176 protein-coding genes and 67 pseudogenes (2 of these 243 cut by a window edge) are annotated in these 230,686 nt (G+C 57.8%); 135 read left to right on the plus strand and 108 right to left on the minus strand.

What is annotated here, in order from left to right:
• Positions 1 to 156, plus strand: the 3' portion of a protein-coding gene (locus WGT02_RS30565; protein WP_208246387.1) for a DUF982 domain-containing protein. The gene continues 141 nt to the left of window position 1, outside the view; the window shows 156 of its 297 coding nt (coding positions 142-297); the start codon falls outside the window, past its left edge; it ends in the stop codon at positions 154 to 156.
• A 300-nt stretch (positions 157 to 456) separates the two neighbouring features.
• Here WGT02_RS30565 and WGT02_RS30570 read toward each other — a convergent pair whose 3' ends face one another.
• The 3 genes from WGT02_RS30570 to WGT02_RS30580 form a co-directional block, all read right to left on the minus strand.
• Positions 457 to 1,167, minus strand: coding sequence for a GntR family transcriptional regulator (locus WGT02_RS30570; RefSeq protein ID WP_208245879.1), 711 nt, complete (start codon positions 1,165 to 1,167; stop codon positions 457 to 459).
• 443 nt (positions 1,168 to 1,610) lie between these two features.
• Positions 1,611 to 1,976, minus strand: a complete 366-nt coding sequence (locus tag WGT02_RS30575; RefSeq protein ID WP_225040288.1) for a GNAT family N-acetyltransferase — start codon at positions 1,974 to 1,976, stop codon at positions 1,611 to 1,613.
• A gap of 565 nt (positions 1,977 to 2,541) precedes the next feature.
• Positions 2,542 to 3,165 (minus strand): FMN-binding negative transcriptional regulator, encoded by a 624-nt coding sequence (locus tag WGT02_RS30580; RefSeq protein WP_208245883.1) that lies wholly within the window; start codon positions 3,163 to 3,165, stop codon positions 2,542 to 2,544.
• Between the two features lie 446 nt (positions 3,166 to 3,611).
• On the opposite strand from WGT02_RS30580, the pseudogene WGT02_RS30585 reads away from it, so the two are divergent.
• Both WGT02_RS30585 and WGT02_RS30590 read left to right on the plus strand, forming a co-directional pair.
• Positions 3,612 to 4,701: pseudogene (locus WGT02_RS30585) on the plus strand (IS5 family transposase).
• Positions 4,701 to 5,041, plus strand: a pseudogene (locus tag WGT02_RS30590) (hypothetical protein). Before WGT02_RS30585 ends, WGT02_RS30590 begins: the two co-directional pseudogenes overlap by 1 nt.
• A gap of 239 nt (positions 5,042 to 5,280) precedes the next feature.
• Here the strand turns inward: WGT02_RS30590 and WGT02_RS30595 are convergent.
• A pseudogene (locus WGT02_RS30595) lies at positions 5,281 to 5,705 on the minus strand (IS6 family transposase); the annotation flags it as partial.
• A 232-nt stretch (positions 5,706 to 5,937) separates the two neighbouring features.
• Here WGT02_RS30595 and WGT02_RS30600 point away from each other — a divergent pair.
• Together WGT02_RS30600 and WGT02_RS30605 are read left to right on the plus strand one after the other, a co-directional pair.
• Positions 5,938 to 6,111 carry a hypothetical protein gene (locus WGT02_RS30600; protein WP_208245885.1) on the plus strand — a complete coding sequence of 58 codons (174 nt, stop codon included), beginning with the start codon at positions 5,938 to 5,940 and terminating at the stop codon, positions 6,109 to 6,111.
• Between the two features lie 10 nt (positions 6,112 to 6,121).
• A complete protein-coding gene (locus WGT02_RS30605; protein WP_208245886.1) occupies positions 6,122 to 6,670 on the plus strand; it encodes a zeta toxin family protein in 549 nt (182 codons plus the stop codon).
• A 78-nt stretch (positions 6,671 to 6,748) separates the two neighbouring features.
• Here WGT02_RS30605 and WGT02_RS30610 read toward each other — a convergent pair.
• Positions 6,749 to 6,904: pseudogene (locus tag WGT02_RS30610) on the minus strand (IS6 family transposase); the annotation flags it as partial.
• Between the two features lie 424 nt (positions 6,905 to 7,328).
• Positions 7,329 to 8,389 (minus strand): IS630 family transposase gene (locus tag WGT02_RS30615; RefSeq protein ID WP_208245887.1). Its coding sequence is split into 2 segments (ribosomal slippage): positions 7,329 to 7,897 and positions 7,897 to 8,389, totalling 1,062 coding nucleotides; the frame shifts between segments, so codons are not numbered across the junction.
• Between the two features lie 100 nt (positions 8,390 to 8,489).
• On the opposite strand from WGT02_RS30615, the gene WGT02_RS30620 reads away from it, so the two are divergent.
• The 4 genes and pseudogenes from WGT02_RS30620 to WGT02_RS30635 all read left to right on the plus strand — a co-directional run.
• Complete coding sequence (locus WGT02_RS30620; protein ID WP_208245888.1) at positions 8,490 to 9,764, plus strand: ROK family protein; 1,275 nt, start codon at positions 8,490 to 8,492, stop codon at positions 9,762 to 9,764.
• 539 nt (positions 9,765 to 10,303) lie between these two features.
• Positions 10,304 to 11,686 (plus strand): transposase, encoded by a 1,383-nt coding sequence (locus tag WGT02_RS30625; protein WP_208245889.1) that lies wholly within the window; start codon positions 10,304 to 10,306, stop codon positions 11,684 to 11,686.
• A 97-nt stretch (positions 11,687 to 11,783) separates the two neighbouring features.
• Positions 11,784 to 12,617 carry an IS5 family transposase gene (locus WGT02_RS30630; RefSeq protein ID WP_037070297.1) on the plus strand — a complete coding sequence of 278 codons (834 nt, stop codon included), beginning with the start codon at positions 11,784 to 11,786 and terminating at the stop codon, positions 12,615 to 12,617.
• A gap of 377 nt (positions 12,618 to 12,994) precedes the next feature.
• Positions 12,995 to 13,755 (plus strand): annotated as a pseudogene (locus WGT02_RS30635) (IS256 family transposase); the annotation flags it as partial.
• Here WGT02_RS30635 and WGT02_RS30640 read toward each other — a convergent pair.
• Positions 13,749 to 14,396 (minus strand): reverse transcriptase domain-containing protein, encoded by a 648-nt coding sequence (locus WGT02_RS30640; RefSeq protein WP_225040415.1) that lies wholly within the window; start codon positions 14,394 to 14,396, stop codon positions 13,749 to 13,751. The pseudogene WGT02_RS30635 and the gene WGT02_RS30640 sit on opposite strands and share 7 nt — an antisense overlap.
• A gap of 356 nt (positions 14,397 to 14,752) precedes the next feature.
• Here WGT02_RS30640 and istA (WGT02_RS30645) point away from each other — a divergent pair, with 356 nt between their 5' ends.
• Together istA (WGT02_RS30645) and WGT02_RS30650 are read left to right on the plus strand one after the other, a co-directional pair.
• A complete protein-coding gene (gene istA, locus WGT02_RS30645) occupies positions 14,753 to 16,225 on the plus strand; it encodes an IS21 family transposase (protein WP_208245890.1) in 1,473 nt (490 codons plus the stop codon).
• Positions 16,222 to 16,746 (plus strand): annotated as a pseudogene (locus tag WGT02_RS30650) (ATP-binding protein); the annotation flags it as partial. The gene istA (WGT02_RS30645) and the pseudogene WGT02_RS30650, both read left to right, overlap by 4 nt.
• A 91-nt stretch (positions 16,747 to 16,837) precedes the next feature.
• Here WGT02_RS30650 and WGT02_RS30655 read toward each other — a convergent pair.
• The 6 genes from WGT02_RS30655 to WGT02_RS30680 all read right to left on the minus strand — a co-directional run bounded on the left by WGT02_RS30655 (position 16,838) and on the right by WGT02_RS30680 (position 21,226).
• Positions 16,838 to 17,869, minus strand: a complete 1,032-nt coding sequence (locus WGT02_RS30655; protein WP_208245891.1) for a tyrosine-type recombinase/integrase — start codon at positions 17,867 to 17,869, stop codon at positions 16,838 to 16,840.
• The gene (locus WGT02_RS30660; protein ID WP_208245892.1) at positions 17,866 to 18,489 is read right to left on the minus strand and encodes a tyrosine-type recombinase/integrase; all 624 of its coding nucleotides are present in this window, start codon (positions 18,487 to 18,489) and stop codon (positions 17,866 to 17,868) included. Before WGT02_RS30660 ends, WGT02_RS30655 begins: the two co-directional genes overlap by 4 nt.
• A 5-nt stretch (positions 18,490 to 18,494) precedes the next feature.
• Positions 18,495 to 18,842: a hypothetical protein gene (locus WGT02_RS30665; protein WP_208245894.1), complete on the minus strand. Its 348-nt coding sequence runs from the start codon at positions 18,840 to 18,842 to the stop codon at positions 18,495 to 18,497.
• A gap of 11 nt (positions 18,843 to 18,853) precedes the next feature.
• Positions 18,854 to 19,669 (minus strand): tyrosine-type recombinase/integrase, encoded by an 816-nt coding sequence (locus WGT02_RS30670; protein ID WP_225040286.1) that lies wholly within the window; start codon positions 19,667 to 19,669, stop codon positions 18,854 to 18,856.
• 43 nt (positions 19,670 to 19,712) lie between these two features.
• Positions 19,713 to 20,773 (minus strand): IS630 family transposase gene (locus tag WGT02_RS30675; RefSeq protein ID WP_208245220.1). Its coding sequence is split into 2 segments (ribosomal slippage): positions 19,713 to 20,281 and positions 20,281 to 20,773, totalling 1,062 coding nucleotides; the frame shifts between segments, so codons are not numbered across the junction.
• A gap of 27 nt (positions 20,774 to 20,800) precedes the next feature.
• Positions 20,801 to 21,226 carry a hypothetical protein gene (locus tag WGT02_RS30680; RefSeq protein WP_208245896.1) on the minus strand — a complete coding sequence of 142 codons (426 nt, stop codon included), beginning with the start codon at positions 21,224 to 21,226 and terminating at the stop codon, positions 20,801 to 20,803.
• A 160-nt stretch (positions 21,227 to 21,386) separates the two neighbouring features.
• Here WGT02_RS30680 and WGT02_RS30685 point away from each other — a divergent pair.
• Positions 21,387 to 21,767 (plus strand): annotated as a pseudogene (locus tag WGT02_RS30685) (ATP-binding protein); the annotation flags it as partial.
• A gap of 696 nt (positions 21,768 to 22,463) precedes the next feature.
• On the opposite strand, the gene WGT02_RS30690 reads toward WGT02_RS30685, so the two are convergent.
• Both WGT02_RS30690 and WGT02_RS30695 read right to left on the minus strand, forming a co-directional pair.
• Positions 22,464 to 22,595, minus strand: a complete 132-nt coding sequence (locus tag WGT02_RS30690; protein ID WP_318246597.1) for a hypothetical protein — start codon at positions 22,593 to 22,595, stop codon at positions 22,464 to 22,466.
• Positions 22,596 to 22,630: 35 nt separating this feature from the next.
• Positions 22,631 to 22,732 (minus strand): annotated as a pseudogene (locus WGT02_RS30695) (group II intron maturase-specific domain-containing protein); the annotation flags it as partial.
• Between the two features lie 553 nt (positions 22,733 to 23,285).
• Between WGT02_RS30695 and WGT02_RS30700 the strand changes: the two are divergent.
• Positions 23,286 to 24,620, plus strand: coding sequence for an ISNCY family transposase (locus WGT02_RS30700; protein ID WP_208245898.1), 1,335 nt, complete (start codon positions 23,286 to 23,288; stop codon positions 24,618 to 24,620).
• Positions 24,621 to 24,797: 177 nt separating this feature from the next.
• Here the strand turns inward: WGT02_RS30700 and nodD2 are convergent, their stop codons facing one another.
• The gene (gene nodD2 / locus WGT02_RS30705) at positions 24,798 to 25,736 is read right to left on the minus strand and encodes a transcriptional regulator NodD2 (RefSeq protein WP_157997297.1); all 939 of its coding nucleotides are present in this window, start codon (positions 25,734 to 25,736) and stop codon (positions 24,798 to 24,800) included.
• 242 nt (positions 25,737 to 25,978) lie between these two features.
• Here nodD2 and WGT02_RS30710 point away from each other — a divergent pair.
• Together WGT02_RS30710 and WGT02_RS30715 are read left to right on the plus strand one after the other, a co-directional pair.
• Positions 25,979 to 26,109: pseudogene (locus tag WGT02_RS30710) on the plus strand (IS110 family transposase); the annotation flags it as partial.
• Positions 26,110 to 26,175: 66 nt separating this feature from the next.
• Positions 26,176 to 26,592 (plus strand): hypothetical protein, encoded by a 417-nt coding sequence (locus tag WGT02_RS30715; RefSeq protein ID WP_225040443.1) that lies wholly within the window; start codon positions 26,176 to 26,178, stop codon positions 26,590 to 26,592.
• Here WGT02_RS30715 and WGT02_RS30720 read toward each other — a convergent pair.
• Both WGT02_RS30720 and WGT02_RS30725 read right to left on the minus strand, forming a co-directional pair.
• Positions 26,589 to 27,509 (minus strand): transposase, encoded by a 921-nt coding sequence (locus WGT02_RS30720; protein WP_208245899.1) that lies wholly within the window; start codon positions 27,507 to 27,509, stop codon positions 26,589 to 26,591. The two genes, WGT02_RS30715 and WGT02_RS30720, sit on opposite strands and share 4 nt — an antisense overlap.
• Before the next feature lie 324 nt (positions 27,510 to 27,833).
• Positions 27,834 to 28,208 (minus strand): transposase, encoded by a 375-nt coding sequence (locus tag WGT02_RS30725; protein WP_208245900.1) that lies wholly within the window; start codon positions 28,206 to 28,208, stop codon positions 27,834 to 27,836.
• A 331-nt stretch (positions 28,209 to 28,539) separates the two neighbouring features.
• On the opposite strand from WGT02_RS30725, the pseudogene WGT02_RS30730 reads away from it, so the two are divergent.
• The 5 genes and pseudogenes from WGT02_RS30730 to WGT02_RS30750 all read left to right on the plus strand — a co-directional run bounded on the left by WGT02_RS30730 (position 28,540) and on the right by WGT02_RS30750 (position 35,587).
• Positions 28,540 to 29,611 (plus strand): annotated as a pseudogene (locus tag WGT02_RS30730) (IS630 family transposase).
• A 17-nt stretch (positions 29,612 to 29,628) separates the two neighbouring features.
• Positions 29,629 to 30,879 (plus strand): annotated as a pseudogene (locus tag WGT02_RS30735) (ISNCY family transposase); the annotation flags it as partial.
• Positions 30,880 to 31,350: 471 nt separating this feature from the next.
• Complete coding sequence (locus tag WGT02_RS30740; protein ID WP_208245903.1) at positions 31,351 to 32,244, plus strand: calcium-binding protein; 894 nt, start codon at positions 31,351 to 31,353, stop codon at positions 32,242 to 32,244.
• Between the two features lie 347 nt (positions 32,245 to 32,591).
• Positions 32,592 to 34,280: a type I secretion system permease/ATPase gene (locus WGT02_RS30745; RefSeq protein ID WP_208245904.1), complete on the plus strand. Its 1,689-nt coding sequence runs from the start codon at positions 32,592 to 32,594 to the stop codon at positions 34,278 to 34,280.
• Positions 34,277 to 35,587, plus strand: a complete 1,311-nt coding sequence (locus tag WGT02_RS30750; RefSeq protein WP_208245905.1) for an HlyD family type I secretion periplasmic adaptor subunit — start codon at positions 34,277 to 34,279, stop codon at positions 35,585 to 35,587. The genes WGT02_RS30745 and WGT02_RS30750 overlap by 4 nt, the downstream gene beginning before the upstream one ends.
• A 272-nt stretch (positions 35,588 to 35,859) precedes the next feature.
• Here WGT02_RS30750 and WGT02_RS30755 read toward each other — a convergent pair.
• The 4 genes and pseudogenes from WGT02_RS30755 to WGT02_RS30770 all read right to left on the minus strand — a co-directional run.
• Positions 35,860 to 36,302, minus strand: a pseudogene (locus WGT02_RS30755) (transposase); the annotation flags it as partial.
• A gap of 277 nt (positions 36,303 to 36,579) precedes the next feature.
• The gene (locus WGT02_RS30760; RefSeq protein WP_225040282.1) at positions 36,580 to 36,864 is read right to left on the minus strand and encodes a hypothetical protein; all 285 of its coding nucleotides are present in this window, start codon (positions 36,862 to 36,864) and stop codon (positions 36,580 to 36,582) included.
• Positions 36,865 to 36,879: 15 nt separating this feature from the next.
• Positions 36,880 to 37,940 (minus strand): IS630 family transposase gene (locus WGT02_RS30765; RefSeq protein WP_112334090.1). Its coding sequence is split into 2 segments (ribosomal slippage): positions 36,880 to 37,448 and positions 37,448 to 37,940, totalling 1,062 coding nucleotides; the frame shifts between segments, so codons are not numbered across the junction.
• A gap of 306 nt (positions 37,941 to 38,246) precedes the next feature.
• A protein-coding gene (locus tag WGT02_RS30770; RefSeq protein ID WP_208245907.1) for an IS630 family transposase occupies positions 38,247 to 39,319 on the minus strand; the annotation gives its coding sequence in 2 pieces (ribosomal slippage) (positions 38,247 to 38,833 and positions 38,833 to 39,319; 1,074 coding nt in all).
• Between the two features lie 122 nt (positions 39,320 to 39,441).
• On the opposite strand from WGT02_RS30770, the pseudogene WGT02_RS30775 reads away from it, so the two are divergent.
• The 9 genes and pseudogenes from WGT02_RS30775 to WGT02_RS30815 all read left to right on the plus strand — a co-directional run.
• Positions 39,442 to 39,642: pseudogene (locus tag WGT02_RS30775) on the plus strand (hypothetical protein); the annotation flags it as partial.
• 214 nt (positions 39,643 to 39,856) lie between these two features.
• The gene (locus WGT02_RS30780) at positions 39,857 to 40,552 is read left to right on the plus strand and encodes a flavin reductase family protein (protein WP_024318859.1); all 696 of its coding nucleotides are present in this window, start codon (positions 39,857 to 39,859) and stop codon (positions 40,550 to 40,552) included.
• A gap of 390 nt (positions 40,553 to 40,942) precedes the next feature.
• Positions 40,943 to 41,494: a nodulation O-acetyltransferase NodL gene (gene nodL / locus WGT02_RS30785; RefSeq protein WP_024318860.1), complete on the plus strand. Its 552-nt coding sequence runs from the start codon at positions 40,943 to 40,945 to the stop codon at positions 41,492 to 41,494.
• Between the two features lie 219 nt (positions 41,495 to 41,713).
• Complete coding sequence (locus WGT02_RS30790; protein WP_082323320.1) at positions 41,714 to 41,929, plus strand: hypothetical protein; 216 nt, start codon at positions 41,714 to 41,716, stop codon at positions 41,927 to 41,929.
• Positions 41,916 to 43,331 (plus strand): SAM-dependent methyltransferase, encoded by a 1,416-nt coding sequence (locus tag WGT02_RS30795; protein ID WP_208245909.1) that lies wholly within the window; start codon positions 41,916 to 41,918, stop codon positions 43,329 to 43,331. The genes WGT02_RS30790 and WGT02_RS30795 overlap by 14 nt, the downstream gene beginning before the upstream one ends.
• Positions 43,332 to 43,343: 12 nt before the next feature.
• Positions 43,344 to 45,017 carry a sulfatase-like hydrolase/transferase gene (locus tag WGT02_RS30800; RefSeq protein ID WP_208245911.1) on the plus strand — a complete coding sequence of 558 codons (1,674 nt, stop codon included), beginning with the start codon at positions 43,344 to 43,346 and terminating at the stop codon, positions 45,015 to 45,017.
• 189 nt (positions 45,018 to 45,206) lie between these two features.
• Positions 45,207 to 46,290, plus strand: a pseudogene (locus WGT02_RS30805) (IS3 family transposase).
• Between the two features lie 348 nt (positions 46,291 to 46,638).
• Positions 46,639 to 47,574, plus strand: coding sequence for a flavin reductase family protein (locus WGT02_RS30810; RefSeq protein WP_024318862.1), 936 nt, complete (start codon positions 46,639 to 46,641; stop codon positions 47,572 to 47,574).
• Positions 47,571 to 47,789, plus strand: a pseudogene (locus WGT02_RS30815) (LLM class flavin-dependent oxidoreductase); the annotation flags it as partial. The gene WGT02_RS30810 and the pseudogene WGT02_RS30815, both read left to right, overlap by 4 nt.
• Positions 47,790 to 47,819: 30 nt before the next feature.
• Here the strand turns inward: WGT02_RS30815 and WGT02_RS30820 are convergent.
• Positions 47,820 to 48,463 (minus strand): annotated as a pseudogene (locus tag WGT02_RS30820) (DDE-type integrase/transposase/recombinase); the annotation flags it as partial.
• A gap of 135 nt (positions 48,464 to 48,598) precedes the next feature.
• On the opposite strand from WGT02_RS30820, the pseudogene WGT02_RS30825 reads away from it, so the two are divergent.
• Positions 48,599 to 49,291 (plus strand): annotated as a pseudogene (locus tag WGT02_RS30825) (IS630 family transposase); the annotation flags it as partial.
• A 192-nt stretch (positions 49,292 to 49,483) separates the two neighbouring features.
• On the opposite strand, the gene WGT02_RS30830 reads toward WGT02_RS30825, so the two are convergent.
• The gene (locus WGT02_RS30830) at positions 49,484 to 49,624 is read right to left on the minus strand and encodes a hypothetical protein (protein ID WP_208245915.1); all 141 of its coding nucleotides are present in this window, start codon (positions 49,622 to 49,624) and stop codon (positions 49,484 to 49,486) included.
• A 107-nt stretch (positions 49,625 to 49,731) separates the two neighbouring features.
• Here WGT02_RS30830 and WGT02_RS30835 point away from each other — a divergent pair.
• Positions 49,732 to 50,804 (plus strand): IS630 family transposase gene (locus tag WGT02_RS30835; RefSeq protein WP_208245917.1). Its coding sequence is split into 2 segments (ribosomal slippage): positions 49,732 to 50,218 and positions 50,218 to 50,804, totalling 1,074 coding nucleotides; the frame shifts between segments, so codons are not numbered across the junction.
• Positions 50,805 to 52,233: 1,429 nt separating this feature from the next.
• On the opposite strand, the pseudogene WGT02_RS30840 reads toward WGT02_RS30835, so the two are convergent.
• The 4 genes and pseudogenes from WGT02_RS30840 to WGT02_RS30855 all read right to left on the minus strand — a co-directional run.
• Positions 52,234 to 52,760 (minus strand): annotated as a pseudogene (locus WGT02_RS30840) (ATP-binding cassette domain-containing protein); the annotation flags it as partial.
• A gap of 182 nt (positions 52,761 to 52,942) precedes the next feature.
• Positions 52,943 to 53,086, minus strand: a complete 144-nt coding sequence (locus WGT02_RS30845; RefSeq protein WP_208245919.1) for a hypothetical protein — start codon at positions 53,084 to 53,086, stop codon at positions 52,943 to 52,945.
• 287 nt (positions 53,087 to 53,373) lie between these two features.
• Positions 53,374 to 53,541: pseudogene (locus WGT02_RS30850) on the minus strand (hypothetical protein); the annotation flags it as partial.
• Between the two features lie 14 nt (positions 53,542 to 53,555).
• Positions 53,556 to 53,840: pseudogene (locus WGT02_RS30855) on the minus strand (hypothetical protein); the annotation flags it as partial.
• 97 nt (positions 53,841 to 53,937) lie between these two features.
• On the opposite strand from WGT02_RS30855, the gene WGT02_RS30860 reads away from it, so the two are divergent.
• The 3 genes and pseudogenes from WGT02_RS30860 to WGT02_RS30870 form a co-directional block, all read left to right on the plus strand.
• Complete coding sequence (locus WGT02_RS30860; protein ID WP_208245922.1) at positions 53,938 to 54,639, plus strand: IS6 family transposase; 702 nt, start codon at positions 53,938 to 53,940, stop codon at positions 54,637 to 54,639.
• A 640-nt stretch (positions 54,640 to 55,279) separates the two neighbouring features.
• The gene (locus tag WGT02_RS30865; protein ID WP_208245923.1) at positions 55,280 to 55,954 is read left to right on the plus strand and encodes an OmpW family protein; all 675 of its coding nucleotides are present in this window, start codon (positions 55,280 to 55,282) and stop codon (positions 55,952 to 55,954) included.
• Positions 55,955 to 56,162: 208 nt separating this feature from the next.
• Positions 56,163 to 56,463: pseudogene (locus WGT02_RS30870) on the plus strand (LysR family transcriptional regulator); the annotation flags it as partial.
• A gap of 16 nt (positions 56,464 to 56,479) precedes the next feature.
• Here WGT02_RS30870 and WGT02_RS30875 read toward each other — a convergent pair.
• Positions 56,480 to 57,540, minus strand: a protein-coding gene (locus tag WGT02_RS30875) for an IS630 family transposase (RefSeq protein WP_112334090.1) whose coding sequence is annotated in 2 segments (ribosomal slippage) — positions 56,480 to 57,048 and positions 57,048 to 57,540 — 1,062 coding nt in all. Because the reading frame shifts where the segments join, the coding sequence is not laid out codon by codon here.
• Between the two features lie 56 nt (positions 57,541 to 57,596).
• Here WGT02_RS30875 and WGT02_RS30880 point away from each other — a divergent pair.
• The 5 genes and pseudogenes from WGT02_RS30880 to WGT02_RS30900 all read left to right on the plus strand — a co-directional run bounded on the left by WGT02_RS30880 (position 57,597) and on the right by WGT02_RS30900 (position 62,462).
• A complete protein-coding gene (locus WGT02_RS30880) occupies positions 57,597 to 58,082 on the plus strand; it encodes a LysR substrate-binding domain-containing protein (protein WP_318246582.1) in 486 nt (161 codons plus the stop codon).
• Positions 58,083 to 58,144: 62 nt separating this feature from the next.
• A pseudogene (locus WGT02_RS30885) lies at positions 58,145 to 59,508 on the plus strand (IS1380 family transposase).
• Positions 59,509 to 60,121: 613 nt separating this feature from the next.
• Positions 60,122 to 61,375, plus strand: a pseudogene (gene istA, locus WGT02_RS30890) (IS21 family transposase).
• Positions 61,372 to 62,202 carry an ATP-binding protein gene (locus WGT02_RS30895; protein WP_375679793.1) on the plus strand — a complete coding sequence of 277 codons (831 nt, stop codon included), beginning with the start codon at positions 61,372 to 61,374 and terminating at the stop codon, positions 62,200 to 62,202. The pseudogene istA (WGT02_RS30890) and the gene WGT02_RS30895 overlap by 4 nt, the downstream one beginning before the upstream one ends.
• A gap of 47 nt (positions 62,203 to 62,249) precedes the next feature.
• A complete protein-coding gene (locus tag WGT02_RS30900) occupies positions 62,250 to 62,462 on the plus strand; it encodes a hypothetical protein (RefSeq protein WP_208246469.1) in 213 nt (70 codons plus the stop codon).
• On the opposite strand, the pseudogene WGT02_RS30905 reads toward WGT02_RS30900, so the two are convergent.
• The 3 genes and pseudogenes from WGT02_RS30905 to WGT02_RS30915 form a co-directional block, all read right to left on the minus strand.
• Positions 62,440 to 62,750, minus strand: a pseudogene (locus tag WGT02_RS30905) (IS21 family transposase); the annotation flags it as partial. The gene WGT02_RS30900 and the pseudogene WGT02_RS30905 overlap by 23 nt on opposite strands.
• A gap of 197 nt (positions 62,751 to 62,947) precedes the next feature.
• Positions 62,948 to 63,271 (minus strand): annotated as a pseudogene (locus WGT02_RS30910) (hypothetical protein); the annotation flags it as partial.
• A gap of 157 nt (positions 63,272 to 63,428) precedes the next feature.
• Positions 63,429 to 64,643, minus strand: coding sequence for an IS701 family transposase (locus WGT02_RS30915; protein ID WP_208244986.1), 1,215 nt, complete (start codon positions 64,641 to 64,643; stop codon positions 63,429 to 63,431).
• Between the two features lie 120 nt (positions 64,644 to 64,763).
• Here WGT02_RS30915 and WGT02_RS30920 point away from each other — a divergent pair.
• Positions 64,764 to 65,387, plus strand: a pseudogene (locus WGT02_RS30920) (IS5 family transposase).
• A 58-nt stretch (positions 65,388 to 65,445) separates the two neighbouring features.
• Positions 65,446 to 66,660, plus strand: coding sequence for an IS701 family transposase (locus WGT02_RS30925; RefSeq protein ID WP_208244986.1), 1,215 nt, complete (start codon positions 65,446 to 65,448; stop codon positions 66,658 to 66,660).
• Between the two features lie 155 nt (positions 66,661 to 66,815).
• Here the strand turns inward: WGT02_RS30925 and WGT02_RS30930 are convergent.
• Positions 66,816 to 67,273, minus strand: a pseudogene (locus WGT02_RS30930) (transposase); the annotation flags it as partial.
• A 5-nt stretch (positions 67,274 to 67,278) separates the two neighbouring features.
• Between WGT02_RS30930 and WGT02_RS30935 the strand changes: the two are divergent.
• Positions 67,279 to 68,319 carry a reverse transcriptase domain-containing protein gene (locus WGT02_RS30935; protein WP_225040280.1) on the plus strand — a complete coding sequence of 347 codons (1,041 nt, stop codon included), beginning with the start codon at positions 67,279 to 67,281 and terminating at the stop codon, positions 68,317 to 68,319.
• Between the two features lie 48 nt (positions 68,320 to 68,367).
• Complete coding sequence (locus tag WGT02_RS30940; RefSeq protein WP_225040277.1) at positions 68,368 to 68,607, plus strand: hypothetical protein; 240 nt, start codon at positions 68,368 to 68,370, stop codon at positions 68,605 to 68,607.
• Between the two features lie 173 nt (positions 68,608 to 68,780).
• Here the strand turns inward: WGT02_RS30940 and WGT02_RS30945 are convergent, their stop codons facing one another.
• From WGT02_RS30945 to WGT02_RS30955, 3 genes are read right to left on the minus strand one after another with little or no spacing between them, the layout of a single operon-like run.
• Positions 68,781 to 69,497, minus strand: a complete 717-nt coding sequence (locus WGT02_RS30945; RefSeq protein ID WP_339151182.1) for a recombinase family protein — start codon at positions 69,495 to 69,497, stop codon at positions 68,781 to 68,783.
• Complete coding sequence (locus WGT02_RS30950) at positions 69,494 to 69,871, minus strand: recombinase family protein (protein ID WP_263623139.1); 378 nt, start codon at positions 69,869 to 69,871, stop codon at positions 69,494 to 69,496. Before WGT02_RS30950 ends, WGT02_RS30945 begins: the two co-directional genes overlap by 4 nt.
• Positions 69,864 to 70,079 carry a ribbon-helix-helix protein, CopG family gene (locus tag WGT02_RS30955; protein ID WP_208245931.1) on the minus strand — a complete coding sequence of 72 codons (216 nt, stop codon included), beginning with the start codon at positions 70,077 to 70,079 and terminating at the stop codon, positions 69,864 to 69,866. Before WGT02_RS30955 ends, WGT02_RS30950 begins: the two co-directional genes overlap by 8 nt.
• Before the next feature lie 215 nt (positions 70,080 to 70,294).
• Here WGT02_RS30955 and WGT02_RS30960 point away from each other — a divergent pair.
• The 3 genes and pseudogenes from WGT02_RS30960 to WGT02_RS30970 all read left to right on the plus strand — a co-directional run.
• A pseudogene (locus tag WGT02_RS30960) lies at positions 70,295 to 71,001 on the plus strand (reverse transcriptase domain-containing protein); the annotation flags it as partial.
• A 262-nt stretch (positions 71,002 to 71,263) separates the two neighbouring features.
• A complete protein-coding gene (locus WGT02_RS30965; protein ID WP_208245932.1) occupies positions 71,264 to 72,007 on the plus strand; it encodes a calcium-binding protein in 744 nt (247 codons plus the stop codon).
• 471 nt (positions 72,008 to 72,478) lie between these two features.
• Positions 72,479 to 73,551, plus strand: a protein-coding gene (locus WGT02_RS30970) for an IS630 family transposase (RefSeq protein ID WP_208245933.1) whose coding sequence is annotated in 2 segments (ribosomal slippage) — positions 72,479 to 72,965 and positions 72,965 to 73,551 — 1,074 coding nt in all. Because the reading frame shifts where the segments join, the coding sequence is not laid out codon by codon here.
• Between the two features lie 17 nt (positions 73,552 to 73,568).
• Here WGT02_RS30970 and WGT02_RS30975 read toward each other — a convergent pair.
• Positions 73,569 to 74,008 (minus strand): annotated as a pseudogene (locus WGT02_RS30975) (IS630 family transposase); the annotation flags it as partial.
• Here WGT02_RS30975 and WGT02_RS30980 point away from each other — a divergent pair.
• The 9 genes and pseudogenes from WGT02_RS30980 (at position 74,001) to WGT02_RS31020 (ending at position 84,178) form a co-directional block, all read left to right on the plus strand.
• Positions 74,001 to 74,261 (plus strand): transposase, encoded by a 261-nt coding sequence (locus WGT02_RS30980; RefSeq protein ID WP_225040273.1) that lies wholly within the window; start codon positions 74,001 to 74,003, stop codon positions 74,259 to 74,261. The pseudogene WGT02_RS30975 and the gene WGT02_RS30980 sit on opposite strands and share 8 nt — an antisense overlap.
• Positions 74,262 to 74,659: 398 nt before the next feature.
• Positions 74,660 to 75,720, plus strand: a protein-coding gene (locus tag WGT02_RS30985; protein WP_208245220.1) for an IS630 family transposase whose coding sequence is annotated in 2 segments (ribosomal slippage) — positions 74,660 to 75,152 and positions 75,152 to 75,720 — 1,062 coding nt in all. Because the reading frame shifts where the segments join, the coding sequence is not laid out codon by codon here.
• A 220-nt stretch (positions 75,721 to 75,940) separates the two neighbouring features.
• Positions 75,941 to 76,339, plus strand: a complete 399-nt coding sequence (locus WGT02_RS30990) for a hypothetical protein (protein ID WP_225040271.1) — start codon at positions 75,941 to 75,943, stop codon at positions 76,337 to 76,339.
• A gap of 663 nt (positions 76,340 to 77,002) precedes the next feature.
• On the plus strand, positions 77,003 to 77,122 hold the full coding sequence (locus WGT02_RS30995; protein WP_375679798.1) for a hypothetical protein: 120 nt from the start codon (positions 77,003 to 77,005) through the stop codon (positions 77,120 to 77,122).
• Positions 77,123 to 77,658: 536 nt separating this feature from the next.
• Positions 77,659 to 79,845 (plus strand): S46 family peptidase, encoded by a 2,187-nt coding sequence (locus WGT02_RS31000; protein ID WP_208245934.1) that lies wholly within the window; start codon positions 77,659 to 77,661, stop codon positions 79,843 to 79,845.
• A gap of 310 nt (positions 79,846 to 80,155) precedes the next feature.
• Complete coding sequence (locus WGT02_RS31005; RefSeq protein WP_225040269.1) at positions 80,156 to 80,842, plus strand: universal stress protein; 687 nt, start codon at positions 80,156 to 80,158, stop codon at positions 80,840 to 80,842.
• 123 nt (positions 80,843 to 80,965) lie between these two features.
• A pseudogene (locus WGT02_RS31010) lies at positions 80,966 to 82,236 on the plus strand (FAD-binding protein).
• 72 nt (positions 82,237 to 82,308) lie between these two features.
• Entirely contained in the window at positions 82,309 to 82,635 is a 327-nt protein-coding gene (locus WGT02_RS31015) for an NIPSNAP family protein (protein WP_208245938.1), read from the plus strand.
• A 160-nt stretch (positions 82,636 to 82,795) separates the two neighbouring features.
• Complete coding sequence (locus tag WGT02_RS31020) at positions 82,796 to 84,178, plus strand: transposase (RefSeq protein WP_208245700.1); 1,383 nt, start codon at positions 82,796 to 82,798, stop codon at positions 84,176 to 84,178.
• A 452-nt stretch (positions 84,179 to 84,630) separates the two neighbouring features.
• Here the strand turns inward: WGT02_RS31020 and hemN are convergent, their stop codons facing one another.
• The 4 genes from hemN to WGT02_RS31040 form a co-directional block, all read right to left on the minus strand.
• Entirely contained in the window at positions 84,631 to 85,983 is a 1,353-nt protein-coding gene (gene hemN / locus WGT02_RS31025) for an oxygen-independent coproporphyrinogen III oxidase (RefSeq protein ID WP_208246393.1), read from the minus strand.
• An 82-nt stretch (positions 85,984 to 86,065) separates the two neighbouring features.
• Positions 86,066 to 86,512, minus strand: a complete 447-nt coding sequence (locus tag WGT02_RS31030) for a pseudoazurin (RefSeq protein WP_024318747.1) — start codon at positions 86,510 to 86,512, stop codon at positions 86,066 to 86,068.
• Positions 86,513 to 86,786: 274 nt separating this feature from the next.
• On the minus strand, positions 86,787 to 88,712 hold the full coding sequence (locus tag WGT02_RS31035; protein ID WP_208246395.1) for a PAS domain-containing sensor histidine kinase: 1,926 nt from the start codon (positions 88,710 to 88,712) through the stop codon (positions 86,787 to 86,789).
• Positions 88,713 to 88,740: 28 nt separating this feature from the next.
• Positions 88,741 to 89,472 carry a Crp/Fnr family transcriptional regulator gene (locus tag WGT02_RS31040; RefSeq protein ID WP_208246397.1) on the minus strand — a complete coding sequence of 244 codons (732 nt, stop codon included), beginning with the start codon at positions 89,470 to 89,472 and terminating at the stop codon, positions 88,741 to 88,743.
• A 280-nt stretch (positions 89,473 to 89,752) separates the two neighbouring features.
• On the opposite strand from WGT02_RS31040, the gene ccoN reads away from it, so the two are divergent.
• From ccoN to ccoS, 9 genes are all read left to right on the plus strand, one after another.
• The gene (gene ccoN, locus WGT02_RS31045; protein WP_208245940.1) at positions 89,753 to 91,369 is read left to right on the plus strand and encodes a cytochrome-c oxidase, cbb3-type subunit I; all 1,617 of its coding nucleotides are present in this window, start codon (positions 89,753 to 89,755) and stop codon (positions 91,367 to 91,369) included.
• 9 nt (positions 91,370 to 91,378) lie between these two features.
• On the plus strand, positions 91,379 to 92,110 hold the full coding sequence (gene ccoO / locus WGT02_RS31050; RefSeq protein WP_024318751.1) for a cytochrome-c oxidase, cbb3-type subunit II: 732 nt from the start codon (positions 91,379 to 91,381) through the stop codon (positions 92,108 to 92,110).
• Positions 92,111 to 92,120: 10 nt separating this feature from the next.
• Positions 92,121 to 92,273: a CcoQ/FixQ family Cbb3-type cytochrome c oxidase assembly chaperone gene (locus tag WGT02_RS31055; RefSeq protein ID WP_024318752.1), complete on the plus strand. Its 153-nt coding sequence runs from the start codon at positions 92,121 to 92,123 to the stop codon at positions 92,271 to 92,273.
• A gap of 1 nt (position 92,274) precedes the next feature.
• Positions 92,275 to 93,141, plus strand: a complete 867-nt coding sequence (gene ccoP, locus WGT02_RS31060; protein ID WP_024318753.1) for a cytochrome-c oxidase, cbb3-type subunit III — start codon at positions 92,275 to 92,277, stop codon at positions 93,139 to 93,141.
• A gap of 9 nt (positions 93,142 to 93,150) precedes the next feature.
• Complete coding sequence (locus WGT02_RS31065; protein WP_024318754.1) at positions 93,151 to 93,339, plus strand: hypothetical protein; 189 nt, start codon at positions 93,151 to 93,153, stop codon at positions 93,337 to 93,339.
• 173 nt (positions 93,340 to 93,512) lie between these two features.
• Positions 93,513 to 95,090: a cytochrome c oxidase accessory protein CcoG gene (gene ccoG, locus WGT02_RS31070; RefSeq protein ID WP_208245942.1), complete on the plus strand. Its 1,578-nt coding sequence runs from the start codon at positions 93,513 to 93,515 to the stop codon at positions 95,088 to 95,090.
• Complete coding sequence (locus WGT02_RS31075) at positions 95,087 to 95,584, plus strand: FixH family protein (protein ID WP_024318756.1); 498 nt, start codon at positions 95,087 to 95,089, stop codon at positions 95,582 to 95,584. Before ccoG ends, WGT02_RS31075 begins: the two co-directional genes overlap by 4 nt.
• Positions 95,581 to 97,872, plus strand: coding sequence for a cation-translocating P-type ATPase (locus WGT02_RS31080; RefSeq protein WP_208245944.1), 2,292 nt, complete (start codon positions 95,581 to 95,583; stop codon positions 97,870 to 97,872). The genes WGT02_RS31075 and WGT02_RS31080 overlap by 4 nt, the downstream gene beginning before the upstream one ends.
• The gene (gene ccoS / locus WGT02_RS31085; protein ID WP_063828742.1) at positions 97,869 to 98,027 is read left to right on the plus strand and encodes a cbb3-type cytochrome oxidase assembly protein CcoS; all 159 of its coding nucleotides are present in this window, start codon (positions 97,869 to 97,871) and stop codon (positions 98,025 to 98,027) included. The genes WGT02_RS31080 and ccoS overlap by 4 nt, the downstream gene beginning before the upstream one ends.
• A gap of 44 nt (positions 98,028 to 98,071) precedes the next feature.
• On the opposite strand, the gene WGT02_RS31090 is transcribed toward ccoS, so the two are convergent.
• A complete protein-coding gene (locus WGT02_RS31090) occupies positions 98,072 to 98,788 on the minus strand; it encodes a Crp/Fnr family transcriptional regulator (protein WP_375679804.1) in 717 nt (238 codons plus the stop codon).
• 192 nt (positions 98,789 to 98,980) lie between these two features.
• Between WGT02_RS31090 and WGT02_RS31095 the strand changes: the two genes are divergently transcribed.
• Complete coding sequence (locus WGT02_RS31095; RefSeq protein WP_208245946.1) at positions 98,981 to 99,709, plus strand: response regulator; 729 nt, start codon at positions 98,981 to 98,983, stop codon at positions 99,707 to 99,709.
• 179 nt (positions 99,710 to 99,888) lie between these two features.
• Positions 99,889 to 100,158 (plus strand): annotated as a pseudogene (locus WGT02_RS31100) (cytochrome c maturation protein CcmE); the annotation flags it as partial.
• Here WGT02_RS31100 and WGT02_RS31105 read toward each other — a convergent pair.
• Positions 100,083 to 100,274, minus strand: coding sequence for a hypothetical protein (locus tag WGT02_RS31105; RefSeq protein WP_208246471.1), 192 nt, complete (start codon positions 100,272 to 100,274; stop codon positions 100,083 to 100,085). The pseudogene WGT02_RS31100 and the gene WGT02_RS31105 overlap by 76 nt on opposite strands.
• A 917-nt stretch (positions 100,275 to 101,191) precedes the next feature.
• On the opposite strand from WGT02_RS31105, the gene WGT02_RS31110 reads away from it, so the two are divergent.
• Together WGT02_RS31110 and WGT02_RS31115 are read left to right on the plus strand one after the other, a co-directional pair.
• On the plus strand, positions 101,192 to 103,021 hold the full coding sequence (locus WGT02_RS31110; RefSeq protein WP_208245948.1) for a phospholipase D-like domain-containing protein: 1,830 nt from the start codon (positions 101,192 to 101,194) through the stop codon (positions 103,019 to 103,021).
• Between the two features lie 76 nt (positions 103,022 to 103,097).
• Entirely contained in the window at positions 103,098 to 103,568 is a 471-nt protein-coding gene (locus tag WGT02_RS31115; RefSeq protein WP_208245950.1) for a hypothetical protein, read from the plus strand.
• Positions 103,569 to 103,582: 14 nt separating this feature from the next.
• Here WGT02_RS31115 and WGT02_RS31120 read toward each other — a convergent pair whose 3' ends face one another.
• Positions 103,583 to 104,965 (minus strand): transposase, encoded by a 1,383-nt coding sequence (locus tag WGT02_RS31120; RefSeq protein WP_208245700.1) that lies wholly within the window; start codon positions 104,963 to 104,965, stop codon positions 103,583 to 103,585.
• A gap of 200 nt (positions 104,966 to 105,165) precedes the next feature.
• Between WGT02_RS31120 and WGT02_RS31125 the strand changes: the two genes are divergently transcribed.
• A complete protein-coding gene (locus WGT02_RS31125; RefSeq protein ID WP_037070297.1) occupies positions 105,166 to 105,999 on the plus strand; it encodes an IS5 family transposase in 834 nt (277 codons plus the stop codon).
• A gap of 369 nt (positions 106,000 to 106,368) precedes the next feature.
• Here WGT02_RS31125 and WGT02_RS31130 read toward each other — a convergent pair whose 3' ends face one another.
• Complete coding sequence (locus WGT02_RS31130) at positions 106,369 to 106,515, minus strand: hypothetical protein (protein WP_208245952.1); 147 nt, start codon at positions 106,513 to 106,515, stop codon at positions 106,369 to 106,371.
• 389 nt (positions 106,516 to 106,904) lie between these two features.
• Positions 106,905 to 107,965, minus strand: a protein-coding gene (locus WGT02_RS31135; protein WP_208245220.1) for an IS630 family transposase whose coding sequence is annotated in 2 segments (ribosomal slippage) — positions 106,905 to 107,473 and positions 107,473 to 107,965 — 1,062 coding nt in all. Because the reading frame shifts where the segments join, the coding sequence is not laid out codon by codon here.
• A 258-nt stretch (positions 107,966 to 108,223) separates the two neighbouring features.
• Here WGT02_RS31135 and WGT02_RS31140 point away from each other — a divergent pair.
• The 3 genes from WGT02_RS31140 (at position 108,224) to WGT02_RS31150 (ending at position 113,409) form a co-directional block, all read left to right on the plus strand.
• Positions 108,224 to 111,133: a Tn3 family transposase gene (locus WGT02_RS31140; RefSeq protein WP_208245955.1), complete on the plus strand. Its 2,910-nt coding sequence runs from the start codon at positions 108,224 to 108,226 to the stop codon at positions 111,131 to 111,133.
• 15 nt (positions 111,134 to 111,148) lie between these two features.
• Positions 111,149 to 112,717 (plus strand): hypothetical protein, encoded by a 1,569-nt coding sequence (locus WGT02_RS31145; protein ID WP_208245957.1) that lies wholly within the window; start codon positions 111,149 to 111,151, stop codon positions 112,715 to 112,717.
• 140 nt (positions 112,718 to 112,857) lie between these two features.
• Entirely contained in the window at positions 112,858 to 113,409 is a 552-nt protein-coding gene (locus WGT02_RS31150) for a recombinase family protein (RefSeq protein ID WP_208245959.1), read from the plus strand.
• Positions 113,410 to 113,574: 165 nt separating this feature from the next.
• On the opposite strand, the gene WGT02_RS31155 is transcribed toward WGT02_RS31150, so the two are convergent.
• Positions 113,575 to 113,772, minus strand: coding sequence for a hypothetical protein (locus WGT02_RS31155; RefSeq protein ID WP_208245961.1), 198 nt, complete (start codon positions 113,770 to 113,772; stop codon positions 113,575 to 113,577).
• Between the two features lie 235 nt (positions 113,773 to 114,007).
• Between WGT02_RS31155 and WGT02_RS31160 the strand changes: the two genes are divergently transcribed.
• Together WGT02_RS31160 and WGT02_RS31165 are read left to right on the plus strand one after the other, a co-directional pair.
• Positions 114,008 to 114,193 (plus strand): hypothetical protein, encoded by a 186-nt coding sequence (locus WGT02_RS31160; protein WP_208245963.1) that lies wholly within the window; start codon positions 114,008 to 114,010, stop codon positions 114,191 to 114,193.
• Positions 114,194 to 114,316: 123 nt separating this feature from the next.
• A pseudogene (locus WGT02_RS31165) lies at positions 114,317 to 114,424 on the plus strand (integrase core domain-containing protein); the annotation flags it as partial.
• Positions 114,425 to 114,447: 23 nt separating this feature from the next.
• On the opposite strand, the gene WGT02_RS31170 reads toward WGT02_RS31165, so the two are convergent.
• The 5 genes and pseudogenes from WGT02_RS31170 to WGT02_RS31190 form a co-directional block, all read right to left on the minus strand.
• On the minus strand, positions 114,448 to 116,511 hold the full coding sequence (locus WGT02_RS31170; RefSeq protein ID WP_208245965.1) for a recombinase family protein: 2,064 nt from the start codon (positions 116,509 to 116,511) through the stop codon (positions 114,448 to 114,450).
• Positions 116,501 to 116,695, minus strand: a complete 195-nt coding sequence (locus tag WGT02_RS31175) for a hypothetical protein (protein ID WP_208245966.1) — start codon at positions 116,693 to 116,695, stop codon at positions 116,501 to 116,503. The genes WGT02_RS31170 and WGT02_RS31175 overlap by 11 nt, the downstream gene beginning before the upstream one ends.
• 757 nt (positions 116,696 to 117,452) lie before the next feature.
• Positions 117,453 to 118,157, minus strand: a pseudogene (locus WGT02_RS31180) (IS5 family transposase); the annotation flags it as partial.
• A 158-nt stretch (positions 118,158 to 118,315) separates the two neighbouring features.
• A complete protein-coding gene (locus WGT02_RS31185) occupies positions 118,316 to 118,702 on the minus strand; it encodes a type II toxin-antitoxin system VapC family toxin (RefSeq protein ID WP_088199160.1) in 387 nt (128 codons plus the stop codon).
• Positions 118,699 to 118,947, minus strand: coding sequence for a type II toxin-antitoxin system VapB family antitoxin (locus WGT02_RS31190; RefSeq protein WP_088199159.1), 249 nt, complete (start codon positions 118,945 to 118,947; stop codon positions 118,699 to 118,701). Before WGT02_RS31190 ends, WGT02_RS31185 begins: the two co-directional genes overlap by 4 nt.
• Positions 118,948 to 119,116: 169 nt before the next feature.
• Between WGT02_RS31190 and WGT02_RS31195 the strand changes: the two genes are divergently transcribed.
• Positions 119,117 to 120,106: an IS5-like element ISRm33 family transposase gene (locus WGT02_RS31195; RefSeq protein ID WP_208245967.1), complete on the plus strand. Its 990-nt coding sequence runs from the start codon at positions 119,117 to 119,119 to the stop codon at positions 120,104 to 120,106.
• A 57-nt stretch (positions 120,107 to 120,163) separates the two neighbouring features.
• On the opposite strand, the pseudogene WGT02_RS31200 reads toward WGT02_RS31195, so the two are convergent.
• Both WGT02_RS31200 and WGT02_RS31205 read right to left on the minus strand, forming a co-directional pair.
• Positions 120,164 to 120,508: pseudogene (locus tag WGT02_RS31200) on the minus strand (ABC transporter substrate-binding protein); the annotation flags it as partial.
• 271 nt (positions 120,509 to 120,779) lie between these two features.
• Positions 120,780 to 121,013, minus strand: a pseudogene (locus tag WGT02_RS31205) (ISNCY family transposase); the annotation flags it as partial.
• A 443-nt stretch (positions 121,014 to 121,456) separates the two neighbouring features.
• Between WGT02_RS31205 and WGT02_RS31210 the strand changes: the two are divergent.
• The 5 genes and pseudogenes from WGT02_RS31210 to WGT02_RS31230 form a co-directional block, all read left to right on the plus strand.
• Positions 121,457 to 122,119, plus strand: a complete 663-nt coding sequence (locus WGT02_RS31210) for a hypothetical protein (RefSeq protein ID WP_208245968.1) — start codon at positions 121,457 to 121,459, stop codon at positions 122,117 to 122,119.
• Between the two features lie 62 nt (positions 122,120 to 122,181).
• Positions 122,182 to 123,138, plus strand: coding sequence for a S8/S53 family peptidase (locus WGT02_RS31215; RefSeq protein ID WP_208246401.1), 957 nt, complete (start codon positions 122,182 to 122,184; stop codon positions 123,136 to 123,138).
• A gap of 308 nt (positions 123,139 to 123,446) precedes the next feature.
• A pseudogene (locus tag WGT02_RS31220) lies at positions 123,447 to 123,791 on the plus strand (transposase); the annotation flags it as partial.
• A gap of 51 nt (positions 123,792 to 123,842) precedes the next feature.
• Positions 123,843 to 124,085, plus strand: a pseudogene (locus WGT02_RS31225) (IS6 family transposase); the annotation flags it as partial.
• 541 nt (positions 124,086 to 124,626) lie between these two features.
• Positions 124,627 to 124,944: pseudogene (locus tag WGT02_RS31230) on the plus strand (group II intron reverse transcriptase/maturase); the annotation flags it as partial.
• Between the two features lie 56 nt (positions 124,945 to 125,000).
• Here the strand turns inward: WGT02_RS31230 and WGT02_RS31235 are convergent.
• Complete coding sequence (locus tag WGT02_RS31235; RefSeq protein WP_208245969.1) at positions 125,001 to 125,705, minus strand: IS6 family transposase; 705 nt, start codon at positions 125,703 to 125,705, stop codon at positions 125,001 to 125,003.
• A 10-nt stretch (positions 125,706 to 125,715) separates the two neighbouring features.
• Positions 125,716 to 126,216, minus strand: coding sequence for a hypothetical protein (locus tag WGT02_RS31240; RefSeq protein ID WP_225040263.1), 501 nt, complete (start codon positions 126,214 to 126,216; stop codon positions 125,716 to 125,718).
• Between the two features lie 12 nt (positions 126,217 to 126,228).
• On the opposite strand from WGT02_RS31240, the pseudogene WGT02_RS31245 reads away from it, so the two are divergent.
• The 7 genes and pseudogenes from WGT02_RS31245 to WGT02_RS31275 all read left to right on the plus strand — a co-directional run.
• A pseudogene (locus WGT02_RS31245) lies at positions 126,229 to 126,408 on the plus strand (IS6 family transposase); the annotation flags it as partial.
• A 228-nt stretch (positions 126,409 to 126,636) separates the two neighbouring features.
• Positions 126,637 to 128,109: an IS21 family transposase gene (istA, locus tag WGT02_RS31250; protein ID WP_208245170.1), complete on the plus strand. Its 1,473-nt coding sequence runs from the start codon at positions 126,637 to 126,639 to the stop codon at positions 128,107 to 128,109.
• Positions 128,106 to 129,002 (plus strand): IS21-like element helper ATPase IstB, encoded by an 897-nt coding sequence (istB, locus tag WGT02_RS31255; RefSeq protein ID WP_208245168.1) that lies wholly within the window; start codon positions 128,106 to 128,108, stop codon positions 129,000 to 129,002. Before istA (WGT02_RS31250) ends, istB (WGT02_RS31255) begins: the two co-directional genes overlap by 4 nt.
• 43 nt (positions 129,003 to 129,045) lie before the next feature.
• A pseudogene (locus WGT02_RS31260) lies at positions 129,046 to 129,582 on the plus strand (IS6 family transposase); the annotation flags it as partial.
• A gap of 176 nt (positions 129,583 to 129,758) precedes the next feature.
• Positions 129,759 to 130,178, plus strand: coding sequence for a transposase (locus WGT02_RS31265; protein WP_037069550.1), 420 nt, complete (start codon positions 129,759 to 129,761; stop codon positions 130,176 to 130,178).
• Entirely contained in the window at positions 130,159 to 130,512 is a 354-nt protein-coding gene (tnpB, locus tag WGT02_RS31270) for an IS66 family insertion sequence element accessory protein TnpB (RefSeq protein WP_037069548.1), read from the plus strand. The genes WGT02_RS31265 and tnpB (WGT02_RS31270) overlap by 20 nt, the downstream gene beginning before the upstream one ends.
• A gap of 54 nt (positions 130,513 to 130,566) precedes the next feature.
• A complete protein-coding gene (locus tag WGT02_RS31275; protein ID WP_037069545.1) occupies positions 130,567 to 132,156 on the plus strand; it encodes an IS66 family transposase in 1,590 nt (529 codons plus the stop codon).
• 72 nt (positions 132,157 to 132,228) lie between these two features.
• Here WGT02_RS31275 and WGT02_RS31280 read toward each other — a convergent pair whose 3' ends face one another.
• Positions 132,229 to 132,516 (minus strand): DUF5372 family protein, encoded by a 288-nt coding sequence (locus tag WGT02_RS31280; protein WP_225040261.1) that lies wholly within the window; start codon positions 132,514 to 132,516, stop codon positions 132,229 to 132,231.
• Between WGT02_RS31280 and WGT02_RS31285 the strand changes: the two are divergent.
• Positions 132,492 to 132,674 (plus strand): annotated as a pseudogene (locus WGT02_RS31285) (transposase domain-containing protein); the annotation flags it as partial. The gene WGT02_RS31280 and the pseudogene WGT02_RS31285 sit on opposite strands and share 25 nt — an antisense overlap.
• A gap of 84 nt (positions 132,675 to 132,758) precedes the next feature.
• On the opposite strand, the gene WGT02_RS31290 reads toward WGT02_RS31285, so the two are convergent.
• The 20 genes and pseudogenes from WGT02_RS31290 to WGT02_RS31385 form a co-directional block, all read right to left on the minus strand.
• The gene (locus WGT02_RS31290) at positions 132,759 to 134,012 is read right to left on the minus strand and encodes an acetyl-CoA carboxylase biotin carboxylase subunit family protein (protein WP_208245970.1); all 1,254 of its coding nucleotides are present in this window, start codon (positions 134,010 to 134,012) and stop codon (positions 132,759 to 132,761) included.
• On the minus strand, positions 133,994 to 135,277 hold the full coding sequence (locus WGT02_RS31295; RefSeq protein WP_208245971.1) for an MFS transporter: 1,284 nt from the start codon (positions 135,275 to 135,277) through the stop codon (positions 133,994 to 133,996). The genes WGT02_RS31290 and WGT02_RS31295 overlap by 19 nt, the downstream gene beginning before the upstream one ends.
• Positions 135,225 to 136,190: an L-histidine N(alpha)-methyltransferase gene (locus WGT02_RS31300; RefSeq protein ID WP_208245972.1), complete on the minus strand. Its 966-nt coding sequence runs from the start codon at positions 136,188 to 136,190 to the stop codon at positions 135,225 to 135,227. The genes WGT02_RS31295 and WGT02_RS31300 overlap by 53 nt, the downstream gene beginning before the upstream one ends.
• A 38-nt stretch (positions 136,191 to 136,228) precedes the next feature.
• The gene (locus WGT02_RS31305; RefSeq protein WP_208245973.1) at positions 136,229 to 137,158 is read right to left on the minus strand and encodes a Gfo/Idh/MocA family protein; all 930 of its coding nucleotides are present in this window, start codon (positions 137,156 to 137,158) and stop codon (positions 136,229 to 136,231) included.
• The gene (locus tag WGT02_RS31310; RefSeq protein WP_208245974.1) at positions 137,155 to 138,237 is read right to left on the minus strand and encodes an Ldh family oxidoreductase; all 1,083 of its coding nucleotides are present in this window, start codon (positions 138,235 to 138,237) and stop codon (positions 137,155 to 137,157) included. Before WGT02_RS31310 ends, WGT02_RS31305 begins: the two co-directional genes overlap by 4 nt.
• Positions 138,225 to 139,508 (minus strand): M20/M25/M40 family metallo-hydrolase, encoded by a 1,284-nt coding sequence (locus WGT02_RS31315; protein ID WP_208245975.1) that lies wholly within the window; start codon positions 139,506 to 139,508, stop codon positions 138,225 to 138,227. Before WGT02_RS31315 ends, WGT02_RS31310 begins: the two co-directional genes overlap by 13 nt.
• Entirely contained in the window at positions 139,486 to 140,352 is an 867-nt protein-coding gene (locus WGT02_RS31320) for a sugar phosphate isomerase/epimerase (protein ID WP_024318649.1), read from the minus strand. Before WGT02_RS31320 ends, WGT02_RS31315 begins: the two co-directional genes overlap by 23 nt.
• On the minus strand, positions 140,349 to 141,464 hold the full coding sequence (locus WGT02_RS31325) for a DegT/DnrJ/EryC1/StrS aminotransferase family protein (protein WP_208245976.1): 1,116 nt from the start codon (positions 141,462 to 141,464) through the stop codon (positions 140,349 to 140,351). Before WGT02_RS31325 ends, WGT02_RS31320 begins: the two co-directional genes overlap by 4 nt.
• Positions 141,461 to 142,579 (minus strand): DegT/DnrJ/EryC1/StrS aminotransferase family protein, encoded by a 1,119-nt coding sequence (locus tag WGT02_RS31330; protein ID WP_208245977.1) that lies wholly within the window; start codon positions 142,577 to 142,579, stop codon positions 141,461 to 141,463. Before WGT02_RS31330 ends, WGT02_RS31325 begins: the two co-directional genes overlap by 4 nt.
• Complete coding sequence (locus tag WGT02_RS31335; RefSeq protein ID WP_208245978.1) at positions 142,560 to 143,687, minus strand: Gfo/Idh/MocA family oxidoreductase; 1,128 nt, start codon at positions 143,685 to 143,687, stop codon at positions 142,560 to 142,562. The genes WGT02_RS31330 and WGT02_RS31335 overlap by 20 nt, the downstream gene beginning before the upstream one ends.
• Entirely contained in the window at positions 143,684 to 145,000 is a 1,317-nt protein-coding gene (gene ectB, locus WGT02_RS31340) for a diaminobutyrate--2-oxoglutarate transaminase (RefSeq protein WP_210363089.1), read from the minus strand. The genes WGT02_RS31335 and ectB overlap by 4 nt, the downstream gene beginning before the upstream one ends.
• 691 nt (positions 145,001 to 145,691) lie before the next feature.
• A pseudogene (locus WGT02_RS31345) lies at positions 145,692 to 145,896 on the minus strand (IS5/IS1182 family transposase); the annotation flags it as partial.
• Positions 145,882 to 146,010: pseudogene (locus WGT02_RS31350) on the minus strand (ArdC-like ssDNA-binding domain-containing protein); the annotation flags it as partial. The pseudogenes WGT02_RS31345 and WGT02_RS31350, both read right to left, overlap by 15 nt.
• A 225-nt stretch (positions 146,011 to 146,235) precedes the next feature.
• Entirely contained in the window at positions 146,236 to 147,285 is a 1,050-nt protein-coding gene (locus WGT02_RS31355; RefSeq protein WP_208245979.1) for a Fic family protein, read from the minus strand.
• A gap of 64 nt (positions 147,286 to 147,349) precedes the next feature.
• Positions 147,350 to 147,556, minus strand: a complete 207-nt coding sequence (locus WGT02_RS31360) for an antitoxin VbhA family protein (protein ID WP_024318655.1) — start codon at positions 147,554 to 147,556, stop codon at positions 147,350 to 147,352.
• 120 nt (positions 147,557 to 147,676) lie between these two features.
• Positions 147,677 to 148,009 carry a DUF736 family protein gene (locus WGT02_RS31365; protein WP_024318656.1) on the minus strand — a complete coding sequence of 111 codons (333 nt, stop codon included), beginning with the start codon at positions 148,007 to 148,009 and terminating at the stop codon, positions 147,677 to 147,679.
• Positions 148,010 to 148,293: 284 nt separating this feature from the next.
• Positions 148,294 to 148,728, minus strand: a pseudogene (locus WGT02_RS31370) (transposase); the annotation flags it as partial.
• A gap of 115 nt (positions 148,729 to 148,843) precedes the next feature.
• Positions 148,844 to 150,193 carry a group II intron reverse transcriptase/maturase gene (ltrA, locus tag WGT02_RS31375; RefSeq protein WP_375678400.1) on the minus strand — a complete coding sequence of 450 codons (1,350 nt, stop codon included), beginning with the start codon at positions 150,191 to 150,193 and terminating at the stop codon, positions 148,844 to 148,846.
• Positions 150,194 to 150,739: 546 nt separating this feature from the next.
• Complete coding sequence (ltrA, locus tag WGT02_RS31380) at positions 150,740 to 151,990, minus strand: group II intron reverse transcriptase/maturase (protein WP_225040253.1); 1,251 nt, start codon at positions 151,988 to 151,990, stop codon at positions 150,740 to 150,742.
• A 556-nt stretch (positions 151,991 to 152,546) separates the two neighbouring features.
• Positions 152,547 to 152,789 (minus strand): annotated as a pseudogene (locus tag WGT02_RS31385) (IS6 family transposase); the annotation flags it as partial.
• Between the two features lie 91 nt (positions 152,790 to 152,880).
• Here WGT02_RS31385 and WGT02_RS31390 point away from each other — a divergent pair.
• Together WGT02_RS31390 and WGT02_RS31395 are read left to right on the plus strand one after the other, a co-directional pair.
• Entirely contained in the window at positions 152,881 to 153,699 is an 819-nt protein-coding gene (locus WGT02_RS31390) for a pyridoxal-phosphate dependent enzyme (protein WP_318246581.1), read from the plus strand.
• Positions 153,700 to 153,785: 86 nt separating this feature from the next.
• Positions 153,786 to 154,051 (plus strand): annotated as a pseudogene (locus WGT02_RS31395) (flavin reductase); the annotation flags it as partial.
• Between the two features lie 873 nt (positions 154,052 to 154,924).
• On the opposite strand, the gene WGT02_RS31400 reads toward WGT02_RS31395, so the two are convergent.
• The gene (locus tag WGT02_RS31400) at positions 154,925 to 155,401 is read right to left on the minus strand and encodes an Lrp/AsnC family transcriptional regulator (RefSeq protein ID WP_208245980.1); all 477 of its coding nucleotides are present in this window, start codon (positions 155,399 to 155,401) and stop codon (positions 154,925 to 154,927) included.
• Positions 155,402 to 155,542: 141 nt separating this feature from the next.
• On the opposite strand from WGT02_RS31400, the gene WGT02_RS31405 reads away from it, so the two are divergent.
• The 3 genes from WGT02_RS31405 (at position 155,543) to ltrA (WGT02_RS31415) (ending at position 160,731) form a co-directional block, all read left to right on the plus strand.
• Entirely contained in the window at positions 155,543 to 156,562 is a 1,020-nt protein-coding gene (locus WGT02_RS31405; protein ID WP_208245982.1) for a 1-aminocyclopropane-1-carboxylate deaminase, read from the plus strand.
• Positions 156,563 to 157,575: 1,013 nt separating this feature from the next.
• A complete protein-coding gene (locus tag WGT02_RS31410) occupies positions 157,576 to 158,271 on the plus strand; it encodes a reverse transcriptase domain-containing protein (protein WP_375679815.1) in 696 nt (231 codons plus the stop codon).
• Between the two features lie 1,110 nt (positions 158,272 to 159,381).
• Positions 159,382 to 160,731 (plus strand): group II intron reverse transcriptase/maturase, encoded by a 1,350-nt coding sequence (gene ltrA / locus WGT02_RS31415; protein WP_341353377.1) that lies wholly within the window; start codon positions 159,382 to 159,384, stop codon positions 160,729 to 160,731.
• A 141-nt stretch (positions 160,732 to 160,872) separates the two neighbouring features.
• On the opposite strand, the pseudogene WGT02_RS31420 reads toward ltrA (WGT02_RS31415), so the two are convergent.
• A pseudogene (locus tag WGT02_RS31420) lies at positions 160,873 to 161,050 on the minus strand (IS66 family transposase); the annotation flags it as partial.
• A 52-nt stretch (positions 161,051 to 161,102) separates the two neighbouring features.
• A pseudogene (locus tag WGT02_RS31425) lies at positions 161,103 to 161,312 on the minus strand (IS5/IS1182 family transposase); the annotation flags it as partial.
• A gap of 583 nt (positions 161,313 to 161,895) precedes the next feature.
• On the opposite strand from WGT02_RS31425, the gene ltrA (WGT02_RS31430) reads away from it, so the two are divergent.
• The 6 genes and pseudogenes from ltrA (WGT02_RS31430) to WGT02_RS31455 all read left to right on the plus strand — a co-directional run bounded on the left by ltrA (WGT02_RS31430) (position 161,896) and on the right by WGT02_RS31455 (position 167,440).
• Entirely contained in the window at positions 161,896 to 163,146 is a 1,251-nt protein-coding gene (ltrA, locus tag WGT02_RS31430) for a group II intron reverse transcriptase/maturase (protein ID WP_225040253.1), read from the plus strand.
• A gap of 546 nt (positions 163,147 to 163,692) precedes the next feature.
• A complete protein-coding gene (gene ltrA, locus WGT02_RS31435; RefSeq protein ID WP_341353377.1) occupies positions 163,693 to 165,042 on the plus strand; it encodes a group II intron reverse transcriptase/maturase in 1,350 nt (449 codons plus the stop codon).
• Positions 165,043 to 165,157: 115 nt separating this feature from the next.
• A pseudogene (locus WGT02_RS31440) lies at positions 165,158 to 165,592 on the plus strand (transposase); the annotation flags it as partial.
• 71 nt (positions 165,593 to 165,663) lie between these two features.
• Positions 165,664 to 165,804, plus strand: a pseudogene (locus WGT02_RS31445) (phosphatase PAP2 family protein); the annotation flags it as partial.
• A gap of 113 nt (positions 165,805 to 165,917) precedes the next feature.
• Positions 165,918 to 166,679 (plus strand): carboxy-S-adenosyl-L-methionine synthase CmoA, encoded by a 762-nt coding sequence (cmoA, locus tag WGT02_RS31450; RefSeq protein WP_208245984.1) that lies wholly within the window; start codon positions 165,918 to 165,920, stop codon positions 166,677 to 166,679.
• An 11-nt stretch (positions 166,680 to 166,690) separates the two neighbouring features.
• Entirely contained in the window at positions 166,691 to 167,440 is a 750-nt protein-coding gene (locus tag WGT02_RS31455; protein ID WP_208245986.1) for an isoprenylcysteine carboxylmethyltransferase family protein, read from the plus strand.
• Positions 167,441 to 167,626: 186 nt separating this feature from the next.
• Here the strand turns inward: WGT02_RS31455 and WGT02_RS31460 are convergent.
• The 3 genes and pseudogenes from WGT02_RS31460 to WGT02_RS31470 form a co-directional block, all read right to left on the minus strand.
• A pseudogene (locus tag WGT02_RS31460) lies at positions 167,627 to 167,767 on the minus strand (IS6 family transposase); the annotation flags it as partial.
• A 50-nt stretch (positions 167,768 to 167,817) separates the two neighbouring features.
• Positions 167,818 to 168,252: pseudogene (locus WGT02_RS31465) on the minus strand (transposase); the annotation flags it as partial.
• 115 nt (positions 168,253 to 168,367) lie between these two features.
• A complete protein-coding gene (locus tag WGT02_RS31470; protein WP_225040257.1) occupies positions 168,368 to 168,703 on the minus strand; it encodes a hypothetical protein in 336 nt (111 codons plus the stop codon).
• A gap of 99 nt (positions 168,704 to 168,802) precedes the next feature.
• Between WGT02_RS31470 and WGT02_RS31475 the strand changes: the two genes are divergently transcribed.
• A protein-coding gene (locus tag WGT02_RS31475) for an IS630 family transposase (RefSeq protein WP_112334090.1) occupies positions 168,803 to 169,863 on the plus strand; the annotation gives its coding sequence in 2 pieces (ribosomal slippage) (positions 168,803 to 169,295 and positions 169,295 to 169,863; 1,062 coding nt in all).
• Here WGT02_RS31475 and WGT02_RS31480 read toward each other — a convergent pair.
• On the minus strand, positions 169,864 to 170,880 hold the full coding sequence (locus WGT02_RS31480; protein WP_375679818.1) for a reverse transcriptase domain-containing protein: 1,017 nt from the start codon (positions 170,878 to 170,880) through the stop codon (positions 169,864 to 169,866).
• Positions 170,881 to 171,516: 636 nt separating this feature from the next.
• On the opposite strand from WGT02_RS31480, the gene istA (WGT02_RS31485) reads away from it, so the two are divergent.
• Positions 171,517 to 172,989, plus strand: coding sequence for an IS21 family transposase (gene istA, locus WGT02_RS31485; RefSeq protein ID WP_208245170.1), 1,473 nt, complete (start codon positions 171,517 to 171,519; stop codon positions 172,987 to 172,989).
• Positions 172,986 to 173,882: an IS21-like element helper ATPase IstB gene (gene istB, locus WGT02_RS31490; RefSeq protein WP_208245168.1), complete on the plus strand. Its 897-nt coding sequence runs from the start codon at positions 172,986 to 172,988 to the stop codon at positions 173,880 to 173,882. Before istA (WGT02_RS31485) ends, istB (WGT02_RS31490) begins: the two co-directional genes overlap by 4 nt.
• Positions 173,883 to 174,075: 193 nt before the next feature.
• On the opposite strand, the gene ltrA (WGT02_RS31495) is transcribed toward istB (WGT02_RS31490), so the two are convergent.
• Positions 174,076 to 175,326: a group II intron reverse transcriptase/maturase gene (ltrA, locus tag WGT02_RS31495; RefSeq protein WP_225040253.1), complete on the minus strand. Its 1,251-nt coding sequence runs from the start codon at positions 175,324 to 175,326 to the stop codon at positions 174,076 to 174,078.
• 556 nt (positions 175,327 to 175,882) lie between these two features.
• A pseudogene (locus tag WGT02_RS31500) lies at positions 175,883 to 176,125 on the minus strand (IS6 family transposase); the annotation flags it as partial.
• A 63-nt stretch (positions 176,126 to 176,188) separates the two neighbouring features.
• On the opposite strand from WGT02_RS31500, the gene WGT02_RS31505 reads away from it, so the two are divergent.
• The 5 genes and pseudogenes from WGT02_RS31505 to WGT02_RS31525 all read left to right on the plus strand — a co-directional run bounded on the left by WGT02_RS31505 (position 176,189) and on the right by WGT02_RS31525 (position 178,208).
• Positions 176,189 to 176,335: a hypothetical protein gene (locus WGT02_RS31505; RefSeq protein ID WP_208245989.1), complete on the plus strand. Its 147-nt coding sequence runs from the start codon at positions 176,189 to 176,191 to the stop codon at positions 176,333 to 176,335.
• Positions 176,336 to 176,441: 106 nt separating this feature from the next.
• Positions 176,442 to 176,921: pseudogene (locus tag WGT02_RS31510) on the plus strand (SagB/ThcOx family dehydrogenase); the annotation flags it as partial.
• Positions 176,922 to 177,116: 195 nt separating this feature from the next.
• Entirely contained in the window at positions 177,117 to 177,371 is a 255-nt protein-coding gene (locus WGT02_RS31515; protein WP_208245991.1) for a type II toxin-antitoxin system prevent-host-death family antitoxin, read from the plus strand.
• The gene (locus WGT02_RS31520) at positions 177,368 to 177,790 is read left to right on the plus strand and encodes a type II toxin-antitoxin system VapC family toxin (protein ID WP_208245993.1); all 423 of its coding nucleotides are present in this window, start codon (positions 177,368 to 177,370) and stop codon (positions 177,788 to 177,790) included. The genes WGT02_RS31515 and WGT02_RS31520 overlap by 4 nt, the downstream gene beginning before the upstream one ends.
• A gap of 103 nt (positions 177,791 to 177,893) precedes the next feature.
• The gene (locus tag WGT02_RS31525) at positions 177,894 to 178,208 is read left to right on the plus strand and encodes a helix-turn-helix domain-containing protein (protein WP_208245830.1); all 315 of its coding nucleotides are present in this window, start codon (positions 177,894 to 177,896) and stop codon (positions 178,206 to 178,208) included.
• A gap of 352 nt (positions 178,209 to 178,560) precedes the next feature.
• On the opposite strand, the gene istB (WGT02_RS31530) is transcribed toward WGT02_RS31525, so the two are convergent.
• The gene (istB, locus tag WGT02_RS31530; RefSeq protein ID WP_024317380.1) at positions 178,561 to 179,298 is read right to left on the minus strand and encodes an IS21-like element ISRel16 family helper ATPase IstB; all 738 of its coding nucleotides are present in this window, start codon (positions 179,296 to 179,298) and stop codon (positions 178,561 to 178,563) included.
• Positions 179,299 to 179,309: 11 nt separating this feature from the next.
• Complete coding sequence (gene istA / locus WGT02_RS31535) at positions 179,310 to 180,839, minus strand: IS21 family transposase (RefSeq protein ID WP_208245675.1); 1,530 nt, start codon at positions 180,837 to 180,839, stop codon at positions 179,310 to 179,312.
• Between the two features lie 191 nt (positions 180,840 to 181,030).
• Between istA (WGT02_RS31535) and WGT02_RS31540 the strand changes: the two are divergent.
• Positions 181,031 to 181,450 (plus strand): annotated as a pseudogene (locus tag WGT02_RS31540) (transposase); the annotation flags it as partial.
• 114 nt (positions 181,451 to 181,564) lie between these two features.
• Here WGT02_RS31540 and WGT02_RS31545 read toward each other — a convergent pair.
• Positions 181,565 to 182,494: a HEPN domain-containing protein gene (locus WGT02_RS31545; RefSeq protein WP_024319012.1), complete on the minus strand. Its 930-nt coding sequence runs from the start codon at positions 182,492 to 182,494 to the stop codon at positions 181,565 to 181,567.
• 501 nt (positions 182,495 to 182,995) lie between these two features.
• Here WGT02_RS31545 and WGT02_RS31550 point away from each other — a divergent pair.
• A complete protein-coding gene (locus WGT02_RS31550; RefSeq protein WP_225040249.1) occupies positions 182,996 to 183,412 on the plus strand; it encodes a transcriptional regulator in 417 nt (138 codons plus the stop codon).
• A 1,362-nt stretch (positions 183,413 to 184,774) separates the two neighbouring features.
• Positions 184,775 to 185,675: pseudogene (locus tag WGT02_RS31555) on the plus strand (ArdC family protein).
• 634 nt (positions 185,676 to 186,309) lie between these two features.
• Here WGT02_RS31555 and WGT02_RS31560 read toward each other — a convergent pair.
• From WGT02_RS31560 to WGT02_RS31575, 4 genes and pseudogenes are all read right to left on the minus strand, one after another.
• Positions 186,310 to 187,363, minus strand: a pseudogene (locus WGT02_RS31560) (IS630 family transposase).
• A 95-nt stretch (positions 187,364 to 187,458) separates the two neighbouring features.
• The gene (locus WGT02_RS31565; protein WP_208245995.1) at positions 187,459 to 190,866 is read right to left on the minus strand and encodes a TM0106 family RecB-like putative nuclease; all 3,408 of its coding nucleotides are present in this window, start codon (positions 190,864 to 190,866) and stop codon (positions 187,459 to 187,461) included.
• Positions 190,867 to 191,014: 148 nt separating this feature from the next.
• Complete coding sequence (locus WGT02_RS31570) at positions 191,015 to 191,620, minus strand: hypothetical protein (RefSeq protein WP_208245997.1); 606 nt, start codon at positions 191,618 to 191,620, stop codon at positions 191,015 to 191,017.
• A complete protein-coding gene (locus WGT02_RS31575) occupies positions 191,621 to 192,007 on the minus strand; it encodes a hypothetical protein (protein WP_208245999.1) in 387 nt (128 codons plus the stop codon). It abuts the gene before it with no gap.
• 44 nt (positions 192,008 to 192,051) lie between these two features.
• On the opposite strand from WGT02_RS31575, the pseudogene WGT02_RS31580 reads away from it, so the two are divergent.
• The 14 genes and pseudogenes from WGT02_RS31580 to WGT02_RS31645 all read left to right on the plus strand — a co-directional run.
• A pseudogene (locus tag WGT02_RS31580) lies at positions 192,052 to 192,744 on the plus strand (IS6 family transposase); the annotation flags it as partial.
• 302 nt (positions 192,745 to 193,046) lie between these two features.
• Entirely contained in the window at positions 193,047 to 193,739 is a 693-nt protein-coding gene (locus tag WGT02_RS31585; protein WP_024317953.1) for a GntR family transcriptional regulator, read from the plus strand.
• 535 nt (positions 193,740 to 194,274) lie between these two features.
• A complete protein-coding gene (locus tag WGT02_RS31590) occupies positions 194,275 to 194,877 on the plus strand; it encodes an amino acid synthesis family protein (protein WP_024317954.1) in 603 nt (200 codons plus the stop codon).
• A gap of 14 nt (positions 194,878 to 194,891) precedes the next feature.
• A complete protein-coding gene (locus WGT02_RS31595) occupies positions 194,892 to 195,737 on the plus strand; it encodes an alpha/beta fold hydrolase (RefSeq protein WP_024317955.1) in 846 nt (281 codons plus the stop codon).
• On the plus strand, positions 195,734 to 196,669 hold the full coding sequence (locus WGT02_RS31600) for a flavin reductase family protein (RefSeq protein WP_024317956.1): 936 nt from the start codon (positions 195,734 to 195,736) through the stop codon (positions 196,667 to 196,669). Before WGT02_RS31595 ends, WGT02_RS31600 begins: the two co-directional genes overlap by 4 nt.
• Positions 196,666 to 197,706 (plus strand): LLM class flavin-dependent oxidoreductase, encoded by a 1,041-nt coding sequence (locus WGT02_RS31605; RefSeq protein ID WP_024317957.1) that lies wholly within the window; start codon positions 196,666 to 196,668, stop codon positions 197,704 to 197,706. Before WGT02_RS31600 ends, WGT02_RS31605 begins: the two co-directional genes overlap by 4 nt.
• 4 nt (positions 197,707 to 197,710) lie before the next feature.
• On the plus strand, positions 197,711 to 199,174 hold the full coding sequence (locus tag WGT02_RS31610) for an aldehyde dehydrogenase (RefSeq protein WP_208246001.1): 1,464 nt from the start codon (positions 197,711 to 197,713) through the stop codon (positions 199,172 to 199,174).
• A 5-nt stretch (positions 199,175 to 199,179) separates the two neighbouring features.
• Positions 199,180 to 199,524, plus strand: coding sequence for an NIPSNAP family protein (locus tag WGT02_RS31615; protein WP_208246003.1), 345 nt, complete (start codon positions 199,180 to 199,182; stop codon positions 199,522 to 199,524).
• Positions 199,525 to 199,550: 26 nt separating this feature from the next.
• On the plus strand, positions 199,551 to 200,561 hold the full coding sequence (locus WGT02_RS31620; RefSeq protein WP_208246005.1) for a polyamine ABC transporter substrate-binding protein: 1,011 nt from the start codon (positions 199,551 to 199,553) through the stop codon (positions 200,559 to 200,561).
• A 112-nt stretch (positions 200,562 to 200,673) separates the two neighbouring features.
• The gene (locus WGT02_RS31625; protein ID WP_208246008.1) at positions 200,674 to 201,546 is read left to right on the plus strand and encodes an ABC transporter permease; all 873 of its coding nucleotides are present in this window, start codon (positions 200,674 to 200,676) and stop codon (positions 201,544 to 201,546) included.
• Position 201,547: 1 nt separating this feature from the next.
• Positions 201,548 to 202,348: an ABC transporter permease gene (locus WGT02_RS31630; RefSeq protein ID WP_208246009.1), complete on the plus strand. Its 801-nt coding sequence runs from the start codon at positions 201,548 to 201,550 to the stop codon at positions 202,346 to 202,348.
• On the plus strand, positions 202,345 to 203,424 hold the full coding sequence (locus WGT02_RS31635; RefSeq protein ID WP_208246011.1) for an ABC transporter ATP-binding protein: 1,080 nt from the start codon (positions 202,345 to 202,347) through the stop codon (positions 203,422 to 203,424). The genes WGT02_RS31630 and WGT02_RS31635 overlap by 4 nt, the downstream gene beginning before the upstream one ends.
• 10 nt (positions 203,425 to 203,434) lie before the next feature.
• A complete protein-coding gene (locus WGT02_RS31640; protein WP_024317964.1) occupies positions 203,435 to 204,889 on the plus strand; it encodes an NAD-dependent succinate-semialdehyde dehydrogenase in 1,455 nt (484 codons plus the stop codon).
• A 38-nt stretch (positions 204,890 to 204,927) separates the two neighbouring features.
• A pseudogene (locus tag WGT02_RS31645) lies at positions 204,928 to 205,698 on the plus strand (phosphate/phosphite/phosphonate ABC transporter substrate-binding protein).
• Between the two features lie 48 nt (positions 205,699 to 205,746).
• On the opposite strand, the pseudogene WGT02_RS31650 reads toward WGT02_RS31645, so the two are convergent.
• A pseudogene (locus WGT02_RS31650) lies at positions 205,747 to 206,007 on the minus strand (Rid family hydrolase); the annotation flags it as partial.
• A gap of 297 nt (positions 206,008 to 206,304) precedes the next feature.
• A complete protein-coding gene (locus tag WGT02_RS31655; protein ID WP_157997313.1) occupies positions 206,305 to 206,580 on the minus strand; it encodes a response regulator in 276 nt (91 codons plus the stop codon).
• A 112-nt stretch (positions 206,581 to 206,692) separates the two neighbouring features.
• On the opposite strand from WGT02_RS31655, the pseudogene WGT02_RS31660 reads away from it, so the two are divergent.
• Positions 206,693 to 206,885, plus strand: a pseudogene (locus WGT02_RS31660) (3-oxoacyl-ACP reductase); the annotation flags it as partial.
• A gap of 635 nt (positions 206,886 to 207,520) precedes the next feature.
• The gene (locus tag WGT02_RS31665; protein WP_208246013.1) at positions 207,521 to 207,670 is read left to right on the plus strand and encodes a hypothetical protein; all 150 of its coding nucleotides are present in this window, start codon (positions 207,521 to 207,523) and stop codon (positions 207,668 to 207,670) included.
• Between the two features lie 377 nt (positions 207,671 to 208,047).
• On the opposite strand, the gene WGT02_RS31670 is transcribed toward WGT02_RS31665, so the two are convergent.
• A complete protein-coding gene (locus tag WGT02_RS31670; protein ID WP_225040407.1) occupies positions 208,048 to 208,266 on the minus strand; it encodes a hypothetical protein in 219 nt (72 codons plus the stop codon).
• A gap of 90 nt (positions 208,267 to 208,356) precedes the next feature.
• Between WGT02_RS31670 and WGT02_RS31675 the strand changes: the two genes are divergently transcribed.
• Genes WGT02_RS31675 through WGT02_RS31685 form a run of 3 tightly spaced genes read left to right on the plus strand, consistent with a single transcriptional unit; the run spans position 208,357 to position 210,775 of the window.
• Positions 208,357 to 208,815, plus strand: a complete 459-nt coding sequence (locus WGT02_RS31675; RefSeq protein ID WP_208245161.1) for a transposase — start codon at positions 208,357 to 208,359, stop codon at positions 208,813 to 208,815.
• Positions 208,796 to 209,149 carry an IS66 family insertion sequence element accessory protein TnpB gene (tnpB, locus tag WGT02_RS31680; protein ID WP_208245162.1) on the plus strand — a complete coding sequence of 118 codons (354 nt, stop codon included), beginning with the start codon at positions 208,796 to 208,798 and terminating at the stop codon, positions 209,147 to 209,149. Before WGT02_RS31675 ends, tnpB (WGT02_RS31680) begins: the two co-directional genes overlap by 20 nt.
• Positions 209,150 to 209,203: 54 nt before the next feature.
• Entirely contained in the window at positions 209,204 to 210,775 is a 1,572-nt protein-coding gene (locus WGT02_RS31685) for an IS66 family transposase (RefSeq protein ID WP_208245164.1), read from the plus strand.
• 541 nt (positions 210,776 to 211,316) lie between these two features.
• Here WGT02_RS31685 and WGT02_RS31690 read toward each other — a convergent pair.
• From WGT02_RS31690 to WGT02_RS31700, 3 genes are all read right to left on the minus strand, one after another.
• Complete coding sequence (locus WGT02_RS31690) at positions 211,317 to 212,600, minus strand: type II toxin-antitoxin system HipA family toxin (protein WP_208246018.1); 1,284 nt, start codon at positions 212,598 to 212,600, stop codon at positions 211,317 to 211,319.
• On the minus strand, positions 212,590 to 212,931 hold the full coding sequence (locus WGT02_RS31695) for a helix-turn-helix domain-containing protein (RefSeq protein ID WP_024317967.1): 342 nt from the start codon (positions 212,929 to 212,931) through the stop codon (positions 212,590 to 212,592). The genes WGT02_RS31690 and WGT02_RS31695 overlap by 11 nt, the downstream gene beginning before the upstream one ends.
• Before the next feature lie 366 nt (positions 212,932 to 213,297).
• Positions 213,298 to 213,948: a GntR family transcriptional regulator gene (locus WGT02_RS31700; RefSeq protein ID WP_024317968.1), complete on the minus strand. Its 651-nt coding sequence runs from the start codon at positions 213,946 to 213,948 to the stop codon at positions 213,298 to 213,300.
• 142 nt (positions 213,949 to 214,090) lie between these two features.
• Between WGT02_RS31700 and WGT02_RS31705 the strand changes: the two genes are divergently transcribed.
• The 3 genes and pseudogenes from WGT02_RS31705 (at position 214,091) to WGT02_RS31715 (ending at position 218,468) form a co-directional block, all read left to right on the plus strand.
• Positions 214,091 to 215,515, plus strand: coding sequence for a malonyl-CoA decarboxylase (locus tag WGT02_RS31705; RefSeq protein ID WP_208246019.1), 1,425 nt, complete (start codon positions 214,091 to 214,093; stop codon positions 215,513 to 215,515).
• Entirely contained in the window at positions 215,512 to 217,026 is a 1,515-nt protein-coding gene (locus WGT02_RS31710) for a malonyl-CoA synthase (RefSeq protein ID WP_208246021.1), read from the plus strand. The genes WGT02_RS31705 and WGT02_RS31710 overlap by 4 nt, the downstream gene beginning before the upstream one ends.
• A 96-nt stretch (positions 217,027 to 217,122) precedes the next feature.
• Positions 217,123 to 218,468, plus strand: a pseudogene (locus WGT02_RS31715) (SLC13 family permease).
• Positions 218,469 to 218,597: 129 nt separating this feature from the next.
• On the opposite strand, the pseudogene WGT02_RS31720 reads toward WGT02_RS31715, so the two are convergent.
• From WGT02_RS31720 to WGT02_RS31730, 3 genes and pseudogenes are all read right to left on the minus strand, one after another.
• Positions 218,598 to 219,584: pseudogene (locus WGT02_RS31720) on the minus strand (molybdopterin-dependent oxidoreductase).
• Positions 219,585 to 219,588: 4 nt separating this feature from the next.
• Positions 219,589 to 220,557 (minus strand): carbon-nitrogen hydrolase family protein, encoded by a 969-nt coding sequence (locus WGT02_RS31725; RefSeq protein ID WP_225040405.1) that lies wholly within the window; start codon positions 220,555 to 220,557, stop codon positions 219,589 to 219,591.
• Positions 220,505 to 220,858: pseudogene (locus WGT02_RS31730) on the minus strand (RidA family protein); the annotation flags it as partial. The pseudogene WGT02_RS31730 and the gene WGT02_RS31725, both read right to left, overlap by 53 nt.
• 180 nt (positions 220,859 to 221,038) lie before the next feature.
• Here WGT02_RS31730 and WGT02_RS31735 point away from each other — a divergent pair.
• The 3 genes from WGT02_RS31735 (at position 221,039) to WGT02_RS31745 (ending at position 223,800) form a co-directional block, all read left to right on the plus strand.
• Positions 221,039 to 221,938: a LysR family transcriptional regulator gene (locus WGT02_RS31735; protein WP_208246023.1), complete on the plus strand. Its 900-nt coding sequence runs from the start codon at positions 221,039 to 221,041 to the stop codon at positions 221,936 to 221,938.
• 159 nt (positions 221,939 to 222,097) lie between these two features.
• Positions 222,098 to 223,306 carry an aminotransferase class V-fold PLP-dependent enzyme gene (locus WGT02_RS31740; RefSeq protein ID WP_208246025.1) on the plus strand — a complete coding sequence of 403 codons (1,209 nt, stop codon included), beginning with the start codon at positions 222,098 to 222,100 and terminating at the stop codon, positions 223,304 to 223,306.
• A 191-nt stretch (positions 223,307 to 223,497) separates the two neighbouring features.
• Positions 223,498 to 223,800: a hypothetical protein gene (locus WGT02_RS31745; protein ID WP_208246027.1), complete on the plus strand. Its 303-nt coding sequence runs from the start codon at positions 223,498 to 223,500 to the stop codon at positions 223,798 to 223,800.
• A 9-nt stretch (positions 223,801 to 223,809) separates the two neighbouring features.
• On the opposite strand, the pseudogene WGT02_RS31750 reads toward WGT02_RS31745, so the two are convergent.
• The 6 genes and pseudogenes from WGT02_RS31750 to WGT02_RS31775 form a co-directional block, all read right to left on the minus strand.
• Positions 223,810 to 225,041, minus strand: a pseudogene (locus WGT02_RS31750) (IS66 family transposase); the annotation flags it as partial.
• A gap of 852 nt (positions 225,042 to 225,893) precedes the next feature.
• Positions 225,894 to 226,966 (minus strand): IS630 family transposase gene (locus WGT02_RS31755; protein WP_208246028.1). Its coding sequence is split into 2 segments (ribosomal slippage): positions 225,894 to 226,480 and positions 226,480 to 226,966, totalling 1,074 coding nucleotides; the frame shifts between segments, so codons are not numbered across the junction.
• A gap of 94 nt (positions 226,967 to 227,060) precedes the next feature.
• A pseudogene (locus WGT02_RS31760) lies at positions 227,061 to 227,228 on the minus strand (IS110 family transposase); the annotation flags it as partial.
• Between the two features lie 358 nt (positions 227,229 to 227,586).
• Positions 227,587 to 228,528: an omptin family outer membrane protease gene (locus tag WGT02_RS31765; RefSeq protein WP_208246030.1), complete on the minus strand. Its 942-nt coding sequence runs from the start codon at positions 228,526 to 228,528 to the stop codon at positions 227,587 to 227,589.
• 1,047 nt (positions 228,529 to 229,575) lie between these two features.
• A pseudogene (locus tag WGT02_RS31770) lies at positions 229,576 to 230,137 on the minus strand (transposase); the annotation flags it as partial.
• Between the two features lie 259 nt (positions 230,138 to 230,396).
• Positions 230,397 to 230,686 carry the 3' end of an ISNCY family transposase gene (locus WGT02_RS31775; protein ID WP_208246032.1) on the minus strand. It continues 1,045 nt past the right edge of the window, so the window shows 290 of its 1,335 coding nt (coding positions 1,046-1,335); its start codon lies off the right edge, out of view; its stop codon occupies positions 230,397 to 230,399.

Consider the following 230,686-nt stretch of genomic DNA (forward strand, 5'->3'; position numbering starts at 1 on the left):
AAGGCGTGCAGAGAAGCGGTTAACGGTCGATTTCCGATTGCTGCCGTGCGCGAGAATCTACGGCGGTTTCTGAAGAAGGCAGGCATGTTGGCGGAGTTCGACGATGTGCCGAATGCAGATCAGCTTGTGGCCGATCGGAATATCGGGAACGTCTAAATCAAGGGGAATGGCAAGCCGGCGCCGAGCCACACAATTGCCATGTTGGATCCAGTCGCCAGACGCAGGAGCCGGCTTCGCGTTTCGCCGAAAATCGCAGCCGTATGACAATCCCGCCGCAGGTCACCTCGAGAAAGAGCCATCTTCGATTTTAAGGCCGCGGAGCAATAAGGATTTAACCACCTCCGTGTCTCGACATGGTGAGCGATCGTGTCCTTGCGAGGCTTTTATAAATGCACAAAAGATTTCACGGGCGGTTATACCTAAGCCCTGCATGGGAACGAAAGTCGAGACAGATGCTCAAAAGGTTCTCGCTGCGCGAGGAAATTCTATGAGCCGTCCTTTGTTGACCTCTTGCACGACGCCCGCGATCGCTCGCTGCTCTACATCGAGGTGGTTCATGAGTGCAGATTCAACTAGAGGAGCTGCCTTACCAAATTGAGACATCGCGTCCGTTAGCCTTGACAGGCTCTCTCGGAAACCCGTGTGGAGTTCTGACGCGATTATTTTCATCCGGATAGGGTGAGAGCAAAAGGTGAACTTCGCGATGATCTTGCAAATCTCGCAATTTGAAGATCCCTCGGCGATAATGGTGAAGATCATTTCCGCTCGGATTGCGAGTTCGTCGAGATATAAGTCATCACAAGAGTTGCCAGTGAACGAACATTGTGGTCGTCTACATGTTAGTGCGAATGCCAGAATTTCGCGCGCCACGGCATAAGAGTCCAACAAAGCGGCCTCGACCAGAGGCCGCGTGAAGTAACCCCTTTGGGGAGCAGATAGGATTTTCCCTTCGGCTGCGAGCCGGATAAGCGCTTCGCGTACCGGGGTCCGGCCAATGTTGAGTTTGCAGGCAAGCTCTTGGTCGCTGAGATGCTGTCCCGGCACAAGTGAGTAGCTGTAAAGCAATTGAAGAACAGCATCGTAGGCAGTATCAGCCTTGGCGGGCATCGATTCACTGGCTGATTTGCTGATTCCACGGCACTGAGGCGCTTTCTCACAGAGCCACATTTTTCATCGTCTCCTCTATTGAAATCGCTGAAAGCCTGTCAAGACGCCGGAGGTTTCGAAAGCTTTCGCCAATCACGAAGAGCTCTGCTTTGGCTGAAAGGTGCTAACGTCGTGACGAATAATTAACTGAGGCAGATCCTCAAACGCCACCGTCTTAGTCTTATCGCCTCATCCGCAAGATCGCGCAACACCTCCTTCGCATGGCGCCTTGCCCCCCATACGGCTGGCTTCAGTTCCGGCGTATCAGCTCGATAAATTTCTCGATTGATTGAGCAGCAGGAACTGAGGAGCTCAGTGGTTGTGATCGCCAGCGCTGCGGACCTCGTCGCCAAGATCAGTTGCTGCAACTATAGCCTAAAAACGTCAACTGCAGTAGCGTCAATGGTTGGCGAAGCTGGCGCTTCTGCTGCCTCACAATCACGTAACGGTTCTTGGCTGCAGTGCTAATCGACAGCAAATGGTGGCAGAACTTTTTTCATCAAAGCTGCTTCGCCATACGGTGTTCTAATGCGATCAATCTCCTGCCAGCCGCTCTTTTCGTAAAGGTATTTTGCGTCCTCTGTTGTGAGGTAAAGGGTATCGCAGCCGAGGCGCGATGCTTCGTGTACCAGCCTCTCGATCAATAAAGAGGCTATTCGCTTATTGCGGTGAAATGGATGGACGTAGAGCGACTTCAGCCATGGGGAAAGATCAGGTCTTCCCTCGAAATCACGCTCGCCCAGGGTGATCATTCCTACAGGTATACTGTCTTGGGTGGCGATCAATGTTAGCGGCATGGAACTTTTAGTGGCTGCTTCAAAATCGCGCATTGTCCGCTCGTACGAGTCATTCGATTGACAACCCCATTGTCCGAAAGTCCAGCTCGCGCAAACGGGTATTAAATTCGGATATGTTTCCAGGTAATCGATCGCTACTGGAGCTCCGGTTTGAAGTGGTCTAGCAGTCATAGTATCTCCATGTTTTCTTGACGGCGGCGACGTATCAGGGGGTAACCTGCCGGCGGTTCCATCGCCGACCCTTCTCGCCAGACTCTCTAGGGTCGGGATTCTCGATCATTGCTTCGCCGTTCATGATCGTTTCGAATGTCTCGCTTCCGTTTGCCACAGTCAAAGAGCGGACGTCCGAGATAGGCGTCATAGTTCTCGCCGCCAGCGATAGTGGCATATTTGAAACTGACAGCATTGTAGAGATCGATGATGAGATTGGGAATGGATTGATCCGTCTTGAACCCCCCACTTTATCAGCGCCGGCGCTGACATGAATGCTCATCGCCACTAAGTCCACGCGCGATTTCCTTGTTTCGTTCGTCGATCGCAGGTGGCTTCACGCCTATTGCTAACTTCCAGACTTCGACCCAAACCCAGTTTGCTCACCTCAGATCAAGATCATGTCCGAAACGATCTGGTCGGTATGGCTGAGGCTGTCGCCGAGCCCCTGCATTACCCCGTTTCGATCAGCCTCGTGCCGATTTTGACTCATCTTCCGCTTGCCCTGCAGCGAAACGATCGGCATGCGAATGCCAACAATGCTGCGGAGCTCAGCCTTGATGTAGGCTTCGGGGGCATCCGTGACCGCCCAGGGCAGCGGGCGTGAGGCCTCGTGAATGGCCGTAAGGCGCGACACGACCTCAAGCAATCGTGCGGCATCCGCGAAGAACTCAACTGGTCCACTCGCATGGACGGCGGTGTAGTTCCACGTCGGGACGACCTTCCCGTGCTCGACCTTCGAGGCATACCAAGAAGGGGTCACATAGGCGTCGGGTCCCATGAAGACTGCAAGTCCATGTCCAATGACATCGGCCTGCCATTGCGGGTTCAGTCGAGCGAGGTGCGCATAGAGGACGCCCTTTTCTTCCTCGGTCTCATCGATGAACATCGGTAAGGATGTGGCCATCGGGCCATCGGGTGTTGCCGTTACGAAATTGGCGAGGCGATATTGCCGCATCATTGCATAGAGTTCGACCGCGTCTTCCACGGCAAATGCTGGCGGGGTGTACATAAGCATCTCCTTGACGTCAGCGCATTATTGACATCATGTGGCCAAAAATAAACCCCCAGTAAGGGAATGTTGTGTTGGCTCAGTCTCGAAAAGACTCAAGAAAAACCGGAGTGACCCATCTACCTTCCTTGCATGACGCAATCAGATCTCGCGTTTGCACGGCGGATGACACATTATCCCGAGTCGCGCGCTTGAGGACCAATTCGGTGTCTCCAGGATCCCAGTAACGGCCGCCTACGAGCAGGTGATCTCCGACGGATACGTTCGAGCAGCGGCACCAACATTCCGCTTGCGGGCGGACAAGGCTCAGGAGGACGATACCCGCCTACACAAGCGACCCATTTTAGGCCCAGGTGCTGCGTCCACCTAGCAGGCTGTTGAAAAAGGCCCTGGTGTGAAGACTTTGGTCGTGATTGATTGGCTTTGTCGAGATTCGGAGTTGATGGATGCGCGGCGGCGATGTTAGAACGGTCAACTCTTCAGCTATGTCGATCTGGAGGATCGCGTTCGCAAAGATCATCCGCTACGGGCAATTCGCCGGATTGTGAACGATGCGCTCGTTTCACTGGAAGGGGAGTTCGCTGCGCTTTATTCGCCAATTGGGCGACCATCAATTGCGCCTGAGAAGCTTCTCCGTGCCATGCTTTTGCAAGCGTTCTATTCGATCCGTTCCGAGCGACTTTTGATGGAGCGATTGGAATACGACCTTCTATTCCGCTGGTTCGTCGACATTGGTATTGATGATCCAGCTTGGGACCATTCGGTGTTTTCGAAGAACCGCGACCGCTTGCTGAAAGGTGACATCGCGGCGAAGTTCCTGGGCGCAATCCTTTCTCAGCCCAAGGTAAAGCGGCTGCTATCAACGGACCACTTCTCTGTCGATGGCACGTTGATTGAAGCCTGGGCATCGATAAAGAGTTTCAAGCCGACGGGCGACTCGGGCGAACTGCCATCGGACGGTGGCGGCCGAAATGCGGAAGCAGACTTCCATGGCGAAAAGCGTTCCAATGAGACGCATGCGTCAACGACCGATCCGGATGCGAAGCTTTATAGGAAGGGAAAAGGCAAGGAGGCCAAGTTGTGCTTCATGGGTCATGGGCTGATGGAAAACCGCCATGGCCTGCTGGTCGACGCTTATCTGACAGAGGCCAGCGGATACGCCGAACGGGTCGCGGCTCTTCACATGATCAAACAGTTCTGCGACCGGCCCCAAGCAGTCACGCTGGGTGCCGACAAGGCCTATGACACAAAGGACTTCGTCCAAGATTTGCGGTCGATGAGGGTGACGCCCCATGTGGCGCAGAACGTCAATGGTCGCCGCTCGGCGATTGATGGGCGCACGACGCGCCATTCCGGCTATGGGACAGCTTGCGCATCCGCAAGCGCATCGAGGAGGCGTTCGGCTGGATCAAGACCGTCGCGGGGCAGGACAAGACGAAGTTTCGTGGCCGCGACCGCGTCGGATGGGCCTTCACCTTCGCGGCCGCCGCCTACAATCTGGTGCCGCTGCCGAAGCTCATGACGGAGATAGGCTGATGGCTAGGGTTTCTGCCTTCGCCAAGGCCTTCGCCGGTCGTTGGCGCATCGTCGAGATGGACAACTGTGACAACGACGTCCTCGATCTCGTCGAGGAGGCGCATCTGACATTCCAGGGCGCGGCGGACGGCGAAATCGCCTTCGGCGCTCTCAAGGGCTTCCTCGATGTTACGGCGCACGCGACGGATCAGCCTGTGCGGAGTTCTCATGGGAGGGACAAGACGAGAGCGACCCGGCCTGTGGTCGCGGATGGGCTGCTCTCGGCTCCGCCGGACGCCTTGTCGGGCACTTCTACGTCCACAACGGAGACGATTCAGGCTTCGTCTGCGAACGCGAATGACTTCTTCAACGGCCTGCTAGATCCGCCAAGATGAGGCCGAACACCGATTACGTGGCTATCAACGCCGGTGGGATGTCACCCGCAGACGTCCGAGCGATTCAGACGTCGACTTCCTGGATGAACAATTTTCGACTGCGTGAATCTGCTGGGCTACGAACTTCCCAAGATCCCCGGCAATACTGTCATATGGTCGAATATCCTTATAGCACCTGCTTCCATCAATTTCTCCGCATGGCAGGGAGGACTCGCTTCGGCGTCAGGCCTTGCTCTTCAACAGTCTGACCAGCAATCGCTTGGCAGCTTTGGTATCGCGGCGGGCTTGGACGATCTCGTCGAGGACGTAACCGTCCTGGTCAACGGCACGCCAAAGCCAATGTTTTCGGCCACCGATGGAAATCACGACCTCGTCCAAATGCCAGATATCCGTTCGCGACGGCTTCCTTCTGCGCAACTGCTTGACGTAAGCCGCCCCGAATTTGCGGCTCTATCGCCGTATCGTTTCGTCAGACACGACAATGCCGCGCTCCAACAGCATTTCCTCGACCAGCCGCAGGCTCAAAGGGAACCGGAAATACAGCCAGATCGCACGGGCGATGATCTGCGGTGGAAAGCGGTGGTTCTTGTAACTGAGAGTCGGCGAGTTCATCTCAGCCGAATTATCCATCAACCGTTAAGCTGCTGATAACGTGACGTCGCCCCTGGTTTAGCTAAGCCGCTGGTTTGTTTGAAACTCTTTTAGCATAAGCCGCTATTATGGAACGACTAGCTTCGGCGCTTGAAGGCCGTCTCCCGCTACCTGTTGGATCCAGTGTTGCTGTCGGCGGAACCTGGCACAAGCGGAATTTGCAGCAGATGGCGTGAAGCGCTATATTCGAGACAAGGAAAGGAGATCTACGATGCTTTTGAAGAAGTACCGCGAAAACAAGAAAGCCCTGAAGCAGATTGGCCGGGAAGCTCTTGCCGAGAGCCGTCGCATGGGTTTGTCGATCTCCGCCAAGGACAGGCAGAACGAGGCAAAGGATCGGTCGACAACCGAGCGCAAGGATCGCCCCCCGGCGACGGTGAGGTAGCAGTCGCTTCATGCCGGAATTGTCATGCATCCTCCTCGCAGGGCCGAATGGCTCCGGCAAATCTTCCGCGTTCGCGAAGCTCGATCTCGAAGGTGTCTGGATCAACGCAGATGAAATCGCCAAGGCGATACCCTCGGGCCACGATGGCAGATCAACCGACATGCAGGCTGGCAGAGCCGCACTCCTGAAAATTGCCAAGATGATCGAAACCCGGCAAAGCTTTATTTTCGAGACGACACTGAGCAGCCTGCAATCAATACGGTTGATGCAGGAAGCAAAGGCGGCCGGGTTCACAGTAGGATTGCTGATCGACAACAGCGGCCTCGAACCTCACGAGGTCTTCGCGATCAGCTCCGGCGTGGTCCATTCGTTCGACATCGACGACAGCCAAGAGCTGCACGTTCAGATGGCTGCCAAGGTCTGCGAGGCCTACGATCTCGTCCGCGTGCAGGAGGGCTTTCGATCTACGGAAGAGGTCAACAAGGAGCCGGAGGAACATTCCAGTCTGATCCTTAGAAGCGTTTCGGGATTCAATTCAAAGCCTGCTGGCATGAAATGAGGGCGGTATGTTCGAACTGATCAAGCGGCGATGTCACGTTGTTTCATTGACGCGCGGACAAGGCGTTTATCTGTGAACTCATACAGCTGCGCCGGTCACGGCTTTCCACTGCGCCATTGCGCGGATCCGATGAATGTGGGTGGCTAGGGCTGAGCGTTTCTGTTGCGGTGCGACGAATAGATTGCGGACCGCTGAGAAGACCGAGATGAAACGTCGCAAGCCGCCGACAGATCTGCCCGATAAAGGTGGAATAATCTATGTGCTCTGCGTAGCATTCAACCATAGAATAAAGTATATTATGAAGTATATTTTTTGATTATTTGCAGCTTAAGTGCCGGCGTATGTATAATGTGGGAATGCAGCACGCTGCGAAGCAGTCCTGCGTGCAGACCGCGTCGGGATCAATCGCCTGTAGAAAAACTTCAACTGTTTTTTAATGACTACCCACGCCAATTGAGGACATTGGACGGAAGGAGGCTTGAACGAAGAGGCCACAGATTTCCTTGCGCGGCTTGGGCCGATAGAGGTCTGGAAGACTGGCGCATATTCGCAGTTACAATCCCAAGGCTCTCCCGGCGCCGCGAGCCACGGGTTGGCCCCAGCTAGTCAATAGGCAGAGCGAACAACCGAATTTCGCCGTAATACCAACGAGCGCTAATCAAAACCGGTGCGCCCAGTCACGCATTCCAATCGACATGATCTTCCACGGCTGAGCGACCAGCTTGTTCCATGCGTCGCAGCAATGGGCGACGATGTCCTCGTAATCTTTGAAGATCCGGTTGGACAACCAGTTGTCACGCAGAAATTGCCACACGTTCTCGACGGGATTTAATTCGGGCGAGCGTGGCGGCAGGAAGAGCAGTGTGATGTTGTCGGGCACATCGAGCTTCGGCGTGACATGCCACCCCGCCTGATCAACGATCAGCACGGCATGAGCGCCGTCATCGACGGCCTGGCTGATTTCGATCAAATGCTGGTTCATGGCGCTGGTGTCGCAGTAGGGAAGAACAAGGCCCGCACCTTTGCCCTTCTTGGGGCAGATGGCGCCGAAGATATAAGTCCACATCGTGCGTTGATCGAGTGGTGCCGAAGGCCTTGTGCCCTTGCGTGCCCATCGTCGGGTGATCTTGTTCTTCTGCCCTATCCGAGCTTCGTCGGCCCACCAGAGCTCGATCTCGATGTTCTTGGGGAGCCTGCCTTTGATGGTTGCCAGTGTGGCGGGGAAGTTTTTTTAAAACTCTCCAGGTCACCCTCGTTCTGGGCGTAATGGCGCGGGCGGGCAGACAGCTTTGCAAAGCCGAGCGCCTTCAATTCGCGGCCAATGGTCGTTTCATCGACGGATATCCGATATTCTTGGAACAGCCATTGAGCAAGATCCTTGCGCCGCCAGCGCACAACGCCATGCACCGCCGGTATCGGGCCACTTTCGACGATCTTTGCCAAAGCCTGGCGATGCACGTCGGAAAGCTTTCCTTGATTGCCGGGTGCTTTGCCATTGATGAGCCCCGACGGGCCACGCGCATTGAAGCGAATAACCCAGTCGCGGACAATTTGCAGGGTCACGCCTCCGATCCTGGCCGCATCGCTGCGGGAATGGCCATCATAGATTTCGGCAAGGGCAAGAAGCCGCCGAGCCTGTGCCGCATCCTTCGTGCCTTTGGCCAACGCCCGAAGAGCGAAGCCGTCGAAGTCATCGCGCAGTGGAATTCCTGATGTCATCCGCAAACCTCCGTTTGCGGTATTGATTCAGAACTCAACTGATTTGGAAACCTCAAAAAGAGTCAGAGATCGCTCACGCTGGTATAAGTGGATTGATGCGATGGATTCTATGATAAAAAGACTGGAAAATCAACGTATTGGAGAAAGTTCGGACGCTTCTAACAATTGTTGTAAGATCGACGGCGCCAAGCGTATGCCGGCCCAGAAGCTGATTTCAACCGGGACCTTAGGGCCTGCAAATCGGGGCCGGCTGCTCCAGGCCTTGTACGATATGGGGGCGACTAGCAGAGCGGATCTGGCACGATTCACCGGTGTAAATCGAGCTACTATCGGCGGAATTGTGCAGCCCTTAATCAATCAGGGGATCCTCGCGGAAGGAGAGGTGGTGCCTCCTAATGAGGCTGGCGGCAAACCGGCTACCAGGTTGTGGTTCTCAAAGAATGCAAGGCCTATATGCGCGGTTCTCCTGATGCACAATCGCGTACGCACGTGCTTGGTCTCTCTAGATGGCGAGATCTATGCACAGCGTGCCACCGATTTCCCCACAGATCTAGCAGACGCCTCCGACGCATTTCGGATTGTCAGCACCTGTGTGGAAGAGACCATCGCATCTGCTAACTTGCCGATTTTAGGCATCGGTGTTGCGGTTGCAGGAATGATCAATACGGAGACCGGTTCGATTGTGAATGTCAGTCTCGCCCCATATCTTGACGGATTTCCGGTGGGACCAGAGTTGTCGAAAAGATTTGGGGTACATGTGTGTGTCGATCAGGATACCAGAGCTTTCCGCGTTGGCGATCGTTGGTTTGGGCAAGGACGTGGCCGGAGAACATTTGCGGCGGTCTACATCGGTGAGGCTTTGGGTGGCGCACTATACCTTAATGGACATCTTTATCGAGGATCTGCGGGAGCAGGCGGCGAAATCGGCCATACGACCGTACAACTCCATGGCCATGTGTGCCAATGCGGCCGACGCGGATGTTGGGAAACAATCGCCAGCTTGAGGTGGTTAAGGGATGAGGCAAAAGCCAGGGGGGTGCCGAAACCTCACATGTTGAATGCTGGCCGTTTGGTGACTTTGGCCGGTGGCGGCGTCAAGGGCGCAAAGGAACTACTTCAACAGTATGCATTCAACATTTCGGTTGGATTGGCGAATCTTCAGCAATTGATGGCGCCCGATTGCATTGTTCTTCATGGGGATATCGTGCTCGGAGGAAAGACGATGCTCAATCTCATTGAAGGGAGCTTTCGAGAATTGGTGTTCCATCGACCGGGTGAGGAGATTGCTCTTGCTTTTGGCGATAGCGAAGACGTGGCAGCTCTGCGCGGCGCCGCCTGTCTCTTTCTTTCTGAATTACTCAATTTTGTCATCTGAGCGACGAATGGTCATTGATGCGGCCGCAATGAAATCGGGACGCGATTTGTGGACTCTGAATGGCGGTGCTCTTCTTCTCAATTTGTCAAACAACCAACTGCGAGACTATGGAAGTTGAATCAGAGGCGTTATGAAGGGTCACCTCACTACCGCTTCGGCGATGGTTTGACATTGAAGGAAAAATTTCGTTGCCCGCCCAGCCAGTCACCCGTGCCTTAGGAGATCAAATTTTGCCATGCATGATGATCGCATCAGAAAAGAAAAGCCGAGCCAAGGGCCGGCAGAGGATAGGCTGCTCCTCGATTGAGCCAAACAAGAGCTTCCAGTTCGGAATCAAGCCCGAGAAGGGGATCGGTTTGCACCCCTGCGAGTTATCGATCTCTCATTACTGCTGGGCGCCAGAGCGTTAGCTTGGGTCTTAGCTCGACTTTGTACAAAATCGGTGGTGATTTCGGGGGCATCTGAGCAGCCCTGGGTGAATCAATTCGCCGCAGGGTCCCGGCCTTGCGCCATTCGTTTGATCGGATTCGAACGAATGGATGAGCGAACAACATGATCGTAGCCGTGAGCCGGGAGATGCGGTCCCCCACATCCTTCGCAAATGGCTGTCGCCGTTTCGTTTCTGGTTTACCGCGCCAAGCTGGGAGCATCTGCTGGTCCTGGTGATGGGTGCGCTCCTTTCGCCTGGCAAGCGAACGGTGACGGCCTGCCTGCGCATCACCGGACGCGCGGAGGTAAGTAATTTTGCCGCCTATCATCAGCTCCTCAACCGAGCCCGCTGGAACCCTCGCACGTTGGCGGCCCGTCTGCTGTCCGTCATTGTTGCCCGGCTCGTGCCCGAGGGCCCTGTCGTGATTGGCATGGATGATACAATCGAACGGCGTTGGGGCCAACGCATCGCCGCGCGTGGAATTTATCGTGACCCGGTGCGCTCCAGCCATGGCCACTTTGTCAAGGCCAGCGGCTTGAGATGGTTGAGCTTCATTGTTCTTTCACCTGTCCCATGGGCAAAATGTATTAAAGCCCTGCCGGTGCTGACGATCCTGTGTCCCTCTGAGCGCCATGATCAGAAGAAGGGCCGAAAGCACAAGCTGCTGACTGATTGGGCAAGGCAAGGCGTCTTGCAGCTTTGCCGCTGGCTGCCGGGCCGCGAAATCATCTTTGTCGGCGATAGCAGCTTTGCCGTTCATACACTGGCTGCGGCTCTTCCCGACACGGCCACTCTCATCACGCGGTTGCGTCTGGATGCCAGTCTCTTTGCTCCACCAGATCAACGGCACGAACATACGCTCGGGCGACCGGCGCAAAAAGGCAGGCCATTGCCGAAACTGAAAACGCTCCTCAAAGACGCAAAGACCGAGTGGCAGCGCATCGTCGCATCGTCCTGGTACGGCAAGCAAACCGACAAAACCCTTGATGTCACATCAGGAACCGGCCTCTGGTATCGGCGTGGAACGCCCCCAAGACCAATTCGCTGGGTTCTCGTTCGCGATCCATCAGGCCGTCGTGAACCCCAGGCGTTCATGAGCACCAACGTCAACCTTGAGCCCGCTCAGATCATTGCCTATTTCGTTCGGCGCTGGCAGATCGAGGTCACCTTCGCCGAAACGCGAGCGCATCTTGGCGTGGAAACCCAACGGCAGTGGAACGACAAAGCCATCATGCGCACGACCCCGTCGCTGCTGGCGCTCTACAGCCTCGTCACACTCTGGGCATGCGATCTGCTCGGTCATGGCGTCATTCCCTATGCCGCCGCCTGGTACAAGAAAACAGAGTTCACCTTCTCCGATGCCATCGGTGCGGTTCGCATGATCCTGTGGGATCAGGATATTTATCGACAGTACCCGCCAGACCCGGACATTCCTGAAACTCAACCAAGCCGCCTCAAGCGGATGACACAAGCACTTTGCTTCGCTGCATAATGTACAAAGTCGAGCTAAGAGGCTGCCTCAAAAAGAAGTGGGTGATTTCAACAGGTTGTGATTCCTTCGGATTTGCGAAGATTCGATGGAGTTCACGATGGCCTGGACCGAAACCACCCGTCGGCAATATGCCCGGCGAGCAGCACGCTATGCAAGCGATATGACGGATAGAGAATGGCGAATTGTCGAGCCGCTCCTACCTGCGCCCCGTCGACTTGGGCGACCGCGAACAACGGTGCTGCGTGAGGTCATGAATGCGCTTTTGTATATCGCCTCGACCGGCTGCCAATGGCGGATGCTGCCAAAGGACTTTCCGCCGTGCTCGACGGTTCAGCGATACTTCTATGCGTGGCGGGGTATTGGGCTTTGGGCCCGCATCAACCACCATCTAGTGATGGCGGCGCGCGAACTGGAAGGCAAAGAGGCCAGTCCTACGGCAGGCGTGATCGACAGCCAAAGCGTCAAAACCACCGAAAGCGGCGGCATTCGAGGTTACGACGCCGGCAAAAAGATCAAGGGCCGCAAGCGCCATATCGTCGTCGACACACTCGGCCTGCTGGTTGGCCTCATGGTTCACAGCGCCGATATCCAGGACCGCGATGGCGCTCCCGATTTACTGAAATCCATTTGTCACAGATGGCCATGGTTGCTGCATGTTTTCGCCGACGGTGGCTATGCGGGCGACAAATTGAAACGGAAGCTGAAGAAGGTCGGTCGCTTCACGGTCGAAATCATCAAGCGCAGCGACAAGACCAAAGGCTTCGAAGTGCTACCACGCCGTTGGGTCGTCGAGCGAACATTTGCATGGCTTGGAAGGTGCCGGAGATTGGCGAAGGACGTCGAAAAATCCATCGCTTCAGCCGAGGCATGGATCATGATCGCCCATATCCGCCTCATCACTAGACGTCTCGCAAGGTATTGTTACCATTGAACTCTTTTCGAGTCCGACTCTCAAGGTCATCGTGCCGCCTGAGCAACAGTGACCCCGCGTTCCCTGACCCAGCTTCACCGCTTCAAGTTTGTACTCGCGGTTGAATATTCGTCTTTGCATTCATACTCGCCGATTTCAGGAGGAGCTCTTTATCTCGGTGTCCACGAAACCGGCAGCAGGCCAATCCACACTTGTAAAGCTGAAGCCGCGACGCCCTTGACATAACGACTTCAGCATTCCTGAACGCCCCCTAGGGTAAACGTCGATGACCGGTTCCGATGGTGTACTGAATCTTCTGCAAAAAGGGGCTGAGAAGCTCCGGCGATCATGGCACGCTGGTGATGTCGAAGTCACCAAACCCAAGGAGGGCGCATGCCATGACCAAGACGCAGGTTAATTCGGGAACGATCGACATGAAAGCGCTGCTGGAGCAGGACGCGGACTATCTTCGGACGATGGTGGCAGCGATTGTGGACGCGACGCTTGAGGCGGAGATGACGATGGCCGTCGGGGCGGAGAAAGGCGAGCGGAGCGTGTCGCGGCTGGGTTATCGGGCCGGTTATTACCCGCGCTCCTTGGTGACCCGGGTGGGGACACTGGAGCTACAGGTACCGCAGGATCGCGACGGGCGTTTTTCGACGCGGCTGTTTGAGCGTTATCAGCGCTCGGAGAAGGCGCTGGTGGGGCGTTGGCGCGGATGTATGTGCAGGGCGTGTCGACGCGCAAGGTCAAGGCGATCACCGAGGAGCTGTGCGGGCACGCCTTCTCCGCCTCGGCCATCAGCGAGATCAACAAGCGGATGGACACGGAGCTGGCCCGCTTTGCCGAGCGGTCGCTGGCCGATGAATCGTTTCCCTATCTGATTTTGGACGCCCGCTATGAGAAGGTGCGCGAGGCCGGGGTGATCGTCTCGCACGCGGTTCTGATCGCCATCGGGGTCGATCTCGAGGACCGGCGCCAGGTGTTGGCGGTCGACCTGGCCAACCGTGAGAGCCACTCGAGTTGGAAGGACTTCCTGGCCAAGCTGAAGCAGCGCCATCTGCACGGCGTGGAATTCGTCGTCTTGGACGATCATGCCGGATTGAAGAAGGCGATCGGCGAGATGTTGCCGGCGGCCGTGTGGCAACGCTGTTATATGGGGCCAAACTTCCCCAAACGATGACGGAGAGCGTCCTCGACGCGGAGCGCATCCGATTGATGTTGGAAACAGATCACGAAGTCGTCGATATAACGCACCAGCCGGGCTTCGCCCTTGAGCTGGACCTTCACCACGCGCTCGAACCAGAGGTCGAGCACATAATGGAGATAAACGTTGCTCAGCAAAACGCTGATCGACCCTCCTTGAGGAGTTCCTTCATCACTCGGGTGGACAGCCCCGTCCTCAAGGACGCCTGCTTTCAGCCAGCGCCTGATCAAGCTGATCACGCGCGGATCCCCGACTCGATGCTCGACAAACCGGAGCAGCCACTCATGCGACAGACTCCCAAAATAGTCCTTCAAGTCCGCCTCCAGCACCCAGCTCGTCCGGCCGCCGCAGATTGCCTCGTTGAGGGTCGACAGGGCATGATGAGCGCTAAGATGCGGCCTGCCGCCGAACGAGCAGGGCAAGAAGTCCTGCTCGTAGATCGCCGACAGCACCTCAGCTGTGCTGCGCTGAAGCGCCCGGTCCGAAACAGTTGGCACCCCGAGCGGGCGCTTCTCCGTCTTGCCGGGCTTGGGGATGTAAACGCGCCGCACTGCCGGCGCGCGATATCCCTGGCGGTGAATGGATTGGAGCATCGGCTCTATCCATTCTCCAAAGCTCTCCTTCGCCGCCTTCACCGTCTGACCATCCACCCCGGCGGCCGAGCGCTGCGGAATCCTCAACAGATTCCTCTGCACCCGTTCGCGCGTGATGTGATGGGCAAGTGCGCGGCGACAAACAAGGTGAGACTCAGCGTCAATCAGGATGAGACTCGGCGGCGGGGGTGTGACGAAGGGAGGGCGTAGCCCGACTGGAGTTACACCCCCGCCGCGGCGCAATTTTTCGGCGTCTCATGATCGCGGTTGGCCCGGTAGCGTCGGTGATTTTCTGAGAATGGAGAATCACCTTTGTGCCGGGTCGCCATGTAACCGATCATCAGACGAGGCTTTTTATGAAGTACCGACAAAACAACCCCATTGAGGTCGCTGCCGCCAAGGCGTCGATCAGCTGGGCGACGGCTTACCGCATCGAGAAGGATGCGCGTCTTCCATCGCAGACCAAGCCGCCGCGCGACCGGCGTCGCCCCGATCCCCTTGAGCACATCTTCGACGCCGAGGTTGTTCCGCTCCTCAAGGCCGCGCCCGGCATCCGAGCGGTCGCCGTTTACAACGAGATGCTGCGGCGTCATCCAGAGCTGTCAGAAGGTGTTCGCCGTACGATTGAGCGTCGTATCCGATCATGGCGGGCTGTTCACGGTCAGGAGCAGGAAGTGATCTTCCGTCAGATGCACGAACCCGGTCGGTTAGGACTGTCGGATTTTACCGACATGGGCAGCCTCGGCGTGACGATCGCCGGCCAATCGCTCGATCATCTGCTTTATCACTTCCGGCTGGTCTGGTCGGGCTTCGAGCATGCCCATGTCATCCTGGGTGGAGAGAGCTTCGTCGCTCTGGCCGAGGGGCTGCAGAACGCCCTGTGGTCGGTTGGCGGTTCGCCGCTCTATCATCGCAGCGACAGCTTATCGGCCGCCTTCCGCAACCTCGATGCCGACGCCAAGGTCGATCTGACGCATCGCTACGACGAACTGTGCGCCCATTATCGCATGACGCCGACGCGCAACAACAAGGGCGTCGCGCACGAGAACGGCTCGATCGAAAGTTCCCACGGCCATCTCAAGAATGCGATCCGCGATGCTCTGCTGATGCGCGGAACCAGGGACTTTGGCGACCTCGGATCCTATCGCGCCTTCATCGATGAGATCGTCAGCCGCCGCAATGCCGCACATGGCAAGCGCATCGATGCCGAGCGCACGCATCTGCAAGCTCTTCCCGATCGTCGCACCACCGACTTCGAAGAGGTCATCGTCACCGTATCGAGCACCGGCGGCTTCGCCTTGCGCAAGGTCTTCTACACCGTGCCTTCCCGTCTGATTGGCCACCGGCTGCGGGTGCGTCTGTTCGACGATCGCCTCGACGTCTTCATCGGCGGCACGCATCTGCTGACATTACCCCGAGGCCGCGCCCATGCGAGTGGCAAGCACGATCAAGTCGTCAACTATCATCACGTCATTCATTCCCTGCGCAAAAAGCCGATGGCGCTTTTGGGGCTCGTCTATCGCGACAAGCTCTTCCCCAGGCCGGAATATCGCAGGACTTTCGACGCGCTCATCGAGCAACTGCCCGAGCGGCAGGCTTGCAAGATCACCGTGGAACTGCTTGCCTTGGCTCACGATCGCAGTTGCGAGCGTGAACTGGCCGAGGAGCTTGCCAAAACGCTCGACGCCCACAAACTGCCTGATCTGGCGGCTTTGAGAGCGGTCTTCAGCCCGGACCCGGATCAGTTGCCGATCGTTCATGTGCAACTCGCGTCGCTCAATGGTTATGAAGCCCTGATCGGCACGGCCTATGCGGGAGAGGTCGCATGAAGAGCAACATCCACACAGTCGATGAAGCCCGCCTCGGCATCATGCTCAACGAACTGAGGCTGCCGACGATCAAGACGTTCTGGCACCAATTTGCCGAGCAGGCCGATCGGGAAGGATGGCCTGCTGCCCGTTTCCTCTCGGCCATCGCCGAGCATGAATTGGCCGAACGCGCCCATCGCAGGATCGAAAGACACCTCGCCGAGGCCCACCTGCCACCCGGAAAGACGCTCGACAGCTTCGCCTTCGACGCTGTTCCCATGGTCTCCAAGGCCCAGGTCATGGCGATTGCAGCCGGCGATAGCTGGCTCGCCAAAGGCGCCAATATCCTGATGTTCGGTCCGCCCGGCGGCGGAAAGAGCCATCTCGCCGCAGCCGTCGGCCTCGCGCTAATCGAGAACGGCTGGCGCGTGCTCTTCACCCGCACGACCGATCTCGTCCAGAAGCTTCAGGTCGCGCGGAGGGAGCTTCAGCTCGAAGCCGCCATCGCAAAGCTCGACAAGTTCGATCTTCTCATCCTCGACTAACGTGCACTGCGCAGAGATATGGAGCTGACACGGCAAGAGCCTGCAACTGCGCGATTTTCCCACGATACCACTCCACATAACTGAGCGCCTACAAGCGGCGCAGCCAGCCCAACATCCCGCCATCATACGCGATGATCGTCTGATCCTTTACCGATGACATTACGTCGGGAAAGACCTGTTCGAGCGCTTGCCGCTTCATATCGATATCGGCCCGCGCGTAGCGCATCGTCACGTTCAGCCCCGAGTGGCCGAGCCATTGACTGATGGTGGCAATGTCAACGCCCGCCTTGAGAAGGTGGATGGCCGTCGTGTGCCGCAGCGAGTGGGGATGGATGCTTTTTTCCGCCAGGGTGGTTTCTTCCCGCGCAGCCATATCAACATATTTGCTTAGCAAGTATCGAACACCGAATCGGGTCAACGGTGTGCCGCGGTCGTTGAGAAAGACTTTTTGCTCGGCGGGATTATCTGAGGGCGGGTGCAGCGTGTTGATCAACTCCTGAAGAAGTTGGGCCGTGTTTCGCCAGATCGGGCAGAGGCGAACCTTGTTGCCTTTGCCGTGCAAGCGCACCTGACAAGGCGATACCAGACGAAGGTCACAAATGCGAAGATTCAGGATTTCCTGAACTCGTGCACCCGTATTGAACATCAGGGAGAACAGCGCGTAATCCCGCTGTCCAGAAGGCGTGCGGCGGTCGATACGCGCCAGGACGCTCTTGATTTCGGGCTCTTCGAGATATTCGACAGGTGCCACCCGCGCGCCCCTCTTGAAGGGAAGTGTCACCACCAGTTGCAGGGTATCCATGTATTCGGGATGCTCCGAGATCAGGAACCGCGCAAAGGTATGCATCGCCGCCAGCCTTGCATTACGGGTCGCAATGCTGTTGCCACGCTCGACCTCAAGTGACGTGAGAAAGCTGCCGATCCTGTCGGCATTGATGTCGGAGACGTCGATGCTTTCAACGGATCCATTGGTCTCTGCCGCTGCAAATCGCAGGAACAGGACCATCGTGTCGCGATAGCTTTGGATCGTATGATGGCTCATGCCGCGGAGAGCGGGAAGATATTCTTGAAAGAAGCGTGCCATGCTTCGGCCCAACGCGGTGGATTGATGTTTCTTCATGCCACAACCTCGCTGACGAGGCCGCCGAAGGCCTCTTCAAACCGGTCGCTGGCGATTGCTCTCAGCTTCGGAAGGAAGTGCAGATAACATGCCGTCGACGCGATGCTAACGTGACCCATGTAGAGAGCCAGCTTCGGCAAATTCGATTGCACATCGGCGCCGTCCAGATACCAACGGATGAGCGCGCCGACTGCAAAGCTGTGCCTCAGATCGTGAATGCGAGGCCGTCGGCCCTCGCTATCCTCAACATTTGCGGCCTTGAACAGGGCATGGATTCCGCCACTGATCCCAGTGCCAGTATAGGAACGAAGACCGCCTTCCGTGTTGATAAGAAGTGGCGTGTCGGGATCCCTGCTGAACGGCGGGGCGAGACGTTTTCGAAGGTAGCTACACAATTCGGCATGTGCGTCGGGCGACAGCGGCAATATTCTTGATTTGTGGAACTTGGACTCCCGAACCCGTAACACTCCACTTTCAGGCTCACAGTCTGCCAGCGTAAGGCGTAACAATTCGCCGCGACGCATCCCGGTCGTGTACAGCAGAATGACGGCCATCCTATAGATTGCGGGCCGCAGTGGCGATCCTGACGCGACGGACATATTGTTAGCGGCCGTCAGCATTTCGGCTATTTGCCCAGGCTCGACGATGACGGGACGTCGATGAGGCTGAGGGCGTGCGAAGTACAAGGGATCGGGGACAAACAGCCCGGCTCCTTTCGCCGTCGATACAGGCAGAACATGCGGACAACGCGCTGGCGATATCGCAGGGTATTGCTTGCCAGATGAGGGAATGTGGCACACCACCGATCAAAGCTTGCACGGTCAAGATCCTGTCCAGGGGTGCGGCTGATAAATTCACGCAAGGACACCAGAACCCTTTCCTCCGGGTAATAGCGGCGGCCAAGAGCGCGCTGATGGGAAAGCCATGCCACAATCGGCTGATCGAGGGGTGTTGAAGAGATGGTTGTGAACATTGCCATTCTCCTCAATGAGCGGCAATGTCAGGTACGGGCAGAGCGACCGTACGGAGCATTTCCGTCTCGATGCGAAGATAAACACAAGTGCTCTCAAGACTGTGGTGCCCAAGCAGGTCACCGATCGTCTTTACCCCGACGCCTCGGCCTAGCAATCGCATGGCAAACGAATGGCGCAATGCGTATGATGAGACCCCGTCTAGTGGCAGGCCGCTTTGCCGTGCCCGCTTGGTGAAGATGTCGCATATCCCCCAGCTCGTCAGGCCTCCCACAGGGCTACGCACTTTAGCAAACAGAAAGTTCGTCACCAAATCGCAGGGACGCCCGTCCGCGATATATCTGTCGAGGACTTCAATGGTTTGGTCAGCCAAAGGAAGAACGAGGGTGGAACGAGTCTTGCGCTGCTCTGCCCGCAGTGTACGTCGCTTCCAATTGATCGCGTCTAATGTCAGCTCTGCAATCTCAGAAGGTCGCAAGCCGTAATAGGCCATGAGGTGGAGGATCGCATGGTCACGGAGGCCGAGATAATCAGTCCTGGCGACCGAGGCCAGCAATTTTTCGATCACCTCCCAACCAAGGGCACGAGGGGGCAATTCTCCACGATAGGTTCTGGGTGTATGGATGCGCTCAAGCCCTCGCGCAGTTTCACCACGATCGCCGCAAAAGCGCAGGAAAGCGCGCAGATGGGCAACCTTGTGCTGGAGCGTTTGGCGCAGCATCCTGCGGCCCAAGGTATGAATGAAGTTTTCGACATGCTCCGATGTCAGTGCGGAAAGGTCCTGTGACGGTCTAACCGACAAGGACAGAAATTCCTCGATCGTTGCCATATGCTGGCCAATCGTCGCCGGTGCTAATACCAACGAGCGCTAATCAAAACCGGTGCGCCCAGTCACGCATTCCAATCGACATGATCTTCCACGGCTGAGCGACCAGCTTGTTCCATGCGTCGCAGCAATGGGCGACGATGTCCTCGTAATCTTTGAAGATCCGGTTGGACAACCAGTTGTCACGCAGAAATTGCCACACGTTCTCGACGGGATTTAATTCGGGCGAGCGTGGCGGCAGGAAGAGCAGTGTGATGTTGTCGGGCACATCGAGCTTCGGCGTGACATGCCACCCCGCCTGATCAACGATCAGCACGGCATGAGCGCCGTCATCGACGGCCTGGCTGATTTCGATCAAATGCTGGTTCATGGCGCTGGTGTCGCAGTAGGGAAGAACGAGACCCGCACCTTTGCCCTTCTTGGGGCAGATAGCGCCGAAGATATAGGTCCACATCGTGCGTTGATCGTGTGGTGCCGAAGGCCTTGTTCCCCTGCGTGCCCATCGCCGGGTGATCTTGTTCTTTTGGCCTATCCGAGCTTCGTCGGCCCACCAGAGCTCAATCTCGACGTTCTTCGGGAGCCTGCCTTTGATGGCTGCCAGTGTGGCGGGGAACTTTTTTTAAAACTCTCCAGGTCGCCTTCGTTCTGGGCGTAATGGCGCGGGCGGGCAGACAGCTTTGCAAAGCCGAGCGCCTTCAATTCGCGGCCAATGGTCGTTTCATCGACGGATATCCGATATTCTTGGAACAGCCATTGAGCAAGATCCTTGCGCCGCCAGCGCACAACGCCATGCACCGCCGGTATCGGGCCACTTTCGACGATCTTTGCCAAAGCCTGGCGATGCACGTCGGAAAGCTTTCCTTGATTGCCGGGTGCTTTGCCATTGATGAGCCCCGACGGGCCACGCGCATTGAAGCGAATAACCCAGTCGCGGACAATTTGCAGGGTCACGCCTCCGATCCTGGCCGCATCGCTGCGGGAATGGCCATCATAGATTTCGGCAAGGGCAAGAAGCCGCCGAGCCTGTGCCGCATCCTTCGTGCCTTTGGCCAACGCCCGAAGAGCGAAGCCGTCGAAGTCATCGCGCAGTGGAATTCCTGATGTCATCCGCAAACCTCCGTTTGCGGTATTGATTCAGAACTCAACTGATTTGGAAACCTCAAAAAGAGTCAGAGATCGCTCACGCTGGTATAACCCCCTCACGTCTAGAAGATATTCTCGATATCGCAGCAGCAACTGCTCCACGGGCCTCTGTGGCTTTGTTTCTTCGAGCCGTCCTTCTGCCTTGAGGAAGCGGCGATATGCACGCTCGGTGGAAGCATGGCGCAGAGCGCCAGAAACGAGGGCTATCGCTTCGTCCAATTCGGCTTCCTCTACAGACTGGCCACACTGAAGGGCTCCTGTGGCCTCGAGGATGCATTTCAATCGGTGGACATGGCGACCTGCGGCAGCAGGTAGATATCCAGCTGCGAGCAACCACCGGGCAAAGAATTCAAGCTCCGCGCCGAAGCGCGAATATTCGTAATCGCCAGAAGATTTCGGGAATAAAACCTTAAGCATGACGCTCTCCTGTAGAGGTTGGGGAGCGGTCATCCTAGGCGGACGATGATTCAGTTATGTGGAGTGGTATCGTGGGAAAATCGCGCAGTTGCAGGCTCTTGCCGTGTCAGCTCCACATCTCTGCGCAGTGCACGTTAATCAAGTAATGTGTAGCACAACATTACTTGATGACCTGGCCTACGTCACCAAGGACCAGGCCGAAACGAGCGTGCTCTTCGAACTCATCTCCGCAAGATATGAGCGGCGTTCCATCATGATCACCGCCAATCAGCCCTTCGGAGAATGGAACCGCGTCTTTCCAGACCCGGCCATGACGCTTGCCGCGGTGGACCGACTTGTCCATCACGCAACAATCTTCGAGATGAATGTCGAAAGCTACCGGCGGCGTTCGGCCATGGAAGCCAAACGCCAGCGCGGCAGACCCGCCTCATTCGCGACAATCAAAAGCTCTTCCCAGCTTGTCGCGGAGCGGCAATCAGAACACGATGAAACTCTTGCCAGCGACAATCAACATGATAACTTCGCTCCAACCGCGACATAAGAATCTCATCCAGATTGTCGCTCGCGTCTCATCCTGATCGTCGCGCTATAGGCAAGCGACGTAAAGCAGAGTTTCGGCTCACACCGAGCTTTCGCTGCTATATGTTCAAGTCCCGTTTCCATGGTCAGCTGATCTTCCCTTTGCATGAAAGGCCGTGTCTCCCGTTGAATGGAGCCCATGTTGCCCAAAAACATTTCAACTACCGCTGACCGCTTCCCCATGTGGCCGGCTCTCCCGACCTCGGAGTACTATCAGTCAGTCTGACTTCCACCCGGTCATCAGCCCCTTCTCGCCTCATCGGCTTGGCAGGTCCTACAAGCTTGCGCTTGAACCGGTTGGATCTCCCTTGTTCACGTCAAATCCTTCGATTGCATGCTGGCGGTACGAACCCCGGGAGCACCTTGGACCACTCGCAAAGACGCGGCCTGCGATTCCGCCTTCCCCTTTGAGAGACAGGGTCGGCTACTCCGATCACGTTCGATTTCGGGGCTATCTATCCGTTCACGTATGTTCCGGCCTACAATCTCCTTGTCTACGCTTCGCAGCGGCCGTTACCGGACACCACGCAAGACTCAGTACACGGCTGCTCGCTAGGCTTTGCCGTGGCCGTCATCTCAGACGGCTGAATTCAACGCGCTTGCAAGGCGCAACTCTTATCCGAACCGTGCATGAACCTCTCAGTTCACACGGCTCCCATCAGGCAAACGTGCCGATCAGACCGAGTTGCCAGTGCACAAAGAGATCGGTGCGCTGCTCGACGAGCCGTTGTAAGAACAGACTTGCCCGAACTTTACCCCTGCCAAAGCGCTGAACTTCCGCCTTGCCCACGCAACCACCGTCTTATTGACGTAGCGAAGTATGGGCTGCAGCCCCGTTGGCGCGTACCGTCCATAATAGCTGATCCACCCCCTGAGGAGCGGATTGATCAGCCGGGCGATGTGCCGCTTGTGCTTCTCCCTTGGCATCAGAAAGCTGGTTCCTGCAGTTCCACGCAAAAGCCTGCATCCGTCTCATGCCCCCTATACGCCGTCCACTGTCCGCCCAGTCATCAGCTCCCGACGGACTTGTCCCGAGAGATCCATACACCCTCGGTTTTAGTGGTGTCAGAGAGTTCTAATTATAACGACGCGTCATCGAAGGGTTTGCTTGCGCTCATCTTGCGGATGCCTACCTGCCCCGGATCATGTCCGCGGCTTTTGACCCAACGCTCACCACCATGGCTCTTCTACCACAGCAGCTTGGGCTGGTTTGAGACCCGCTCCTGAAAGCCGATCCCGAGGGGCCTACCCTCATCTTTCGCGCAGCTTCTCTGCATGTTGTCAGTTCGCCATCGAACCTCCCTCCGCTTGCTGCAGCACACTATGGACGGGCACTAGCTAGTGCCCATCCACAAACGGTAAACCGCTGAAATTATTGTATGAATCGCGATATTGCCGCGGGCAAAGCCCGGCGGTTTCAGGTATACTTTAGATCAAGCGACTGATTCTAAAGACAAACCCGTAACCGCCGGAGCCGACAATGCGCCAAGAACGCACCGTCCAATCCAGTATATTCGATCTTTTTGCCGAACACGAGATCGGCCGTGAATTGAAGGCGATGTCTCAGTGGCTGGATGAGCATGGCGAGGTGCTGAGCCAAGTGACAGAGGACCTGCGCCGACAAGGGGTCAAGGAAACCGGCCGCGAGGGGCTGCCGGCCGAGGCTGTGCTGCGCTGCGCGCTGCTCAAGCAGCATCGCCAGTTGAGTTATCAGGAACTGGCCTTCCATCTCGAAGACTCCGCCTCGTTCCGCGCCTTTGCCCGGCTGCCGTGGGGATGGAGCCCGAAGAAATCGGTCTTGCACAAGACGATCAGCGCGATCCGGGCGCAAACCTTTGAAGAGATCAACCGGGTGCTGCTGGCGAGCGCCAAGCGGGAGAAGCTGGAAAATGGCAAGGTCGTGCGTGTGGACAGCACCGTCACCGCGGCACTGATCCATGAGCCGAGCGACAGCAGCCTGTTATGGGACGCCGTGCGGGTGATGGTGCGACTGTTGCAGCAGGCCAAGGCACTGGGTAGCGCCATTCCATGGCACGACCATCGCCGCGCGGCAAAGAAGCGGGCTCGGGCGATCGAATATTCCCGCGGCCGCCCGAAACGGATCAAGCACTACCGCGCACTGCTCAAGATCACGCGCACGACCTTGAGTTATCTGCAGCAGGCGAGCGAACAGTTGCCCCAGACGGCGGGCCCGGCCGGCGAACTGTGGCAGGCCCAGCTCCGCCACTACCGGCCACTGATCGCACGGATCCTCGCCCAGACCGAACGGCGGGTCCTGGCCGGGCAGCCGGTCCCGGCCGGCGAGAAGCTGGTGAGCCTGTTCGAGCCGCATGCCGACATCATCGTCAAGGGCAGCCGCGACGTCGACTACGGCCACAAACTCAATCTGACGACCGGCAGAAGCGGACTGGTCCTCGACCTCGTCGTCGAAACCGGCAACCCGGCCGACAGCGAGCGCTTGCTGCCGATGCTGGAACGCCACATCGCCTTTTATGGCCAGGCGCCGCGTCAGTCGGCAGCCGACGGCGGCTATGCCAGCCGCGCCAATCTGCGCGGAGCCAAAGCCTGCGGCGTCCGCGACATGGCCTTCCACAAGAAGTCCGGCCTCCGCATCGAAGACATGGTCACAAGCCGCTGGGTCTATCGCAGGCTGCGCAACTTCCGCGCCGGCATCGAGGCCGGCATCTCTTGTCTGAAACGCGCTTATGGCTTGGGGCGCTGCACCTGGCGCGGCCTCGACCACTTTAAGGCTTATGTCTGGTCCTCGGTGGTCGCTTACAATCTCGCCCTCTTCGCCCGCCTCAGGCCGACCTGACACCCCTCATCCGGCAGCGTTCAGAGCACACCCGGCGAGCGTCGGCCGATACCCCATGACCCCATTGCCGCCAGATCGCTCTTCGGGCCATAACCTGCGCGGTCTTGTGCCATCACGCGTCCCAAGAAACGATGTCAGCCGGCAAACAACCTTTCAAAACCGCAGAAAAACAGCCGTTTATGGACGGGCACTAGCTAGGACGTCCTGAAATTCGCTGCGCGAGGCTTCTTGCAAAAGTATCTCGCGCATCCAGACATTCCCGGGATCCTTGTTATGGAGGGCTGGCCACTGGACAGCCTCAGTGAACCACAGGGGTCGCAGCGGGTGCTTGACGATCCGCAGGGGTATCGTTTGTTCGAAATACTTGACGAGACGGAATGGGATAATGGCTATACGGTTGGTGCCCGGCAGCAACGGCGGAATCAAAGTAAAACCGGGCACGACAAGTTCGACACGTCTCTTGAACCCGTGCTCAAGCAATAGCCATTGTTCGAAAGAGGGCTTCAACGCACGTCCGAACTGGGCTGCAACATGCCCCATCGACATATATGTCTCGAAAGAGAGATCCCCCAGCAACTGCTCATTCCTCGGGCAGCCGACGCACACGAGTGCCTCGCCAAACAGCTTCATCTTGGGGTGCGCACTCGACATGAATAAGTCCGGAAGAATTAAAAAATCGACGTCACCGCGCCGGAGAAGCTCATAAGGATCATCATCGAGAGGCAGCAACTCGAAGCTGACGCCGGGAGCCTCCCGGGCCAAGCGCTCCACAACCCTCTCAAAGAATACAAGTGTCATAAAGTCAGAAAGAATGATCCTGAAACGGCGATCCGACTGGGCTGGGTTGATCGGATCCCAGGCAATGACGGAGAGCTGAATGTGGAGCAGGGCGTCGCGCACCGCTGGGGCGAGCGCCTCCGCACGCGGTGTTGGGATAAGTTCGCGACCCTGCATCGAAAACAGCTCGTCGCCGAAATAGGTGCGCAGTCGCGCTATAGCCGCGCTCATGGCCGGCTGACTGAGCTTGACCCTGCGTGCGGCGGCCGTGAGCTTGCGCTCGGTCATCAGTGCGTCGAGCGCGACGAGGAGGTTTAGATCTAGGCCTCTAAAACGCATGTGCGGTGTCCATACGCCGATGATTCTTTCCAAACAATCAATTTTACCAATTTTGCTGAGTCCTATTAGAGAGCCCTGAAGTTAACGAAATCAAGGTTCGGCAAGGGAATTTTTTCTCAGGACTTCTCTTTAAACGTTGTATGTTGAAGCCCTCTCTGGTCGTGTCCCCGAAGAAAATGTCGTCTCGCGGCGCCAGCTTCGTCGCTCAAAGTTATTGGCCTTCCTCAAAAGCTTCCGTCGCCATCGGCATCGAAGCTTGTGGCGCCTCACACCACCGGGCACGAGTGTTGCAATCACTCGGCCACGAAGTCGGACTTCTTCCGCCCACACGTCACGCCCTTACGTCAAACGGAATAAGAATGACGCCGCCGATGAGCCGAGGCGCGAGGGCGACGCTCGTCGCTTCCTCGCTGCGATGCGCGCGAGGCTTGAGGAGTTCATGCTGTCGCTTCATCCGGACAAGACCCGCTTGATTGAGTTTGGTCGCTTTGCGGCGGTCGATCGCAAGAGGCGCGGGCTCGGCAAACCGGAGACCTTCGCCTTCTTGGGGTTCACGTTCATCTGCGGGAAAACACGCAAAGGGCACTTCCAGCTTCAGCGGAAGACCCGAGGCGACCGGATGCGGGCGAAGCTCAAGGACATCAAGGCGGACCTGCGGCGGCGGATGCACTGGCCGATCTCCCAACAGGGAAAATGGCTGAGTCAGATCGTCGGCGGGCATTTTGCCTACTTCGCGGTTCCAACGAACATCCGGGCGCTCACGGCGTTCAGATATCGGATGGTCGACCTTTGGTTGCGATCGCTAAGGCGGCGCAGCCAGAAGGACGGCGCTACGTGGGAACGATCGCGCAGTTAGCCAACGACTACTACCTTCCCAAGCCTCGTATCCTTCATCCATGGCCGAATGTGCGCTTCGCCGTCAATCACCCGAGGTAAGAGCCACGTGCGGGAAACCCGCCCGCGTGGATCTGTGCGGGGGGCGCCCAGTAATGATACTGCTGCCGAATTCCGGCGACAAGGGGAGCGCAATCTAAAATGCATTTGTGCGAACGCTGATCGCCTTGTTTTAGCGAATGATCTGCCGGTCAGCCAATCATCGATTCGAGCCACGTTCATCGCGAGAGCGGTCACAACATGTTGAAACCGGGTCTTTGGCAGACCGATATAGCGACATCGTCGCAGCCCGAAAGCCCGAATCCCTTGCGATAGCGTTCCCTCGATGCCGGCCCGTTTGCCGTAGTGGGCGCGCCATGTGTCGGTCGCCTGTTGCTGGCGTCGCGTTTGCAGCAATTTATGCTGCGCCTGAGGGCGCATCATAATTTCCCGCGGTCCAGCCTTTGAACGTGTGCATTGCGGGCGCTTGAAGCAGTCCGCGCAAGTCGCGCGATCAAATCTGACATCTACACAGTCGTTACCAAAATTGTCACGGCGGATGGCCCAGTCGGATGTGACTTGCCCTTGGGGGCATGTAGCTTGTTTCACTTTCCAGTCGATCTTGAAGGACGAAATATCGAAGCCCTCTGCGGCCGTTGCTTGCCAGCTTGTATCGGCCAACACTGGACCAACGACATCAATATTATGATCGAGGAGGCTACTGACCACGATTTCGGCGTCCACATAACCGGCGTCAAGTAGGTGAGTTGCAGGAGACAGCTCGCGATCCGCCAGTGTCTGGTGGATTAGCGCGGTCATGGCGCTGTCGGAAACCGGCGCAGAGGTGGTTTCGACGTTGATGATGAGATGTGGGGAATCAGTGTCGCATGTCTCCGTCACATGAACCTTGTATCCGCTCCAACTTGTGTTGCGCTTCTTGCTCTAATGGGCATCGGTATCGTACGGTGAATCGAAGCGTATACTTGCCGGTGGCAGATCTTCGATACTGTGCAGGCGAATGATATCATTGTCGACGTAATACTGGTGTATCCAGGCGATACGGAGTGTCTGAATAGCCGCAAGCTCGCGCAGCCAAGCCGGCGCCGTCGCGGTATAAACTGCAGCCAGAAGCAGATACCCATCTGCGCCGACGTCTGAGCCAGGGCGGCGCGTGCTGCCTCACTCTTTGGAAATTTGTATTGCTCAACACGGGTGGAATAACGGTCAAACCAGTCGGAGGAAATCAAACCAGCGAGCCAATCCCGCTTCGACCAGAGCCAGGGTGTTTAAGGCTGCCCGCAATGTCTCGCCGACGAATTCGAGCCGGTTGACACTCCGGACCACAGCCAGGACATGAGTAGAATCCGTGCGTTGTTGGCCCCGCGCCCTCAACAGGCCACTTTCCTTGAAGCGCGCCAGCATCGCGTCCAACAGTGCCGGCCCGGTACCGCCATCAACGAGCCGGGCGCGGAACTCGCACAACACTGAAGCATCAAATCCAGGGTCGATTAGTTCCAGGCTGAGCGCGTATTTCCAGTCAATTCGGCTGCGAACCGCGTCGGCTGCCTGACGGTCGGAAAGACCTTCAACGAATTGCATCACCGTAATCAGCGCTAGCTAAGTGCCCATCCACAAACGGTAAACCGCTGAAATTATTGTATGAATCGCGATATTGCCGCGGGCAAAGCCCGGCGGTTTCAGGTATACTTTAGATCAAGCGACTGATTCTAAAGACAAACCCGTAACCGCCGGAGCCGACAATGCGCCAAGAACGCACCGTCCAATCCAGTATATTCGATCTTTTTGCCGGGCACGAGATCGGCCGTGAATTGAAAGCCATGTCTCATACCAACGTGAGCGGTTTCTGACTCGTTTTGCGGTTTCCAAATCAGTTGAATTCTGAATCTCTGTCGCAAACGGAGGTTTGCGGATGACATTGGGAATTCCACTGCGCGATGACTTCGACGGTTTTGCCCTGCGGGCATTGGCCAAGAGCACGAAGGATGCGGCACAGGCTCGGCGGCTTCTTGCCCTTGCCGAAATCTATGATGGTCATTCACGCAGCGACGCGGCCAGGATCGGAGGCGTGACCCTGCAGATTGTCCGCGATTGGGTTATGCGCTTCAATGCCCGCGGTCCGTCAGGGCTCATCAACGGCAAAGCGCCTGGCAATCAAGGAAAGCTTTCCGCTGTGCATCGCCAGGCTTTGGCGAAGATTGTCGAAAGCGGGCCGATACCAGCAGTGCATGGCGTCGTTCGCTGGCGGCGCAAGGATCTGGTTCAATGGCTTTTCCAGGAATACCGGATCTCTGTGGACGAGACGACCATTGGCCGCGAATTGAAGGCGCTCGGCTTTGCAAAGCTGTCTGCTCGTCCGCGCCATTACGCCCAGAACGAGGGTGACCTGGAGAGTTTTAAAAAAACTTCCCCGCCACACTGGCAACCATCAAAAGCAGGCTCCCCAAGAACATCGAGATCGAGCTCTGGTGGGCCGACGAAGCTCGGATAGGGCAGAAGAACAAGATCACCCGACGATGGGCACGCAAGGGCACAAGGCCTTCGGCACCACTCGATCAACGCACGATGTGGACTTATATCTTCGGCGCCATCTGCCCCAAGAAGGCAAAGCTGCGGGCCTTGTTCTTCCCTACTGCGACACCGATGCCATGAACCATGCCATGAACCAGCATCTGCTCGAAATCAGCCAGGCGGTCGATGAAGGTGCTCATGCCGTGCTGATCGTTGATCAGGCTGGATGGCACGTCACGCCGAAACTCAAAGTACCCGACACCGTCACCCTGCTGTTCCTGCCGCCGCGGTCGCCCGAATTGAACCCTGTCGAGAACCTGTGGCAATTTATGAGGGAGAACTGGTTGTCCAACCGGATATTCAAAGACTACGACGACATCGTTTCCCATTGCTGTGACGCATGGAACAAGCTGGTCGCGCAGCCGTGGAAGATCATGTCAATTGGAATGCGTGATTGGGCGCACCGGTTTTGATTAGCGCTCGTTGGTATCAGTGGCTGGATGAGCATGGCGAGGTGCTGAGCCAAGTGACAGAGGACCTGCGCCGACAAGGGGTCAAGGAAACCGGCCGCGAGGGGCTGCCGGCCGAGGCTGTGCTGCGCTGCGCGCTGCTCAAGCAGCATCGCCAGCTGAGTTATCAGGAACTGGCCTTCCATCTCGAAGACTCCGCCTCGTTCCGCGCCTTTGCCCGGCTGCCGTGGGGATGGAGCCCGAAGAAATCGGTCTTGCACAAGACGATCAGCGCGATCCGGGCGCAAACCTTTGAAGAGATCAACCGGGTGCTGCTGGCGAGCGCCAAGCGGGAGAAGCTGGAAAATGGCAAGGTCGTGCGTGTGGACAGCACCGTCACCGCGGCACTGATCCATGAGCCGAGCGACAGCAGCCTGTTATGGGACGCCGTGCGGGTGATGGTGCGACTGTTGCAGCAGGCCGAGGCACTGGGTAGCGCCATCCCATGGCATGACCATCGCCGCGCGGCAAAGAAGCGGGCTCGGGCGATCGAATATACCCGCGGCCGTCCCAAACGGGTGAAGCACTACCGCGCACTGCTCAAGATCACGCGCACGACCTTGAGTTATCTGCAGCAGGCGAGCGAACAGTTGCCCCAGACGGCGGGCCCGGCCGGCGAACTGTGGCAGGCCCAGCTCCGCCACTACCGGCCACTGATCGCACGGATCCTCGCCCAGACCGAACGGCGGGTCCTGGCCGGGCAGCCGGTCCCGGCCGGCGAGAAGCTGGTGAGCCTGTTCGAGCCGCATGCCGACATCATCGTCAAGGGCAGCCGCGACGTCGACTACGGCCACAAACTCAATCTGACGACCGGCAGAAGCGGACTGGTCCTCGACCTCGTCGTCGAAACCGGCAACCCGGCCGACAGCGAGCGCTTGCTGCCGATGCTGGAACGCCACATCGCCTTTTATGACCAGGCGCCGCGTCAGTCGGCAGCCGACGGCGGCTATGCCAGCCGCGCCAATCTGCGCGGAGCCAAAGCCTGCGGCGTCCGCGACATGGCCTTCCACAAGAAGTCCGGCCTCCGCATCGAAGACATGGTCACAAGCCGCTGGGTCTATCGCAGGCTGCGCAACTTCCGCGCCGGCATCGAGGCCGGCATCTCTTGTCTGAAACGCGCTTATGGCTTGGGGCGCTGCACCTGGCGCGGCCTCGACCACTTTAAGGCTTATGTCTGGTCCTCGGTGGTCGCTTACAATCTCGCCCTCTTCGCCCGCCTCAGGCCGACCTGACACCCCTCATCCGGCAGCGTTCAGAGCAAGCCCGGCGAGCGTCGGCCGATACCCCATGACCCCATTGCCGCCAGATCGCTCTTCGGGCCATAACCTGCGCGGTCTTGTGCCATCACGCGTCCCAAGAAACGATGTCAGCCGGCAAACAACCTTTCAAAACCGCAGAAAAACAGCCGTTTATGGACGGGCACTAGTCTAGCCGCTACCTGCGGTCCGGACGCGCTTTGCGCATGCCTCGGCAACGGACCATTCAAACAGCTCGTATGGTAAAGTAGCTCGAGGATGCGATACGCGGTTAAGTTTGCCAACGCGCGTCAGCCAGCGGTTTCCTCAGCATTAATGTGAAATGGACACGGCAACATCCGGTACATGGATGCCTGCTATCAACAAAATCGATTTCTTCAGTCGCCAGGCAGAGCATAATAGTGGGCATGTGGCATCGTGGCATGCGTCAAAAGGAGCATACAAATAATGAATTTCACTTCCCCGATCAAAATTCCAGGTAGCCCTGAGTTGCTTGATGACCTGACTCCCCCCGACCTGGACCCCAAGCCCATCGGCTCCGTGGCGGGGCCCGTCTACCCCGATCTCCCCGAACCCGACTACCCTGACCCGGACCCCGAACCCTGGCCCGACCACCGCGATCTCCCCGAACCCGACCACGGCTCCGCCCCTGACAGACCCGTAAACTTGGGGCCCGGCAACAACATATTCGTGGGGACCAATGGCGATGACCGCATTTTGGCCAACGGCGGCAATGACTGGATCTTCGCTGGGCTAGGCAACGACATCGTTTTAGGGCAGGACGGTAACGACACGCTCTATGGCAACTACTCGTATTCGTCGTCTCGCGGTGTCGGCTCAGAGGGGGATGGCGATTATCTCAATGGCGGCGACGGCGACGATCGCCTTGTCGCCGGTGACGGTCCAGATAGTCTGACTGGCGGCGCTGATCACGACCGGTTCGTATTCTCGTTCCATGACCCGATGTCCGAACCCTCGTTACGCCCGAAGGTCACCAGTGTTACGGATTTCAACCCGACCGAGGACAAGATCGTACTGGACGCTGCTGACTTCGACTCTCTTGGCCGACCACCCTTGGAGCAGGGAACCGTTGGGAACTTCATCAACGGCCGGAGCCCTATTTTTTTCACCGATCGAAGCTTCGCATCTGCCTCTGAGGCCGCAAACGCTGCTTCTCACGAAGTTCGCGGCGACATCTTGGTTTACTGCGATGCTAACGGAAGCGGCGCAGTTCTGGCCTATGTTGACGGTGAAAACACCGCCCATGAGTTCGGCTATCTGGAAAATAAGACTATGGCTGACTTAGCCTCTATGACCTCGAATAATTTCGAGTACTGCTGACCGGTAGTTCCGCACGGGAGCACCCCAGCGCTTCCCTCTCTCTGAACAGAGGCTCCCCGAGGAGCCTCTGTTCTCATGGCGTCAACGAGGTTCTTCGGCTTTCCAGTCGGTTTCAAGCGTCGCCTCGATCGAGATGAAGAAAGACACTTCAAAGCGATCCTGAGCACAAGTTTATCGTTACTGAAAAGATTACTGGAGGTCTCGCCAATTCGATCCTGCCGAAGACTGTCGCGTTTACGAGCCTACATCAGGACGTCTCCCGCCTTACGCCTGCAGGAATAGGATATTTTTTGTTGCGCAGTAATCTCAATCGGCCACAGGTCTTTTTTGTGGCGGCGCTTTCTTCGATGAAGAAGGCCGTTTCTGGCCTGGCCATGACTAGCGCCGTCGTCAACATGCTTGCTTTGACCGGCTCATTCTTTATGCTTCAAGTTTATGATCGGGTAATTCCGGGCCATAGTCTGCCCACTCTCGTCGGTCTCGGGATCATCGCCGGCACATTATACGCGTTTCAGGGAGTACTCGAACTCATTCGATCTCTGTTGCTACTACGGGTGGGCTTGTCCGTCGATGAGCGGTTTGGAAAATCGGTATACGAATCTCTCGTTCTGCTTCCTTCCCGCGTCCAGACGCCGGGCGATGGACTTCAGTCTGTTCGCGATCTCGACACTGTACGAGGTTTCCTATCCGGGCCAGGCCCAGTAGCGTTGTTTGACATTCCGTGGATGCCGTTCTATCTCGGGCTCTGCTTCCTGTTTCACGTCTGGGTCGGCGTCACCGCCCTGGCGGGAGCCCTCATGCTTGTTGCGCTGACAATTATGGCTGAGCAGAAGTCGCGTCGGCCGGCAAAGGAGGCGGCCCAGCTAGCATCGGAGAGGTTCGCTCTCGCAGAGGCGACGAGGCGAAATTCCGAAGCGGTTCTGGCAATGGGCTTCGGTCATCAGCTTGGTCGGATGTGGAGCGACGTAAATTGCCGGTTCCTTGACAATCATTTGCGCTCGACTTCTTTCACCATTTCTCTGTCAACCCTATCCAAGGTATTGCGCATGATGCTCCAGTCTGCCGTGCTTGCGGTGGGCGCGACTCTAGTCATACGACAGGAAGCGACTGGGGGCGTCATGATTGCCAGCTCCATTCTGTTGAGCCGTGCCTTAGCCCCAGTCGAACTGGCTATTGGCCAGTGGAAGGGATTCGTTAGAGCCAGGGACAGTTGGTCACGCCTCGTCCAACTGTCCCAAATCATGCCGACCGGTCTACCCGAGATCATGCTTCCCCGGCCTGCTGATGTTCTCAAGGTGGAGAATTTACATCTCGCAGCTCCTGGCAGCCAAAACGCGATCGTCCGTGGCATCGCATTTGAGCTTCGTGCTGGAGAGGCACTGGGGGTAATCGGTCCAAGCGCGTCAGGCAAATCCTGTCTTGCTCGGGGACTTGTCGGGCTGTGGCAACCGATCGCGGGCGCAGTGCGCCTGGATGGTGCCGCTGTATCGCAATGGGATCCCCAGTTGCTTGGCGGGCATATCGGCTACTTGTCGCAGGATGTCTCCTTGTTCGGTGGATCAATTGCGCAGAACATCGCGCGCCTTGATCCGGATGCCTCATCCGAAAAAGTCATTGCAGCAGCGAAGGCGGCCGGCGTCTATGACATGGTCGTGCAATTTCATGACGGCTTCGACACAATAATCGGAGAGCGGGGATCAGCCTTATCAGGGGGCCAGCGACAGCGCATCGGCTTGGCTAGGGCGCTTTATGGCGATCCTTTTTTGGTCGTTCTGGATGAACCCAATTCTAATCTTGACGCGGACGGCGAGGCCGCATTGTCCCGCGCGATTCTCGGGATTCGCGCAAGAGGCGGCATCGCGGTCGTTGTCGCGCATCGCCCTAGCGCACTTGCGGCAGTCGACAAGGTACTTGTGTTGGCGAATGGTCGAGCTAAGTCATTCGGCCCGAAAGATGAGGTGCTGAGAAGGACACCGCAGTCAGAACCAGTAGCGTCTGCTCGACTGATGGTGCCAGGCGAGGAGACGGCGCAATGAGCCACGATCAAGCTCCCCTTGCCGAGGGCGCAATCGGGCGCCTCACTTTAATTGCCCTTGCGGCGATTATCCTTCTCGTCGGGGTATTAGGCGGGCTTGCAGCAACCGTTCACCTTCACGGAGCAGTTATCGCTTCGGGGGCGCTCGTCGTCGACAGCTACATCAAACCCGTCCAGCACCAAACAGGCGGTACCGTCGGCAAGGTGTTCATCAAAGATGGAGATCGCGTCCAAGCCGGCCAGATACTTATACATTTGGATGACGCCCGGACGCGTGCCAATCTAGCGATCGTCTCAAAGCGGATTAAGGAGCTTACAGCGCGAATCGCGCGACTGTCGGCCGAAAGGGATTTAAAAGAAGCCATCGAGTTTCCTGAAACGCTCGTCAGGGATCAAGCTAGCGTCGGCGTGGCCACGATCATTGATGGCGAACAGCGACTATTCAATGACCGTCGTTCATCGAAACTCGGGCGAAAGGCGCAACTGACCGAACGAGTACGCCAACTCTCGAAGCAGACACAAGGGCTCGCCGCCCAACAAGATGGAAAACGGAAGGCCGTTGCCATCATAAACGAGGAACTCGCCAATCTTCAACCGCTGCTGAATCAACGCATTATTCCAGCAACCCGCGTCTACGCTTTGCAACGAGATGCGGCCGAGCTCACTGGAGGGCTCGGCAGTTTGGTCGCATCAGCCGCTGAGATAAATGGCAAGATTGCCGAAACCGAACTTCAGATCATTCAGATTGAAGACGATCAGAGAACTGAAGTTTCGGATCAACTACGTCAGGCAGAGAACGAAATGGGCGAATATGCCGAGCGCCTAGTTGCTGCAGAAGATGAGTTAAAGCACATTGATATTCGCGCTCCGCAGAAAGGTGTGGTCCATCAGCTCGCCGTCCATGCGAGCGGCGCGGTCGTCAAGCCTGGTGAGGAGATTATGCAAATCGTTCCAAGTGACGATACTTTAACACCAGAACTCAAACTAGCGCCACAAGATATCGACCAAGTTGTCGTTGGTCAGGATGTCACCCTCCGGTTTTCGGCCTTTAGTCAACGCACAACACCGGAGCTGAATGGGCGAGTGACGAAGATAGCAGCCGACCTAACTACAGACGAAAGAACCGGCCAGAGTTATTACACCCTGCGTATTCTTCTGCCGGAACAAGAGTGGGCGCGTCTCGGACACCTCGTGCCTGTGGCGGGAATGCCCGTAGAAGCCTTCATTCAGACGGGCGAGCGGACAGCGCTTGCGTACCTCATTAAGCCGATAACTGACCAAGTCGCTCGCGCTTTTAAAGAACAGTAGCGTTTCTTCGCATCCGCTGCGGATAGACATCAACGTGCAGTCCCGGTCCATAAGCTGGAAAGGGGCTGCTGGACATTGGCAGCCCCCGACGGAGCCTGTTTCGTCACAGGTTGCAGAGGGTCTTCTCCTGAGGCGGGACGCGTTGCCGGGGATTTTGAAAAGGAACCGGAGTTGTGTCCATAGTGTTCTGCAAATTGGGATCATCGCCGCTGGCATTTTGGCGGACGGGCGCGGCGCCTCAACAACGAAAGCGCCCGGCCCGCCGGCCACCGTCAGGCGGCCTTGGGTTCTTCCAGCTTGCGTAACATCTCCTTCTTGTGCTCGGCCAGATGCTCCATGTTGAGATAGCGCATGGCCTCCAGCCAGGTCTCATGCGTCTCGGCCGCCAGCGCCCACACCAGCCGCAGACAGCTCTCCGCATCGGGGAAGATCCGCACCACATGGGTGCGCCGCTTGATCTCCTGGTTCAGCCGCTCCAAGATGTTGGTTGACTTCATGTGCTTGTGGTGCTGGCGCGGCAACCGGTAGAAGGAGAGCGTCTCCTCGATGTTTTCCTCAACCCAGTGGCACAGCTTGGGATAGCGCGCCTCCCACTTGGCCAGCCATTGGGCGAGATCGCGCCGCGCCGGTCATACATCCAGCGCAGTTCCTGCAGGCAGTCGTCGTCGACCTTGCGCGGCACGTAGTCGAGGGCGTTCCTGAGGAAATGCACGTAATTATGAGACGCACCGGCGAATGCCGGTAGCTGGCAATGCGCTCATTTATATTACGCCAGAAACTCCTTTCGCCGCGATTTGCACACATCGTGCCGACCACACGGCTCCAAAGGTGCCACCAAATGGCCTGCAACTCGCTGTCAAAATGAGAAAAACAGCCGTTGGCGAGTAGCGGAGGCGCATGCGCCTCCGACTGGGTCACCGGAGGCAGTCACCCGCCCCCGGTTCCCACAGAACGTAGCGTGCGGATTTCCCGCACTACGCTCTTCGGCAGCTTCACAGCACCGCGAGTGCTTGCAGCTTCCCGTAAGGAAGCCGCAGCTTGGGTCGCAGCAGCGGGTTCCGTTCTTTGATCTGGTTGAAAGTGTCCCATGTGAGGCGGCCACCATCTCGGCTGCGGCTGCGTAACATTCGGCACCAGTACCGTTCCGTGGCCCGATACACCTTGAGCAGCGACCGAAGGTTTCCGGCGATGCCATAATAGGCGTAGTGGCCACGAAGAGCAGCGTTGATTTCGCTGACCTGGTCCCTGATGACGTAATGTCGAACTTGCCGCATCATACCAACATGCATTGATCAAAACCGATGCGCCCACTCGCGCAGTCCAATGGACATTATCTTCCAGGGTTGCGCGACGAGTTTGTTCCAGGCGGCACAGCAGTGAGCGACGATGTCCTCGTAGTCTGTGAAGATGCGGTTCGACAGCCAGTTGTCCCTCATAAACTGCCAGACGTTTTCGACAGGGTTCAATTCAGGCGAACGCGGCGGCAAGAACAGCAATGTGATGTTGTCAGGGACGCTGAGCTTCGGCGTGACGTGCCATCCGGCTTGATCGAGGATGAGGACCGCGTGAGCGCCGTCATCGACTGCCTGGCTGATTTCCAGCAGATGTTGATTCATGGCGTCGGTATCGCAATAGGGCAATACGAGGCCCGCGCCCTTACCTTTCTTGGGGCAGATGGCACCGAAGATGTACGCCCACATCGTCCGTTGATCCAGCGGCGCTGAAGGTCGGGTGCCACGGCGAGCCCATCGGCGGGTGATCTTGTTTTTCTGACCTATGCGCGCCTCGTCGGCCCACCAGAGTTCGATCTCGGTATTCTTCGGGAGGCTGCTTCTGATGGCTGCCAATGCGGCAGGGAACTCTTTTTAAAAGCGTCCACTTCGGGTTCATTCTGGGCGTAGTGGCGCGGCCGGGCAGACAGCTTGGCAAAGCCGAGAGCCTTCAATTCGCGACCAACCGTGGTCTCGTCCATCGAGATCCGGAATTCCTGGAAGATCCATTGGACCAGATCCTTGCGCCGCCACCGAACGACACCGTGGATAGCCGGGATCGGACCACGCTCTACAATCTTGGCCAAGGCCTGGCGCTGATCATCATTCAGCTTGGGCCGATTGCCGGGAGCCTTGCCGTTGAGGAGCCCGGCCGACCCGTGCTCATTGAAACGAACGACCCAGTCGCGAACAATCTGCAAGGTCACGCCCCCGATCCGGGCCGCATCTGTACGCGAGCCGCCGTCATAAATTTCCGCCAACGCCAGAAGCCGCCGCGCTTGAGCGGCATCCTTGGTCCCTTTCGCGAACTGCCGCAGAGCAGGACCATCAAAATCATCGCGCAATGCAATCGCCGAACCCATTGCAAACCTCCCGTTTGCCCCATGGATTCAGATTTTCACCGATTCGGGAATCCCAAGTGAGTCGCACTCTGCGCTCGCTGGTATCAGCTCCTGCAGAGACGAGAGACTACGTCGAAGCCGAGACTTCTCCGTGCGCATCCCGACCTTGAAGTTACCCTTTTGGTTCCGCGAGCAGTACAGCGTCATGCCCAGAAAGTAGATCGTCTCCGGGCGATTTCTGCCGCGTTTGCTCGCATCTCTCTGAGCAAACCGACCAAACTCGACCAACTTGGTCTTGCTCTCAAGAGTGATACCAACGAGCGCTAATCAAAACCGGTGCGCCCAATCACGCATTCCAATTGACATGATCTTCCACGGCTGCGCGACCAGCTTGTTCCATGCGTCACAGCAATGGGAAACGATGTCGTCGTAGTCTTTGAATATCCGGTTGGACAACCAGTTCTCCCTCATAAATTGCCACAGGTTCTCGACAGGGTTCAATTCGGGCGACCGCGGCGGCAGGAACAGCAGGGTGACGGTGTCGGGTACTTTGAGTTTCGGCGTGACGTGCCATCCAGCCTGATCAACGATCAGCACGGCATGAGCACCTTCATCGACCGCCTGGCTGATTTCGAGCAGATGCTGGTTCATGGCATGGTTCATGGCATCGGTGTCGCAGTAGGGAAGAACAAGGCCCGCAGCTTTGCCCTTCTTGGGGCAGATGGCGCCGAAGATATAAGTCCACATCGTGCGTTGATCGAGTGGTGCCGAAGGCCTTGTGCCCTTGCGTGCCCATCGTCGGGTGATCTTGTTCTTCTGCCCTATCCGAGCTTCGTCGGCCCACCAGAGCTCGATCTCGATGTTCTTGGGGAGCCTGCTTTTGATGGTTGCCAGTGTGGCGGGGAAGTTTTTTTAAAACTCTCCAGGTCACCCTCGTTCTGGGCGTAATGGCGCGGACGAGCAGACAGCTTTGCAAAGCCGAGCGCCTTCAATTCGCGGCCAATGGTCGTCTCGTCCACAGAGATCCGGTATTCCTGGAAAAGCCATTGAACCAGATCCTTGCGCCGCCAGCGAACGACGCCATGCACTGCTGGTATCGGCCCGCTTTCGACAATCTTCGCCAAAGCCTGGCGATGCACAGCGGAAAGCTTTCCTTGATTGCCAGGCGCTTTGCCATTGATGAGCCCCGACGGGCCACGCGCATTGAAGCGAATAACCCAGTCGCGGACAATTTGCAGGGTCACGCCTCCGATCCTGGCCGCGTCGCTGCGTGAATGACCATCATAGATTTCGGCAAGGGCAAGAAGCCGCCGAGCCTGTGCCGCATCCTTCGTGCTCTTGGCCAATGCCCGCAGGGCAAAACCGTCGAAGTCATCGCGCAGTGGAATTCCCAATGTCATCCGCAAACCTCCGTTTGCGACAGAGATTCAGAATTCAACTGATTTGGAAACCGCAAAACGAGTCAGAAACCGCTCACGTTGGTATCACGTGGCGGCATGGATGTCAGGTCGAGCCGAGACGCGTGCGCGACATGGCCTTCCACAAAAAGAGCGGCCTCACGATCGAAGAAATGGTCAAGAGCCGTTGGGTCTATTGCAAACTCCGCAACTTCCGCGCCGGCATCGAGGCAGGCATCTCATGCCTGAAGCGCGCCTATGGTCTGGCCCGCTGTACCTGGCGCGGGCTTGACCACTCTGGTGAGCCCGCACGAAGAGTCGCTTGACAGCAGAATATTATGGCATACCATAAGACATAATATCTCAAGAAGGGCTTCCGACGGCGGCTCGAATCCGCAGGACATTGCAGATCTCAAGTCGCCAGAGAGCGGAAGGGCCATATCGCGGCGACCCCGCGGCGGGCCAGGACATGGTGAAACTCACCGCAGCAGCCGTCAACGCGACGATGGCAGAATGGCTGGCGCGCAAGGAGGGAGTAGCATGAAAGCGGATGTTTTCAACCCGAGAGCCTTGCGCGAGGCTTTTGGAGCCTTTCCGACCGCAGTGACGGTCATAACAGCCAACGATCCGGCGGACAGGCCAGTTGGTTCTACTGCCAACTCCTTTGCGTCTGTATCCTTGGATCCGCCGCTGCTGCTCGTTTGCCTTGCCAAGACTTCGCGCGACTACCCAACAGTGACCAAAGCCGAGCACTTCGCGATCAACATACTCTCAGAAGCCCAGAAGAATGTGTCCATTAAATTTGCCCGCCCCGCGGAAGATCGCTTCGCTGCTGTCGACTGGGCGAGGGGTCCGAACGGCTGTCCGATATTCGCGCAGGTGGCGGCGTGGTTTGAATGTTCGATGCATGATGTCATCGAGGCGGGCGACCACGTCATGATGGTCGGTCGCGTGACGGCTTTCGAAAGCAGCGGCTTGAATGGTCTGGGCTATGCCCGCGGCGGCTACTTCACTCCGAGAGTCCCTGCAAAAGCCGTTTCCTCTGCAGCGGGCGGCGGAGAGATCTGCGCCGCCGCCGTGTTGGAGCGCCACGGCTCGCTTTTTCCATTGGGCGATGAAAACTTGCCCTTTCCGAGTTGCAGCGCAGCAGGCGGTGACCTAGCAAATACGCTGGCGTCCCACCTCGAACAATTGGGACTGAGCGTCCACGATTGGTTTTCTTTGCTGGATCTATAAGGACAAGCAGGCCGTTGAAGAAGTCATTCGCGTTCGCAGACGAAGCCTGAATCATCTTCGTTGTGGACGTAGAAGTGCCCGATGAGGCCGTCCGGCGGAGCCGAGAGCGGCCCATCCGCGGCCGCAGGCCGGGTCACTCTCGTCTTTGTCCCTCCCATGAACTCCGCACGAGACTCATCGCGTGCGCCCAATATTGTTGTCATCCACCGCGCGGATGCAATTGATCCAAACAATCGATTTTACCAATCATCGCGTATGGTCGATAGGAGACGGCGGAAGAATTTGAGTGGGTGCGGTTGGCGTTCGCCGTTAAACGAGCCGGAATTAGGCCTACAGTACCTTCGGGGAAACAACCTACTAACGCTATCAAGGACGGTCTGAGAAGAAACGATGACACGCACTCAAAAAGAGAAGATGCTCGCGGGCGAGATGTACAATGCAGCGGACCCGGAAATCCAAGCCGACTTGCTGGCTGCTGGGGCTTGGCTGAAGCGGTACAATGGTGGTTTGGGGGACTCCGCCGAACGTTGGCATTTGTACCTCCGCGAACGGCTAGGCGAGGTTGGGCCTGGAGCGGTCATCCGTCCGCCCTTTCACTGCGACTACGGCTACAACATCCGTATCGGAGCCCACGCTTACCTCAATTTCAACTGCGTAATCCTCGACGTGGCAAAGGTGACGATTGGGGAAGGAACCGCAATTGGGCCCGCTGTGCAGATCTATACCGCCGATCATCCAGATGACCCCGAGCAGCGGCAGGCGGGGCTGCAGCTCGGACGACCTGTCTGCATTGGCAGGCACGTCTGGATCGGCGGTGGCGCAATCATTCTCCCGGGCGTGACGATTGGCGATCATGCAGTCGTTGGCGCGGGCAGCGTAGTAACGCGCGATGTTCCTGCGGGCGCAAAGGTCATGGGAAGTCCAGCTCGGGTCAGAGGCTGAACCCTAGTGCCTTGATGACGCGTGTTGCGGGCGCTCGAGCTTCTCTATGACGCGCTGCCTGCCTCTCCGCTTTTAGCCAAAAGTACCCTGTCTGAGGCGCCGCTTCCACGCCTGCATTCGAGGCTCAACAGACCCAAGAACAGCGGAATGATAGGCACAGGCACAGGTAGTTGACGATCGTTGAACTTGAATAGCAACCAGCACACGAAGGGGACATCGATGCCGATATTTATAGGTGCTGCGGGATTTCTCATCCTTTCTATTGTACCAGCTCATGCTTATCTCGACCCGGGCACGGGCAGCATGCTCGTTCAAGGCTTGATCGGCGCGTTAGCGATCGCCGGAGCAACTGTCTCCGGTTATTGGAATAGGATTAGATGGGCCGTCAGATCTTTTTTAGGCCGGGGGAACAACGGCAAGAATGGCGGTAAGTAAGTTGGTGGCGGACGCACCGAAGCCGGGGCGCGTCCCCGGCTCCTTTAGAGATCCCTCTGGTCAAGTCTTCAATTTCCAAGATTGCATCTTGCGAACGATGGATACTGCCGCAGCCATCGAGTTTGCAAGTGCAGAGAAGGCGATGCGTCAGCTCGTCGATGAACGGCGACTTGTTGACTTTTCAGACGCGGAACCGAGCGTTCACCAGCTTTTTCAAGGAAGTATTGCTCGAGTTCTGCAGCATCCCCGCCTGGAGCAAATCACCTACCCATACGAGTGGTCGTTTGCCGGATTGAAGGCGGCAGCTCTTTTTCATCTTCAACTGCAGCTTGATCTACTTGATCAGGGTTTTTGCTTATCGGATGCGACCGCTTATAACGTTCAGTTTGAAGGGTCGCGGCCAACTTTCATCGACCATCTGTCGATAAAACCGTACCGTGATGGGCAGCTTTGGTATGGCCATAAGCAATTTTGTGAGCAGTTTCTGATTCCCCTGTTATTGCGTTCCATTTTCGACATTACGCACCACAGCTGGTATCGCGGCAATCTCGAAGGGGTGCCGAGTGCGGACTTCGTAAAGCTGCTGAGTGCCCGACATTGGCTGTCCCATAAGTTGTTTACACATATTATTTTGCCTGCAAAGCTGCAGTCCTCTAAGACATCACAGACCAAGGCGGATCTTGGAAGCTCGAGTGCGAGACGGCTTCCTAAGGGTGCCTTCCGTGCCATGCTCGCCCAACTTTACAGCTGGATTGGTGGACTGAAAGTTGATGTTGGAAAGCAAACGGTTTGGCAAGGATACGCGGCGAACAACACCTACACAGCTACCCAGAGAAGTGATAAGGGGCAGTACGTCGCAGAGTTTGTCGCTCAACATAAGCCGCGAACAATAATCGATCTTGGCTGTAATACGGGTGACTTTAGCTACGTAGCTTTGGAGAATGGTGCAGAAAAGGCGATCGGATTTGATTTCGATCCGCACGCGCTCGATGCTGCGTTCGACCGATCAGTCCAGACATCAAGGAACTTTCTTCCACTTTATCTTGATGCACGTAATCCATCGCCGAGCCAAGGGTGGGGCGAGTGGGAGCGTCAAGGATTCAGTTCACGGTTTTCGGCAGATGCTGTTCTGGCGCTAGCCTTCGAACATCATTTGGCAATTGCTCACAACGTTCCCCTTGCCGAGGTTGTCGCGTGGGTGGCCGAAGTTGCGCCAAAGGGAATTATCGAATTCGTCCCCAAGGACGACGAAACTGTGCGACGCATGTTGGCGGGTCGAGAGGACATCTTCCGTGATTACGACGAAGAGTCTTTTGAGAGCGCGTTGAGCCAGAAAGCTCGGGTGCTAAGTAAGCACCTAATACCTGGCAGCAAACGAATATTGTACACGTTCGAGAGATAGGAGAAAGCAGAAATGAAACGCATCGCGTTACTACTATCACCGCTGGTAATTCTGGTTACTCCGATCATTGATGCTTTTCAGGGCGTGTATATTGATCCCAGAAGCGATGCAGGTTACGCCGTCATCGCTTGCATTGCTATTCTTGGGCTTACCTTGGGTATGATTGCATCGCTTTGTTATAAATGGGGAGCTGTTGGCAATGTCATAACAGCAGGAACACTCGCCATTACGCTTTTCCTTTTTGGCGATCTTTCATACGGTCTCTTCTGGAAACTAGGAGAGCACATCGGAACGTGGGGCGCCGCCGCATCGGCGCTCGCTGGACTGGTTGTTCTTACTCTTACCCTCTTCAAGCTCATGGCCGCTGTGCCCCGCATGATGGCCGCATTTGCGGTAGCCTTACTGGGCTCTACAATTCTTGACCGCGGCTTGATTACTGAGGCGAGCGCCGAAGAATCTGCCCCGGCCGTGATTTATATCGTGACTGATGAAATGATCGGCATTTCTGGGATCGACACAAATTTACCACATGGAGCAGAAGCCAAAGCCGCATTGTTGCAGGTTTTTCAGAAGTATGGATTTCGGCTCCATTCAAAGGCCTTCAGTCGGCACGTTCTTACTCAAGTTTCGGTCCCAGCCGCCTTGAACATGGACTATTCGTATAATTTCCCCGGCGATGGATCGCATTATGCGTACCCGGGCAAGGTAACGACTTTCAAGGAATTGTCGTTGTTCGATCTGTGGCATCAACAAGGGTTAGCAGTCACCGTCTTCCAGTCTGCTCATCTAGATTACTGCCAAACCGAAATCAAAGTCGATTGCCATACCTTCGCATCATTTGACGGAACTAGGTTTCTTGAACGGCAGCGAATCGAGGGCGGACCATACCGGGACGTTCCTCCCGCTACTGCGGCACTGGCGGATGTTAAGGCGCTGGTGGATGGAAACAGGAGAAGCTTTGCAATGGCAGCAGTTGGAGTCGCGGCCTCCAATATGTTGGGGACATTCGAGACGGAATTGCAGGAATGGCATCCGCGATCTTACGACCAACTAGCCTTTCCTTACTGGCTTCAACAGTTTCAGAACACAATTCTAGATAAAGGTCGTGGGAACGCCTTTTTTGGGCATTTTCTATTTCCGCACAGTCCTGCCGTCTACGACAAAGATTGCAAACCAACGAACCGTTGGGTTTCGAGATCCTATCTTACGGAAGCACGCGGGTTGGTAGGTCAAAAGCTAGATGAGGCGCGCGCGGAAGAATATGGATTCTACTTCGCTCAAACGCTCTGTCTGGCCAAGCAACTGGATAAGTTCTTTAATGCGGTTGTCAGCGATAAAAGGTTTCAGGATGCCACGATCGTCGTTCATGGCGACCACGGCTCGCGTATTTCCGCGGGTAGAAACGTAGAGACAATGTCTCCGAGGGATTACGTCGACAATTATTCCGCCCTTTACGCCACTAGAAAGCCAAGCGTAGAAATGGGTACAGACTACTCGCTACACTCGGTTCAGTGGTTGAACGCTTCTCTGTTCCGCGGCAACGCGCCAGAAGTCGCTCCGACCGTCGTGGGGTCAATGCGGGGCGAATCTGACGAACCAGCAGTCTACGCACCCATAACCAATCCAGACCACGTTGCGATAATGCCGATGCATGACTTTGACGCATCTCATGGAGTTGCCCCATAAAAACCGGACAGGAACAGACTTCTGTTTGACGGTTTAAGAACTCACGCGGGGATAGATATCCCAAAGCCTTTTGTGGGTGAAGCGCATTGTAGTGTTCGAACCACAAAGGCAGTTGGGCGGTAATCCCCCCGGTAATTAACGGGCTTCAAAAGTAGAATTTTCTCCGGCTTTATGATCGAGGAGATTTTGATGAAGACGAGCAGATTCAGCGAACCTCAAATCCTTGCCATCCTGCGCCAGGCAGAAGGCGGCGTTTCTGTGCCGGAGTTATGCCGGGAACACGGGATGAGCACTGCTAGCTTTTACAAGTGGCGTTCGAAGTATGGCGGCATGGACGCCTCGATGATCAGCCAGATGAAGGCTCTGGAGGATGAGAACCGTCGGCTGAAGAAGATGTATGCCGAGATGAGCATGCCGGCAGAACTGCTGAAGGAGGCTCTTGGAAAAAAATGACGCGGCCATCTCAACGCCGGGAGATGGCTGGGAAAGCAGTGGCGTTGCGTGGGGTCAGCATTGCGTTGGCCTGCCGTACCTTCGATGTCAGCGAGACATGTTATCGTTACAGCGCAAAGCTGAACGACGAGAACGAGCAGATTGCCGATCTCCTGATCGGGCTGACGAGGGCGAAGAAGACCTGGGGCTTCGGCCTGTGCTTTCTTTACCTGCGCAATGTCCGGGGACATCGCTGGAACCACAAGCGCGTGTACCGCATCTACCGTGAGCTGGAATTGAACCTCAGGATCAAGCCACGCAGGCGTTTGAAGCGGGACAAGCCCGATGCCTTGACCGTGCCGGAAGCACCGAACGTGGCTTGGTCCATGGATTACATGGCGGATCGTTTGGAAGACGGTAGGCAATTCCGGCTGTTGACTGTCTTGGACGACTTCAACCGCGAGGGGTTGGGCATCGAGGTGGATTTCTCGCTGCCTGCTGAACGCGTCATCCGCAGTCTGAACCAGATCATCGAATGGCGCGGCAAACCGTTCGCCATTCGTGTGGATAGTGGACCTGAATACGTCAGTGGCAAACTGATGGAGTGGGCCGAAACGCGAGGAATTGCTTTGAGCCACATCCAGCCCGGAAAGCCGCAACAGAATGCCTATGTCGAGCGCTACAACCGCACCGTCCGACATGGCTCGACCAATACATCATTGAAAGTATCGAGGAGGCACAGGAATTCGCCACGCAGTGGCTATGGACGTACAACAACGAACGGCCCAATATGGGCATCGGCGGCATCACACCCGCACAGAAACTGAAAATGGCCGCGTGAATTCTACCGCCGAGCCCCGTTAAAAATTGGGGATTACCCCACCACCATGGAAGGCGCGTCGACGATATCCCGGTTGTCCTGATGTCGTTCTAGCGAGCCCGGCAGGTCTGGGCTGCGCTCTTTCAGGAGAATGGGAAACCGGGAGCAGAACGCCACTCTGTGACCGAAGCCACAGGCCAGGTCACGCATTGGAGAATGGTTCAAGAACCGAACGGCAGATGCCTGTCTCACGGAAGGAAGAGATTTACTCGATCGGCCAAAACGTCGGTCAAAACATAACAGAACCCAAGGAAGAGCCGCCAAATGGCGGTGTTTTGCCCCTTGCGTTCTTTCATTGGAGAAACCGAGATGACTGCGAAAATTATCGATCCGAGAGTCTTGCGAGACGCGTTCGGTGCATTTGCGACCGGAGTGACAGTGGTCACGGCCAGCGATGCGGCGGGTAGGCCGATCGGGTTTACGGCCAATTCCTTTTCGTCGGTCTCCTTAGATCCGCCCCTGCTGCTCGTTTGCGTTGCCAAGACCTCGCGCAATTATGCAACGATGACCGGTGCGGCGCGTTTTGCCATCAACGTCCTGTCTGAAACGCAAAAAGAAGTTTCCAACACGTTCGCCCGACCAGTGCAGGATAGGTTCGCGGCAGTAGATTGGTGGCGTGGTCCGAGCGGCTGCCCGATATTCTCCGATGTGGCGGCGTGGTTCGAGTGCTCGATGCAGGACATCATTGATGCGGGCGATCATGTCATCATGATCGGACGCGTCATCGCCTTCGAAAACAGCGGCCTAAATGGTTTGGGCTATGTACGTGGCGGCTACTTCACTCCGAGGTTGGCAGGCAAGGCCGTTTCCGCTGCCGTCGAGGGGGAGATTCGTCTCGGCGCGGTGCTCGAACAGCACGGCTCGGTGTTCCTGCTGGGGGATGAAATTCTGTCGCTCCCGAATTGCACTGTCCAAGGGGGCGATCCTGCCCGCACGCTGGCCGCGCATCTCGATCAATTGACCGGGCTGAAAGTCACCATCGGGTTTCTCTATTCGGTCTACGAGGACAAGAGCGATGGTCGCCAACACATCGTCTACCACGCGCTTGCCAGCGAGGGTGCCCCACGAGAAGGACGGTTTCTGAGAGCGGCCGAGATCGCTGCGGCCTGGTTTAGCAGTAGTGCGACTGCCGACATCATCAATCGTTTCGTTCTCGAGAGCTCTATAGGCAATTTCGGCATGTATTTCGGCGACGAGACCGGCGGCACTGTCCATCCGACCGTGAAGAAGGGCGCACGCTCATGAAATTCTCACTTTTCGTTCACATGGAGCGCCTGGATGCTGAGCAGGACCACAAGACGCTCTACGAGCAATTCGTCACGCTTTGCGAAATCGCCGACAGAGGCGGCATGCACGCGATCTGGACCGGCGAACATCATGGAATGGAGTTCACCATCGCGCCGAACCCCTTCGTAACGATTGCTGACCTTGCCCGCCGAACCAAGACTGCGCGCGGCGGCTGCGAGTTGCCCCATAAAAACCGGACAGGATCAGACTTCTGTTTGACGGTTTAAGAACTCACGCGGGGATAGATATTTCAAAGCCTTTTGTGGGTGAAGCGCATTGTAGTGCTCGAACCACAAAGGCAGTTGGGCGATCACGGTTTCGGCGTCCGGAATGTGATTAACCGAGACGTAGTCGCGCTTGAAGGTTTGACGAAGGCTTCGGCCATTCCGTTGGACTGAGGGCTGCGAATGGGTGTCGAGCAAGGCTCCATGCCGATATCGAGCAGCAGCGATTTCGTGTCCTTCGCCATGAAGCACGAGCCGTTGTCGGTCAGCCACTCGATGGGCTGTGGAAGGGTGTTGATGCGACCGAAGCGGTTCTCGACGGCGGTGATGACAAGGTCCTGCACGTCCTTGCTCTTGATCCCTTCGGTGGTCGCCACATGGGCGATGGCCCCGCGGTCACAGCAGTCGAGAGCAAAGGCAACGCGGACCTTCTCTTTGTTGTCGCAGCCGATTTCGAAGCCGTCCGAGCACCAACGCAGGTTCGACTGCTCCACGGCAACGCGGCCGTCGTGGCGGCGCGTATCAATCGCCGCTGTATGGCGTTGAAGAAGCAGGCCATGCACCTTCATCACCCGATAGACGCGTTTGACGTTGGGCCACGAGCGGCTTTCGTTGCAGGCGTTGTCGACCAGCGACGGCGGCGTTCAGGACCCGACAGCAGTTCTATCTTCGGATGGTGACTGGTCATAATGGGCACATTACCTCGCTCACTTATTAAGTGAGAGATCATGTCCGGAGATTTATGGGGCCACTACGCCAAAATCGATGGCGAATATATCGCCCGGATGGAGGATCTCCTCGATCTCTACACCGAGCCGAGTGATCCTAAGCGGCCAGTCGTCTGCTTCGATGAAAGTCCGATCCAGCTCATCGGCGAGGTGCGCGTGCCTATCGTGCGGAAACCGGGGAAGCGATACCGCTACGACTCCGAATACAAGCGCAATGGCACGGCCAACCTCTTCGTTATGGTCGACGCCAATAGGTCATGGCGCAAGGTCAAGGTCACAGATCGGCGCGCCAACGAGGACTTCGCCGTCTGCATGCGCGACCTCGTCGACCTCGATGATCCCGACGCCGACCGGGTCCGTATCGTGATGGATAATTTATCGACCCACACGGCCTGCGCTGTCTATCAGACCTCCCCAGCCGCCGAGGCGCGTCGGATCTTGCGACGTCTGGAATTCCACTACACGCCCCGCCACGTGAGCTGGCTCAATATGGCTGAGATCGAGATCGGCGTCATGCGCCGACAGTGTCTTGACCGCCGTATCGACAACCGCGACTTGCTCAAATCCGCGGTTGACGCCTGGGAGCGGCGTCGAACCGAAAGTGGTGCTCAAATCCGATGGATGTTCTCGACAGACCAAGCCCGCGAAAAGATGGCAAAGTCTTATCCAATACCTTTGCTCAACGAGTCACAATCTCTGGGACGTCACACTAGAGCAAAATGACGAGTGGGCTGTTCAGCGCTCGCGATACATGACGCTGGAAACCATCGCGATGGACCAGCACGCTCGATGCGCTTTTGACAATCGGTCGCTATTCCGCGCTCCCGGGCTTTTTGGCGAAGCGGGTGCGCCACTCGGTGAAGTCGCGGATATTAGGATTGAGCATCTTCCCGCTGGCATTGCCCAGCGCGACGATCACATGAAGATGCGGGTGCTTACATGCATGATCTCTCTGATGACGATCAGCTTCGCGACGAGGTTAACGGAAATATCGAGGCGCCTGGCAAGCACGTCCACGTTGATGAGGACATGAGCCCCGATGACGGATGCAAGCATGAATCGTGGCGCAAGACGGCTTATACCAACGTGAGCGGTTTCTGACTCGTTTTGCGGTTTCCAAATCAGTTGAATTCTGAATCTCTGTCGCAAACGGAGGTTTGCGGATGACATTGGGAATTCCACTGCGCGATGACTTCGACGGTTTTGCCCTGCGGGCATTGGCCAAGAGCACGAAGGATGCGGCACAGGCTCGGCGGCTTCTTGCCCTTGCCGAAATCTATGATGGTCATTCACGCAGCGACGCGGCCAGGATCGGAGGCGTGACCCTGCAAATTGTCCGCGACTGGGTTATTCGCTTCAATGCGCGTGGCCCGTCGGGGCTCATCAATGGCAAAGCGCCTGGCAATCAAGGAAAGCTTTCCGCTGTGCATCGCCAGGCTTTGGCGAAGATTGTCGAAAGCGGGCCGATACCAGCAGTGCATGGCGTCGTTCGCTGGCGGCGCAAGGATCTGGTTCAATGGCTTTTCCAGGAATACCGGATCTCTGTGGACGAGACGACCATTGGCCGCGAATTGAAGGCGCTCGGCTTTGCAAAGCTGTCTGCTCGTCCGCGCCATTACGCCCAGAACGAGGGTGACCTGGAGAGTTTTAAAAAAACTTCCCCGCCACACTGGCAACCATCAAAAGCAGGCTCCCCAAGAACGTCGAGATTGAGCTCTGGTGGGCCGACGAAGCTCGGATAGGGCAGAAGAACAAGATCACCCGACGATGGGCACGCAAGGGCACAAGGCCTTCGGCACCACTCGATCAACGCACGATGTGGACTTATATCTTCGGCGCCATCTGCCCCAAGAAGGGCAAAGCTGCGGGCCTTGTTCTTCCCTACTGCGACACCGATGCCATGAACCATGCCATGAACCAGCATCTGCTCGAAATCAGCCAGGCGGTCGATGAAGGTGCTCATGCCGTGCTGATCGTTGATCAGGCTGGATGGCACGTCACGCCGAAACTCAAAGTACCCGACACCGTCACCCTGCTGTTCCTGCCGCCGCGGTCGCCCGAATTGAACCCTGTCGAGAACCTGTGGCAATTTATGAGGGAGAACTGGTTGTCCAACCGGATATTCAAAGACTACGACGACATCGTTTCCCATTGCTGTGACGCATGGAACAAGCTGGTCGCGCAGCCGTGGAAGATCATGTCAATTGGAATGCGTGATTGGGCGCACCGGTTTTGACTAGCGCTCGTTGGTATTACTCGCCTCCTCTTCTGCACCATTGCATGGACGACGAATACCCTGGTGCTCGCCGTGGAGGAGGATGCGGCTTCGAGATTTGTCGCTACTATCAGAAAGCCTATGCAGAGGGACCCGATCCCTGCCCCTCAAGAACCTCTCGATACGTCATCGATCGCCGAGCGGCTCGATCTGCAGACGATCACACCTGAAGGCGCGTTGAGCGGGAGCGCGTTTCTCGCCTCCGACGGAACCATCGTCAAATTGGCCGGCGCCCAAGGCTGCCGAGGAGATCGAGTTCGCCGGCCTGCAGACGACATGCGCGATGGTCTCGCTCGCAGGTCTAACCGCCACTCTCGGCGAGACAGGGGCTGCTGCCGGCAATGCTTTCCCGTGCCATTTCCTTGGGCAAAACGCCGTCTCGCCGACCGTGCGTTTTGCCGAGTGCTTTTTTCGTGAAGGACGGTGCCCCGCAATCACTTTCCGAAGTGCTCATCACCAATACGGCGGAGCTTTGGCGACCGCGGCGATAGCTGCATTGAGGAGATCGTTACGCCGCGGCCGCGCCGCACTGAGCCCTATTTCTTCGATATCTCGAATGACCAAGGCGTGAAGCAGCGGTTCTGGTTCAACCTGAATCAATAGTCCACGTCGAAAGCGTGTAACCGCGAGCCTTAGCTTAGGTCAGCTCGTCGGTGGCTTTCGACGGGCTCTCCATGCCGCTATCTGAGCAAGGTCACTTTCCGTGACTTTGAACAAATCCTCGATCGTGACATTTCGCTCGCGCTGCATCTTGTCGAGGATCGACAGCTTGACATCCCGCATGCCGCGGATGACCTGGACATATAGGCTTCCGACGCGCCGAGTTGCTCGGCGAGGTCCTTGTTCGTCAACCCGCGCTGGGCCCTCAATCGCATCAGACCAATCGCGAGCGGTTCCTGAAAGGAAAGCGACTTCAGCTCAACCACATTCGAAAGCTGATCAGCGCCGTCGTCCCTCAACTGCGGCATCGAATGACATCCTCGCCCGGAGGGTTCATAAACAGATTACGGAGCGGTAGCTGCCGATAACCGGGCGCAAGAGCGCGCCTACAGCTGCTTGAATGTTTCAAAGTTCTACGGCTCATTATGCATGACGTTGTTCAGAAAGACCAAGAAGGTAAGCCTAAACGCTTTGTTGTTCATCTTTTGCATGCGACTGTTCACAAGTCCGTTACGCCTCAATACACCGCAGCCGAGAGCCCGTGCAAGGGACCGCTTGCGGACTCCGAGACGTATCCTCCGATTGAGGTCTTGTTTTCCTTGTTGACGAAATTGACGTTTCCCCGGCTTTGCAAATCAATCTCCAATTGCGCCAAACTTTAACTGCGTATTGTGCTGTTCTATGTGATGGAGAAACTGATGGGATGGCTCGAACAGTTTGGCTATCGGTTTGACATGCGGCGGTTAGGCGGAGCGGCCTTGGTATCGAATCCGTCGGAGAATTGTACAATCATCTCGTAGACACCCGCGGCCTTCGCAGCACGGATGATCTTTTCAGATGATGCATTGAGATCGAAGCGGGAGATGTTTTCAGCAATCGAGCGCTGAACAACGACACGTCTTGGGGCAGGTATCCGATATGTTGTCCCAGGGCAGCAGGATCCCACTGGGACAGAGATGCGCCGTCGAGACGAACAGCACCAGTCAAAGGTTGCCAAAGATCGACGAGGCCGCGATCCAGCGACGACTTGCCTGACGCACTAGGTCCGATCACTCCAATCGCATCGCCTGCACGCAGTTCAAAGGAGGCTCCGCGCACAATTGCGACCGTTCCTGGTGCGCCAACGTGCAGGTTTTCTGCTTTTAGGCTGGCGACCGGTCTTGGCAGTGAAACTTCGCGTTCGCCCGTTTGCAGCGACTGCGCGACCTGCTGCAGGCGAGACCAACTTTGTCGAGCGGAAGCAAATCCCTTCCATTGATGTCCGAGACCTGGTGTAGCACGATATAAGTGGTCATCGGGTTTTTCCGGTAGGATTGGCTTATTCAAGCACAACCTTTTGGAAAGATCACCGATGACCAATGATGTGATGGACCTGCGTGGCGCCGGGAGCCCCTGTTCAGAGTGAGGAAGCGCTGGGGTGCTCCCGTGCGGACTACCGGTCAGGAGTAATCGAAATGGTTCGAGGTCAAGGAGGCTACGTCAGCCATCGTCAGATTGTCCAGGTGGGCGAACTCATGCGCGGTGTTTTCACCGTCAACATAGGCCAGAACTGCGCCGCCTGCCTTAGCATCGTAGTAAACCAAGATGTCGCCGCGAACTTCTTGGGGGGGGTAGATTTCGCGGCCTCAGAGGCAGATGTGAAGCCTTGATTGGTCAACACGATAGGGCTCCGGTGGTTGATGAAGTTCCCAACGGTTCCCTGCTCCGAGGGTGGTCGGCCAAAACGGTCGAAGTCCAAAAGGTCCAATACAATTTCGTCCTCGGTCGGGTCGAAATCCGTGACTCTCGTGACGACACGATTCGAACCGGACATCGGGTCATTGAACGTGAATACGAACCGGTCGTGATCAGCGCCGCCAGTCAGAGTATCTATACCGTCACCGGCGACAAGGCGATCGTCGCCGTCGCCGCCATCGAGAAGATCGTCATCCCCCTCCGAGCCGACACCGCGAGACGACGAATACGAGTAGTTGCCATAGAGCGTGTCGTTACCGGCCCCCCCAAAACCGTGTCGTTGCCTGGCCCGGCGAAGATCCAGTCATTGCCGCGGTTGCCCCAAATCCGGTCGTTGCCACTGCCCGCCGCGAATATGTTATCGCCGTTCCCCAGCCCCAAATTTAAGTCGTTAGAGGGGGGAGGCGTCTCGGAGGGAGGCGTATGGCCGGGGTCACGTGGAAAGGAAGGAATATTAATCAGGGAAACGATATTCACTATTTGTATGCTCCTCATGATGCGTCGCACGACGCCACTTTGCCCACTCTTATACTTTGGTCGGGAACTGAGAAAATCGATTGTTTTGATAGCAGGCATCCATGTACCAGATGTTGCCGTGTCCATTTCACATCAATGTTGAGGAAAACGCTGGTTGACGCGGCAAACTTAACTGGCATCGTCAACTTAACGAAACGTGGAATTTGATGTGCGATGACGGGTCATGACAGACTGTGATCCGCTATATCGCCGCCATCGCTTTCCCGCTGAAATCATTGCCCACGCCGTGTGGCTTTATTTCCGTTTCCCTCTCAGCCTGCGTTTGGTCGAGGACTTGCTGGCTGCCCGTGGGATCATTGTCTCCCATCAGACGGTCCGGCTGTGGGCGGAGAAGTTCGGCCGGCATTTCGCCAACGACATCCGTCGTCGCTCATCCGGCCAGCTTGGAGACAAGTGGCACCTCGATGAGGCCGTCATCTCGATCCGAGGCAAGCGGCACTGGCTGTGGCGCGCCGTTGATCAGGACGGTTTTGTTCTGGAGGTGCTGGTGCAAAACCGCCGCAATGCCAAGGCCGCAAAGCGATTGATGCGAAAGCTCCTGAGAGGGCAGGGCCACGCGCCGCGGGTGATGATCACCGATAAGCTTCGATCCTACGACGCCGCAAAGCGGGAGATCATGCCCGGTGTCGAGCATCGCTCCCACAAAGGCCTGAACAATCGGGCGGAGAATTCCCACCAACCAGTCCGGCGGCGAGAGCGGATCATGAAGCGCTTCAAGTCACAGCGACATCTACAACGCTTCGTCTCCATCCATGACCCGATTGCCAACCTGTTCCACATCCCGCGCCACGACATCCCTTCCAGCCATCATCGCGAATTGCGCGCAGCGGCGGTGAACCTGTGGGCAAAAATCGCCCGGGCATGACCGACAAAATAGGACGGCGTCATGGTCTCGCCTCTTTGCCGTTAAGTTTACGATGCCGCCTGGCGTCAGGAGTCGGCCCTTGAGATCCTAAATGGCGACTGGATGGCGATCACGCCGGCTCTTCCACCCGCCAAATCGTTTGGTAACATTATTCGGTGAGGCAATATGCGGGGTCAATTCCTCGATTCGCTTTAGATAACTGCCGAGGCCAATTGATAGCCAATTGCGTTGTGCGATCTCCGACAATGTGTCGAGGCTGCGACATAGACGAGGTTGCACTATACGTTGCTTTAAAATGATTTTCTCCTTTGGCACAGTACATGCTTGGTCGTTTACGAGCGCCCCCCGGCGTTCTGAAAGTCTACTGCCGTCAAAAGTTAGTGCATTTGTCAGTCAACGCCGCCAGGAGCCGAGCAATGCGAGAAGCTTTCGCTGCTTTCGTTGAAAATCCCACTGAAACCGGGCGTTATGAATGTGGACCTAGGAACAATGAATGAGGCCAGTAAGCATGCCTGCGACGGGGATTAGCGGCCGAGTACTACTAGCCTCCGGCTGCTCACACTCTCAACCGCTATCCCAAATACAAGTTGTACTTTCGCTATCGACGCAGCTCGTGGACGATTACCAAACGGAGACAAAAATGACGATCATCAAAACCGCCTACGCCATTATCGTCGCAGGGACTGTCGCTACGGCTTTTGTGGCTGAGGCGTCCGACTTAGACAGCGTACCCTATGCGCCCGCGATTGCAGCCAGCCCCAGCCCTTGGCAGCTGCGCCTGCGCGCGCTTGGCGCTATCACAAGCGACTCTGGCCGCGTTGATCGATTAGCAGGCTCCGACCTCTCTTACTCTGATACGGTCTTCCCAGAATTCGACATCTCCTATTTCTTCAATGACAATATCGCGGCTGAGCTCATCTTGGGCACGACCTATGCCAAGGTTCGCGGTGGCGGCTCAATTGCCGGTTTAGGTGAGGTCGGCGAGACTTGGCTGCTACCACCGACATTAACGTTGCAATACCATTTCACCGATTTTGGGGCCTTTCGGCCCTATGTGGGCGCCGGCGTAAATTATACAAATTTCTACAATCAATCAGGCAAAACTGCCGAGAGGCTTCACGTCAACAACGCATTTGGTGTGGCCTTGCAGGTTGGTTTCGACTATATGATCGATAGTCATTGGGGCCTCAACGTCGACGCGAAGAAGATCTTCCTAAGACCAGATTTCGAGGCCACTGTCGGCGGAAACGAGGTGACTGGTAAAGCGAGGATCGACCCCGTCCTAATCGGCGCTGGCATTACATATCGCTTTTAATCCGGCTTCCACAACAACAGTATCGCGCGCGAGTCATAATCGAGAAGAGCCATTCACAGCAGCGCCGCCCGACTGGGCGTTCGGCTGAATTGCTCGTTTAAGTTACTTTCGCGCGCGTCCTTCATGGAGCACACGGCTGCTTTCAGCTTTCGCGTCGGCGACAGTTGGGGCACCAACTCAAAATCGCTTAGATTGTGATTAGGCTTCCATCGATCTAAACCTACTGGTGGATCTCGGGGCCTTGCTACAATATCGCAACATAAGCCGCGCGGCCCAGCATGTTGGCCGGAGTCAACCAGCGATGAGCCGAGCGTTGTCAACGCTGCGGGGCATGTTCAATGACGATCTGCTGGTTCGCGGCTCGCGCGGTTCTAACGCTGATGGCTGAGCGCTTGGCTGAAAAGTTGCCTTCGGTGTTGGATGCGATTCGCCAAACGGTGAACTGCAGCGTCGCTCCAAGGGAATGGCGATGGAAGGTAACGATGGCCATTCCCGACCACCAAGCGTTATACCAACATGCATTGATCAAAACCGATGCGCCCACTCGCGCAGTCCAATGGACATTATCTTCCAGGGTTGCGCGACGAGTTTGTTCCAGGCGGCACAGCAGTGAGCGACGATGTCCTCGTAGTCTGTGAAGATGCGGTTCGACAGCCAGTTGTCCCTCATAAACTGCCAGACGTTTTCGACAGGGTTCAATTCAGGCGAACGCGGCGGCAAGAACAGCAATGTGATGTTGTCAGGGACGCTGAGCTTCGGCGTGACGTGCCATCCGGCTTGATCGAGGATGAGGACCGCGTGAGCGCCGTCATCGACTGCCTGGCTGATTTCCAGCAGATGTTGATTCATGGCGTCGGTATCGCAATAGGGCAATACGAGGCCCGCGCCCTTACCTTTCTTGGGGCAGATGGCACCGAAGATGTACGCCCACATCGTCCGTTGATCCAGCGGCGCTGAAGGTCGGGTGCCACGGCGAGCCCATCGGCGGGTGATCTTGTTTTTCTGACCTATGCGCGCCTCGTCGGCCCACCAGAGTTCGATCTCGGTATTCTTCGGGAGGCTGCTTCTGATGGCTGCCAATGCGGCAGGGAACTCTTTTTAAAAGCGTCCACTTCGGGTTCATTCTGGGCGTAGTGGCGCGGCCGGGCAGACAGCTTGGCAAAGCCGAGAGCCTTCAATTCGCGACCAACCGTGGTCTCGTCCATCGAGATCCGGAATTCCTGGAAGATCCATTGGACCAGATCCTTGCGCCGCCACCGAACGACACCGTGGATAGCCGGGATCGGACCACGCTCTACAATCTTGGCCAAGGCCTGGCGCTGATCATCATTCAGCTTGGGCCGATTGCCGGGAGCCTTGCCGTTGAGGAGCCCGGCCGACCCGTGCTCATTGAAACGAACGACCCAGTCGCGAACAATCTGCAAGGTCACGCCCCCGATCCGGGCCGCATCTGTACGCGAGCCGCCGTCATAAATTTCCGCCAACGCCAGAAGCCGCCGCGCTTGAGCGGCATCCTTGGTCCCTTTCGCGAACTGCCGCAGAGCAGGACCATCAAAATCATCGCGCAATGCAATCGCCGAACCCATTGCAAACCTCCCGTTTGCCCCATGGATTCAGATTTTCACCGATTCGGGAATCCCAAGTGAGTCGCACTCTGCGCTCGCTGGTATTAGTTCTGTTGCCGCGCCTCCTGCCGCGGCTGCGTGAGGGTGCCCCTCATCTCGACATGGTCAACGACGCGGTCTTGGCCAACGCACTGCGGCGCCTGGAGCAAGGCGAGATCGAACTGGCGGTCGGGCAGATTGGCGCTGCTACGCCTGGTTACTTGCGGCGCAGGCTCTATTCCGACCGCTTTAGCTGCCTCATTCGCCGCGACCACCCGGTCCTGGAACAGGAGTGGACGTTAGAAAGTTTCGCGGCCTTGCGCCACGTAGCCATCGCCTCGGAGCCCAACGACCGCTTCCACCAGGTCTATGATGGATTGACCGAACTGAGCGTGGCTGATTGTGACCCAATCGTGGTTTCCAACTTACTGACGGGGCGATTATTATCGCGGCGACCGACTTGGTGCTTGTTGTATCTAGCCCGAATCTCTCAAAGTAAGGGTGCATCGGGGCCGAGAATCTGAGAAACTGCTTTTACGACAAAGGCTTACCAGATTCGTAACGGAGCCCCGATGCAAACGACTGTATCTCCGCACAGTTGGAATTTAAAGGCTTCGACGGCCACAAAGTTATCGCTGGCTTCGACGGCGGCGCGATCACCTCAGATGCCGGTGCGCTGCTGCTTCGCCATGTCGATGCGGCCATCGGGCTGTTCGACCGGGTGGCCGGCTGCTTCGTTGATGGCCGCGATCCGAAGTGCACGGTCCACAGCACGCGCACGCTGGTCGGGCAGCGCATTGCGGCGATCGCGATGGGCTACGAGGATGTCGATGATCACGACACGCTGCGCCACGACCCGGTGCTTGCGCTGCTATCGGAGCGGCTGACGCCGAAGCGGCAAGACTGTGCGGTGCTTGCCGGCAAATCCACCTTGAACCGGCTGGAGCACGGCCGCCCCGGCGCGCCGACGCGCTATCACAAGATCGCCTATGACGCCGGGGCTCTGGAAGCGCTGTTCGTGGAGCTGTTCCTGGATGCACACGACAGGCCGCCAGAGGAGATCGTGCTCGACCTCGATGCGACCGATGATCCGCTGCATGGACATCAGGAAGGGCGGTTCTTCCACTGCTATTATGACGGCTATTGCTATCTGCCGCTCTACATCTTCTGCGGCCGGCATCTGCTTTCGGCCAAGCTGCGGCGCTCCAACATCGACGCCAGCGCCGGCGCGGTTAAGGAGGTCGGGCGGATCGTCAAGCAAATCCGCACGCGCTGGCCTGGCGTCCGCATCATCCTGCGCGCCGATTCCGGCTTTGCCCGCGACGAACTGATGGACTGGTGCGAGGCAAACGGCGTCGACTATGTCTTTGGTCTTGCCGCAACAAGCGGCTGGAAAAGGAGATCGCCGAGGCCCTGGAGGAAGCGCGCCTTGCGGCCGGGACAAGCGGTCAGGCGGCCCGCGTCTTCCGCGACTTCCTGTGGTCGACGGACAGCTGGTCACGCCGACGGCGGGTCGTGGCCAAGGCCGAATGGACGATGGCGGCCCCCAATCCGCGCTTCGTCGTCACCTCGCTGGAACCGGAATGCTGGGCGGCTCAACCGCTTTACGAGGAACTTTACTGCGCACGCAGCGACATGGAGAACCGCATCAAAGAATGCCAGCTCGATCTCTATGCCGACCGCACCAGCGCCCACACCATGCGCGCCAATCAGTTGCGGCTCTGGTTTGCATCGTTGGCCTATGTGCTGATCTGTGCGCTACGCCGCCTCGGCCTCGCTCATACCCGGCTTGCCGATGCCGCCTGCGGCACGATCCGATTGAAGCTGTTGAAGATCGGCGCCCAGGTCCGCGTCTCAGTCCGCCGCATCAAGGTGGCGATGGCTTCGGCCTGTCCATATGCCGAGGACTTTGCTCTGGCTCACGCCCGAATATGCGCTGCGGCCCGATGATGCCGCCGGACCTGAACCCACCCACCAACGAAAAAGGATACATCACCGGCTCAGACAAAACGCCCCACATCGCGGCGACGGCCGCGCACGCCCCGGCGGCGAGCCCGGCCCCGACCGCCACCAACACCCCAATGTCACAGGCGCTGTGAGAGATGCGGGCTAGCCGCGTTGCCATCCGAATCGCCTCTATGCTGCCACTCGCAGTCGTCGAGCCGCCTTTGAAACTATCTCCCTACGAAGTGGCGCTTATTTGGCACGAGCGTTGCCACCGCGACCGAGAGCATGGCAGCTGGCTGCGGCGCGAAATCACCGCAGCAGCACGGACGGCCGCATCGGACCTAACGGAGGCATCAATGGCGAACCGGCTTGATCCCGCGTGGCGAGGACCGGACGGCGGACGCCGCGGGGGTGATGACCGTGGGCTACACCACCAGGCGCTGCGCGTCTCTCTGTTGATGCGAGGGGTCCTGTCGATACCGGATCAATACTCCCCAGAAGTGCCGTTTGAATCTTCCCCAGTTTAGCGTTGCCGCCGGTCTTCCGAGGCGCGCCCCGGAAGACCGGCGGCGCGTCATCACCGATAGTGCTCTCGATAGTCGAGAGGGAAATGGCGGTGATCAAACTCGGGGAGATAGTCATGATATTAGATTTGCATCGACAAGGGGTGTCGGTGTCAGCGATCGCCAGACAGACCGGTGTCGATCGAAAGACAATCCGCAAATATATCGAGCGTGGTCTTGAGGCACCTGCTTACGGGCCAAGGAAGCCTCGAGCTACGGTGATCGATCCATTCACCGCTTAGCGGGTTGCTGCCTATCCTGGCCTCAGTGGCCGCAGACTCCTGCGAGAGCTGAAGGATCGCGGATATGTCGGGGGCTACACCGCTATCACAGACTTTCTCAGAGACGTTCGTCCGACCTCAGAGCAGGGATTTGAAGTTCGGTTCGAAACAGCTCCCGGCGAACAGGCCCAGGTGGATTTCGCCCAGTTTCAGGTCATCTTCACCGATGAGCCGTCAACGCCGAGGATCGTCTGGTTGTTTTCCATGGTGCTGGGCCACAGCCGTCTCATATGGGCTCGCTTCGCCATGCATCAGGATTTGCCGACGGTGCTGCGATGCCATGTCGCCGCATTCGATGCGATTGGCGGTGTTCCGCGCGAGATTCTCTACGACCGAATGAAGACTGCCGTCATCGGCGAAGGCGAAACAGGCGGCATTGTTTATAACCGCGCTCTGCTCGATCTCGCCCGCCATTACGGCTTTCATCCGAAGGCCTGCAAAGCATATCGCGCCAAAACGAAGGGAAAGGTCGAGCGGCCATTTCGTTATATCCGCGAAGACTTCTTCCTGGCACGCTCGTCTCGCAATCTCGATGATCTCAACGCCCAACTCCGTTATTGGCTTGATACGGTTGCCAATCCGCGTGTGCACGCGACAACCCAGCGTGTTGTCATGGAGGCCTTCGCCGAGGAGCGCTTTCATCTGCGGCCTTTGCCTCTGGCTCCGTTCCGATCCGTATTGAGACTGGAGCGCAGGATCTCACGAGACGGAATGGTCAGCGTCGGCGGAAACTCCTACAGCGTGCCTGACGCCACCAGAAGGCGGCTTGTCGAGGTTCATACCCTGGCCAATGAAGTTCAGATCTTCGAGGACGGCACCCTCATTGCTGTGCATCCAGTGTTGGAGGGGCGTCATCAGCGCCGCGTCGAACCCGGCCACAGAACCCTTCGCTCACAGCCGCAATCGCGACCGAACATCAATAATGACGGGATCATTCTTCATGGATCTGGTGACAGGGTCATACAGCGACCGCTTGCCTTCTATGACGCTGTCGCCCGAGCCATGGCGCAGGAGAACCGCACATGAACACCGCTCTCGATCCTGTGCCATCGATGATCGACCGCGTTCGTCATGATCTTGTCGGCTTGAAGATGCCGCGTGCCCTTGAAGCACTCGACCATATTGTCCGTCGATTGGAACAGGGTGAACTATCGGCTCTCGAAGCAATCGACATCCTTCTTTCCGAAGAGCTGACACTGCGGGAGAACAGCCGCATAAAGACCGCCCTCCGGATGGGACGCCTGGCGACCATCAAAACGCTGACCGGTTTCGATTTCACGTTTCAACCATCGCTCGATAGAGATCGGATCTTCACCCTCGCACAACTCGGTTTTGTTGACCGCCACGAGGCCATTCATTTCCTCGGGCCGCCGGGAACCGGCAAAAGCCATCTGGCAGTCGCGCTCGGCGTCGAAGCTGTCAAAGCCGGCAAAAGCGTCTACTTCTGCACACTGGCCGATCTCATCGCCGCCCTGTCCAGAGCCGAACGCGAAGGACGGCTGCAAGACGAGATCGGTTATCTGCCGGTCATCGCCGGCGGCGGCAATCTGTTCTTCCAACTCGTCAACGCCCGCTACGAGAGAGGAGCGATGATCCTGACGTCCAATCGCGGCTTTGCAGAATGGGGCGATGTTTTTGGAGACGCCGTGGTCGCCACAGCCTTGCTCGACGTATGCAAGCTCGTTGCATATTCACGCAAAAACAGGAACATTAAATCGCACTTATTGGTCTCGATAGACCCAGGTAACCCGAGGGGACATCAGCTCGACGCAAGAGAGCCGTTCGTCGTCAAACGGGCCAGCGGGGGTCGGCAAGGGGGTATCGGCAAATCCAAGCAGAAGCCTACGCTGTAACGTCGTGCATCGAAGACAGGAGCCTTGGCTTCCCGTCGAAGAACGAAATGCTCTTCCAGAGCCGCATGAACGTCGTCTCCAGGATGCGTGGCGGCGACGGCTTCCGCGTTCCGCCCGATGCTGCCCGCACCTTCGAGGATGCACCACGCGCTGCGAGCGCAAAGAGAAGTCGCGCCTTGCCGCTAATGCCTAAGTTTTCGGAAGAGCGCCGCTACCTCCACATGCACAGCGCGGCACGTCAAATACTTGCCGCCGAGTAACGCCCAACCGGCGCATGAGGTAATCATTGAGGCGATCGAGTGCTTGGCCGATAGCGGCATTGGCCTCGGCAAGTGAGAAGATAGTCTGCTTGCGCAGCCGCCCAGAATGCAGGTCTGGACAAAACGGACTCCGTTTCAACTTTCGATTTACCCCGAGGCTTTCTTGGCCGTGCCGGACGAACGCCCACGCCGTAGTGGGAAGGCCATCATGCCGTAGCTGCGGCTGATCTCGGGATCGTAGAAGCTGGCGTGGTTGACGCCCGACTTCAGATTGTCGGGGACGACCAAAGATAGTTTTGATCGTATTGCTTGCTTCCAGATGTGCGGCCGTTGGGTGTGGCCGCACATGACCACTGGCCAAGATGGTTTCCGAGACGCGAGTTCCAAACACATTATCGACCTTTAACGGCCAGTGGGACAAACGGAGCATCACGCGTCTTGGATCGATCGATCACACCATCTGCATTCTTCTTGCAAGTTCACCATCACATCAGCTCAACACAGTAGCGGTCGTTATCTTGCTCACCGCGACGGGCCATCACTAGCCCTGCGGCCTGCGGGATATCTTGGGGTTGTCTCCGGTACGCTTCCCCGCTGACCATCAGGCTCCAGGCGCCCGGGCGATCTTGTTGGCCAGTGCCACCGCGACCATTTCGAGTTCTTGCGTCGGAAGAGCGAAAGAAGCCAGTGAGAAGCATTTTACTTCGACCTGTGCGAACAGAGCAGGTGCGCCCGTCACCACTGCGCAACATCTCATCACCGGCGCGGGTGATTACACCGAGCCTGACTTTGCCGGCCGTCGAATGATCTAGCATTACAGTTGCATTTTAGTTTTGAGGTGAGCTCGTCGAGCGGCCGCCTGATGGGCGCGCCTCCAGCATGACCATGCGATGACGTAGGCGGGGCTTATGCGACGCTGAGCGAGTCTTATGGCGATGCGCCGGACTTCCTGGATAGACCAGCGGATCAAGTCCTGATGGTCGGCATCCGCGGTCTTTTTTGGGGCGTCGCGTCATTGGCGCGGTACCGGATCACCGCCATCATGGCGAAGGCAAGCATGACGAGGGAGACGTGGCGATGCCAGCCATGCCATGACCGGGTTTCATTGTGATCGAGTCCGAGCTCGTTCTTGGCGGTCTCGAAGCTGTCTTCGATCGCCCAGCGATGGCCTTCAACGGAAACGAGCGTCTGGATGTCCGTCCCGGCCAGGCACCATGTGGTGAAGAATGCGAGATCACCGTCGCTGATATTGCGCCGGATCAGGAGGCCACGGGTCCAAAGCCCAGATGTCGTCTCGTTGTATTCGTCGGCATCGAGGTCGGCGAGTTCGCAATAGGCCCAGTCATGAAGCCGCGCGCCTTTGGTGCCCTCACCGGCGGAAAGACGTTGCCATGCACTTGGATCGAGATCACGGGCGATCTCCTGCGCTGTGCCGGCGACCGGAGGCTTACCCGACCAGGAGCCGAAATGGTGGTCCGATTTAACCCCAAGAACGTAGCCTTTGCAGGCTCGACGCAGGGTCCCTTCAACGTCCCCGACGCCATAGACCGCATCTGCGGCCACCCATGAAAACGGCACATCGGCTGCCAGCGCACGCCGTATCATCTCGACAGCCAGGCCTGGCTTGGTAGCGAAGGCTGTAGCCTGAGGAACATGAGCTGCTGCCAGCCTTGCCGGATCGCCGGTCCAGCTTTTGGGCAAGTACAGGGCCCGATCGATAAAGGCATGACCGCGAACGGACACATAGGCGGCGAACACACCGATCTGGCAGTTCGTTATCTTGCCAGCCGAACCTGTATATTGACGTGCAACACCGCACGATGTCTTGCCCTGCTTGAGGAAGCCCGTCTCGTCGATGACCAGGACCGCATCATCCGTGGCGAGGTTTTCTACGACATACTCTCGCACGATGTCGCGAAGTGCGTCCGCGTCCCAGCGCCCGCGCCCCAGAATGGCTTGTTGCCGCCACGGGCCGGGATCACCGGCCGCCTCAGCACGCATCCAACCTGTCTTACGCCGCTCGTCACCCAGCAAGCCGTCCAGGAAAAGGTTCGCAGAGGCTGCAACTCGCTCCTGCGTAAACAGTCTGCGCATGCGAGCCTTCACGTCGCGCAACGATGATGCCCAAAGCTCAAGCGTAGTCTCGATTGATGCACCTGTCATCCATGACCTCCGAATCATGGAGACCCATAGATTCAGACCACAGATAGATATGCAACTGTAATGCTAGGGCGTAAACCCATTAATGTTCTTGGCGTTTTGCGTGCCTCGTGATTCAAGGCTTCCGAATGAGGAGCCATGATGACACGCCGCCGCTACGAACTCACGGACCAGGAATGGTCGATTATTTCGCCACTTCTTCCCAACAAGCCGCGCGGCGTTCCCCGTGTCGACGACCGACGGGTGTTGAATGGCATCCTTTGGCGACATCGTCATGATCGACTCGACCTGTGTTCGCGTTCACCAGCACGCGGCCACGGGAAAAAAGGGGATCAAGACGATGGTGGCATGGGACGTTCCCGCGGCGGGCTCACGAGCAAAATCCACGCGCTCGTCGATGCTGAAGGTCGGCCCGTCACGCTCCGTCTGACCGGCGGGCAGATTGCTGATTGCACTGAAGCCGATGCGCTGACTGACAGCCTCGGCGAAGGCGACATCCTGCTTGCCGACAAGGGCTATGACAGTAACGCCATCCGGGCTAAGGCGGCCGCGCGCAAAGCCTGGGCCAACATCCCGCCCAAAGCAAATCGGACGGGCTCCTTCTCATTCTCGCGCTGGGTTTATCGGCAGCGAAACCTCGTGGAGCGGTTTTTCAACAAGATCAAACAGTTCAGAGGTATCGCCACACGCTACGACAAGCGCCCGGAAAACTATCTCGCCGCTGTCAAACTTGTCGCGGCGCGGATCTGGTGTCAGAGTTTATGAGTCGACGCCCTAGCATTACAGTTGCATATCTATCTGTGGTCTGAATCTATGGGTCTCCATGATTCGGAGGTCATGGATGACAGGTGCATCAATCGAGACTACGCTTGAGCTTTGGGCATCATCGTTGCGCGACGTGAAGGCTCGCATGCGCAGACTGTTTACGCAGGAGCGAGTTGCAGCCTCTGCGAACCTTTTCCTGGACGGCTTGCTGGGTGACGAGCGGCGTAAGACAGGTTGGATGCGTGCTGAGGCGGCCGGTGATCCCGGCCCGTGGCGGCAACAAGCCATTCTGGGGCGCGGGCGCTGGGACGCGGACGCACTTCGCGACATCGTGCGAGAGTATGTCGTAGAAAACCTCGCCACGGATGATGCGGTCCTGGTCATCGACGAGACGGGCTTCCTCAAGCAGGGCAAGACATCGTGCGGTGTTGCACGTCAATATACAGGTTCGGCTGGCAAGATAACGAACTGCCAGATCGGTGTGTTCGCCGCCTATGTGTCCGTTCGCGGTCATGCCTTTATCGATCGGGCCCTGTACTTGCCCAAAAGCTGGACCGGCGATCCGGCAAGGCTGGCAGCAGCTCATGTTCCTCAGGCTACAGCCTTCGCTACCAAGCCAGGCCTGGCTGTCGAGATGATACGGCGTGCGCTGGCAGCCGATGTGCCGTTTTCATGGGTGGCCGCAGATGCGGTCTATGGCGTCGGGGACGTTGAAGGGACCCTGCGTCGAGCCTGCAAAGGCTACGTTCTTGGGGTTAAATCGGACCACCATTTCGGCTCCTGGTCGGGTAAGCCTCCGGTCGCCGGCACAGCGCAGGAGATCGCCCGTGATCTCGATCCAAGTGCATGGCAACGTCTTTCCGCCGGTGAGGGCACCAAAGGCGCGCGGCTTCATGACTGGGCCTATTGCGAACTCGCCGACCTCGATGCCGACGAATACAACGAGACGACATCTGGGCTTTGGACCCGTGGCCTCCTGATCCGGCGCAATATCAGCGACGGTGATCTCGCATTCTTCACCACATGGTGCCTGGCCGGGACGGACATCCAGACGCTCGTTTCCGTTGAAGGCCATCGCTGGGCGATCGAAGACAGCTTCGAGACCGCCAAGAACGAGCTCGGACTCGATCACAATGAAACCCGGTCATGGCATGGCTGGCATCGCCACGTCTCCCTCGTCATGCTTGCCTTCGCCATGATGGCGGTGATCCGGTACCGCGCCAATGACGCGACGCCCCAAAAAAGACCGCGGATGCCGACCATCAGGACTTGATCCGCTGGTCTATCCAGGAAGTCCGGCGCATCGCCATAAGACTCGCTCAGCGTCGCATAAGCCCCGCCTACGTCATCGCATGGTCATGCTGGAGGCGCGCCCATCAGGCGGCCGCTCGACGAGCTCACCTCAAAACTAAAATGCAACTGTAATGCTAGGCCGATCCAGGCGGCAAAATCACGTCCGGTTAGCATTAGCAGCTGGGTGCGATTGGGGATCAATCATTCCCTCGCGCCGACCAGCATCAAGGCTGCCTGCTGATCGGCAGTCTTCACCGGCACGAAGCGCATGGTCGGCCTGCTCATCGCCTCGCACAATGCTTCTGCATCCGCTGCATCGTTCTTTGCCGCGCTTGATGTAAGGTTTTGCCAGTTGCGGCGCGATCAGCTTCACCTCGTGCCCGAACGAGCTTAGCAACCTCGCCCGGTAATGCGAACCGCCGCACGCCTCAAGCGCAATAGTGGTAGGCGGCGTCTCCTCCAAGAATTTCACCATTTCCCTGCGTGATAACTTCTTGCGAAGCACCGGCTGCTCGTGCATTCACGCCATGCAATTGAAAAGCGTTCTTAAGGGGAAACCGGCAGGCCGGCCATAGAGCCGCGAAATGATCAATTCGGGATGCCGACGCTGTTAAGCGAAGCGGAAGGCAACACGGTGCATGGCGTCAATCGCAAGCCATGCCCCGATCCCGCGCGGTCGGAAACCCTGTGCATGCCGGGAAGTCTTTCATACGGAAGCAGCGAGATCTCATCAGTGTCCAGTGTGAATGGACTGGACGGGACTGGGAAGGTCGTTGACCATAAGCCAGTCATCGACGCTGATGAGAAGTCGGATACGCCCATAGTACCGCAGAAGTTGCCGAACAAGGGAGATGATCCTGCGGAGGCAATGGCGGGAAGGGGTGTAATCGGAGGGAACGCCTTCGAAACTCCAGCGTGCCGGACACAGAGCCGGATAAAACACGCTTCGATGGGGATCGAAGGTGTACGGGAAGCCGCCAAGCGGGACCCGAAGATGCGTTTCACGGCGCTGATGCACCACATCACTCCGACGCTTTTGGTGAAGAGCTTCCATGCGCTTCGCAAGCAGGCGGCGAGCGGTGTGGATGGCGTGACGTGGTACGACTATGAGAAGAACCTCGAAGGACGCGTGTACGAACTGCACCGGGAGATTCAATCCGGTGCATATCGTGCACAACCGTCCCGACGGGTCTACATTCCGAAGAATGACGGAAGACTCCGTCCTCTCGGCATTGCAGCGCTGGAAGAAAAAGTCGTGCAGATGGCCGTCACCACGGTTCTGAACGCGATCTATGAGCAAGACTTCCTGGGCCTCTCATACGGGTTCCGACAAGGAAGGGGGCAGCATGACGCGCTGGACGCCTTGTGGGTTGGGATCGACAAACGGAAGATCAACTGGATACTGGATGCAGACATCCGCTCGTTTTACGATGAGATCGATCACGAGTGGATGCTTCGTTTCCTGTCGCATCGAGTTGGTGACTGCCGGCTGATACGTCTGATCTACAAATGGTTGAAAGCGGGCACGATTGAGGATGGCCGCCGCGTGGCATCGACGCGAGGAACTCCTCAAGGATCTGTAATCACTCCCCGAACGCAAAAGGTAATTTCTGCTGTCCGTCCGGAATGTGCCATTTGAGTGCGGCTCACTACCACTGGGCGGCAGTTTTGGATGTGACGGGATTGAATGCCGGATCGTGATGGTATCGTTGTCGACCAATACTTCCTTGACCAGCAGTCGGACGATCTTCTGGCGTTCGGTGATGTCCAGCAATTCCGCCGACGCGCGCAGCCGCTGAAGGAAGGCGGTCAAGGTTTCGGCCGGACGCAGGAACGACAACCGGTCGGCGGCCTGATCGACAATCGCCTGCAGTTCGGCGCGCATCGACTGTTCGCGGCCGCGCAGTTCCGGCATCCGGCGCCGTAGTTCATCGAGGGAAACGAGATCTTCTTGATAGGCTGTAAGCAGGCGCTCCATGCTTTTCTCGATCCGCGTCAACTCGCGTTCGAGAATGTCTTGCCGCCGTTTTGTTGGTTCGGCAGCACGGGCCGCATCGAGGCGCCGGTCGAGTTCGTCCTGAATGAGTGTTGGATCTTCGATCAGTTGGATAACCTCCTGCCAGATGATCTGGTCGAGCAGGTCCTGGCGGATAGGCCGGCTATCACACACGGCCCCGCCGAGATGGCGCCATGCATCCGAGCCAAGGCAGCGGTAGTAATGGATTTTGCGTGCTGAACTGCGGGTTGACGTGACAACGCATAGCCGCATTTGCGACAAGAAGGTCTCGTCACCTTCTGCCGTGCTCCGACTTGCGTCTTGTTGAAGCAGGCGGTGCCCTTGTAGGCGGGGTTCCGTAGGATCGCCCAGACGACCGAGCGCTCCCAGCGCGTCACCCGCCGGCGCGTCGGCAGTCCCATCTCGCGTAACAGCCGGGCGATCGCGCCGATGCTCAGACCATCCACGGTATATTTGTCGTACACCAGTCGCACGACCTCCGCTTCAGCGGTGTCGATCTCGTAGCGTGCCGGCGCATCGCGGGTCTTGCGAATGTAGCGATAGCCATAGGGTGCGCCGCAAAGGACCGAGACTTCGCCGGCCTTGGCGCGGTGGCGCTTGCCCCGACGGGATCGTTCGAGAATCTGTGCCCGCTCATACTCGGCGATCATGCCCTGGAATTGCAGCATCAAATGATCTTCCGGCGTGCCGGAATGTGGTGCCTTCAGGAATATCGTCTCGACGCCATGGCGGGCGAACTCCTCGGTCAACAGGACTTGATAAGCATATTTGCGGCTCAGCCGATCGGGCGAGTGGATCAGGACGGCCTGAAGGTGGCCCTCGGCGCGAGATCACGCAGCCGCTCCAGACCTGGCCGCGCCAGGCTGGCGCCGCTGAAGCCCTCGTCCTCGATCACCCATTCATCGGGTACGCTGTATCCTTGCTCTTGCGCGAACTCGATCAGCGCCGCTGCCTGGCTGGCGATCGTGTTCTCCTCCTTCTGCTGTTCGGAGGATACCCTGGCGTAGATCGCGGCGGCCTTCATCGCTCTTCCCCCCACCCGCGGCTCGGTGCTGATCGCACGGAACTGCTCTGGGACCAATATCCCATAGACTTGCCCCACTTTGACGGCGAGGAGACGATCGAAGGCATGCTCGAACTGGATGCTGCGACCATGGCCGCGCCGTTCAACCATGGCCGCCAGCTTCGCCGAGGAACGCCCGCAGCGCCCGGCTGACCATCTCGCTGATCGTCGTTCCTTCCGCCGCCGCCCGCGCCCGGACGGCATCGACCAGGTTCGGCGGAAGCTTGAACGTCACTGCTGCCGCTGGCTCGACAACCGGCACGGGACGACCGATCAACTGCGCCTCCTCGATGTAACGATAGGCCTGACGTCGGGACATTGTGAATTCGCGCGACAACGACAAGGCAGCCTCCGTCACACTCAGCCCGCGCGCGAGTAACCCATGGGCTGTGTTGAGACGTTCCGCTTTTTGCGCATCGGTCGATCGCGACATCTGACATATACATATTACCTTTTGAGACGAAGATCAAGCACAGAACGAGAACGATCGAGCGCGATCACGAGGTCAAAGCAGAAAATACCTTTTGCGTTCGGGGAGTGATTAGCCCGGTGCTATCGAACATCTATCTGCATTACGCATTGGATTTATGGGTCCAGCAATGGCGCACTCGAGACGCTAAAGGCGACGTGATCATTGTACGTTATGCCGACGACAGCGTGATTGGGTTCCAGTACGAAGGAGAGGCGCAGCGCTTCCTGCAAGCATTGCGGGAGCGTCTCGCTCAGTTTGGTTTGCAGCTACACCCGGAAAAGACGCGGCTAATACGCTTTGGGCGGTATGCTGCGCGAAACTGCCGGGAGCGTGGTATCCGCAAGCCAGAGACCTTCGACTTTCTGGGATTCACGCACTGCTGCGGCAGGCGGCGCAATGATGGAGGCTTCAAGATCGTCCGTCTGACAATCAAGAAGCGAATGCGCACGACGCTGGCGGCCATTCGGGAAACGCTAATGCGACGGCGCCATGAACCGGTGGCAGTAGTAGGTAGGTGGCTAAGGGCAAGTGTTACAGGGGTATTTGAACTACCATGCGGTGCCAGACAATCTGAGAAGATTGGGGGGTTCCGCTGGGAAGTTGGTCGCGCTTGGCGACACGCTTTGATGCGTCGAAGCCAGCGACACGGCTGTCTTGGGATCGTTTCCAAAGGCTGCTTCGCAAATACCTGCCGCCATGTCGTCTGTCGCACCCGCATCCGGGTGCTCGGTTCGCCGTCAAAACGTCCGATAGGAGCCGTATGCGGTAGTGCCGCACGTACGGATCTGGCCGGGGGGCGATGGGCAACCATCGTCCCTACCGGGACCCAACAATGTGATGAATTACCGGAAAAACCATTGGTGCGCTTGGACCGGAACCGGCAACCGTGACTTCGGCGGAACGGAAAAGCTGGGTCGCCGACTCAGCGCGAAGGCGAGATAAACTTGTGTCATCCACCGTCTGGATGATTTTCATCCAAACACTCGATTTGTCCAAGTGCCCAATGAAGCACATAAGAGAACTCTCTCATAATGAATGGAAATACGATCACAAATAGCGAGGACGAGGACATGTACGCGGGCGGTCGCAACGGAACGATCGTTGATCTCAGGGTCAATGACCCCACCAACCGCGCTGGAGACATCGAGGGCAGCCCATTTAATGACACCTTGTATGGTGGTCCAGGCAACCAAACGATCAATGGCGGCCCGGGAGACGACTATCTCTCAGGCGCTGACTCATCCAAGGTGCGCTCAATTGGGAACGATGATGACACTCTCAATGGCGGCGACGGAAACGATACTCTCGTCGCGGGTGACGGTACGGACCACCTGACCGGCGGCGCCGGCAAAGACACGTTCATGTTCATGTCCGAGTATCTTGACCCGAGGGATGGGCCTCCTACCTACGCGATCGTGGCGGATTTCGACCCGGAGCAGGACAGTATTTTGTTCGATGATCCTCACCTCTCCCCTGAGAACCCTCCGGGGGAAACGGCGCTCTATCCGGACCGCTTCTTCAGCGGCAAGGCCTCGGACGCACAGTACGAGGACATCAAGGTGATCACCGACCGGAGTTTCGATTCTGCCGATGACGCTGCGCGTGCGCTAGGCGTCGCACAAATGGAAGACATCATCGTTTACAAAGATTCTAAGGGAGGCGTGGCTCTGGCCATTCTTGACGGTCCAGACAGCGCGCACGAGTTTGCCCACTTGAACAATCTGACCATGGCTGACCTAGCCTCCTTGACCTCGGACAATATCGGGATCTTCTGATCCAGACAATCCTGCACGTTGAGCCCCCAGCAGCGGGAGGGGGCTCGCATATGAGTATAGACGCTGGAGGTCGAAGTATTTCCGCAGCACGCGAAATTGCCTCCTTCGTTTCGTCCGATTCTGCTTGTTCTCGGTTTGGATTCGAAGCAGGAAAGTATATCGGAGCAGCTAATTTCCATATGCGATAGCCCTACTAGCAGCAGGGTGCTTTCTCTTACCATAAGTGTACTAAAACATGGCAATCCGCCGCACATTTAGTTTCAACGCGCGGCCGTTTTCCAAAATCCATCGCGACAGATGGCCGACGCTTGCCCCGGGTCGGGACGGTTGATCCATATCCGATCGAGTGCTAGTGGATTGATTCCAACTCTTGGTGCCCACGTCTGATACCAACGTGAGCGGTTTCTGACTCGTTTTGCGGTTTCCAAATCAGTTGAATTCTGAATCTCTGTCGCAAACGGAGGTTTGCGGATGACATTGGGAATTCCACTGCGCGATGACTTCGACGGTTTTGCCCTGCGGGCATTGGCCAAGAGCACGAAGGATGCGGCACAGGCTCGGCGGCTTCTTGCCCTTGCCGAAATCTATGATGGTCATTCACGCAGCGACGCGGCCAGGATCGGAGGCGTGACCCTGCAGATTGTCCGCGATTGGGTTATGCGCTTCAATGCCCGCGGTCCGTCAGGGCTCATCAACGGCAAAGCGCCTGGCAATCAAGGAAAGCTTTCCGCTGTGCATCGCCAGGCTTTGGCGAAGATTGTCGAAAGCGGGCCGATACCAGCAGTGCATGGCGTCGTTCGCTGGCGGCGCAAGGATCTGGTTCAATGGCTTTTCCAGGAATACCGGATCTCTGTGGACGAGACGACCATTGGCCGCGAATTGAAGGCGCTCGGCTTTGCAAAGCTGTCTGCTCGTCCGCGCCATTACGCCCAGAACGAGGGTGACCTGGAGAGTTTTAAAAAAACTTCCCCGCCACACTGGCAACCATCAAAAGCAGGCTCCCCAAGAACATCGAGATCGAGCTCTGGTGGGCCGACGAAGCTCGGATAGGGCAGAAGAACAAGATCACCCGACGATGGGCACGCAAGGGCACAAGGCCTTCGGCACCACTCGATCAACGCACGATGTGGACTTATATCTTCGGCGCCATCTGCCCCAAGAAGGGCAAAGCTGCGGGCCTTGTTCTTCCCTACTGCGACACCGATGCCATGAACCATGCCATGAACCAGCATCTGCTCGAAATCAGCCAGGCGGTCGATGAAGGTGCTCATGCCGTGCTGATCGTTGATCAGGCTGGATGGCACGTCACGCCGAAACTCAAAGTACCCGACAACGTCACCCTGCTGTTCCTGCCGCCGCGGTCGCCCGAATTGAACCCTGTCGAGAACCTGTGGCAATTTATGAGGGAGAACTGGTTGTCCAACCGGATATTCAAAGACTACGACGACAAAGTTTCCCATTGCTGTGACGCATGGAACAAGCTGGTCGCGCAGCCGTGGAAGATCATGTCAATTGGAATGCGTGATTGGGCGCACCGGTTTTGATTAGCGCTCGTTGGTATGACGGCTGCGATGATGTCGTCAGGGTCCGCTTTCCAGGTGAGCGGCTTCGGCTCTTCATTGTGCTCTTTGATAAAACGGTTGATGGCTGACTGGAGATCAACGACGGAATGAAAGACACCGTTCTTCAGTCTTCGCCGAGTGAGCTTTGCGAAGAAACCCTCGACGGCGTCCAACCAGGAACATGATGTCGGAACGAAGTGGAAGGTCCAGCGTGGGTGCCGCTCCAAACAGGCCCGGACTTTGTGTGTGGCGTAGTTGTCCAGGATGACGTGAACCGCCTTGTCCTTCGGCAACTGAGCCTCAATCGTGTTGAGGAAGCGGATGAACTGATGCCGGTGGCGCTGCATGTTGCGGCCGATGACGGAGCCGTCGAGAACATTCAGGACAGCGAAAAGGTTGTGGTGCCGTGGCGCTTGTAATCATGGGTCATCGTGCCGGCACATCAGCTCCTTAATCGCGCGCGTTGGAACCCGCGCACGCTGGCTTCGCGGCTGTTGTCGGTCGTTGCAGCCAGCCTCGTACCCGATGGTCACATTGTGATCGGCATGGATGACACCATCGAACGCCGATGGGGACCAAAGATTGCCGCCCGTGGCATTTATCGCGATCCGGTGCGCTCCAGTCACGGTCACTTCGTCAAAGCCAGCGGCTTGCGCTGGCTGAGCTTCATGGTTCTTGCTCCGGTCCCATGAGCCGAGTGCATCAAGGCCCTGCCGGCCTTGACGCTTTTATGCCCCTCGGAGCGCTACGATAAGAAGAGAGGGCAAAAGCACAAGCTGCTGACGGATTGGGCAAGACAGGGCCTGATGCAGCTTTGCCGCTGGCTGCCTGAACGCGATCTCATCTTTGTTGGCGACAGCAGTTTTGCTGTCCATACACTGGCGGCGGCGCTGCCAAGCAGGGCCACCCTCATCAAACGCCTGCGTCTGGACGCCAGTCTGTTTTCCCCGCTAGATCCGCGACACGAACACACACTTGGGCGGCCGGCGCAAAAGGCATGCCCTTATACCAGCGTGAGCGATCTCTGACTCTTTTTGAGGTTTCCAAATCAGTTGAGTTCTGAATCAATACCGCAAACGGAGGTTTGCGGATGACATCAGGAATTCCACTGCGCGATGACTTCGACGGCTTCGCTCTTCGGGCGTTGGCCAAAGGCACGAAGGATGCGGCACAGGCTCGGCGGCTTCTTGCCCTTGCCGAAATCTATGATGGCCATTCCCGCAGCGATGCGGCCAGGATCGGAGGCGTGACCCTGCAAATTGTCCGCGACTGGGTTATTCGCTTCAATGCGCGTGGCCCGTCGGGGCTCATCAATGGCAAAGCACCCGGCAATCAAGGAAAGCTTTCCGACGTGCATCGCCAGGCTTTGGCAAAGATCGTCGAAAGTGGCCCGATACCGGCGGTGCATGGCGTTGTGCGCTGGCGGCGCAAGGATCTTGCTCAATGGCTGTTCCAAGAATATCGGATATCCGTCGATGAAACGACCATTGGCCGCGAATTGAAGGCGCTCGGCTTTGCAAAGCTGTCTGCCCGCCCGCGCCATTACGCCCAGAACGAAGGCGACCTGGAGAGTTTTAAAAAAAGTTCCCCGCCACACTGGCAGCCATCAAAGGCAGGCTCCCGAAGAACGTCGAGATTGAGCTCTGGTGGGCCGACGAAGCTCGGATAGGCCAAAAGAACAAGATCACCCGGCGATGGGCACGCAGGGGAACAAGGCCTTCGGCACCACACGATCAACGCACGATGTGGACCTATATCTTCGGCGCTATCTGCCCCAAGAAGGGCAAAGGTGCGGGTCTCGTTCTTCCCTACTGCGACACCAGCGCCATGAACCAGCATTTGATCGAAATCAGCCAGGCCGTCGATGACGGCGCTCATGCCGTGCTGATCGTTGATCAGGCGGGGTGGCATGTCACGCCGAAGCTCGATGTGCCCGACAACATCACACTGCTCTTCCTGCCGCCACGCTCGCCCGAATTAAATCCCGTCGAGAACGTGTGGCAATTTCTGCGTGACAACTGGTTGTCCAACCGGATCTTCAAAGATTACGAGGACATCGTCGCCCATTGCTGCGACGCATGGAACAAGCTGGTCGCTCAGCCGTGGAAGATCATGTCGATTGGAATGCGTGACTGGGCGCACCGGTTTTGATTAGCGCTCGTTGGTATTACCCAAGCTGAAAGCGGTCCTCAATAACCCCAAGACTGCGTGGCAACGCATCGTCGCCTCAAGCTGGCACGGCAGACAAACCGACAAACACCTCGATATCACGACAGTCACTGGCTTGTGGTATCGGCGAGGAACCCCGCCAAGGCCAATTCGCTGGGTCTTGGTTCGAGACCCGACGGGTCACCACGAACCACAGGCATTCATGAGCACCAATACCGAGCTCGAGCCGACCCAGATCATCGCCTACTTCGTTCGACGCTGGCAGATCGAGGTGACGTTCGCCGAAACACGCGCCCATCTTGGTGTGGAGACCCAGCGCCAGTGGAATGGTAACGCCATCATCCGCACGACACCTTCAATCTTGGCATTATACAGTCTCGTGACCCTGTGGGCGGGCAATGTCCTCAGCCAAACCAGGCGCCCTTACGCCGCCGCATGCTACAAGAAAGCCGACCTAACATTCACAGATGCGATCGGTGCCGTTCGCCTCGTTTTGTGGAGCGACGATCTTTATCGACACTCCCCGTCAAACCCGCAAATGCATAAAATACCTCCCGGACGGCTTCAGCGCATGGCCCAGGCTCTTTGCTTCGCCGCATAATGTACAAAGTCGAGCTTAGAAACAACAGAGCCGGTGGCCGATGGCGTCGCGCGCAGGCACCGAACCAGCAGGATTGCGGCGATTGCCGCGGCCATCCGCCCGTCGCCGAGGCGTGCGAAGTTTTTGCCAAAATGGCCGCTCCCAGAAAAGAACTAGCTGCCTGCATTGGGGAAGTCACGAAGAGGTGCTTTCTTGACCCGCGAGGGCTCCAGATGGCCGCGGAGATCTGACCGCCATCGATGCATGCCTTGCCTGGGCTGCGGTGCGGGTGGAACACCTGTTGCGGGTGAGGTCATGCACCTGTCACGCATCGACGACGCAGGTGAAATTTTGACGTCTCCAACGGCGAGGACTCTATGTGAGCTAGAGTGATTGCGGTCGCTGTGACCTCCCACTGCGAATTTCCTATTCGGCCGCCGCATCGGCTGCGAAGCCTGCACCTGGGTCTGCCTGAAGTTCTGGCAGATAGGTTCCACCGCGAGAAGGCGGATTCAAGCGTCGGTCTAAATCCCGGTATGGCGGAATCGCGACGGAATATAAAGATCTGAACGCGACGTTATCCCCGCTAGCTTTCGGAGGCGGAGACGACCGTGGTCAACGAACTGAACGACGCGGTCCCTATCGATCTCGGTCGAGCGCGAAGACACGGCGAACTGGGGTAAGGTGCTTTGCCGCAAGGAGTCGGCAGAACGCCGACCTGCCAAGGCGCGCTTCGCACCATACTATCTCTGGGACAACCGGGCGACGGGAGAGACGCTCGTCTGGGTGAAAACGGAAAAATAGTCCGATCGAGTCACTCAAGGGGAAGTGTCTACCTTGATAGGCGCGTTTTTCGGAAAGTTCGCGTGCAATCAGAGCCGACACCCAGTCGTATCGAGATAGCCCAGGCGCTGTAAAGCAGCCGACTATCTCTCCAGCATCCGCCGCCCCGTGCACGCTCATTCAAGCCGCCGCAAAGGCGGGCGGCCCGCGCGAGCGGGGGCTGCTGGACCTGCAGTTCGGACGGGAAAGCGGGACGGAAAGCTTAACAACCATAAAGACATTCGACAGTGAGGGCGCGATGCGGGCCGGCAGCATGAGGTAGGGACGGGCCACTGCAGTGTCGCAAGGACGACAGTGTGTCGGGTCCTCGATAAATGTCGGAGATCGGACATAGGGGCGGGCGGCTCACCATATTGTATTGAAAGAGTTTTTCTCTTTGGCACGATTGGTGCTTCGGATGATCCGCAAACGTCGCGGTACGAACCGATACTAGGGGAGGTAGGGTCATCCCGATGGTCATCGATCCAGTCGCGCAAAAGGTTAGGAGTTAGTGCAGCATGAACTCGAGTATGAAATATTTGGCCCAAGCAAGTGCCGCCGCGTTGCTCTCGACGGCCGCCGCTGCGTCGGCGAACGAAGGTATGTGGATGCCGGGCCAGACCGCAGAACTGGGCGCGGCCATGCGCGCGGATGGGCTTCAGATCGATCCCGCACAGCTGAGCCGTCTGGACGCTTACCCGCTCAGCGCGATCGTATCACTGGACGGATGCTCCGCCTCCTTCGTCAGTCCGCAAGGGCTGGTCGCGACCAACCATCACTGCGTGCTGGGATCCATCCAGTACAACAGCACGGAGAGCCAGGACTATCTCACCAACGGCTTTCTGGCGAAGAGCCTGGATGAAGAATTGCCTGCGGCGCCCGACAGCCGCATCTATGTGATCGAGGATATGCGGGATGTGACCGCTGACATGCTCAAGGGCGTCTCGGACAAGCTGAACGGCTTTGCCCGCTATGAGCGGCTCGAAGCGAACCGCAAGGCGCTGATCGCCGTGTGTGAAGAACAGCCCAATCGCCGCTGCGGCGTAAGGTTCTATTATGGCGGCGCCTCCTATTATCTCGAGCAGAAGCTCGAAATTGAGGACGTGCGCCTCGTCTATGCGCCCGCGCTCGGCATCGGTAACTTCGGCGGCGAAACGGACAATTGGATGTGGCCGCGCCACGCAGGCGACTTCGGCTTTTATCGCGCCTATGTCGCTCCTGATGGTTCCTCCCGGCCCTATGCGCGTGACAATGTGCCTTACCGGCCGAAGAGTTGGCTGCGCATAGCCAGTGAAGGCGTGCAAGAAGGCGATTTCGTAATGGTTGCCGGCTTTCCTGGCGCGACCTACCGGTTCCTCACCGCCGGCGAAATGGAATTCAACTTCGCGCATTACGAACCGCTGCAGCAGCATTTGCTTTCGAATTATGCCTCCCAGATCACCCAGGCCACCGCTGGCAATCGCGACGCGCAAATCGGCTACGCTCCGCTACTGCAAGGGGTCGAGAACTATGAGAAGAAGCTGGCGGGCGATCTCGCCGGCGTCGATGCCATTGGGCTCAGTGCTCGCAAGGCGACCGAGGAGAAAGCTTATCGCGACTGGGTCGCTGACGATCCCGCGCGTCAAGCGCGCTATGGCGCAGCAATCCGCGAGCTGGACGCCATGGTGGCCGAGAACAGCCAGGTGTCGTTCGAGGGGCTGCGGCAGGGGCTGCTGGACAGCGCGCAGATGCTCTCATCCACGCGCACTCTCTATCGCTGGGCGAAGGAGCATGAGAAGCCCGATGACGATCGCGAACGCGGCTTTCAGGATCGTGACCGCAACGCGATCGCCGATCGACTGAAGCAGCTCGAACGCCGATATCTGTCCGACGTCGATCGTAAGCTGTTCGAGGCGGCGCTCGAGGAATATCGCCGGCTGGACGCAAAGGACCGCGATACTGCGTTCGAGACCGTTCTGGAGCAAATCGGCCTTGATCGACTTTATGGAGATACCAAACTCGACGACACGGCCACGCGGCTCGGCTGGCTCGACAAGCCAGCTGCTGCCTTCGAGGCGTCGGACGATCCTTTCATCAGGCTGGCGGTCGCGCTCTATCCGGGCGACATAGCTGCGGAGCGCGCGGAGAAGGACCGCGTCGGCCGCACGCAGGCGGCGCGCGCGACTTATATGCGGGGCTTGCTAGCCTATCGGCAGGCGGTCGGTCGGCCGATGTACCCCGACGCGAATGGGTCGCTTCGCCTCACCTGGGGCAAGGTGACGGGGCAAACGCGCGACGGGCAGATCTGGACGCCCTTCACCACGGCCGAGGGACTTCTTGCTAAACACACTGGCAAGGGCGAGTTTGATGCGCCGGTTGCCGCCATTGCCGCGATCCGGGCCAAGGATTATGGCCCCTATGTCGCGCCGGCGCTGGGCACGCTGCCAGTTGACTTCATATCCACGGTCGACATAACAAACGGCAATAGCGGTTCGGCGACACTGAACGGGCGCGGCGAGTTCGTGGGTCTCGCCTTCGACGGTGTCCTCGAGGGCGTTATCTCGGATTGGGCGGCCCCTATCGCGGACCGCACCCGCAGCATTCATGTCGATAGTCGTTTCATCCTCTGGACCATGGACAAGATCGATGACGCAGGCCGGTTGCTCAAGGAGATGGGAGTGCGGCCGGCGTCGCGCTCCGGTGCGGATAGGAACGTTGGTAAATGATCAGTACGGTCAGCACTACCTTTTCCTACCACTGTGGTTGACGTGACAAGTCTTGCGCCTTCGAACGCGCTTACAGGCGCGAGACTACACAGAAAGAGATAGTTACATGGCCTTTAAAAGCGTCCTCAGTGTGATGAGAACTGACCATTCCGATCAAGACGTCAGAACAGCAGCCACCTTGTGTGCCGAGATCGGAGCGCACCTTTCCGTCCTCGTCATTGGGCTTGCTACCCGTCCGCCGATGCCGATCACTCCTGGCATTGGCGCAGTATCCGGTCCGTGGCATGAATGGAGTGCATCCGAACTACGAATGTTGGACAGACGGTGCCGCGAAATCGATGGACTGACGACGGACATGGTCAGGCTGGAAAGGCGGGTTGGCGAAATTGAGACACTGCTGGGAACCATGCGCCTTACCTGTGAGGTCGACTTCTATTATGGCGACCAGGCCAGCGTCGGTGACGTTGTGCGACAGCGGGCGCTCTATTCGGATTTAACAATAATCGGACCCCTAATTCTTGGCGCCCCTGATCTCGCGCTGTCAGTTATCGATGGTAGTCTGGGCGAATCGGGAAAGCCGCTGCTTGTTGTGCCGAAGGGTACGAAGGCAACTCTATCGCCCCGGCGCGTGCTGGTCGGATGGGATCGGCGCGTCGAGTCGTCCCGCGCGGTTCGAGAGGCGCTGGGTCTTCTGTCCCGATCGAAGGATGTTCGTGTCATGCTGTCCGATTGCCAGGCATCTTACAACGGAAACCGCGAGCCGGCCGTCGACCTCGCTGACTACCTCGCTCGGCACGGTGTTCGGGGGGTGGTCGATTGCGTGCCGAGCGTCGGCGCAGCGGTGACCACGGTGCTCGCGCAGCACGCACTGGACGTATCAGCCGACATGCTCGTCATGGGTGCTTACGGCCACCGCGCCCTGCGTCAGCGGATCTTTGGCGGCGCCACGAGATGGATACCGGAGAAGCTGCCAATACCGATGTTTTTGGCTCGATAACTTGCTGCTGAAGTTGCGCCGATGCTGTTCGAATCTCTCCTCTCATTGATCACTTATGCTCGTGCACGAGGGCGCGACCGTGATGCACGAGGCCCTCAGGATCAATATCGCGGGGGTCGTCCAATGACATGCTGCACCATGGATGCCGAAGGCGTGCTGTCACTGAGCAGAACCGTGATCAGCGCTGAGGAGGCGCTGCTTGCCAGCCAGCCTCTGGGCGCCGGTCTCAGGCAATCGGATTTCAGCGTTCCAGGCGTCCACTGCGGTGCCTGCATCTCGACGATCGAAAGGGCGCTGATAAAGTTGCCATATGTCAAGAGCGCGCGGGTGAACCTGACGGCAAAGCGCGTGAGCTGCGTATGGTACGAGGAGATGAACGGCAAGCCGGTCAGTCCAGCCGGAATTTTGTCTGCAATTGTGGGCTGCGGCTATCAAGCGCATTTGTTCACGGCTGACTTGAGCGACGATGATCGTGTTCGCAATCAACTGCTGCTGGCAGTCGGCGTCTCGGGCTTTGCAGCGGCAAACATCATGCTGCTTTCCGTCTCGATCTGGTCCGGGGCGGAGGCTGCAACGCGCGACATGTTCCATTGGATATCGGCAATGATCGCGGCGCCCACGCTGATCTATGCCGGACGTTTCTTCTACCAATCCGCATGGAACGCTTTGAAGCACGGCCGCACCAATATGGATGTGCCGATTTCGCTTGCCGTGACGCTTTCTTATTCGATGTCGCTCTGGGAAACGATCCATCATGGAGAGCACGCCTGGTTCGATGCATCCGTATCCCTGCTGTTTTTCCTGTTGATTGGCCGCACACTCGATCACGTCATGCGCGACAAGGCACGTGCGGCAATCACCGGATGGGGAATCAGCGCGGCCAAGCCATTTCCTTTCCCGCTCGGTCCCTGGCAGCGTAACGGATATGTTCGTTCGGCCTCCAAACTTGGCGAACTCGCCAAGCTATGCGGCATCGATCCAGAAAGGGTAATCTTGACGGTGCAGCAGTTAAACAAGGCGGCTCCGCGCGGGGACGACCCAGTGTTTGGCCGAGGGTGCAGTGCCTATAATCGTGCACAGGGTATCCTTTGCATCGCCCCCCGAACCCAACGCTCCGCTCGCTGAAAAGAGGGCCGTTTCACGCGGTGCGGCCCGTTCCCGGCAGTCTAGGCACTTTCGCAGGATGAACGACAGACGCACTTGCACGTGTGCTTGGTCATGATGACCAACCAATTCCCGGACTTTTTGCCGTGGGTAACGATATGAGCTCGGTTATGAACGGCCGGTATACCTCGGCTGGTATCACGTTGGGGCCAGGGATGACTTTCGGATATGTAGTAGGACGCCACCTGGCCGGCTTGGCGGTCAGTGGCATAGAGGAGGATTTGCTATGAGCTATTTTTTTAACTCACAACGCTAGGCACAGTCATTTTCGGGCCTGGGAAAGCTGCGCCGGGGATCGAGAAATGGGTGGCGAAGACCTCGGTCGCCTCTGCGGCGCCTGGTGCACCGATGTCGGGACGTTGAACCGAGTATATCTGCTGCGTGCCTTTGATGAGGTGAGCGAAATGCTCGAAGAGCGTCAGCGTGCGCTGCGTAGCGACAATGTCTTCGGCTGCGCCTCGCGTCAAGTCGGATACCGGCTTTGCTGGGCCACCCGCCCACTTCGATCGAAGCAGGTATTGCCGCTTCTGGTGAGGCGAATAGCCGGCGGCCCAGCGCCAGAATTCGTTTTAGAAAACGGCAAAATTGAAGACCAGGACGTTTCGGGTGGCAATGAACAAGCGAAATAGAATGATTGACCAGCCTTGAAATGATTGATGACTCGCATCTAAGCTCGACTTTGTACAAAATCGGTGGTGATTTCGGGGGCATCTGAGCAGCCCTGGGTGAATCAATTCGCCGCAGGGTCCCGGCCTTGCGCCATTCGTTTGATCGGATTCGAACGAATGGATGAGCGAACAACATGATTGTAGCCGTGAGCCGGGAGACGCGGTCCCCCACATCCTTCGCAAATGGCTGTCGCCGTTTCGTTTCTGGTTTACCGCGCCAAGCTGGGAGCATCTGCTGGTCCTGGTGATGGGTGCGCTCCTTTCGCCTGGCAAGCGAACGGTGACGGCCTGCCTGCGCATCACCGGACGCGCGGAGGTAAGTAATTTTGCCGCCTATCATCAGCTCCTCAACCGAGCCCGCTGGAACCCTCGCACGTTGGCGGCCCGTCTGCTGTCCGTCATTGTTGCCCGGCTCGTGCCCGAGGGCCCTGTCGTGATTGGCATGGATGATACAATCGAACGGCGTTGGGGCCAACGCATCGCCGCGCGTGGAATTTATCGTGACCCGGTGCGCTCCAGCCATGGCCACTTTGTCAAGGCCAGCGGCTTGAGATGGTTGAGCTTCATTGTTCTTTCACCTGTCCCATGGGCAAAATGTATTAAAGCCCTGCCGGTGCTGACGATCCTGTGTCCCTCTGAGCGCCATGATCAGAAGAAGGGCCGAAAGCACAAGCTGCTGACTGATTGGGCAAGGCAAGGCGTCTTGCAGCTTTGCCGCTGGCTGCCGGGCCGCGAAATCATCTTTGTCGGCGATAGCAGCTTTGCCGTTCATACACTGGCTGCGGCTCTTCCCGACACGGCCACTCTCATCACGCGGTTGCGTCTGGATGCCAGTCTCTTTGCTCCACCAGATCAACGGCACGAACATACGCTCGGGCGACCGGCGCAAAAAGGCAGGCCATTGCCGAAACTGAAAACGCTCCTCAAAGACGCAAAGACCGAGTGGCAGCGCATCGTCGCATCGTCCTGGTACGGCAAGCAAACCGACAAAACCCTTGATGTCACATCAGGAACCGGCCTCTGGTATCGGCGTGGAACGCCCCCAAGACCAATTCGCTGGGTTCTCGTTCGCGATCCATCAGGCCGTCGTGAACCCCAGGCGTTCATGAGCACCAACGTCAACCTTGAGCCCGCTCAGATCATTGCCTATTTCGTTCGGCGCTGGCAGATCGAGGTCACCTTCGCCGAAACGCGAGCGCATCTTGGCGTGGAAACCCAACGGCAGTGGAACGACAAAGCCATCATGCGCACGACCCCGTCGCTGCTGGCGCTCTACAGCCTCGTCACACTCTGGGCATGCGATCTGCTCGGTCATGGCGTCATTCCCTATGCCGCCGCCTGGTACAAGAAAACAGAGTTCACCTTCTCCGATGCCATCGGTGCGGTTCGCATGATCCTGTGGGATCAGGATATTTATCGACAGTACCCGCCAGACCCGGACATTCCTGAAACTCAACCAAGCCGCCTCAAGCGGATGACACAAGCACTTTGCTTCGCTGCATAATGTACAAAGTCGAGCTAAGGAACAGACAGTGGCATGAACAACAATCTACGCATCGATGGCGCCACCCGGCTTTATCGAGCGCCTAAAACGTAGCGTCCACTGATCGCCGTCACCAATTCCGCTCGTGTCGGTGTGCTTACCTTTTCTCATCACAGCTCCTGAGGTCGTTTCTTCGGGAGCAAATTAGCTGAGGCAACACATCGATTTTAGCGAGAAGTTCAGGCAAGGCAATGCGCATTGGTGACCGAGATCGGAGACCTAGGCCGTTTTTGAACGCCAAAGCTATGGGCTGGCTCGGACTTGTCCCTTCGGACGCATCGACTACAATGACGAAAATGGCGGAGCGCGCGCCTGGTCGAAGCGGCCTGATCCTATCGACTGCCCGCACTGGGTAACAGCGCCCCGAAGGAGAGACCCGACCGGCTGGGGCGGCTTTGGGTCTCTCCACCCCTTCAAGCTGCTTTGCTACGGGTACGGCCGGATGCGCCGATATAGGCGTCAAAGGCTGTCGCCACCGCCCTGATCATGAACCTGAGATCCTTGCGCACGGTGATAAGCCCGCCGCGGACTGTTACGACGCCATCGCTTTCGAGTGCACGCAGCCGGTCGTTGCCATTAAGAACCAGCTCGGCTTCATAGCCAAAAGATGCTCCAAGCCGATTGAGGTCGACGGCGAAATCACACATCAGCCGCTCGATGATTGCCGCCCGGAACCGATCCTGCCCAGTCAAATGGTATCCCTTCACGGTCGCCAGGCTGCCGGACGCAATCCGTTGCTCGTAGGCTCCGGGGACGACTTCATTTTGGACATAACCCGCCGGGAGCTTACCGATCGCGGATGCCCCGAGCCCAATCAGAGTCTCGCACGTATCCGTCGTGTAGCCTTGAAAGTTCCGTCTCAAATCCCCGCGCGCACTGGCCATCGAAAGTTCATCTCCCGGCAGGGCGAAGTGATCAAGGCCGACCCGCACGTAGCCGGCCTCGACCAGCGCTTCTGCGGTCGCTTCGGCCTGAGCGTTGCGCTCTTCTGCATTCGGCAAGGTCGCCTCATCGATAAGGCGCTGGTGCTTCTTGAAGGCCGGGATGTGCGCATAGCCGAAGACCGCAAAGCGATCGGGGCGCAAGCGGAGCGCCGTCTGCACGGTATCGATACAAGATGCGACCGTCTGATGTGGCAGGCCATAGATCAGGTCGAAGTTGATGCTGCCGATACCCGCCTTTCGCAATTGCTGCACGGCGGCCTCCGTCTGCTCGAAAGTCTGGTTGCGGTTGATGGCCGCCTGGACGACGGGATCGAAACTCTGGACCCCAAGGCTTGCACGACAGACGCCGCCCTCAGCGAGCGCGCCGACCATCTCGCTGGCGAGTGTACGCGGATCGATCTCTAAGGCGATTTCCGCCCCCGACCTCAATCCGAAGGCGTTCCTCAGATGCTTCATCAAATCCACGAACTCATCCGGTCGCATAATCGTCGGCGTGCCGCCGCCGAAGTGCACATTTTGCACGGACAGCGGTTGCTTCAGTTTGGACGCGACCAGGTCGATCTCCTGATGGAGGGCATCCAGGTAACCAAGGATCGGCCCATCCAGCTTAGTGATCGTGGTGTGACACCCGCAATACCAGCACATCGACCGGCAAAAAGGGATATGAAGATAGAGCGAGACCGGGTCGCAGCTGTCGAGCTCTGCCAGCCAACCCCCGTGGGTACCCGCACCGATAGCTGACGAAAAGGCAGGCGCGGTCGGATAGCTCGTATAGCGTGGCAACCGCGTCTCGCCATACTTCTCGACGAGGGTTGTTTTCAGCACAATTATCCTCCTTGGGTGAGATTGCCGCTGGAAACCCACCTGCCGCTAGGCCATCTGCAGTCCCGCTGTAGGCATTGGATTATTGGGTGATCTTGGCGATGTCCGCATCAAGGCGCTTGCGGGCTATGTTTGGAAGGTTCGCGGTCCTGACGGCCTCAAGATTTGCCGGCGCATCGCCGACCTGGATCAGCGCGACCATTCCAATGCCGAAGTGCGGTGTGCACTTGATTACATAGGCGCCGGGCGCATCGAACTTGATCTGAACCTGCTCGCTTGGCTTCGACTTGAATGCAGCTGCGCTCTCTGGGATCAGACCCTTGACGGACTCGACATTGTGAGACTTGTCGGTCGGGACGAAGGTGATGGTGTCGCCAGGGACGATCTTGGTGAAGCTCGGCTCAAACACCATGGCGCCGGTGGCGCCCTTATTGAGCATCTGCACGAGGTGGTCGGCTGCCATCAACGGCATGGTGGTAGTAGCAAGCACGGCCGTCGCGGCAAAAAGACACGGAATAATCGAACGCATTTCATATCTCCTAGTTAACGATGGCCGAAATTGGCCATCGGCTGCTGTGATACGCGTGTTGATGGGGTGCTTCTTTGACGTTGATCAAATAGCGGGCCATCAATGCCTGTGATTGTCGATGCCGGATGAACGCTAGGCGGAATGAAGCTTGAAGAAACTCTTGAAGGCAGAGCCGTTCCTCCGGCGCCTCTTTTGCGGCCATTAAGCGCTGACGGCCATGCCGCACACCGGCGCGCAGCACTTATCTGTCAGCCGCACTTCCAATCCAGGATGATCAGTCCAGCAGCTCGCGAACCCGCACGGCGAGGTCCTTTGCGGTATAGGGCTTGCGCAGCCAGCTGCCTGGCGTCGCAAATTCGCGTCCGCCGAGACCCGGCTCGGCGTAGCCCGACGTAAAGAGGATCTTCAGGTCGGAGCGTACAATGCGCGCCTCCTTGGCAAGCTCATCGCCGGTCATGCCGCCGGGCATGACAATATCCGTGAACAGCAGGGCAATCGTTTGATCTTCGGCCAAAACCTCCAAGGCCGACTGCGCATTGCTCGCCTCGATGACCTTGTAGCCCATGGATGACAGGCGCGCGACGGCAACCCGGCGCACCCGCCCATCGTCCTCGACCACCAGCACCGTCTCAGTGCCGCCTGGCAGCACATCGCGCGAATCGGATCTGGTGTCGGCTATGTCTGCTTTGGTCGCAGCTGCCGGTACCCAGGGAAGATAGATGCGGATCGTCGTGCCGCGTCCGACCTCGCTATAGAGCTGCAGATGACCGCCTGACTGCTTCACGAAACCGTAGACCATGCTAAGGCCGAGGCCTGTACCGGAACCGACGTCCTTGGTGGTGAAGAACGGTTCGAAGGCGTGTTCCTTGACTTCGTCCGACATCCCGACCCCTGTATCGGTGACAGAAATGAGAACGAAGTTTCCAGTGCGTACTTGCGGATACATCTTTGCGTAGTCTGCATCGAGATAGACGCGCTTAATCTCCGTTGTCAGGCTGCCGCCGCGTGGCATTGCGTCGCGGGCATTCAGCGCGATGTTCAAAAGAGCGTTCTGCAGCTGGGGACTGTCAACCAGCACGTTGTGGTTCGAGCCGATGATGACTGTCTTCAGGTCGATATTTTCGCCGAGCGTCCGCCGCAACAGGTCGGTGAAGCTCGACACCAACTGCCCGAGATCCGCAAGCGTCGGATTGAGGGCCTGGCGGCGCCCGAATGCCAAAAGTTGCTCTGTCAGCTTCGCGCCGTCGCCGGCCGCCTCCTGCACCTCTCGCAGAAGCGGGCTGAGCGGCCCCTCCGCGAGCTTCGCCTCGATTATTTCGAGGTTGCCGCTGATCACCGTCAGAAGATTGTTGAAGTCGTGGGCAATGCCACCCGTCAGCTGTCCGACGGCTTCCATTTTTTGCGCCTGCCGCAGGTCTTCTTCGATCTTGTACCGGCCGGTCAGATCGCGGACGAAGCCGGTAAATATCCGCTCGCCGTTTGCCTTCGTCTCACTGACATGGAGCTCCATCGGGAATTTCGAGCCGTCAGCCCGTTGACCGGTCACCACGCGGCCATAGCCAATAATGCGGCGCTCGCCCGTCCTAATATAACGCGCGATATAATCATCATGCGCGTCACGATCGGGGTTCGGCATCAAATTGCTGATATTCCGGCCGCAGATATCGTCCGCTTGAATGCCGAACAGCTTTTCTGCAGCGGTGCTGAACGACGTGACGATTCCGTGCTCATCGATCACGATCATGGCTTCAGGAACAGTCGCGAGAATGGACCGCAGGTGGGCCTCTCGCGCGTTGACCTCGCTTTGAGCCCGCTTCAAATCGCTGATATCATTATTGGTCTGAATGATGACTGCTTCGCCGTCGGAAAGGGTCACCACCATGCTACGCGACGCCACATCGACATCATAGCCGTCCTTGTGGCGATGGGTGATTTCGCCCTGCCACGAGTTATTCTCTCGCAGCTGGCGGTGAATCTCTTCGATCGGTTCAGGAAACCGTGTCGAAAGAAGGTCGTCAACGACTTTGCCGACAGCCTCGTCACGCATCCAGCCGTACATGTTTTCGCAGCCGGCCGACCATTGGGTGATGATGCCGTTAAAGCCGTGCACGATAATATTGTTGGCGCCGCCCATGATGCGGACGATGGCCTCGAGTACTTGCTTTGATGCTGTGCGCGGCGAAATGAAGCGATGCGACATAGTGTTCAACTCGATTGTCCCAAGCCCGCTAGTGAATACTGCTGCTATGGCAATTTTCCAAAGAGAAATCATCGCCATTGCCGGACAATTGAATCAGACGCTTCAGGCTCAAGATCTTTATGTCGTGGCGCCCAATCGGGGTGAGAACGTTCCGACCGGCGAGCTTGCTGATGGTACGCGACACCGTCTCAATGGTAAGGCCAAGATAGTCAGCGATATCGAGCCTGTTCATCGGCAGCGTGACGAGGTCGCCTGCCGCGTTCGTCATTTCCCGGGAGATAAGCTGGAGCAGGAAACTGCACAATCGCTCCTCTGCATTCTTCTTGGACAGCAGCACCATCTGATCGTGAGCAGCAGCCGTTTCCTGGCACAGCAGCGATATGAAATCAGGACGCAGACAGGCAGAGCGGGAGACTTCATCATGGAAATTCTTCCGCGCGATGCGGCGGAACTTGCAATCAGTGACGGCTTCGGCGGTGTAGAGGTAGCGCTCCTGGAGCGATGTGCCGACGAGGTCGCCCGGATACAGAAAGGCCGTGATGACGCGCCGGCCGTCACCGATGATGCGGTAGAGGCGCATAACACCGTCGACGAGTTCAAAAAGGTGGTTGGCAGCGTCGCCTTCCCAGAACAGAGCCTTGCCGGTCTGGAGCACTTCCTGCGGAATGGAATGAAAAAGTGATTTCAGAGACAGATGTCTCGAATTGTCATTCACCGAACCCTGAATGACTTCGAAAGCAATATTTTTTTGCATCAACATTTTTAAACCCTCTGTCCCGTTAGATGAGGGCAATAAAAACGGTTCGCGTTACACTGCAATGCTCGCAGCGTGCGTTTCGGTGCGAAAGTGTAACAGTCTGTGACAGCGCGCGCCGGTTTACTTCGGACGTTGAAGTTTAATCCAGGCTGCACCTGCGCCGAACACCGCGGTCGTTGACATAGATCAAGGATCAGACCCGGCGCTCGTGTCAGCTCTCCCTAGACAAGATCGGAACGAAGGTTGCGCGTCTGCGTGATCATCTGTGCTTGGGGACATCGACATGAACTATACGACGGAAACCGTGGTTATCGCCGTTTGCGCGTTCTTCGCGCTGCTCGGCGCCGCTTTTGCGCACGACCACCTCTTTGCAGCGCATATGTGGGTGCTGTTCTTCGTGCTGATGGGGAGCACGCTCGTGCTTCTGCGCCGCGTCAACTTCTCACTGGCGGGCCAGCGACCCAAGCCCGATTCGTCCGAGTATTTCGACGATGTTATTCGATACGGTGTCATCGCCACCGTATTTTGGGGCGTGGTCGGCTTTCTAGTCGGGGTCGTCGTCGCGCTTCAGCTCGCCTATCCCGATCTGAACATCGCTCCATATTTCAACTTTGGGCGTTTGCGGCCGGTTCACACATCCGCTGTTATTTTCGCTTTCGGTGGCAATGCGCTGATTGCTACTTCCTTCTATGTCGTCCAGAGGACCTGTCGGGCTCGCCTTTTCGGGGGCAGCCTCGGCTGGTTCGTATTCTGGGGCTACCAGCTCTTCATCGTCATGGCCGCAACCGGCTATCTCTTGGGCATTACCGAGGGGCGAGAATACGCGGAGCCTGAATGGTATGTCGACATCTGGCTGACGATCGTCTGGGTCGCCTATCTTCTTGCATTCCTCGGAACGCTTTTGAAGCGCAAGGAACCGCACATCTATGTCGCGAACTGGTTCTACCTGGGCTTCATCGTCACGGTTGCGATGCTGCATGTCGTCAACAACCTATCCGTGCCTGCTTCCTTCCTCGGCTCGAAGAGCTATTCAGCGTTCTCCGGCGTTCAGGATGCTCTGACCCAGTGGTGGTATGGCCACAATGCGGTTGGCTTCTTCCTGACCGCCGGCTTCCTGGGCATGATGTATTACTTCGTGCCGAAGCAGGCGAACCGGCCGGTCTATTCCTACCGCCTGTCGGTCATCCACTTCTGGGCCCTGATCTTCATGTATATCTGGGCCGGTCCACATCACCTGCACTATACCGCGCTGCCGGATTGGGCCCAGACGCTCGGCATGGTGTTTTCCGTCATGCTCTGGATGCCCTCGTGGGGCGGTATGATCAACGGCCTGATGACGCTCTCGGGGGCCTGGGACAAGATCCGGACAGACCCGATCATCCGCATGATGATCATGGCAATCGCCTTTTATGGGATGTCGACCTTCGAAGGTCCCATGATGTCGGTCAAGGCGATCAACTCTCTCAGCCACTATACGGAATGGACGATCGGTCACGTCCACTCGGGCGCCCTCGGCTGGGTCGGAATGATCACCTTCGGCGCCATATACTACCTGACACCAAAACTGTGGGGGAGGGAGCGTCTTTATAGCCTTCGCATGGTCAACTGGCACTTCTGGCTTGCGACACTTGGCATCGTCATTTACGCCGCCGTACTTTGGGTTGCCGGCATCCAGCAGGGCCTTATGTGGCGCGAATACAATAGCCAGGGGTTCCTCGTCTATTCCTTCGCCGAAACCGTCGCTGCAATGTTCCCATACTACCTGCTGCGGGCCGTAGGCGGAACTCTCTACCTCGCGGGCGGTCTGATCATGGCCTTCAACGTCTACATGACCATCCGTGGTCACCAACGCAACGAGGCTCTCACGCCAGGTGCTCGCGTTTCCCAGCCTGCCGAATGAGGAACGACCATGTCGATACTTGAGAAACATCAGATCGTAGAAAAGAACGCGACCCTTCTGCTGGTGGGATCGCTTTTGGTTGTCAGCATTGGCGGCATTGTCGAAATCGCACCCCTGTTCTACCTTCAGAACACGATCGAAAAGGTGGAGGGGATGCGTCCCTATACGCCACTGGAGCTCGCCGGCCGCAACATCTACGTCCGCGAGGGCTGCTATGTCTGCCACAGCCAGATGATCCGGCCATTCCGCGACGAAGTCGAGCGCTACGGACATTATTCGCTCGCAGCCGAATCCATGTACGACCATCCCTTCCAATGGGGTTCGAAGCGCACCGGACCGGATCTTGCGCGTGTCGGTGGGCGCTATTCGAACGAATGGCAGGGGCAGCACCTCACCGATCCGCGCGCGGTCGTGCCGGAATCAATCATGCCGAGCTACGCCTTCCTCAAGACCAATGAGGTCGCAGTCAAGGACGTTGGCATGGACCTCAAGGCAAACGGGGTTGTTGGCGTGCCCTACACGCCCGACATGATCGCCAACGCCGAGGCCGATATGAAAATGCAGGCTGATCCGAACGCCGACACCACGGCGCTGCTCGAACGCTATCCGAAGGCCAAAACGGGCGACTTTGACGGCGACCCCTCGAAGCTGACCGAGATGGACGCGCTGGTGGCCTACCTGCAGATGCTTGGCACCCTGGTCGACTACTCGACCTATGACGATGCAACCGGATATCGCTGAGGAACACGCAATGGAAACCTACACGGCAATGCGTCACTTCGCCGACAGTTGGGGTCTCTTGGCAATGGCGCTGTTCTTCATCGGCGTCGTCCTTTTCACGCTCCGTCCGGGCGGCAGGGAAAGCGCCAATGAAGCGGCAAGCATACCTTTGAAGGATGACTGATATGTCGGACAAATATGTTGATGAACTCAGCGGCGTCGAAACCACCGGCCATGAATGGGACGGCGTCCGCGAGCTGAACAATCCCATGCCGCGGTGGTGGGTCTGGACGTTCTATGCGACGATCCTGTGGGCCGTGGGATATGCCATCGCTTATCCTTCCATTCCGCTCTTGACCAAGGCCTCCAATGGTCTACTCGGCTTTTCGAGCCGCGCCGATCTTACACAGGAAGTGGAGACGGCAAAGTCGGCCCAGACCATGTATGTCGACCAGATCGCTGCAAAGACGGTCGGCGAGATCGACGCAGATGCCAATCTGCGGCAATTTGCCATCTCCGGCGGCGCATCGGCCTTTAAGGTCAACTGCGTACCGTGCCATGGTAGTGGTGCAACCGGCGGTCCGGGGTTCCCGAACCTCAACGACGACGACTGGCTGTGGGGTGGCGATCTTGAAGCAATCCAAAAGACCATCGCCCACGGTGTCCGTTTCGACGGTGATAGCGACACCCATGTGTCCGAGATGCCGGCGTTTACTGACGTCCTCGATGCCGCGCAAACACGTAATGTCGCCGCTTATGTCTGGAGCCTGACAAAAACGCCATCCGATATGGAAATGGCGAATGCCGCCGGCAAACAGACCTTTCTCGACAATTGTGCGGCCTGTCACGGGGAAGACGGCAAGGGTAGCATCGACATGGGGGCGCCCAATCTGGCCGATGCCATCTGGCTCAAGGGGGAGGGCGAAGAGGCGATCGTCCGCCAGATCAGCATGCCAAAACATGGCATGATGCCCGCCTGGTCCGCCCGCCTTGGCGAGACGACCGTGAAGGAACTGACCGTCTTCGTGCATTCGCTCGGCGGTGGAAAATAGGAGATCACCATGTCCACACGCGATACCAATCCGCTGATGTCGCTCTACGGAACGCCGCGCTCGGTCGTCCACACGCGCGTTTCCGTGCGGGCCAAGATGCCTGTCACGGCAGGAGAAGAAAAGGAAGATACGGAGAAGCTCGGTCAGGCGATGATTAGTTTGACCTGCCTCAAGGATCATTCGACCACCAGCCGCTAATAAGCGGACATCCGCTGCCAGGCTGCAAAAAAGCCACGCCTGAAGGCGTGGCCAGAAGAAAACTGCAGGGAGAGATCTGCGCCGTTGGTGTAGGCTGGCCTGCTTCTTGACCTACGTCAAGGAAGGCGGCGCTGCGGAATGCGACAAGGGGGCATCAATGATGGATGCTGACCATGAATCTCTACACCACCCCAGGTCCACGCGACAAGAACACGGTCGAACATCGTCAGGTGGAACCGGTCAACGCGGCGCACAATCGTCAGCCTCTTTATGCCGCGCGCAAGAAAGTTTTCCCCAAGCGGGCGGAAGGCCGCTTCCGCCGCTTCAAATGGATGGTGATGCTGATCACGCTTGGGATTTACTATCTCTCACCATGGCTGCGGTGGGACAGAGGTCCTTTCGCGCCTGACCAGGCGATCCTGATCGACCTGTCCTCACGGCGCTTCTTCTTTTTCTTCATCGAGATTTGGCCACAGGAGTTCTTTTACGTGGCGGACCTGCTGGTCATGGCGGGCTTTGGCTTATTTCTGGTGACGTCCGCGGTCGGGCGAGCATGGTGCGGCTATGCTTGTCCCCAGACGGTATGGGTCGATCTGTTTCTTGTCATCGAGCGCGCCATCGAGGGCGACCGCAACGCACGGATCAAACTCGACAATGCGCCATGGAGCACCGGCAAACTATTGAAGCGCGTCGCCAAGCACGCGATCTGGCTCGGCATCGGTGCAGCAACTGGCGGCGCATGGATTTTTTACTTTGCTGACGCGCCAACATTGGCGCTCAGTTTCTTGACGGGCCAGGCACCGGCCGTTGCCTATGCAACCGTCGCAACGCTTGCCGCGACCACCTATGTGCTCGGCGGCCTGATGCGCGAACAGGTCTGCACATACATGTGTCCGTGGCCCCGGATCCAGGGCGCCATGATCGACGAAAACTCCCTCGTCGTCACCTACAACGATTGGCGGGGGGAACCGCGCTCCCGCCATGCCAAGAAGGCGGTCCTCTCCGGCCAGGCCGTTGGCGACTGCGTCGATTGCAATGCCTGCGTGGCCGTCTGTCCGATGGGCATCGATATTCGCGACGGACAGCAAATGGAGTGTATCACCTGCGCGCTTTGCATCGATGCCTGCGATGGCGTCATGGACAAGCTGAACAAGCCGCGCGGCCTCATCGCCTATGCAACGCTAAGCCAATATGCCGCCAACATGGCGCTTGCCACCGACAACGGAAAGACCGGCGTGCAGCCTCAGCGCGTTCGGGATGATGACGGAAACTTCATCGCCGCAATCCGGCATTTCAACTGGCGCGTCATCTTCAGGCCGCGCGTGGTCTTTTATGCAGCTGTCTGGGCAGCAGTTGGCATCGGCACGCTCGTCCATCTCGCGCTGCGAGAGCGGCTTGACCTCAACATCGTGCACGATCGAAACCCTCAGTTCGTTCTTGAATCAGACGGCTCGATCCGCAACGGCTACACGCTGCGCATTCTCAACATGCTGCCGCAGCCCCGCCCGATTGCGTTGCATCTCGAAGGAATGGACAGCGCGACGATGAGGATTCCGGAACTGTCGGAAGAGGAAGGCCGGCAGTTCATGATTGACACGAAGCCCGACACGGCAATGGCGCTCAAGGTCTTCGTCACAAGCAAGAATGCCTCCAGTGCCGTCAGCGAATTTCTCTTCGTGGCCGACGACCCGGTCGGCACGGATCGCTCGGTCTACAAAGCCGCCTTCAATGCGCCAGGAGCCAGGAAATGAGCGACTATCAGATCACCAACGGCAAAGGCTTTACCGGCCGCCACATGCTTTTCATTATGCTCGCCTTCTTCGGCATCATCATTTCCGTCAACATGACGATGGCCTGGTATGCCTCGTCGAGCTGGAGCGGCCTGGTGGTGGAAAATACCTATGTCGCGAGCCAGGAATTCAACAAGAAGGCGCAGGCAATGCGCGCTATGGCCACGAGCGGCGTTTCTGGCGAACTCGCGCTTCAAGACGGACTGATTGTCTATACGCTGCGCAATCTCGACGGTTCGCCAGCCGCCGCTGACGCGGTCACGGCGCATTTCAAGCGGCCGGTCGGCGACCACGAGGATTTCGTCATTCGATTATCGAAGAGCGGTGACGGCCATTTCGAAGCGCGCCACCGCGTCCTGTCGGGCGATTGGATCGTTGAAGTCCTTTCCAAGGACGAGGGCACGACCGTGATGCACGAGGCCCTCAGGATCAATATCGCGGGGGTCGTCCAATGACATGCTGCACCATGGATGCCGAAGGCGTGCTGTCACTGAGCAGAACCGTGATCAGCGCTGAGGAGGCGCTGCTTGCCAGCCAGCCTCTGGGCGCCGGTCTCAGGCAATCGGATTTCAGCGTTCCAGGCGTCCACTGCGGTGCCTGCATCTCGACGATCGAAAGGGCGCTGATAAAGTTGCCATATGTCAAGAGCGCGCGGGTGAACCTGACGGCAAAGCGCGTGAGCTGCGTATGGTACGAGGAGATGAACGGCAAGCCGGTCAGTCCAGCCGGAATTTTGTCTGCAATTGCGGGCTGCGGCTATCAAGCGCATTTGTTCACGGCTGACTTGAGCGACGATGATCGTGTTCGCAATCAACTGCTGCTGGCAGTCGGCGTCTCGGGCTTTGCAGCGGCAAACATCATGCTGCTTTCCGTCTCGATCTGGTCCGGGGCGGAGGCTGCAACGCGCGACATGTTCCATTGGATATCGGCAATGATCGCGGCGCCCACGCTGATCTATGCCGGACGTTTCTTCTACCAATCCGCATGGAACGCTTTGAAGCACGGCCGCACCAATATGGATGTGCCGATTTCGCTTGCCGTGACGCTTTCTTATTCGATGTCGCTCTGGGAAACGATCCATCATGGAGAGCACGCCTGGTTCGATGCATCCGTATCCCTGCTGTTTTTCCTGTTGATTGGCCGCACACTCGATCACGTCATGCGCGACAAGGCACGTGCGGCAATCACCGGCCTGGCGCGGCTTGCTCCGCGAGGCACGCTTGTGATCAACCCGGATGGCCCCAACGGTTATGTGCCGTTGGACGAAATCAGTGTCGGCGATCTGATCGCCGTGCCGGCCGGCGAACGTATTCCGGTCGATGCCACCGTCGTTACCGGCAAGAGCGAGATCGACCTTTCGATCGTCACGGGCGAGAGCATTCCGATCGCGGTATCGACGGGGAGCGAACTGAAGTCCGGTGCGATGAACCTGACGGGATCGTTGACGATCAAGGCAACGGCGACTGCAAGAAACTCGTTGCTTGCCGAGATCATCGGCCTGATGGAAGCCGCAGAAGGCGGCCGCGCCCGCTACCGGCGCATCGCCGATCGCGCCGCGAGCTACTACTCGCCGGCCGTTCATCTCCTCGCACTGATGTCCTTTCTCGGCTGGGGTCTGATCGGCGGCGACTGGAAGCAAGCGATGCTGGTGGCCGTCGCCGTCTTGATCATCACCTGCCCCTGCGCGCTGGGCCTGGCGGTGCCCGTTGTTCAGGTCGTGGCCGCCGGAACCCTGTTCCGGCGAGGCATCATGGTCAAAGACGGCTCAGCCATGGAACGACTGGCCGAGATCGATATGGTTGCATTCGACAAGACCGGAACCTTGACGATGGGTCAGCCGCGTCTCGCTTACCATACGCATGCCGGTCCTCGCGAACTGGCCATTGCCGCCGGCCTGGCGGCTCATTCCCGGCATCCATTGTCACAGGCACTTTTGCGCGGCGCAGGATCAAAGACCCTGGCATTTGATGGAGTCGAGGAGATCCCGGGCGCTGGACTGGAAGCGGAAAGCGGGACGGGAATCTACCGTCTCGGCAATGCGGCCTTCGCTTGCCCGGGAAGTCCGCGAGGCGCACAAAAGAGCGACGCCTTCTCCGAGGTCGCCCTATCGAAGAACGGGATCGAGCTTGCACGCTTTTATTTCGAGGATACGCTGCGGCCATGTGCCGATGGCGCCATCGAGAGCCTTGCGGGTCAAGGGTTTGCCGCGATTGTGATGTCAGGCGACCGGGAATGCGTCGTCGAGGCGACAGCCAAGACGCTCAAGATCGATCGCTGGCTTGCAGGATTGACGCCCCGGGGAAAGATGGAGGAATGCGAACGTCTGGGCAAGCTCGGCCATCGCGTCCTGATGGTCGGTGACGGGATCAACGACGCACCGGCGCTCTCGGTGGCTCATGTGTCGATGGCACCGGCGACGGCGGCAGATGTCGGGCGGCAGGCCGCAGACCTGGTCTTCATGCACGATAGTCTTGAGGCCGTGCCTGAGGCGATCTCCGTGTCGCGCCAGGCGGCTCGGTTCATCCGGCAGAACTTCGCGCTGGCGATCGGCTACAACATCATCGCCGTACCGATCGCAATCGCGGGCTATGCGACGCCTCTGGTCGCGGCCGTGGCGATGTCGACATCGTCGCTCATCGTCGTTGCAAATGCCTTGCGTCTGAACGACAGGGCGAAGGTCCCTGGCAAGCGGCATTCGATCCGTAATACGAAGCATTCCGCCGTGGAGGTCGTTTCGCCATGAACATGTTGATTTACCTCATTCCGATCGCGCTCTTCATGGGGGGATTGGGCCTTTTTGGTTTCCTGTGGTCTCTGAAGAACGGCCAATATGACGATCTCGAGGGCGCGTCATGGCGCATTCTCGATGACGAGGATGAAAAGACGCCCCGGCCGTAAGGGTATGACGGTTGCCAGGAGCGGCGGATCGTGGCAACCGGCTGCTACATCTGGCGCAGAGCCGCGATATCGTCGATGCGCACCGTTCTGCCTTTGACAGTGACGCCCGCTTCCTTGAGCGCACCGAATGCGCGCGATAGTGCTTCAGGAACAAGGCCGAGCTTGCCGGCGAGCAGGCTCTTTTGGTAAGGGAGACGAACGGTTTCGCTTGGTTTTCCTGCCGCACATTGGCTTAAGAGATAGTTGGCAACCCGCTGAGAGGCCGTTTGCAGACGGTCACTGGCCACGCATTCCATCGTCGCAAGCAGATGGTCGGCCATCAGCTGCATGATATTCCTGTCCAGAGCTCGGTCCTCTTCCGCCAGGCGTCTTACGCCGTCGATAGTAAAGCGTGCTAGCATAGCGTTATCTGCCGCCTGAACATTGTAGGGATAGATACCACCACCGCCGATCAGACACTCGGCGAAGGTGTCGCGCGGTTCACCGATCCTGATATCTGCAGCGCGTCCCATCTCATTCGTCTTGAACAAACGAACATAGCCCTGGAGAACGCAAAAGAACGAGTCTGCTCTTTGGCCTTCCCGGACGATGAAATCGCGAGGCTCGAACCTGATGATGTCAGCCAGCTTGAGCAGCCTGTTGGCAGTGTCGCTGCCTAACCCGGCAAAGAGTTTTGAATGCGCCAATACGGATGTCTCGACGGACATTTTCCTACCCTCGTTGAATACCAAGCCTGATTTAGCCCGCGCAGGCAAAATCATGTTTGATTTTGATCAACTGCGGGCGCGAGAAAAGCACGGAAAACTGGACTTTTCGCAGCCCTTGCAAGCCGCTTTGCCATTCTTTTGGGAGAAGTGCGACTGTTTCGTTCCCATTTCCCGAGAAATTCGATAATGAAGCGAGCAACTGGCGGTTCGCGAGCGTCTTCTTGGAAACCCTTGGGGAATGTAGAAATGACGGAAAAGCAATCCGAGCATATTTTGGTCGTCGATGACGACGCCCGGATTCGGCAGCTGCTGATCCGCTATTTCGAAGACGAAGGATATCGCGTCACGGCCGTCGCCGACGGGACTGCCATGCACACTGAGCTCGCAACGACAGATTTTACAGCGATTTTCCTCGATCTGGTTTTGCCTGGCGGGCAAAACGGTCTTCAATTGGTGCGGGAAGTCCGCGCGAATTCGGACGTGCCGATTCTGATGCTGACCGGCCGCGACGATGTGACCGACAAGATCGTAGGCCTCGAAGTCGGAGCAGATGATTACATCGCCAAGCCATTCCACCTTCGCGAGGTTCTTGCCCGTCTGAGAACCGTCTTGCGTCGCCGCCAGCCTGCCGAGCGCCCGGCCGGGCATCAGGCTGCGGACGAGGGCGTCCTGCAATTCGATGGATGGCAACTTCACATCCACCGGCGCAAGCTGACGGACCCTTCCGGACAAGACACGCCGCTGACAACCGGTGAGTTTGATATGCTTCTCGTCTTTGCGCGCAACGCCGGCCGGGTGCTGTCGCGCGAAACGCTGATGGACCTCACGCGTAGCCGCAGCCTCGAAGCGTTTGATCGAACGATCGACGCGCAAATTGCCAGGCTGCGCCGGAAAATCGAGGAGGATCCCAAGTACCCGACGATCATTCAGTCCGTCCGCGGCATCGGCTACGTGTTTACCGGTGGCGGTTACTAGCGGCGATCCCAGCAGCAGATTTATTTGACGACCGTCAATGTCGGTCGCGATCGAAGCATATCCTTGTGAAGGGGACCACTCCCTATACGAATAAGGCAAGCAGGTGATTGCGCTCGGGCGCGAATTCAGCATTGCGGCGGAGGCAGAATGACGCGCAGCAGAAGCGCCGGACGGTGATCGGCGGCGGCGATGCGGTGAAGGTCAAATATACCGGCATCCTGCCCGATCTGTTCCCACGAAGGGCAGGGGGTGGTAACCGAAGGCACGTTTTCGGCCGGAAGCCGGGAGTTCATCGCCGACACGGTGCCGGCCAAGCACGACGAGAGAATGCCAAGGCCGTCGCCGATCGGCTGAAGGCGCAGCGTCTGCGCAGCTACACGTCAACCACCTCAGGCTGGTCGCGGATTGTGAAATCGATAAGCTCGATTGGTACGTCTTCTCCAATTTGAATCCGCAGTTCCATCAATGTCGTGATGTCGTAAAGGGCCGCGATCGCTTTGTCCTCACTCTCTGCCGTCATCAGAAATGCTGTGACTGTTGGGGCGTCGATCAAGTACTGTTTCACTGACGCTGTCCAATTGCGCTTCAATGAGTGTGGGGCGGGAATTGGGTAGGCCCGCTCAAAGGGAGCAATGCCATCGCACCCTGATTCCGAACGCCAGGCGCAGAGCTATCGTGGCATTTCGACCAAATCAACGGATTCTGGCGCAAGCCAAGGCGTCACAATCACCACTGATTATCAGTTTTCGGGGGCAGAACCGAGCGCTTTAGGACTTGGCGAACGCACCGTCCTTGCGACAAACAACCTGTTGAAGCGCCTGAGCTTCAAAACCGTGCCATCAATGACCCGGCCATCATGACAGCAATCCCGGGATTCGTGACTCTTCTGAACAGGCTTCTCACCTATCGGCGGAGCGATGTCCTAGCTCGCAAAGCATTCGAAGACCGCCACAAAAGGCAGCTTTCAGTTGGAAGTCATGAGGAGCCGGATTAAACCGGATAAGCATGAGAGCTTTGAGGAAGGAGCCTCAATCAATAAAATGGCCAGATGCCGCAGCGCTGTGCGAGAGAAGGTAGCCAGCTGCAAACTCCCTGTGAGGTGGCGACAGACTGCAAGGAAGCAAGTACCAAAGACGTATTTGACGAATACAAGTATCGGTGGTTGACTAATCGAAATAACCTCAAGGGTACGCCTCAGCGGAGGGTGCGATGCGCGTGACAAACGTCTGGACAATCATACCGGCCACCGTTGTCACCTCCTACGGAACGAATGTCCGTACTGATGATCAAATCCGGAAGAGTGCTGAAGGGTAAGCGCAGAAGTGATTTAAGAGGGCGTCGAAGTCAGGATCGAATATCTGTTGATTTTCGCTCATTCCAATCTCTGTCCGGCCGTCACCTGTCCTTCACGTACCGCGTGTTTCCATACCGCATTTCGAATCGATTACGTCTAGCATTGAGTCCCAACGGAGGCCGCTCACAATGCGAGTTCGCGCATCTTCAACTGACCAGAAATTTCAGGTCTTTGCCGTCGCGGGTACACGGGCCATTCTACTTGCCTTAAACTTAGATGAGAATTCCGCTCAAGGGCTACGGGGCTTCGCGTTTCGCCGCCGCGTAGGGAAGGGAGTCTGGGAATGGCTAACCGGACTGAAAGTATTCAAGGCGCTTTTCCCTGACGGGACACCGGTAGTCGAAAAGGGCAAAGTCGGTCGCTTCCCCACGAATGTTCATCCGATTCAAAGCTTCCTTTGGAGTGACTATCAGGCGAAGCCCGAGACCGAATACGAGTTCGAGGTGTCGGCCATGTTTGGGCCAATTGGTACTCTGGAAGCGCGGTACACAGCCACCGTTTTGGTCACCACGGAAGCCGAGGACGACGGAAAGCATGGGATCTGGTTTAATCGCGGCGCGATCGCAAGCCAGGCGTTCGCAGAATATTTCGGTAACAAGAGCCTGACGGAAGACGAATACAATGAACCGGGCAACGAGGAAGTTGCGTTTCTCTCTAGAGGTTTGCTCGAGGCATGCCTTCGTTTCATTCGAGAGACCCCTGCAGGGGACGCGCTCCGTGTGGCCGCCTACGAGTTCACGTTCAAGCGTGTGCAACTGGAGCTGAAGGCCGCCCTGGAGCGAGGCGTGGATGTTCAGATCGTCTACCACGCGACGGGTGAGAATGACCGGCGGATCGACGACGCGAAGCTGCCTCGGGATTGGAAGGGCGAGCAGGTTCTGTACAGACGAACTCGACCTCCAATTCCTCACAACAAATTCATCGTTCGCTTGGAGAAGGGGAAGGTGCCTGTCTCTGTATGGACTGGTTCAACGAATTTCACGCCTTCAGGCTTTCTTGGGCAAACAAATGTCGGCCATAAGGTGACGGACCGCCATGTCGCGGAAAAATACTTGGAGCTTTGGGAAGGGCTTAAGCTTGACCCTGATGACTTTGACGCCACCGAAGTGGCGATGAAGCTGACCCCGAACCCTTCCAACGTCGTCGACAAGGGCACAACGCTCGTGTTCTCCCCACGGCCGAGCGCCAAGATGCTCGATTGGTATGGGCAACGTGTTGCTGACGCCGTGAACGCGGTGATGTTCACCGCCGCTTTCAAGGTCGATGAGCGAATACTCGGCTCGATAGCGGACAACGACACGTCGATGAGGTTCATTCTTCTCGAGCAGCCGCCCAGCGCGGAAGTCGAGGCCGCGAAAAAGACCAACCCAGCCGACGTCGAGCTATCCTACGGCGCGGTCCTCGGAAAGACGAAGATGCTCGTTGAAGAAAGAGTAGGTCACAACGCGACAGGCAAGAACGTCACGAAGATTGTTCCCATTCCGGATTTCGAGCTTGAAAGCTGGTTTCTGAAGGAGGAGTTGGAACGTCAATCGGGTGACGGGTTCGTCTTCTATGTTCACACCAAGTTCTTGCTTGTTGATCCTCTTTCGAGCGATCCATTGGTGTGCACTGGCTCCGCAAACTTTTCCGGAAATTCACTCACGTCGAATGATGAAAATATGGTGCTCATCCGGGGCGACACACGCGTCGCGGACATCTACCTGACAGAGTATGATCGTGTTTTCCGGCATTTTTATTCTCGGGACGTCATCAACGACATCGCCAAACGGCACGGCCCGGTTAACGTCGGCAAGCTCGACGACGAGGACAAGTGGTGGCGGCCCTACTTTAATTCCGACAACGCCAAGTCCCATAAACGTCGCATGTTTTTCGAAGAACCGAGTGATCGCTGTGTTGAGGCGGCGTCCAAGGACGGCGATGTATTTGCGAAGGAAAAGAAGCTAAAGCGTCCTTGAGGCAAGCTGAGAAGCTGGAATCGTCACGCTGGCATGCATTCGTTTGGACTTTCCAATGTATAAAGCGGAGGGTGAAATGCTTGTACGTCTTACTGGTGCATTGTTTCTTTTTGCGTCGCTTTTCTTCTCGTTGCTTAGTGCTTCCGAAGCAGCCGACATGGTCTGTCCTGCACCTACGCAGCAATTGGCAAAAGATGTCGAGACTGATTTGAAGGCCAGCGTCGCTGGGCTAGGCAAGCTCAAACTCGCCGAGATAGACGGTAAGGTGGCAACTACTACCACTGAATTCTTTTCCAAATATCCCAATGCGGACAAGGTTGCGATCGCTAATTCACTTATCAGTCTCTATTGTGAATACATGAAGTCCGCCAGTCTTTCCCACGATGAAGCCGCTGAACGGCTCGATAAGATCACGCAGGCGCTTCTCCCAATTCTAGCACCCCACACTGACGCGGTACCGATAACGTTTCCTAGACGCTTTTGCCGCGAGGATGTTTGTAACCAAGATCAGGATCCCGCCTGGCAAGGTTGCGGTTGTTCACCTTAGCTCGACTTTGTACATTATGCAGCGAAGCAAAGTGCTTGTGTCATCCGCTTGAGGCGGCTTGGTTGAGTTTCAGGAATGTCCGGGTCTGGCGGGTACTGTCGATAAATATCCTGATCCCACAGGATCATGCGAACCGCACCGATGGCATCGGAGAAGGTGAACTCTGTTTTCTTGTACCAGGCGGCGGCATAGGGAATGACGCCATGACCGAGCAGATCGCATGCCCAGAGTGTGACGAGGCTGTAGAGCGCCAGCAGCGACGGGGTCGTGCGCATGATGGCTTTGTCGTTCCACTGCCGTTGGGTTTCCACGCCAAGATGCGCTCGCGTTTCGGCGAAGGTGACCTCGATCTGCCAGCGCCGAACGAAATAGGCAATGATCTGAGCGGGCTCAAGGTTGACGTTGGTGCTCATGAACGCCTGGGGTTCACGACGGCCTGATGGATCGCGAACGAGAACCCAGCGAATTGGTCTTGGGGGCGTTCCACGCCGATACCAGAGGCCGGTTCCTGATGTGACATCAAGGGTTTTGTCGGTTTGCTTGCCGTACCAGGACGATGCGACGATGCGCTGCCACTCGGTCTTTGCGTCTTTGAGGAGCGTTTTCAGTTTCGGCAATGGCCTGCCTTTTTGCGCCGGTCGCCCGAGCGTATGTTCGTGCCGTTGATCTGGTGGAGCAAAGAGACTGGCATCCAGACGCAACCGCGTGATGAGAGTGGCCGTGTCGGGAAGAGCCGCAGCCAGTGTATGAACGGCAAAGCTGCTATCGCCGACAAAGATGATTTCGCGGCCCGGCAGCCAGCGGCAAAGCTGCAAGACGCCTTGCCTTGCCCAATCAGTCAGCAGCTTGTGCTTTCGGCCCTTCTTCTGATCATGGCGCTCAGAGGGACACAGGATCGTCAGCACCGGCAGGGCTTTAATACATTTTGCCCATGGGACAGGTGAAAGAACAATGAAGCTCAACCATCTCAAGCCGCTGGCCTTGACAAAGTGGCCATGGCTGGAGCGCACCGGGTCACGATAAATTCCACGCGCGGCGATGCGTTGGCCCCAACGCCGTTCGATTGTATCATCCATGCCAATCACGACAGGACCCTCGGGCACGAGCCGGGCAACAATGACGGACAGCAGACGGGCCGCCAACGTGCGAGGGTTCCAGCGGGCTCGGTTGAGGAGCTGATGATAGGCGGCAAAATTACTTACCTCCGCGCGTCCGGTGATGCGCAGGCAGGCCGTCACCGTTCGCTTGCCAGGCGAAAGGAGCGCACCCATCACCAGGACCAGCAGATGCTCCCAGCTTGGCGCGGTAAACCAGAAACGAAACGGCGACAGCCATTTGCGAAGGATGTGGGGGACCGCGTCTCCCGGCTCACGGCTACAATCATGTTGTTCGCTCATCCATTCGTTCGAATCCGATCAAACGAATGGCGCAAGGCCGGGACCCTGCGGCGAATTGATTCACCCAGGGCTGCTCAGATGCCCCCGAAATCACCACCGATTTTGTACAAAGTCGAGCTAAGAGGCTGCCTCAAAAAGAAGTGGGTGATTTCAACAGGTTGTGATTCCTTCGGATTTGCGAAGATTCGATGGAGTTCACGATGGCCTGGACCGAAACCACCCGTCGGCAATATGCCCGGCGAGCAGCACGCTATGCAAGCGATATGACGGATAGAGAATGGCGAATTGTCGAGCCGCTCCTACCTGCGCCCCGTCGACTTGGGCGACCGCGAACAACGGTGCTGCGTGAGGTCATGAATGCGCTTTTGTATATCGCCTCGACCGGCTGCCAATGGCGGATGCTGCCAAAGGACTTTCCGCCGTGCTCGACGGTTCAGCGATACTTCTATGCGTGGCGGGGTATTGGGCTTTGGGCCCGCATCAACCACCATCTAGTGATGGCGGCGCGCGAACTGGAAGGCAAAGAGGCCAGTCCTACGGCAGGCGTGATCGACAGCCAAAGCGTCAAAACCACCGAAAGCGGCGGCATTCGAGGTTACGACGCCGGCAAAAAGATCAAGGGCCGCAAGCGCCATATCGTCGTCGACACACTCGGCCTGCTGGTTGGCCTCATGGTTCACAGCGCCGATATCCAGGACCGCGATGGCGCTCCCGATTTACTGAAATCCATTTGTCACAGATGGCCATGGTTGCTGCATGTTTTCGCCGACGGTGGCTATGCGGGCGACAAATTGAAACGGAAGCTGAAGAAGGTCGGTCGCTTCACGGTCGAAATCATCAAGCGCAGCGACAAGACCAAAGGCTTCGAAGTGCTACCACGCCGTTGGGTCGTCGAGCGAACATTTGCATGGCTTGGAAGGTGCCGGAGATTGGCGAAGGACGTCGAAAAATCCATCGCTTCAGCCGAGGCATGGATCATGATCGCCCATATCCGCCTCATCACTAGACGTCTCGCAAGGTATTGTTACCATTGAACTCTTTTCGAGTCCGACTGTAAGTAATGCAACCACCGGGTACTGCTTGTCCCTGGAAAGATTTGAATATAGCTGCCACATATTTGCTATTGGTGGCATTAGCTCTCCGGGGGGGCATGTCTCCGATCGGAGACACTTGTTCTTGAAGATTTCGCTTCCGCCGACAGACCTTTCAGCTTCTCATCTATGGAGACGATAAGTTCTAAAGGTAACAGCATGCTCGATGACGCGACGGTTAAGCGCACGAATGGACCGACCAAGCGTGCAGATGGAACATTCTATTGAGCATCGCCACGTAGATTATTTGGTTGGACGCGACACTGTCGGCAGAACGAGAAGGCCGAGTACGACCGCGCAGGGTTACTGCGACTAGCGACGCATTTCGACTGGCCGGAAGAGGTCGTCGTCATCATCCAGGGGGTTGAGAACGGGAAGCTTGATGAACTCGAGGATCGAATTGCGGAAGCGGCCGCCAGCGGGCGCTGGGACGACCTGATCGAAGAGGCGAGCGAGCATCTGGCAATTCCCACGTTCCGGTAAGCTGAGCTCAGCGTCTACCATTCGATGGTGCTGCCGTCATAGGCGATGAACACCCTGGTGTTTTTGCCCGTCGAGCGCGCTCAGGATCGAGGCGGAAGCTTCCTCCGGACTCACCGTAGAATGGCCCGCCGAGCAGGGGGCTGAGAGCAGCGTCCTGACCGTCCCGGGATGCACCGCTGTCACGACCGCCTCGGGATGCATCCGTGCCATCTCGATGGAGGCCGTCCGAACAATCTGGTTCAGCGCCGCCATCGACGAGCGATAGGAAATCCAACCGCCTAGGCGTTTGTCGTCGATCGACCCGACGCGTGCGGATAGGAGAGCGGGCGAAATTCTCGCCTTGCACTAATACCAACGAGCGCTAATCAAAACCGGTGCGCCCAGTCACGCATTCCAATCGACATGATCTTCCACGGCTGAGCGACCAGCTTGTTCCATGCGTCGCAGCAATGGGCGACGATGTCCTCGTAATCTTTGAAGATCCGGTTGGACAACCAGTTGTCACGCAGAAATTGCCACACGTTCTCGACGGGATTTAATTCGGGCGAGCGTGGCGGCAGGAAGAGCAGTGTGATGTTGTCGGGCACATCGAGCTTCGGCGTGACATGCCACCCCGCCTGATCAACGATCAGCACGGCATGAGCGCCGTCATCGACGGCCTGGCTGATTTCGATCAAATGCTGGTTCATGGCGCTGGTGTCGCAGTAGGGAAGAACGAGACCCGCACCTTTGCCCTTCTTGGGGCAGATAGCGCCGAAGATATAGGTCCACATCGTGCGTTGATCGTGTGGTGCCGAAGGCCTTGTTCCCCTGCGTGCCCATCGCCGGGTGATCTTGTTCTTTTGGCCTATCCGAGCTTCGTCGGCCCACCAGAGCTCAATCTCGACGTTCTTCGGGAGCCTGCCTTTGATGGCTGCCAGTGTGGCGGGGAACTTTTTTTAAAACTCTCCAGGTCGCCTTCGTTCTGGGCGTAATGGCGCGGGCGGGCAGACAGCTTTGCAAAGCCGAGCGCCTTCAATTCGCGGCCAATGGTCGTTTCATCGACGGATATCCGATATTCTTGGAACAGCCATTGAGCAAGATCCTTGCGCCGCCAGCGCACAACGCCATGCACCGCCGGTATCGGGCCACTTTCGACGATCTTTGCCAAAGCCTGGCGATGCACGTCGGAAAGCTTTCCTTGATTGCCGGGTGCTTTGCCATTGATGAGCCCCGACGGGCCACGCGCATTGAAGCGAATAACCCAGTCGCGGACAATTTGCAGGGTCACGCCTCCGATCCTGGCCGCATCGCTGCGGGAATGGCCATCATAGATTTCGGCAAGGGCAAGAAGCCGCCGAGCCTGTGCCGCATCCTTCGTGCCTTTGGCCAACGCCCGAAGAGCGAAGCCGTCGAAGTCATCGCGCAGTGGAATTCCTGATGTCATCCGCAAACCTCCGTTTGCGGTATTGATTCAGAACTCAACTGATTTGGAAACCTCAAAAAGAGTCAGAGATCGCTCACGCTGGTATAAGATGCTTCCCAAGAATCTAGCGCGTCAGACCAGATCGTTGCAAAGAAGCGCGGTATTGGCCCTGTCGGCTCGAAGCTGGGATTTTGGCCAAGTTGAAGAACGTTATTGTCTCGCTAATTGACGAGTGATTTGCGGGGAATGACAGTCTGCTCCGAATTATGGAGTAGGCTGATGGGTTTGAGTATTTCGAATGAGGATTTTATCGGGCGTTGGAGCCTGAGCTTTTCCGACATGGATTTTGTGAACGGCAAGCCGGCCCCGGCGCGACTGGGATTGGCGGTTCAGCTTAAGTTCTTCGCCGCACACGGCTTTTTTGTACAGGACCCTGCCTCGATCCCGACCGACAGCGTTTGCTGGCTGGCTGAGCAGCTTGACGTCGAATGTGACGCCGTGAACCAGTATGATTTCTCCGGCCGGACTGCGCGCCGGCATTGTGCCGAGATTTTGCAGTATCTCGGCTTTCGGCGCCTGAAACGGCCCGATCGGGAAGAGCTGACATTGTGGATCGCTGGCGAACTGTGTCCGACCGGGCGATCGGTTGGCGCCATGCTCGAGCAGGTTTTTCTTTGGTGCCGGGACCGTAGTATATACGGCCCGTCGCACAAGGAACTGGAACGCCTGGTGCGTTCGCAACGGCAACACTATCTCGATGACTGGTTGACCGGGGTGAGCGCTCGCCTTTCATCAAGCACGCTCGCATTGCTGGATGCTTCTATTGCCGAGGCAGACGGCCAGACCGGCTTCAACACGATGAGGGGTGATGTTGGCCAGGCGTCGCTCGACAACATCCTCAGCATGACGGCGAAACTTGCCTTCATTCAGAAGCTTGATCTGCCACGGGATATCTTGTCGACGACCGGCAAGGCATGGGTGGAACAGATTGTCCGCCGTGTCGCCGGCGAAAAGGCCTGGGAGATGCGGCGGCACGCGCCGGCCAGACAAATCGGCCTCTATGCGATTTATCTCTTGTCGCGGGAAGCGCAACTCACGGACGCCATGGTCGACCTGCTGATCGAGACGGTCCACAAGATCGGGACGCGTTCGAAACGCAAGGTGGTCGGCGATATCGCCAAGGATATCGAGCGGGTCTATGGCAAGGAACGGTTGCTGGTCGAGATTGCCAGCGCTTCGATCGACGAGCCCGCAGGGCGCGTCTGCGATGTCATTTTCCCGATCGTCGGCAAGGACAAGCTGGAGGCGATCGTCAAGGAGAGCCAGGCAAAAGGGGCTCTCGACCGGCGCATATATAAGGTGATGCGCTCATCCTGGGCCAATCATTACCGGCGTATGCTGCCCAGCCTGCTTTCGGTTCTGGAATTCCGGTCGAACAACACCGTGTGGCGTCCGGTACTAGTGGCGCTGGATTGGATCAGGAGCAAGGTGGATGATGGCTGCCGTTTTGTGCCGATGGAGGATGTGCCGATTGACGAGGTTATTCCTGCCAGGTGGCGCAGTTCCGTCATCGATGACGATGGCCGTGTGAACCGGATCAGCTACGAGCTTTGCGTCCTCACCCAGTTGCGTGACCGCATCCGTTCCAAGGAGATCTGGGTTGTCGGCGCGGACCGCTACCGGAACCCGGATGACGATCTACCCAAAGACTTCGAAATCCGCCGTGACGCCTATTACACAGGCCTGAACCTGACCCCGGACGCGCGAGCGTTCACGGCTGGCATCCGTCAGGAGCTTGAGTATGAATTGCTACTTCTGAACGAAACGATCCCACGAAACGACAAGGTCCGGCTGCTGTGGCGCGGCGAAACACGCATATCGATCACACCGTTCAAGCCTCTACCGGAGCCGAAGGGACTTGAAGCGATCAAGGGCGAGATCGGTCAGCGCTGGCCGATGACAGGATTGCTCGACGTGTTGAAAGAAGCCGCACTCGATACCGGTCTGCTGGAGGCCTTCGAAACATCGGCGTCGAGAGTAGCCCTGTCGCGCGAGGCGCTGGATCGGCGGCTTCTGTTGTGCCTTTATGGTCTCGGCACGAATGCCGGGCTCAAGCGGGTCGCCGGCGCGACACCTGATGTCAGCTACGACGAGCTGCTGCATGTTCACCGCCGCTTCATCCATGCGCCGGCGCTGAGGGAGGCATGCGCACGGGTTGCAAACGCGACCCTGGCCATCCGCAATGCCGCCGTTTGGGGAGACGCCGGCACGGCATGCGCGTCCGATTCCACGAAGTTCGGCGCGTGGGATCGCAATCTCATGACGGAATGGCATGCCCGTTACGGCGGGCGTGGTGTCATGATCTATTGGCATGTCGAGAAACGCGCAACTTGCGTTTATTCCCAGCTCAAGCGGTGCTCTTCCTCGGAGGTCGCCTCCATGATCGAAGGTGTGCTGCGTCATTGCACCGATATGGAAATCCAGCACCAATATGTCGACAGCCACGGTCAGAGCGCGGTCGGCTTCGCGTTTTGTCGGCTGCTCGGCTTTGAGCTCGCCCCGCGCCTGAAAGCCATTGCCCGCCAGAAGCTGGCGATCCCGGAGGCGGGAATGCGCGCAAGGCTGCCGAATCTCTTGCCGATCCTTTCTGGCGCAATCAACTGGGACGAAATCGAGCAGCAATATGACGAGATGGTCAAATACACCGCCGCCATGCAGACGAGAACGGCGGACCCGGAGGCGGTCCTGCGTCGTTTCGCCCGTGCCGAAGTGATGCACCCGACCTACAAGGCGCTGAGCGAACTCGGCCGCGCGGTCAAGACGATCTTTCTATGCCGTTACCTTCGACAGGAAGCCTTCCGCCAGGAAATCCATGAAGGGCTGAATGTCGTCGAAAACTGGAACAGCGCTAATGGCTTCGTGTTTTTCGGCAAGGGCGGCGAGATCGCCACGAACCGGATCGATGAGCAGGAGATTTCCGCTCTGGCTTTGCACCTGCTGCAGGCGTCACTGGTCTATGTGAACACCCGCATGCTGCAGACCGTCCTGGTGGAGCAGAAATGGGCTGATCGGATGACGCCGGAAGACTATCGTGGTCTCACGCCGCTGATCTACAGTCACGTCAACCCTTATGGCCGTTTCGATCTCGACCTCGAACGGCGGATCGATTTCGAACGCCGGGCTGCATAATTTTTGGAGGCGCTAATGGTTAGAATTGCTGAAACATGCCTGAATGTTCTCTACCAACATGGGCTGTCGTCGGCGCAGTTCCAGTTTTGTTTCGAAAGAGCAAAGCATGATCTCCTGGCCGATGACATGGCCTGCGACGCCATCGTTGCGGAGGTTATGCAGTCCATGGAAGGTCATCCGGATTCGGCAACCTTGTTCGGATTGCTGCTGGATGAGGCCCGAATGGGCGTCGAGAATGACAGCCCATATGGAAAGGTTTTCCTGGAAAATGCGGAGAAGGCGATCAAGGCTCGCATTGCTACCGGTACTGGCGAGCCACTTCACCGTTTGAAAATTGCTGGCTTGTATCGGCGTGCCGGTCTGCCCGTGCCAGACATACTGATGCTCGACCCGGTTGGCGAAAATCCCGCCGACGAGATCCCGATGCCGGATCTTGATGGCGCGCTTGCCGCTTTAGCGGCGGACGTTGAAGCTGAAGGCGGCGGTGCGTATGAGTTCTTCAGTGGCCTGGATGAGATGTCGGCAGGAATGCCGGAGGATGCCAAGGCCGCGTTTGTCCATCATCTGTTGAGCCTCGACAATCCCTTTCTGGAGCGCTGTGCGCTCTATTGGCTGGTGTCCGGCGCATCATTGACGCGAGAGGCCGTGGCCGCCGGCCTACGAGAAAGGCTCATGCGCGGGAAGCTGGAGCCTGAAACTTTATCCTATCTGCCGATCATTCGCGGCTGGTTGCCAGCGAGCTCCGCCCGGGCAGTTATCGATGACATTGGCAAGCTGGCTCTGCGACAAGGTCTCGCCGCAGATCCCCATAACAACAGGACGGAGCCGATAGTCAGCGACATCATGGCGACCACCGCTGACGGTGTTGGGGCGCAAGGCCTAACGATTGTCGGAAGACTGCAAGCCCAGACATTTGTCGCGATGATCCTGCTAAAAACCGGGTACGGCATCAAAGATGCCTTTGTCATTCGCTGCCGCTCAAAGCGCGAAGCAACCAACATCATCTCCTATGCCCGCCAGGAAGCAAACAGCGTCCGAATAGATCGAATGACTGCCGAGCTTCTGCTGGAGGCGGCTCTGGCGGATGGGATAGAAAACGGCCATCCACCAGCGCCAGGTTTCATTGACGGCATGGAGGCTTGCAGCTTGAGCCAATTGCGGCCCCAGGAAAGGGATCTGCAGGCTTTGCTGGATCACGTCGATCCGCAAAAGGAAATCCAGAATGCGACAGCGGCACAACTGGATCGGATGCTCCGCAATGAGCCCGCACTGGATGCGCTCGTCCCGTTCACCGACAGCTGGTTTGAAGACACAGGAGAAACACGCGGCATCATCCAAGGATCTCGGTCGGTGCGGACTGTTGAAAAAAGGATCTGGGCCTTTCTCGAAGGCCGGCGAGACATCTGGGCAAGGCGATTTCTGCAAACCGCGATCATTCTCAAATCGGCTAAGAAGGAGCGGCTGTCAAAAGCACTGGCGGCCGCTGCCTTCGCGCTTATGCACAAGCATCCTCTACAGGACATCCCGCTCGTGGAAGATATCGTTGTGACCACACTGGACGCAGGTGGCGGATCTCTGTGGTGAATATTTTGAGTATACCGTCGTGAACACTATCAATGAACAGGTCGCGGTCGTGGTTTCCTGTTTATTTTGGGTCAAAAACGATACATTGAACAAATCGCCACGATGGCACACCCAAATTGAACAGTTAGCATGGTTAGGACATGGCTCGTATCGGATATGCCCGTACATCCACAACACACCAGAACCTCGCCGCGCAAATCGCGGCGCTCAGGAACGCCGGCTGCGAGGTCATCCGCGAGGAGCAGAAAAGTGGTGCCTCGCTCGAAGGCCGGCCGCAGCTGATGACCATTCTTGACTTCATCCATGCCGGCGAAACCCTTGTCATCACCCGCATCGACCGGCTGGCCAGATCGTTGCGAGATCTTCAGGTGGTAGTCGACCGCCTCAAGGCCAAGGGCGCGCATCTGGTAGCCACTGAGCAGCCCGTCGATACCTCCACAGCTGCCGGGAAGGCGTTCTTCGACATGCTCGGCGTCTTCGCGGAATTCGAAACTAACCTGCGGCGCGAGCGGCAGGTTGAGGGTATCGCCGCTGCCAGGAAACGTGGCATCTACAAAGGCCGCCCACCGAAGATTGACCGCGCAGAAATCCTGCTTCGGCTGCAACAGGGCCAGGGCCCCAGCAAGATCGCCCGCGATCTCGGCATATCGCGCGGCACGGTCTATCAGGTGCGTAAAGGTACTTCCGAATGAGCAAGGCCAACCGCATCACCCGCTTGACATCCGCCACCTGCGAGCAAATCCAGGCCCGCATGCTTGAGGCTTGCAGTAAGATCGCCGCAGATCACGGACTGGTTATCGAAAGCGCCGGGTGGCGCGGCCAGGAGCCTGGCTTTTCGTTCGAACCAGCATTCCGCATCAGCATTCCCGCGCCAGACTGCGCAGCCAGACGGCAAGCCTCTCAATCTGGATAAAGAGATGTTCGCCCTGCTGGTCGAACAGTTCGGTCTGGAAGTTCGAACGCGAGTTTATCGCTGGCGGTGAGCGTTTCCGGATCACCGGCATTGATCCACGAAGACCTAAATATCCCATCTCCGTCAGCGTATTCCCGATCATCGCGGCTTCAAGTTCACCGCCGACAATGTGGCCATGCTGCTCAAAGCACAGGCCAAACCCTGACGTTCATGAAACGTTCTTCAACTTGGCCAAAATCCCAGCTTCGAGCCGACAGGGCCTATCGGCAGATTTCCGCCGACGCGGAGCATGTGACGTGGACCTCGCTGTGCCGGCATCCGCAGGAAACATTCGATAGGATACGCCTTGAGCTTGCCCCCCAGCCGAGGATGAAGAGATGTTCGAGACAATCAGCCTCATCGCGCTCGCTGCTATGACGGTCGTGCTGCACCTGCGTCATTCGCTTGGGATCACGCAGAATGAAGAAGAGTTCTCGGCCCTCGGCCGCCGCTATATAGAGCTGTATCGCGAAGGGGTCGCAGAGTTCGGTGAGCAGCCGGCGGAAGGAGAGGCGTTGCCCTAAGACAGCGCCGTTCCCCTTAAGCATTAGTTCGCGTCAGTCTCGATGCCTGGCTCACATACGCCGACAACCTCTTTCGGCGTGAACGCAGGGCGCGTTCGATAAGCCGAACGGATTGGATAACTGGTCGAAAGCTTCAACGGCAGCTTCCGCGACGAATGCCTCAACGAAACACTGTTCTCGTCGCTGACGCAGGCGAGGATCGAAATCACAGCATGGAAGGAGCACTACAATCCTGTTTCATAACGCCCATCTTTCTATGTTATTGAAGGGAATAAGTTTTCCTGATTTGGCGGCGATCCTGTGGGGTGTCGAGGGTTCTGCCGGGCGCGATCGAGGATCTGACGTGCTTCCGGTGTTGCGAGTTTTGAACGGCTGAAGATCCATGGGCCATCGGGCAGCGGATGAACCCCCTTGATCTCGCCGGCCTCGGCCGCCAGACGCAGCGTCTTTGGCGTTATCCCGAGCAACTTCGCCGCACCGCCCAGATTGAGCCACGGCTCGACCCCGTCGATCTGGGGACGGAAGACCGGGATCTTGCGATATGACCTCAGCGCAGTGACCCGCTCCCGTGTCCAGCGATTGCCATTGCCGGTCGTCAGTCCATTGCGATTGAGGATACCGGCAATCACGTCGTCATTGGCAATAAGGACGAGCTGTCGCACAGCGTCGACAATGTCGTCAGGCGTCGCGTTTCTTTGCCCTCGGCGCCGCTTCGGCAGACGCAGCTCGGTGTGGACGCCACCCACCCAGTGAATGACGAGGACGATCTCAGAGGTTCCATCATCGAGATCGGCGACCACTTCATTGATGAGCGTGCGCACGATGCGCTTCTTCAGCCTTGCATCGGTTGTCGGCGCCGTCCAGACGGCGCGGAGGTTCCCCGCAAGTGCGGCTACCTGGGATGCGGACATGGGGAGCGGTTGCGGCGTAATTGTCCGATGTTTGGCAATCTTGGCCTCGATCTCGCCGACGCGAGCGAGCGCCTTGTTCCAGCGTGCTTCGAGCTCCGACGTCACCAGCCTATTCTCCGGATCGGCCGCGTCATATTGCCGGAATGCCCGGTCGGCTCCATAGCGCGCTGCCTCGAGGTCGCGCAGCAGGGCATCCTGAACCTGGTCGCGTTGGCTGGCCATATTGCGTTCCGCCTCGATGGCGGCGGCAATGGCTCCTGGTTCGACCACGCCGAGCAGTGCCTCTTCGATCGCGTCATCGACCCGCAGACCGCCGAAAGCAATGCAGCGGGGCTCGCCATTATCGAGTAGACCACGCCAGCAGGAATAGCGCGGAATGTTATGCTTGCTTCCGGTGTACCGGACCGTCAGCTTCCGACCGCACCTCTTGCAACGGAAAAGGCCGGCAAGCAGAGCGTCACCATGTTTTGGCGCTCCGTGATGGCGGCTGGCCGGCATGTTGTCGCTGACCATCTTGCGGATCTCCTCCGCCCGTTCCCAACTGACGTAACCTTCGTGTGCATCCGGGATCAGCGCCAACCATTCATCACGCGTCTTGCGACGAATTCCAGATCGGCCATCGTATCGGGGCACGGAGCGACTCTTACCATAAGCGTACGCTCCGCCGTAGATCGGGTTCGCAATCATCCGGTGGATGGTGGCATAATTTGGCCTGCGCCAGATGACGGCACCATTGGTGTACCTGACTGGCAGGTCCAGCCCCTGCTCGAGGAACCATAGCAGAGCCTGCCGCGCACTGCCGAGTTCGGCAACCTTGTCGAAGACGAGTGCAATGGCTTCCTGGATGCGTCGGTCGGGATCCTTCTCGATCCTGTCACCGGCCTTTACGAAGCCGACCGGAACAGTGACGACGAGTTCACCGCGGCGAGCCTTCTCATAGCGGGCGGAAAGGGAACGCTGACGCAAGAGATCGAGTTCATACTCGTTGAGGCTGCCCTTCAAACCCAAGAGCAGGCGGTCGTTGCCCTGGCGGGGCGCATAAACCGCTTCCTGGTCGACCAGGACGGTATCGACAACACGGCACATCTCGATGAGTTGTTGCCAGTCCCGACTGTTCCTGGCGAAGCGCGACACCTCACGTGCGGCTACGGCGCCGACCTTTCCAAGGCAGACATCCGCCACCATTCGGTCAAATCCAGCACGGGTCACGCCGCCGGCGGCCGAGCGACCAAGGTCGTCATCCACCGTCTCTATATGTGACCATCCAAGCGCTGCCAGCCGGTCGCGCATGGCGTACTGGAGGGCGCTGCTTTCGCGATTGTGCAGAACCTGGTGAGCCGAGGACTGCCGAACATAGAGAATAGCCTTCCGCTCCAGATGGTGCGGCCCGATCTTCTCATGCTTCATGACCGGCCTCCTTCTGCTGAGAGGCGCGCTCGCAATTTGCGTGATCTACAAACAGTCGCACGATGAGAACCGTCAACGCCTGGCGGGTCTCCTCCGGCAACTCCGGCCATCGCGGCATCCCTGCCGTCATCCCCTGCGGGGCCGAAAACAGATCGAACTGGGATGTCATGGACTGGCGAGGCATGGACATCTCTCCGACTCGTTTCGTGAGAGACCAATGCTGCGCCCATTATCGCAGATTGCGATGAGGCATCGGCGGCTTCCAGTAACTTCGCCAAAGTATGCAGGGTCGCGAGATCGACGTGCGGAACCGGCAGGCTGCGCCAAAAACCACTCACGGAGCGGTCGAACATCCATGCTGGGACTTCAAGAAGTCGATCAGAAGAAGAACCAGAAAGGCTGCAGCGGAAAATATGCGTCCCTTTGGACAGCGCCTCATGGACGTGAACGAGCCGCCCGGACCAGGGATGCCACGGATACAAAAGCTCGCGAACCTCGGTCCCGTGGGTGTTCTGTCGTCGTGTTGTACAATCGAAACAGACCACACTCTTCACTTGGCAATATCACACCCAGTGAATTTGCAATGAGAATACTGGCCGCATGAGGCCAATTGAACCCAAGACTCTCCTGAAAACTGGAGGGAAGATGGGTCTCAGGTCAAGGACGCTAAGTCTTTGAGAAACCCCAACCTCGTTCAGATTATGCGGCTATAAGTGTTTCCTTCTATGACGCGTAGAACCTGGCCTTTATTTCGAGCGCCGATGCGCTCGGCAATTGCTTCGGCTGAGTAGGTTCTTGCTAGTTCCCGAATGGCGCGGACTTGCTCTACCGACAGCCGGTCATCTCGGCCACAGATCTGCGCAATCGCCCATTCATTGTCTTTCCATTTTTCGGCGTTGGTGCATGGGACTTGAGCGGATCTGGATCTGTGATGGGGCTATCTATGTGGTCGGTCGATTGCGGCGGATGGACTTAGGGCGTGCGCATGCAAGCATACGATTGAGGGCGGCGCAGCCGATGGCCACTTCCGTCTGCTGAGCGTGAAACGACCGAGCCCGCAGACGCCGCCCGATGATGGACTTGTATCGGCCGATGGCAGTCTCGACCAGCGAGCGCTTGCCGTAGCCGGTGGAGAGCTGCCATTTCATTCGCCCGTCTCTGCTGATTGCAGCGATATGCTGATCCCTTTGTCCGGGAGATTGATCGCCGGCTGGTTCGATCGCGTTGGCGCGCGGGGGAATGACGATGACGGCAGCCGCACTGTGGTCGGTGACCGCGTCGTAGGTGGGCTTCCCGTCATAGGCGCCGTCGGCTGTGAACTGCCCGATCCGACCATCGATCTGGTTGAGCAACGGCTCCGCCTGCGATGCGTCGCCCGCGTCCTGGTCCGTCATCGTATGTGCAATGATCTCGCTGCTATCGGCATCCAGTGCCACATGCAGCTTTCGCCAACCACGGCGGGATCTGGCGCCATGCTTCTCCTCCAACCATTGGCCCGCGCCGTAGACCTGCAGTCCAGTGCTGTCGACAAGAATATGCACTGGCCCGTCCGGTCGACCCTGGAGGTCATGCGCCTTGTTGGGCGATTGCCATGTTCGCGCCCGACGGCTCAGGGTGGTATGATCGGGGACAGCGAGCGCCAAGCCGGCACAAACGCGGCGGGTATTGGCGGAACTCGCCGCTTTGACATAGGTGCGGGGCGCGCTCGGTGAGATCCTGCAGATGTGCAGGCAGGAGAGGGGGCTCAACAGACGCCGGAACGTTGTGGGGATCATGATCGGCAGGTCGCGAAGCATGGTCATGTTCAGACCGTCAGGACATCAGTTTGAGAGAAGTCATTGCCCTTGAACAGTAACGGTTCGCCAGAAGCTTTGGCGAGGGCGTAGGCGAAGCAATCGCCAAAATTAAGACCGGCCTTGTGCCGCCCCTTGCCGAAGTCGAGAAAAGCCTGACGCGCCAGTTCGCCATGTTCAAGTGTGACCGGCTCAACGATGATGCCGGCCCGCCGGAAGAAGGCTTCGGCCTGGCGCATACCGTCAGGTCCGAGCTGGCTTTCCACCACCATGGACAACTCGACATAGTTGGCGACGCTGATCCGAGTGGTTTCGGCGTCGTGGATATAGTTGACAAAGCTTGCCGCTTCGGGCTCGCGGTAAAGGATGGCGACCAGCGCGGAGGTGTCGACAATCACTTGGGAATGCCGTTCTCGTCATAAAGAAAGTCGGCATGATCGTCATAAGGGTGTTTCACGTGCGTTGCGGCACGGTCGGCGATCGCCAGCAGTTCCTCAACGCTGGCGCGGCCCTTTTGGCGTTCGATCTTGGCAAGGCGCTCGCGCAGTGCATTGGTGACGACGCGGGTCATGCTTTCCCCCGTCGCGTGGGAAATCGCCTGCGCCAGACGATGGGCTTCTGGATCCTTGATGCTGAGGCTCATAAGAGCTACCTTTCAATCTAGAAGACGTCCATATTTTCTAGAATTCTACAGAAAGATTCAGGCGTTTTCAACCTCCGACAACACCTCCGATAATGCGCGTTGGTGCACGGATCGTTTAGCGGTCGTGGTGTAGGCGATCGGCAACCTCACTAACCGATCTGTGACCTTGATGCCTTTCAAACATAACGCCGCCCGCCGCCATCGCATCGGCAGGATGAAATTCAAGGTGACGAACTGGCCGGAATATGAGGCGGGGTTACGGCGACGTGGCAGCTTGACCCTGTGGCTGACACCGGAGGCGCTTGCCATGTGGCTTGCTCCACGCCGAACGACGCGTGGTGGCCAGCCTCGTTATTCCGATTTAGCCATCGAGACCGCCTTGACGCTGGGCCTGGTGTTCGGCTTGCGGCTGCGTCAGGTCGAAGGATTATTAGGATCGGTGCTGCCCTTGATGGGCTTGGCGCTCGCTGTCCCCGATCATACCACCCTGAGCCGTCGGGCGCGAACATGGCAATCGCCCAACAAGGCGCATGACCTCCAGGGTCGACCGGACGGGCCAGTGCATATTCTTGTCGACAGCACTGGACTGCAGGTCTACGGCGCGGGCCAATGGTTGGAGGAGAAGCATGGCGCCAGATCCCGCCGTGGTTGGCGAAAGCTGCATGTGGCACTGGATGCCGATAGCAGCGAGATCATTGCACATACGATGACGGACCAGGACGCGGGCGACGCATCGCAGGCGGAGCCGTTGCTCAACCAGATCGATGGTCGGATCGGGCAGTTCACAGCCGACGGCGCCTATGACGGGAAGCCCACCTACGACGCGGTCACCGACCACAGTGCGGCTGCCGTCATCGTCATTCCCCCGCGCGCCAACGCGATCGAACCAGCCGGCGATCAATCTCCCGGACAAAGGGATCAGCATATCGCTGCAATCAGCAGAGACGGGCGAATGAAATGGCAGCTCTCCACCGGCTACGGCAAGCGCTCGCTGGTCGAGACTGCCATCGGCCGATACAAGTCCATCATCGGGCGGCGTCTGCGGGCTCGGTCGTTTCACGCTCAGCAGACGGAAGTGGCCATCGGCTGCGCCGCCCTCAATCGTATGCTTGCATGCGCACGCCCTAAGTCCATCCGCCGCAATCGACCGACCACATAGATAGCCCCATCACAGATCCAGATCCGCTCAAGTCCCGATCCATGCACCAACGCCGCTTTCCGCCAGAAGTCCGTAAGCCGTCGAGATCTCGTCCTCCGCCGGTTTCATGAGCGTGTCGAAAACGAGCGCCAGACCGACGGCCGGCTCGCCCTTCACCAAGAGGGGATTGAAAGTGTCGAAGGTGCTGGTCTGCGACAGTCTGAGATCTCCGCCCTTCGGAGCCGCGGGATTGACATAGTCGAAATGGGCAAAGCCCGGCGCGTATTTGAGCTCGTCGACGAGCGACAGTCCGTGATGCGAGACCGGCTGCTCTTGAGCCTCTGCCGTGGGTATCAGAAGCAGGGACATTGCCAGGAGCGCGGTCGCAAACTTCATTCTTCCAGTACCGCCAATGTCCAGCATCCCGTCGCTTCTCCTTGTACTCACCCTTTCGCCGCCGACCATTTGTTGTGGGTGGCATTCGTCCTGCAGTAAAAATGGTAGCAACTGATTGCCAAGGGGGGCGCAAGTCATCGCAGGTTCGGCATGTCAGTGGCCGATCAGCCGGTAAGTATGGCAATTCAAAAGTACGAAGACGCAAGCCGCCGGCCGGGTGGAGGTGGTCAGGGTTGCGCAGCCCGGTCGGCGGCGGTTGGCTCCATCTGCAAGATAGACTTTAGCCCTGACACCCCGATCACTCCGCCGCTCTCAGCTGCGCAAGGGCTTGCTGACGTTTGGCGATGACCACCGGATCCTTGGTAAAATCCATCTTCCGGCCAGGCTTCGTGCCGCGCCCTTGATAGCCATTGCTCTGACTGCCATCGCGAATGCCGAACATATGGTCCGTCTGGACGGTGCGGCGCGGCCCGCCCTTGCTGCGCTGTTGCTCTCGTCCGGCCTGCATCTCGGCCACCAGCGCCAGCAACTCGCAACCAACTGGTCGAGCTTTGCCGGTACGGCTGGGTCATGACCAATTGTGCCAAGCACCTGCCTATTTGAGACACGCGGCATCATCACCTTCATAACATTCTTCCTGATGTTCCCTTTGAAGCTCCGTGTGAACCTTGGCGCGGACATCTCTCTTGCCGCTGCGGATGGCAGTACGAGTCGACCAATCGTTCGCCGGCGCGAAGGGAGCGTTTCGTGTCCAAGGAAAGGTGTGTTCACGCTCAGCGTACGACATCCGACATTGTGTCGGCTTTGGCGGGTTTATAACACGGCGTTGTATGACGGGAGTCTTGCACGTTTTTGGCTAAACGACTGAAACAAATGTACAACCCTTTCCTTGGCGCCGTCCTCTAGATTGGCATGAAGTTTGCGGCGGTCCGATGAGAGGGCTGCCGGACAGAGTGAAGAGATGGCTCGGCAAAATTGAAGGACGGGGGCGACTGGTTGCGATTGAACACGTTGTGCGCTGGCGGCCATGCGTCTGCGGCAAGGGCTTGGCAGCTCAAACGATGGGCGTTGCAGATGCCCATTGAGACGACGGTGGGTTTCGTCCTGTTCGTGATGGCATTCTTCGTCAGCGCGATGACTGCGAAAGGACAGGAGACCAGCCTTGTCGGCATTTACCAGGGTTCGGAGCTAACCGCCGCCGCCGATCATCTGGGACAAGGCGGATACGAGCTGTCGGATGGCACCCTGGTGTCTTTTGACAAGTGGTACCTTAGCAATTGGATCGACATGCGATTTGAAATGTTGACGCAGCTGTCGGACGATTTCGGTATCCTGTGGGGCGCGAGCACCGGTCAGCGTGCCGAAAAGGTCGGAATCGAGCCGAGTGTGAAACTCGGCTTTATTTTGCAAAAGCGACCGACAGCATCCACGACGCTTTCTCTCACCGTCAGTTCAATTTTCGGCGGGAACCTGACGGAACGACCTTGCACAGCTGACTATGGTGCCATCGGCGGTGAGCAGAGGGTGAATTGCCGGCTGGCCGCGTCGCAATTGCGGCCCTCGGACACGTTGAAATACATGATAAACCTCGAGCCAAGCCGATTGAAAATCGATCTTCGGTTCACGGGTGAATTCTAGCGATGGTGAAAGGCAAGGCGGTACATTTCGTCGATGAAGAACAATCAGACAGGAGATTTATTATGCACAAAACGCAATGGTTCCCGGTAGGTTTCGTTGCCGGTCTTGTAGCGTGCCTGTTGTCGGCACCCGGTTTCGCGGGCGATCTTGGTGCCGCTGTCAGCGGCAAAGGAACGACCGGTTCTCCAGCCGCGGAAAGCAGTAGCTCGGGCTGTCCACAAAATGCCGACGGCACATTTTGCTGGATGAGCCCGGATATTGGTCAAGCATGGGCATCAGGCTTTATCGGTTCCGGCGTATCGATAAATGTCTCAGATGACTTCACGGGACAGCCATTTGATGCAGATCTCGGTCGCGGTACGCAGAGGCAGCGACATGGGGATTGGGTCGCTGAAATTGCCGGCATGGCCGCCCCTGGCGCAAACATATTCAAGTATGATTATCTCGAGGAGTCTTCGATCGTGCTGCAGGACGGCCTGAATGTCATCAATGCGAGCTACGGCATGTGGGAGCCACTGAGCCAGCATCCGCGCGAGCAGGCGATCGTCGATGCCGCCTGGGCGGGGACTGCCATCGTCACAAAGAGTGCCGACAACCACAGCAGCGAGGTAGGTCAGCCGCACGAAGGGGATTTCGATGCGCTAACCATCGGGCTGATCGGGGCGCCATCGGCAATCTTTGTGGGTGCGCTGGAGCACAATGGCACTCCCGAGAACAAGGCACGGCGGGAACCATACTCGAATTATGCCGGCTCAAACCCTGAGGTGCAGAACCACTTCCTGACCGTGGGTGTCGAGCGTGACAAGATCGGCCAACGCGGCACGTCTTTCGCGGCACCTGTGGTTGCAGGCTATGCCGCCATCCTTGGCAGCAAGTTCACATCCGCAACACCGATACAGATTACTAATCAGCTGCTGGATACAGCCAGGACCGACACGCTCGTCAACTACAACCCGGCGGTTTACGGCCGCGGCGAGGCCAGCCTTTCGAGGGCGCTGGCACCCGTTTCGATCCACTAGACTGCCTCTCTACCCATGCGTCCGAACGTGGGTGGGTCGCGGCGCCCAGGCGGTGGATTGCCGTCTGTGCCGTCGCGGCTCCGGCCGGCGAACACGTTGCGATACCTGGCGAACGCTCATCTGAACCCCCTGAACATCGGTCTCTGGTTCAGAGGTCGTTCTAGACTAGTGCCCGTCCATAAACGGTAAACTTCTGAAATTATTGAATGAATCGCGATATTTCCGCGGGCGAAGCCCGGCGGTTTCAGGTACACTTTAGATCAAGCGATCTGATTCTAAAGACAAACCCGTAACCGCCGGAGCCGACAATGCGCCAAGAACGCACGGTCCAAGCCAGCATATTCGATCTTTTCGCCGAACACGAGATCGGTCGCGAACTGAAAACGATGTCGCAGTGGCTGGACGAACATCGCGATCTTTTGAGGCTGGTAATTCGGGACCTACCTCGGCAGGGTTTCGAGGAAACCGGCCGGGAGGGCCTGCCGGCGGAGACTGTACTGCGTTGCGCGCTGCTCAAACAATACCGCCAGCTCAGTTACCAGGAACTGGCCTTCCATTTGGAAGACTCCGCCTCGTTCCGGGCTTTTGCCCGGCTGCCGCGGGGGTGGAGCCCGAAGAAGTCGGTCTTGCATAAGACGATCAGCGCGATCCAGGGCGTTGTCACATAAACCAGATGTCAGTGGGTAGGGCATAGAACTGGTGGGATGAAGAAGTCATCCATCAGCTACAAGCGTCACCGATTCCCGCAACAGATCATCGCCCATGCGGTCTGGCTGTATTTCAGATTTCCTTTGAGCCTGCGGCTGGTCGAGGAGCTACTGCTGGAGCGCGGGATCATCGTCTCGTATGAAACGATCCGGCGATGGGGACGGAAATTCGGGCCGGCTTTCGCAAAGCAACTCCGTCGCAGGCAGCCTTCGCGCCAGGACGTCTGGCACCTCGATGAGGGTGCGCCACGAAGGCGCGAAGGAGGAGCTATGATTTAGGCACTTCCCAAGCAGCCATGCTGCACAGGAGATGAGGGCTGGCCCCTCGAAGCCGGCTTGCAGGAGCGGGTTTCAAACCACCTCAAGCTGCTGTCGTAAAGAGCGATGGTGGTGAGCGTTGAGGAAAAGGCCGGACTTGATCCGGTCAGGTAAGATGCAAGGAGACGAGCGTGAGCGAACCGCTGACGACGTGTCGAAAAGTGCATAGATGGCGTCAAAACCGGGTGGGCTTCGTTAACCCGGGAGAAGTCTGGGAGATACCTGTCTACTGCCCAGATGGCGTCCGGCATGAAGGCGGCGTGACCTTGCTTCAGGCTCTTGTGTGGAACGTGGGAACCTGTCGCCCCGATGCGAAGGGAGACATCCAAGTGGAAGCACCATGAGGATCCGAGTACCGATGCGGGGCACAGGGACGGAGTTGCGTGTAGTAGTGAAGAAGGTGCTGTAATGGCGTTGGAGCGAAGGCGCAACACTGTCCAGCTTTATCGAAAGGTCAACCGTCATGCGGGAGGAGCCTTTGGGTAAAGCAAAGCCGTTCGATATTCCTAAACGGGCTGTTTGGGAGGCTTATCAACGGGTAAAGGCGAACCGGGGTGCAGCCGGGGTCGATGATCAGTCGATCGAGGATCTTGAGCGGGATGTGAAGAACAACCTGTTCAAGCTCTGGAACCGATTGTCATCTGGCAGCTACTTTCCGCCGCCAGTCAAACGGGTCGCGATCAAAAAGCGGCAAGGTGGTACAAGGCCGTTGGGCATTCCCACGGTCTCAGACCGGATTGCGCAAGGGGTGGTGAAGGCATACCTGGAACCGGAACTGGAAAGACGGAGTTGTCACATTATCGAGCGGAGAACGAACGACCGCGCGGCTGCCTAAGATCAGGCAATGGCACCCGTCACTATTTTCCAATGCGCCATGGCGCGGACACGATGAATGTGAGTGGCGAGAGCAGAGCGGCTGCGATGCTGTGCGACGAAGAGATTTCGGATGGCGGAGAAGGTCGTTATGAAACGTTGCAGACCTCCAGCTGATCGGAAACCCTGCATCTGGTGCTCCCGTTTTCGCAGTGGCAGATGAGAATTCTCCGCTCGATTGTTGAGACCCTTATGAGACCGGTGTTCGACCGTTGGCATGAGGTCACGTTTGGCCGCACTATAGGAGCGGAGTTTGTCGGTGATGATCCGCTTGGGTGGCATGCCTTGCTTCTTCAGCAGCCTGCGCAGCAATCGCCTTGCAGCCCTGGTGTCGCGCCGGCTTTGAACGATTTCATCGAGAACGTAGCCGTCTTGATCGACGGCACGCCAAAGCCAGTGCTTTCGGCCGGCGATGGAAACCACAACCTCATCGAGGTGCCAGACGTCCTGGCGCGAAGGCTGCCTGCGACGGAGTTGCTTTGCGTAAGCCGGCCCGAATTTCCGTCCCCATCGCCGGATCGTTTCATACGAGACGATGATCCCGCGCTCCAGCAGTAGCTCCTCGACCAGCCGCAGGCTCAAAGGAAATCTGAAATACAGCCAGACCGCATGGGCGATGATCTGTTGCGGGAATCGGTGACGCTTGTAGCTGATGGATGACTTCTTCATCCCACCAGTTCTATGCCCTACCCACTGACATCTGGTTTATGTGACAACGCCGTTGCGAGGTATATTTGTATCCCCTGCGACGCATCATGGCGATATGCTCAGCCATAACCTCGCCCAGCACGCTGCCGAACGGTTTGGGCTGGCGCAGTCTGGCAAGAGCCTGCTCTGGATCAGACGATATCAACGCGCGCCAGATCGGCATGCTCTGCTTTATATGACATGCCTCACGCAGAGCTTCGACAGGGTTGTGATCGATCGCACCGGTTGCCAGGAGGTGGTCGAGGAACCGGTCGATGATGCGGGCGCGATGCAGGAGCGTGGATGTCGCCCAGCGAGACGCTAATTCTCGTAGCCAAGCCTGCAGCGCTTGTTGATCGAGCATCCCATGCCGTTCAACAATATCCTGGAAGCTATGCAGGACCTGTTGATAGCAGGTGCGGCTTTTGAGATTGCGCAGATCAAGGCTCGCGACGGCGTTGTCACATAAACCAGATGTCAGTGGGTAGGGCATAGAACTGGTGGGATGAAGAAGTCATCCATCAGCTACAAGCGTCACCGATTCCCGCAACAGATCATCGCCCATGCGGTCTGGCTGTATTTCAGATTTCCTTTGAGCCTGCGGCTGGTCGAGGAGCTACTGCTGGAGCGCGGGATCATCGTCTCGTATGAAACGATCCGGCGATGGGGACGGAAATTCGGGCCGGTGCGCGGCGACAAACAAGGTGAGACTCAGCGTCAATCAGGATGAGACTCGGCGGCGGGGGTGTGACGAAGGGAGGGCGTAGCCCGACTGGAGTTACACCCCCGCCGCGGCGCAATTTTTCGGCGTCTCATGATCGCGGTTGGCCCGGTAGCGTCGGTGATTTTCTGAGAATGGAGAATCACCTTTGTGCCGGGTCGCCATGTAACCGATCATCAGACGAGGCTTTTTATGAAGTACCGACAAAACAACCCCATTGAGGTCGCTGCCGCCAAGGCGTCGATCAGCCGGGCGACGGCTTACCGCATCGAGAAGGATGCGCGTCTTCCATCGCAGACCAAGCCGCCGCGCGACCGGCGTCGCCCCGATCCCCTTGAGCACATCTTCGACGCCGAGGTTGTTCCGCTCCTCAAGGCCGCGCCCGGCATCCGAGCGGTCGCCGTTTACAACGAGATGCTGCGGCGTCATCCAGAGCTGTCAGAAGGTGTTCGCCGTACGATTGAGCGTCGTATCCGATCATGGCGGGCTGTTCACGGTCAGGAGCAGGAAGTGATCTTCCGTCAGATGCACGAACCCGGTCGGTTAGGACTGTCGGATTTTACCGACATGGGCAGCCTCGGCGTGACGATCGCCGGCCAATCGCTCGATCATCTGCTTTATCACTTCCGGCTGGTCTGGTCGGGCTTCGAGCATGCCCATGTCATCCTGGGTGGAGAGAGCTTCGTCGCTCTGGCCGAGGGGCTGCAGAACGCCCTGTGGTCGGTTGGCGGTTCGCCGCTCTATCATCGCAGCGACAGCTTATCGGCCGCCTTCCGCAACCTCGATGCCGACGCCAAGGTCGATCTGACGCATCGCTACGACGAACTGTGCGCCCATTATCGCATGACGCCGACGCGCAACAACAAGGGCGTCGCGCACGAGAACGGCTCGATCGAAAGTTCCCACGGCCATCTCAAGAATGCGATCCGCGATGCTCTGCTGATGCGCGGAACCAGGGACTTTGGCGACCTCGGATCCTATCGCGCCTTCATCGATGAGATCGTCAGCCGCCGCAATGCCGCACATGGCAAGCGCATCGATGCCGAGCGCACGCATCTGCAAGCTCTTCCCGATCGTCGCACCACCGACTTCGAAGAGGTCATCGTCACCGTATCGAGCACCGGCGGCTTCGCCTTGCGCAAGGTCTTCTACACCGTGCCTTCCCGTCTGATTGGCCACCGGCTGCGGGTGCGTCTGTTCGACGATCGCCTCGACGTCTTCATCGGCGGCACGCATCTGCTGACATTACCCCGAGGCCGCGCCCACGCGAGTGGCAAGCACGATCAAGTCGTCAACTATCATCACGTCATTCATTCCCTGCGCAAAAAGCCGATGGCGCTTTTGGGGCTCGTCTATCGCGACAAGCTCTTCCCCAGGCCGGAATATCGCAGGACTTTCGACGCGCTCATCGAGCAACTGCCCGAGCGGCAGGCTTGCAAGATCACCGTGGAACTGCTTGCCTTGGCTCACGATCGCAGTTGCGAGCGTGAACTGGCCGAGGAGCTTGCCAAAACGCTCGACGCCCACAAACTGCCTGATCTGGCGGCTTTGAGAGCGGTCTTCAGCCCGGACCCGGATCAGTTGCCGATCGTTCATGTGCAACTCGCGTCGCTCAATGGTTATGAAGCCCTGATCGGCACGGCCTATGCGGGAGAGGTCGCATGAAGAGCAACATCCACACAGTCGATGAAGCCCGCCTCGGCATCATGCTCAACGAACTGAGGCTGCCGACGATCAAGACGTTCTGGCACCAATTTGCCGAGCAGGCCGATCGGGAAGGATGGCCTGCTGCCCGTTTCCTCTCGGCCATCGCCGAGCATGAATTGGCCGAACGCGCCCATCGCAGGATCGAAAGACACCTCGCCGAGGCCCACCTGCCACCCGGAAAGACGCTCGACAGCTTCGCCTTCGACGCTGTTCCCATGGTCTCCAAGGCCCAGGTCATGGCGATTGCAGCCGGCGATAGCTGGCTCGCCAAAGGCGCCAATATCCTGATGTTCGGTCCGCCCGGCGGCGGAAAGAGCCATCTCGCCGCAGCCGTCGGCCTCGCGCTAATCGAGAACGGCTGGCGCGTGCTCTTCACCCGCACGACCGATCTCGTCCAGAAGCTTCAGGTCGCGCGGAGGGAGCTTCAGCTCGAAGCCGCCATCGCAAAGCTCGACAAGTTCGATCTTCTCATCCTCGACGACCTGGCCTACGTCACCAAGGACCAGGCCGAAACGAGCGTGCTCTTCGAACTCATCTCCGCAAGATATGAGCGGCGTTCCATCATGATCACCGCCAATCAGCCCTTCGGAGAATGGAACCGCGTCTTTCCAGACCCGGCCATGACGCTTGCCGCGGTGGACCGACTTGTCCATCACGCAACAATCTTCGAGATGAATGTCGAAAGCTACCGGCGGCGTTCGGCCATGGAAGCCAAACGCCAGCGCGGCAGACCCGCCTCATTCGCGACAATCAAAAGCTCTTCCCAGCTTGTCGCGGAGCGGCAATCAGAACACGATGAAACTCTTGCCAGCGACAATCAACATGATAACTTCGCTCCAACCGCGACATAAGAATCTCATCCAGATTGTCGCTCGCGTCTCATCCTGATCGTCGCGCTATAGGCCGGCTTACGCAAAGCAACTCCGTCGCAGGCAGCCTTCGCGCCAGGACGTCTGGCACCTCGATGAGGTTGTGGTTTCCATCGCCGGCCGAAAGCACTGGCTTTGGCGTGCCGTCGATCAAGACGGCTACGTTCTCGATGAAATCGTTCAAAGCCGGCGCGACACCAGGGCTGCAAGGCGATTGCTGCGCAGGCTGCTGAAGAAGCAAGGCATGCCACCCAAGCGGATCATCACCGACAAACTCCGCTCCTATAGTGCGGCCAAACGTGACCTCATGCCAACGGTCGAACACCGGTCTCATAAGGGTCTCAACAATCGAGCGGAGAATTCTCATCTGCCACTGCGAAAACGGGAGCACCAGATGCAGGGTTTCCGATCAGCTGGAGGTCTGCAACGTTTCATAACGACCTTCTCCGCCATCCGAAATCTCTTCGTCGCACAGCATCGCAGCCGCTCTGCTCTCGCCACTCACATTCATCGTGTCCGCGCCATGGCGCATTGGAAAATAGTGACGGGTGCCATTGCCTGATCTTAGGCAGCCGCGCGGTCGTTCGTTCTCCGCTCGATAATGTGACAACTCCCTTCGGCTTCTTGCACCGAGCGACAGGGGACGAGAGAATCGTAAGCGCTAATTTCTGTGCGCCTTCTGTAGCGGAGTGCTGTGAGGCATGAAGCGTCCACCAAAAAATAGGTGGACACCAAATCATGGATGAAGATGCTCCTAAACTGCAGGTACGGCTTGTTGGTCGCGACGGCCGCCGTCGATATGACCCTGCGTCGAGAGATCAGCTTGTCGCGGCGTGCTTAGAACCCGGCGTTTCGGTCTCGCGGCTGGCGCTGGAGCACGGCGTCAATGCGAATCTCGTCCGGAAGTGGATGAAGAAGTCCAGAGCGGAGCGTCAATTGCCTTTGGCCTCGGCGTTCGTTCCGGTTCAGATTGCTCCGGATATGCACTCGGGTTCTGCTGGCGATCTGAAGAAGACCAAGCCATTGAGCCAGTGCCTTCCCGCATCCAAGGTGAGCGCACTCCTGCCGAACGGGGTCAGCCTGACCGTCGAGTGCGCCGGTGTGGAAGTGCTGGAAGCAATCATAGGAGCGCTGGGTCATGTTCAGACTGGGCGGTGATCTCAAGGTTTACCTGCATCGCGAACCGATCGACTTCCGCGCGGGCATCAACAGCCTGGCGGTCCTGGTCCAGGAGACGATGGCGCTGGATCCGTTTGCGCCTGCGGTTTTTGCCTTCTGCAATCGCCGGCGTGACCGAATGAAGCTGCTGTTTTTTGATCGTTCCGGTTTTGTGATGGTCCTGAAGCGGTTGACCGAGGACAGGTTCAGATGGCCCCGTTGCGAGGTGCCGGTGGTCATGCTGACGACAGAACAGCTTCACTGGATCCTCGATGGCATCGATATCGACGCAATGGTGCGCCATCCGGTGCGGCAATATCAGATTGCCGGCTGACGGATGTCGAATTGAGCAGTTGACGCGGCTGGGCGGTTCAGATTCAAGAATCTGATGACTCGCACCGGCGAACCGAGCATTGCAGAACTGATGGCGCAATTGGCAGCCAATGCTGCCGAAATCGCTGCGCTCAAAGCCGAGAAGGAAGCGCTCTCGCAGCGGGTCGTCAAGCTGGAAGAAGAGCTTGCACTGGCAAAACTCCATCGCTTTGCCCCCCGCAGTGAAAAGCACATTGATCGTCTCTTCAACGAGGCCGAAGAGGCTGCGGTCGAGGATGGCAGCGAAGCAGGCGATGTTGTCGAGCTTCCGGACACCGGCCTGCCAGCGGTAGAAGGTCAAACGGGAAAGAAGCGTGGACGCAGACCTCTGCCAGAAGACCTGCCACGCGAGCGCGTCGAATATGACCTCCCCGACGATCAGAAGTCTTGTCCCTGCTGCCAGGGTCAGATGCATCGCATGGGCGAGGCTGTTACCGAGCAGCTCCATATCGAGGTCAAGGCAAAGGTCCTACAGAATGTGCGGTTCAAGTACGCTTGCCGCCATTGCGACCGCACCGGGATCAACACACCCGTCGTGATCGCACCGATGCCGACGCAGCCCCTGCCGGGCAGCATCGCTACCGCCTCGACGTTAGCCTTCGCGCTCGTCCACAAATACGTCGACGGCACACCGCTTTACCGCGTGGCTCAGACATTCGAGCGTGCTGGTGTTCCGATCAGCCGCGGCGCTCTCGCTCACTGGGTCATCGGCTCAAGCGAGAAGCATCTGCACCGCATCTATGATGCGCTGAAACTGCGGTTGCGATCGCAGCCTCTCATTCATGGCGATGAGACGACGGTTCAAGTCCTCAAGGAAAAGGACAAGGAGGCCACCAGCACATCGTACATGTGGGCCTATCGCAGCGGCGAGGACAGTGACCAGCCAATCGTACTGCTCGATTATCAGCCCGGGCGCGGCCAGATCCACCCGCAGACCTTCCTTGGTGACTACCGCGGCATATTGGTGAGCGATGGCTACACAGCCTGGCGCACATTGCATGGCGCAACCCATGTCGGATGCATGGCTCACTCCAGGCGGCGCTTCGTCGAAGCCCTCAAGGCAAGAAAGAATGGCGGCGGCCCGCCGGAGCAAGCGCTCAGGTTCTTCGAGCAGCTCTACCGGATCGAGAGGCAGGCGCGAGAGATAAAGCCCGACGCCGGTGAAACGCAGGCCGCCTGCATTCGCCGCTTCCGGCAACAGCACAGTTTGCCTGTCCTGAACGCCCTCAAGACGTGGCTCGATAACATCGCGCCGAAGGTCGTGCCGGATACCAAGCTCGGCGATGCTGTGTCCTACACCCTGAACCAATGGGATTATCTGACGCGCTACACCAGCGACGGCAGGATGCCGATCGATAACAACATCCTGGAACGCGACATCAGGGTTTTTGCGACCGGAAGAAAATCGTGGCTGTTCAGCGACACTGCTGACGGAGCCAAGGCCAGTGCTGTGATTTACAGTCTGATGCTGACATGCCGCGCCTGTGGCGTCGACCCTCTGATCTGGCTGCGCCACGTACTCACCGAGTTGCCACAGCGCGAAGAGAATGCCGACATCGGCGACCTGCTCCCGTTCAACTTCTCCAAGACCTCCACGACCGAATAGAGCCGGATACCGCGACCGATGCTATCCGCCGTTCGGTGTGGAACAGGCGTCAATACGCATCGAAAATCGCGCTTACAGAGAATCAATGAAAGCGCGCAGTTCAATAAGCTTCGTTGCCGAAAGGCGCGGCTCGGCTACAATCTCGATCGAACTTGCCGCAGGATCAAACATCCATGCGGGGATTTGAAATGAGCCACCATGGACTTGTCGAATCAGCAGATAATGAACACCTTCGTGCTCATGGCTGCCGGTTACCAATACGGTTTGGTCAACCAGTGGATGGAAGGGATAAGTGACCTTGGATTCGAATGCCAGAAACCCGGCATTATGAACCCGGCTTCGAAGGCGGTGGCAACACATGGGCCACGATCGCCACGCTTTTGCAGACAGCTAAAATGAACAACGTCGATCCGCTCGCCTGGCTGACACAGACCTTAGTTCGCATGGCCAACGGATGGCCCGCGCAGGATATCGACACTCTAATGCCGTGGAACTTCGAGTCGAGCGTGGTCGGCTAACCGCTTACGCTAAATCGTAAGCGGAAAGTTTTGATCCGGTTGCCTATTTCAGCTGCGTCGACCTCATGGTGCATGCTCATAGCGTCAGACCATCGCTTCGTATTCGAACTTGGTGGACTCAACAAAATTACTTGCGGCCTCATACGCGTCCTTCCCAATGTCGGAGATCGCGATCGCATAGCCGATCCTGTCGATGTCCCGCGTGATCACAGGGGCGACTCCGGGCGTTTGTATATAGATTTCAGACCGCAGGATCGCGTCCGGGCGAGGTTCGGGAAACGTGACCCTCATCACGCGCCCAGGCTGCGGGGTGTAGAACCGAATCGCCGCTCCGCTGCCAGTACTGTGCATGCTCTCCAACGCTTCGGCCGCCCTTACGACTTTTTCGTCTCCAGACCCACGCTCTCGCAGACCCCATTCGATCAAGAGGTTGTGGACGTCGATGCCTGTCGAGTGACGAATGAGCTGAGGAATAAATCCACCCGGCAGACGGTTCTGAGATTCGACTATTTTGATTGACTCGCCGTTGATGCGTATTTCCGTCCAGCATGGCCCGTCTTCGATCCCAAGCGTCGACAATGCACGACTGAGGGTCGCAGCGATTGCGCTTCTTTGCGCTTGCGTTACTTCGCCAGGCACATACTGCCCAATTGAAACCCAGCTACCATGACCTATCGCCGGATCGTGGAATATTCGCACGATTCCAATGATTAGAAGTCTGCCGGAAAATGAAAACGTAAGAATTCCAAAATGCGTACCCTCTATGAACTTCTCTGCCAGAATTGCTTGCCCTTTACCCTGCCAATTATCTTCCCAATAGCGCTTCGCGTCGTGAAGATTCTCTATCTTCTTCACCAAATAACTTCCAACTGAGTTTGTTGGCTTAACTATAATCGGGTATTCTACTCTGTCAGCGAATGCGGCGATGCCGTCAAGTGAATGCACGCGTTCGAATTCTACGGCATCGGACTTCTCGGATTGGAGGGCAGTCCTCATCAAGGATTTGTCCTTTAGCTGCGCGGTTGCCTCCGCACTTGCGCACTCCAATCCCAAGGCTGCTGCAATCGTGGCGCCAACGATAAGTGCGTCATCGGACATCAGGAGTGCGCCATGGAAGGGATCTTCGCGGTGGATTGCAGCAATCATGTCCGGAAGTGACGGGTCCGCATATTCCATCAAAAGAAGGCGCTCTGGCCTGTTAGTTGCATAGTTGTCGTAACAGTAGGCTCTGTCCACCACTGTAAAGCGAGCTAAACTTCTTTTTTCAGACGCGAGAAGCCATTCGGCAGCGCCAAAAACGACAAGATGTTTGGAAACGCTCATAGTCGATTCCCCCATAGTTTCCTCCTGCGCTCGCCGACAAATCGGCACGCACTAAACACTGTGAATACGATTGACGCAAAGACGATGATAGAACGCGGGAAGGCTTCGCCAATCCCATAAAGGACAGAGCCCAATGCTGTGCCACCGCTATAGACATAGAAGTAGATGCTAACCAATTTTCCCCGCGATTGTTCATCCGCCTCAAGCTGCACCAAAACGAGCGCAAGTGTTGCGTTCATCGCTAGTGTCAGCCCAAAGGCGAACATTATGAGTGTCAGGATGGCATTCGACTCCGCCCAGATCATCGCGATGGCAGACACGCTGAGACCAAGAGCGACGGGACCGTTGATCCGACTTGCGTTGGAGGGCGAAATCCACCCGAGAAGTATGAGGCTGGAGAAGAGGCCGCCTAAGGTAAAGGCAGAGGTCAATGTGGCGATGAGCGCAAGATCGGTCGTTCCGTGAAGAGATGCGACGATACCGGGAAGCAACTCACCTATGGGTCTGAAGAGAATGCAAACGATTGCAAGCGACGCAAGCGTCCCAACGATGGGCGCAGTCACTTGAGGAGACCAAGCACGTCGCTGGCCTCCGACACTCTTGACACCCACGTCGGATTGGAAATTCTGTGATATTTTCGAGATTACCGTACTGTAAATGATTAGCATGATCCCGTTGAGTGAAAATACTATCCATGGACCGATAGCTTCTATCAGAACATATACTAATACTGGCGTAATAAATACTGCAATGGAGTAACACACGCTGTTGATGGCAATCGCCTTCGGTAGCAACTCTCTGCCTACCATCATTGGGGTAAGTGAGAATGCGGCCGGCGTCAGAAATGCTATAAGGGTCCCGTTTAGGCACCACAGGATTATCGCCGGGGTCGGTCCCATAGCGGATGCAGCAACGGTTGATAGCAAAAATGCGACAACGGCAAGACATCGCTGGACGCCAATGACGATGTGAAACCGGTTCGTCTTGTCGGCTACGATTCCGGCTATGTAGCCCAACCAAATGGTAGGGGCCATTTCTCCAATTGGAACGAAAGAAAGCATACGCATTGAGTGCGATGATTCCCAAACAATCCAGAGCAATGCGAACCGTTGCGACCAACTGCTCACAAGTTGAAAGAAGTTCGCACACACATACAGTCGGAAGCTGCCAACTCGCAGTGGCGACAGGAAAGTGCGCAACCACTCAGCTTGCGCTATCCGGCCGATACTAGCCATCGAGCCCGGACGCGCCGCTGACTGTTCTGTCGTTACGGCAAACATCACGAAAAAGGCTCACGGCAAACCACGCGTTGTCATCGTGAAATTCTTCAACCAGCTTGAAATTTGCAAGTTCCAAAAGTTGCTCAAGGTACCCCATAGGGAACTTCCTCTCGATTTCGGTCAGAATACGCTCTCCGGCCTTCACCGAAACCGTGAGCTTGAGTTTTGGTAATGTGAACGTCGTGTCTCTTAAGGCCACGAGATGGGACTTCATCGTGAACCCCTCGGGATAGTAGGCAGCTTCGTGGCGAAAAGCGGAGATATCGATGTTTCCAGCGTATTGATTATTAAGGTTCGACAGCACGTTCAGGTTTGTCTTCGCAGCCACCCCGTTCTTGTCGTTATATGCTGCAGTCAGTAATGCGGGATCCTTATCGAGATCATGCCCGATCAAGATGTAGTCGCCATCACGCATGCCGGTTCGGCACATGTTCATGAACCGAAGAATTTCATCGTCGGTCATGTTACCGATGTTGCTGCCGAGGAAGAAAAAAAGGCTTGGCTCTATGCGATGAGCATGCATAGGAATGGTTGCCGCATAGTCACCAACAAGCTTCACCGTGTTCAAAGTTGGTAGCGTCTGACTCAGCCGTTGGCTTGCTTCTTCTACAATGAGGCCATTTATGTCAATCATATTGAGCAGCGGGTACCGCATCATGGAGATCGAGGTACGCAAAAACATTTCGGTTTTCTCGCAATTCCCACATCCGAGATCGACGAAAGTCTCAACGCTACATGCTTTCAGTATTTTCTCCGATTGCCTTTCGAGAATCTCTTTCTCGGTGCGATACAGATAGTATTCTGGTTGCTTGCATTGCTCCTCAAACAGACGCGACCCAAGGTCGTCATAGTAGTAACGGCACGGAATTGATTTTTTCGCATTCGACAGACCGTCCATTAGATCCTGACTCATTGATGTGCTTCGCATGATCCAACCTACTCATTTCTGCTTCAATTCCTTATCCCGGAAGCAGATAATTTCTGATACGTTTTGCTAACCAACCGAACGCATGCGGCAGCGCTGTAGTTTGTCTTACTTCTGTTGGCGACATGATGAGCAAAATTGTCTAGTACGCCTACGTATTCGTGATAGAGAGAGGATTTGAACTTTGGGAACCCGTTGAGAAGATCTATTTCGCGCGACGTTCCATCCGCGTTTGACAGCACAATTCGCTTGTCTTCCCCGTTGGGATAAGCCCAATCCAAATAAATATGAACCGGCAGTCCAGTTTGGCTGCGCAATTCAATTGTGGCGGCTATATCAATACCGCAATCATCGAACTCGGCGGAGGCTGCGAAGAGATCGATCTCGCCTACGATATGCATCGCTAGATCGAAAGCGTTCGGGCCATTGTCAGCAATGCAGCCACCTCCGCACGCAGCGGGGTCAAGGTACCAACTGTCATTTCCTGCGTGCTGCCGAATATCCTCCTTGTAGTAGATCGAAACGGCTGCGATTCCTCCATTGTCGGTTGTCCGAAGGCTCCCGACATCTTTGACGTGTCGGTTGTATCGACGATGAAAAGCAGTGAAGAGAATTCGCTGCTGTCGCATAGCCAGGGAGATAAGCCGTCTGGATTCAAGCTCGCCCATAACTAGCGGCTTCTCGCAGCAAACGTGCTTGCTCGCAGCGAGGGCGAGCTTGCATGCATCGAAATGAAGATTGTTCGGAAGATTCACTATGACGGCGTCAACGCATTCTGCTCGCATCAAGGCTGTGTAGTCCGCGAACTGTTCGACCTCATGCCGCCGACCAAACCCGTCCAGCTTGGCTTCCGAGCTATCGCAGACAGCAGTTAGTCTCAGAGAGTTCGATCTAGTTAATGCAGCGAGGTAGTAGTGAGAAATCACTCCTAGGCCTGCAATGCCAACATGGATCATTGTCCGATCTCCGCTAGAGAAACAGCTCCTAACGTCGACGCATGCCAATTGAGCGCGGCGACCGTCGGAGCCGGAAGGGGAATACCGTGGACGCCTCGTTCGAGTGCAATTTTCGCGTCGGAATGTCCTGGATAGGTGAGTGCCTCATGCCCCTCAAAGACAGGTTCTCCCAATAAGGAGGAGAGAAACCTCTCCATTCGCTCGGCAAATATGGAGCCCTCGAGAAATGCACTCACATCGAGCGCAAACAGGAAGTGTCCAATGCTGTTTTGCTCATCCTCGAACCCCAAGGAGACACTCGCCCCCGAGAGTACACCAGAGAGCACTTCCACCAAAAGCGAGAGTCCAAGCCCCTTGTGGCCACCCGTAGATCGTTGCCATCCACCCAACGGAACCAGGAATCCAGAACCTTCCAAATATGAGTTGGGATCTGTCACGGGTTGACCGCTCTGATTGACCATCCAACCCACTGGAACCTCTTCTCCGAGGTCCTTTGCGAGTTTGATTTTTCCGCTGGCGACTACCGTCGTGCTCATATCAAGTACGAAAGATGGCAAGTCCCCAGCGGGTGACGCAAATCCCAAAGGATTGGTGCCGATGATTGCTCGGCGTGAACCCTGTGCGTACCCGACAGGACGATTTCCCAAGTTCGTCAGTGCCAACCCGATCATTCCCGATTGGGCTGCCATGCGCGCGAAGTATCCGGCTGTCCCGAAATGACTACTGTTCATAACTGTCACGGCCCCGACACTATGTTCGGCAGCAAGTTCGATGGCCGCTTCCATCGCGCCTTTGGCTGCGAGAAGTCCAAGCATGCCTGACGCATCGAAAGTCGAAATTGCCCCTTTCTTCCTCACGCTTCGGAGCGTGGATGATGGAAGAATGGATCTATCACTTAACGCTTTCACGTAGATCGGGAGAAGATTACAGACCCCATGCGAATCCAAGCCGTGAAGATCAGCATAAAGTAATACGTCGGCGGCGGCGGCGGCTTGCTCAGACGAGAACCCATATCTCAGGAAGGTCATTTCAATTAGCCTTCTGAGAGACTCTGCATCGATTCTAATCACGTTAGACATGCTGCAGCCCCAGTCGCTTCGTTTGATGCAATAAACAAGAGCGCTGCAACTTGATCCGCGAACTGGTCGAGATCGGCGAAGTCAATATGTTCAGATGAGGTGTGTGCCCCGTTCGTTGACAGCGAACCGGGTCCCCACATAATTGAATACCCTCGCCCTTGACCCCACATTGCATCGCACGTGAAAGTCTCGGTATCGTCGGCGTGACGTTTTATTCCTGCGTCAGCGAGTTTTCTTTCCCAGTCTGCGTTACGATTGGTGAGGACTGGCAGTCCGCTCTTGAGCCAGCGAACGGTGAGAATCTGATCAAGTCGCATTGCCGTACGAGTGAAGACATCAATGCCGCCGAAAATATCTACGAAGCGGAAACCCGCGGTTTCAATCGCGCTAGTTACTGCGGACTTCACAAGCTCGCCTGATCGTGTCGTGCGATACGAAAAGTTGAACTGCGCTCTGCCGGTTCCGTACACCCGGTTATGCATGTCACCTGTAGCAACACCGGCGAGTGTCATGCGCACATCGGTCCGAGAGCAAATCGGCCCCATTTGTCTCGCCAGTTCTGCGCATAAGTAAGAGAGAATCAGACTCGCATTGTCCCCTCGGTGGGGTGCGTCGTCGGTGGCTCCTTTTCCGTCGACAGATAATTCCAGGGTCATCGAACATGTGGAGGAGTCAAAATACGCGCCGCCAGATGGAATAGCGAAAATGTTCAGCGAGCCGTGATAGCCCAACTCCATCAGTTGCTTGGTGCCATAGACGCCCATGGCGCCTCCCTCTTCGCCGGCAACACATTGGATAAGCAGGCGCGGGCGACGTTTCTCTGGTGGGTGGTTGGCTGCCCAGCGTTCGATTCCTTCCAGGATTGCTACGCCAGGCCCCTTGTTGTCTGCAGCACCCCGCCCATGGATACCGCCTTGGAGGTTTCTCGCAGGGAAAAAAGGGCCGACCGTATCAATATGAAAATTGAACATTACGTCCGCGCAGCCATGGATGTCCTGTGATCCCAACACAATCGAGGCCTGGTGGGCGAAGAACTCTGGCCCCATTTCTTCCGCTCTACGCTTCACCGAAACGGGGGCTTCACAGTCCAGTGTTGGCACATGCCGATACAGCGTTGTGAACCCAATTCTCTGAGCTGCCGCAGCGTACAAATCCAGAGCTCGAGGAAGATCGCAGCATCTGCCTGACTCCATCGGCGTGACCGTATCCACCGAGATGAGTTCGCTCAGCAGATCTTTATGATGCTGACTAAACATGCTGCGTGATGCCATGCCAAACATCCCGAACTAGGTCGCCAGCGCTTACGGCACATTCCGTATAAAGGCCTATGCGTCGATCGTTCTCTGGGTCTGCTCTACCGGCGTGCGGGAGCACTGCTAGATGGGGCTCGACAGAGAAAACTCCTCTGTATCCGCTTGAGAAAAGTAGCGCCAAACATGCCGCGACGCCGGCATGTCCACAGCCAGCGCGACAATAAGTGACTTCGCCTCCACACTTCATACCATCCTTAATGTGGACGTGATCGACGAAGTCGACGATGGGCCGTAAGAACGCGAGGGCATCATATCCGTAGGCGAGCCCGTTACCCGTATCAAATAGCAAACGCAGATTGGTGCTATCGACGATCCGAAGCATCCGAAGAGTATCGGATGGCGATCTACCGGCAAAACCATCACAATTTTCGTGAAGAAGCATGATCCCGTGCTCCTTGGCGCGATTTACAAAAACAAACAACCGCTCGATAGCGCGTTCCTGCCAATCATGCGCCGAAAAAGTGCCGCGCGAATACGACATGATCCGCACTGACTTGCAGCCCAATGCATGACAAATATTAGCAAGTCGGTCGATTTCGGCTAGTTCATCATCGAGTGGATACTCAACTGTTCTCGACCAGTTACCGATTCTCGAGTCGAGGCAGTCAACGACGAAATCCGCCTGTTTAATGCGGGCTATCAGGGCACTGACCTCAGATTTTCCCAATGCGTCAATCGGGGAGCCGTCGACGGACCTGAGTTCAATGTGCGAGAGGCCAATGGCTTTGTGAGTGGCAATCTGTACTGCGATCGACGACGCAGCTTCATCGGCAATTCCCGATATGGAGTAGGGTGACTTCATCTGCAGGCGTTTCCGAACTCAAGCACACCGTTGATCACATGGTTTACCTCGGCATCCGTCAGCTCCGGATACAGTGGCAAACAGACAGCCTGCTGGCTCATCTGAAGGGCCACAGGCAACGACGCTCCTTTCTCCACGAAGTGCGCGAAAGCCGGCTGGTGGGGCAGGGGTGCCTGGAACCCTGTTTGGGTTTCTATTTTGAGATCGAAAAGAAACTGCCGCAAACGACTGGCATCTGGATGCCGAACGACATATCGATACGGGACTCGCTCTGGTTCAATGCAATGCTGAAGGCCAACTCCGGCGACGGTGAAAGCCGCGTCGTATCGTTTTGCGATCGCCCGACGGCGCTCGATCCTCTCCACAAGAAATCCCATCTGTATCGCGAGGTAGGCAGCATTCACTTCGTCCATACGGCTATTGTGGCCGCTTACGTGGTGAACAAAACGCGTCTTTCCATCCTGCCCATGATTCCTGCGCATCCGGCAGAGACTGGCAACCTCTTCTCGGTCTGTGACAATCATCCCGCCATCGCCCAAGCCGCCAAGCGGCTTCGCCGGATAAAACGAGTATACGCCAATGTCACCGAGAGTTCCCAACGGGTGACCTCGAAGCTTTCCACCAAAACTGGTCGCGCTATCTTCAAGAATATGGATATGGTCCGGCAATCTCGATCGCAGCAGAGGAATGTCGCAAACACCACTATAAAGATGCACTGCGATGACGGCCTTGGTGCGTATCGATTGCGCTGCCCCAACTGCATCAACGTCAATTGACCAATCGTTCGCCTGGATATCGACAAAGATCGGTGTCGCGCCGGCCGCTACGATCGCATTTGCTGTGGATGAGTATGAATATGCGGGGGTGATAACCTCATCCCCTGGGCCAATGCCCAAGGCCTCGAGGGCTATTTGCATGCCCGCAGACACAGAACCAACGGCCACCGTTTTAAGATCCTCAGACCCAGCAAACGATGCCACCTGCCTCTCAAAGAAGTCGACTGATGATTTCAAAATGAACTCACCCTTCTCGCAGTGAATGAGCAGAAGATCGGGCAAGGCTTTGGGCAGCAGAGCGGCCGTTCTTGCGTAATTGAAGAAGGAAACGTTCATCTGGATGAGTAGAACCTGGCAATGGCTTCAACCGTATATTCGATCTGAGCCTTTTGAATCTCGGGATGGATAGGAAGTGCGAGTGCCTTGGATGCAGCCGTTTCTGCGACAGGAAAGCAGCCGACGCGATACCCCAAGTCCGACATGGCAGGCTGCAAATGAAGAGGCATGGGATAATAGGTTTCTGTGACGATCCCCTGCGCAAGTAGAAACTTTGCCAGTTCATCCCTTTGTTCAACCTGGACCAAATAGACGTAGAACACTTCCTCACCGCTCTTCACGTATGAGGTAAGACGAGGCAACTGAACGTCGGGCACTTGCCCGAGTAGTCGAGAGTAAAGTGCCGCCACTTCTTGGCGGCGCTCGATATTAGCTTTGAGTGTCCGCAACCTGTGAGAAAGTACGATGGCATGCCAGTCGTCCATACGGCTGCAAATACCGCGTCTAACAGCAAGGCCTGACCCGTCCCGTCCGAGATCTCCCGTCTGACGCATCGCGACTGCCAGTTTAGGATCGTCCGTGATAATCGCTCCAGCGTCTCCTAATGCGCCCAATGTTTTTGTCGGGAAGAACGACAGTACGCCAGCTGATCCAAACCTGCCTGCGTGCACGCCATTCTGAGTCATCCCGATTGCTTCGGCGCTATCTTCAACAATGAGAACTTGATGTCGCGTGGCAACCGCATTCAACGCCTGCATGTCGGCCATCTGACAGAAAAGATGGACGACCATGATTGCTTTCGTGTCCCGCGTAATTGCCGCCTCGACAGCAAGCAGGTTCAAGGCGTAAGTTGGGGCATCGATATCGACGAAAACTGGAGTCGCGCCAACTTTTCGAATGCAGGACACGGAAGAAAAATAGGAATAGCACGGAACAATAACTTCATCGCCCGGTCCGATGCCAAGCGAGCGAAGAACCAGCTCTAGGGCGTCCGAAGCATTGGACGTCGCAATTACATATTTTGCTCCGGTATAATCTGACAGTTCTTTCTCAAAGCGCTTGACCATAGGACCATTAACAAGAGTGTCCTGCTCAACCAGAAACGCAAACTCACGTCTGAGATCGGGAGTAAGACTCCGCATTTCCTGCGTATTGCTATAGAATGGCACTAGCATGCGGCCGCCCGTTTGAAACATTACTATCAAGATATTCGAACGAACCAATCTGCTCGACGCTTTTTCGGGTCATTGCGAACTCAATTACACTCGCTATTTTCTTATGCGCCGGCAGCGACATGGCGCGTACGAGACTTTCGTCGCTCGGCCCTAGCACGGGGTGGAAATGATTGTATGCAAGCTCGATAGAACGCGTCAGCGGATCATCAAACATTGAAGTGGAAAACAACAGCTCGCTGCCCTTCCGCAACTGCAGACTAGATATGTTGTCGTCCGCACTAGCCGGGAACCACCCTTCAATTGTGACCCCGGTGCTCATTTCTATTGAGATGCTGCGTTGGCGAACTGGATGCGCGAGGCTAGAGAACACCGTGGAGTGCACGTTACCAGAGTGGCGAAGCACCACACGAGCAGAGCCCATTGATGCTATCCTTGAGCCGTTTGGCAAGATCATATCCGCTATTCGACATTCCTCGACATGCCCATCGCCTAATAGATGCAGTGCCAGTGCAAGCTGATGGGGTAACTCTACCTCAGCAATATGTTCATCAACGTGTTTTTGACTACGGGCTATCCGAGATTTTGTTTGCACCAACACAGCTGAGATCGCGTCTCCGAGATCCTTGCTTCGAAGGAAGGCTCTGATGCAAGCGGTCAGGGCGCTGCAAGGCCAATTTGAAACAACCAGAATTCGTGCGCCAAACTGCTCTTCCAACGAGAGCAGCTGATGGTATTCGTGCTCCGAAAGCGCAGCCGGCTTTTCCACCAAGATGGAGCGATAGCCTCTGTCGAGTACGGCCCTTACAGCAGCGACTCTATCTTTTGGGGGAATGCAGATATGACAAACGGTTGGATGCTGTAGATTTACCGGAGGCAACACATCAGTTGCCCGATGTCCGTCTTTCTCTGCGAGATTTCTGCGATCGCTTGATAGATCGACCGCGAGAATGTCAACAGTGGTCGACAGCGACCCCGGTCGTGAAGCCCATAGTTTTTGGATGCATTGCTCGTGAAGGTCGCGGCCAGCATGTCCGTAACCGACTATTACCGTAGCGATGGAAAGTCGGCCGCTGGTCGACCACGAGTGTATTGGACCTCGACTATTCATGTTGCCGCCCGCGCAACCGTTGCCAGTCGCCTAGATGAGGAATGCACCTTATTCAACGCGCTCCGAACAATCTGCAAACCGTCATCAAACTCGGATCTGCTAATCGTGAGCGGCGGCAGAATTTTAAGAACTTCGTCTTTTGGTCCGGAGGTTTCGATGATCAAACCGTCTTGGAAGCACGCCTCTTTGACCGCTGCACAATCTTGAGTGTTTGAAAATTCAAGACCAAGCAAAAGGCCTTTTACCTTCGCGGACAGCCCATACTGCTCCGCTATGTTTTCAACGACCCCGCTTGCCAGCATGGCTTTTTCCTTGACCTCCGTTGCAAAGCGATCATTAGACCAATATCGCTTAAGCGCAGCGGCGGCGGTTATAAAAGCGTGGTTGTTACCGCGGAATGTTCCGTTGTGCTCGCCTGGATTCCAAATGTCATATTGGGGCCGAATGAACGCGATAGACATCGGGAGGCCAAAACCCGAAATAGATTTCGCCATGATCACGATATCAGGAACAATACCGAGATCTTCAAAGGAAAAGAAATTTCCGGTTCGCCCGCACCCAGCCTGTATGTCGTCGACAATCGTGAGGGCGCCGATCTCATGGGCTAGTCGTTGCATTCTCTGAGCCCAGATCGGTGAGCACACATTGGCACCACCTTCGCCTTGGACTGTTTCAAATACAAATGCGGCCGGAGCATCGATCCCACTGGAAGAATCCAATAGGAGTTTTTCTATTTGAGCCGCAGTGTCAACGGTGGGTCCAAAATAATCGCAGTAGGGTAGATGAGTAACTTGCGTTAGAAGGGGCTTTGATGATGCACGATGCGATGAATTCCCGGTCAACCCCAAAGCACCCAATGAACACCCGTGGAAGCCGTTGGTAAAGGCGATCACATTCGCTCGACCGGTGAATTTCCGTGCGAGCTTTATCGCCGCTTCGACAGCATTAGCTCCAGTAGGCCCGGTAAATTGAACATGAAAATCCAGTTGACGGGGAACAAGGATCGCATCTCGCAGCGCCGTGAGAAAGCCTGTCTTTGCTACGGAGTACATATCCATACTCATCGCAACTCCGTCGCTGAGTATGTATTCCATGAGCGACTCGCGAATTGGCTCGCAATTATGCCCGTAGTTAAGCGATCCACAGCCCGATAAGAAATCAAGATAGGGGCGGCCCAGCCGATCATACAGATAGGAACCTTTCGCCCGCCCAAATTCTACCGGATAAGCACGGCAATATCTTCTAACCTCAGACTCGATATCTCTGTATACGTCGGGAAGATTCTTGCCGCCGAATATAACGGTCTCAGACAATTTGCTCCTCCCTATAAATTCCTGACGCAAATTCAACAAGCGGCGAATGTGGCTGACCTAAGCCAAGGGTAATCTTGACACGATGTACACTTTGCCGGGCTGGAAGTTCGTGAGGGGCTCGCCACGCAGCCAGTTTCCACATGTAGTCCTCCAAAGCTATTGCCAAAGGTTGCGCGACTTTTATGCGCGAGCTTGTTTCCCTCGTAGAGAGGTGGCACACCGGTTGAAGGGAAGGAGAGCATCGCTCGTCTTGCGCGTCTGCACGCAGCCCTCACTCAGTGTTGCCGCATCTCAATGCGCAAAGACCATGCCAGCGCGCTCAGCGTGCAGCAAGCGCATGATTATGCTTGAAAAGCCTCCAGAGTGCCCAAGATGGCGGGTTGTACTGAACCTGACATTTTTGCTGCCGCTGTCAGGTTTCGGACACGCATCACCCGCTTCGCCGCCAGAAAAGCGTGGCCATCCGCACCGTTCCCGAGCGCCATGACCACGAGGCCGCCGGTGTCGAGAATCGGTGCAGCGCAGACGGTACGCCAATTGGACACCTCGAACTACCAGCATTTGCCGCCCGGCTGGCCGGCAATGACGTTTGGTTCGGCCCAGTATCGGGGCCGCGGCTTCGGTTTGACTGATTTTCGGCTGGGTGGATGTCCGAGGCCGGCATCACAGCGGCGTTGTCCCGCCGCTTTCGTCAAGGGGACGCAGTTCGTCCCTGGTGCCAGACAAAGCGGGTCAGATCGTAGGCGAGGTTGGCCATGCCGATCTTGGTCCTGGCGCGCGCGATGCCGATCGGCGTACGAACAGTCCATGCGGGATTTCTGCTGGGCGAAGACATGCTCGACGAAGGCGCGGATTTTGGAGCGCCGGCCATTGGCGCGCGGCGCGCGGCGCGGGATAAGTGAGCTGCGGACGTTGGCGCGCCAGGGGCGTATCCACGGCTTGGTGCCGGCTTCAAGCTGCTCGACGATGGTATCGGTGATGCGTTGGTAGGTGTCCTTGATGCTCTGCATGGCCGTCTCCATTCCGTTGGTTGACGGCAAAAAACGGAGATAGCCGAAACGAGCCCACGCACCCGTAGGGCCGAAACGACAGAGGAGGACCGCGACAGCGGTTGCATGGGGGAGGGGCTATCGTAGCTTGTCCGTCAAATCAGCCAACGGATGGAGACGGCGCCGAGACATGGGGGACACTGGCCCGATCGACGACGACAAGAGCAGCTCGCCGCGTGTCGTTGGTTATCGATCGCGATCGTCGTCGTCGCGCTCACGCTCTCGCCGCGCCGCCATTTCGGCCGCAGATGCCTTCAGCTCGGCGCTGGCATCCTGCCGTGGCTCCTCGGCCCGTTCTGGCTGCGATTGCGCCGCGGTGGCCTGCTGCTCGCGCCCCAGGCGGGAAAAGTCCGATCGTGCCGTAAAGGTGATGTCGTGATCGTCGGGCAACCTCTTCGGAAGATCCGCGCGATCGACGGCAACGATCCGATCGTCCGTTACGATGCTGGCGACACGATTGTCGTGCCCGAGAACCTGGCCGGTGATTTCTTCGCCCGGACGCGCCGTGCGGATATTGTGTTCAAACGGCTTCTCGCCGCACTGTTCCAGATCGGTAAACGCGGCGCGAAGCGCCTCTTGGCGGTTCGGATTGGTAGCGTCCTCCATGACATGTTTCATTGCCGGACTGGACGGGTCGTTCGTGGTCTCGATCGACGCCTCGATCATCCGCGGCTTGCTGATGACGGTGAAATCGACGTCATGACCGTAATGGCGGCCCAGTTCCGCGATGAACGCTTCCTGAGCGCGTCCGTTGCCTTCTCGAAACGGATGCACGTAATTGAGCTCGGCCAACACCTGGCCCGCGCGCACGGCAAATTGCTCTGGCGTGGAACCGCGAAGAACTTCGGGATCGCGGATCGGCTTCAAAGCCTCGTCCAGTCCGAACTCGATCCGAGAGCCGTGCAGGAAAGAGGTTCCGCCCTTGGCGAGCCCGCCGATCGGCTCGACCCGGGCGCCGTCAACGATCGGGGTCTCGTTGCGCGTGTGACCGGCCCACTCGTAAACGTCCTGAAAAATATAGCCGTGAATGGCCTTCAAATGTTCCTTGTCGAAATTGCCTCCCGGCCCGTCGCCTTCTGCGATTTCCGCCATACGAAAGGCCGTCGCGCGATATTCCTCCGTGCTCAGCTCCGAGTTCGACTGGATGCCGAACTTGTTGCGCAGCACGTCGATCCGATCGGGATCGTCAGAGGTATTGGGATAGAGATATGATCCTTTGGAGCGCTCGTCGGACATGGCCTAGTTCACAAAACACCGCCGGCACGAGGGCAGGCGGTGTTTCACTCTGGGAGGGAAGCTATCAGGAGTGCTTTGAGGGCCGCACGACGCGGGCGCGGTATTCGTCGCGGCCAATGTCGCCGGCGACATAGGCTGCCGTCGCCTCCTCGAGGAGTGGATCGTAAGTGTAGCCTTGCCGGATATTGGCAGCACGAGCCTGATCGGTTGCCTTCTTGCGCTTTGCAATGGCCTCCGGGGAACGATCCGGACGGGGGGAATGGATGTTCATCGGCAAATCTCCAGTTACGTCGCACCCTAGCAGGAAAAGTGCTGGAAATCGAGCACTTTGCGGTGATTTCCGGCCGTTCTGCGGTGAGCGCCCGGCTGTTCGCCGGGCGCTTTGCCGCGATCAATCGCGGGGTTCCCATTCGATGACCGCTTGCAGTGTCGGGTCGTCCTGGCCGGGGAAACGGCCGAGATTGGCATTGAAACCGAGGCGTTTGATCGAGAGCGTGTAGTAGGGCTTGCCCTCCGCGTTCTTCTTCTTCCAGACGCCGCCGACCTCGATGTCATGGCCGCGCGGTGATTTGGCATAGACGCGGTGCGTCGGGGCTTTCTCGTTATCCGAGGTGAACGGCACGACGTTGATGTCCAGGTCGCGGTCGATGGTGGAGATGAGGCCCTTGCCCTTGGCGGTGTCGAGGTCGTCTGCGTCGAACTGGATGTAGTTGGTTGCGGTCATTTTAGTCACTCCTCTTTGGTGGTTGCGATGATCGTTCACATGGCACGGCGGAAAGCGGTGCGCACCGAAGGCCGAAGCACAGCGGAGGAAGCTGGAGGGCGCAAAAATTTGATGCGCGAGGAAGCCGAAGGCGGGGAAATTTTTGTGGCAGCCGGCTTTGCGTAAACCGCGTCGGCGTGCGAACGAGCGTCAAAAGCAACCGCCTCTGAGGGGTGATGGATGAACGTATTTGGCGGTGATGTCAGGTTAACTTCCTCAGGAACACTTTCCGTTAGGCGGGAAGCTCAGGCAGCGGTGCCCGTGACTGCTCTCCAATGGGCGATCGCTCTGATGCGGTGCAGGTGGACGGCGATGGCGGAGTGTTTGGAGCGTGGCGGGACGAAGAGATTTCGGACCGCCGAAAAGACGCTCGTGAAGCGTTGCAGTGCGCCTGGCGAGCGAAACCGTTGCATTATTCGTTCTCGTTTTCGCAGGGGTAGATGGGAGTTTTCGGCGCGATTGTTCAGCCCTTTGTGCGATCGATGCTCGACCGTGGGCATGATCTGCCGCAGTGCCGCGCCGTAGGAACGAAGCTTGTCCGTGACGATGCGCTTCGGTAAGCATCCCTGCTTCTTCATCAGCCGGGTCCGGCGGGCCTGAACAATCTCGTCGAGAACATAGCCGTCCCGATCGACGGCCCGCCAGAGCCAATGCCTTTTGCCACCGATCGTGATGACGAGTCGAGTGGCCCGGGGGAATTTCACCCCCAGGACTGGGTCACCGGAGGCAGTCACCCGCCCCCGGTTCCCACAGAACGTAGCGTGCGGATTTCCCGCACTACGCTCTTCGGCAGCTTCACAGCACCGCGAGTGCTTGCAGCTTCCCGTAAGGAAGCCGCAGCTTGGGTCGCAGCAGCGGGTTCCGTTCTTTGATCTGGTTGAAAGTGTCCCATGTGAGGCGGCCACCATCTCGGCTGCGGCTGCGTAACATTCGGCACCAGTACCGTTCCGTGGCCCGATACACCTTGAGCAGCGACCGAAGGTTTCCGGCGATGCCATAATAGGCGTAGTGGCCACGAAGAGCAGCGTTGATTTCGCTGACCTGGTCCCTGATGACGTAATGTCGAACTTGCCGCATCAGCTCCTGCAGAGACGAGAGACTACGTCGAAGCCGAGACTTCTCCGTGCGCATCCCGACCTTGAAGTTACCCTTTTGGTTCCGCGAGCAGTACAGCGTCATGCCCAGAAAGTAGATCGTCTCCGGGCGATTTCTGCCGCGTTTGCTCGCATCTCTCTGAGCAAACCGACCAAACTCGACCAACTTGGTCTTGCTCGGCTCAAGAGTGAGGCCAAACTTCCCCAAACGATGACGGAGAGCGTCCTCGACGCGGAGCGCATCCGATTGATGTTGGAAACAGATCACGAAGTCGTCGATATAACGCACCAGCCGGGCTTCGCCCTTGAGCTGGACCTTCACCACGCGCTCGAACCAGAGGTCGAGCACATAATGGAGATAAACGTTGCTCAGCAAAACGCTGATCGACCCTCCTTGAGGAGTTCCTTCATCACTCGGGTGGACAGCCCCGTCCTCAAGGACGCCTGCTTTCAGCCAGCGCCTGATCAAGCTGATCACGCGCGGATCCCCGACTCGATGCTCGACAAACCGGAGCAGCCACTCATGCGACAGACTCCCAAAATAGTCCTTCAAGTCCGCCTCCAGCACCCAGCTCGTCCGGCCGCCGCAGATTGCCTCGTTGAGGGTCGACAGGGCATGATGAGCGCTAAGATGCGGCCTGCCGCCGAACGAGCAGGGCAAGAAGTCCTGCTCGTAGATCGCCGACAGCACCGCAGCTGTGCTGCGCTGAAGCGCCCGGTCCGAAACAGTTGGCACCCCGAGCGGGCGCTTCTCCGTCTTGCCGGGCTTGGGGATGTAAACGCGCAGCACTGCCGGCGCGCGATATCCCTGGCGGTGAATGGATTGGAGCATCGGCTCTATCCATTCTCCAAAGCTCTCCTTCGCCGCCTTCACCGTCTGACCATCCACCCCGGCGGCCGAGCGCTGCGGAATCCTCAACAGATTCCTCTGCACCCGTTCGCGCGTGATGTGATGGGCAAGCGACGTAAAGCGGAGTTTCGGCTCACACCGAGCTTTCGCTGCTATATGTTCAAGTCCCGTTTCCATGGTCAGCTGATCTTCCCTTTGCATGAAAGGCCGTGTCTCCCGTTGAATGGAGCCCATGTTGCCCAAAAACATTTCAACTACCGCTGACCGCTTCCCCATGTGGCCGGCTCTCCCGACCTCGGAGTACTATCAGTCAGTCTGACTTCCACCCGGTCATCAGCCCCTTCTCGCCTCATCGGCTTGGCAGGTCCTACAAGCTTGCGCTTGAACCGGTTGGATCTCCCTTGTTCACGTCAAATCCTTCGATTGCATGCTGGCGGTACGAACCCCGGGAGCACCTTGGACCACTCGCAAAGACGCGGCCTGCGATTCCGCCTTCCCCTTTGAGAGACAGGGTCGGCTACTCCGATCACGTTCGATTTCGGGGCTATCTATCCGTTCACGTATGTTCCGGCCTACAATCTCCTTGTCTACGCTTCGCAGCGGCCGTTACCGGACACCACGCAAGACTCAGTACACGGCTGCTCGCTAGGCTTTGCCGTGGCCGTCATCTCAGACGGCTGAATTCAACGCGCTTGCAAGGCGCAACTCTCACAGATCCGGACGTGAGCGTCTCCACTCATCCGGCTCCTACCGTCCAGCCGTTGCCCGATACAGCAATCGCCAATGTGCAAACAGCGCTGGCTCCCGACGCCTTACGTCCTGGACCCAGTACCGCGCACGCCGACGATGGCGTCTCAGGCGTCGATATTTCGACATGGCCCAGCGTGCCAGGCGCAGATCGAGGTGCATCAATGCTCGGGAAAGTGCCGATTTGTGGTAACGACCATAGTAGTTCATCCAACCACGAAGGATCGGATTGAACATCTTGGCCAGATCATTGATGCGCTTGTCGATACGGCGGTCAAGCTGCCAGTCCCGCATTGTCTGACGGATGGCTTTCGCGGCTCGGTTGCTGATACCCGGACTGAAATTGACGAAGGTCTTGCCCCATCGGTTCATTGCCAGTCTCGGTCGAAAGGTGTAGCCGAGAAAGTCGAACTTCTGATTGGGGCAATGCCCCCGCCGAACGTTATCCTTGCAATACACGATCTGTGTCTTGTTTGGATGTAACTTCAGTCCGCATTCAGCAAACCGTTGCTCAAGATCCGTTTGCAACTTTTGGGCCTGACGCTCGCTGCTGCAATGACAAACGGCATCATCGGCAAAGCGTTCAAACGGAATCTCAGGACGGTGTTTGGCCATCCACCGATCGAACGCATAGTGCAAAAAGAGGTTCGCCAGCAAGGGTGAGATAACTGACCCCTGCGGAGTTCCCCTCTCCCGAGGTTCCAAAGTGCCGTTCTCCAGTTGCACGGGAGCCGTCAGCCACCGTTCAATGTACAACAACACCCACGTGCAGTCGGTGTGCTTTCGCACCGCCCGTAGCAACAGGTCGTGTGGAATGGTGTCGAAGAAGGCCTGAATGTCGAGATCGAGAACCCAGTCATGGCGCCAGCATCTCTGCCTTGCCATACCCACGGCCTCGAGTGCCGACTTGCCGGGCCTATACCCATAGGAATCGGGATGGAAATGTCTTTCCAGTTCCGGTTCCAGGTATGCCTTCACCACCCCTTGCGCAATCCGGTCTGAGACCGTGGGAATGCCCAACGGCCTTGTACCACCTTGCCGCTTTTTGATCGCGACCCGTTTGACTGGCGGCGGAAAGTAGCTGCCAGATGACAATCGGTTCCAGAGCTTGAACAGGTTGTTCTTCACATCCCGCTCAAGATCCTCGATCGACTGATCATCGACCCCGGCTGCACCCCGGTTCGCCTTTACCCGTTGATAAGCCTCCCAAACAGCCCGTTTAGGAATATCGAACGGCTTTGCTTTACCCAAAGGCTCCTCCCGCATGACGGTTGACCTTTCGATAAAGCTGGACAGTGTTGCGCCTTCGCTCCAACGCCATTACAGCACCTTCTTCACTACTACACGCAACTCCGTCCCTGTGCCCCGCATCGGTACTCGGATCCTCATGGTGCTTCCACTTGGATGTCTCCCTTCGCATCGGGGCGACAGGTTCCCACGTTCCACACAAGAGCCTGAAGCAAGGTCACGCCGCCTTCATGCCGGACGCCATCTGGGCAGTAGACAGGTATCTCCCAGACTTCTCCCGGGTTAACGAAGCCCACCCGGTTTTGACGCCATCTATGCACTTTTCGACACGTCGTCAGCGGTTCGCTCACGCTCGTCTCCTTGCATCTTACCTGACCGGATCAAGTCCGGCCTTTTCCTCAACGCTCACCACCATCGCTCTTTACGACAGCAGCTTGAGGTGGTTTGAAACCCGCTCCTGCAAGCCGGCTTCGAGGGGCCAGCCCTCATCTCCTGTGCAGCATGGCTGCTTGGGAAGTGCCTAAATCATAGCTCCTCCTTCGCGCCTTCGTGGCGCACCTTCGTCCAAATGCCACACGTCATTTGGGCTCGGTGCTTTGCGCCGCAAGAGGCCGGCATAGTCACGGCCGAACTTCTTCGCCCAACACCGGATCGTCTCATAGGAAACGACGATGCCGCGCTCCAGCAGCATCTCTTCCACTAGGCGAAGGCTCAGCGGAAATCGGAAGTACAGCCAGACCGCCCGAGCGATCACAGCGGACGGGAAACGATGACGCTTGTAGCTGACAGTCGACTCAATCATGACTACCAACTACCGCCTACAACTTCATCATCGGTTAACCTGACATCACCTTTCCGACACCTCCTGGCCCGGTTACGAGCGGATTCCCGGCTTGGTGATGCAGGGCTATACGGCGCTTGTGCGCGAGGCGCTGCGCCAGATGCCCACGCCGCCGACGCATGTCTTCATTCAGTCCGGCGTCGGCGGCATCGCCGCTGCCGTCGCAGGCCACCTATCGATCACGCTCGGTGAGCGGCGACCGGTCTTTACGGTCGTCGATCCCGCCCGCGCCGCCTGTCTTTTCGAGACGGCACGCGCCGGCCACCCGGTGACGGTGCCGCATGGCGAACCGACCGTCATGGCGATGCTGGAATGCTATTATCCGCCGCTGCTGCTCGTTTGCCTTGCCAAGACTGCGCGCGACTACCCAGCAATGACCGCAGCCGAGCATTTCGCGATCAACGTACTTTCAGAAGCGCAGAAGGATGTGTCCATTAAATTTGCCCGCCCCTTGGAAGATCGCTTCGCTGCTGTCGACTGGGCAAGGGGTCCGAACGGCTGTCCGATATTCGCGCAGGTGGCGGCGTGGTTTGAATGTTCGATGCATGATGTTATCGAGGCGGGCGACCATGTCATGATGGTCGGTCGCGTGACGGCCTTCGAAAGCAGCGGCTTGAATGGTCTGGGCTATGCTCGCGGCGGCTACTTCGCTCTGAGCGTCGCGGCAAAGCCTCATTCCTCTGTAGCGGGCGGAGAGATCGGCGCCGGCGCGGTGCTGGAGCGCCACGGATCGCTTTTTCCATTGGGCGACGAAAACCTGTCCCTTCCGAGTTACAACGCAGCGGGCGGTGACCCAGCAAAGACGCTGGCGTCCCAGCTCGAACGATTGGGACTGAGCGTCCACGATTGGTTTTCTCTGCTCGATCTTTAAGGACAGAGGACCGGCGAGAGGTCTACCGCGAGCTTGAAGGCCCACGTTCACCCGCGCGTAAGGCCGCGGCTCATGAACTGCTCGGCAGCAGCGGCTTGAATGGTCTGGGCTATGCTCGCGGCGGCTACTTCGCTCTGAGCGTCGCGGCAAAGCCTCATTCCTCTGTAGCGGCGGAGAGATCGGCGCCGGCGCGGTGCTGGAGCGCCACGGATCGCTTTTTCCATTGGGCGACGAAAACCTGTCCCTTCCGAGTTACAACGCAGCGGGCGGTGACCCAGCAAAGACGCTGGCGTCCCAGCTCGAACGATTGGGACTGAGCGTCCACGATTGGTTTTCTCTGCTCGATCTTTAAGGACAGAGGACCGGCGAGAGGTCTACCGCGAGCTTGAAGGCCCACGTTCACCCGCGCGTAAGGCCGCGGCTCATGAACTGCTCGGCAAGCGCAAGCTGCTCTCGCAGATGCTTGCAGTCGAGTAGAAGGGTGGCGATCGTAGCGCGTGCAGCTTCATCGTGCCAGGCGAGGGCGGCCTCAACCTCCCAATCGAAATCGGCGGTTGGGCTTCCTTTCCGAGGCGGATCATTGCAATTTCAGGCTCAGTTGGATGCCACGTTGGGGGATTATCAAGGGCTTGCCAATGTCAATCCGCCCGAATACCTCGCGCGGCGCTCTGCCTCGCTCTCTTTTTTCGCGCAAAGCCGCCACGATGGAGTGAGCGCTCATTCACTCCGTCCGCATGGGGCATTGTCGCTTGGCAGTTAAATGGGGTCTTCCTCATATGTGGAATGGCCCCGGGTTGTGTGCGTCAAGCCGCATGACCAGCACTCATGACCGCCCAATTTTGCAGAACTCGACGCACACAACCCGCAGGTCCCTCGCAAAAGGCTTTTCAGACCTGGACTGAGGTGAGCGGCGCCTGCTGGTTTCTGATCTAACGGTCACAACAACCCGGCCTACCTATTTCGTCAAGTTGACGATGCCGTCCGAACCATATGATTTCCTGGTTCTATGCATGTGCCGCGTTCGCGATCCGCTCGATTTTGTTCTCGACTCAATTTCGTTATCGACGTGGTACCGAGAACATTGAGCGAAGCAGAAGGTGAGGCGTTGACGACAATTGCTGAAGGGACATCGAGCCTGATCCCTGTTAAGGTGCTCGAACACGGACTGCACAATCTGCGCGGAAGCGGACAAAGATGCTGGACCCACGGATAGCTGCTGACGACGCTAGAAGGGCAACCTCGCGTTCTCCTTGACCTCCTTCATCACGAAGAAGGTGCGCGTCTGGCGAACGCCTGGCAGGGCGATCAGCTTCTGGCCGTGCAGCTTGTTGAAATCAGCCATGTCGCGGACGCGGATTTTCAGGAGATAGTCGAAGTCTCCAGCGACCAGATTGCAGTCCAGGACTTCCTTCAGCTCCATGACCGCACCCTCGAAGGCGCCAAAGCTCTCAGGAGTGGAGCGATCTAGTACCACGCCAACCATCACCATCGCGCCGAGGCCTACGGGGCCCGGCGCGACCTCAGCCCGCACGCCGGTGATGTAGCCCTCCTTGAAGAGGCGCTGAGTTCGCCTGTGGCAAGTTGCAGCGCTGACATTCACGCGCTCGGCAAGATCGGCATTGCTGAGCCGGCCCTCCGATTGCAGGGCGCGCAAAATCTTGAGGTCTACCCTGTCGAAATCCTCTGTGGAAGAAACGTTCATTTGGATCTCATAATTGAAGAATCGAATCCGAATATCGAAAAATTATCTCGACTACGAAAGCTTTTACAGCAAAATGAGAGAGCACCTTTCAAGAGATATCTACTAGCCTTCGACCACAAATCGGCACGGAGGCCCTGATCGATGTCACTATTGGAAAAGTTCGAACGCTACCCACTCACTTTCGGCCCGACTCCGATCGAGCACCTGCCACGGCTGACTGCGGCGCTGGGCGGCAAGGTCGAGATCTATGCCAAGCGCGACGACTGCAATTCGGGCCTCGCCATGGGCGGCAATAAGCTCAGGAAGCTCGAATATATCGTGCCCGACGCGATCGCCTCCCGCGCGGATACGCTGGTGTCGATCGGGGGGGTCCAGTCGAACCATACGCGCATGGTGGCTGCGACTGCGGCGAAGATCGGCATGAAATGTGTCGTCATCCAGGAGAAATGGGTACCGCACTATGATGCAGTCTATGACCGTGTCGGCAATATCCTGATGACGAGACTGATGGGCGCCGACAGCCGGCTGGTCGACGCTGGGTTCGACATCGGTATCCGCAAGAGCTGGGAGGATGCGATTCAGTCGGTAGAGAATGCCGGCGGCAAGCCCTATGCGATCCCGGCTGGCGCTTCGGTGCATAAGTTTGGAGCCCTCGGCTATGTCGGCTTCGCCGAGGAAGTCGCGGCACAGGAGAAGGACCTAGGCTTCACCTTCGACTATATCATCGTCTGCGTGGTCACCGGCTCGACCCAGGGCGGTATGATCGTCGGCTTTGCCGCAATGGATAGGGCTGACAGGGTCATTGGCATCGATGCCTCGGGCACCCTCCAGCAGACGGGGGATCAGGTTCGGAAGATCGTCGATGCGACCTCGGAACTCGTGAACCTTGGCCGGTCCGTGCGTGAAGACGAGATCGTCATCAACCCTGACTATGCCTATCCCGCCTATGGAGTGCCCTCGGAGGAGACCAACGAGGCGATCCGGCTCGCGGCGCGGACCGAGGCGATGATCACCGACCCTGTCTATGAGGGAAAGTCGATGCAGGGGATGATCGATCTCGCGCGAAGGGGCTTCTTCCCCGAGGGCTCGAAGGTGCTCTACGCCCATCTCGGCGGCGCCCCGGCGCTCAACGGCTACAGCTATTACTACAAGGACGGCTGATCGGCGCTGTCAGGTTCACCGGTCAGTGCGAACAGGTGGATATTTGCAGTCGATATTTTGCAAATCTGCACTTCTTGAACGCAATTTCGGGTCAATGGTGAAAGATCCGCGCGGATGCTCGCCTTGTTCGGATCTCTCGGTCAGGCAGACGATCGTCGACCACTTGCTTCCATCTTGGATGAGGAATTTCTACGTCTTTGGCAACTCTCTGCTCAAGCGATTTCATCAGGTTTGTGCGCACCTGCCCAACAGTCGTAGGGAACTCTGATGTCGGCAAGCACGAAAAATTTGCGACGTGAGTGCGCCCAGCTTGCGTCAGGCAAGCCCCGGAACGGGGGATGAACAAGAAAGGAGGTGAGAATCGAGTAGAAACCGTTCGCAGCGATCCAGCGGGTTCAACGCCCGTCCGGCAAAGGCGCAGCCCGCCAGCCGGAAGCGAGTCTTGCATGGGTGTCGGCAACGTCATTCGTGAAGCGTAGACAGCGGGTGATAAAGCGGCGGGGTAAGCCCCGATATCATGACTTGATGACGCCTTCGGAGTGTTGGGACCGGGGGCAGCACCCGACCTGCCGATTTGGTGAGGCAATCGGGGTCGTCCGGGGTCTTGGGCCGCCGCAAAGTCACGGGATGGATTGCCGGGGAACCTGAGAGATCCCACTCACGCCCAAGGAAGCAATGCCGGAAACGGGGAGCCGGCTGACGTAAAAGACTCCTGGCCCTACGACAGCCCTGCATGTCGGAGGGAGCGCTTTGGCGGACACAAACAAGCAGGGCCGTATGGGCCCCTGAAGGCGAAGCAATAAGCTGATGGGTAAGCGTGAGCGGGAAGTCGTAGCACCCTCATAGTACCAATGAGCGCGGGGAACCGTGTCCAGCGGGACCCGAAGGAGGAAAGGAGGGTGTCACGGAACCAGAACCACTGACAGGAAACAACGGAGGGGACTCTGAGCCCTACAAACGTGTACACGAAACGGCAGTGGATAGCCGAACAGGCGAGGAAGCACCCGGAGAGGGTGTTCACATCCTTGCACCATCTGATTGACCTCGACTGGATGTTCGAGGCGTGGACTCTGACGCGCAAGGATGGCGCGGCGGGCATCGACGGGCGCACGGCGGACGACTATGAGAAAGATCTCGAGGCAAACCTTGAAAGCCTCCGGATCCGGATGATGTCGGGCAGTTACCACGCGCCCCCGGTGCGACGCCACTACATCCCCAAAGCCGATGGGTCCCGACGACCTCTGGGTATCCCAACGTTCGAGGATAAGGTGGCGCAACGGGCAATCGTGATGCTGCTGGAGCCGATCTACGAGGAGGACTTTCTGGACTGCTCGTTCGGTTTCCGGCCGGAACGGTCGGCGCATGACGCCATCCGCACATTGCGCGATGGCATCATGGACACCGGTCAGCGATGGGTGATCGACGCAGATATCTCGAAGTATTTCGACAGCATCGATCATGGGCATTTACGCAGCTTCCTCGACCTGAGGATCAGAGACGGCGTCATCAGACGCATGATTGACAAGTGGTTGAACGCAGGGGTGTTGGAGCAAGGCACCCTGAGCCGACCGGTAGCTGGAACGCCACAAGGCGGAGTGATCAGCCCACTTCTTGCGAACATTTTCTTGCACTATGTGCTGGATAAGTGGTTCGCAAAGGTGGCGAAGCCCCGCCTAAAGCGGAGGTGCCTGATGGTGCGGGTACGCTGACGACTTCGTCATGAGCTTCGAGGATCACTTGGACGGTCGGCGCATGCTGGCCGTGCTGGGCAAGCGTTTCGAACGGTATGGGCTTCGGCTACATCCTCAAAGACGCGCTATGTGGACTTCCGTTTCCGGCGCCCTAATGGGCAGCATCCGGCAACGAGTAGCACCAGTTTCAATTTTCTCGGCTTCACCCATGTCTGGGGCCAGTCGCGGAGAGGGAAGCCGGTGGTGCGGCAGGTCACGGCCAAGGATCGGTTTGCGCGGGCCTTACGGGCAGCCAGGGAATGGTGCATCAAGCATCTGCACCTGTCCGCTCACGGTTCAGCATCGACACCTGACCCGAATGATGCGAGGCCACTACGCCTACTACGGGATCACGGGCAACGGACGACGTCTGACGTGGTATCACCATCAGGTCGAGCGTATCTGGAAAAGCGGGCTTTCGCGCCGCAGCCGATCTGGAAAGCCGAACTGGAATCGGATGGCCCAGGTCCTTGACAGATTTCCCCTGCCGCCAACCCGGATCGTACATCAATGGAGCCGTACCTGAGCGAAACTGGACCGTGAGGAACCGGATGCGGGAAATCTGCACGTCCGGATCTGTGAGGGTTGCGCCTTGCAAGCGCGTTGAATTCAGCCGTCTGAGATGACGGCCACGGCAAAGCCTAGCGAGCAGCCGTGTACTGAGTCTTGCGTGGTGTCCGGTAACGGCCGCTGCGAAGCGTAGACAAGGAGATTGTAGGCCGGAACATACGTGAACGGATAGATAGCCCCGAAATCGAACGTGATCGGAGTAGCCGACCCTGTCTCTCAAAGGGGAAGGCGGAATCGCAGGCCGCGTCTTTGCGAGTGGTCCAAGGTGCTCCCGGGGTTCGTACCGCCAGCATGCAATCGAAGGATTTGACGTGAACAAGGGAGATCCAACCGGTTCAAGCGCAAGCTTGTAGGACCTGCCAAGCCGATGAGGCGAGAAGGGGCTGATGACCGGGTGGAAGTCAGACTGACTGATAGTACTCCGAGGTCGGGAGAGCCGGCCACATGGGGAAGCGGTCAGCGGTAGTTGAAATGTTTTTGGGCAACATGGGCTCCATTCAACGGGAGACACGGCCTTTCATGCAAAGGGAAGATCAGCTGACCATGGAAACGGGACTTGAACATATAGCAGCGAAAGCTCGGTGTGAGCCGAAACTCCGCTTTACGTCGCTTGCCCATCACATCACGCGCGAACGGGTGCAGAGGAATCTGTTGAGGATTCCGCAGCGCTCGGCCGCCGGGGTGGATGGTCAGACGGTGAAGGCGGCGAAGGAGAGCTTTGGAGAATGGATAGAGCCGATGCTCCAATCCATTCACCGCCAGGGATATCGCGCGCCGGCAGTGCGGCGCGTTTACATCCCCAAGCCCGGCAAGACGGAGAAGCGCCCGCTCGGGGTGCCAACTGTTTCGGACCGGGCGCTTCAGCGCAGCACAGCTGCGGTGCTGTCGGCGATCTACGAGCAGGACTTCTTGCCCTGCTCGTTCGGCGGCAGGCCGCATCTTAGCGCTCATCATGCCCTGTCGACCCTCAACGAGGCAATCTGCGGCGGCCGGACGAGCTGGGTGCTGGAGGCGGACTTGAAGGACTATTTTGGGAGTCTGTCGCATGAGTGGCTGCTCCGGTTTGTCGAGCATCGAGTCGGGGATCCGCGCGTGATCAGCTTGATCAGGCGCTGGCTGAAAGCAGGCGTCCTTGAGGACGGGGCTGTCCACCCGAGTGATGAAGGAACTCCTCAAGGAGGGTCGATCAGCGTTTTGCTGAGCAACGTTTATCTCCATTATGTGCTCGACCTCTGGTTCGAGCGCGTGGTGAAGGTCCAGCTCAAGGGCGAAGCCCGGCTGGTGCGTTATATCGACGACTTCGTGATCTGTTTCCAACATCAATCGGATGCGCTCCGCGTCGAGGACGCTCTCCGTCATCGTTTGGGGAAGTTTGGCCTCACTCTTGAGCCGAGCAAGACCAAGTTGGTCGAGTTTGGTCGGTTTGCTCAGAGAGATGCGAGCAAACGCGGCAGAAATCGCCCGGAGACGATCTACTTTCTGGGCATGACGCTGTACTGCTCGCGGAACCAAAAGGGTAACTTCAAGGTCGGGATGCGCACGGAGAAGTCTCGGCTTCGACGTAGTCTCTCGTCTCTGCAGGAGCTGATGCGGCAAGTTCGACATTACGTCATCAGGGACCAGGTCAGCGAAATCAACGCTGCTCTTCGTGGCCACTACGCCTATTATGGCATCGCCGGAAACCTTCGGTCGCTGCTCAAGGTGTATCGGGCCACGGAACGGTACTGGTGCCGAATGTTACGCAGCCGCAGCCGAGATGGTGGCCGCCTCACATGGGACACTTTCAACCAGATCAAAGAACGGAACCCGCTGCTGCGACCCAAGCTGCGGCTTCCTTACGGGAAGCTGCAAGCACTCGCGGTGCTGTGAAGCTGCCGAAGAGCGTAGTGCGGGAAATCCGCACGCTACGTTCTGTGGGAACCGGGGGCGGGTGACTGCCTCCGGTGACCCAGTGCGGGGCTCGGTAACGACCCCGCCTACTCGGCAGAGCATCAGCGGACCTGCCTGACTAAACATTGGATTAAAGCCACCATAGGCGTCGGCTGCAGAATGCCAGTAAAGGTCTTCAGATGGCACTCGGAGCGCTTCTGAGATCGCGCGAGGCACAGCAGAGGCGGCGGGCGAGGGGACGTGCCGCCGAACGGGAGATCATCCCGACACAGGTCCAAATCCGGCCGCTATCGGTTTTTTTGATGCGGCGCGGGCATCTCAATCTGTCATTAGTCGGCCCTGAACAAAGGCTAAATCATTGATCTTCTGGCGGTTGGAAGATCTGGAGAAGTATCCGATTTCGCCATGAGAACGGTAAGCGCGGCTCTGATGAAGGCACGCCAAAGGGCCAGTTTGGCCAGGATGAGGCGCAGATTGTGACCTGCGGCCACGAGCAGCGCATTAATGGTGTCGCCAGCGTGCCCGAGAAGGAAGTTCCGGTCCAGCCTGCCATCGGTCCATTGGTCTGCGCGAGTGGGCGCATCGGTTTTGATCAATGCACGTTGGTATTAGATCGGTGATGTCAGGTTAACCGATGATGAAGTTGTAGGCGGTAGTTGGTAGTCATGATTGAGTCGACTGTCAGCTACAAGCGTCATCGTTTCCCGTCCGCTGTGATCGCTTAAAGAGCGATGGTGGTGAGCGTTGAGGAAAAGGCCGGACTTGATCCGGTCAGGTAAGATGCAAGGAGACGAGCGTGAGCGAACCGCTGACGACGTGTCGAAAAGTGCATAGATGGCGTCAAAACCGGGTGGGCTTCGTTAACCCGGGAGAAGTCTGGGAGATACCTGTCTACTGCCCAGATGGCGTCCGGCATGAAGGCGGCGTGACCTTGCTTCAGGCTCTTGTGTGGAACGTGGGAACCTGTCGCCCCGATGCGAAGGGAGACATCCAAGTGGAAGCACCATGAGGATCCGAGTACCGATGCGGGGCACAGGGACGGAGTTGCGTGTAGTAGTGAAGAAGGTGCTGTAATGGCGTTGGAGCGAAGGCGCAACACTGTCCAGCTTTATCGAAAGGTCAACCGTCATGCGGGAGGAGCCTTTGGGTAAAGCAAAGCCGTTCGATATTCCTAAACGGGCTGTTTGGGAGGCTTATCAACGGGTAAAGGCGAACCGGGGTGCAGCCGGGGTCGATGATCAGTCGATCGAGGATCTTGAGCGGGATGTGAAGAACAACCTGTTCAAGCTCTGGAACCGATTGTCATCTGGCAGCTACTTTCCGCCGCCAGTCAAACGGGTCGCGATCAAAAAGCGGCAAGGTGGTACAAGGCCGTTGGGCATTCCCACGGTCTCAGACCGGATTGCGCAAGGGGTGGTGAAGGCATACCTGGAACCGGAACTGGAAAGACATTTCCATCCCGATTCCTATGGGTATAGGCCCGGCAAGTCGGCACTCGAGGCCGTGGGTATGGCAAGGCAGAGATGCTGGCGCCATGACTGGGTTCTCGATCTCGACATTCAGGCCTTCTTCGACACCATTCCACACGACCTGTTGCTACGGGCGGTGCGAAAGCACACCGACTGCACGTGGGTGTTGTTGTACATTGAACGGTGGCTGACGGCTCCCGTGCAACTGGAGAACGGCACTTTGGAACCTCGGGAGAGGGGAACTCCGCAGGGGTCAGTTATCTCACCCTTGCTGGCGAACCTCTTTTTGCACTATGCGTTCGATCGGTGGATGGCCAAACACCGTCCTGAGATTCCGTTTGAACGCTTTGCCGATGATGCCGTTTGTCATTGCAGCAGCGAGCGTCAGGCCCAAAAGTTGCAAACGGATCTTGAGCAACGGTTTGCTGAATGCGGACTGAAGTTACATCCAAACAAGACACAGATCGTGTATTGCAAGGATAACGTTCGGCGGGGGCATTGCCCCAATCAGAAGTTCGACTTTCTCGGCTACACCTTTCGACCGAGACTGGCAATGAACCGATGGGGCAAGACCTTCGTCAATTTCAGTCCGGGTATCAGCAACCGAGCCGCGAAAGCCATCCGTCAGACAATGCGGGACTGGCAGCTTGACCGCCGTATCGACAAGCGCATCAATGATCTGGCCAAGATGTTCAATCCGATCCTTCGTGGTTGGATGAACTACTATGGTCGTTACCACAAATCGGCACTTTCCCGAGCATTGATGCACCTCGATCTGCGCCTGGCACGCTGGGCCATGTCGAAATATCGACGCCTGAGACGCCATCGTCGGCGTGCGCGGTACTGGGTCCAGGACGTAAGGCGTCGGGAGCCAGCGCTGTTTGCACATTGGCGATTGCTGTATCGGGCAACGGCTGGACGGTAGGAGCCGGATGAGTGGAGACGCTCACGTCCGGATCTGTGAGAGTTGCGCCTTGCAAGCGCGTTGAATTCAGCCGTCTGAGATGACGGCCACGGCAAAGCCTAGCGAGCAGCCGTGTACTGAGTCTTGCGTGGTGTCCGGTAACGGCCGCTGCGAAGCGTAGACAAGGAGATTGTAGGCCGGAACATACGTGAACGGATAGATAGCCCCGAAATCGAACGTGATCGGAGTAGCCGACCCTGTCTCTCAAAGGGGAAGGCGGAATCGCAGGCCGCGTCTTTGCGAGTGGTCCAAGGTGCTCCCGGGGTTCGTACCGCCAGCATGCAATCGAAGGATTTGACGTGAACAAGGGAGATCCAACCGGTTCAAGCGCAAGCTTGTAGGACCTGCCAAGCCGATGAGGCGAGAAGGGGCTGATGACCGGGTGGAAGTCAGACTGACTGATAGTACTCCGAGGTCGGGAGAGCCGGCCACATGGGGAAGCGGTCAGCGGTAGTTGAAATGTTTTTGGGCAACATGGGCTCCATTCAACGGGAGACACGGCCTTTCATGCAAAGGGAAGATCAGCTGACCATGGAAACGGGACTTGAACATATAGCAGCGAAAGCTCGGTGTGAGCCGAAACTCCGCTTTACGTCGCTTGCCCATCACATCACGCGCGAACGGGTGCAGAGGAATCTGTTGAGGATTCCGCAGCGCTCGGCCGCCGGGGTGGATGGTCAGACGGTGAAGGCGGCGAAGGAGAGCTTTGGAGAATGGATAGAGCCGATGCTCCAATCCATTCACCGCCAGGGATATCGCGCGCCGGCAGTGCGGCGCGTTTACATCCCCAAGCCCGGCAAGACGGAGAAGCGCCCGCTCGGGGTGCCAACTGTTTCGGACCGGGCGCTTCAGCGCAGCACAGCTGCGGTGCTGTCGGCGATCTACGAGCAGGACTTCTTGCCCTGCTCGTTCGGCGGCAGGCCGCATCTTAGCGCTCATCATGCCCTGTCGACCCTCAACGAGGCAATCTGCGGCGGCCGGACGAGCTGGGTGCTGGAGGCGGACTTGAAGGACTATTTTGGGAGTCTGTCGCATGAGTGGCTGCTCCGGTTTGTCGAGCATCGAGTCGGGGATCCGCGCGTGATCAGCTTGATCAGGCGCTGGCTGAAAGCAGGCGTCCTTGAGGACGGGGCTGTCCACCCGAGTGATGAAGGAACTCCTCAAGGAGGGTCGATCAGCGTTTTGCTGAGCAACGTTTATCTCCATTATGTGCTCGACCTCTGGTTCGAGCGCGTGGTGAAGGTCCAGCTCAAGGGCGAAGCCCGGCTGGTGCGTTATATCGACGACTTCGTGATCTGTTTCCAACATCAATCGGATGCGCTCCGCGTCGAGGACGCTCTCCGTCATCGTTTGGGGAAGTTTGGCCTCACTCTTGAGCCGAGCAAGACCAAGTTGGTCGAGTTTGGTCGGTTTGCTCAGAGAGATGCGAGCAAACGCGGCAGAAATCGCCCGGAGACGATCTACTTTCTGGGCATGACGCTGTACTGCTCGCGGAACCAAAAGGGTAACTTCAAGGTCGGGATGCGCACGGAGAAGTCTCGGCTTCGACGTAGTCTCTCGTCTCTGCAGGAGCTGATGCGGCAAGTTCGACATTACGTCATCAGGGACCAGGTCAGCGAAATCAACGCTGCTCTTCGTGGCCACTACGCCTATTATGGCATCGCCGGAAACCTTCGGTCGCTGCTCAAGGTGTATCGGGCCACGGAACGGTACTGGTGCCGAATGTTACGCAGCCGCAGCCGAGATGGTGGCCGCCTCACATGGGACACTTTCAACCAGATCAAAGAACGGAACCCGCTGCTGCGACCCAAGCTGCGGCTTCCTTACGGGAAGCTGCAAGCACTCGCGGTGCTGTGAAGCTGCCGAAGAGCGTAGTGCGGGAAATCCGCACGCTACGTTCTGTGGGAACCGGGGGCGGGTGACTGCCTCCGGTGACCCAGTCCTGGGGGTGAAATTCCCCCGGGCCACTCGACTCGTCATCACGATCGGTGGCAAAAGGCATTGGCTCTGGCGGGCCGTCGATCGGGACGGCTATGTTCTCGACGAGATTGTTCAGGCCCGCCGGACCCGGCTGATGAAGAAGCAGGGATGCTTACCGAAGCGCATCGTCACGGACAAGCTTCGTTCCTACGGCGCGGCACTGCGGCAGATCATGCCCACGGTCGAGCATCGATCGCACAAAGGGCTGAACAATCGCGCCGAAAACTCCCATCTACCCCTGCGAAAACGAGAACGAATAATGCAACGGTTTCGCTCGCCAGGCGCACTGCAACGCTTCACGAGCGTCTTTTCGGCGGTCCGAAATCTCTTCGTCCCGCCACGCTCCAAACACTCCGCCATCGCCGTCCACCTGCACCGCATCAGAGCGATCGCCCATTGGAGAGCAGTCACGGGCACCGCTGCCTGAGCTTCCCGCCTAACGGAAAGTGTTCCTGAGGAAGTTAACCTGACATCACCGTATTCCTTGTTGCTGTCGCGCTCATCTGCACGATAGGCATTAGCCGAATCTACCTCGGCGTACATTTTCCGACCGATGTGCTCTTCGGGTGGTGTGCGGGCTCAGTCTGGTCCTTCGCCTGCTGGCTTACCTTCAGGCGGTTCCTTCCCCCATCGGTGTGAATGGCGACGCTTTCAGGTTGTTGTCAGACTTCTGTGGCCAAATCGCGCCGCGCCGGGTATGTTTTGGAAAAAAAGAGCACGCCCATCAACATTCCTATACATTTGGAGCGGATATGACCGACCCGTCTAACCGTCTGATCCTGCATACGAATTCTCGTGACGAGGTGTTTTCCGACGAACGCGATTCGGTTGCGGACTTTTCATTCAATTCCACCGTCGCAAACGTATTCGACGACATGGTCAGCCGCTCGGTCCCGTTCTACGGGGAGATGCAGCGCATGGTTTGCGAACTGGCCCGGGATTTTGCGCAACCTCAGTCGCACCTCTATGACATTGGCTGCTCGACGGCTACGACACTGCTCGCGCTGGACCACATCGTCGACAATCACGTGGATTTCGTCGGAATCGATAATGCTCCCGACATGCTCAAGAAGGCGGCGGAGAAGATCGAGGCATCAGGAACAAACCGATCAATCGATCTGGTAACAGGCGACCTTCACCGCGGCTTCTCTGTTGAAAACGCTAGCGTCGTGACGATGCTCCTAACGCTTCAATTTGTGCGTCCGCTCTTTCGCGAACGTGTCATGAAGACGATCTACGACGGGCTCAACGAGCACGGATGTTTGCTACTGATCGAAAAGTTGACCAGCGAGGACACGACTTTCAACCGGCTCTTCATCGACCACTACTATGACTTCAAGCGGCGTAACGGATACTCCTCGATCGAAATATCGAAGAAGAGGGAGGCCCTGGAAAACGTGCTCATTCCTTACCGCCTCGAGGAGAACCTCCAATTGCTCAGGGAGGTGGGGTTCAAGAGCACGGAGGTGTTCTTCCGGTGGTATAACTTCTGCGGCATTGTCGCGGTTAAGTGAGACGAAATGCAATGAAGAATTTTATGCTCACGATCGGGACGTTCTTTTTCAAGTACCGAAACCAGGCGTTTCCGCTGATCATCGTTGCATTGTTTATTGCCGCGCCACCGACGACGACGGTTCTGGGTAGCGCAGCACTCAAGCAGTGGACGGATATCGTCGCATTGCTAATAGTACTTGCAGGTTTGCTATTGCGCGCAACCGTAATTGGATACGCTTACATCAAGCGAGGCGGTCTTAACAAACGGGTCTATGCCAAGGACTTGGTTACGGAAGGCATGTTCGGCGTCTGTCGCAACCCGTTGTACGTCGGGAACATGCTCGTTTACTCGGGGCTTTTCCTGTTCCACGGCGATCCAGTAGTCGTCATCGTCGGATGCTTGTTATTCGGCTTCATCTACCAGTGCATCATCTACGCTGAAGAGGAATTTCTGGCTGACAAATTCGGTGACGCGTACAGCGCATATTGCCGCGATGTCCCCAGATGGGGACTCAAGTTGAGTGCGTTCTCGGCATCGACAGAGGGAATGGCGTTCAATACGAAGCGGGTTATTGCCAAGGACTATTCCACGATGTCGTCGACGCTGATCGCGCTGTTGGCAACCGAGTTCTATCGGGTGTCTGCAGACTCAATATCGGATCAGGAATTGTCTTACGCGATTGTCCTTGTGGTACTGTTCGTCGCGGTAATCGCACTCACTGGTCTGATGAGTTCCCTCAAGAAGCTCGGGGTCTTTGACAAAATGACTACCGCGCACTGATAACATCGGTCGGGGCGGTAACGCTGACGCCCCGAACCGAAATCCAGGGCTAGCAATGGTCCCCGGTCAATCGCTTCAGACTGCGAGTCAACTATTTTCTCCGGTGCTGCAGGGCAAGCAATAAATTGCCGTTGCGTTGCCAGGCGATAGTTGCGAGAATGCGAAGTCCGCCATAGTTTCCAGAAGGGCTGACTTGAACCGCTTCATGATCCTCTCGCGTCGTCGGATAGGCTGATGATAATTCTCCGCCCGATTGTTCAAGCCCTTGTGCGAACGATGCTTGACGCCGGGCATGATCTCCCGCTTCGCCGCACCATAGGACCGAATGGTGATGTCAGGTTAACTTCCTCAGGAACACTTTCCGTTAGGCGGGAAGCTCAGGCAGCGGTGCCCGTGACTGCTCTCCAATGGGCGATCGCTCTGATGCGGTGCAGGTGGACGGCGATGGCGGAGTGTTTGGAGCGTGGCGGGACGAAGAGATTTCGGACCGCCGAAAAGACGCTCGTGAAGCGTTGCAGTGCGCCTGGCGAGCGAAACCGTTGCATTATTCGTTCTCGTTTTCGCAGGGGTAGATGGGAGTTTTCGGCGCGATTGTTCAGCCCTTTGTGCGATCGATGCTCGACCGTGGGCATGATCTGCCGCAGTGCCGCGCCGTAGGAACGAAGCTTGTCCGTGACGATGCGCTTCGGTAAGCATCCCTGCTTCTTCATCAGCCGGGTCCGGCGGGCCTGAACAATCTCGTCGAGAACATAGCCGTCCCGATCGACGGCCCGCCAGAGCCAATGCCTTTTGCCACCGATCGTGATGACGAGTCGAGTGGCCCGGGGGAATTTCACCCCCAGGACTGGGTCACCGGAGGCAGTCACCCGCCCCCGGTTCCCACAGAACGTAGCGTGCGGATTTCCCGCACTACGCTCTTCGGCAGCTTCACAGCACCGCGAGTGCTTGCAGCTTCCCGTAAGGAAGCCGCAGCTTGGGTCGCAGCAGCGGGTTCCGTTCTTTGATCTGGTTGAAAGTGTCCCATGTGAGGCGGCCACCATCTCGGCTGCGGCTGCGTAACATTCGGCACCAGTACCGTTCCGTGGCCCGATACACCTTGAGCAGCGACCGAAGGTTTCCGGCGATGCCATAATAGGCGTAGTGGCCACGAAGAGCAGCGTTGATTTCGCTGACCTGGTCCCTGATGACGTAATGTCGAACTTGCCGCATCAGCTCCTGCAGAGACGAGAGACTACGTCGAAGCCGAGACTTCTCCGTGCGCATCCCGACCTTGAAGTTATACCAGCGAGCGCAGAGTGCGACTCACTTGGGATTCCCGAATCGGTGAAAATCTGAATCCATGGGGCAAACGGGAGGTTTGCAATGGGTTCGGCGATTGCATTGCGCGATGATTTTGATGGTCCTGCTCTGCGGCAGTTCGCGAAAGGGACCAAGGATGCCGCTCAAGCGCGGCGGCTTCTGGCGTTGGCGGAAATTTATGACGGCGGCTCGCGTACAGATGCGGCCCGGATCGGGGGCGTGACCTTGCAGATTGTTCGCGACTGGGTCGTTCGTTTCAATGAGCACGGGTCGGCCGGGCTCCTCAACGGCAAGGCTCCCGGCAATCGGCCCAAGCTGAATGATGATCAGCGCCAGGCCTTGGCCAAGATTGTAGAGCGTGGTCCGATCCCGGCTATCCACGGTGTCGTTCGGTGGCGGCGCAAGGATCTGGTCCAATGGATCTTCCAGGAATTCCGGATCTCGATGGACGAGACCACGGTTGGTCGCGAATTGAAGGCTCTCGGCTTTGCCAAGCTGTCTGCCCGGCCGCGCCACTACGCCCAGAATGAACCCGAAGTGGACGCTTTTAAAAAGAGTTCCCTGCCGCATTGGCAGCCATCAGAAGCAGCCTCCCGAAGAATACCGAGATCGAACTCTGGTGGGCCGACGAGGCGCGCATAGGTCAGAAAAACAAGATCACCCGCCGATGGGCTCGCCGTGGCACCCGACCTTCAGCGCCGCTGGATCAACGGACGATGTGGGCGTACATCTTCGGTGCCATCTGCCCCAAGAAAGGTAAGGGCGCGGGCCTCGTATTGCCCTATTGCGATACCGACGCCATGAATCAACATCTGCTGGAAATCAGCCAGGCAGTCGATGACGGCGCTCACGCGGTCCTCATCCTCGATCAAGCCGGATGGCACGTCACGCCGAAGCTCAGCGTCCCTGACAACATCACATTGCTGTTCTTGCCGCCGCGTTCGCCTGAATTGAACCCTGTCGAAAACGTCTGGCAGTTTATGAGGGACAACTGGCTGTCGAACCGCATCTTCACAGACTACGAGGACATCGTCGCTCACTGCTGTGCCGCCTGGAACAAACTCGTCGCGCAACCCTGGAAGATAATGTCCATTGGACTGCGCGAGTGGGCGCATCGGTTTTGATCAATGCATGTTGGTATTACCCTTTTGGTTCCGCGAGCAGTACAGCGTCATGCCCAGAAAGTAGATCGTCTCCGGGCGATTTCTGCCGCGTTTGCTCGCATCTCTCTGAGCAAACCGACCAAACTCGACCAACTTGGTCTTGCTCGGCTCAAGAGTGAGGCCAAACTTCCCCAAACGATGACGGAGAGCGTCCTCGACGCGGAGCGCATCCGATTGATGTTGGAAACAGATCACGAAGTCGTCGATATAACGCACCAGCCGGGCTTCGCCCTTGAGCTGGACCTTCACCACGCGCTCGAACCAGAGGTCGAGCACATAATGGAGATAAACGTTGCTCAGCAAAACGCTGATCGACCCTCCTTGAGGAGTTCCTTCATCACTCGGGTGGACAGCCCCGTCCTCAAGGACGCCTGCTTTCAGCCAGCGCCTGATCAAGCTGATCACGCGCGGATCCCCGACTCGATGCTCGACAAACCGGAGCAGCCACTCATGCGACAGACTCCCAAAATAGTTCTTCAAGTCCGCCTCCAGCACCCAGCTCGTCCGGCCGCCGCAGATTGCCTCGTTGAGGGTCGACAGGGCATGATGAGCGCTAAGATGCGGCCTGCCGCCGAACGAGCAGGGCAAGAAGTCCTGCTCGTAGATCGCCGACAGCACCGCAGCTGTGCTGCGCTGAAGCGCCCGGTCCGAAACAGTTGGCACCCCGAGCGGGCGCTTCTCCGTCTTGCCGGGCTTGGGGATGTAAACGCGCCGCACTGCCGGCGCGCGATATCCCTGGCGGTGAATGGATTGGAGCATCGGCTCTATCCATTCTCCAAAGCTCTCCTTCGCCGCCTTCACCGTCTGACCATCCACCCCGGCGGCCGAGCGCTGCGGAATCCTCAACAGATTCCTCTGCACCCGTTCGCGCGTGATGTGATGGGCAAGCGACGTAAAGCGGAGTTTCGGCTCACACCGAGCTTTCGCTGCTATATGTTCAAGTCCCGTTTCCATGGTCAGCTGATCTTCCCTTTGCATGAAAGGCCGTGTCTCCCGTTGAATGGAGCCCATGTTGCCCAAAAACATTTCAACTACCGCTGACCGCTTCCCCATGTGGCCGGCTCTCCCGACCTCGGAGTACTATCAGTCAGTCTGACTTCCACCCGGTCATCAGCCCCTTCTCGCCTCATCGGCTTGGCAGGTCCTACAAGCTTGCGCTTGAACCGGTTGGATCTCCCTTGTTCACGTCAAATCCTTCGATTGCATGCTGGCGGTACGAACCCCGGGAGCACCTTGGACCACTCGCAAAGACGCGGCCTGCGATTCCGCCTTCCCCTTTGAGAGACAGGGTCGGCTACTCCGATCACGTTCGATTTCGGGGCTATCTATCCGTTCACGTATGTTCCGGCCTACAATCTCCTTGTCTACGCTTCGCAGCGGCCGTTACTGCGCGGCGACAAACAAGGTGAGACTCAGCGTCAATCAGGATGAGACTCGGCGGCGGGGGTGTGACGAAGGGAGGGCGTAGCCCGACTGGAGTTACACCCCCGCCGCGGCGCAATTTTTCGGCGTCTCATGATCGCGGTTGGCCCGGTAGCGTCGGTGATTTTCTGAGAATGGAGAATCACCTTTGTGCCGGGTCGCCATGTAACCGATCATCAGACGAGGCTTTTTATGAAGTACCGACAAAACAACCCCATTGAGGTCGCTGCCGCCAAGGCGTCGATCAGCCGGGCGACGGCTTACCGCATCGAGAAGGATGCGCGTCTTCCATCGCAGACCAAGCCGCCGCGCGACCGGCGTCGCCCCGATCCCCTTGAGCACATCTTCGACGCCGAGGTTGTTCCGCTCCTCAAGGCCGCGCCCGGCATCCGAGCGGTCGCCGTTTACAACGAGATGCTGCGGCGTCATCCAGAGCTGTCAGAAGGTGTTCGCCGTACGATTGAGCGTCGTATCCGATCATGGCGGGCTGTTCACGGTCAGGAGCAGGAAGTGATCTTCCGTCAGATGCACGAACCCGGTCGGTTAGGACTGTCGGATTTTACCGACATGGGCAGCCTCGGCGTGACGATCGCCGGCCAATCGCTCGATCATCTGCTTTATCACTTCCGGCTGGTCTGGTCGGGCTTCGAGCATGCCCATGTCATCCTGGGTGGAGAGAGCTTCGTCGCTCTGGCCGAGGGGCTGCAGAACGCCCTGTGGTCGGTTGGCGGTTCGCCGCTCTATCATCGCAGCGACAGCTTATCGGCCGCCTTCCGCAACCTCGATGCCGACGCCAAGGTCGATCTGACGCATCGCTACGACGAACTGTGCGCCCATTATCGCATGACGCCGACGCGCAACAACAAGGGCGTCGCGCACGAGAACGGCTCGATCGAAAGTTCCCACGGCCATCTCAAGAATGCGATCCGCGATGCTCTGCTGATGCGCGGAACCAGGGACTTTGGCGACCTCGGATCCTATCGCGCCTTCATCGATGAGATCGTCAGCCGCCGCAATGCCGCACATGGCAAGCGCATCGATGCCGAGCGCACGCATCTGCAAGCTCTTCCCGATCGTCGCACCACCGACTTCGAAGAGGTCATCGTCACCGTATCGAGCACCGGCGGCTTCGCCTTGCGCAAGGTCTTCTACACCGTGCCTTCCCGTCTGATTGGCCACCGGCTGCGGGTGCGTCTGTTCGACGATCGCCTCGACGTCTTCATCGGCGGCACGCATCTGCTGACATTACCCCGAGGCCGCGCCCACGCGAGTGGCAAGCACGATCAAGTCGTCAACTATCATCACGTCATTCATTCCCTGCGCAAAAAGCCGATGGCGCTTTTGGGGCTCGTCTATCGCGACAAGCTCTTCCCCAGGCCGGAATATCGCAGGACTTTCGACGCGCTCATCGAGCAACTGCCCGAGCGGCAGGCTTGCAAGATCACCGTGGAACTGCTTGCCTTGGCTCACGATCGCAGTTGCGAGCGTGAACTGGCCGAGGAGCTTGCCAAAACGCTCGACGCCCACAAACTGCCTGATCTGGCGGCTTTGAGAGCGGTCTTCAGCCCGGACCCGGATCAGTTGCCGATCGTTCATGTGCAACTCGCGTCGCTCAATGGTTATGAAGCCCTGATCGGCACGGCCTATGCGGGAGAGGTCGCATGAAGAGCAACATCCACACAGTCGATGAAGCCCGCCTCGGCATCATGCTCAACGAACTGAGGCTGCCGACGATCAAGACGTTCTGGCACCAATTTGCCGAGCAGGCCGATCGGGAAGGATGGCCTGCTGCCCGTTTCCTCTCGGCCATCGCCGAGCATGAATTGGCCGAACGCGCCCATCGCAGGATCGAAAGACACCTCGCCGAGGCCCACCTGCCACCCGGAAAGACGCTCGACAGCTTCGCCTTCGACGCTGTTCCCATGGTCTCCAAGGCCCAGGTCATGGCGATTGCAGCCGGCGATAGCTGGCTCGCCAAAGGCGCCAATATCCTGATGTTCGGTCCGCCCGGCGGCGGAAAGAGCCATCTCGCCGCAGCCGTCGGCCTCGCGCTAATCGAGAACGGCTGGCGCGTGCTCTTCACCCGCACGACCGATCTCGTCCAGAAGCTTCAGGTCGCGCGGAGGGAGCTTCAGCTCGAAGCCGCCATCGCAAAGCTCGACAAGTTCGATCTTCTCATCCTCGACGACCTGGCCTACGTCACCAAGGACCAGGCCGAAACGAGCGTGCTCTTCGAACTCATCTCCGCAAGATATGAGCGGCGTTCCATCATGATCACCGCCAATCAGCCCTTCGGAGAATGGAACCGCGTCTTTCCAGACCCGGCCATGACGCTTGCCGCGGTGGACCGACTTGTCCATCACGCAACAATCTTCGAGATGAATGTCGAAAGCTACCGGCGGCGTTCGGCCATGGAAGCCAAACGCCAGCGCGGCAGACCCGCCTCATTCGCGACAATCAAAAGCTCTTCCCAGCTTGTCGCGGAGCGGCAATCAGAACACGATGAAACTCTTGCCAGCGACAATCAACATGATAACTTCGCTCCAACCGCGACATAAGAATCTCATCCAGATTGTCGCTCGCGTCTCATCCTGATCGTCGCGCTATACGTTACCGGACACCACGCAAGACTCAGTACACGGCTGCTCGCTAGGCTTTGCCGTGGCCGTCATCTCAGACGGCTGAATTCAACGCGCTTGCAAGGCGCAACTCTCACAGATCCGGACGTGAGCGTCTCCACTCATCCGGCTCCTACCGTCCAGCCGTTGCCCGATACAGCAATCGCCAATGTGCAAACAGCGCTGGCTCCCGACGCCTTACGTCCTGGACCCAGTACCGCGCACGCCGACGATGGCGTCTCAGGCGTCGATATTTCGACATGGCCCAGCGTGCCAGGCGCAGATCGAGGTGCATCAATGCTCGGGAAAGTGCCGATTTGTGGTAACGACCATAGTAGTTCATCCAACCACGAAGGATCGGATTGAACATCTTGGCCAGATCATTGATGCGCTTGTCGATACGGCGGTCAAGCTGCCAGTCCCGCATTGTCTGACGGATGGCTTTCGCGGCTCGGTTGCTGATACCCGGACTGAAATTGACGAAGGTCTTGCCCCATCGGTTCATTGCCAGTCTCGGTCGAAAGGTGTAGCCGAGAAAGTCGAACTTCTGATTGGGGCAATGCCCCCGCCGAACGTTATCCTTGCAATACACGATCTGTGTCTTGTTTGGATGTAACTTCAGTCCGCATTCAGCAAACCGTTGCTCAAGATCCGTTTGCAACTTTTGGGCCTGACGCTCGCTGCTGCAATGACAAACGGCATCATCGGCAAAGCGTTCAAACGGAATCTCAGGACGGTGTTTGGCCATCCACCGATCGAACGCATAGTGCAAAAAGAGGTTCGCCAGCAAGGGTGAGATAACTGACCCCTGCGGAGTTCCCCTCTCCCGAGGTTCCAAAGTGCCGTTCTCCAGTTGCACGGGAGCCGTCAGCCACCGTTCAATGTACAACAACACCCACGTGCAGTCGGTGTGCTTTCGCACCGCCCGTAGCAACAGGTCGTGTGGAATGGTGTCGAAGAAGGCCTGAATGTCGAGATCGAGAACCCAGTCATGGCGCCAGCATCTCTGCCTTGCCATACCCACGGCCTCGAGTGCCGACTTGCCGGGCCTATACCCATAGGAATCGGGATGGAAATGTCTTTCCAGTTCCGGTTCCAGGTATGCCTTCACCACCCCTTGCGCAATCCGGTCTGAGACCGTGGGAATGCCCAACGGCCTTGTACCGCCTTGCCGCTTTTTGATCGCGACCCGTTTGACTGGCGGCGGAAAGTAGCTGCCAGATGACAATCGGTTCCAGAGCTTGAACAGGTTGTTCTTCACATCCCGCTCAAGATCCTCGATCGACTGATCATCGACCCCGGCTGCACCCCGGTTCGCCTTTACCCGTTGATAAGCCTCCCAAACAGCCCGTTTAGGAATATCGAACGGCTTTGCTTTACCCAAAGGCTCCTCCCGCATGACGGTTGACCTTTCGATAAAGCTGGACAGTGTTGCGCCTTCGCTCCAACGCCATTACAGCACCTTCTTCACTACTACACGCAACTCCGTCCCTGTGCCCCGCATCGGTACTCGGATCCTCATGGTGCTTCCACTTGGATGTCTCCCTTCGCATCGGGGCGACAGGTTCCCACGTTCCACACAAGAGCCTGAAGCAAGGTCACGCCGCCTTCATGCCGGACGCCATCTGGGCAGTAGACAGGTATCTCCCAGACTTCTCCCGGGTTAACGAAGCCCACCCGGTTTTGACGCCATCTATGCACTTTTCGACACGTCGTCAGCGGTTCGCTCACGCTCGTCTCCTTGCATCTTACCTGACCGGATCAAGTCCGGCCTTTTCCTCAACGCTCACCACCATCGCTCTTTACGACAGCAGCTTGAGGTGGTTTGAAACCCGCTCCTGCAAGCCGGCTTCGAGGGGCCAGCCCTCATCTCCTGTGCAGCATGGCTGCTTGGGAAGTGCCTAAATCATAGCTCCTCCTTCGCGCCTTCGTGGCGCACCTTCGTCCAAATGCCACACGTCATTTGGGCTCGGTGCTTTGCGCCGCAAGAGGCCGGCATAGTCACGGCCGAACTTCTTCGCCCAACACCGGATCGTCTCATAGGAAACGACGATGCCGCGCTCCAGCAGCATCTCTTCCACTAGGCGAAGGCTCAGCGGAAATCGGAAGTACAGCCAGACCGCCCGAGCGATCACAGCGGACGGGAAACGATGACGCTTGTAGCTGACAGTCGACTCAATCATGACTACCAACTACCGCCTACAACTTCATCATCGGTTAACCTGACATCACCTTGCGAGGGCATCATGGATGAAATGCCCAGCGACGCTTTCGCCACAGTGCGCGGTGTTGACCCGATCGATCTCGGCGAGGATACCGCCGATCACCTCGGAACCCTGAAGGACGCACTTGAGCAGCGAATAACAAACGGCGGTTCACCCGACAGCAATTGAAATTTCGGGCGGTGGCGACCGTAATTCGCAATGCCTTCCGATATCGCGAGCACGATGGGGACGCATATAAGGATATGGGCATGTTCACGCCAACGATGGTCGGACCGCGCCTTCGGGAGGATCCCTTCAAAGCTGTGAATGCTATTTGATCGCCGATCGCGTCTCAGATCTTAATGCCGGTATTTTCCACTACCAGTCCCACAACGACCGTTTGGCACGTGTCGCTGACCTAGCGGACGATTTCAGTTTCGCGCGTCTTTTCGGGGATCAAGGATTCTCCGACGACGTAAGCGCCGCAATTATTATAACCTGCCGCTTTGACAACCTGATGTGGAAATATAGAAATTCTCGATCATACCGGGTCGCATTATTAGATGCGGGTCACTTATCACAGGTGGTACAGATGGTTGCCACTTCCGTTGATATCAGGACGTGGCCGACTGCAGCGTTTTATGATCAAGATGTCTCAACGATATTAGGGCTCCAGCCAAACAACATCGAATATCCTCTAATGGTGATTGGCCTTGGCAGTGGAGATCCTAACCCTTTCGACCGTGACTTGAGAGACGGATTTCCTTCGATTTAGTGATATTGGGCCTACGGCGATCATGCCGTCGCGATCACGAGCCGCCTCATCCTCGTTATCTGAAGTGGCACAGAGCGAACTACTTACGAATGCAGGGTGTCGCCGGTTCCGATCCCCTCAAGGCGGCTATCTTGGATATTGCTCCACAGTCAATAATATCATATATGTAGGTATGTTCCTACATGGAGGCATTCTATGAGCATCACAAGTTTGTCTAGGCGGGAGTTGAACCACGACGTCAGTAAGGCAAAGAAGGCTGCCAAAAGAGGACCTGTAGTTATTACAGATCGCGGGAAGCCGTCCCATGTGTTGATGACGTACAGCGAATTCGTCCGCCTGACCGGCAAGCGACGGAATCTCGTCGATACTCTTTCAATGCCTGGTTTGTCGACGATCGAATTAGATCCACTGAGAGTGGAAATTGCACCTCGCGAGGTCGATCTGTCTTGAAGTACCTGCTGGATACAAACGTCGTCTCCGAGTTGCGCAAAGTTGGAGACGGTAAAGCAGATGCCAATGTGACGAAGTGGGTCGGTGCGCAAGATTCCAATGACTTGTTCATTTCCGCAATTACGATCCTGGAAATTGAGCGCGGAATATTAACCGTCCAGCGTCGCGACGCTGCCCAGGGCTCTCGCTTGCGGGGGTGGATGGATAGCCGTGTTCGCCCTGAATTCGCCGAGCGAGTTCTGCCAATCGATGACGCGATAGCGACGCGTTGTGCCCACATACATATTCCAGACCGCCGCAACGAGGCTGATGCTTTGATCGCCGCTACCGCGCTGGTTCACGGTTTAACTGTAGTCACGCGTAATGTTCAGGATTTCGATGATACCGGCGTGATCGTAGTCGACCCGTGGCAAGACTGAAATCGGGCGCGGGCACCCGCTAGAGCATCGCACTTGAATTGAGAATCGAGTGGGGTTTTCACGAGGGTATTGGTGTGATTCACTGCGGTTGGAGGTGAATCACATGGGTAAATCTCATTCTGTTGATCTTCGTCAGCGTGTTGTTTCCATGGTCGCTAGCGGCCAATCACGGCGAGCCGCTGCCCGTCATTTCGCAATCAGCGACAGCAGTGCGATCAAGCTGCTGCAACGCCGGGAGCGGACTGGGCTGATAACCCCCGCGCGTCAAGGAAGGCCACCAGGTGCAGGGAAACTGTCGGCGTTTCGCGATTTCCTGGTCGCACAGGTCGAAGGCAAACCGGATATCACCATGCCAGAGCTTGCCCGTCGCCTTGAGGATGAACATGGATTGGTTATTCCACCATCGTCCGGTTTTTGATAACGCAGGGATACACATATAAAAAAACAGATAATGGCGTCGGAACGCGCTCGCGCTGATATCCGAAAGGATCGTGATGTCTGGATTTCGAAACGCCAACCCCGGATGCGATTTGAACCGCATCGACTTGTTTTCTTGGACGAAACCTCGGTGAACACAAAGATGGTGAGACTGCGTGGGCGCTCCCCGCGCGGCGAGCGTCTCATCACGGATGCGCCCTTTGGCTGCCGATTCCGATGAAGCCGCCCCTTTGTTCCGAGATGATTGCGCCCCCGGATTCCGGGATGATCTCGCCCCCTTGAGGCTGGGGTCCTGCTGGCTGTGATTGTTGTCAGTTCATTCGTGTAACGAGTCAAGATTTCCGGCGCTGATTTCGCCGCAAGCTTTCGCCGGATAGGTCGATGCGGTGGGCGTTGTGAACGAGGCGATCGAGGATGGCATCGGCGTAGGTTGGGTTGCCGATGATCTCGTGCCAGGCTGATACCGGAAGCTGGCTGGTGATAATCGTCGAGCGGCGTCCGTAGCGATCTTCGAGGATCTCCAGGAGGTCGTGGCGTGCCTGCTCATTGAGCGGTTCCAGACCCCAGTCATCAAGGATCAAGAGCTGGACGTGGCCGAGGGTTCGCTGCAGCCTTGCATAGCGGCCGTCGCCGTGGGCAAGAGCGAGATTGGCAAACAAGCGTGGCACGCGTTGATAAAGAACTGAGCGATCGTCGCGGCAGGCCTTGTGCCCGAGTGCACAGGCTAACCAGCTTTTGCCAACGCCAGATGGCCCGCAAATCGCGAGGTTGTCGTGGGCATCAATCCAGTCGCCGCCGATCAGCTTCATGAACAGCGCACGATCGAGACCGCGGTCGCTGCGGTAATCGACATCCTCAGGCACAGCATGATGGCGAAGCTTGGCAAACCGCAGCCGGGCGGCAAGCTTGCGATCGTGGCGCGAACTCCATTCTCGCTCCAGCAGTAGCCCGAGCCATTCGGCATGGGAGAGTTGTTCGCTCTCACCGTTGGTCAGCAGTTCGTTGAACGCCTTGGCCATGCCGGTCAGGCCCATGGCATTCAATTTATCAAGGGTGGGATGTGCAAGCATATGTCGTCTCCTCAGTGGTAATAGCGGGGACCGCGGATGTTGGAGTGGTTGATCGGCTCGGGTGATGATGCGCCTGATGACGCCGACGGTCGGTCAAGGTGATTGTCGAGAATGGAACGCACCGAGCCATAGGTTCGAGCGCCGATTTCCAATGCCCGGCCGCAGGCTGCATTGACCCTCTCGCGCTCAAACGCTTTGACGAGGCGGATAATGCCCAGACAGGCTCTGTAGCCCTGTTCGGGATGCGGTCGATCGGCAAGAATACGCTCGCAGAGCAATGCAACGTCTGAGCCGATCGCGGAGGCTTCGCGGCTGATACGTTCGATCGTCCAGTCGGCAAAGCGGCGATGCGATGACGGCATGTGCTCGGGCGTTGTCGTGTGCTTGCCATTGCCACTCGAACGCCTGTGGGCGGCAATCCGCTCACCTTTGTGGAAGATCTCGATGGTATTGGCGGTGATGCGGGCCTCGACCTGCTCACGCGCAAAGCGGTAGGGCACCGAGTAATAGTGCTTGTCGATATCGACATGATAATCGAGACCGGCCCTGCGTATCTTCCATTCCGCAAAGACGTATCGTTCCACAGTCAGCGGACGCAGGGCGGGATAATCCAGCTCTTCGAACAATTGCCGTCGCGTGCGCCCGACGCGACGCAGGACGCGCCTGTCGTTGAGATCAGCGAGCAATTCAGCAATCGCCGCATTCACGTCGGCAAGGCTGTAAAAGACGCGGTGGCGTAGTCGACCCAGCAGCCAGCGCTCGACAATGCGAACCGCGGCTTCGACCTTCGCCTTGTCCCGAGGCCGGCGCGGTCGTGCCGGAAGAACAGCGCTTCCGTAATGAGCCGCCATCCCGGCATAGGTGCGATTGACCTGCGGATCAAAATGGCAGGCCTTGATGACGGCGACCTTGGCGTTGTCGGGAACCAGCAACGCCGGTGCGCCACCGAACGCCTCAAGCGCAAGCAGGTGACATTCGATCCAGTCGGGCAACGTTTCGCTCCAGCGAGCATGTGCAAATGAAAGGCTCGATGCGCCGAGCACTGCGACGAACAGGTGGGCTTGCCGCGTCTTTCCCGACAATCTGTCGACGACCACCGTGACCGTGTCGCCGGCATAATCGACGAACAGCTTTTCGCCGGCCGCATGGTTTTGGCGCATTGTCACCGGCAGCTTCAGCGCCCAGCCGCGATACAAATCACAGTAACGGCTGTAGCGATATCCCTCGGGATGAAGGCCGATATACTCGTCCCAGAGGATCTGCAGCGTCACATGCTTGCGCTTCAGTTCCCGGTGAACAATTGCCCAATCCGGCTCAGCGCTGCGGCGATGACCGGTCTTCGTGCCGGCAGCCTTGTAGAGAGCCGCTTCCAACATCGCATCGCTGACGTCCTCGCCCAACGGCCAGGAAAGCCCAGCAATGTCCACACGGCGCAGCGTCTCACGCACCGTCGACGGCGCCGCACCAACGCGCACCGCAATCGACTTGTGGCCAAGGCCTTCCTCAAATCTGTATCTCAGTATCTCGCGGACACGCCGCATCTTTAGTCTCTCCGCTGGCATCGCGTTCCTTCCTCTCAGGCAACTGAAAGGACGAACGTCTCACCAGCAGAACACCCCGACAAACACCCCAATCAGAGGGCGGCATCATCTCGGAACAAGGGGGCGGTTAATTCTCGGAATTGGGGGGCGGCATCATTTCGGAATGCGGGGGCGGATTGCCTCGGAATCTGCACTTTGGCCACTGGGGGACACAGACATTCATTGCAGGCTTGCGCTGTTTCGGTCTTACTGCGCCCTGGATTATTGACAGGCCGATGAACCGGGAAATCTTCGACACCTACATCGAGACCCAGCTTGCGCCGACACTCGAACCAGGCAATGTCGTCATCCTGGATAATCTTCGCGTTCACAAGAGCGATAAAGCCAAAGCCTGCCTCAAGGAAGTTGGTGCGTGGCTCCTGTTTCTGCCGTCTTATTCGCCAGATTTGAACCCGATCGAAATGGCCTTCGCCAAAATTAAGGCCCATCTCCGAGCCGCCGCCGCTCGCACGTTTGACGCACTCTCAAATGCGCTCGGATCCATCTGCAACCTCTTCAACAGCCAAGAATGTCGAAACTATTTTACAGCCGCAGGCTATGGGTTCGATTAAAGGTACGGCGCTCTAGCGATGTCCTTTTAGATTCCTCAGATCACCCCAAAACCTTTTTGGGATCGTATGGTCTGCGGTTCGAATCCGTTCAAGAGCAGCAGACGGCTGAATCGATTACAAGGAAAGCCGTTCTTTGCAGATTGCTTCAACGCGTGTCTGCAGAGCCTTCACGCGCTCGACCAGCCAGCCGAGCTCCTCGTTGCTTATTGTGTATTTCGAGGAATATCGCGCTTCCACATAGGCCCGCGACAGCAACTCGAAGCAGCGTCGTGAAAACCGGCTATCGCGCGGCCAGGCCTCGACCAGCCTGATATCGAGTCCTTCGGCCTGAGATCGAAGAACCTTCAGACGATGGGATTTGGGACTATAGAGCGTCAGCAGCGCGCAGTGGTAGGCACTCTCGGTCGCTTGGTGGAGCATGAAAACGCCGTGACGCCAAATGCCATTCGACAGGCCGTATTCAGCAAGTCTCAATGCTTCTTCAGACAACTGGCGCCATTGTTCGAAGTGGCTCTCCGCTTCGCGTCGCTGCTCCTCCGCCGTCAACGGCTTCGGCTGCGCCAGTGAATGGCCGGGCTCCTCGTAGAGGGCAATGCCGTCCCTGGCGATGTCGACGAAGAAGGGCCGGCCGCGGGAAAGCTGGTCGTTAACGTCCGCCAGCGTGTGGACGATCGGCACGACCGGTGTTTCGATGCGATGAGCGATCTGCTCCTTCAAGAGCCGCTCCTCGATGCCTTCCCAGAGTTCCTGCTCCTCGGCGAAGGTTTTGCTGTTGACGACGATCAACAGATCGTAGTCGGAGCGATAGCCGCTCAAGTGATCCTCGACCCAGTCGCCGCGGGCGTAAGATCCATAGAGGAGGACCATCAGAATCCTGCCGGCATTGCGCTTCGCCGACAGCTTGCTTGCCTGGAAGGCTTCGACCTCGGCAAACAGGATCTCAATGATGCGCGCTAGTTCGCGCCGCTTCCTGTCCGGCAGGTGCTCGATATGGTCGGTCAGGGTCAAAGCCGCATCAAAGCCTTCAGTCAGAATCGCATCCATCGTAGCGGTTCCATCATGATTGCACACCAAATCCTTTTACGGGATTCTTTCTATACACACAATCCAAGGATGTGATCATTGCACGATACATTCGTATCGCGCCCCTATTCGTATCCGGGCGCCATCTGGGAGGCGCGTCGCCCTCGACTGATGCAGTTGATGACGCTATTGACGAGGATATAGCCACTGTGCCGCTGGCCAGCGTCACCTCCCTCGCTAAGTTCAAGGTTCCAATAACATGAAAAAGCCGCAACGAAACTTCGTTGTTGAAGTCAAATCCGGCCGTCGGCGTCAGACGTCGAAACCGGTCTCGATCTGGGGGCAATCTGGATCTCAAGGCGGTGTCGGCTGCGGTAAGCTCCGACGTTTCCGATGACGCCGGTCATCAGATCGTAGAGGTAGATAAGGCGATTTCTTCATCGCCGGTGGGTTCGAAACAGGCGTCCTTATTGACACCGCCATTGGAGCAGCCAACAACTATGTTGGCACGAGAGGAGATTTATGGTCAACGAAACCAACGCGACTGTCAATACCGATTCCGTGATCACCGATGCTGCAAGAGCGGCGGAGCCGAAGAAGCAGCGTGCACCGCGCGCCAAAAAGGCGACGCTCGAGACGGCAAGTGCCGATATCACGGTGGAGACCCAGTCGCCTCCTGCACCGGCAAAGCGGGGCAGGCCGGCGGGTGCTGCCAAAACCAAGCCGATCGTCGCAAAAGCCGCACGTGGACCGAAGCTGGTTGGCAAAACGAGCGCTGCAAAGTCCACCCCCGCCGCGACAAATGCTCCCATTTCGGCTGCCGACGAGATGGCGGAACTCGTCCGGCTGGAGGAGGAAAACCAGATGCTGCGCAAGTCGCTTGCAGAAAAGCTTCGCCAGGAAAACGCCGATCTGCGCAAGCGCCTCGGTCTTGCCTGACGGTCTTGCCTGACTGGCCGCCTGCAAGCGCGTCGGCTAAGGCCGACCGTATTTAATCCCTGCTCCCATTGGCCATGAACATCGGCGGCGGTCCGTCCGCAACCGATGCAGTCCAAGGACTGTTCGATGGCAAGGAAAAAGCCGAGAGGTTGAGGAAAGATGGCGGCGTCCCCTTGGAAATTTCTGGTTGGACTGACGAGACGACATGGCAAGGACCATGAGAACGCGGCCGTCGAGGACACATCCGATAAGCCGGTAGCCGAAGAGACGCAGGAGCCGGCTCAGCTCCAGCCACCAGCCGCATCGGTGCCGCCCACCGACGGTGCGCAGGACGCCGCCAATCCGGTCGATGCGCATTCGAACGCCTCTGATGATGTTCGCAATATTGAGAGGCTCGTCGAAGGACCGGATGGTCCAGACGAACCCGCCTTGCGGCAGGTCGATGATCACGCCTCGACGACGGGCCTTGGCAGAAGCTTCAACTTCAAAACGCCCAACTGCGAAAGATGCTGGAGCGATTTGACCGATAGAGAACAAGGATATCTCGCAAGCTCGCAAGGGGCGAGCGCCATTGCTCGCCCCTGCCTAGCTTTTTCGACCGCAGGCGGCTCAAGGGCGGTATTGCCGTCTGTCAAAACCCCATGGCTCTGGCGACAATCCAGGTCGGAACCCCGGCCGTCACGGCTGATGCCAGCAATACCGAGACTATCTTGATCGCATAAGCCCGAGCATCATCCCGTGCGTATCTCATCGACCTAACCTCCCGCCCCTGTTTTCGGATTGAACTACTGGCGTGAGGGACGAGTCGAGTCACGATTCTTCAACGTCGTTTATACTGGGCGTCGAGCGGTCAGGGCCTGTTACCAACTTGCGACCAACCGGCGCCTGCGTAGCAGCGTGCCGTTACGGCCCGCACCAAGCCACGACATGGTCCAGACTCTCTCTTCCGCAAGGCGTTCATTATGAGACCGCGCAGATCGCGACCGTCATCGCGATCCAATCGGGGCGCCAAACTCGAACACAGCGCCTTCGCCTTTATTGTCGGCAAGCCGTACCGTGCCACCCTGGGCATGGCGCCATCAGGGCGGACGTGTCTAACGGTGTTCGGCTAACCCTCTCTGTTCCGCTGCCCATCATCTGCCGATCTTGGTTCCGCTCCTGCCGTTGAACATACCGGTGATGTCCGCGCCTCGCGTCCTGCCCCGGCTTTGAGGTCCTGCCGGGCCCGCGCTGCCCCGCAACGGCGTTGCCGTCCTCCACTGCCGTTGCGGCCCTATCGGGTGCAGGCCAGCGCTTTGAGCCCGGCTTGCGGGACCGCCGTAGCAGGTCGCGATCGTCGCGACCTTAAACGGAGGGTTAGACATGACGAGGCAGCCAACCCAGCAACGATCCGAAATCTACAGCCGCATCACCAACAAGATCATCGCCGAACTCGAGCAGGGCGTCAGACCCTGGATGCAGCCCTGGAACACGGCATCTCAAGGCGACCGAATCACCCGGCCGCTGCGCCACAATGGCGAGCCGTACTCCGGCATCAACGTCCTCATCCTCTGGTCCGAAGCGATTGCCCGCAGTTTCTCGTCGGCCACCTGGATGACCTTCCGCCAGGCATTAGAACTGGGGGCTGCCGTCCGCAAAGGCGAAACCGGCACATCGGTCGTCTTCGCCAGCTCGTTCATCCGCACCGAAACCGCTGAAACCGGCGAGGCGGTCGAACTCAACATCCCGTTCATGAAAACATACACGGTCTTTAACGCCGATCAGATCGCTGGTCTTGACGGCCGGTTTCCAAAGATCGCAACCCCGTCACATCCATTTGACCGTATCGGCGACCGGCGCGCTGATCCGCCACGGGGGTTCGTCGGCCTATTATGCGGCGGCACACGACTATATCCAGATGCCATCCTTTGATGATTTCAGGGACGATGCAGCCTACGTCGCCATCTTGAGTCATGAGCTGACTCACTGGACGGCAGCCTCGCATCGTCTCGATCGCGATCTCAGCCGTTACGCCAAGGACAATAGCGAACGCGCCCGCGAGGAACTGATCGCCGAGCTCGGCAGTTGCTTCCTCTGCGCTGATCTCGGCATTGTTCCAGAACTTGAACCACGGTCCGACCATGCGAGCTACCTCGCTTCCTGGCTCAAGGTCCTCGCAGACGACAAGCGGGCGATCTTTACCGCGGCCAGCCATTCGCAGCGCGCTGTCAGCTACCTACACCATCTGCAGCCGCGTCATGCAGGCGAGGGAGAGGCGGCGTGAGCCGCTTCTTTCCTCACTGGAACCGCGCGAAAAGGCCGGCTCTCGAAAACCGCGTCACTGGCAGCCTAGCGACAACGCGCGCCGCTTCGGCATCCCGGTCTGGCAAGCCTCCCAGAACGGCGCCCATGAGCGCCTTTCCCAAGCCTGACGGTCAGACATGTATGCGTCTTGCATTACATTCTGCTCCACTTCGAAAAGAGACCCATATGGCCGCCACCAATTCCCGAAAGGGAACGCCTGTTTCCATGCGCTTTCGCGATGACGATCTCGCGATCATCGATCGGGGCGCGGCCCTGACCGGGCTGTCGCGGACCGAATTCATGCGTCGGGAGCAAGCGCAGACTGCGATCCTCGACGAGAGTGTCAGCAAGATCCGAACCGGCCGTCCCGATTGCGGCCATATCGGTCGCGTATTGGAACGGCCCTTGTCCGGGACGCTTTTCGCGCCATCGATGAAGAAGCGGAGCACTTCTGGCAGAGCTGGGGTTTTATTCCGTCGCTCGACAACCAGTCCATGCTCATTCGGTCGATGACCGACATCGGAGTGGATGGCGTCCTCCTAGACATAGCCGACCTGCGGCTCATTTTCCGGGCCCTCCTTGAGGCCAAGACCTCTTATACGCCTCCTCACTGATCAGAACCCATTTGTCCATTCTCTTCGGCCGATGGACATGATGCGCCAAGGCTGGTTTTCGAGCTTGCGCTAGGCATCGCAGCAATGGGCGACGATATCGTCATAGGATTTGAAGATGCGGTTCGACAGCCAGTTTTCGCGCATGAAGAGCCAGAGGTTTTCGACCGGGTTGAGCTCCGGTGATTTCGGCGGCAGTGGCAGGATGGTGATATTCGTGGGCACGACGAGGTTGTTGGACATGTGCCACCCAGCCTGATCCATGATGAGGATGGCATGCGCGTCATCGGCCACATGGCGGGATATTTCGGCCAGATGCTGGGTCATGTGTGTCACACCAGGGCATGACCAGCGCTGCCGCCTTGCCGAGCTTGGGGCAGATCGCGCCGAAGATGTAGGCTGATCGGGTTCGCTGGTCGTGCGGTCCTGAAGGTCGCGTTCCACGCTTTGCCCAGCGGCGGGTGATCTTGTTCTTTTGACCGACACGGGCTTCATCTTGAAACCAAATTTCTAGCCGCTTGCCTTTGGCGGCTCCATCGGCGACTTGCGCCGCTGCTGCGGGAAAGTTTTTTTAAACTCCTCCATCGCTTGAGGGTCCTGCGCATGATGCTTTGGCCGTGCGGCGAGCTTGCGGTACCCCATGGCACGCACCTCCCGCTCAGCGTCTGTCGCTCACTGAGACACCAAACTCGTGCCAGAGCCACTGGACCAGATCACACAGACGCCAGCGCACGACACCATCGAGATAGGGTGCCGGCCCCCGTTCCATGGCCTGCGCCAGCGCCGCCCGCTGAGTATCGTCCAACCGTGACTTGGGCCCAGGAGCGTTGCCGTTGATCAGCCCGTCACGGCCATGCGCATTGAACCGCAAGACCCAATCCCACACGATCTGAAGCGTGACATTGCCCAGCCGCGCCGCATCCGAGCGCGAGCCGCCGTCATATATCGAGGCAAGCGCCAGGAGAGGGCGTGCCTGCGCGGCATCCTTGGTCTGGCGCGCCAGACGCCGCAAACGCTCTGCGTCGAAATCCTCTCGTAACGAAATCGCTGAACCCATCGCACACCTCCGATTTGCACCAGAGATTCAGATTCATCGCGTTTTGGGAAGCCCGTGAGTCGAATTCAGCAAGATGCCGTATTAGGATATGTTTGCTACTGAACGGTGCTGGCCAACTCGAGATACCTGCAGAAGGAATTGGCCAACTGCATTTGCCGAGGCGTTTTGCAGTCGACGTCGAAGATTGCCGGCGACGCGACCAGTATTGCCAGACATTTCGCGCGGGAGATCGCAACGTTGAACCGATTGGAGCTGTAAAGAAACTCCATGCCTCGCGGGGCTTCCGCGTAACTCGACGTCGCCATCGAATAGATCGCGATCGGCGCTTCCTGTCCCTGGAATTTGTCGACGGTGCCAACCCTCGCGGACGGCAATCGCTTTTGGATCTCTAGCACCTGGGCGTTATATGGCGTGATGATAACTATGTCGTCGAGCGCGAGCGGGCGTACCTCGCCATCGCGATCGAGCCATTGGGGTTTCTCTTTCAGAATTTTGGTGACGAGCGCCATGATCGCCTCGGCTTCCTCGATCGAGGAACTGGTATTTCCTGAGTGTTCTACGGGCAAATATCGCAGCCCAAAGCCATCTATCGCTCCGGTCGAGACAATCCGTTGTTTACCGCAAGCGGCGACGGGGGCCAGCTTGCTTTCGTAGAATAGCTCTGAGATGAAAGCACAGACATCGGGATGCATGCGCCAGGTCTCCGCAAGGAAAAGACCTTGCTCAGGACCGATCGTGTGCTGGCCACCAAGAACGTGTTCGAGTGAGGAGACGCCAACGCCATCCGGATGTGTGCCCTGGCTCGGTTGGTCGAGCTGTTGCGGATCTCCGAGAAGCACAAGACGCTTTGCAGCTTGCGATACCGCGAGTACGTTGGCCAACGACATCTGTGCGGCTTCGTCGACAAACAGTACATCTAGAACGTCTTCGGCGTCAGCGCGTGACCAGAGAAAGCTCGTCGCGCCGGCAACATGAAAGTCGCCGGACGTCATGGCATCGATCAGATCCTCGTTCTTCTTTGCGAAGCCAAGGCGAGCCGTCCCAACCTCCGAGTTCTCGGCTTCAGGTTTCTGTATGCAACGGACGTTTAAATTCAGCTCTTCGGCCGCCTCGATGACCTTATCCAGCATATTGCGGATCACCTTATGGTTGTTCGCCGTTATTCCAACCTTCTTGCCGTCCGCCACGAACTGGCAGATCATCCTGGCTCCGGTGTGAGATTTACCGGTTCCGGGCGGCCCCTGTATCGGAAGAACGCCTGCCTCAAGCTTGTTTGCGATCCTTTTTGCGGCGGCCAAGGTGCTCTCACCTGCCTGCTGAAGCTTGCTTCCATCGATATGCGGAGGAAGGCGCATCAAAAGTTCGCGAGCAGCTTGACAGCGCCCGGTGCCCGTCATGCCGTTGTCGACTACGAACTCGCCGATCCTCAACAATGCGCCGGCCTGCTCATCGGCACGGATATGTTCATGCACAAAGACTGCTTGGGGGTGAACGGCGGCTGTGTCGGTCCTCTTTTTGATGTCGATCGTTCCGCTCTCGCTGGAGATTTCGACCGCACTACCGAATTTGTTGCCACCAACCTGGCAGAGCGACTTGCCGGGCCGGACGTCCGTGTCCTGGGCCACAAACTTGTATCGGTGCGTTGGCGTCTTTCCTTTGCTTACCGCGGCCTCGCCGACGAACGTGAGACCAGCTATAGCCGCTCGCTCGTCGATAAGTTCGTCCGCGCTAAGGTCCTTGAGGCGAAAATACTCCCACCAGACAGCCTTGTCTTCGCGCCGATGCCAATCGAGAATATTGGCGAGTATCCATTGGGCATGTTGCTCGGGAGACCGTTCCAATTCATCGATGGGAATGTTCACGAGCAACTTTTCGGTCAGTTCGGCGACACGTTTCTGCCGCTCCGAAAGTTCCTCGCCTGGCACCTCGTCCATCAGGGGACGGCGGGGCACGTCGACGCCATCGGCGACAAGCTGCGATCGCCGCTCTTCCAGCCAGTCCCTCAGATGCCGCGTCGAAACGCAGTCGTCCTCGTTGTAGTCTTTGACGATATCCCGTTCAGCTTCCGTGATGGACGAAACGTCTTCGAGTTCAAGCCCCGCCTGAAAAGCGGAGAGGGCGATGTTCGCATCCCGGAGCGTCACCTTGCGCTCGTAGCCATAGAAAGTTTCGAGCCGTTTGATCGAGTAGCTCTCGACGCTCGCCCGGACACCGTTTCTCACGACGCTATAGAGATCGACGAACACCAGATTTCGAAGGAAATGATCGATTTCGTCTTCGCGTGTCGCATAGCGACCCATCAGTCTCTTCAACGCCGCCGGCTCATAGGGTGCGAAGTGGTAGACGTGCAGACCAGGATACGTCTTCCTTCGCTCGACAACGAAGTCTACGAACCGCTCGAACGCTGCTTTCTCGCCCGCCCGGTCGAAAGACCAGTCGCAGACATAGGCGGGCTGCCCACCATCGTCTTGGTAATGATATCCGAACAGGTACTCCAGCCCGTGCTCACCGACGAAGGGATCGCCTTCGAGATCGAAGAAGACATCTCCTTCGTTGGGTTCCGGCAGCCCCGAGAGCCCCAGCCCGGTTTCGACGGAAAGAAGTTCGAAGTTCGGTTTGCCGGTGTGGCGGGCTTCCGCCTGGATATACGCCTGCTCACGCACGCGCTCATAGGATTGAGCCGCCCCGCGTTCTGGTTTCCAAGGCATCGGCAATGGCATCTGGGCAAGCGCATCCAGAGTGTTGATATCGTGCGATGTAAGTTCCGCTATCTGATTACGGCTGATGCCTGCCACGAACGACAGGTGGTCGTCGTCGCGCCGGCGTTTGTCGCAGGTCTCAAACCACCGACAGATGTCGCAATGGCCCGTTGGCTCTGGATAGGTGTCCCTGACGCCATTGGCGACGGCAGCCTCCATAGTGCTCTTGGCCTTGCGATAATATGCGCAATAGTCGGCGACGCGCAGCCGTTCAGGTTTGAATTCCGTCCAAGGTACAACGACATAGGTGAACTCCGGCTCGCAGCCCTGAGCCGCGGCTAGAAGATCAGAGTAAAGACAGAGCTGCAGGACCGTTCCGCCGCGTGTCTCCCGAGCCAGTTTGGTGTCATAGACCTCGTACGACCAGTCACCGAGCTTGCTCGGTCTGGCGACTTTCCGCAGCACGTCGACACGGCCAGCCCAGTTTCCGTTTCTCAGCGCTCCTTGCACGATGACATCCACGCCGCGCTTCATTGCCGCGATCGTCGCCGAGACGTAAGTGTCCTCGATGCCAACGCCTCCGATCTGTTCAACAGTCAGGCCTAAACTAACCAGATGCTCGATGAAAGCTGCCTCGTGCCGGAACCCTCGCTCACGTAGGATTTCGAGAAGCGGATCCCATTGTGCCGGCTTTGTAAGCTCACCCGTCATGGATCTGAGGTCGAGATTGGTGAGATGTCCGCAGTTGAGATGTCCGACCAGATCGGAGGCGCTCAGTTGTATCTGGTTGAGAGTCGCTTTCATGAACTCATCCTATGAGGGAGAAAACGAGTGCGCCAGCGGGCATTTTGACGCCGGCGAATCACAGCTCCCGATGTCGCTTTGCAGTTAACTGCAAAGCGACGATTCGACCGCGACCGCATCGGATCATGGCGACGGTAACTGGATTGCATCAAGCGGTGAGGTACTGGACAACAACAGCGCTGAAGTCACCGAAGGTCACTTCGGCAGGGTCCAATTGCCGCGCGGCGTAAATTGCTGGAAGCGTTAGATTGAAGGCGGCAAACTCTGCGCTGAGTGCTACGCCGCCCGGTACGTGCGCATCACCGCTCTGCGCTCTTAGCCAGGTGGCGAGTTCTACGATCAATCGGTCAACGTCGCCTTGGTGCGAATGAATGTCCTGACCAGCAATATCCGATATGTAACGCTGAAATCGATACTGTTCTCTATCGAAAATAATGCAGGATTTGTTGCGGTGCTTGGCCCCGCCGTACTTCTTTGCGCCCAGAAAAACCCCCAGTTCCAGGGGCATATTGAAGCGCGGCAGAGGAGGGTTGCCGTCAACGTCGGTGCGCGAGATGTCGTGTATGCCGTAACGGCACTCTCCGACTATCCGGCAGATCTTGTCAAACCGGTTATCGGCCGCATTGTCTGTCTCAAGCGCGCAGCGGGCGACATAACCCGACCGGATGACCGTGAAGACTATTGCGTAGAAAAACTGACGATATTCCGCGTCAAAGGGGCAATTGACGAAAACGTCCCGATTTTCGCCTGGCATTTATTTCTTGGTGTCCGCGACATCAAGAAAGCGGCCGGTTGAAGCATCGCGCCGTACCTTTTCGATCGTCGTCTTGATCTCGCGGGAGGTAAAATGCGTGGGTTTGCTTTTTGGGGTGAGAACAACAACGCCATCAGAAAGCGTTCCTGCACTCTTGTAAGCGCCTGACGTCTTGTCGCTCTTGCTTGAAACTCTCTGCGTCGTCTGCTTTGCCATACCCAACATATGACCGCACTCACTCGCAAAATCAAGGTGCTCAATAGCGCTGAAGCAGCTGCGGTCGGAGTCCTGTGATATCCTCAGAAATCGAGAATCCTCCTCTGGACGAAACGTCGCCGCTACCGGTTTGGAAAACTTGCCGTACTTCCTCCGCGCGATTTTGGGCATCGTCAACTTAACGAAACCTGGAATTTGATGTGCGATGACGGGTCATGACAGACTGTGATCCGCTATATCGCCGCCATCGCTTTCCCGCTGAAATCATTGCCCACGCCGTGTGGCTTTATTTCCGTTTCCCTCTCAGCCTGCGTTTGGTCGAGGACTTGCTGGCTGCCCGTGGGATCATTGTCTCCCATCAGACGGTCCGGCTGTGGGCGGAGAAGTTCGGCCGGCATTTCGCCAACGACATCCGTCGTCGCTCATCCGGCCAGCTTGGAGACAAGTGGCACCTCGATGAGGCCGTCATCTCGATCCGAGGCAAGCGGCACTGGCTGTGGCGCGCCGTTGATCAGGACGGTTTTGTTCTGGAGGTGCTGGTGCAAAACCGCCGCAATGCCAAGGCCGCAAAGCGATTGATGCGAAAGCTCCTGAGAGGGCAGGGCCACGCGCCGCGGGTGATGATCACCGATAAGCTTCGATCCTACGACGCCGCAAAGCGGGAGATCATGCCCGGTGTCGAGCATCGCTCCCACAAAGGCCTGAACAATCGGGCGGAGAATTCCCACCAACCAGTCCGGCGGCGAGAGCGGATCATGAAGCGCTTCAAGTCACAGCGACATCTACAACGCTTCGTCTCCATCCATGACCCGATTGCCAACCTGTTCCACATCCCGCGCCACGACATCCCTTCCAGCCATCATCGCGAATTGCGCGCAGCGGCGGTGAACCTGTGGGCAAAAATCGCCCGGGCAGACCGACAAAATAGGACGGCGTCATGGTCTCGCCTCTTTGCCGTTAAGTTTACGATGCCGCCCAACTGGCTACTCATGAGACGCCGGCCCATTACGGCATCTAGCTCGCAACATCAGATCAAGTGCTACAGCGTCCTTTGCGCGTCTAAAAAGACGGGCGGCGCTATAGGTCGGCACCGCGCTTGTTGAATTGCCGGCCGCCGACAGCTACAGTATCAGGTACGCCATAATACGATTCTTGCATTCGGCCGCAGCGGCGGAAGTTGAGTGTGCAAAGTCCAACACTGAGGTACAGAATGAGCGGTGCTCTGAAGGACGCAATTAGAGTTGAGCGTCCTGCAAAGACCTTGCGGGAATTGGCCCTCGACAAGGTCCGCGAAGCCATCGTAAACGGATATTTCCGTCCCGGAGATCGCCTTGTCGAGCGTGACCTCTGCGCCCAGCTCGGCGTCAGCCGAACAGTTGTGCGCGAGGTTCTGAGACATTTGGAATCGGAAGGGCTTGTCGCCAATCTGCCGAACAAGGGGCCGATCGTCGCGCAGCTCGACATCGAGGAAGCCAAACAGATCTATGAGATCCGTGGCGCGCTGGAAGGCATGGCAGCGCGGCTGTGCGCGGAGCGCCGCAGCCCGGAGATCGTCGCCGCGCTGGAGGAATCGCTGGCGGGAATACGCAATAGTTACCGCGACAAAGACATGTCGGCTGTGCTGACGAACACCTCTTCCTTCTATCAGACGCTGTTCACGATGGTTGACAGGAACGTTGCCTGGGGTGTCGTCAATCTTCTCACCGTGCGCATAAACCACCTGCGCTCGATGACGATCAAGACGGAGAGGCGCGGCATCGAAGGGCCGCTGCAGATGTCGAAGATCGTGGACGCCATCCGCCGCGGCGACGGCGAGGGGGCCTACCGGGCGGCGATGGATCACGTCGCCGCCGCGAGCGCGATCGCCGAAGGGGTGCTGTCGGCGAAGAAGCCTTCCGAATAGAGCATGATGCCGAAAAGCGTAGGCGGTTTTCGGACGACATCATGCTCTCACTATAAAATTTAGAACAGGATTCAGATTTTAGGCCGACCCGGCCTAAAATCATCCTGTTCTAGGCACGGCGGAGACCGCCGCGGTCTTCGTCGGCGGCGGATGGCAAGCGCCGGCACCGAGCATCTGTCGATGTCACTCTAGCAGGCGCAATCACATTCCTAGGAATTTAGCAGACCCGCACTCTAAGCTTGACACCCACCTTTGCTCAATGTGATGGTATGCCATAATAAATAATACATAAGGCGGTATCATAGGAACTGGGGGTAATCGTGACCTCCGGACTTGTCGTGCGCCTTCGGTGCTGCCGCCGGGGGCTGTGACTGCTGACAATAAGCTGAAAGAGGAGGCGCTTTCCAAGCGTGAGAGCACACGCGCGCCAAATTGAAAATCGCCGCCTCGGCCTGAACTGCGTCCTCGCAGGAACCAACTTGACACTTATTTGCGATGGTATACCATAATACGAAATTGACAGATGAGGTGTTCGATGGCCATTCAAATTCGCAAGACGGGACTGCAGATCGAGACGACACTGATCGAAGGCGGCAAGGCTGCGGCGGTTCCGCTGAACCTGTTTACCGCCTTCGCGGTCGTGAAAAATCCCTGGGCGGGTCGCGGCTTTGTCGACGACCTCAAGCCCGAAATTCACGCAGGCGCTCCGGTGCTCGGCGAGTTGCTGACCAAGATGATCATTGATGCGGTTGGGTCCGGCGAGGCTGTCGAGGGATACGGAAAGTCAGCTGTCGTGGGCCTGGACGGCGAAATCGAACACGGGTCCGCGCTCATCCACACGCTACGCTTCGGGAATTTTTATCGCCAGGCCGTCGGCGCCAAATCCTATCTCGCCTTCTGCAACACACGCGGTCCAGCCAATGCGCCGATCATGATCCCGCTGATGGACAAGAACGATGAAGGCCGCCGTTCGCACTACCTGACCATCCAGACGTCGATCCCCGACGCGCCTGCTGCCGACGAAATCGTCGTGGCTCTCGGTGCTTCAATAGGCGGGCGCCCCCATCACCGCATCGGCGACCGCTACCAGGATCTGAAAGACCTGGGGCAGGACGTTGCCAATCCTGCGGGCGTTTGAAGGAGCGCTCTGAGATGCTGACAGCCGGATCGACCACACGCACCGCTGCAGCAACAAACGCTGCCGGTGCCTTGCCCCGAAAGACGACGGCAAGCGGAACGGCCTATCACGAGGCCGGCAGCGGTGAGCCGCTGATTCTCATTCATGGCGTCGGCATGCGGCTCGAGGCCTGGGCTCCGCAGATCGCATTCCTGTCTGCAGGCCATCGCGTCATCGCTGTCGATATGCCGGGACATGGGGAGAGCGCAAAGCTGCCGGCGGGCAGTCGGCTCGAGGAGTTCGTCGCCTGGTTCGGACGCTTTCTCGACGAGATGGCAATCGAAACGGCAAATGTTGCCGGGCACTCGATGGGCGCACTGGTTTCGGGAGGGGCGGCCGCGACCTTTGGCGAGCGTATCAGCCGTGTCGCTTACCTCAACGGCGTCTACAGGCGTGAGCCTGAAGCAAAGGCCGCCGTGCTTTCGCGCGCCGCGGCCATTCCGGTATCGGGCGTGGACAAGGAAGGCCCTCTGGCCCGTTGGTTCGGCGAGGATGCGGACAGCGTCACTGCGCGTGAATTGACGAGAAAATGGCTGAACCTCGTTGATCCCCAGGGATATGCCGTCGCTTACGCCGCCTTCGCGGGAGGAGACGAGACCTATGCTGACGGCTGGAAAGACGTGGCTGGTCCGGCCCTGTTTCTGACGGGGTCCGATGATCCGAACTCGACGCCCTTGATGGCAGCGCAAATGGCAGAGCTTGCGCCGCGGGGCTACGCCCGAATCGTCGAAGGTCATCGTCATATGGTGAACCTGACCGCGCCTGATATCGTCAATTCGGTGCTCGCTGAGTGGCTGTCGTCCGGGGAGGATGAACGATGACAATCCAGACTGTCGACCCAAGAGCACTGCGAGATGCATTCGGGGCCTTTCCGACCGGGGTGACCGTCGTCACCGCCTGTGACGGGGAGGGAAATCCGATCGGCTTCACGGCAAACTCCTTCACCTCGGTCTCGCTCAATCCACCGCTTCTCCTCGTCTGCCTTGCCAAGACGTCGCGCAATTTTGCCATCATGACCGGAGCGCAGCATTTCGCGATCAACGTGCTTTCGGAAACGCAGAAAGACGTGTCGAACACCTTTGCGCGACCGGTCGAGGACAGATTTGCGGCGGTCGAGTGGGCGAGGGGATCGGCAGGCTGCCCGATATTCTCAAGCGTGGCGGCCTGGTTCGAATGTGCCATGGAGCAGGTCATCGAGGCCGGCGACCACGTCATCTTGATGGGGTGCGTCGAAGCTTTCGACAATAGCGGCCGCAACGGTCTCGGCTATGCGCGAGGCGGTTATTTCACGCCGACGCTCTCAAGCAAGGCAGTGTCCGCGGCAAGCGAAGGCAATATGGAACTTGCGGCCGTTGTCGAGCGCCGCGGGGAAGTTCTGCTGCTCGGCGACGATGTGCTCTCCCTGCCAAGCGTCGACGCCCATGACGGCAACCCGACCGAGGCACTGCAAAAATACCTGGAAACATCGACCGGGCTGAAGGTCAGCATCGGCTTTCTCTATTCGGTTTATGAGGGCAAGAGCGACGGCAAGCAGCACATCGTCTATCACGCCGTTGCCGGAGAGGGCGAGCCTGCCGGCGGCAGGTTCCTGAAGCCCGACGCATTGGTTGCGGCAAAGTTCAAGACCAGTTCGACTGCCGATATCGTTAACCGTTTTGCGATGGAAAGCTCGATCGGAAATTTCGGCGTCTATTTCGGCGACGAGACCGGCGGCACTGTTCACCCAATTCCAACCAAGGACGCAAAAGCATGAAGTTCTCCCTCTTCGTCCATATGGAACGGCTTGACGCCAGCCAAAGCCACAAGAGCCTCTACGAGGAATTCGTCGCGCTCTGCGAGATCGCCGACAAAGGCGGCATGCATGCGATCTGGACGGGCGAGCACCATGGCATGGATTTCACCATTGCGCCCAACCCTTTCGTGACCATTGCCGATCTGGCGCGCCGCACATCGCGGGCACGGCTTGGAACGGGGACGGTGATCGCTCCCTTCTGGCATCCGATCAAGCTTGCCGGCGAGGCTGCCATGGCCGACATCATCTGCGATGGAAGACTCGACATCGGTATCGCGCGCGGCGCCTATTCCTTCGAATACGAGCGTCTGCTGCCCGGTCTCGATGCCTGGGGCGCCGGCCAGCGCATGCGCGAGCTCATACCGGCGGTCAAAGGCATATGGGCCGGCGACTACGCGCATGACGGGGAATTCTTCAAGTTTCCGTCGACCACGTCGGCGCCGAAACCGCTGCAGCAGCCGAACCCGCCCATATGGGTTGCGGCGCGCGATCCAAACTCGCACGAATTTGCCGTCGCCAACGGCTGCAACGTTCAAGTCACGCCGCTCTGGCAGGGCGACGACGAGGTTCAGTCGTTGATGGAGCGCTTCAACGACGCCTGCGCCAAGAATCCCGAGATCGAGCGGCCCAAGATCATGTTGCTGCGCCATACCTATGTCGGCTCGTCGGAGGACGATGTCGCCCAGGCCGCCCATGAACTGAGCGTCTACTACAATTACTTCTTCGCCTGGTTCAAGAATGAGAAGCCGATTGCCCAGGGGCTGATCGAACGGATCCCGGACGAACAGATCAGAGCAAACGCGATGCTGTCGGACCAGGTCATGCGCACCAACAATGTCGTTGGCGACGCTGAGGCCGTCATCGAGCGGCTCAAAGCGTACGAAGCGCTCGGCTACGACGAATATTCCTTCTGGATCGACACCGGCATGAGCTTCGAGCGCAAGAAGGCGTCGCTCGAGCGCTTCATCACCGAGGTCATGCCGGCATTTCAGGAGTAAGACCATGCGGCGTTTCCAGCACTACATCGACGGCGAATTCTCAGATGGCGAGGCCTGTTATCCGAGCATCGATCCAGCCTCCGGCACGGTCTGGGCTGAGATGCCCGAAGCGCGCGAGGGCGATGTCGATCGGGCTGTCAACGCTGCCGACAAGGCACTTTACGAAGGCGCGTGGCCGAAAATGACGGCCACCCAACGCGGCAAGCTGCTTTACAAGCTGGCCGACCTGGTTGCTGCTAACGCGCAGGTGCTGGCTGAACTGGAGACGCGCGACACCGGCAAGATCATCCGCGAGACATCGGCGCAGATCGCTTATGTTGCCGAATACTATCGCTACTATGCCGGCATCGCCGACAAGATCGAAGGCGCCTACCTGCCGATCGACAAGCCCGACATGGATGTCTGGCTTCGCCGCGAGCCGATCGGCGTCGTTGCGATGGTCGTACCGTGGAACAGCCAGCTTTTCCTGTCGGCAGTGAAGATCGGCCCGGCGCTGGCGGCCGGCTGCACGATGGTGGTCAAGGCCTCGGAAGACGGGCCGGCGCCGCTTCTCGAATTTGCGCGGCTCGTGCACGAGGCAGGCTTTCCCGCCGGCGTCGTCAACATCATCACCGGTTTCGGCGCCTCCTGTGGCGCCGCCCTCGGCCGCCATCCGAAGATCGCGCATGTCGCCTTCACCGGCGGACCCGAGACCGCCCGGCACGTCGTTCGCAACTCGGCCGAAAACCTCGCCTCCACTTCGCTTGAACTTGGCGGCAAGTCGCCATTCATCGTCTTTGCCGACGCAGACCTCGAGAGCGCTGCCAACGCCCAGGTCGCGGGCATCTTCGCCGCGACAGGGCAAAGCTGCGTTGCCGGGTCACGGCTGATCGTCGAACGCAGCGTCAAGGATAAATTCGTCGCCCTGCTGCGCGATAAGGCGGAGGCGATCCGGATCGGTGCTCCGCTCGATATGTCGACCGAAGTCGGCCCACTTGCCACCAAGCGCCAGCAGGACAATATCGGCGTCCTCGTCGCCAAGTCGATCGAAAGCGGCGCCCGCCTGGTCACGGGAGGACGCAAGATCGACGGCGACGGCTATTATTTCCCGCCGACGATTCTCGACTGCGATGATGTCGCCTCGCCGTCGCTGATCGAGGAATTCTTCGGGCCGGTCTTGTCCGTCGTGTCATTCGAGACGGAGGCCGAGGCGCTGCGGCTCGCCAACGATACCCGTTATGGCCTGGCTTCCGGCGTCTTCACCCAGAACCTGACCCGGGCGCACCGGCTGATGAAGGGGCTCCGTGCCGGGATCGTCTGGGTCAACACCTACCGCGTGGTATCACCGATCGCGCCGTTCGGCGGTTTCGGCCTGTCGGGCCATGGCAGAGAAGGCGGCATGGCCGCGGCGCTCAATTATACCCGTACCAAGACGATCTGGCTCAGGACATCGGACGATCCGATCCCCGATCCCTTCGTGATGAGGTAGCGCCGATGTTTTACGAAATCCGCACCTATCGGCTGAAGAACGGCACCATCCCTCAATATCTCAAGGTCGTCGAGGAAGAGGGGATCGAGATCCAGAAGAGCCATCTCGGCACGCTCGTCGGCTATTTTTTCTCGGAGATCGGGACGATCAACGAGATCGTTCACATCTGGGCCTTTGCGAGCCTGGACGACCGGGAGGCGAGGCGCCAGAGGCTTCTGGCCGATCCCCGGTGGCAGGCCTTCCTGCCCAAGATCCGCGATCTGATCGAAGTAGCGGAAAACAAGATTATGAAGCCAGCTAACTTTTCTCCCAGGAGCGAGGCGCACTGGCGGCATAAGGCATACCCATAGGACAACCAGAACAAGGATAAGGGAACATGAAAACAATATTTGCTTTCGCGGCGGTTGCCGCATTCGTGGCTGTGTCCGGACCGGCACACGCCGACAACATGGTCTTCTCGAGTTGGGGGGGAACGACCCAGGACGCGCAGAAGGCTGCATGGGCCAGCCCATTCACGGAGAAGACCGGTATCACCGTCGTACAGGACGGGCCGACGGATTACGGCAAGCTCAAGGCGATGGTCGAGGCCGGCCAGGTCACCTGGGACGTCGTCGACGTCGAAGGCGACTATGCCGCCCAGGCCGGCAAGAATGGCCAGCTCGAGAAGCTCGATTTCTCCGTCATCGACAAATCCAAGCTCGATCCGCGCTTCGTGACCGACTATTCGGTCGGCAGTTTTTATTATTCCTTCGTGATCGGCTGCAATGCCGATGCCGTCAGCGCCTGCCCGAAGACATGGGCGGACCTGTTCGACACGACTAAGTTTCCGGGAAAGCGCACATTCTACAAGTGGTCGGCTCCCGGCGTGATCGAAGCGGCGCTGCTTGCCGACGGCGTGGCCGCCGACAAGCTCTATCCGCTTGATCTCGACCGCGCCTTCAAGAAGCTCGATACGATCAAATCGGATATTGTCTGGTGGTCGGGCGGCGCACAGTCGCAGCAGCTGCTGGCATCCGCCGAGGCTCCCTTCGGCAGTGTCTGGAACGGCCGCATGACCGCGCTTGCAGCAAGCGGCATCAAGACCGAGACCTCTTGGGAACAGAATATCACCGCTGCGGACGCGCTCGTCGTGCCGAAGGGTTCGCCGAACGTGGAAGCCGCGATGAACTTCATTGCAATGGCGACATCGGCCGAACCGCAGGCCGCCCTTGCAAAAGCCACCGGATATGCACCAATCAACGTTGACTCGGCCAAGCTGATGGATCCGGAGACGGCCAAGACCCTGCCGGATCAGCAGACGGCCAACCAGGTGAACGCCGACATGAACTACTGGGCGGACAATCGCGATGCCATCGGCGAGAAGTGGTACGCCTGGCAGGCGAAATAGCCTGAAACTTGAGATGAACGGGCACGGCGAATGTTCGCCGTGCCTCCCGCAGCGTCGGCGCCCATTGTTGGACCTCGGCGCCTGCGGAAATTGACGGGTGGGAAGGACTGTCATGTCGACATTTAGCGATGCCTCCGGCGCAATTGCGCCCCTACCAAAGGCGCGCAGGGCAACAGGGTTTGGCGGGGTCCTTCCGGCTCTCGCCTTCGTGGCGATCTTTTTCATCGCGCCGGTGGCGGTGCTCTTGTTGCGAAGCGTGCTGGAACCGATGCCGGGCCTTGGAAACTATGCGCAGCTGATCGGGTCCGCGACCTATCTCAAGATTTTCGCCAACACCTTCATCGTCTCGGGTCTCGTCACCGTGATTTCGCTGCTGATCGGATTTCCCGTTGCCTGGGCGCTGGCAATCATGCCCGGGCGGCTCACCTCGGTGATCTTTGCGATCCTGCTCCTGTCGATGTGGACCAACCTGCTTGCGCGCACCTATGCCTGGATGGTGCTGCTGCAGCGGACGGGGCTCATCAACAAGATGCTGATCGGAATGGGGCTGATCGACAAACCCTTAGCGCTCGTCAACAACCTGACCGGGGTCACGATCGGCATGACCTATATCATGCTGCCCTTCATCATCCTGCCGCTCTACGGCGTGATCAAGAAGATCGACCCGTCGACCCTGCAGGCGGCAGCACTTTGCGGCGCCAACCGGTGGCAGTGCCTGACCCGTGTTCTGCTGCCCTTGGCCATGCCTGGCATGGCGGCTGGTGCCCTCATGGTCTTCGTTATGTCGCTGGGCTATTTCGTCACGCCATCGCTTCTCGGCGGCACCGCGAACATGATGCTCGCAGAACTGATTGCGCAATTCGTGCAGTCGCTGGTCAACTGGGGAATGGGAGGTGCCGCGGCGCTGGTGCTCCTCGTGGTGACCCTGTCGCTTTATGCCGTGCAGCTGCGCTTCGTCGGCAACCAGAACCCGGGAGGGCGTTGACATGTTGCTCAATTTCGACCGCCTCGGCTGGTGGAAATATATCCTGCTGGCGATCACGCTTCTGACTGCGGCCTTTCTGCTGTTGCCGATCGCCTTTATCGCGGCGCTCTCCTTCGGCTCCTCGCAGTGGCTGATCTTTCCGCCGCCCGGCTGGACGTTTCAGTGGTACAGCGAACTCTTTGCCGATCCGCGCTGGCTGGAATCGGCCTGGACGAGCTTCAAGATCGCGGTCATCGTGACGATCCTGTCGGTGCTGCTCGGGCTCGTGACCTCCTTCGGGCTGGTGCGCGGCTCGTTCTTGTTCCGCGATACGCTGAAAGCACTGTTCCTGACGCCGATGATCCTTCCCGTCGTGGTCCTTGCGGTCGCCCTTTATGCCTTCTTCCTGAGGATTGGCCTTGGCGGCACGTTGGCGGGCTTTGTCATTTCACACCTCGTTCTCGCACTGCCCTTCTCGATCCTGTCCATCTCCAGCGCGCTGGAGGGCTTCGACAAGTCGATCGAGGACGCGGCGGTTCTTTGCGGCGCCTCGCCTCTGGAAGCAAAGATCAGGGTCACCCTGCCGGCGATCAGCCATGGGCTGTTTTCGGCGGCCGTCTTCTCGTTCCTGACATCCTGGGACGAGGTGGTGGTGGCGATCTTCATGTCCAGCCCGACCCTGCAGACGCTGCCCGTCAAGGTATGGGCGACGCTGCGGCAAGACCTGACGCCGGTTGTCGCTGCGGCGTCGACCCTTCTCATCCTTTTGACGATCATCTTGATGGCGCTTCTTGCCGTCGTGCGTAAGGTACTGAAACAATGAAAGAACCATTCCTTCAGATCCGCGGAATACGCAAGGAATACGGCCCGGTGGTCGCCGTCCACGACGTCAATCTCGACGTTCGGCGCGGGGAGTTCCTGACCTTTCTCGGACCGTCCGGATCCGGGAAAAGCACGACCCTCTATATCCTGGCCGGTTTTGAAACTCCGACGAAAGGCGACATCACGCTGGAGGCCAAGACCCTGCTCGCCACGCCGTCGCACAAGCGCAACATCGGCATGGTGTTCCAGCGCTACACCCTGTTTCCGCACCTGACTGTGGGCGAAAACATCGCATTCCCGCTGAAGGTCCGGCGCAAGTCCAAGGCCGAGGTCGACCGCAAGGTGAAGGAGATGCTGCGACTCGTCAGGCTCGAAGGCTTCGAAGATCGCAAGCCCGCGCAAATGTCCGGCGGCCAGCAGCAGCGTGTCGCCCTTGCCAGAGCCCTTGCCTATGATCCGCCGGTGCTTCTGATGGACGAGCCGCTGTCGGCGCTCGACAAGAAGCTGCGCGAGGAAATCCAGCATGAGATCCGCCGAATCCATCAGCAGACCGAAGTGACGATCCTCTACGTCACGCACGATCAGGAGGAGGCGCTGCGGCTCTCCGACCGGATCGCCGTCTTTTCCAAAGGCGTCATCGATCAGATCGGGACGGGGCCGGAACTCTACGCCAATCCGCGGACCCGCTTCGTTGCCGAATTCATCGGCGACAGCGACTTCATTTCATGCGACCTGCTATCATCCTCCGATGGGCAGGCCACCATTTCGCTTGGCGGCGGGAGCGTCTTCAATCATATTCCGGTGCATGGAAACGGAACCTCCGGGACGAGGGCAGCCCTGATGCTGAGGCCTGAACGCATTCGATTGTCGCGCGCCCAAGCGGCGGGAGCGGGTCTTGCCGCAACTGTCAGCGACATTACCTTTCTCGGCAACAATATTCACGTATCGACCGAGATGGCGACAGGCGAGGCGCTGGCGGTTCGCCTGCCGTTCGGTCATGAGGCTATCGCGGGGCTCAGCCGCGGAGATATAGTCCATCTGGATTTCGATCCCGGTGCCGCTCACGTGTTCTGTTGAAAGTTGTCATATGAAGCTCAATGATCCCTCGCTGTTCCGTCAGGCATGCCCCATCGCCGATCGCTGGATAGAAGCGGAAGGCCGCAAGGCGGCGGCGATCCGCAATCCGGCGACAGGCGAGCCGCTGGGGGTGGTCCCTGACCTCGGTGCGGCGGAAACGGAAGATGCCATCCGCGCCGCCGTCATTGCCCAGAGGCTTTGGGCGAAGAAGACCGCCGGGGAGCGCGCCGCCGTTCTCAAGGCATGGCATCGGCTGATGATCGAAAACCGCGACGATCTGGCGATGATCCTGACGCTGGAGCAGGGAAAACCCCTGGCCGAGGCCAAGGGGGAAATCACCTATGGCGCGAGCTTCATCGAATGGTTCGCCGAAGAGGCGAGACGCATCAACGGCGAGACCATCCCGGGACATCAGGCCGACAAGAGGATCCTCGTCCTGCGACAGCCGGCAGGCGTGGTGGCGGCGATCACGCCCTGGAATTTTCCGAACGCGATGATCACCCGCAAGATTGGCCCCGCGCTTGCCGCCGGCTGTGCCGTCGTTCTCAAGCCGGCGCTGCAGACGCCATTCTCCGCCATCGCCATCGCCGTTCTCGGCGAGCGTGCCGGCCTGCCGCCGGCGCTTCTCAACATCGTCACGGGTGACGCGGCGGCAATTGGCGGGGCGCTGACGGCAAGCCGTGACGTTCGGGTCCTGACATTCACCGGCTCCACCCGGACGGGCGAGCTGCTTTACCGGCAATGCGCGCCGACGATCAAAAAGCTCGGCCTCGAGCTTGGCGGAAATGCACCCTTCATCGTGTTCGACGACGCTGATCTCGACGCTGCCGTCGAAGGCACGCTCATCGCCAAGTTCCGCAACAACGGCCAGACCTGCGTCTGCGCCAATCGGCTTTATGTCCAGGACGGTGTCTACGAGGCGTTTGCCGCCAAGCTCGCCGCGGCGGTTTCGGGCTTGAAGGTCGGCAACGGTCTCGACAGTGACGTCGTGCTTGGCCCGCTGATCGACGACAATGCCGTCGCCAAAGTCGAAAGCCATATCCGCGACGCCGTCGCAAAGGGTGCCGGGATCGTTTCTGGGGGCAAGCGCCACGCACTTGGCGGCCATTTCTTCGAGCCGACAATCCTGCGCGATGTCGCTGCCGGCATGCAGGTCGCCCGCGAGGAAACCTTCGGGCCGCTTGCACCACTTTTTCGCTTCCGCGACGAGCAGGACGTCATCGAACAGGCAAACGACACCGAGTTCGGGCTTGCTTCGTATTTTTACGCCCGCGATCTATCGCGGGTATTTCGCGTCGCCGAAGCCCTCGAATATGGGATGGTCGGCGTCAATACCGGTCTTGTCTCCACAGCCGAGGCTCCGTTCGGCGGTGTGAAGATGTCAGGTCTCGGTCGCGAAGGGTCGAAGCACGGATTGGACGAATATACCGAGCTTAAATATGTATGCCTGGGCGGCATTGCCTGAACCGGTCGATACTTGCGCTTTCGCCGCAAAGGACCAGAATGTCTCTCGTCAGCGTCGCCATGTATGTCACATCGGAGCCGCTCGCAGATGCGACGGCTGAGCTATGGTCGTTCCTCCGGCATTATCTCTCGAATGCCGACCTCAGGAGTTTGCCTGAAAAACTCGATTGGACGGTTCCCTATGACGAAGCCTGGCTGAGGCCGGATCTTCTTCTCTCGCAGGCATGCGACTATCCCTTTGCGAAGAGCCTGCGAGGCAGGGTTCGCCTGGTGGCGACGCCGGTCTATGACCATCCCGGCTGCGACGGCCCGTTGATGCGCAGCTTCATTGTCGTCCTCAAGGATTCTCCCGTTTGCTCGCTCGAGGATTTGCGGGGCACCACGGCTGCGATCAATAGCCCTGACAGCAATTCCGGCAGCAATTTCTTTCGCGCAGCGGTCGCTCCGCTTGCCGGCAGCGGCCGTTTCTTTGGCCGGATTATCGAAACCGGCAGCCACCGTGGCAGCATCGGCGCCGTTGTCGAGGGACGGCGGAGAGTGCCTCCATCGATTGCGTCACCTGTGCTGATATTCGGCGCTTCGATCCCGGCAATCGCCAAGCGGTTCGCATCATCGCCGAAACGCCCAACGGCCCGGGTCTGCCATTCATCACCTCAGGCGATGCATCGGACGAGAGAGTCCTGCTCTTGCGAAATGGGCTGAGCGCCGCGATCAAGGAGCCATCGCTGGCCGTTGATTTTGCTTTCCGAAGCCGACTATGCGCCGCTCTTATCATTGGCAGGCGACGCCTTGCCACGAAGGAGAGCTTGAGTTTTCCGAATTCCTATCCGTCCCGCGAGATGACGGAGGCACGAACCGTCAGTTCCCGATCGCTGCGATGATGCCGATCTCGACAGTGAATTTAGGCCCTTAGGCCCGGCGAGCCTTGCTTCGACCGTGGCGCGCGCCGGCGCATGACTCGAAGGCACCCAGGCGTCCCAGACGGCATTCATTTCTTCGAGCCTGGAGATTCAGCAAGCCAGATCGTCGCGCTGACGATCCGTGTCGGATTACTGCCTGCCCTTTCCATAAGCCGGGTTCGCGGACGGACGCGCCCGGCGTGTCGATTGTGACCTGGCCTCCGGCTGTTGCCGAATATAATCAGGATCGGCAACTTCGATGACCGCCGCGACGGCTTCGGCGGGGCCCGCTCCACCAGATGCTGGACTGCATGGCATTCTGGCATCGTACGTCCGACCAGGATGATCCTCTGACACTAACGGTCGCGCGATCTCGCTCATGGGAGGCGGAGGTGAGCTGATTTGCCGGGCCTGGCAAGCCGACTGCGTCGAAGAGCAAATCCCGTTGCCTTACGACACCTGCGTCATCAACTCGACTAGCCGTGCTTCGTCATAGGGTTTTTTGAGAACAGGCTGGCTATATGGGGCCATCTACCTCCACCTCATCAAATCCGGTTGAGAAGATGAACTTCTTGTTCAGTTCGATGAGAAGATCGGCGACTGGAAACGTCATTTCGGTACCGAGCTTCAGGTCAAGCATCGCAACGTCGAACTCTCTCGACCCGACCATCTCCAGAGCCTCATCGAGCCGTCCCGCGAACCCGACCACCTCGTGGCCCAGATCCCTGAGGGTTGCTTCCAACGTGCATGCGATGAGCATTTCGTCTTCGACAATGAGGATCCGCAAGGACATGGATCGATCTTTCCCAGGTGAGGCACCCCGATGATCGAGATAAAATCCTTGGCAGCGACGAACGCCGCCGGACAATGCACAATTGCAGAAGTCCAGGGCGATGTCCACGGACGCGACGGCAGCGCGCGAATGGGCAAGCGACATGATCACCGAACAACGTCCTGCCGCTTGCCGAAAAGTGGAGCAAGGAGACGGAAGTACCCCCGTCGACAAACGCCCTCGCTCGATTCGGGACGCCGGAGGAAGATATCGCTCCTGTCGTCCTGTTTCTCGCGAGCAAGGATGCGCAGTTCCTAACCGGGTATGGCTGCGCGATCTTTGCAGCGCTCAATCGCTTGCCATCGCTCCCGAATCTCCGGTCGCCGATACGCCAGCAAGGCCAATCGCAACGCGGCCCGGTCGCGCGGCATCATTCCGGTGATCCCGCACAAATCCAACGAGAAGGGAAAGCGGGGCTTCTTCGCAAAGGCAATCTACAAAGGCCGCGCTCGCATCAGGCCGTCGGCAAGCTCAAGCGCTTCAAGCGGGTCGCACTACACTGCGAGAAGACGAAGCGCAATCTCGCTGCCATCGTTTCCATCGCGGCCACGTTCATCTCGGTCAAATCCGTCCGTACTGCCTAGGAGTGACGTTTGCTGATGTTATTCGGCGCGTAGTTTTGGCTGTTTTGGCGCTGATTCCATTTGCCTATTCATTCTGCCTTCGGGTGCAAATCGATGTTCAGATTTTGAAAGCGCATCAAATTCTTGAAAGCCCGAACGATAATCAGACGCTACGGTTTGGATGCTTCCTGAATTTCGTAATAGGGAAGCCTCTCTTGGTAACGGGTGCACGCTGGCCGTCGTCTCTGCATTAGAACCGGAGACGGCGGCTTGTGTCTGAGAGAGGAAAGCTTTGGTCGCGAGCTTCAACGAGGAAGGGGCGTCAGGCGCTGCAGTTCATGCTCAAGAAGAAGGACAGCCTGGTCGTCATCAACGACAACCTGGAGATCCTGCTGACAATGAAGCGGTTCGGGATGTGGCTGATGGGCTTGATAATCGCCGTCACCAGTGCGGTAGGGCAAGATGTTTTTCATGTAGCAGCGCGCTGAAATAGGGCCAATGACAATGGCGGTGGCTTTGTAACGCCTATGGTGATTTGAAGGGAAGCCCGTGCGGGTTTGGGTGGGGGCAAGGGCTTCCCTTCTGACCGAACAGCCACAGAGTACGCCAGTCTGCCGGGATCGCTAGACGGACCAAGGTCCTAGCGCGAAAAAGCGATGGGAGGTTCAGCAGCTGGGCGTACGCGCTGGGGATCGCTGTCATGAACCTAGCCCCTCAGCCCATCCTGCCTTGCGACAGGACACCTGTGAGACTTCAGGCTAGCTTTGAGGAGGTTGACCTGAAGTCGTCCCAAGAATGCCAAGGAAGGGTCTCATTGGCAGAAAGTCATCATACGCTCACGGCAGTGGGATGGGGAGAGAATTCGTCACGGCGGGTCGAGGGCGGACGCGCCAAAATAGGATAGCACCTCCTCCTCAAGCTCAATGCAGATTTGCTCGTATTCCTCAAGGAGCATCTTGTTGCCACCCTCTGCACGCAATTTGTCGCGGAACCTGACGGCGTCACCGTAGTTCTCGATATCTTCGATCCACCAATGGGCGCTATGGGCATAGGGTCGGAGATGTGGGCAGCGCACTAGAAGCACCGCCAATCGTAAGCGCTCATTTCCATGCGCCTTTTCGCGTTGAGTTCTCTGCCGCATGAAGTGTCCACTTGAAATAGGTGGACACCAAATATGAATGACGAAGAGCAGAAGCTGCGTGTGCGGTTGGTGGGGCGTGATGGTCGGCGGCGCTATGATCCAGGATCAAAGGCGCGGCTTGTTACGGCTTGCCTCCAGCCTGGTGTTTCTATATCAGGCCTTGCGCTTGGCCATGGGGTCAATGCCAACCTTCTACGCAAGTGGGTCAAGGAGGCCAGGGAGGCTGGCTTGTCGGCGGTATCTGCAAGCTCGCCGTTTATCCCGGTCGTCGCAGCAGACGGCAGCCTGCCTGTCGGGATGCGCTCGCTGGATATACCGGTCGCGTATGGTGAAGAACAACCGGCATCACTGGAGAAGACGGCCCATCTGTCAGGTTTTTCCAAAATCAGCGCGTTGCTGCCGAACGGCGTGAAGCTTTCGCTGGAATGCGGTGATGTGGATGCGTTGACGGCGATCATCGGAGCTCTGGGTCATGTTCAGACTGGGCGCTGATATCAAGGTTTACCTGCACCGCGAGCCGATCGACTTCCGGGCCGGTATCAACAGCCTTGCGGTCCTGGTGCAGGAGGTGATGGAGCTCGATCCGTTTGCGCCTGCGGTCTTTGCCTTTTGCAATCGCCGCCGTGACCGGATGAAGCTCCTGTTCTTCGATCGGTCCGGTTTTGTGATGGTGCTGAAGCGATTGTCGGAAGACCGGTTCCGATGGCCACGTCGGGAGATGATGGTGGTAACGCTGACGACCGAGCAATTACACTGGATTCTCGACGGCATTGATATCGACGCGATGGTCCGCCATCCGGTTCGGCAATACCAGATCGCCGGCTGACAGTTCTCGACGTCTGCGGTTGACGGGGCGAAACGGTTCAGATTCAAGAATCTGATGATCCGACCCGGCGAACCCACTGTTGAGGAGTTGATGGCGCGCATTGCGGCGCTGCAGGCGGAGAACCGTCAGCTCACGGAACGCGTGGTCAAGCTCGAGGAAGAACTGGTGTTGGCGCGGCTTCATCGTTTTGCGCCGAAAAGCGAAAAGCACGTGGACCGCCTCTTCGATGAAGCCGAGCAGGTTGCCGATGAAGACGACGCCGGCGGAGACAATGGGGAGGTCGTCGACCTGCCGGACACGGGCTTTGCGGCGATCGAGAAGCCAGAGGGCAAGAAACGTGGCCGCAAGCCCCTGCCGGAACATCTGCCGCGCGAGCGCGTCGAATATGACCTTGCCGACGACCAGAAGGCCTGTCCTTGCTGCCGTCACCAGATGCATCGCATGGGCGAGGCCGTCACCGAGCAGCTCCACATCGAGGTGAAGGCCAAGGTCCTGCAGAATGTGCGGCTCAAGTATGCCTGCCGCCATTGCGATCGCACCGGGATCAACACGCCTGTTGTCCTTGCGCCAATGCCCGCGCAGCCCTTGCCGGGCAGCATCGCCACGGCCTCGACGCTGGCATTTGCTCTTGTTCACAAATATGTCGATGGCACGCCGCTCTACCGCCTGGCCCAGGCCTTCGAGCGTGCCGGCGTTCCCGTCAGCCGCGGTGCTCTGGGCCATTGGGTGATCGGCTCGAGCGAGAGGCATCTCTCCCGCATCTATGACGCGCTGAAATCGCGGCTCAGGTCTCAAGCCATCATCCATGGCGACGAGACGACGGTCCAGGTGCTGAAGGAAAAGGACAGGGAGGCCACCAGCACATCATTCATGTGGGCGTATCGGAGTGGAGAGGACAGCGACGAGCCGATCGTGCTGCTCGATTATCAACCCGGCCGCGGCCAGATTTATCCGCAGGCCTTCCTCGGCGATTACCACGGCATCCTGATGAGCGATGGCTATTCCGCCTGGCGCACGCTGGCAGGGGCCACCCATCTGGGATGCATGGCGCATTCCAGGCGTCGCTTCGTCGATGCCCTCAAGGCAAGAAAGAAAGGCGGCGGTCCGCCGGAGCAGGCGCTGAAATTCTTCGAGCAGATCTACCGGATTGAAAGCCAGGCGCGCAACGCAAAGCCTGACAAGGGCGAAACGCAAGCCGATTGCATTCGCCGTTTCCGCCAGCAACACAGTGTCCCCATCCTGAATGCTCTCAAGGTATGGCTCAACGACATCGCCCCGAAGGTCTTGCCCGACAGCAAGATCGGCGATGCCGTGTCCTATACCCTAAATCAGTGGGACTACCTGACGCGCTACACAGAAGACGCCAGGATGCCGATCGACAACAACCTACTCGAGCGCGATATCAGAATTTTTGCCACTGGCAGAAAATCCTGGCTGTTCAGCGACACCGTGGACGGAGCGAGGGCCAGTGCCGTCGTCTACAGCCTAATGCTGACCTGCCGAGCTTGCGGCATCGAACCCTTGGCCTACTTGCGCCACGTGCTTACCGAACTGCCGCAGCGCGCAACAGATTCCGACATCACTGATTTGCTGCCCTTCAACTTCGCCAAAACTACCGCTGCCTGATCCGATAGGGCCGTCACAAAGCGACCCACGTCAAATGGGCCACGTCAACGCGCATGGAAATGAGCGCTTACCGCCAATCCATAGCGAAAGCTGTTGAAGCCTGGATCTTCCATGTTTCAAAGCCGTCACGGATGAGGCTCTGCGAACAGGAGAGAACACAGAGCCTCGTACAGTTGAGCTGATGTCGGAGGGCATCGACATCCTCGGTTAAACGCCACTATCCGGGATTGGTTCCCGGCCCCAAACGTCGGCCCGCGAGTTGAGCATCCTTCCGCGCTTCTGAGCGCGCGCACGTCGGGCTTCTGAGAACTCTCAACTGATTGCCGGGAAGAAGTTCGATGAACCTCTGGTGTGTCAGATTGATCAGCACACCCAAGAACTCGGTTTCCATGAACCAATGGCTGTCCTATCTCGTACAGATTGAGGACGTCCTTTACCCTGGGGAGGGGCGCCATCACGGCGGTTTGAGTTTCCTGGGACCGCGTCATTGCAACCCCTACAAAAAGTACCCAAAAAGGAAATGCTCTGCTCTGCAGCTCGTTCAGCTCGGAAGTTGAGGGGCGGGGCCATAACCATCGAAGGCGTACCCATTGAGGATCTGCCGCCCTTCAAAAAAGCGGCGCTCTATTGCGGTCATCCCGGCTTCATCGCAGGTCGATCGCCAGTTGGCCACTATTGCCGCAGCCTGGTTGTCGATAATTTCGCGTGCTCGCGGTTGAGAGAGCAAAAACGAAGGTGAGACGGCCAATGCGTTAGTCAGTTGAGCCGCCCGAGTTGCTCCGCCGACGATCATCGCCTGGTTGGCCTCGGGTGTGCCTCGACGTTGTGGCGCAATGTCGTAGGCTGGCGTTAGGCTGAGCATCTCGCCATCCCAGAAGGCCGCATGGTTGCGGGCGTGATCATCGGTATTCCCGACGAGAATGTTGAAGCAGAGCCGGGAAAATAATTCTTCCAGGGTTTTCAGAGGACTGGAAAATCGGCTCCGGATTAGCTCTGCTAGCATCTGGTATGAGATATGGTGAGCGGCGAGCTCATTCTCTTGCGTCCAGGTAAGGGCGGAAACCATCGCGCGCTTGGTCCACGATTGTCCCAAGGGTAGGCGATCAAAGCGCTCCACAAGAAGAACGTCGCGGTCCAAAACCCGGTTTATCTCGACCGGTGCCACGGCGATGCCTGCAAGGGATGCCAGGCGCATTGCGACAAACTCCGCCCTGACCATGGCAAAAGTATCATTGATTGCTGAGAACTTGGCAATCAGCTTGCGTCGTCTTCCCGCTTGCTCGTCGGATATCAGGGCCTTAGGCCGGGCGCCGCCTATGGAGCTGCCGTGAAGGATGACGCGATCAAGGCCCTTCGGGACCGGTTCTCCTGCCTCTACCTTGTCTGCGAAAGTCTGCAACTCGACCAAGGTCGCATTATCGCTTTCGCGAGGTGTGTATTCGCTCGCGCTCTCTTGAAAGTCGAGCGCTCCAATCCGGTCGGAACCCGAATGATGCATGAAAGTCATTTCGTCAAAGGCATCTTCATCGATCTCGTCGCGTCTCAGTCCAAGCAGATCGTTGACAATAACCCGGCGACCCCACCGGTCGGGCAATGCATCGCGAAGGGACGGGGCGAGAAGGTGGCCCGCCGGAGGTTCGATAATGCCCGCTTCTAGGGGGAGGTCGAGATCGAAAATCGCGATTGCATTTTCTCGTTCGAGGTAACTGCGACCATAGTTGAAAAAGAATTGGTTACGCGAACGAACCGCGCGCCCGGCGACGACCGGGTGCGTTTCCATTGGTAGCCATATCCAAACGTAAAGTTCGGAGAGGTCAGAAATCATCTTTTAGCTCCGGCTTCTGATGACGGATACGCGCCGGTAGAAGTTCAAGCTTCACCTTGGTCTCTGATAGTCGTGCTGTTGTTTCCTGCTGCCCTCCAAATAAAGACAATCCGACCATTGTCGCAGCTTCGAAGACGTGGCCGATCGCAACCGTGGGCTTTCCCGCCTCGATCGCACGAAGTGTCAACCGCGAACAGCCGGTGCGTTGGGCCAGCTCAAGTTCCGTCCAGCCGCGGAGTTTGCGGGCAGCCTGAATCTCCGCTGCAAGAAGCTGCAGCGCTGACCGAGTGGCGAGCGATATGGATGAATTTGGAGGTATTTTGTCTATCATAGCATACACAATCAGTAATAATGTCGTTCACAGCAGATAGCAAGTAGCGTCGACAGAATCAATGCTGCTAGAATCTGAATAGTTCAAGAGATTTTAACCGTGGTAAAGTCTATTGGAATTGACATTGACGACCCTGGCGGACGGTGACTGAAATTTCTCAACCGAACCGAGACAAGTGGGATTGCCGCCAGCGCATCCTGTGCCCACCACATCCACCTTCGTGGAAAAAGGATGCATTGCCAGTGCGCTCTGCTCTTTGACGTCAGCACCAATCAGGACTGCCGCGCATATTTCAAAATGCCTGTTCGCGCATGACTTGCCGGACACCTTTACCGGATGTTCACATCGAGACTGATGCGCAGGTGCTCATCTGGTCGCCATGCTTGCGACCAGATCGCTGAACCTTTCACCCTGAATGCCGACATGTCCCCGCAGCAGGCGCCGGGCTTCCTCTCCGTCTCCGGCAAAGATCGCATCGACGATGGCGCAATGTTCCGAGAAGGAGGTCGACAGGCGGTTGCGGACGCGCAACTGCAGTCGGCGGTAGGGGCGCAAACGCCGGTGCAACTGCGCGCATTGCTCCTGAAGAAAGTCGCTTCGGCTCGCCGCGTAGATCGCCTTATGGAATTCTTCATTGTCGTAATAATAGGCATCGCTGTCGCCGGCGGCAGCCGATTGCTCGCACCGACCGTGCGAGGCCGTGATCGCCTCGCTTGACGCCTTGTCCAGCCGCCGTGCGGCGAGGGAGCCAGCCAAGCCCTCCAACTCGGCCATGACCTCGAACATCTCGTAGACGCGGTGCGGCCCCGGATCGATGACGACAGCCCCTCTGCGTGGCCGGATCTCGATTAGGCCGATCGCATCGAGCTGCATCAGCGCTTCGCGCACCGGTGTGCGGGAGACGCCGAAGCGGGTCGCAAGAACCGTTTCGTCGAGCCTCTCCCCAGGCAAGAACTCGTTGGACAGAATTGAATTTTCAATCTCATCCCGAAGCCACCGGCCGACATTTTCCGACATTCGCTCTGCTTTCCACATACACAAATCCAATTATTGTATACACGATAGTTGATATCGTGTACGAAGAGTAACATTCTACATACTATCTGTGAAACCCCGTGATGGAAAGCGGCTATCAACGCCGACAGAAGAGAGGAATGGCATGCCTGAGACTTCTTTCTTTACCGACATGCCGCAGAGCATCACGGACCGGGGCCGCCAGCTTCTGTTTTCCGGTTCGCGTAACCAGCAGGCCGCCGCCGAAACCGATCTCCAGACACTCTGTGAAATGCTCCTATCGAGCCGCGGCGAAGCCTCGGGCATGGCGCTTGCAGCGGAAATACTCGATCGCTGGGGTGCGCTCGGGGGCGAGGGCGCACAGGCATTCCTAGATATGCTTCATGAAAAATTCGGACCAGACACAACCAGGCTCGATCAGGCGATTGAAGATTACCGCGGCGAAAAAAGCTCCGCTGCGATCATTGCTCTTCATCAGGCAGCCGAGCCGCGGCGGCAGGAGCTTTTGCGCCGATTGAATCACGCGCCGAACGGCACCGCCAAGCTTGTCCAGATGCGTCAGCACCTGCTTGCTTCCGAAGACCGGTCCGAAGGGTACCACGCGCTGGACGCTGACTTTACACATCTGTTCGGTTCCTGGTTCAATCGCGGCTTTCTGACGCTGCGCCCCATCGACTGGTCGACGCCGGCCTATATTCTTGAAAAGATCATTAAATACGAGGCCGTGCACGAGATCGCCGGCTGGGAGGAACTGCGGCGTCGTCTGGCCCCGGCCGACCGTCGATGTTTCGCGTTCTTCCACCCGCGCCTTGCCGACGAGCCGCTTGTGTTTGTCGAGGTGGCGCTGACGCGGTCCGTGCCGTGCGCGATCGCAGATGTCCTCGACGAGGGCAGGGAGCAGATCAATCCCGACGAGGCGACAACGGCCGTCTTCTATTCGATCTCCAACTGTCAGGATGGCCTGCGAGGGATCTCGTTTGGCAACTTCCTGATCAAGCAGGTCGTCGACGATTTGCGCAGAGACCTGCCGGGACTGAAGAATTTCGTCACGCTTTCGCCGGTTCCGGGCTTTGCCCGGTGGCTTGCCAAGGCGCGCGCCTCCGCCACCGATCCGCTTCTGTCGGAAGCGGCCCGCGAAACGCTGATGGTGCTGGACGACCGGAACTGGCCTGACAACGAGAGCACGGCAGTCGAGGTTGAGCGCGTGTTGCTGCCGCTTGCGGCGCACTATTTCCTGATCGAACGGACGCCGGAGGGCCGCCCCGTCGACCCTGTAGCGCGCTTCCATCTCGGCAACGGCGCTCGACTGGAAAGACTGAATTTTCTTGGCGACCGCTCGACCAAGGCGATGCAGCAGGCACACGGCCTGATGGTCAACTACCTCTGCAAGCTCGACGACATCGTGGCCAACCACGAGGCTCTGGCGCAGCGCGGCGAAGTGATTGCCTCGCCGGCCGTCAAGAGCTTGCTCAACCAGAACGACGAAAGCCGCCGCGGCGGCAATGGCCAACAAGGCTCCCGGCCATTCACGCACATAATGAACTCAACGCTTGGAGGATGGCGAAAGTGAGCAACCATCTTTTCGATGCCATGCGGGCCGCCGCGCCCGGTGACGCGCCGTTCATCCGGATCGATAGCACTCGCACATGGACCTACAATGACGCGCTCGCGCTTTCTGGTCGCATTGCCAGCGCGATGGACACGCTTGGCATTCGCCCCGGCGACCGAGTTGCGGTGCAAGTCGAGAAAAGCGCCGAAGCCCTGATTCTCTATCTCGCCTGCATTCGAAGCGGCGCGATCTACCTGCCGCTCAACACCGCCTATCCGCTGGCTGAGCTCGATTACTTTATCGGCGATGCAGAGCCGCGCTTGGTGGTTGTTTCGTCGGCTGCTCGGGGGGGCGTCGAGAAAATCTCCAAGCCTCACGGCGCGATCGTCGAAACGCTCGATGCCGACGGCAGCGGCTCGTTGCTGGATCTCGCACGCGATGAGCCGGCCGACTTTATCGATGCCTCGCGCTCCGCAGACGATCTGGCTGCGATCCTCTACACGTCGGGGACGACCGGACGCTCCAAGGGGGCGATGCTCACGCATGGAAACCTGCTCTCGAACGCCCTGACATTGCGAGACTATTGGCGCGTCACCGCCGATGATCGGTTGATCCATGCCTTGCCGATCTTCCACACGCATGGGCTGTTCGTCGCCACCAACGTCACATTGCTCGCCGGCGCCTCGATGTACCTGCTGTCGAAGTTCGATCCAGAGGAGATCCTGTCGCTGATGCCGCAGGCAACGATGCTGATGGGCGTGCCGACCTTCTACGTGCGCCTCCTGCAAAGCCCGCGCCTCGACAGAGGGGCGGTCGCCAGCATCCGCCTCTTCATTTCCGGTTCGGCTCCACTGCTGGCAGAAACCCATACCGAGTTCCAGGCCCGCACCGGTCACGCCATTCTCGAGCGCTACGGCATGACGGAAACCAATATGAACACGTCGAACCCCTATAAGGGAAAACGGATTGCCGGAACCGTCGGTTTCCCGCTGCCGGGCGTCACTGTGCGCGTCACCGATCCCGCCACCGGGCTCGTGCTGTCGCCTGAAGAGACGGGCATGATCGAGATCAAGGGGCCGAACGTCTTTAAGGGCTATTGGCGCATTCCGGAAAAGACGGCGGCCGAATTCACTGCCGACGGTTTCTTCATCAGCGGCGATCTCGGCAAGATCGACCGGGAAGGCTATGTCCACATCGTCGGTCGCGGCAAGGATCTGGTGATTTCGGGTGGATACAACATCTATCCGAGGGAGGTCGAAGGCGAGATCGATCAGATCGAGGGTGTGGTTGAGAGCGCTGTGATCGGAGTGCTGCATCCCGATTTCGGAGAAGGCGTAACCGCTGTCGTCGTGCGCAAGCCCGGCGCGAGCATCGATGAAAAGACCATCGTCAGCGCCCTCCAAGACCGTCTTGCACGCTACAAACAACCCAAGCGCATCATCTTCGCGGACGACCTGCCGCGAAACACGATGGGCAAGGTTCAGAAAAACATCCTGCGGCAGCAATACGCCGATCTTTACACGAGGGCGTAAGGCGGCCGCGCCCTCTGGGAGGAGGGTGCGTCGACATCCCGCATCAATCTTGAACACAACAACTACGGCGCTGGAGGCGTCGGAGGGAGGGGAATCATGGGTATTGAACTATTGGCCATAGGCCTGCTGGTCGCTATGTTCATCATTGCGACGATCCAGCCGATCAACATGGGAGCGCTCGCCTTTGCCGGCGCTTTCGTGCTCGGCTCGATGATCATCGGGATGAAAACCACAGACATTTTCTCAGGCTTTCCGAGTGATCTATTCCTGCCGCTCGTCGCCGTCACCTATCTGTTTGCCATCCCGCAGATCAACGGCACGATCGACTGGCTCGTCGAATGTGCCGTGCGACTGGTGCGCGGGCGGATTGCTCTGATACCCTGGGTCGTGTTCCTCGTCGCGGCCATCATCACCGGCTTCGGGGCCCTTGGGCCTGCGGCGGTCGCAATCCTGGCACCCGTCGCTCTGAGCTTTGCCGTGCAGTACCGCATTCACCCGGTCATGATGGGTCTGATGGTAATCCATGGCGCGCAGGCAGGCGGCTTTTCGCCGATCAGCATCTACGGCGGAATCACCAACCAGATCGTTGCGAAGGCCGGCCTGCCTTTCGCTCCGACCTCGCTGTTTCTCGCCAGCTTCTTCTTCAATCTGGCGATCGCGGTGCTGGTCTTCTTCGTTTTCGGCGGCGCAAAGGTGATGAAACAAAAAGCGGCTTCGTCCGGCCCCCTGCCAGAGCTGCATCCCGAAGGTGTATCGGCATCGATCAGGGGTCATGGCGGCACACCTGCAAAACCGATCCGGGAGCATGCATACGGTACGACGGCTGATACCGCGACGACGTTGCGCCTGAACAATGAGAGAGTTACCACCTTGATCGGCCTGACGGCGCTCGGCACCGGCGCCCTGGTTTTTAAGTTCAACGTTGGCCTCGTCGCCATGACCGTCGCCGTCGTCCTGGAACTGCTGTCGCCGAAGACCCAGAAGGCGGCGATCGACAAGGTAAGCTGGTCGACCGTGCTGCTGATTGCCGGCATCATCACCTATGTCGGAGTCATGGAAAAAGCTGGGACAGTAGATTACGTCGCAAACGCCGTCTCCAGCCTGGGCATGCCGCTCCTCGTCGCGCTCTTGCTTTGCTTTACGGTTGCTATCGTTTCGGCTTTGCATCCTCGACCGCGCTGCTAGGCGCCATCATCCCGCTCGCTGTTCCGTTCCTGCTGCAAGGACACGTCAGCGCCATCGGCGTGGTGGTGGCGATCGCGATCTCGACGACGATCGTCGATACCAGCCCATTTTCCACCAATGGCGCCCTTGTCGTCGCAAATGCACCGGATGACAGGCGAGAGCGGGTGCTGCGACAGCTGCTGATCTACAGCGCGCTGATCGCGATCATCGGCCCGATCGTCGCATGGGCGGTGTTCGTCGTGCCGGGGGTGGTTTGAAAGCGGGCTCACATCCCGAAAGCGTGCCGAATGCTCTTCGGCACGCTTGCACCGGTTGAGAACGACTGCCGAGTTTTGAGGACTTCGGACTTTTCTACGCGTTGTTGAGGCCATCTCACCTCGCGCTTGCTAGACACCAACTTGAACTTGGACTGAGTGCACTGCGTTTCTTGCGTCCGATGGCGGCTGTCCTTCGCCAAGCTCGTTGGTGCAGCGACATAGCAGGACATGCTGGACAGATGCTGGGATCCATGGCAACTCGAACCACTGCCAACTTCTATCCTCGCGCGGACCTACAATAGCACTCTGCCAGGAGCCTCCTCCATCTACGCTGATTTCGACGCTCGATATCTGACGATCTCCCCAAGCCTAGCCCCATATTCTCGTCGGCACGTCAGCCAAAAGCAGTTCATTTGGAGACGGCGACACGATAACGGACTCCGGGGCGACGCTCCAAACTGGCTTCACCCCTGATGGCGTCGGGTCGTTAAAGAAACGCGTCGTATAGGCGCCGCTTGCCCGCCGGTTCGCGGCCGTGATCGAACCAACCCATTTTACGGAGTTCGTTCCATACCAACCCGGCACAACCAGTCGAACCGGACCTCCGCGCTCCGCAGTGAGCGGCTGACCGTTGATTTCAAGTGCGAGAAGAACTTCTTCTGCAAGTGCTTTCTCGATAGGTAGGTCCTTTTGATAAGGTTCTTCGACTTCTGCGTACTCGCCCCACTCGAGGCCGGAAGTCCATACGTAGGACGCATCGGCACTGATCTGCGCGCGTTCCAGAACAAGCGACAGCGGCACGCCTTTCCAAACCACATTTCCAATCCTGCGCTTGGCGACTGTCGGGGCAAGAGGGCTGCCAGCGCATTCATGAAATGACATGTACTCGTGCTGAGGCATGGCTTGAAGATCCGAGAGACGCAACCTCGTTGGGTTGTCCACGAGGCCATCGACATCGAGATACCAATGGTCTGGATCGATCTCGACGAACCCCATATGCGTGACCAGAAAAAGATCGTCCTCCGGGGTGATCCAGGATTTCAGGGCATGAACGCCGTCAGCCGGACCTTGGAAGGAGAAACCCTTCTTGGTCATGTGCATACCCGTCCGCGTCATCGACTTACTCCGGCAAACCCATCGCCTCGGGGGCCGTTAGAGCCTCCACAGCGCGGCCTTCTAAAAATCTGATCGGCTTTCGGCGTCTCCGGTTGACAGTGACGTCAAAAATATCGAAGCGGTTGTAACCAGCAACGACGTCGTGAAACCGCTTGGGCTCAACACAGTCGTCGAGATCGATATGGGCATAGCCGATACCTTCATCGATCATTTCATCACCAATTGGCGCCCCAGTTGGCCCAAGGAAAAAGCTGCTGGCCCGCGGACCGGCATCTATGATCGCCGCGATTGTGGGATCATCCAAAGCAATAGATCTGCGTGCGCCTTCATCCAACCGACCGGCGACGACGATGCCGAAGCACTTGGCCTCGAAACAATGGGCTGAGGCCCGAATGCGGTTGGCTGCCCGGTTGTCGTAGTTGTCGCTCTCCGTCGGAACGCGAGTGGGCCAGATCGGCGGAAAAGTGCTTATATGAACCTGCTCGGCCTGCGTCATCAGACTGTAGCGCGCGAGTGGGTTTGTGTTCTCCCCGCAAATGAGACCACCAATACGGCCAATTCTTGTATTTGCGACAACCAGACCTGCGCCGTCGCCGGGATCCCAAACCAGTTTCTCGAAGAAAGTTGCGACCAGCTTTCGATGGTGGATCAGGATCTCACCCGTATCGGAAATCAGGACATTGCTATTCCACAGACCTGCGACACTTGCCGGGTTGCGCTCGGAGAAACCGATTGAAACGAAAACACCGTTGTCGGACGCAGCTTTCCGCACACGCTCGATTTCAGGTCCGTCCACGTATACGGAAGCATTCAAGAAGCGTTTGAAATGTCCGTGCGATTGGATGGGTGGGTAAAGTGCCGCCCAGACAGGAAACCCGGGAAGAAAGCTCTCCGAAAATACCACAAGCGATGCGCCGTTTTTCAATGCGTGCACCAAGCGGGATGCTGGTGCAGCCGATTGTGGTGCGGGCAGGGTAGGGCGATGAAAACCGTGTGGCGTAAATCTCGTTCATCTGAGCGAAGTCGTCCATGTCGGTGAGATAGACGTTGACGGATACGACATCATCCGGCTCGAGGCCTGCAGCCTCCAGGACCTGAAACAGATTATCGAAACACTGGTGGGTCTGATCGGCGACATTGCCGTCGACAAGTTTGCCGGTGCTCGGATCAGGCGGAGTCTGGCCGGAGCAGAACAGTAAGTCGCCGGCCCATGTCGCGTGCGAATACGGTCCTACTGCCGCAGCGTTCGAAGCATTCACAGTTCGTCTTGACATGGTTCCTCCAAAGGCAGGTTCAAGCGGAGCCAACCTGCTGGCGATCAGCATGTCCGCAGGGTATTTTGCTTCATTGTACGCTGCACGTTCAGCTTTACAGCCGTTCGAAACTAACAGAACGAATTTGCGCGCCAATCCGAATAGGATGGACCACGCTGTGCAAAAATAGACCGGGATACTATGGCGACTGCAATCGACCATCTTGATTGGGACGATCTCAAACTCTTCCTCATCGTCGTCCGGTGCAAGAGCGTGACCGGAGCAGCCCGGGAACTGAAAGTCAGCCACTCCACCGTATCTCGTCGGCTTGCTCGTCTGGAATACACGGTTGGCGGCGCACTCGTCGAACGGACCAAGGACGGACTTTTGCTGACAGCGGCCGGGCTGGTTACAATGCGGCGAGCGGAGGAAATCGAGAACGGCGTGAATGCGCTTCGAAGCGACGTGTGCAATCGTGACGAAATTCGCGGCACAGTCAGATTAGCCACTATGGAGGGCATCGCAACGCTTTATCTCTCAGAGCGCCTCGTTGAACTCAGTAGCCGATACCCTGATCTTAACCTTGAGCTTGTAACATCACCGCAAACGGTTCGGGTCGCTCGCCGGGAAGCCGATCTGTTCCTAAGCTTCTTCAAACCCCACGGAACTTCTCTCGACAGTCAGCTGATCGGACGGTTCAAGACCGGCTTGTTCGCTTCGCAGGCCTACCTGAAGCGCAATGGCGTTCCCTCTGACGCGGCGGATCTTAGCAACCACCGATTCGTCGGCTATATCGAGGAGCTGGTCCAGCTCGAAAGCGTTCTATGGCTGGAGGAACTGGTACCCGCCCCAAAAATCGCGTTCAGCTCAAACAGCATGATGTCGCAGATGTTCGCAGCGGCCCTTCCCGAATTCGCACGCAGTCTGAACCTCGGTCTCGTTCCAGTGCTCGACGAGTTGAGCGGCGAACGTGAGATCTGGATGTCGGCACATCAGGACTTGGCTTATCTCCCGAGAGTGAGAGCCGTAAAGCAGTTCCTGAAAAAGCTGGTTCGTCGAGACGAACAACGACTTCTGAGAAACGCACCCTCGTCTTCGTGAAGTTTCGCAAATGGACTGCTCGCAGAGCTACAGCCGAACTGGCAAGCGTCCATACAACGGCGCCCATTTCTGCACAGCAGGTTGCGAAAGTATCGCCTTCCGCGACCATGCCAATTGCGTCAACAAGATTGTTGGTTCGATCAAAGGAAGGAATCCCTCATGTCGGAAATAAGCCGCGACGCTCCCAAGACTTTGGACCTCCCTCGTCTGCGTGCTGATACCCCCGGCACAGAGAACAGAAACCATCTGAACAATGCTGGGGCGGCGCTGATGCCGAGCCCGGTGATCGATGCAGTGATTGGGTACCTGAGCCGGGAGGGCGAAATCGGAGGTTACGAGGCGGCAGCGGAGGCCAACTCCTTGTTAGAGGGAGCCTATGACAGCTTGGCCACTTTCGTAAACTGCTCTCGCGACGAGATAGCGATAGCTGAAAACGCGACGATCGCCTGGCAGCGCGCGTTTTACTCCCTCTCTTTTGGACCTGGGGACCGGATCCTGACGGCAAGTGCCGAATTTGCAGCCAACTACGTCGCCTTTCTCCAGGTTGCCAAGCGTACCGGCGTTTCGATCGAAGTCATTCCGAATGACGCGTCTGGCGTCCTCGATCCCGACGCGCTGGCGAAAATGATTGATGAGCGCGTTCGGTTGATAGCAGTCACCTGGATCCCGACGAACGGCGGACTTATCAATCCAGCAGCAGCGATCGGTCGAATAGCACGAGAAACCGGCATTCTCTATCTGCTCGACGCATGCCAAGCTGCGGGCCAAACCGCGATCGATGTTAAGTCGCTGGGCTGCGACATCCTTACGGCCACTGGTAGGAAGTTTCTCCGTGCGCCGCGGGGAACGGGTTTCATGTACATGCGCAAATCCGTCCTGGAGACGATCGAGCCAGCGATGATCGACCTCTACGGCGCGCCCTGGACTGCGCCTAATCGATACGAATTGCGACCCGATGCGAGACGCTTTGAAACGTGGGAGAAGAACTATTCGGTTCGTCTCGGCCTGCGGGCGGCAGTGGATTACGCGCTCGCCATTGGGGTTGAAAACATCGAGGAGCGTTGCAACCACCTTTCATCCAAGCTTCGCGAGGGCCTGAGAGGGATGCATGCCGTAACCGTACATGATCTGGGGGCGCCGCTTGCTTCCATCATCTCATTCACCGTTAGCGGCTGGGACTCGCCAGCCGTCATGGCTTATCTGACTGGCAAAGGAATCAACGTCTCGGTTTCCCCGCCCTCCAGTACACCGGTTGATGCCTATGAGCGACAGCTTCCGCCTGTCGTACGAGCGTCGCCACATTATTATAATACCGAGGAAGAGATCGATGCCTTCCTCGAGGCGATGGCCAGCCTTGCCCGTAGCTAATCTGCTAGACTGACGGATGAAGCAGCTCGCAGAAAAAATTGCGAGGCAGCTGACGCGCCATCTCGCATCCAGTCGTGATAGCTTGCCAAGCAGAAGGGATCAAGCCATGACGAGCTTCTAACGCGCAGTGGCATGAATCGACAGCCGCTCCTTCCGGGGAAATTCACGTTGAGTTACGAGGATTAGCTTTGATGACCCTATCGACTGTTGGCCTCTCGTCGTCCGCTGTCGCAGACGAGTTCGCAGGTCGTGAGCAACTCCGCGCGAGTTCCGCCGAGTTCAGGAAGGAAGTCATTCACATCACGGAGGGCGTCTTTGCGGCCGTCGGTTACTCGGCGAGCAACGTCACGATTGCGGCCCTCTCGGCGACGCCGGATCAGATCGAGGTCGCCGGGCTCAAAGGTGTAAAGCGGGCCAGGTCGTCACGGTCGTATCCATACGCGGAAGGCCGCGGAATTGGCTCGCGCGCAGGCGCACTTGCTGATGTATGGTGAGGCTGTCGCTCAGGCGATGTACTGATCCTGGGCCTTTTCGGCCTCACGGAGCCTTTTCCACGTCCACGGGAGCAGTTCGTGCAGGCGGGAGACGGGAAGATCGGCGATGCGTGCGAACACATCGGCGAGCCATGCCTTTGGGTCGACGTCGTTGAGACGGCAGGTCGTGATGAAGGTGAGCATGATGGCGGCACGATCGGCCCCACGCTGGGAACCGGCGAAGGTCCAGTTGCGGCGCCGAGGGCAATACCTCTCAGCGCGCGCTCGGCGGCATTGTTCGTGAGACAAATCCGGCCATCTTCCAGGAAACCGGCAAAACCATCCCATCGCTTCAGCATGTAGTCGATCGGCTCGATGACCTCGGAGGATCTGCTGAGCGTGGCGCGCTCCTGTTTCAGCCACTCGTGCATGTCATCGAACAGCGGCTTGCTCTTTTCCTGCCGCGCGGCCAGTCGTTCTTCGGCGCTCAATCCATTGATCTGGCGCTCGATCTCGAACAGCGCATCGTACCGTTGGACGGCCTCCAATGCGATCGGCGAGATCGGCTTGCCTCTGCGTTTGCGATCACGGGCACTTTTCTGGATGTCGGCCAGTTCAAAGAATTTACGCCGCGCATGCGCATGGCAAAAGGCAAAGGTGATCGGCACCGCTTTCTTCTCGGCGACACTGAGCGGCTCGAAGCCATTGTAGCAATCGCTCTGCAGAATGCCGCCATACCCGGCCAGGTGTTTCTGCGGGTGCTCACCACGCCGGTTACTCGACGCATAGTATATTGCCGCCGGCGGCGCCGCACCGCCGAAGGGCAGGTCATCGCATACGTAAGTCCATATGCGCCCGGTCGTGCATTTGTCTTTGGCCTGAATGGGAATGGTGGTGTCGTCGCCGTGAAGGCGCTCGGCCGCGAAGACATGCGCCTCGATCAGATCAAAGACCGGCATGAGCGCGGCTGTCCCAAACCCGACCTGGTCAGCCAGCGTCGAGGTCGAAAGCTCGATGCCCTCGCTTTTGAACCGGGTGCTCTGGCGGTTGAGAGGGCTATGCATTCCGAACTTGTCGAACAGGATCGTGGCCAGCAGATGAGGGCCGATGAAGCCGCGCGGCGTGGCATGGAACGGCGCCGGCGGCTGGCTGATCGACTCGCAGTCACGGCAGGTAAATTTCTCCCGCACCGTCTCGATCACTTTGAACCGGCGCGGAATCTCCTCCAGCGTCTCAGTGACGTCCTCGCCCAGTTTCGACATGTCGATGGGCTCGGTGTCGGAAACGAGCTCGCCGTTGTCGCGCGCGAGGATTAGGGCCGAAGCCAGATCGTCGCCGAGCTGGCCCCGCTTGAGCGCGATCAGGCGACGGAAGAACTCCGGGATGCGCTGCCGCGTCTGTCGCACCTCTGCGGCTGTCGCGGAGGTGTTAGCCCGGCTGTAGGTGAGCGCGACGATCTCCTCGCGCTGTTCGTCCGGCAAACCGAACAGTTCGGCGATCACGTTGGTGGGCAGCGGAATGGCGAACTCGCTCATCAGATCGGCACTGCCGCCGCGCTGCGCCATCTCGGCTAGGAGTCGATCGACGCATTGTTCGATCCGTAGCGCCAGCATGGCGATACGACTGGGCGTGAAGCTTCTGGACAGCAGGCCGCGCAAGCGCCGGTGATCGGCGCCATGCGCCGTGACCATGTTGTCCACTTTGCACATCTCGATCAGCGGATGATTCTCGGGAATCTCGCCGTCCTGGAGCGCCCGCCACTGTCGCCAGTCCCTGTTGAAACGCTCGTCGGAAAGCATCCGGCTGAGCGTCTGGTGACCGCCTGCCGCCCAGGTCACCACATCGCCTGGCAGCGACACTCGCGCCATCCCCCCCTGCTGCAGAATCGCAGAAGACAGATTATCAAGTTGCGTGGGAGTGACCGACACACCGATCACATCAGAAGGATCGTTTTCTACGCGCATGCCAATAACTCCTTAAAGAACCATTATGATAAAGTTGACCCTGCCTTCAGTGATACTCCTGAGGCCGTGGCTGCACGACGCTGCCGACAGGAAATCTAGTCGTGATCTTGTCCGCTAACCCCTTTCTCCCCTAATACCAACGAGCGCTAATCAAAACCGGTGCGCCCAATCACGCATTCCAATTGACATGATCTTCCACGGCTGCGCGACCAGCTTGTTCCATGCGTCACAGCAATGGGAAACGATGTCGTCGTAGTCTTTGAATATCCGGTTGGACAACCAGTTCTCCCTCATAAATTGCCACAGGTTCTCGACAGGGTTCAATTCGGGCGACCGCGGCGGCAGGAACAGCAGGGTGACGGTGTCGGGTACTTTGAGTTTCGGCGTGACGTGCCATCCAGCCTGATCAACGATCAGCACGGCATGAGCACCTTCATCGACCGCCTGGCTGATTTCGAGCAGATGCTGGTTCATGGCATGGTTCATGGCATCGGTGTCGCAGTAGGGAAGAACAAGGCCCGCAGCTTTGCCCTTCTTGGGGCAGATGGCGCCGAAGATATAAGTCCACATCGTGCGTTGATCGAGTGGTGCCGAAGGCCTTGTGCCCTTGCGTGCCCATCGTCGGGTGATCTTGTTCTTCTGCCCTATCCGAGCTTCGTCGGCCCACCAGAGCTCGATCTCGATGTTCTTGGGGAGCCTGCTTTTGATGGTTGCCAGTGTGGCGGGGAAGTTTTTTTAAAACTCTCCAGGTCACCCTCGTTCTGGGCGTAATGGCGCGGACGAGCAGACAGCTTTGCAAAGCCGAGCGCCTTCAATTCGCGGCCAATGGTCGTCTCGTCCACAGAGATCCGGTATTCCTGGAAAAGCCATTGAACCAGATCCTTGCGCCGCCAGCGAACGACGCCATGCACTGCTGGTATCGGCCCGCTTTCGACAATCTTCGCCAAAGCCTGGCGATGCACAGCGGAAAGCTTTCCTTGATTGCCAGGCGCTTTGCCGTTGATGAGCCCTGACGGACCGCGGGCATTGAAGCGCATAACCCAATCGCGGACAATCTGCAGGGTCACGCCTCCGATCCTGGCCGCGTCGCTGCGTGAATGACCATCATAGATTTCGGCAAGGGCAAGAAGCCGCCGAGCCTGTGCCGCATCCTTCGTGCTCTTGGCCAATGCCCGCAGGGCAAAACCGTCGAAGTCATCGCGCAGTGGAATTCCCAATGTCATCCGCAAACCTCCGTTTGCGACAGAGATTCAGAATTCAACTGATTTGGAAACCGCAAAACGAGTCAGAAACCACTCACGTTGGTATAAGGGGCGCTTCCTCAGGGTGAGTGGCAACTTTCGTCTCCCGGCAAATCTTGCCTGTCTCGTCAACAATGCAGACCGCGGTCTCTTTCAACGATACGTCCAGTGCACAATAGCGTTTCATGCTGCGCTTCTCCCTTGATGTTTGAGGCTGTCGAAAGACATGACCTCGTTTTACCATCAGCCAGAAGCGCAGGACTGCAATCCGCAATGGTCAATGCTGAGACGCAAAGCCGAATATCCCATCTAATCGCCAGGCACTGATCAAGCTCTTTTTGACATGCACAACAATGGCGCCGCCGAGCATCGTTCGACCGGGACGAGTACGAAACCGTGGATGTGCGGACACGCTGTTTCATGCTGCGTTGTTGATGACGTTTGCCGGGAGCACGGTTGTCTGCGCGGTCGATACCTGATCGCCGCATGAAGGGTTTTCGCCGGAGGGATCTTCCAATGTAACGAACGCAGCATGGACGTGGTACACGTTCACCTGCAACACCATCTGCGGAATGACCCGACCTACGCGCCTCGCGGCCACGTCAAAACGTGCCCTTTAGCCCGAAGGAGACTGACATTGCCTCGAACGTGGCCCCGGCGAAATCCTTGCCGAAGTTATTTTCGCCTGTCGCGAAGTTGTGACGTTGCCTGTCCCCGCGGCTGTGAAATACCCGATCGAACGAACCGGACAGATAAAGCGAAGCACTTGGCGTCACCGCATAGCTGACGGCGACATTGGCGCCGATCATCGGTGCCGGAGACATGTCACTCCTAAAACGCCTGTCGCGCACCCAATGGTCGTCGATGTCCTTGATGCCAAAGCTCAAGCCGGTCTGAATGCCGCCGCTGATGGTAAGATCGCCGAGGACGTGTTCGCCGCTCAGGCTGACGAAGCCAACCGGAATCTGTTGCCGGTAGCTGACACCTTTTCCGCTTGGCAATGTCCCGGATACGTCGCGAAAAGAATCATTACTCGAATAGACGTAGGAGCCGCCATAGGCCGTCCATTTGACGTCGGTATAGCGGGCACCGGCGCCGACCGAAAAACTGCTGGTCTCGTTGCCGTAGATGATCCGGTCGATCTCGATCGATCCGGCGATATAGTGATCGAGTTCGGTATCGGGACTAACCGAGCGGTGGCTCCAGTCATCGTGCCCGAGGCTCATCCAGTCGTAGTCGGTCATGTGACCGTCGCCGATCGCGCCGACTTTGACGCTGCCCTTCAAACTCCAGTCGTTGTCGATCTGCGCGTCGACACCAGCCGTGAAGAGGGTCATCCCCTTGCTTTCCCAGTTCAGCTGGCTGAGCTTGTGGTCGCCGATATAGAAAAATTCCTGGGCCTTGATGTTGGCGAGGCCGATATCGCCGAAAAGGACGACGTTGCCATCGTCGGAGGAAAATAAAGCGTTGTCTGCGGCGGCGAATGATGGGGCAGCGAACAGAAAACAGGAGATCGCTACGGATCTGATGGAGACGCGCTTCATGAGCTGACCGCGTCTTTCGTACAGCGCCTCCGTCTTGAGCCTGAGCTTCTTCGCCTCAGATCCCCTTCGTGTGGAGTCAGACTTGCCCACTGCGCAAGCCACTGGTGTTGAGGGACCGGTGTCGCCTGCCGTTGCGAGGCTGACCGCGTCAGCCCCTTCAGGGAATGGAAGTATTCGCAAAACATTCGTTGTCCTTTGCTGGAGAGTGATCAATTTGCGGGACTGGGCGGGAGCGCGGCACGGATGAGCCTCGATCTGCAAGCTGGTGTGGAAATTGCCGGGCCAGAACCTGACCGGTCTTCCGTGAAGCACTCTACGCTGTCGCACCGCTGCGCTTCATCAGGCGGCGGGACGAGCGAGCGCCTTGTTGTCACGCGTGGCCGCGTCGTGAATTTTTTGGCGTCCCCACTTGTGGGATTGACGGTCACAGGTTGGCCACATGCCAACTGGCGGGCAGCTTCGCTGGCATTGATCTCGTGGTGGCGACTGCCTGTTCGGCGAGGCTGTACATCGAGGAACTCCTATTGGTTGTGCTAGGCTACTTCTCTTTAGCCAAGCAACTACTGCGCCAAACCAGAAAATCGTCAAAACGACGCGATCACGCCGACAGCGCAGTGTCTCATGTCCGACATTGTCGAATAGCCGACAACGAGTGCAGCTGCTGTCATCTGAGAGCTCTCGCCCAGGATGAACGATCTGATGGCTGTGGCTCGATGAACCCATCAATCCGCCGCAAGATCGAAGAGATCAGCCAGAACGAGGCGAATTGCCGCCGCCTGATGAGCGTTCCCGGCGTCGGCCCGCTGATCTCCACGGCGATGGTGCCGGATCAGCGCATTGGTTTCGGCGCCGGTGCAGGCCTGGGGCCGGTCCTCTGTCGTGTCCATCGACAACGCAAGCAAAAGGAGATACCGCGATGCCCGACCTCGTGAACTTCATCCAGATCGACGACGAAACCAACACCCTGACCGGCAATCTCGCCACACTCACCTTCGATATCGACATCACCGGCGCGGCGATCGAAAGCACGAACCCGAAGGCCCCGGTTCGCAGCTCGCTGGCCGTGCTGCCTTTGCGATACAGCCGCGCATCCGAATCGCTCGTGGGCACGTGCGTGTGGTTGCTGCGCGATTGTCCGCGGAAGTCGCTGCGGCCCTCGTCATCGCCGTCCTTGGGCTTGAAACGCTTGTGCCCGGCCCAGGCCCGGATCAACGTGCCATCCACACTGAAATGTACGCCCGGCAACCAGCCCCGGTCATTGGCGACCTCCACCACTTCGTTGAACAGCGCGATCACCGCATCGTGTTCGATCAATCGCTCGCGGGTCTTGCCGAACACCGTCGGCACCCACACCGCATCGTCCATCGACAGACCGATGAACCAGCGGTACAGCAGGTTGTACTGCACCTGCTCCATCAATTGCCGGCGCAATGCTTGGGCGACCGCCTTTGGCACTGCAGGCGTACATGCCAGAAAATAAGCCGTCTAGCCGCACCAGCGCTTCGTTGGCCATCAGCCGGATCGGGCGCAGTGGATGATCGGCTGGAACGAAATCCTCCAACCGCTTCATCGTGAACAGCTGCTCCATGAACACATCGCTCCCGTGCATCGAACCGCCTCGCCAATGTGGAGATAGTCGAATCTTTGGCCTAGGTATTTTAGCAGCCTGCTAGACTAGTGCCCGTCCATAAACGGCTGTTTTTCTGCGGTTTTGAAAGGTTGTTTGCCGGCTGACATCGTTTCTTGGGACGCGTGATGGCACAAGACCGCGCAGGTTATGGCCCGAAGAGCGATCTGGCGGCAATGGGGTCATGGGGTATCGGCCGACGCTCGCCGGGCTTGCTCTGAACGCTACCGGATCAGGAGCGTCAGGTCGGCCTGAGGCGGGCGAAGAGGGCGAGATTGTAAGCGACCACCGAGGACCAGACATAAGCCTTAAAGTGGTCGAGGCCGCGCCAGGTGCAGCGCCCCAAGCCATAAGCGCGTTTCAGACAAGAGATGCCGGCCTCGATGCCGGCGCGGAAGTTGCGCAGCCTGCGATAGACCCAGCGGCTTGTGACCATGTCTTCGATGCGGAGGCCGGACTTCTTGTGGAAGGCCATGTCGCGGACGCCGCAGGCTTTGGCTCCGCGCAGATTGGCGCGGCTGGCATAGCCGC

The organism is Rhizobium sp. T1470 (genome assembly GCF_042140505.1).
Classification (GTDB): Bacteria; Pseudomonadota; Alphaproteobacteria; order Rhizobiales; family Rhizobiaceae; genus Rhizobium; species Rhizobium favelukesii.

Coding starts and splice junctions, on each gene's coding strand:
- WGT02_RS31405 (WP_208245982.1), top strand. CDS start 155,543: ATGTCACTATTGGAAAAGTTCGAACGCTACCCACTCACTTTCGGCCCG.
- ccoS (WP_063828742.1), top strand. CDS start 97,869: ATGAACATGTTGATTTACCTCATTCCGATCGCGCTCTTCATGGGGGGA.
- WGT02_RS30680 (WP_208245896.1), bottom strand. CDS start 21,226: ATGCTTAAGGTTTTATTCCCGAAATCTTCTGGCGATTACGAATATTCG.
- istB (WP_208245168.1), top strand. CDS start 128,106: ATGAAGAGCAACATCCACACAGTCGATGAAGCCCGCCTCGGCATCATG.
- ccoN (WP_208245940.1), top strand. CDS start 89,753: ATGAACTATACGACGGAAACCGTGGTTATCGCCGTTTGCGCGTTCTTC.
- WGT02_RS31735 (WP_208246023.1), top strand. CDS start 221,039: ATGGCGACTGCAATCGACCATCTTGATTGGGACGATCTCAAACTCTTC.
- nodL (WP_024318860.1), top strand. CDS start 40,943: ATGACACGCACTCAAAAAGAGAAGATGCTCGCGGGCGAGATGTACAAT.
- WGT02_RS31300 (WP_208245972.1), bottom strand. CDS start 136,190: ATGAGTCAGGATCTAATGGACGGTCTGTCGAATGCGAAAAAATCAATT.
- WGT02_RS31355 (WP_208245979.1), bottom strand. CDS start 147,285: ATGTCCGACGAGCGCTCCAAAGGATCATATCTCTATCCCAATACCTCT.
- WGT02_RS30725 (WP_208245900.1), bottom strand. CDS start 28,208: ATGCAATTCGTTGAAGGTCTTTCCGACCGTCAGGCAGCCGACGCGGTT.
- WGT02_RS30670 (WP_225040286.1), bottom strand. CDS start 19,669: ATGGCAACGATCGAGGAATTTCTGTCCTTGTCGGTTAGACCGTCACAG.
- WGT02_RS31175 (WP_208245966.1), bottom strand. CDS start 116,695: ATGCCTCGCCAGTCCATGACATCCCAGTTCGATCTGTTTTCGGCCCCG.
- WGT02_RS31130 (WP_208245952.1), bottom strand. CDS start 106,515: ATGCTCGCTCGCCTCTTCGATCAGGTCGTCCCAGCGCCCGCTGGCGGC.
- WGT02_RS30990 (WP_225040271.1), top strand. CDS start 75,941: ATGAGCACCAATACCGAGCTCGAGCCGACCCAGATCATCGCCTACTTC.
- WGT02_RS31620 (WP_208246005.1), top strand. CDS start 199,551: ATGAAAACAATATTTGCTTTCGCGGCGGTTGCCGCATTCGTGGCTGTG.
- WGT02_RS30575 (WP_225040288.1), bottom strand. CDS start 1,976: ATGCGCGATTTTGAAGCAGCCACTAAAAGTTCCATGCCGCTAACATTG.
- WGT02_RS30600 (WP_208245885.1), top strand. CDS start 5,938: ATGCTTTTGAAGAAGTACCGCGAAAACAAGAAAGCCCTGAAGCAGATT.
- WGT02_RS31295 (WP_208245971.1), bottom strand. CDS start 135,277: ATGTTTGCCGTAACGACAGAACAGTCAGCGGCGCGTCCGGGCTCGATG.
- WGT02_RS31705 (WP_208246019.1), top strand. CDS start 214,091: ATGCCTGAGACTTCTTTCTTTACCGACATGCCGCAGAGCATCACGGAC.
- WGT02_RS31685 (WP_208245164.1), top strand. CDS start 209,204: ATGATCCGACCCGGCGAACCCACTGTTGAGGAGTTGATGGCGCGCATT.
- WGT02_RS31065 (WP_024318754.1), top strand. CDS start 93,151: ATGTCCACACGCGATACCAATCCGCTGATGTCGCTCTACGGAACGCCG.
- WGT02_RS31570 (WP_208245997.1), bottom strand. CDS start 191,620: ATGCCAGGCGAAAATCGGGACGTTTTCGTCAATTGCCCCTTTGACGCG.
- WGT02_RS31000 (WP_208245934.1), top strand. CDS start 77,659: ATGAACTCGAGTATGAAATATTTGGCCCAAGCAAGTGCCGCCGCGTTG.
- istB (WP_208245168.1), top strand. CDS start 172,986: ATGAAGAGCAACATCCACACAGTCGATGAAGCCCGCCTCGGCATCATG.
- WGT02_RS30860 (WP_208245922.1), top strand. CDS start 53,938: ATGACAGACTGTGATCCGCTATATCGCCGCCATCGCTTTCCCGCTGAA.
- WGT02_RS31155 (WP_208245961.1), bottom strand. CDS start 113,772: ATGATCGGGAATACGCTGACGGAGATGGGATATTTAGGTCTTCGTGGA.
- WGT02_RS31015 (WP_208245938.1), top strand. CDS start 82,309: ATGGGTGGCGAAGACCTCGGTCGCCTCTGCGGCGCCTGGTGCACCGAT.
- ccoG (WP_208245942.1), top strand. CDS start 93,513: ATGAATCTCTACACCACCCCAGGTCCACGCGACAAGAACACGGTCGAA.
- WGT02_RS31765 (WP_208246030.1), bottom strand. CDS start 228,528: ATGAAGCGCGTCTCCATCAGATCCGTAGCGATCTCCTGTTTTCTGTTC.
- WGT02_RS31125 (WP_037070297.1), top strand. CDS start 105,166: ATGGCCTGGACCGAAACCACCCGTCGGCAATATGCCCGGCGAGCAGCA.
- WGT02_RS30950 (WP_263623139.1), bottom strand. CDS start 69,871: ATGGTTGAACGGCGCGGCCATGGTCGCAGCATCCAGTTCGAGCATGCC.
- WGT02_RS31235 (WP_208245969.1), bottom strand. CDS start 125,705: ATGAAGAAGTCATCCATCAGCTACAAGCGTCACCGATTCCCGCAACAG.
- WGT02_RS30935 (WP_225040280.1), top strand. CDS start 67,279: ATGCCGACGCTGTTAAGCGAAGCGGAAGGCAACACGGTGCATGGCGTC.
- istA (WP_208245170.1), top strand. CDS start 171,517: ATGAAGTACCGACAAAACAACCCCATTGAGGTCGCTGCCGCCAAGGCG.
- WGT02_RS31290 (WP_208245970.1), bottom strand. CDS start 134,012: ATGGGGGAATCGACTATGAGCGTTTCCAAACATCTTGTCGTTTTTGGC.
- WGT02_RS30655 (WP_208245891.1), bottom strand. CDS start 17,869: ATGAAGAAACATCAATCCACCGCGTTGGGCCGAAGCATGGCACGCTTC.
- WGT02_RS30800 (WP_208245911.1), top strand. CDS start 43,344: ATGAAACGCATCGCGTTACTACTATCACCGCTGGTAATTCTGGTTACT.
- WGT02_RS31595 (WP_024317955.1), top strand. CDS start 194,892: ATGCTGACAGCCGGATCGACCACACGCACCGCTGCAGCAACAAACGCT.
- WGT02_RS30740 (WP_208245903.1), top strand. CDS start 31,351: ATGAATTTCACTTCCCCGATCAAAATTCCAGGTAGCCCTGAGTTGCTT.
- WGT02_RS31055 (WP_024318752.1), top strand. CDS start 92,121: ATGGAAACCTACACGGCAATGCGTCACTTCGCCGACAGTTGGGGTCTC.
- WGT02_RS31090 (WP_375679804.1), bottom strand. CDS start 98,788: ATGATTTTGCCTGCGCGGGCTAAATCAGGCTTGGTATTCAACGAGGGT.
- WGT02_RS30715 (WP_225040443.1), top strand. CDS start 26,176: ATGCTGTCGCTTCATCCGGACAAGACCCGCTTGATTGAGTTTGGTCGC.
- WGT02_RS31600 (WP_024317956.1), top strand. CDS start 195,734: ATGACAATCCAGACTGTCGACCCAAGAGCACTGCGAGATGCATTCGGG.
- ltrA (WP_341353377.1), top strand. CDS start 159,382: ATGCAAAGGGAAGATCAGCTGACCATGGAAACGGGACTTGAACATATA.
- WGT02_RS30795 (WP_208245909.1), top strand. CDS start 41,916: ATGGCGGTAAGTAAGTTGGTGGCGGACGCACCGAAGCCGGGGCGCGTC.
- WGT02_RS31640 (WP_024317964.1), top strand. CDS start 203,435: ATGAAGCTCAATGATCCCTCGCTGTTCCGTCAGGCATGCCCCATCGCC.
- WGT02_RS31150 (WP_208245959.1), top strand. CDS start 112,858: ATGGCTCGTATCGGATATGCCCGTACATCCACAACACACCAGAACCTC.
- WGT02_RS31335 (WP_208245978.1), bottom strand. CDS start 143,687: ATGAATAGTCGAGGTCCAATACACTCGTGGTCGACCAGCGGCCGACTT.
- WGT02_RS31030 (WP_024318747.1), bottom strand. CDS start 86,512: ATGCGTTCGATTATTCCGTGTCTTTTTGCCGCGACGGCCGTGCTTGCT.
- WGT02_RS30780 (WP_024318859.1), top strand. CDS start 39,857: ATGAAAGCGGATGTTTTCAACCCGAGAGCCTTGCGCGAGGCTTTTGGA.
- WGT02_RS31265 (WP_037069550.1), top strand. CDS start 129,759: ATGGATGAAGATGCTCCTAAACTGCAGGTACGGCTTGTTGGTCGCGAC.
- WGT02_RS31695 (WP_024317967.1), bottom strand. CDS start 212,931: ATGATAGACAAAATACCTCCAAATTCATCCATATCGCTCGCCACTCGG.
- WGT02_RS31305 (WP_208245973.1), bottom strand. CDS start 137,158: ATGATCCATGTTGGCATTGCAGGCCTAGGAGTGATTTCTCACTACTAC.
- WGT02_RS31195 (WP_208245967.1), top strand. CDS start 119,117: ATGCCTTTCAAACATAACGCCGCCCGCCGCCATCGCATCGGCAGGATG.
- WGT02_RS30865 (WP_208245923.1), top strand. CDS start 55,280: ATGACGATCATCAAAACCGCCTACGCCATTATCGTCGCAGGGACTGTC.
- WGT02_RS31630 (WP_208246009.1), top strand. CDS start 201,548: ATGTTGCTCAATTTCGACCGCCTCGGCTGGTGGAAATATATCCTGCTG.
- WGT02_RS31360 (WP_024318655.1), bottom strand. CDS start 147,556: ATGAACATCCATTCCCCCCGTCCGGATCGTTCCCCGGAGGCCATTGCA.
- WGT02_RS31110 (WP_208245948.1), top strand. CDS start 101,192: ATGCGAGTTCGCGCATCTTCAACTGACCAGAAATTTCAGGTCTTTGCC.
- WGT02_RS31505 (WP_208245989.1), top strand. CDS start 176,189: ATGGATGAAATGCCCAGCGACGCTTTCGCCACAGTGCGCGGTGTTGAC.
- WGT02_RS31035 (WP_208246395.1), bottom strand. CDS start 88,712: ATGTCGCATCGCTTCATTTCGCCGCGCACAGCATCAAAGCAAGTACTC.
- WGT02_RS30580 (WP_208245883.1), bottom strand. CDS start 3,165: ATGTACACCCCGCCAGCATTTGCCGTGGAAGACGCGGTCGAACTCTAT.
- WGT02_RS31115 (WP_208245950.1), top strand. CDS start 103,098: ATGCTTGTACGTCTTACTGGTGCATTGTTTCTTTTTGCGTCGCTTTTC.
- WGT02_RS30570 (WP_208245879.1), bottom strand. CDS start 1,167: ATGTGGCTCTGTGAGAAAGCGCCTCAGTGCCGTGGAATCAGCAAATCA.
- istB (WP_024317380.1), bottom strand. CDS start 179,298: ATGCTTGCACATCCCACCCTTGATAAATTGAATGCCATGGGCCTGACC.
- WGT02_RS31665 (WP_208246013.1), top strand. CDS start 207,521: ATGCTCAAGAAGAAGGACAGCCTGGTCGTCATCAACGACAACCTGGAG.
- ccoP (WP_024318753.1), top strand. CDS start 92,275: ATGTCGGACAAATATGTTGATGAACTCAGCGGCGTCGAAACCACCGGC.
- WGT02_RS31365 (WP_024318656.1), bottom strand. CDS start 148,009: ATGACCGCAACCAACTACATCCAGTTCGACGCAGACGACCTCGACACC.
- WGT02_RS31310 (WP_208245974.1), bottom strand. CDS start 138,237: ATGTCTAACGTGATTAGAATCGATGCAGAGTCTCTCAGAAGGCTAATT.
- istA (WP_208245170.1), top strand. CDS start 126,637: ATGAAGTACCGACAAAACAACCCCATTGAGGTCGCTGCCGCCAAGGCG.
- WGT02_RS31625 (WP_208246008.1), top strand. CDS start 200,674: ATGTCGACATTTAGCGATGCCTCCGGCGCAATTGCGCCCCTACCAAAG.
- WGT02_RS31740 (WP_208246025.1), top strand. CDS start 222,098: ATGTCGGAAATAAGCCGCGACGCTCCCAAGACTTTGGACCTCCCTCGT.
- WGT02_RS30605 (WP_208245886.1), top strand. CDS start 6,122: ATGCCGGAATTGTCATGCATCCTCCTCGCAGGGCCGAATGGCTCCGGC.
- WGT02_RS31190 (WP_088199159.1), bottom strand. CDS start 118,947: ATGAGCCTCAGCATCAAGGATCCAGAAGCCCATCGTCTGGCGCAGGCG.
- WGT02_RS31040 (WP_208246397.1), bottom strand. CDS start 89,472: ATGTTGATGCAAAAAAATATTGCTTTCGAAGTCATTCAGGGTTCGGTG.
- WGT02_RS31575 (WP_208245999.1), bottom strand. CDS start 192,007: ATGCCCAAAATCGCGCGGAGGAAGTACGGCAAGTTTTCCAAACCGGTA.
- cmoA (WP_208245984.1), top strand. CDS start 165,918: ATGACCGACCCGTCTAACCGTCTGATCCTGCATACGAATTCTCGTGAC.
- WGT02_RS30955 (WP_208245931.1), bottom strand. CDS start 70,079: ATGTCCCGACGTCAGGCCTATCGTTACATCGAGGAGGCGCAGTTGATC.
- WGT02_RS31120 (WP_208245700.1), bottom strand. CDS start 104,965: ATGAGCGAACAACATGATTGTAGCCGTGAGCCGGGAGACGCGGTCCCC.
- WGT02_RS30965 (WP_208245932.1), top strand. CDS start 71,264: ATGAATGGAAATACGATCACAAATAGCGAGGACGAGGACATGTACGCG.
- WGT02_RS31075 (WP_024318756.1), top strand. CDS start 95,087: ATGAGCGACTATCAGATCACCAACGGCAAAGGCTTTACCGGCCGCCAC.
- WGT02_RS30700 (WP_208245898.1), top strand. CDS start 23,286: ATGCGCCAAGAACGCACCGTCCAATCCAGTATATTCGATCTTTTTGCC.
- WGT02_RS31525 (WP_208245830.1), top strand. CDS start 177,894: ATGGGTAAATCTCATTCTGTTGATCTTCGTCAGCGTGTTGTTTCCATG.
- WGT02_RS31170 (WP_208245965.1), bottom strand. CDS start 116,511: ATGAAGCATGAGAAGATCGGGCCGCACCATCTGGAGCGGAAGGCTATT.
- istA (WP_208245675.1), bottom strand. CDS start 180,839: ATGCGGCGTGTCCGCGAGATACTGAGATACAGATTTGAGGAAGGCCTT.
- WGT02_RS31550 (WP_225040249.1), top strand. CDS start 182,996: ATGGTCAACGAAACCAACGCGACTGTCAATACCGATTCCGTGATCACC.
- WGT02_RS31615 (WP_208246003.1), top strand. CDS start 199,180: ATGTTTTACGAAATCCGCACCTATCGGCTGAAGAACGGCACCATCCCT.
- tnpB (WP_037069548.1), top strand. CDS start 130,159: ATGTTCAGACTGGGCGGTGATCTCAAGGTTTACCTGCATCGCGAACCG.
- WGT02_RS30830 (WP_208245915.1), bottom strand. CDS start 49,624: ATGCTTGCATCCGTCATCGGGGCTCATGTCCTCATCAACGTGGACGTG.
- WGT02_RS31215 (WP_208246401.1), top strand. CDS start 122,182: ATGCACAAAACGCAATGGTTCCCGGTAGGTTTCGTTGCCGGTCTTGTA.
- WGT02_RS30620 (WP_208245888.1), top strand. CDS start 8,490: ATGGATTCTATGATAAAAAGACTGGAAAATCAACGTATTGGAGAAAGT.
- WGT02_RS30665 (WP_208245894.1), bottom strand. CDS start 18,842: ATGTTCACAACCATCTCTTCAACACCCCTCGATCAGCCGATTGTGGCA.
- WGT02_RS31005 (WP_225040269.1), top strand. CDS start 80,156: ATGTTGGACAGACGGTGCCGCGAAATCGATGGACTGACGACGGACATG.
- WGT02_RS31610 (WP_208246001.1), top strand. CDS start 197,711: ATGCGGCGTTTCCAGCACTACATCGACGGCGAATTCTCAGATGGCGAG.
- WGT02_RS30760 (WP_225040282.1), bottom strand. CDS start 36,864: ATGATGCGGCAAGTTCGACATTACGTCATCAGGGACCAGGTCAGCGAA.
- WGT02_RS31585 (WP_024317953.1), top strand. CDS start 193,047: ATGAGCGGTGCTCTGAAGGACGCAATTAGAGTTGAGCGTCCTGCAAAG.
- ltrA (WP_341353377.1), top strand. CDS start 163,693: ATGCAAAGGGAAGATCAGCTGACCATGGAAACGGGACTTGAACATATA.
- WGT02_RS31470 (WP_225040257.1), bottom strand. CDS start 168,703: ATGCGCACGGAGAAGTCTCGGCTTCGACGTAGTCTCTCGTCTCTGCAG.
- WGT02_RS31690 (WP_208246018.1), bottom strand. CDS start 212,600: ATGATTTCTGACCTCTCCGAACTTTACGTTTGGATATGGCTACCAATG.
- WGT02_RS30750 (WP_208245905.1), top strand. CDS start 34,277: ATGAGCCACGATCAAGCTCCCCTTGCCGAGGGCGCAATCGGGCGCCTC.
- WGT02_RS31275 (WP_037069545.1), top strand. CDS start 130,567: ATGACTCGCACCGGCGAACCGAGCATTGCAGAACTGATGGCGCAATTG.
- WGT02_RS31080 (WP_208245944.1), top strand. CDS start 95,581: ATGACATGCTGCACCATGGATGCCGAAGGCGTGCTGTCACTGAGCAGA.
- istA (WP_208245890.1), top strand. CDS start 14,753: ATGAAGTACCGACAAAACAACCCCATTGAGGTCGCTGCCGCCAAGGCG.
- WGT02_RS30810 (WP_024318862.1), top strand. CDS start 46,639: ATGACTGCGAAAATTATCGATCCGAGAGTCTTGCGAGACGCGTTCGGT.
- WGT02_RS31590 (WP_024317954.1), top strand. CDS start 194,275: ATGGCCATTCAAATTCGCAAGACGGGACTGCAGATCGAGACGACACTG.
- WGT02_RS31675 (WP_208245161.1), top strand. CDS start 208,357: ATGAATGACGAAGAGCAGAAGCTGCGTGTGCGGTTGGTGGGGCGTGAT.
- WGT02_RS30745 (WP_208245904.1), top strand. CDS start 32,592: ATGAAGAAGGCCGTTTCTGGCCTGGCCATGACTAGCGCCGTCGTCAAC.
- WGT02_RS30900 (WP_208246469.1), top strand. CDS start 62,250: ATGCTCTTCCAGAGCCGCATGAACGTCGTCTCCAGGATGCGTGGCGGC.
- WGT02_RS31145 (WP_208245957.1), top strand. CDS start 111,149: ATGGTTAGAATTGCTGAAACATGCCTGAATGTTCTCTACCAACATGGG.
- WGT02_RS31700 (WP_024317968.1), bottom strand. CDS start 213,948: ATGTCGGAAAATGTCGGCCGGTGGCTTCGGGATGAGATTGAAAATTCA.
- WGT02_RS30940 (WP_225040277.1), top strand. CDS start 68,368: ATGCCGGATCGTGATGGTATCGTTGTCGACCAATACTTCCTTGACCAG.
- tnpB (WP_208245162.1), top strand. CDS start 208,796: ATGTTCAGACTGGGCGCTGATATCAAGGTTTACCTGCACCGCGAGCCG.
- WGT02_RS31280 (WP_225040261.1), bottom strand. CDS start 132,516: ATGTGTTGCCACCGCCTTCGAAGCCGGGTTCATAATGCCGGGTTTCTG.
- WGT02_RS31400 (WP_208245980.1), bottom strand. CDS start 155,401: ATGAACGTTTCTTCCACAGAGGATTTCGACAGGGTAGACCTCAAGATT.
- WGT02_RS30640 (WP_225040415.1), bottom strand. CDS start 14,396: ATGCTCCAATCCATTCACCGCCAGGGATATCGCGCGCCGGCAGTGCGG.
- WGT02_RS31325 (WP_208245976.1), bottom strand. CDS start 141,464: ATGAACGTTTCCTTCTTCAATTACGCAAGAACGGCCGCTCTGCTGCCC.
- WGT02_RS31095 (WP_208245946.1), top strand. CDS start 98,981: ATGACGGAAAAGCAATCCGAGCATATTTTGGTCGTCGATGACGACGCC.
- WGT02_RS30660 (WP_208245892.1), bottom strand. CDS start 18,489: ATGCTGACGGCCGCTAACAATATGTCCGTCGCGTCAGGATCGCCACTG.
- WGT02_RS30895 (WP_375679793.1), top strand. CDS start 61,372: ATGAACACCGCTCTCGATCCTGTGCCATCGATGATCGACCGCGTTCGT.
- WGT02_RS31515 (WP_208245991.1), top strand. CDS start 177,117: ATGAGCATCACAAGTTTGTCTAGGCGGGAGTTGAACCACGACGTCAGT.
- WGT02_RS31480 (WP_375679818.1), bottom strand. CDS start 170,880: ATGCAAAGGGAAGATCAGCTGACCATGGAAACGGGACTTGAACATATA.
- WGT02_RS31655 (WP_157997313.1), bottom strand. CDS start 206,580: ATGTCCTTGCGGATCCTCATTGTCGAAGACGAAATGCTCATCGCATGC.
- WGT02_RS31140 (WP_208245955.1), top strand. CDS start 108,224: ATGGGTTTGAGTATTTCGAATGAGGATTTTATCGGGCGTTGGAGCCTG.
- WGT02_RS31160 (WP_208245963.1), top strand. CDS start 114,008: ATGTTCGAGACAATCAGCCTCATCGCGCTCGCTGCTATGACGGTCGTG.
- WGT02_RS31315 (WP_208245975.1), bottom strand. CDS start 139,508: ATGGCATCACGCAGCATGTTTAGTCAGCATCATAAAGATCTGCTGAGC.
- WGT02_RS31320 (WP_024318649.1), bottom strand. CDS start 140,352: ATGAAGTCACCCTACTCCATATCGGGAATTGCCGATGAAGCTGCGTCG.
- ltrA (WP_375678400.1), bottom strand. CDS start 150,193: ATGCAAAGGGAAGATCAGCTGACCATGGAAACGGGACTTGAACATATA.
- WGT02_RS31605 (WP_024317957.1), top strand. CDS start 196,666: ATGAAGTTCTCCCTCTTCGTCCATATGGAACGGCTTGACGCCAGCCAA.
- WGT02_RS30630 (WP_037070297.1), top strand. CDS start 11,784: ATGGCCTGGACCGAAACCACCCGTCGGCAATATGCCCGGCGAGCAGCA.
- WGT02_RS31745 (WP_208246027.1), top strand. CDS start 223,498: ATGACCCTATCGACTGTTGGCCTCTCGTCGTCCGCTGTCGCAGACGAG.
- nodD2 (WP_157997297.1), bottom strand. CDS start 25,736: ATGCGTTTTAGAGGCCTAGATCTAAACCTCCTCGTCGCGCTCGACGCA.
- WGT02_RS31240 (WP_225040263.1), bottom strand. CDS start 126,216: ATGCCCTACCCACTGACATCTGGTTTATGTGACAACGCCGTCGCGAGC.
- WGT02_RS31635 (WP_208246011.1), top strand. CDS start 202,345: ATGAAAGAACCATTCCTTCAGATCCGCGGAATACGCAAGGAATACGGC.
- ccoO (WP_024318751.1), top strand. CDS start 91,379: ATGTCGATACTTGAGAAACATCAGATCGTAGAAAAGAACGCGACCCTT.
- WGT02_RS31565 (WP_208245995.1), bottom strand. CDS start 190,866: ATGAAAGCGACTCTCAACCAGATACAACTGAGCGCCTCCGATCTGGTC.
- WGT02_RS30925 (WP_208244986.1), top strand. CDS start 65,446: ATGATTCGGAGGTCATGGATGACAGGTGCATCAATCGAGACTACGCTT.
- WGT02_RS30625 (WP_208245889.1), top strand. CDS start 10,304: ATGAGCGAACAACATGATCGTAGCCGTGAGCCGGGAGATGCGGTCCCC.
- WGT02_RS31020 (WP_208245700.1), top strand. CDS start 82,796: ATGAGCGAACAACATGATTGTAGCCGTGAGCCGGGAGACGCGGTCCCC.
- WGT02_RS31330 (WP_208245977.1), bottom strand. CDS start 142,579: ATGCTAGTGCCATTCTATAGCAATACGCAGGAAATGCGGAGTCTTACT.
- WGT02_RS30915 (WP_208244986.1), bottom strand. CDS start 64,643: ATGATTCGGAGGTCATGGATGACAGGTGCATCAATCGAGACTACGCTT.
- WGT02_RS30790 (WP_082323320.1), top strand. CDS start 41,714: ATGCCGATATTTATAGGTGCTGCGGGATTTCTCATCCTTTCTATTGTA.
- WGT02_RS31545 (WP_024319012.1), bottom strand. CDS start 182,494: ATGGATGCGATTCTGACTGAAGGCTTTGATGCGGCTTTGACCCTGACC.
- WGT02_RS31455 (WP_208245986.1), top strand. CDS start 166,691: ATGAAGAATTTTATGCTCACGATCGGGACGTTCTTTTTCAAGTACCGA.